Annotated in this window: 216 protein-coding genes, 3 pseudogenes and 2 riboswitches (2 of these 221 only partly in view); of the genes and pseudogenes, 116 read left to right on the top strand and 103 right to left on the bottom strand. The window is 68.0% G+C overall.

Annotation, left to right across the window (positions count from 1 at the left end; translation table 11 throughout):
- The 3 genes from ALI144C_RS54660 to ALI144C_RS26720 form a co-directional block, all read left to right on the top strand.
- On the top strand, positions 1 to 109 hold the final stretch of the coding sequence (locus ALI144C_RS54660; protein ID WP_076989912.1) for a hypothetical protein. The gene continues 1523 nt to the left of window position 1, outside the view; the window shows 109 of its 1632 coding nt (coding positions 1524-1632); its start codon lies beyond the left edge, outside the window; its stop codon occupies positions 107 to 109.
- Positions 110 to 283: 174 nt separating this feature from the next.
- Positions 284 to 679, top strand: coding sequence for a hypothetical protein (locus tag ALI144C_RS26725; protein WP_143230879.1), 396 nt, complete (start codon positions 284 to 286; stop codon positions 677 to 679).
- A 113-nt stretch (positions 680 to 792) separates the two neighbouring features.
- A complete protein-coding gene (locus tag ALI144C_RS26720) occupies positions 793 to 2268 on the top strand; it encodes an aldehyde dehydrogenase family protein (RefSeq protein ID WP_076989910.1) in 1476 nt (491 codons plus the stop codon).
- Here the strand turns inward: ALI144C_RS26720 and ALI144C_RS26715 are convergent.
- Entirely contained in the window at positions 2252 to 3487 is a 1236-nt protein-coding gene (locus tag ALI144C_RS26715; RefSeq protein WP_076989909.1) for a class I SAM-dependent RNA methyltransferase, read from the bottom strand. The genes ALI144C_RS26720 and ALI144C_RS26715 overlap by 17 nt on opposite strands.
- A complete protein-coding gene (locus ALI144C_RS26710) occupies positions 3484 to 5484 on the bottom strand; it encodes an APC family permease (RefSeq protein WP_076989908.1) in 2001 nt (666 codons plus the stop codon). Before ALI144C_RS26710 ends, ALI144C_RS26715 begins: the two co-directional genes overlap by 4 nt.
- A 55-nt stretch (positions 5485 to 5539) precedes the next feature.
- Here ALI144C_RS26710 and ALI144C_RS26705 point away from each other — a divergent pair, with 55 nt between their 5' ends.
- From ALI144C_RS26705 to ALI144C_RS26695, 3 genes are read left to right on the top strand one after another with little or no spacing between them, the layout of a single operon-like run.
- A complete protein-coding gene (locus tag ALI144C_RS26705) occupies positions 5540 to 6244 on the top strand; it encodes a potassium channel family protein (protein WP_441297575.1) in 705 nt (234 codons plus the stop codon).
- Positions 6244 to 6903, top strand: a complete 660-nt coding sequence (locus tag ALI144C_RS26700) for a potassium channel family protein (RefSeq protein ID WP_076989906.1) — start codon at positions 6244 to 6246, stop codon at positions 6901 to 6903. The genes ALI144C_RS26705 and ALI144C_RS26700 overlap by 1 nt, the downstream gene beginning before the upstream one ends.
- A gap of 18 nt (positions 6904 to 6921) precedes the next feature.
- A complete protein-coding gene (locus tag ALI144C_RS26695) occupies positions 6922 to 7488 on the top strand; it encodes a GNAT family N-acetyltransferase (RefSeq protein ID WP_076990067.1) in 567 nt (188 codons plus the stop codon).
- Here the strand turns inward: ALI144C_RS26695 and ALI144C_RS26690 are convergent.
- Positions 7477 to 8169, bottom strand: coding sequence for an AraC family transcriptional regulator (locus tag ALI144C_RS26690; protein WP_076989905.1), 693 nt, complete (start codon positions 8167 to 8169; stop codon positions 7477 to 7479). The genes ALI144C_RS26695 and ALI144C_RS26690 overlap by 12 nt on opposite strands.
- 61 nt (positions 8170 to 8230) lie before the next feature.
- Here ALI144C_RS26690 and ALI144C_RS26685 point away from each other — a divergent pair, with 61 nt between their 5' ends.
- Positions 8231 to 9070, top strand: coding sequence for an NAD(P)H-binding protein (locus tag ALI144C_RS26685; RefSeq protein ID WP_076990066.1), 840 nt, complete (start codon positions 8231 to 8233; stop codon positions 9068 to 9070).
- On the opposite strand, the gene ALI144C_RS26680 is transcribed toward ALI144C_RS26685, so the two are convergent.
- The 3 genes from ALI144C_RS26680 to ALI144C_RS26670 all read right to left on the bottom strand — a co-directional run bounded on the left by ALI144C_RS26680 (position 9028) and on the right by ALI144C_RS26670 (position 12080).
- Complete coding sequence (locus ALI144C_RS26680) at positions 9028 to 10884, bottom strand: peroxidase family protein (RefSeq protein WP_083753402.1); 1857 nt, start codon at positions 10882 to 10884, stop codon at positions 9028 to 9030. The genes ALI144C_RS26685 and ALI144C_RS26680 overlap by 43 nt on opposite strands.
- Before the next feature lie 69 nt (positions 10885 to 10953).
- Positions 10954 to 11703, bottom strand: coding sequence for a DUF3159 domain-containing protein (locus tag ALI144C_RS26675; RefSeq protein ID WP_076989903.1), 750 nt, complete (start codon positions 11701 to 11703; stop codon positions 10954 to 10956).
- A complete protein-coding gene (locus tag ALI144C_RS26670; protein WP_076989902.1) occupies positions 11700 to 12080 on the bottom strand; it encodes an OB-fold nucleic acid binding domain-containing protein in 381 nt (126 codons plus the stop codon). Before ALI144C_RS26670 ends, ALI144C_RS26675 begins: the two co-directional genes overlap by 4 nt.
- A gap of 188 nt (positions 12081 to 12268) precedes the next feature.
- Between ALI144C_RS26670 and ALI144C_RS26665 the strand changes: the two genes are divergently transcribed.
- The 3 genes from ALI144C_RS26665 to ALI144C_RS54655 all read left to right on the top strand — a co-directional run bounded on the left by ALI144C_RS26665 (position 12269) and on the right by ALI144C_RS54655 (position 14880).
- The gene (locus ALI144C_RS26665; RefSeq protein ID WP_237774321.1) at positions 12269 to 12910 is read left to right on the top strand and encodes an alpha/beta fold hydrolase; all 642 of its coding nucleotides are present in this window, start codon (positions 12269 to 12271) and stop codon (positions 12908 to 12910) included.
- A 105-nt stretch (positions 12911 to 13015) separates the two neighbouring features.
- Positions 13016 to 13786, top strand: coding sequence for a bestrophin-like domain (locus ALI144C_RS26660; RefSeq protein WP_076989901.1), 771 nt, complete (start codon positions 13016 to 13018; stop codon positions 13784 to 13786).
- Positions 13786 to 14880 (top strand): DUF6923 family protein, encoded by a 1095-nt coding sequence (locus ALI144C_RS54655; RefSeq protein WP_076989900.1) that lies wholly within the window; start codon positions 13786 to 13788, stop codon positions 14878 to 14880. Before ALI144C_RS26660 ends, ALI144C_RS54655 begins: the two co-directional genes overlap by 1 nt.
- Positions 14881 to 14898: 18 nt before the next feature.
- On the opposite strand, the gene ALI144C_RS26650 is transcribed toward ALI144C_RS54655, so the two are convergent.
- Positions 14899 to 15579, bottom strand: coding sequence for a DUF3710 domain-containing protein (locus ALI144C_RS26650; protein WP_076989899.1), 681 nt, complete (start codon positions 15577 to 15579; stop codon positions 14899 to 14901).
- On the bottom strand, positions 15579 to 16058 hold the full coding sequence (gene dut / locus ALI144C_RS26645; RefSeq protein WP_076989898.1) for a dUTP diphosphatase: 480 nt from the start codon (positions 16056 to 16058) through the stop codon (positions 15579 to 15581). The genes ALI144C_RS26650 and dut overlap by 1 nt, the downstream gene beginning before the upstream one ends.
- A 24-nt stretch (positions 16059 to 16082) precedes the next feature.
- Here dut and ALI144C_RS26640 point away from each other — a divergent pair, with 24 nt between their 5' ends.
- Positions 16083 to 16559, top strand: coding sequence for a DUF3093 domain-containing protein (locus tag ALI144C_RS26640; protein ID WP_076989897.1), 477 nt, complete (start codon positions 16083 to 16085; stop codon positions 16557 to 16559).
- Between the two features lie 67 nt (positions 16560 to 16626).
- Here ALI144C_RS26640 and ALI144C_RS26635 read toward each other — a convergent pair whose 3' ends face one another.
- A complete protein-coding gene (locus tag ALI144C_RS26635) occupies positions 16627 to 16935 on the bottom strand; it encodes a DUF4193 domain-containing protein (RefSeq protein WP_033391377.1) in 309 nt (102 codons plus the stop codon).
- A gap of 468 nt (positions 16936 to 17403) precedes the next feature.
- Between ALI144C_RS26635 and cei the strand changes: the two genes are divergently transcribed.
- Positions 17404 to 18162 carry an envelope integrity protein Cei gene (gene cei / locus ALI144C_RS26630; RefSeq protein WP_076989896.1) on the top strand — a complete coding sequence of 253 codons (759 nt, stop codon included), beginning with the start codon at positions 17404 to 17406 and terminating at the stop codon, positions 18160 to 18162.
- Here cei and ALI144C_RS26625 read toward each other — a convergent pair.
- Positions 18159 to 18983 carry an inositol monophosphatase family protein gene (locus tag ALI144C_RS26625; RefSeq protein ID WP_076989895.1) on the bottom strand — a complete coding sequence of 275 codons (825 nt, stop codon included), beginning with the start codon at positions 18981 to 18983 and terminating at the stop codon, positions 18159 to 18161. The two genes, cei and ALI144C_RS26625, sit on opposite strands and share 4 nt — an antisense overlap.
- A 73-nt stretch (positions 18984 to 19056) precedes the next feature.
- Between ALI144C_RS26625 and ppgK the strand changes: the two genes are divergently transcribed.
- From ppgK to ALI144C_RS26605, 4 genes are all read left to right on the top strand, one after another.
- Positions 19057 to 19818 carry a polyphosphate--glucose phosphotransferase gene (ppgK, locus tag ALI144C_RS26620; RefSeq protein ID WP_076989894.1) on the top strand — a complete coding sequence of 254 codons (762 nt, stop codon included), beginning with the start codon at positions 19057 to 19059 and terminating at the stop codon, positions 19816 to 19818.
- A gap of 186 nt (positions 19819 to 20004) precedes the next feature.
- Positions 20005 to 21375, top strand: a complete 1371-nt coding sequence (locus ALI144C_RS26615) for an RNA polymerase sigma factor (protein ID WP_076989893.1) — start codon at positions 20005 to 20007, stop codon at positions 21373 to 21375.
- 126 nt (positions 21376 to 21501) lie between these two features.
- The gene (locus ALI144C_RS26610) at positions 21502 to 21873 is read left to right on the top strand and encodes an FKBP-type peptidyl-prolyl cis-trans isomerase (protein ID WP_076989892.1); all 372 of its coding nucleotides are present in this window, start codon (positions 21502 to 21504) and stop codon (positions 21871 to 21873) included.
- A gap of 471 nt (positions 21874 to 22344) precedes the next feature.
- A complete protein-coding gene (locus ALI144C_RS26605; RefSeq protein WP_033391384.1) occupies positions 22345 to 22524 on the top strand; it encodes a DUF7455 domain-containing protein in 180 nt (59 codons plus the stop codon).
- A 73-nt stretch (positions 22525 to 22597) separates the two neighbouring features.
- Here the strand turns inward: ALI144C_RS26605 and ALI144C_RS26600 are convergent, their stop codons facing one another.
- The 5 genes from ALI144C_RS26600 to ALI144C_RS26580 form a co-directional block, all read right to left on the bottom strand.
- Complete coding sequence (locus ALI144C_RS26600) at positions 22598 to 23773, bottom strand: ROK family transcriptional regulator (protein WP_076989891.1); 1176 nt, start codon at positions 23771 to 23773, stop codon at positions 22598 to 22600.
- A gap of 5 nt (positions 23774 to 23778) precedes the next feature.
- Positions 23779 to 25230 (bottom strand): sugar ABC transporter permease, encoded by a 1452-nt coding sequence (locus ALI144C_RS26595; RefSeq protein WP_076989890.1) that lies wholly within the window; start codon positions 25228 to 25230, stop codon positions 23779 to 23781.
- A 50-nt stretch (positions 25231 to 25280) separates the two neighbouring features.
- On the bottom strand, positions 25281 to 26057 hold the full coding sequence (locus ALI144C_RS26590; RefSeq protein WP_076989889.1) for an ATP-binding cassette domain-containing protein: 777 nt from the start codon (positions 26055 to 26057) through the stop codon (positions 25281 to 25283).
- A gap of 75 nt (positions 26058 to 26132) precedes the next feature.
- The gene (locus ALI144C_RS26585) at positions 26133 to 27257 is read right to left on the bottom strand and encodes a sugar ABC transporter substrate-binding protein (protein ID WP_076989888.1); all 1125 of its coding nucleotides are present in this window, start codon (positions 27255 to 27257) and stop codon (positions 26133 to 26135) included.
- A gap of 459 nt (positions 27258 to 27716) precedes the next feature.
- Entirely contained in the window at positions 27717 to 29405 is a 1689-nt protein-coding gene (locus ALI144C_RS26580; protein WP_237774340.1) for a DEAD/DEAH box helicase, read from the bottom strand.
- A gap of 258 nt (positions 29406 to 29663) precedes the next feature.
- On the opposite strand from ALI144C_RS26580, the gene ALI144C_RS26575 reads away from it, so the two are divergent.
- Positions 29664 to 30767 carry a YihY/virulence factor BrkB family protein gene (locus ALI144C_RS26575; RefSeq protein WP_076989886.1) on the top strand — a complete coding sequence of 368 codons (1104 nt, stop codon included), beginning with the start codon at positions 29664 to 29666 and terminating at the stop codon, positions 30765 to 30767.
- 179 nt (positions 30768 to 30946) lie between these two features.
- Positions 30947 to 34042, top strand: a complete 3096-nt coding sequence (locus ALI144C_RS26570) for an efflux RND transporter permease subunit (RefSeq protein WP_076989885.1) — start codon at positions 30947 to 30949, stop codon at positions 34040 to 34042.
- A 21-nt stretch (positions 34043 to 34063) separates the two neighbouring features.
- Here the strand turns inward: ALI144C_RS26570 and ALI144C_RS26565 are convergent, their stop codons facing one another.
- A complete protein-coding gene (locus ALI144C_RS26565; RefSeq protein WP_076989884.1) occupies positions 34064 to 34312 on the bottom strand; it encodes a DUF3039 domain-containing protein in 249 nt (82 codons plus the stop codon).
- Positions 34313 to 34360: 48 nt separating this feature from the next.
- On the opposite strand from ALI144C_RS26565, the gene ALI144C_RS26560 reads away from it, so the two are divergent.
- The 5 genes from ALI144C_RS26560 to ALI144C_RS26540 all read left to right on the top strand — a co-directional run bounded on the left by ALI144C_RS26560 (position 34361) and on the right by ALI144C_RS26540 (position 37713).
- Positions 34361 to 35170 (top strand): sporulation protein, encoded by an 810-nt coding sequence (locus ALI144C_RS26560; RefSeq protein WP_076989883.1) that lies wholly within the window; start codon positions 34361 to 34363, stop codon positions 35168 to 35170.
- 84 nt (positions 35171 to 35254) lie between these two features.
- Positions 35255 to 35503: a type II toxin-antitoxin system Phd/YefM family antitoxin gene (locus ALI144C_RS26555; RefSeq protein WP_076989882.1), complete on the top strand. Its 249-nt coding sequence runs from the start codon at positions 35255 to 35257 to the stop codon at positions 35501 to 35503.
- A complete protein-coding gene (locus tag ALI144C_RS26550) occupies positions 35490 to 35873 on the top strand; it encodes a type II toxin-antitoxin system VapC family toxin (RefSeq protein WP_076989881.1) in 384 nt (127 codons plus the stop codon). The genes ALI144C_RS26555 and ALI144C_RS26550 overlap by 14 nt, the downstream gene beginning before the upstream one ends.
- Before the next feature lie 50 nt (positions 35874 to 35923).
- A complete protein-coding gene (locus tag ALI144C_RS26545) occupies positions 35924 to 36844 on the top strand; it encodes a pseudouridine-5'-phosphate glycosidase (protein ID WP_076989880.1) in 921 nt (306 codons plus the stop codon).
- A gap of 50 nt (positions 36845 to 36894) precedes the next feature.
- Entirely contained in the window at positions 36895 to 37713 is an 819-nt protein-coding gene (locus ALI144C_RS26540) for a PfkB family carbohydrate kinase (protein ID WP_237774339.1), read from the top strand.
- 5 nt (positions 37714 to 37718) lie between these two features.
- Here ALI144C_RS26540 and ALI144C_RS26535 read toward each other — a convergent pair whose 3' ends face one another.
- A complete protein-coding gene (locus ALI144C_RS26535; RefSeq protein WP_076989878.1) occupies positions 37719 to 38045 on the bottom strand; it encodes a DUF3099 domain-containing protein in 327 nt (108 codons plus the stop codon).
- 79 nt (positions 38046 to 38124) lie between these two features.
- Here ALI144C_RS26535 and ALI144C_RS26530 point away from each other — a divergent pair, with 79 nt between their 5' ends.
- The 5 genes from ALI144C_RS26530 to ALI144C_RS26510 all read left to right on the top strand — a co-directional run bounded on the left by ALI144C_RS26530 (position 38125) and on the right by ALI144C_RS26510 (position 44536).
- Positions 38125 to 39600: a DUF7782 domain-containing protein gene (locus tag ALI144C_RS26530; RefSeq protein ID WP_076989877.1), complete on the top strand. Its 1476-nt coding sequence runs from the start codon at positions 38125 to 38127 to the stop codon at positions 39598 to 39600.
- Entirely contained in the window at positions 39597 to 40019 is a 423-nt protein-coding gene (dtd, locus tag ALI144C_RS26525) for a D-aminoacyl-tRNA deacylase (protein WP_076989876.1), read from the top strand. Before ALI144C_RS26530 ends, dtd begins: the two co-directional genes overlap by 4 nt.
- 233 nt (positions 40020 to 40252) lie before the next feature.
- Entirely contained in the window at positions 40253 to 41230 is a 978-nt protein-coding gene (locus ALI144C_RS26520) for a sigma-70 family RNA polymerase sigma factor (RefSeq protein WP_076989875.1), read from the top strand.
- Positions 41231 to 41975: 745 nt separating this feature from the next.
- Positions 41976 to 43634, top strand: coding sequence for a fumarate hydratase (locus tag ALI144C_RS26515; protein WP_193441229.1), 1659 nt, complete (start codon positions 41976 to 41978; stop codon positions 43632 to 43634).
- Positions 43619 to 44536, top strand: a complete 918-nt coding sequence (locus ALI144C_RS26510; RefSeq protein ID WP_076990064.1) for an aminoglycoside phosphotransferase family protein — start codon at positions 43619 to 43621, stop codon at positions 44534 to 44536. Before ALI144C_RS26515 ends, ALI144C_RS26510 begins: the two co-directional genes overlap by 16 nt.
- Here the strand turns inward: ALI144C_RS26510 and ALI144C_RS26505 are convergent.
- The 8 genes from ALI144C_RS26505 to ALI144C_RS26470 all read right to left on the bottom strand — a co-directional run bounded on the left by ALI144C_RS26505 (position 44517) and on the right by ALI144C_RS26470 (position 52507).
- The gene (locus ALI144C_RS26505; RefSeq protein ID WP_076989873.1) at positions 44517 to 45386 is read right to left on the bottom strand and encodes a nuclease; all 870 of its coding nucleotides are present in this window, start codon (positions 45384 to 45386) and stop codon (positions 44517 to 44519) included. The two genes, ALI144C_RS26510 and ALI144C_RS26505, sit on opposite strands and share 20 nt — an antisense overlap.
- Positions 45387 to 45544: 158 nt before the next feature.
- Positions 45545 to 45835 carry a hypothetical protein gene (locus tag ALI144C_RS53535; protein ID WP_083753398.1) on the bottom strand — a complete coding sequence of 97 codons (291 nt, stop codon included), beginning with the start codon at positions 45833 to 45835 and terminating at the stop codon, positions 45545 to 45547.
- Positions 45836 to 46002: 167 nt separating this feature from the next.
- Positions 46003 to 47121 carry a hypothetical protein gene (locus tag ALI144C_RS26495; protein WP_237774319.1) on the bottom strand — a complete coding sequence of 373 codons (1119 nt, stop codon included), beginning with the start codon at positions 47119 to 47121 and terminating at the stop codon, positions 46003 to 46005.
- A 29-nt stretch (positions 47122 to 47150) separates the two neighbouring features.
- Entirely contained in the window at positions 47151 to 48425 is a 1275-nt protein-coding gene (locus ALI144C_RS26490) for a glucarate dehydratase family protein (protein ID WP_076990063.1), read from the bottom strand.
- A gap of 7 nt (positions 48426 to 48432) precedes the next feature.
- Positions 48433 to 49338: a 5-dehydro-4-deoxyglucarate dehydratase gene (locus tag ALI144C_RS26485; protein ID WP_076989870.1), complete on the bottom strand. Its 906-nt coding sequence runs from the start codon at positions 49336 to 49338 to the stop codon at positions 48433 to 48435.
- A gap of 24 nt (positions 49339 to 49362) precedes the next feature.
- A complete protein-coding gene (locus ALI144C_RS26480) occupies positions 49363 to 50247 on the bottom strand; it encodes a carbohydrate ABC transporter permease (RefSeq protein WP_076990062.1) in 885 nt (294 codons plus the stop codon).
- Positions 50244 to 51203, bottom strand: coding sequence for a carbohydrate ABC transporter permease (locus ALI144C_RS26475; RefSeq protein ID WP_083753397.1), 960 nt, complete (start codon positions 51201 to 51203; stop codon positions 50244 to 50246). The genes ALI144C_RS26480 and ALI144C_RS26475 overlap by 4 nt, the downstream gene beginning before the upstream one ends.
- Positions 51200 to 52507, bottom strand: a complete 1308-nt coding sequence (locus ALI144C_RS26470; protein WP_076989869.1) for an ABC transporter substrate-binding protein — start codon at positions 52505 to 52507, stop codon at positions 51200 to 51202. The genes ALI144C_RS26475 and ALI144C_RS26470 overlap by 4 nt, the downstream gene beginning before the upstream one ends.
- Before the next feature lie 192 nt (positions 52508 to 52699).
- Here ALI144C_RS26470 and ALI144C_RS26465 point away from each other — a divergent pair, with 192 nt between their 5' ends.
- Genes ALI144C_RS26465 through ALI144C_RS26450 form a run of 4 tightly spaced genes read left to right on the top strand, consistent with a single transcriptional unit; the run spans position 52700 to position 56720 of the window.
- Complete coding sequence (locus tag ALI144C_RS26465; protein ID WP_076989868.1) at positions 52700 to 53500, top strand: IclR family transcriptional regulator; 801 nt, start codon at positions 52700 to 52702, stop codon at positions 53498 to 53500.
- A 51-nt stretch (positions 53501 to 53551) separates the two neighbouring features.
- On the top strand, positions 53552 to 54376 hold the full coding sequence (locus ALI144C_RS26460) for an NAD-dependent epimerase/dehydratase family protein (RefSeq protein WP_076989867.1): 825 nt from the start codon (positions 53552 to 53554) through the stop codon (positions 54374 to 54376).
- Entirely contained in the window at positions 54373 to 55878 is a 1506-nt protein-coding gene (locus ALI144C_RS26455) for an aldehyde dehydrogenase (NADP(+)) (protein ID WP_076989866.1), read from the top strand. Before ALI144C_RS26460 ends, ALI144C_RS26455 begins: the two co-directional genes overlap by 4 nt.
- Before the next feature lie 20 nt (positions 55879 to 55898).
- Positions 55899 to 56720, top strand: coding sequence for a hypothetical protein (locus ALI144C_RS26450; protein ID WP_076989865.1), 822 nt, complete (start codon positions 55899 to 55901; stop codon positions 56718 to 56720).
- A gap of 75 nt (positions 56721 to 56795) precedes the next feature.
- On the opposite strand, the gene ALI144C_RS26445 is transcribed toward ALI144C_RS26450, so the two are convergent.
- From ALI144C_RS26445 to ALI144C_RS26420, 6 genes are all read right to left on the bottom strand, one after another.
- On the bottom strand, positions 56796 to 58247 hold the full coding sequence (locus ALI144C_RS26445) for a sensor histidine kinase (protein ID WP_076989864.1): 1452 nt from the start codon (positions 58245 to 58247) through the stop codon (positions 56796 to 56798).
- A complete protein-coding gene (locus ALI144C_RS26440) occupies positions 58247 to 58960 on the bottom strand; it encodes a response regulator transcription factor (RefSeq protein ID WP_076989863.1) in 714 nt (237 codons plus the stop codon). Before ALI144C_RS26440 ends, ALI144C_RS26445 begins: the two co-directional genes overlap by 1 nt.
- A 51-nt stretch (positions 58961 to 59011) precedes the next feature.
- On the bottom strand, positions 59012 to 61033 hold the full coding sequence (locus ALI144C_RS26435) for an ArnT family glycosyltransferase (RefSeq protein WP_076989862.1): 2022 nt from the start codon (positions 61031 to 61033) through the stop codon (positions 59012 to 59014).
- Positions 61030 to 62265 carry a bifunctional glycosyltransferase family 2/GtrA family protein gene (locus ALI144C_RS26430; protein WP_076989861.1) on the bottom strand — a complete coding sequence of 412 codons (1236 nt, stop codon included), beginning with the start codon at positions 62263 to 62265 and terminating at the stop codon, positions 61030 to 61032. Before ALI144C_RS26430 ends, ALI144C_RS26435 begins: the two co-directional genes overlap by 4 nt.
- A 398-nt stretch (positions 62266 to 62663) precedes the next feature.
- Positions 62664 to 65351, bottom strand: coding sequence for a bifunctional acetate--CoA ligase family protein/GNAT family N-acetyltransferase (locus ALI144C_RS26425; protein ID WP_076989860.1), 2688 nt, complete (start codon positions 65349 to 65351; stop codon positions 62664 to 62666).
- Between the two features lie 9 nt (positions 65352 to 65360).
- Positions 65361 to 66545 carry an acetoin utilization protein AcuC gene (locus tag ALI144C_RS26420; RefSeq protein WP_076989859.1) on the bottom strand — a complete coding sequence of 395 codons (1185 nt, stop codon included), beginning with the start codon at positions 66543 to 66545 and terminating at the stop codon, positions 65361 to 65363.
- Positions 66546 to 66568: 23 nt separating this feature from the next.
- Between ALI144C_RS26420 and ALI144C_RS55750 the strand changes: the two genes are divergently transcribed.
- Positions 66569 to 67216 carry a hypothetical protein gene (locus ALI144C_RS55750; RefSeq protein ID WP_076989858.1) on the top strand — a complete coding sequence of 216 codons (648 nt, stop codon included), beginning with the start codon at positions 66569 to 66571 and terminating at the stop codon, positions 67214 to 67216.
- Positions 67217 to 67219: 3 nt separating this feature from the next.
- Here ALI144C_RS55750 and ALI144C_RS26410 read toward each other — a convergent pair whose 3' ends face one another.
- Entirely contained in the window at positions 67220 to 68059 is an 840-nt protein-coding gene (locus ALI144C_RS26410; protein WP_076989857.1) for a sulfurtransferase, read from the bottom strand.
- A 78-nt stretch (positions 68060 to 68137) separates the two neighbouring features.
- On the opposite strand from ALI144C_RS26410, the gene ALI144C_RS26405 reads away from it, so the two are divergent.
- The 5 genes from ALI144C_RS26405 (at position 68138) to ALI144C_RS26385 (ending at position 74366) form a co-directional block, all read left to right on the top strand.
- Positions 68138 to 68833 (top strand): metal-dependent transcriptional regulator, encoded by a 696-nt coding sequence (locus ALI144C_RS26405; RefSeq protein WP_076989856.1) that lies wholly within the window; start codon positions 68138 to 68140, stop codon positions 68831 to 68833.
- Positions 68830 to 69987 (top strand): galactokinase, encoded by a 1158-nt coding sequence (galK, locus tag ALI144C_RS26400; RefSeq protein WP_076989855.1) that lies wholly within the window; start codon positions 68830 to 68832, stop codon positions 69985 to 69987. The genes ALI144C_RS26405 and galK overlap by 4 nt, the downstream gene beginning before the upstream one ends.
- 24 nt (positions 69988 to 70011) lie before the next feature.
- Positions 70012 to 70965, top strand: a complete 954-nt coding sequence (gene galE, locus ALI144C_RS26395; RefSeq protein WP_076989854.1) for a UDP-glucose 4-epimerase GalE — start codon at positions 70012 to 70014, stop codon at positions 70963 to 70965.
- Positions 70966 to 71459: 494 nt separating this feature from the next.
- Complete coding sequence (locus tag ALI144C_RS26390) at positions 71460 to 72089, top strand: hypothetical protein (protein WP_143230876.1); 630 nt, start codon at positions 71460 to 71462, stop codon at positions 72087 to 72089.
- A gap of 135 nt (positions 72090 to 72224) precedes the next feature.
- Positions 72225 to 74366: a type I restriction-modification system subunit M/S gene (locus ALI144C_RS26385; protein ID WP_168211356.1), complete on the top strand. Its 2142-nt coding sequence runs from the start codon at positions 72225 to 72227 to the stop codon at positions 74364 to 74366.
- Between the two features lie 520 nt (positions 74367 to 74886).
- Here ALI144C_RS26385 and ALI144C_RS26380 read toward each other — a convergent pair.
- From ALI144C_RS26380 to ALI144C_RS59160, 3 genes and pseudogenes are all read right to left on the bottom strand, one after another.
- Positions 74887 to 76005 (bottom strand): DUF4192 domain-containing protein, encoded by a 1119-nt coding sequence (locus tag ALI144C_RS26380; RefSeq protein WP_076989851.1) that lies wholly within the window; start codon positions 76003 to 76005, stop codon positions 74887 to 74889.
- Entirely contained in the window at positions 75954 to 76355 is a 402-nt protein-coding gene (locus tag ALI144C_RS57750) for a GH36 C-terminal domain-containing protein (RefSeq protein ID WP_330359613.1), read from the bottom strand. Before ALI144C_RS57750 ends, ALI144C_RS26380 begins: the two co-directional genes overlap by 52 nt.
- A gap of 199 nt (positions 76356 to 76554) precedes the next feature.
- Positions 76555 to 77547: pseudogene (locus ALI144C_RS59160) on the bottom strand (alpha-galactosidase); the annotation flags it as partial.
- Between the two features lie 77 nt (positions 77548 to 77624).
- Here ALI144C_RS59160 and ALI144C_RS57735 point away from each other — a divergent pair.
- Together ALI144C_RS57735 and ALI144C_RS56410 are read left to right on the top strand one after the other, a co-directional pair.
- Complete coding sequence (locus ALI144C_RS57735) at positions 77625 to 78368, top strand: ROK family protein (RefSeq protein WP_237774318.1); 744 nt, start codon at positions 77625 to 77627, stop codon at positions 78366 to 78368.
- Positions 78369 to 78492: 124 nt separating this feature from the next.
- On the top strand, positions 78493 to 78648 hold the full coding sequence (locus ALI144C_RS56410) for a hypothetical protein (protein WP_193441228.1): 156 nt from the start codon (positions 78493 to 78495) through the stop codon (positions 78646 to 78648).
- Between the two features lie 44 nt (positions 78649 to 78692).
- Here ALI144C_RS56410 and ALI144C_RS26345 read toward each other — a convergent pair whose 3' ends face one another.
- From ALI144C_RS26345 to ALI144C_RS26335, 3 genes are all read right to left on the bottom strand, one after another.
- Positions 78693 to 79370 carry a PP2C family protein-serine/threonine phosphatase gene (locus ALI144C_RS26345; protein ID WP_076989847.1) on the bottom strand — a complete coding sequence of 226 codons (678 nt, stop codon included), beginning with the start codon at positions 79368 to 79370 and terminating at the stop codon, positions 78693 to 78695.
- Between the two features lie 112 nt (positions 79371 to 79482).
- Positions 79483 to 81285: a Xaa-Pro dipeptidyl-peptidase gene (locus ALI144C_RS26340; RefSeq protein WP_076989846.1), complete on the bottom strand. Its 1803-nt coding sequence runs from the start codon at positions 81283 to 81285 to the stop codon at positions 79483 to 79485.
- A gap of 44 nt (positions 81286 to 81329) precedes the next feature.
- On the bottom strand, positions 81330 to 82688 hold the full coding sequence (locus ALI144C_RS26335) for an MFS transporter (RefSeq protein ID WP_076989845.1): 1359 nt from the start codon (positions 82686 to 82688) through the stop codon (positions 81330 to 81332).
- Positions 82689 to 82863: 175 nt separating this feature from the next.
- Here ALI144C_RS26335 and add point away from each other — a divergent pair, with 175 nt between their 5' ends.
- The 11 genes from add to ALI144C_RS26280 all read left to right on the top strand — a co-directional run bounded on the left by add (position 82864) and on the right by ALI144C_RS26280 (position 94213).
- Positions 82864 to 83868: an adenosine deaminase gene (gene add / locus ALI144C_RS26330; protein ID WP_076989844.1), complete on the top strand. Its 1005-nt coding sequence runs from the start codon at positions 82864 to 82866 to the stop codon at positions 83866 to 83868.
- A gap of 141 nt (positions 83869 to 84009) precedes the next feature.
- Positions 84010 to 85320: a hypothetical protein gene (locus ALI144C_RS26325; protein WP_076989843.1), complete on the top strand. Its 1311-nt coding sequence runs from the start codon at positions 84010 to 84012 to the stop codon at positions 85318 to 85320.
- Positions 85317 to 86297 carry a glutamate ABC transporter substrate-binding protein gene (locus ALI144C_RS26320; protein ID WP_076989842.1) on the top strand — a complete coding sequence of 327 codons (981 nt, stop codon included), beginning with the start codon at positions 85317 to 85319 and terminating at the stop codon, positions 86295 to 86297. The genes ALI144C_RS26325 and ALI144C_RS26320 overlap by 4 nt, the downstream gene beginning before the upstream one ends.
- A 2-nt stretch (positions 86298 to 86299) precedes the next feature.
- Positions 86300 to 87481 carry a hypothetical protein gene (locus tag ALI144C_RS26315; protein WP_076989841.1) on the top strand — a complete coding sequence of 394 codons (1182 nt, stop codon included), beginning with the start codon at positions 86300 to 86302 and terminating at the stop codon, positions 87479 to 87481.
- The gene (locus ALI144C_RS26310) at positions 87478 to 89715 is read left to right on the top strand and encodes a serine/threonine-protein kinase (RefSeq protein ID WP_076989840.1); all 2238 of its coding nucleotides are present in this window, start codon (positions 87478 to 87480) and stop codon (positions 89713 to 89715) included. Before ALI144C_RS26315 ends, ALI144C_RS26310 begins: the two co-directional genes overlap by 4 nt.
- 18 nt (positions 89716 to 89733) lie before the next feature.
- A complete protein-coding gene (locus ALI144C_RS26305; protein ID WP_076989839.1) occupies positions 89734 to 90714 on the top strand; it encodes a PP2C family serine/threonine-protein phosphatase in 981 nt (326 codons plus the stop codon).
- Positions 90711 to 92003 (top strand): vWA domain-containing protein, encoded by a 1293-nt coding sequence (locus ALI144C_RS26300; RefSeq protein WP_237774317.1) that lies wholly within the window; start codon positions 90711 to 90713, stop codon positions 92001 to 92003. Before ALI144C_RS26305 ends, ALI144C_RS26300 begins: the two co-directional genes overlap by 4 nt.
- A complete protein-coding gene (locus ALI144C_RS26295) occupies positions 92003 to 92674 on the top strand; it encodes an FHA domain-containing protein (protein ID WP_076989837.1) in 672 nt (223 codons plus the stop codon). The genes ALI144C_RS26300 and ALI144C_RS26295 overlap by 1 nt, the downstream gene beginning before the upstream one ends.
- 56 nt (positions 92675 to 92730) lie before the next feature.
- Positions 92731 to 93045: a hypothetical protein gene (locus tag ALI144C_RS26290; RefSeq protein ID WP_076989836.1), complete on the top strand. Its 315-nt coding sequence runs from the start codon at positions 92731 to 92733 to the stop codon at positions 93043 to 93045.
- Positions 93046 to 93168: 123 nt separating this feature from the next.
- Positions 93169 to 94017: a helix-turn-helix domain-containing protein gene (locus ALI144C_RS26285; protein WP_076989835.1), complete on the top strand. Its 849-nt coding sequence runs from the start codon at positions 93169 to 93171 to the stop codon at positions 94015 to 94017.
- Positions 94018 to 94024: 7 nt separating this feature from the next.
- Positions 94025 to 94213, top strand: coding sequence for a DUF397 domain-containing protein (locus tag ALI144C_RS26280; RefSeq protein ID WP_076989834.1), 189 nt, complete (start codon positions 94025 to 94027; stop codon positions 94211 to 94213).
- Here the strand turns inward: ALI144C_RS26280 and ALI144C_RS26275 are convergent.
- Positions 94189 to 94707: a TrmH family RNA methyltransferase gene (locus ALI144C_RS26275; protein WP_076989833.1), complete on the bottom strand. Its 519-nt coding sequence runs from the start codon at positions 94705 to 94707 to the stop codon at positions 94189 to 94191. The genes ALI144C_RS26280 and ALI144C_RS26275 overlap by 25 nt on opposite strands.
- Positions 94708 to 94818: 111 nt before the next feature.
- Here ALI144C_RS26275 and ALI144C_RS26270 point away from each other — a divergent pair, with 111 nt between their 5' ends.
- Both ALI144C_RS26270 and ALI144C_RS26265 read left to right on the top strand, forming a co-directional pair.
- The gene (locus ALI144C_RS26270; RefSeq protein ID WP_076989832.1) at positions 94819 to 96330 is read left to right on the top strand and encodes a mucoidy inhibitor MuiA family protein; all 1512 of its coding nucleotides are present in this window, start codon (positions 94819 to 94821) and stop codon (positions 96328 to 96330) included.
- A 4-nt stretch (positions 96331 to 96334) separates the two neighbouring features.
- Positions 96335 to 97129 carry an arylamine N-acetyltransferase family protein gene (locus ALI144C_RS26265; RefSeq protein WP_076989831.1) on the top strand — a complete coding sequence of 265 codons (795 nt, stop codon included), beginning with the start codon at positions 96335 to 96337 and terminating at the stop codon, positions 97127 to 97129.
- Here ALI144C_RS26265 and ALI144C_RS26260 read toward each other — a convergent pair.
- Both ALI144C_RS26260 and ALI144C_RS26255 read right to left on the bottom strand, forming a co-directional pair.
- A complete protein-coding gene (locus ALI144C_RS26260; protein ID WP_076989830.1) occupies positions 97116 to 97547 on the bottom strand; it encodes a CBS domain-containing protein in 432 nt (143 codons plus the stop codon). The two genes, ALI144C_RS26265 and ALI144C_RS26260, sit on opposite strands and share 14 nt — an antisense overlap.
- 92 nt (positions 97548 to 97639) lie before the next feature.
- On the bottom strand, positions 97640 to 98128 hold the full coding sequence (locus ALI144C_RS26255) for a GNAT family N-acetyltransferase (RefSeq protein WP_076989829.1): 489 nt from the start codon (positions 98126 to 98128) through the stop codon (positions 97640 to 97642).
- A 37-nt stretch (positions 98129 to 98165) separates the two neighbouring features.
- Between ALI144C_RS26255 and ALI144C_RS26250 the strand changes: the two genes are divergently transcribed.
- Both ALI144C_RS26250 and ALI144C_RS26245 read left to right on the top strand, forming a co-directional pair.
- On the top strand, positions 98166 to 99218 hold the full coding sequence (locus ALI144C_RS26250) for a DUF2293 domain-containing protein (protein ID WP_076989828.1): 1053 nt from the start codon (positions 98166 to 98168) through the stop codon (positions 99216 to 99218).
- Between the two features lie 12 nt (positions 99219 to 99230).
- Positions 99231 to 101246 carry a prolyl oligopeptidase family serine peptidase gene (locus tag ALI144C_RS26245; protein ID WP_076989827.1) on the top strand — a complete coding sequence of 672 codons (2016 nt, stop codon included), beginning with the start codon at positions 99231 to 99233 and terminating at the stop codon, positions 101244 to 101246.
- Here ALI144C_RS26245 and ALI144C_RS26240 read toward each other — a convergent pair.
- From ALI144C_RS26240 to ALI144C_RS26225, 4 genes are all read right to left on the bottom strand, one after another.
- Entirely contained in the window at positions 101239 to 102270 is a 1032-nt protein-coding gene (locus tag ALI144C_RS26240) for a neutral zinc metallopeptidase (RefSeq protein ID WP_083753390.1), read from the bottom strand. The two genes, ALI144C_RS26245 and ALI144C_RS26240, sit on opposite strands and share 8 nt — an antisense overlap.
- A gap of 19 nt (positions 102271 to 102289) precedes the next feature.
- Positions 102290 to 102970, bottom strand: coding sequence for a SanA/YdcF family protein (locus ALI144C_RS26235; RefSeq protein ID WP_076989825.1), 681 nt, complete (start codon positions 102968 to 102970; stop codon positions 102290 to 102292).
- A gap of 61 nt (positions 102971 to 103031) precedes the next feature.
- Positions 103032 to 104735, bottom strand: a complete 1704-nt coding sequence (locus ALI144C_RS26230) for an SdrD B-like domain-containing protein (RefSeq protein ID WP_143230874.1) — start codon at positions 104733 to 104735, stop codon at positions 103032 to 103034.
- 161 nt (positions 104736 to 104896) lie between these two features.
- Positions 104897 to 106168 carry a cytochrome P450 gene (locus ALI144C_RS26225; protein WP_076989823.1) on the bottom strand — a complete coding sequence of 424 codons (1272 nt, stop codon included), beginning with the start codon at positions 106166 to 106168 and terminating at the stop codon, positions 104897 to 104899.
- A 64-nt stretch (positions 106169 to 106232) separates the two neighbouring features.
- Here ALI144C_RS26225 and ALI144C_RS26220 point away from each other — a divergent pair, with 64 nt between their 5' ends.
- A complete protein-coding gene (locus tag ALI144C_RS26220) occupies positions 106233 to 106478 on the top strand; it encodes a DUF2630 family protein (protein WP_076989822.1) in 246 nt (81 codons plus the stop codon).
- Positions 106479 to 106531: 53 nt separating this feature from the next.
- Here the strand turns inward: ALI144C_RS26220 and ALI144C_RS26215 are convergent, their stop codons facing one another.
- Positions 106532 to 106951, bottom strand: a complete 420-nt coding sequence (locus tag ALI144C_RS26215) for a YciI family protein (protein ID WP_076989821.1) — start codon at positions 106949 to 106951, stop codon at positions 106532 to 106534.
- 117 nt (positions 106952 to 107068) lie between these two features.
- On the opposite strand from ALI144C_RS26215, the gene ALI144C_RS26210 reads away from it, so the two are divergent.
- Positions 107069 to 107821, top strand: a complete 753-nt coding sequence (locus ALI144C_RS26210) for a TetR/AcrR family transcriptional regulator (RefSeq protein ID WP_076989820.1) — start codon at positions 107069 to 107071, stop codon at positions 107819 to 107821.
- Here the strand turns inward: ALI144C_RS26210 and ALI144C_RS26205 are convergent.
- Positions 107798 to 108625: an urea carboxylase-associated family protein gene (locus tag ALI144C_RS26205; RefSeq protein WP_076989819.1), complete on the bottom strand. Its 828-nt coding sequence runs from the start codon at positions 108623 to 108625 to the stop codon at positions 107798 to 107800. The genes ALI144C_RS26210 and ALI144C_RS26205 overlap by 24 nt on opposite strands.
- 36 nt (positions 108626 to 108661) lie before the next feature.
- On the opposite strand from ALI144C_RS26205, the gene ALI144C_RS26200 reads away from it, so the two are divergent.
- Both ALI144C_RS26200 and ALI144C_RS26195 read left to right on the top strand, forming a co-directional pair.
- A complete protein-coding gene (locus ALI144C_RS26200; RefSeq protein WP_076989818.1) occupies positions 108662 to 109039 on the top strand; it encodes a hypothetical protein in 378 nt (125 codons plus the stop codon).
- An 11-nt stretch (positions 109040 to 109050) separates the two neighbouring features.
- Positions 109051 to 109782 (top strand): DUF7873 family protein, encoded by a 732-nt coding sequence (locus tag ALI144C_RS26195; RefSeq protein ID WP_076989817.1) that lies wholly within the window; start codon positions 109051 to 109053, stop codon positions 109780 to 109782.
- A 397-nt stretch (positions 109783 to 110179) separates the two neighbouring features.
- Here the strand turns inward: ALI144C_RS26195 and ALI144C_RS26190 are convergent, their stop codons facing one another.
- The 3 genes from ALI144C_RS26190 to ALI144C_RS26180 are packed head-to-tail and all read right to left on the bottom strand — an operon-like array spanning position 110180 to position 113114.
- Positions 110180 to 111013, bottom strand: a complete 834-nt coding sequence (locus ALI144C_RS26190; protein ID WP_076989816.1) for an SDR family NAD(P)-dependent oxidoreductase — start codon at positions 111011 to 111013, stop codon at positions 110180 to 110182.
- A 9-nt stretch (positions 111014 to 111022) separates the two neighbouring features.
- Positions 111023 to 111892, bottom strand: a complete 870-nt coding sequence (locus ALI144C_RS26185) for an ADP-ribosylglycohydrolase family protein (RefSeq protein ID WP_076989815.1) — start codon at positions 111890 to 111892, stop codon at positions 111023 to 111025.
- A gap of 19 nt (positions 111893 to 111911) precedes the next feature.
- Positions 111912 to 113114 (bottom strand): glycosyltransferase, encoded by a 1203-nt coding sequence (locus tag ALI144C_RS26180; protein ID WP_076989814.1) that lies wholly within the window; start codon positions 113112 to 113114, stop codon positions 111912 to 111914.
- A 119-nt stretch (positions 113115 to 113233) separates the two neighbouring features.
- On the opposite strand from ALI144C_RS26180, the gene ALI144C_RS26175 reads away from it, so the two are divergent.
- On the top strand, positions 113234 to 113719 hold the full coding sequence (locus tag ALI144C_RS26175) for a MarR family winged helix-turn-helix transcriptional regulator (RefSeq protein WP_076989813.1): 486 nt from the start codon (positions 113234 to 113236) through the stop codon (positions 113717 to 113719).
- A 70-nt stretch (positions 113720 to 113789) separates the two neighbouring features.
- Here ALI144C_RS26175 and ALI144C_RS26170 read toward each other — a convergent pair whose 3' ends face one another.
- The 3 genes from ALI144C_RS26170 to ALI144C_RS54645 all read right to left on the bottom strand — a co-directional run bounded on the left by ALI144C_RS26170 (position 113790) and on the right by ALI144C_RS54645 (position 118289).
- On the bottom strand, positions 113790 to 116591 hold the full coding sequence (locus tag ALI144C_RS26170) for a vitamin B12-dependent ribonucleotide reductase (protein ID WP_076989812.1): 2802 nt from the start codon (positions 116589 to 116591) through the stop codon (positions 113790 to 113792).
- Between the two features lie 119 nt (positions 116592 to 116710).
- Positions 116711 to 117181 (bottom strand): transcriptional regulator NrdR, encoded by a 471-nt coding sequence (nrdR, locus tag ALI144C_RS26165; protein WP_076989811.1) that lies wholly within the window; start codon positions 117179 to 117181, stop codon positions 116711 to 116713.
- Between the two features lie 616 nt (positions 117182 to 117797).
- Positions 117798 to 118289 (bottom strand): LysM peptidoglycan-binding domain-containing protein, encoded by a 492-nt coding sequence (locus tag ALI144C_RS54645; protein WP_143230873.1) that lies wholly within the window; start codon positions 118287 to 118289, stop codon positions 117798 to 117800.
- 277 nt (positions 118290 to 118566) lie between these two features.
- Here ALI144C_RS54645 and lexA point away from each other — a divergent pair, with 277 nt between their 5' ends.
- Positions 118567 to 119205: a transcriptional repressor LexA gene (gene lexA, locus ALI144C_RS26155; RefSeq protein ID WP_225955367.1), complete on the top strand. Its 639-nt coding sequence runs from the start codon at positions 118567 to 118569 to the stop codon at positions 119203 to 119205.
- Between the two features lie 23 nt (positions 119206 to 119228).
- Here lexA and ALI144C_RS26150 read toward each other — a convergent pair whose 3' ends face one another.
- Together ALI144C_RS26150 and hflX are read right to left on the bottom strand one after the other, a co-directional pair.
- On the bottom strand, positions 119229 to 120275 hold the full coding sequence (locus tag ALI144C_RS26150) for a hypothetical protein (RefSeq protein WP_441297574.1): 1047 nt from the start codon (positions 120273 to 120275) through the stop codon (positions 119229 to 119231).
- A gap of 11 nt (positions 120276 to 120286) precedes the next feature.
- Positions 120287 to 121708: a GTPase HflX gene (gene hflX, locus ALI144C_RS26145; protein WP_076989810.1), complete on the bottom strand. Its 1422-nt coding sequence runs from the start codon at positions 121706 to 121708 to the stop codon at positions 120287 to 120289.
- A 164-nt stretch (positions 121709 to 121872) separates the two neighbouring features.
- Here hflX and ALI144C_RS26140 point away from each other — a divergent pair, with 164 nt between their 5' ends.
- Positions 121873 to 123141: an MFS transporter gene (locus ALI144C_RS26140; protein ID WP_237774315.1), complete on the top strand. Its 1269-nt coding sequence runs from the start codon at positions 121873 to 121875 to the stop codon at positions 123139 to 123141.
- On the opposite strand, the gene dapF is transcribed toward ALI144C_RS26140, so the two are convergent.
- The 3 genes from dapF to ALI144C_RS26125 are packed head-to-tail and all read right to left on the bottom strand — an operon-like array spanning position 123074 to position 125521.
- Positions 123074 to 123910, bottom strand: a complete 837-nt coding sequence (gene dapF / locus ALI144C_RS26135) for a diaminopimelate epimerase (protein ID WP_143230872.1) — start codon at positions 123908 to 123910, stop codon at positions 123074 to 123076. The two genes, ALI144C_RS26140 and dapF, sit on opposite strands and share 68 nt — an antisense overlap.
- Before the next feature lie 10 nt (positions 123911 to 123920).
- The gene (gene miaA / locus ALI144C_RS26130) at positions 123921 to 124823 is read right to left on the bottom strand and encodes a tRNA (adenosine(37)-N6)-dimethylallyltransferase MiaA (RefSeq protein WP_076989807.1); all 903 of its coding nucleotides are present in this window, start codon (positions 124821 to 124823) and stop codon (positions 123921 to 123923) included.
- Positions 124820 to 125521 (bottom strand): hypothetical protein, encoded by a 702-nt coding sequence (locus ALI144C_RS26125; RefSeq protein WP_076989806.1) that lies wholly within the window; start codon positions 125519 to 125521, stop codon positions 124820 to 124822. Before ALI144C_RS26125 ends, miaA begins: the two co-directional genes overlap by 4 nt.
- 179 nt (positions 125522 to 125700) lie before the next feature.
- Between ALI144C_RS26125 and ALI144C_RS26120 the strand changes: the two genes are divergently transcribed.
- The 9 genes and pseudogenes from ALI144C_RS26120 (at position 125701) to ALI144C_RS26080 (ending at position 132906) form a co-directional block, all read left to right on the top strand.
- Positions 125701 to 127050: a DUF349 domain-containing protein gene (locus ALI144C_RS26120; protein WP_083753387.1), complete on the top strand. Its 1350-nt coding sequence runs from the start codon at positions 125701 to 125703 to the stop codon at positions 127048 to 127050.
- A 62-nt stretch (positions 127051 to 127112) separates the two neighbouring features.
- Entirely contained in the window at positions 127113 to 128507 is a 1395-nt protein-coding gene (locus ALI144C_RS54640; RefSeq protein WP_143230871.1) for a plasmid pRiA4b ORF-3 family protein, read from the top strand.
- A gap of 255 nt (positions 128508 to 128762) precedes the next feature.
- Positions 128763 to 129005, top strand: coding sequence for a helix-turn-helix domain-containing protein (locus ALI144C_RS26110; protein WP_143230870.1), 243 nt, complete (start codon positions 128763 to 128765; stop codon positions 129003 to 129005).
- An 85-nt stretch (positions 129006 to 129090) separates the two neighbouring features.
- Positions 129091 to 129601: pseudogene (locus ALI144C_RS59155) on the top strand (DUF5753 domain-containing protein).
- The gene (locus tag ALI144C_RS26100) at positions 129598 to 129804 is read left to right on the top strand and encodes a DUF397 domain-containing protein (protein WP_076989803.1); all 207 of its coding nucleotides are present in this window, start codon (positions 129598 to 129600) and stop codon (positions 129802 to 129804) included. Before ALI144C_RS59155 ends, ALI144C_RS26100 begins: the two are co-directional and overlap by 4 nt.
- An 89-nt stretch (positions 129805 to 129893) precedes the next feature.
- The gene (locus ALI144C_RS26095; protein WP_143230868.1) at positions 129894 to 130346 is read left to right on the top strand and encodes a hypothetical protein; all 453 of its coding nucleotides are present in this window, start codon (positions 129894 to 129896) and stop codon (positions 130344 to 130346) included.
- Between the two features lie 3 nt (positions 130347 to 130349).
- On the top strand, positions 130350 to 130955 hold the full coding sequence (locus ALI144C_RS26090) for a DUF3558 domain-containing protein (RefSeq protein WP_076989801.1): 606 nt from the start codon (positions 130350 to 130352) through the stop codon (positions 130953 to 130955).
- Positions 130956 to 130957: 2 nt separating this feature from the next.
- Positions 130958 to 132133: a hypothetical protein gene (locus ALI144C_RS26085; RefSeq protein ID WP_076989800.1), complete on the top strand. Its 1176-nt coding sequence runs from the start codon at positions 130958 to 130960 to the stop codon at positions 132131 to 132133.
- A 5-nt stretch (positions 132134 to 132138) separates the two neighbouring features.
- Complete coding sequence (locus tag ALI144C_RS26080) at positions 132139 to 132906, top strand: ESX secretion-associated protein EspG (RefSeq protein ID WP_330359611.1); 768 nt, start codon at positions 132139 to 132141, stop codon at positions 132904 to 132906.
- Positions 132907 to 132973: 67 nt separating this feature from the next.
- On the opposite strand, the gene ALI144C_RS26075 is transcribed toward ALI144C_RS26080, so the two are convergent.
- The 4 genes from ALI144C_RS26075 to miaB all read right to left on the bottom strand — a co-directional run bounded on the left by ALI144C_RS26075 (position 132974) and on the right by miaB (position 137565).
- Positions 132974 to 134992, bottom strand: coding sequence for a M6 family metalloprotease domain-containing protein (locus tag ALI144C_RS26075; RefSeq protein WP_237774314.1), 2019 nt, complete (start codon positions 134990 to 134992; stop codon positions 132974 to 132976).
- Between the two features lie 130 nt (positions 134993 to 135122).
- Positions 135123 to 135566, bottom strand: coding sequence for a hypothetical protein (locus tag ALI144C_RS26070; RefSeq protein ID WP_076989797.1), 444 nt, complete (start codon positions 135564 to 135566; stop codon positions 135123 to 135125).
- Positions 135567 to 135592: 26 nt separating this feature from the next.
- Complete coding sequence (locus ALI144C_RS26065) at positions 135593 to 136087, bottom strand: Rv2732c family membrane protein (protein ID WP_076989796.1); 495 nt, start codon at positions 136085 to 136087, stop codon at positions 135593 to 135595.
- Positions 136084 to 137565 (bottom strand): tRNA (N6-isopentenyl adenosine(37)-C2)-methylthiotransferase MiaB, encoded by a 1482-nt coding sequence (miaB, locus tag ALI144C_RS26060; protein WP_076989795.1) that lies wholly within the window; start codon positions 137563 to 137565, stop codon positions 136084 to 136086. The genes ALI144C_RS26065 and miaB overlap by 4 nt, the downstream gene beginning before the upstream one ends.
- Positions 137566 to 137604: 39 nt before the next feature.
- Between miaB and ALI144C_RS26055 the strand changes: the two genes are divergently transcribed.
- The gene (locus ALI144C_RS26055; protein ID WP_143230866.1) at positions 137605 to 138513 is read left to right on the top strand and encodes a TAXI family TRAP transporter solute-binding subunit; all 909 of its coding nucleotides are present in this window, start codon (positions 137605 to 137607) and stop codon (positions 138511 to 138513) included.
- Here the strand turns inward: ALI144C_RS26055 and ALI144C_RS26050 are convergent.
- Together ALI144C_RS26050 and ALI144C_RS26045 are read right to left on the bottom strand one after the other, a co-directional pair.
- A complete protein-coding gene (locus ALI144C_RS26050; RefSeq protein WP_076989794.1) occupies positions 138510 to 139907 on the bottom strand; it encodes a sensor histidine kinase in 1398 nt (465 codons plus the stop codon). The two genes, ALI144C_RS26055 and ALI144C_RS26050, sit on opposite strands and share 4 nt — an antisense overlap.
- Positions 139908 to 139911: 4 nt before the next feature.
- Positions 139912 to 140580, bottom strand: a complete 669-nt coding sequence (locus tag ALI144C_RS26045; protein WP_076989793.1) for a response regulator transcription factor — start codon at positions 140578 to 140580, stop codon at positions 139912 to 139914.
- Between the two features lie 158 nt (positions 140581 to 140738).
- Here ALI144C_RS26045 and ALI144C_RS26040 point away from each other — a divergent pair, with 158 nt between their 5' ends.
- From ALI144C_RS26040 to ALI144C_RS26020, 5 genes are all read left to right on the top strand, one after another.
- A complete protein-coding gene (locus ALI144C_RS26040; RefSeq protein WP_143230901.1) occupies positions 140739 to 141467 on the top strand; it encodes an amino acid ABC transporter ATP-binding protein in 729 nt (242 codons plus the stop codon).
- A 54-nt stretch (positions 141468 to 141521) separates the two neighbouring features.
- A complete protein-coding gene (locus ALI144C_RS26035) occupies positions 141522 to 142406 on the top strand; it encodes a glutamate ABC transporter substrate-binding protein (RefSeq protein ID WP_076989791.1) in 885 nt (294 codons plus the stop codon).
- An 84-nt stretch (positions 142407 to 142490) separates the two neighbouring features.
- A complete protein-coding gene (locus ALI144C_RS26030) occupies positions 142491 to 143147 on the top strand; it encodes an amino acid ABC transporter permease (RefSeq protein ID WP_076989790.1) in 657 nt (218 codons plus the stop codon).
- On the top strand, positions 143144 to 144022 hold the full coding sequence (locus tag ALI144C_RS26025; RefSeq protein WP_076989789.1) for an amino acid ABC transporter permease: 879 nt from the start codon (positions 143144 to 143146) through the stop codon (positions 144020 to 144022). Before ALI144C_RS26030 ends, ALI144C_RS26025 begins: the two co-directional genes overlap by 4 nt.
- 79 nt (positions 144023 to 144101) lie before the next feature.
- The gene (locus tag ALI144C_RS26020; RefSeq protein ID WP_083753385.1) at positions 144102 to 144734 is read left to right on the top strand and encodes a TetR/AcrR family transcriptional regulator; all 633 of its coding nucleotides are present in this window, start codon (positions 144102 to 144104) and stop codon (positions 144732 to 144734) included.
- Between the two features lie 57 nt (positions 144735 to 144791).
- Here the strand turns inward: ALI144C_RS26020 and ALI144C_RS26015 are convergent, their stop codons facing one another.
- From ALI144C_RS26015 to ALI144C_RS54635, 5 genes are all read right to left on the bottom strand, one after another.
- Positions 144792 to 145553: a succinate dehydrogenase/fumarate reductase iron-sulfur subunit gene (locus ALI144C_RS26015; protein WP_076989787.1), complete on the bottom strand. Its 762-nt coding sequence runs from the start codon at positions 145551 to 145553 to the stop codon at positions 144792 to 144794.
- 1 nt (position 145554) lies between these two features.
- Positions 145555 to 147453 (bottom strand): fumarate reductase/succinate dehydrogenase flavoprotein subunit, encoded by a 1899-nt coding sequence (locus ALI144C_RS26010; protein WP_076989786.1) that lies wholly within the window; start codon positions 147451 to 147453, stop codon positions 145555 to 145557.
- Between the two features lie 14 nt (positions 147454 to 147467).
- Positions 147468 to 148265, bottom strand: coding sequence for a hypothetical protein (locus ALI144C_RS26005; protein ID WP_076989785.1), 798 nt, complete (start codon positions 148263 to 148265; stop codon positions 147468 to 147470).
- A gap of 31 nt (positions 148266 to 148296) precedes the next feature.
- A complete protein-coding gene (locus ALI144C_RS26000) occupies positions 148297 to 148581 on the bottom strand; it encodes a hypothetical protein (RefSeq protein ID WP_076989784.1) in 285 nt (94 codons plus the stop codon).
- Between the two features lie 468 nt (positions 148582 to 149049).
- Positions 149050 to 149268 (bottom strand): hypothetical protein, encoded by a 219-nt coding sequence (locus tag ALI144C_RS54635; protein ID WP_143230865.1) that lies wholly within the window; start codon positions 149266 to 149268, stop codon positions 149050 to 149052.
- A 378-nt stretch (positions 149269 to 149646) separates the two neighbouring features.
- Between ALI144C_RS54635 and edd the strand changes: the two genes are divergently transcribed.
- A complete protein-coding gene (gene edd / locus ALI144C_RS25990; protein WP_076990053.1) occupies positions 149647 to 151494 on the top strand; it encodes a phosphogluconate dehydratase in 1848 nt (615 codons plus the stop codon).
- Between the two features lie 8 nt (positions 151495 to 151502).
- A complete protein-coding gene (gene eda / locus ALI144C_RS25985; protein WP_076990054.1) occupies positions 151503 to 152132 on the top strand; it encodes a bifunctional 4-hydroxy-2-oxoglutarate aldolase/2-dehydro-3-deoxy-phosphogluconate aldolase in 630 nt (209 codons plus the stop codon).
- Positions 152133 to 152174: 42 nt separating this feature from the next.
- Here the strand turns inward: eda and recX are convergent, their stop codons facing one another.
- The 3 genes from recX to ALI144C_RS25965 form a co-directional block, all read right to left on the bottom strand.
- Positions 152175 to 152942 (bottom strand): recombination regulator RecX, encoded by a 768-nt coding sequence (gene recX / locus ALI144C_RS59150; RefSeq protein ID WP_083753384.1) that lies wholly within the window; start codon positions 152940 to 152942, stop codon positions 152175 to 152177.
- Between the two features lie 1043 nt (positions 152943 to 153985).
- Positions 153986 to 155029: a recombinase RecA gene (recA, locus tag ALI144C_RS25970; RefSeq protein ID WP_076989780.1), complete on the bottom strand. Its 1044-nt coding sequence runs from the start codon at positions 155027 to 155029 to the stop codon at positions 153986 to 153988.
- Positions 155030 to 155170: 141 nt separating this feature from the next.
- Positions 155171 to 155365, bottom strand: a complete 195-nt coding sequence (locus tag ALI144C_RS25965; protein WP_076989779.1) for a DUF3046 domain-containing protein — start codon at positions 155363 to 155365, stop codon at positions 155171 to 155173.
- 173 nt (positions 155366 to 155538) lie between these two features.
- Here ALI144C_RS25965 and ALI144C_RS25960 point away from each other — a divergent pair, with 173 nt between their 5' ends.
- Positions 155539 to 155967, top strand: coding sequence for a YciI family protein (locus ALI144C_RS25960; RefSeq protein WP_076989778.1), 429 nt, complete (start codon positions 155539 to 155541; stop codon positions 155965 to 155967).
- A 51-nt stretch (positions 155968 to 156018) separates the two neighbouring features.
- Here ALI144C_RS25960 and ALI144C_RS25955 read toward each other — a convergent pair whose 3' ends face one another.
- The gene (locus ALI144C_RS25955; protein ID WP_202819062.1) at positions 156019 to 156798 is read right to left on the bottom strand and encodes a GNAT family N-acetyltransferase; all 780 of its coding nucleotides are present in this window, start codon (positions 156796 to 156798) and stop codon (positions 156019 to 156021) included.
- Complete coding sequence (locus ALI144C_RS25950) at positions 156779 to 158602, bottom strand: Hsp70 family protein (protein WP_076989776.1); 1824 nt, start codon at positions 158600 to 158602, stop codon at positions 156779 to 156781. Before ALI144C_RS25950 ends, ALI144C_RS25955 begins: the two co-directional genes overlap by 20 nt.
- 111 nt (positions 158603 to 158713) lie before the next feature.
- Here ALI144C_RS25950 and ALI144C_RS25945 point away from each other — a divergent pair, with 111 nt between their 5' ends.
- The 3 genes from ALI144C_RS25945 to ALI144C_RS25935 are packed head-to-tail and all read left to right on the top strand — an operon-like array spanning position 158714 to position 161597.
- Complete coding sequence (locus ALI144C_RS25945; RefSeq protein WP_076989775.1) at positions 158714 to 159901, top strand: four-carbon acid sugar kinase family protein; 1188 nt, start codon at positions 158714 to 158716, stop codon at positions 159899 to 159901.
- Positions 159898 to 160917, top strand: a complete 1020-nt coding sequence (pdxA, locus tag ALI144C_RS25940) for a 4-hydroxythreonine-4-phosphate dehydrogenase PdxA (protein WP_076989774.1) — start codon at positions 159898 to 159900, stop codon at positions 160915 to 160917. The genes ALI144C_RS25945 and pdxA overlap by 4 nt, the downstream gene beginning before the upstream one ends.
- The gene (locus tag ALI144C_RS25935; RefSeq protein ID WP_076989773.1) at positions 160914 to 161597 is read left to right on the top strand and encodes a DeoR/GlpR family DNA-binding transcription regulator; all 684 of its coding nucleotides are present in this window, start codon (positions 160914 to 160916) and stop codon (positions 161595 to 161597) included. Before pdxA ends, ALI144C_RS25935 begins: the two co-directional genes overlap by 4 nt.
- A 112-nt stretch (positions 161598 to 161709) precedes the next feature.
- On the opposite strand, the gene ALI144C_RS25930 is transcribed toward ALI144C_RS25935, so the two are convergent.
- From ALI144C_RS25930 to ALI144C_RS25915, 4 genes are read right to left on the bottom strand one after another with little or no spacing between them, the layout of a single operon-like run.
- Complete coding sequence (locus tag ALI144C_RS25930) at positions 161710 to 162222, bottom strand: hypothetical protein (RefSeq protein WP_076989772.1); 513 nt, start codon at positions 162220 to 162222, stop codon at positions 161710 to 161712.
- The gene (locus ALI144C_RS25925; protein ID WP_076989771.1) at positions 162215 to 163336 is read right to left on the bottom strand and encodes a hypothetical protein; all 1122 of its coding nucleotides are present in this window, start codon (positions 163334 to 163336) and stop codon (positions 162215 to 162217) included. The genes ALI144C_RS25930 and ALI144C_RS25925 overlap by 8 nt, the downstream gene beginning before the upstream one ends.
- 14 nt (positions 163337 to 163350) lie before the next feature.
- Positions 163351 to 163731 (bottom strand): FixH family protein, encoded by a 381-nt coding sequence (locus ALI144C_RS25920; RefSeq protein ID WP_076989770.1) that lies wholly within the window; start codon positions 163729 to 163731, stop codon positions 163351 to 163353.
- Positions 163728 to 165077 (bottom strand): hypothetical protein, encoded by a 1350-nt coding sequence (locus tag ALI144C_RS25915; RefSeq protein WP_330359609.1) that lies wholly within the window; start codon positions 165075 to 165077, stop codon positions 163728 to 163730. The genes ALI144C_RS25920 and ALI144C_RS25915 overlap by 4 nt, the downstream gene beginning before the upstream one ends.
- Before the next feature lie 41 nt (positions 165078 to 165118).
- Between ALI144C_RS25915 and ALI144C_RS25910 the strand changes: the two genes are divergently transcribed.
- The 6 genes from ALI144C_RS25910 to ALI144C_RS25885 all read left to right on the top strand — a co-directional run bounded on the left by ALI144C_RS25910 (position 165119) and on the right by ALI144C_RS25885 (position 176212).
- Positions 165119 to 166330 carry a sensor histidine kinase gene (locus ALI144C_RS25910; protein ID WP_237774313.1) on the top strand — a complete coding sequence of 404 codons (1212 nt, stop codon included), beginning with the start codon at positions 165119 to 165121 and terminating at the stop codon, positions 166328 to 166330.
- On the top strand, positions 166327 to 167004 hold the full coding sequence (locus ALI144C_RS25905) for a response regulator (RefSeq protein WP_076989769.1): 678 nt from the start codon (positions 166327 to 166329) through the stop codon (positions 167002 to 167004). Before ALI144C_RS25910 ends, ALI144C_RS25905 begins: the two co-directional genes overlap by 4 nt.
- Positions 167005 to 167233: 229 nt before the next feature.
- A complete protein-coding gene (locus ALI144C_RS25900) occupies positions 167234 to 171823 on the top strand; it encodes an ATP-dependent helicase (RefSeq protein ID WP_076990050.1) in 4590 nt (1529 codons plus the stop codon).
- A 461-nt stretch (positions 171824 to 172284) separates the two neighbouring features.
- Positions 172285 to 172629: a DUF1801 domain-containing protein gene (locus tag ALI144C_RS25895; protein WP_076989768.1), complete on the top strand. Its 345-nt coding sequence runs from the start codon at positions 172285 to 172287 to the stop codon at positions 172627 to 172629.
- A gap of 99 nt (positions 172630 to 172728) precedes the next feature.
- Entirely contained in the window at positions 172729 to 173373 is a 645-nt protein-coding gene (locus tag ALI144C_RS25890; protein ID WP_143230864.1) for a hypothetical protein, read from the top strand.
- Positions 173374 to 173581: 208 nt separating this feature from the next.
- Positions 173582 to 176212, top strand: a complete 2631-nt coding sequence (locus ALI144C_RS25885) for a glycoside hydrolase family 2 protein (protein WP_083753383.1) — start codon at positions 173582 to 173584, stop codon at positions 176210 to 176212.
- 148 nt (positions 176213 to 176360) lie between these two features.
- Here the strand turns inward: ALI144C_RS25885 and ALI144C_RS25880 are convergent, their stop codons facing one another.
- Positions 176361 to 177047 (bottom strand): helix-turn-helix transcriptional regulator, encoded by a 687-nt coding sequence (locus ALI144C_RS25880; RefSeq protein WP_076989765.1) that lies wholly within the window; start codon positions 177045 to 177047, stop codon positions 176361 to 176363.
- Between the two features lie 128 nt (positions 177048 to 177175).
- On the opposite strand from ALI144C_RS25880, the gene folE reads away from it, so the two are divergent.
- Positions 177176 to 177775, top strand: a complete 600-nt coding sequence (gene folE / locus ALI144C_RS25875) for a GTP cyclohydrolase I FolE (protein WP_076989764.1) — start codon at positions 177176 to 177178, stop codon at positions 177773 to 177775.
- Between the two features lie 16 nt (positions 177776 to 177791).
- Positions 177792 to 178976, top strand: coding sequence for an NAD(P)/FAD-dependent oxidoreductase (locus ALI144C_RS25870; protein ID WP_076989763.1), 1185 nt, complete (start codon positions 177792 to 177794; stop codon positions 178974 to 178976).
- Here the strand turns inward: ALI144C_RS25870 and ALI144C_RS25865 are convergent, their stop codons facing one another.
- Together ALI144C_RS25865 and ALI144C_RS25860 are read right to left on the bottom strand one after the other, a co-directional pair.
- A complete protein-coding gene (locus ALI144C_RS25865; RefSeq protein ID WP_076989762.1) occupies positions 178977 to 179969 on the bottom strand; it encodes a 1-aminocyclopropane-1-carboxylate deaminase in 993 nt (330 codons plus the stop codon).
- A gap of 142 nt (positions 179970 to 180111) precedes the next feature.
- Positions 180112 to 180762: a GntR family transcriptional regulator gene (locus ALI144C_RS25860; protein ID WP_076989761.1), complete on the bottom strand. Its 651-nt coding sequence runs from the start codon at positions 180760 to 180762 to the stop codon at positions 180112 to 180114.
- A 74-nt stretch (positions 180763 to 180836) separates the two neighbouring features.
- Here ALI144C_RS25860 and ALI144C_RS25855 point away from each other — a divergent pair, with 74 nt between their 5' ends.
- Both ALI144C_RS25855 and def read left to right on the top strand, forming a co-directional pair.
- Positions 180837 to 181337: a winged helix-turn-helix domain-containing protein gene (locus ALI144C_RS25855; RefSeq protein ID WP_202819061.1), complete on the top strand. Its 501-nt coding sequence runs from the start codon at positions 180837 to 180839 to the stop codon at positions 181335 to 181337.
- The gene (gene def, locus ALI144C_RS25850) at positions 181319 to 181825 is read left to right on the top strand and encodes a peptide deformylase (protein ID WP_076989759.1); all 507 of its coding nucleotides are present in this window, start codon (positions 181319 to 181321) and stop codon (positions 181823 to 181825) included. The genes ALI144C_RS25855 and def overlap by 19 nt, the downstream gene beginning before the upstream one ends.
- 23 nt (positions 181826 to 181848) lie before the next feature.
- Here the strand turns inward: def and ALI144C_RS25845 are convergent, their stop codons facing one another.
- The 4 genes from ALI144C_RS25845 to ALI144C_RS25830 form a co-directional block, all read right to left on the bottom strand.
- Positions 181849 to 183081 carry a CynX/NimT family MFS transporter gene (locus ALI144C_RS25845; protein WP_202819060.1) on the bottom strand — a complete coding sequence of 411 codons (1233 nt, stop codon included), beginning with the start codon at positions 183079 to 183081 and terminating at the stop codon, positions 181849 to 181851.
- A 228-nt stretch (positions 183082 to 183309) separates the two neighbouring features.
- The gene (locus ALI144C_RS25840) at positions 183310 to 184035 is read right to left on the bottom strand and encodes a VOC family protein (RefSeq protein ID WP_076989758.1); all 726 of its coding nucleotides are present in this window, start codon (positions 184033 to 184035) and stop codon (positions 183310 to 183312) included.
- 104 nt (positions 184036 to 184139) lie between these two features.
- On the bottom strand, positions 184140 to 184919 hold the full coding sequence (locus tag ALI144C_RS25835; RefSeq protein ID WP_076989757.1) for a maleylpyruvate isomerase N-terminal domain-containing protein: 780 nt from the start codon (positions 184917 to 184919) through the stop codon (positions 184140 to 184142).
- The gene (locus tag ALI144C_RS25830; protein WP_076989756.1) at positions 184916 to 185338 is read right to left on the bottom strand and encodes an SAV_6107 family HEPN domain-containing protein; all 423 of its coding nucleotides are present in this window, start codon (positions 185336 to 185338) and stop codon (positions 184916 to 184918) included. The genes ALI144C_RS25835 and ALI144C_RS25830 overlap by 4 nt, the downstream gene beginning before the upstream one ends.
- A gap of 199 nt (positions 185339 to 185537) precedes the next feature.
- On the opposite strand from ALI144C_RS25830, the gene ALI144C_RS25825 reads away from it, so the two are divergent.
- Complete coding sequence (locus ALI144C_RS25825; protein WP_076989755.1) at positions 185538 to 186053, top strand: YbaK/EbsC family protein; 516 nt, start codon at positions 185538 to 185540, stop codon at positions 186051 to 186053.
- A gap of 1 nt (position 186054) precedes the next feature.
- Positions 186055 to 186627 carry a GNAT family N-acetyltransferase gene (locus ALI144C_RS25820; protein ID WP_076989754.1) on the top strand — a complete coding sequence of 191 codons (573 nt, stop codon included), beginning with the start codon at positions 186055 to 186057 and terminating at the stop codon, positions 186625 to 186627.
- Between the two features lie 47 nt (positions 186628 to 186674).
- Here ALI144C_RS25820 and ALI144C_RS54630 read toward each other — a convergent pair whose 3' ends face one another.
- Entirely contained in the window at positions 186675 to 187211 is a 537-nt protein-coding gene (locus ALI144C_RS54630) for a hypothetical protein (protein WP_076989753.1), read from the bottom strand.
- A gap of 236 nt (positions 187212 to 187447) precedes the next feature.
- Between ALI144C_RS54630 and ALI144C_RS25810 the strand changes: the two genes are divergently transcribed.
- Together ALI144C_RS25810 and ALI144C_RS25805 are read left to right on the top strand one after the other, a co-directional pair.
- Entirely contained in the window at positions 187448 to 188443 is a 996-nt protein-coding gene (locus ALI144C_RS25810; protein ID WP_076989752.1) for an aldo/keto reductase, read from the top strand.
- The gene (locus ALI144C_RS25805) at positions 188443 to 189024 is read left to right on the top strand and encodes a TetR family transcriptional regulator (RefSeq protein WP_193441227.1); all 582 of its coding nucleotides are present in this window, start codon (positions 188443 to 188445) and stop codon (positions 189022 to 189024) included. The genes ALI144C_RS25810 and ALI144C_RS25805 overlap by 1 nt, the downstream gene beginning before the upstream one ends.
- Here ALI144C_RS25805 and ALI144C_RS25800 read toward each other — a convergent pair whose 3' ends face one another.
- On the bottom strand, positions 189025 to 190692 hold the full coding sequence (locus ALI144C_RS25800; RefSeq protein WP_076989750.1) for a DUF885 domain-containing protein: 1668 nt from the start codon (positions 190690 to 190692) through the stop codon (positions 189025 to 189027).
- A gap of 125 nt (positions 190693 to 190817) precedes the next feature.
- Between ALI144C_RS25800 and ALI144C_RS25795 the strand changes: the two genes are divergently transcribed.
- Positions 190818 to 191465: an LppM family (lipo)protein gene (locus ALI144C_RS25795; protein WP_168211355.1), complete on the top strand. Its 648-nt coding sequence runs from the start codon at positions 190818 to 190820 to the stop codon at positions 191463 to 191465.
- Positions 191466 to 191471: 6 nt separating this feature from the next.
- On the opposite strand, the gene ALI144C_RS25790 is transcribed toward ALI144C_RS25795, so the two are convergent.
- Positions 191472 to 192359: a methylenetetrahydrofolate reductase gene (locus ALI144C_RS25790; protein ID WP_076989748.1), complete on the bottom strand. Its 888-nt coding sequence runs from the start codon at positions 192357 to 192359 to the stop codon at positions 191472 to 191474.
- Between the two features lie 69 nt (positions 192360 to 192428).
- Here ALI144C_RS25790 and ALI144C_RS25785 point away from each other — a divergent pair, with 69 nt between their 5' ends.
- The 5 genes from ALI144C_RS25785 to ALI144C_RS25765 all read left to right on the top strand — a co-directional run bounded on the left by ALI144C_RS25785 (position 192429) and on the right by ALI144C_RS25765 (position 198721).
- The gene (locus ALI144C_RS25785; protein ID WP_076989747.1) at positions 192429 to 193499 is read left to right on the top strand and encodes a polyprenyl synthetase family protein; all 1071 of its coding nucleotides are present in this window, start codon (positions 192429 to 192431) and stop codon (positions 193497 to 193499) included.
- A complete protein-coding gene (crtI, locus tag ALI144C_RS25780; RefSeq protein WP_076989746.1) occupies positions 193496 to 194974 on the top strand; it encodes a phytoene desaturase family protein in 1479 nt (492 codons plus the stop codon). Before ALI144C_RS25785 ends, crtI begins: the two co-directional genes overlap by 4 nt.
- 67 nt (positions 194975 to 195041) lie before the next feature.
- Positions 195042 to 196418, top strand: a complete 1377-nt coding sequence (locus ALI144C_RS25775) for a hypothetical protein (protein WP_143230863.1) — start codon at positions 195042 to 195044, stop codon at positions 196416 to 196418.
- A gap of 13 nt (positions 196419 to 196431) precedes the next feature.
- On the top strand, positions 196432 to 197706 hold the full coding sequence (gene mptB, locus ALI144C_RS25770) for a polyprenol phosphomannose-dependent alpha 1,6 mannosyltransferase MptB (RefSeq protein WP_076989744.1): 1275 nt from the start codon (positions 196432 to 196434) through the stop codon (positions 197704 to 197706).
- Entirely contained in the window at positions 197693 to 198721 is a 1029-nt protein-coding gene (locus ALI144C_RS25765; RefSeq protein WP_076989743.1) for a phytoene/squalene synthase family protein, read from the top strand. Before mptB ends, ALI144C_RS25765 begins: the two co-directional genes overlap by 14 nt.
- Here the strand turns inward: ALI144C_RS25765 and ALI144C_RS55740 are convergent.
- Positions 198658 to 198960: pseudogene (locus tag ALI144C_RS55740) on the bottom strand (Rv2175c family DNA-binding protein); the annotation flags it as partial. The gene ALI144C_RS25765 and the pseudogene ALI144C_RS55740 sit on opposite strands and share 64 nt — an antisense overlap.
- Positions 198961 to 199070: 110 nt before the next feature.
- Here ALI144C_RS55740 and pknB point away from each other — a divergent pair.
- Positions 199071 to 201017, top strand: coding sequence for a Stk1 family PASTA domain-containing Ser/Thr kinase (pknB, locus tag ALI144C_RS25760; protein WP_076989742.1), 1947 nt, complete (start codon positions 199071 to 199073; stop codon positions 201015 to 201017).
- A gap of 68 nt (positions 201018 to 201085) precedes the next feature.
- On the opposite strand, the gene ALI144C_RS25755 is transcribed toward pknB, so the two are convergent.
- Positions 201086 to 202474, bottom strand: a complete 1389-nt coding sequence (locus tag ALI144C_RS25755; protein ID WP_076989741.1) for a class II 3-deoxy-7-phosphoheptulonate synthase — start codon at positions 202472 to 202474, stop codon at positions 201086 to 201088.
- A gap of 224 nt (positions 202475 to 202698) precedes the next feature.
- Here ALI144C_RS25755 and ALI144C_RS25750 point away from each other — a divergent pair, with 224 nt between their 5' ends.
- A complete protein-coding gene (locus tag ALI144C_RS25750) occupies positions 202699 to 203934 on the top strand; it encodes an exonuclease domain-containing protein (protein WP_076989740.1) in 1236 nt (411 codons plus the stop codon).
- Positions 203935 to 204022: 88 nt separating this feature from the next.
- On the opposite strand, the gene metH is transcribed toward ALI144C_RS25750, so the two are convergent.
- Positions 204023 to 207625 (bottom strand): methionine synthase, encoded by a 3603-nt coding sequence (metH, locus tag ALI144C_RS25745; protein ID WP_076989739.1) that lies wholly within the window; start codon positions 207623 to 207625, stop codon positions 204023 to 204025.
- 14 nt (positions 207626 to 207639) lie between these two features.
- Positions 207640 to 207721, bottom strand: a riboswitch (S-adenosyl-L-homocysteine riboswitch).
- Between the two features lie 62 nt (positions 207722 to 207783).
- On the opposite strand from metH, the gene ALI144C_RS25740 reads away from it, so the two are divergent.
- A complete protein-coding gene (locus tag ALI144C_RS25740; RefSeq protein WP_076989738.1) occupies positions 207784 to 208743 on the top strand; it encodes a DUF1152 domain-containing protein in 960 nt (319 codons plus the stop codon).
- Positions 208744 to 208818: 75 nt separating this feature from the next.
- Positions 208819 to 210093 carry an ankyrin repeat domain-containing protein gene (locus ALI144C_RS25735; RefSeq protein ID WP_168211352.1) on the top strand — a complete coding sequence of 425 codons (1275 nt, stop codon included), beginning with the start codon at positions 208819 to 208821 and terminating at the stop codon, positions 210091 to 210093.
- An 88-nt stretch (positions 210094 to 210181) separates the two neighbouring features.
- On the opposite strand, the gene ALI144C_RS25730 is transcribed toward ALI144C_RS25735, so the two are convergent.
- Entirely contained in the window at positions 210182 to 210793 is a 612-nt protein-coding gene (locus tag ALI144C_RS25730) for an NAD(P)-dependent oxidoreductase (RefSeq protein WP_237774312.1), read from the bottom strand.
- Positions 210729 to 211667 (bottom strand): EamA family transporter, encoded by a 939-nt coding sequence (locus ALI144C_RS25725; protein WP_076989736.1) that lies wholly within the window; start codon positions 211665 to 211667, stop codon positions 210729 to 210731. The genes ALI144C_RS25730 and ALI144C_RS25725 overlap by 65 nt, the downstream gene beginning before the upstream one ends.
- 79 nt (positions 211668 to 211746) lie before the next feature.
- On the opposite strand from ALI144C_RS25725, the gene ALI144C_RS25720 reads away from it, so the two are divergent.
- Positions 211747 to 212244, top strand: a complete 498-nt coding sequence (locus ALI144C_RS25720) for a MarR family winged helix-turn-helix transcriptional regulator (RefSeq protein WP_076989735.1) — start codon at positions 211747 to 211749, stop codon at positions 212242 to 212244.
- 42 nt (positions 212245 to 212286) lie between these two features.
- Here the strand turns inward: ALI144C_RS25720 and ALI144C_RS25715 are convergent, their stop codons facing one another.
- From ALI144C_RS25715 to ALI144C_RS25705, 3 genes are all read right to left on the bottom strand, one after another.
- Positions 212287 to 214050, bottom strand: coding sequence for a Calx-beta domain-containing protein (locus ALI144C_RS25715; RefSeq protein WP_076990047.1), 1764 nt, complete (start codon positions 214048 to 214050; stop codon positions 212287 to 212289).
- A gap of 269 nt (positions 214051 to 214319) precedes the next feature.
- A complete protein-coding gene (locus ALI144C_RS25710) occupies positions 214320 to 215375 on the bottom strand; it encodes a ribonucleotide-diphosphate reductase subunit beta (protein ID WP_269086704.1) in 1056 nt (351 codons plus the stop codon).
- Positions 215372 to 218851 carry a ribonucleoside-diphosphate reductase subunit alpha gene (locus ALI144C_RS25705; RefSeq protein WP_076989733.1) on the bottom strand — a complete coding sequence of 1160 codons (3480 nt, stop codon included), beginning with the start codon at positions 218849 to 218851 and terminating at the stop codon, positions 215372 to 215374. The genes ALI144C_RS25710 and ALI144C_RS25705 overlap by 4 nt, the downstream gene beginning before the upstream one ends.
- Before the next feature lie 109 nt (positions 218852 to 218960).
- Positions 218961 to 219147, bottom strand: a riboswitch (cobalamin riboswitch).
- A gap of 158 nt (positions 219148 to 219305) precedes the next feature.
- On the opposite strand from ALI144C_RS25705, the gene ALI144C_RS25700 reads away from it, so the two are divergent.
- Positions 219306 to 219989, top strand: a complete 684-nt coding sequence (locus tag ALI144C_RS25700; protein ID WP_076989732.1) for a group II truncated hemoglobin — start codon at positions 219306 to 219308, stop codon at positions 219987 to 219989.
- On the opposite strand, the gene ALI144C_RS25695 is transcribed toward ALI144C_RS25700, so the two are convergent.
- From ALI144C_RS25695 to ALI144C_RS25685, 3 genes are read right to left on the bottom strand one after another with little or no spacing between them, the layout of a single operon-like run.
- Positions 219986 to 220576, bottom strand: coding sequence for a pentapeptide repeat-containing protein (locus ALI144C_RS25695; protein ID WP_076989731.1), 591 nt, complete (start codon positions 220574 to 220576; stop codon positions 219986 to 219988). The genes ALI144C_RS25700 and ALI144C_RS25695 overlap by 4 nt on opposite strands.
- Positions 220573 to 221310: an aminoglycoside phosphotransferase family protein gene (locus tag ALI144C_RS25690; RefSeq protein WP_076989730.1), complete on the bottom strand. Its 738-nt coding sequence runs from the start codon at positions 221308 to 221310 to the stop codon at positions 220573 to 220575. The genes ALI144C_RS25695 and ALI144C_RS25690 overlap by 4 nt, the downstream gene beginning before the upstream one ends.
- On the bottom strand, positions 221307 to 221537 hold the full coding sequence (locus ALI144C_RS25685; RefSeq protein ID WP_076989729.1) for a helix-turn-helix domain-containing protein: 231 nt from the start codon (positions 221535 to 221537) through the stop codon (positions 221307 to 221309). Before ALI144C_RS25685 ends, ALI144C_RS25690 begins: the two co-directional genes overlap by 4 nt.
- Positions 221538 to 221599: 62 nt before the next feature.
- Between ALI144C_RS25685 and ALI144C_RS25680 the strand changes: the two genes are divergently transcribed.
- Positions 221600 to 222514 carry a pyridoxamine 5'-phosphate oxidase family protein gene (locus ALI144C_RS25680; protein WP_076989728.1) on the top strand — a complete coding sequence of 305 codons (915 nt, stop codon included), beginning with the start codon at positions 221600 to 221602 and terminating at the stop codon, positions 222512 to 222514.
- 46 nt (positions 222515 to 222560) lie between these two features.
- The gene (map, locus tag ALI144C_RS25675; protein ID WP_076989727.1) at positions 222561 to 223328 is read left to right on the top strand and encodes a type I methionyl aminopeptidase; all 768 of its coding nucleotides are present in this window, start codon (positions 222561 to 222563) and stop codon (positions 223326 to 223328) included.
- Positions 223329 to 223413: 85 nt separating this feature from the next.
- Here the strand turns inward: map and ALI144C_RS25670 are convergent, their stop codons facing one another.
- The 3 genes from ALI144C_RS25670 to ALI144C_RS25660 all read right to left on the bottom strand — a co-directional run bounded on the left by ALI144C_RS25670 (position 223414) and on the right by ALI144C_RS25660 (position 225822).
- Entirely contained in the window at positions 223414 to 224439 is a 1026-nt protein-coding gene (locus ALI144C_RS25670; protein WP_076989726.1) for a 6-phosphofructokinase, read from the bottom strand.
- A 96-nt stretch (positions 224440 to 224535) separates the two neighbouring features.
- Positions 224536 to 225042: a polyadenylate-specific 3'-exoribonuclease AS gene (locus ALI144C_RS25665; protein WP_076989725.1), complete on the bottom strand. Its 507-nt coding sequence runs from the start codon at positions 225040 to 225042 to the stop codon at positions 224536 to 224538.
- Between the two features lie 21 nt (positions 225043 to 225063).
- Entirely contained in the window at positions 225064 to 225822 is a 759-nt protein-coding gene (locus ALI144C_RS25660; protein ID WP_076990046.1) for a lysophospholipid acyltransferase family protein, read from the bottom strand.
- Between the two features lie 229 nt (positions 225823 to 226051).
- Between ALI144C_RS25660 and ALI144C_RS25655 the strand changes: the two genes are divergently transcribed.
- A complete protein-coding gene (locus tag ALI144C_RS25655) occupies positions 226052 to 226612 on the top strand; it encodes a hypothetical protein (RefSeq protein WP_076989724.1) in 561 nt (186 codons plus the stop codon).
- 46 nt (positions 226613 to 226658) lie between these two features.
- On the opposite strand, the gene ALI144C_RS25650 is transcribed toward ALI144C_RS25655, so the two are convergent.
- On the bottom strand, positions 226659 to 228455 hold the full coding sequence (locus ALI144C_RS25650) for an AMP-dependent synthetase/ligase (protein WP_076989723.1): 1797 nt from the start codon (positions 228453 to 228455) through the stop codon (positions 226659 to 226661).
- A gap of 41 nt (positions 228456 to 228496) precedes the next feature.
- Between ALI144C_RS25650 and ALI144C_RS25645 the strand changes: the two genes are divergently transcribed.
- The 4 genes in view from ALI144C_RS25645 to ALI144C_RS25630 are tightly spaced (at most 27 nt apart) and all read left to right on the top strand, a layout consistent with a single transcriptional unit that may run on beyond the window.
- A complete protein-coding gene (locus tag ALI144C_RS25645; protein WP_076989722.1) occupies positions 228497 to 228880 on the top strand; it encodes a polyketide cyclase / dehydrase and lipid transport in 384 nt (127 codons plus the stop codon).
- Positions 228881 to 228889: 9 nt separating this feature from the next.
- A complete protein-coding gene (locus ALI144C_RS25640; RefSeq protein ID WP_076989721.1) occupies positions 228890 to 229678 on the top strand; it encodes a metallophosphoesterase family protein in 789 nt (262 codons plus the stop codon).
- A 27-nt stretch (positions 229679 to 229705) separates the two neighbouring features.
- Positions 229706 to 230146, top strand: coding sequence for an SRPBCC family protein (locus tag ALI144C_RS25635; RefSeq protein ID WP_076989720.1), 441 nt, complete (start codon positions 229706 to 229708; stop codon positions 230144 to 230146).
- A gap of 8 nt (positions 230147 to 230154) precedes the next feature.
- A protein-coding gene (locus ALI144C_RS25630; protein WP_076989719.1) for an ArsA family ATPase crosses the window boundary here: on the top strand, positions 230155 to 230686 show its start. 629 nt of this gene lie beyond the right edge of the window; the window shows 532 of its 1161 coding nt (coding positions 1-532); it begins with the start codon at positions 230155 to 230157; its stop codon lies off the right edge, out of view.

The raw sequence follows: 230686 nt of genomic DNA, 5'->3' as shown, positions 1-230686 counted from the left end.
TCGGGACCGGCAGCCGTCCGGACCGCTGTCCGCGCAGGCTGAGCCTGGTGGGCTGGTCAGCAGCATGCCGCCGGAAGGGGCGATGCCTCCGCCCGGTCAGGCGCAGTAGCCACGAACCCACCGGTCATCGGTCTGGTCCGGGTGGGTGCTTGTCTGTCCGCGTGGGCTCGCGCAGGATTCAGGGTTCGGCACGTCCGCCCGGACCGCACGCGAACTACAGGGGAGAGTCGAGAGGAGTCGTTTGTTCCGGATCGCTACGCACATTTCCGCGCGGGTGACACACATGAGACAACCGGGTGGTGACGTGTACGAGCTGGCTCGGCACGCCACTGAGCCCGCTGTCGTCGCTGTCAAGTGCTGGCAGTGCGGGGCGACTGTGGCGATCTACGCGGCGTCGCGCAGGGACACCATGCGGGAGCGGCGGACCTATCTCATCCGGGCCGTGCTCACCGCGGCTATCACGCTCGCGTTGATGATTGTTGTCGCGTGGGCGTTTCGGGCCGGGGTTGGCACGGCAGGGGCCTTCCTGCTCATCGGTGGGCTTGTCACCACTTGGCTCACGCTCGCCAACCTCGGGAATGCGGTGCTCAGTCAGGAATGCGGGGTCACGTACGAGTCCGTCGAGAACAGCGACGTGTTCCACGAGGGTGAGTTCGGCTACGGCAACCATCGCTCCTGACGGCCCGGCGTGGCTGGTGTTGCGTATCGTGCCATCACGTCGTGTGTCTTCCGGCAATCGCCGGGCGAGCCCGTAGGGTTGGCCGTGCCGCGAGAGAAGGATCGGAGTGCCGCATGGCCGAGCTGTTCATCGGGGGCGAGTGGGTTTCCGCGCTCGCCGGGGCGACGCGGGAGATCCGGTGCCCCGCCGACGGTTCGCTGGTCGCCACGGTCGACGAGGCCGACCGCACCGACACCGAGTCGGCCATCGACGCCGCCCGCCGGGCCTTCGATGCCGGTCACTGGCCGCGCACCCCCGCCGCGCAGCGCGGCGACCTGCTGCTCAAGGTCGCCGACCTGATCGACAGGGACAAGGCCGACTACGCGCGGGCCGAGTCGCTCGACACGGGCAAACGCCTGGTCGAGAGCGAATACGACATGGCCGACGTGATCTCCTGCTTCCGGTACTTCGGCAAGCTCGCCGCGCAGGAGTCCGGCCGGATCGTCGACGCGGGCAACCCCGACGTCGCCAGCAAGATCGTCTACGAGCCCGTCGGCGTGTGCGGGCTGATCACGCCGTGGAACTACCCCCTGCTGCAGGCGGTGTGGAAGGTCGCTCCCGCGCTCGCGGCGGGCAACACGTTCGTGCTCAAGCCGAGCGAGCTCACGCCGAGCACGGCCATCCTGCTCATGCGCACGTTGCAGGAGGCTCATCTGCCCGACGGCGTCGCCAACCTCGTGCTCGGGGCCGGCGCGCAGGTGGGCGCGCCGCTGGCCGAGCACCCCGATGTCGACCTGGTGTCGTTCACCGGCGGCCTGGCGACCGGGACGAGGATCGCCGCGTCGGCCGCGGCGACGGTCAAGAAGGTCGCGCTGGAACTGGGCGGCAAGAACCCGAACATCGTGTTCGCCGACGCGGACTTCGAGACCGCCGTCGACTACGCGATCACCGCGGTGTTCCTGCACTCCGGCCAGGTGTGTTCGGCGGGCGCGCGGCTGATCGTGCAGAACGAGCTGCACGACGAACTGGTCGACGAGATCGTCCGGCGCACCGAGCGGATCCGGCTCGGTGGCCCGTTCGACCCGAACGCCGAGACCGGTCCGTTGATCTCCGCGGCACACCTGGAGAAGATCGAGCACTACGTCGCCGCGGCGATGACCGAGGGCGCGACGTTGCGCACGGGCGGTTGGCGCCCGGAGGACGAGCACCTCAAGGAGGGCTTCTACTACCTGCCGACCGTGCTCACCGACGTCAAACAAGGCAGCTACGCGGTGCGTGAGGAAGCGTTCGGCCCTGTGCTGACCGTGGAACGGTTCACCAACGAGGACGACGCGGTCCGCATCGCCAACGACACGCACTACGGCCTCGCCGGTGGCGTGTTCACAAAGGACGGTGACAAGGCGCAGCGCGTGGCCGCGCGCCTGCGGCACGGCACGATCTGGATCAACGACTACCACCCGTACCTGCCGCAGGCGGAATGGGGCGGTTTCAAGCGTTCCGGTGTCGGCAGGGAACTCGGCCGCGCGGGTCTGGCCGAGTACCAGGAGGCCAAGCACATCTACCAGAACCTGCGGCCGCAGCCGCAGTACTGGTTCAAGCGCCCGGAATGAGGAGCGCGACGGCTTCCACGTGGTGGGTCATCGGGAACGCGTCGAACGCCCGCACTTGTTCAAGGCGGTACCCGTGCTGCTGGAACCGGGCGACGTCCCGGCCCAGCGCCGCCGGGTCGCACGCCACGTACACCACGCGTTCGGGCTGGCGCTCCGCGATGTCGTCGACGACGTCGTGTCCGGCGCCCTTGCGCGGCGGGTCGAGTACGACGACCTCCGGGTCCGGACTGTCGAGCAACTCGTCCCGTAGCGCGTGCTCGACTCTCCTGCTCACCGACTTGACCTGCGGCAGGTCGGCGAGCAGCCGTTGGGAGTCCGAAGAGGACTGGGCGCTCTCGACCGCGAAGACCCGGCCGCCCGGTCCGGTCTGCCCGGCCAGCACGGACGCGAAGAGCCCGACGCCGCTGTAGAGGTCCCACGCGCAGGCGCCCTTCGATGCCTGCGCCCACTCCCCCACCGCCAGTGCGAGGGTGTCCGCGGCGGCCGGGTGGATCTGCCAGAAGTTGTAGGCGTCCATGTCCCAGTGCCTGCCCGCGGCGAACTCGACCGCTTCGCCGTCACCGGCGACCGGCGTGCGGCGCCAGTGCGTCCGGCCACGGTGGCCACGGGTCAGCTTGAGCTGGCGGGCGTTGATCCGGCCGCGGCCGTCTCGGACCAGTTCCAGTTCGCTGTCCTTGGTGAAGTCCTGACCGGCCACGGATTCCACCAGGCCGGGCACGGTGATCGGGCAGTGCCCGACGGGGACGACGGCGTGGCTGCGGTGCGGGTGGAAACCGGGCATCCCGTCGTAGCCGACGGCCATCCGCACCCTGGTCCGCCAGCCGAGCAGTCCGCCGGTGAGCTCCTCGACCACGACCGGGATGGTCCGCTTGGTCGCCTTGGCCAAGTGCTCCGCGACCACAGCTGCCTTCAGGTCGCGTTGCGCCGCACCGGAAGCGTGCTGCCAGTCGCAGCCGCCGCACGCTCCCGGCCCGGACAGCGGGCACGGTGGTTCGACCCGGTCGGGCGACGCGGACAGGATCTCCACGGCATCGGCCCGGCAGTACGAACCGCCTTTGTCCTCGGTGACCTCGGCGATGACCCGCTCACCCGGCAGCGCGTGCCGCACGAACAGCACACGGCCTTCGTGGCGGGCGATGCAGTGGCCGCCGTGGGCCACGACACCGACCTCCACGTCGAGCCTGCGGCCTTTCCAGTTCAGCTTCTCCCCAGTGGTCACTTGGTGTCCTCGCCATGCAGTCCACGGCGCACCGAACCAGGCGCGATCACGGCCTTGTCGTGCACCTTCTCCGACGACGCCAACTGCCACGGCACGCTGGTGACCATCACGCCGGGCTGGAAGAGCAGCCGCCCCTTGAGCCGGAGCGCGCTCTGGTTGTGCAGGAAGTGTTCCCACCACCGGCCGACCACGTACTCCGGGATGAACACGGTGACCACGTCACGCGGGTTCTTGCTGCGCATGCGTTTGACGTAGTCCAGCACCGGCTTGGTGATCTCCCGGTACGGCGACTCGATCACCTTCAGCGGGATCTTGAACCCGTTGGCTTCCCAGTCCTTCACCAGCATCCGGGTGTCGCGGTCGTCCACGTTGACCGTCACCGCCTCGAGCACGTCCGGCCGGGTCGCCTTGGCGTACGCCAGTGCGCGCCGGGTCGGCAGGTGCAGTTTGGACACGAGCACGATCGCGTGGTTGCGCGACGGCATCACCGTCGGGCGGTCCTCCTCGGCCTCGCGCAGTTCGTCGGCGACCCGGTCGTAGTGCTTCTTGATCCCCATCATCAACGCGAAGATCGCGGTCATCGCGGCGATCGCGATCCACGCGCCGACGAGGAACTTGGTGATTAGCACGATCACGAGCACGGTCCCGGTCATCGCCAGGCCGAACGCGTTGATCCCCTGCGAACGCCGCATCCTGCGCCGCGCGTTCGGGTCGGATTCGTTGCGCAACAGGCGGTTCCAGTGCCGGATCATGCCGCTCTGGCTGAGTGTGAACGACACGAACACGCCGACGGTGTACAGCGGGATCAGCTTGGTCGGGTCGGCCTCGAACGCGACCACGAGCAGGATGGCGAACCCGGCCAGGAACAGGATGCCGTTGGAGAACGCCAGCCGGTCGCCGCGGGTGTGCAGCTGGCGCGGCAGGTAGCGGTCCTGCGCCAGGATCGACCCGAGCACGGGGAAGCCGTTGAACGCGGTGTTCGCCGCCAGCACCAGGATCAGCGCGGTGAACCCGATGACGAAGAAGAAGCCGGGTGGGAAGCCCGCGAACACCGCCTGCGACAGCTGCGCGATCACGGTGTCCTGCCGGTAACCGGCCGGGGCGTTGGTCAGCTGGGTCTCCGGGTGTTCGGCCAGCACCACGCCGGTCTGCCTGGCCAGGTAGATCACGCCCATGAACATCGCGACCGAGATCGTGCCGAGCATCAGCAGCGTGGTGGCCGCGTTGCGCGACTTCGGCTTCTTGAACGCGGGCACGCCGTTGCTGATCGCCTCGACACCGGTGAGCGCCGCGCAGCCCTGGGTGAACGCCCGCAGTACCAGGAAGACGAACGCGAATCCCATCAGGTGGTCGTTCTCGGCGTGCAGCTCCAGCCCGGCGCTGGGCGCGCGCACGTCGTCGCCGAGCACCGCGGTGCGGAAGAAGCCCCAGCCGAGCATCACGAAGATGCCCACCATGAACGCGTAGGTGGGGATCGCGAAGGCCGTGCCGGACTCGCGCACGCCCCGCAGGTTCATCGCGGTCAGCAGGACGATCGCGATGACCGAGAACAGCACCTTGTTCTGCCCGATCCACGGCACGAGCGCGCCGAGGTTCTCCGCAGCGGACGAAATGGACACCGCGACAGTAAGTACGTAATCCACCAGAAGCGCGCTGGCGACCGTGAGGCCCGCCTTGGGCCCCAGGTTGACCGTGGCGACCTCGTAGTCGCCGCCGCCGCTCGGATAGGCGTGCACGTTCTGCCGGTAGCTCATGACCACCGTGAGCAGCACGATGATGACCGCCAGGCCGATCCACGGCGCGAACGCGAACGACGCGATGCCCGCGATGCTGAGGGTCAGGAAGATCTCTTGCGGCGCGTAGGCCACGCTGGACAGGGCGTCCGAGGCGAACACGGGCAACGCCACTCGTTTGGGCAGCAGCGTGTGACCGAGGGTGTCGCTGCGAAAGGGCCTGCCGACCAGAAGGCGCTTCGCCGCGGTTGAGAACTTCGACACGGGGTCAGAGCGTAAGTCCTCCCGTCACTCGGGTGGAGCACCGGACGGTAGGTTCTTGCCGGACGATGAGCAGACATCTTCGAGGAGGCTGGTCGTGCACGTGGTGATCATGGGCTGCGGCCGGGTCGGGTCGTCGCTCGCGGCCGCGCTCGAGCGCCTTGGCCACACGGTCGCCGTGATCGACAAGGACGTCCAGGCCTTCCGCAGGCTGAGCCAGAATTTTCACGGCTCGCAGGTGGTCGGCATCGGCTTCGACCGGACGGTGTTGATCAAGGCGGGGATCGAGCGGGCCGGCGCGTTCGCGGCCGTGTCGAGCGGCGACAACTCCAACATCATCTCGGCCAGGGTGGCCAGGGAGACGTTCGGTGTCGAGCACGTCGTGGCCCGGATCTACGACGAGAAGCGCGCCGCGGTGTACGAGCGCCTGGGCATCCCGACCGTGGCGACCGTGCCGTGGACGACGGACCGCTTCCTGCGGACGCTGCTGCCGGACGGGGTGGCGTCGGCGTGGCGTGAGCCGTCGGGCAAGGTCGCCGTGCTGCAACTGCCGGTGCACGAGTCGTGGGCGGGCAAGCGCGTGCAGGCGCTTGAGGAGGCCACTGGCGCCCGTGTGGCGTTCATCATGCGGTTCGGCACGGGCGTACTGCCGGACGCCAGGACGGTCGTCCAGGCCGACGACGTGATCTACGTGGCGGCGCTGTCCGGCACGGTCAGCGACATCACCAGCGCGGCGGCACAGCCACCGGAGGAGGAAAGCTAATGCGGGTCGCGATCGCCGGGGCGGGTGCCGTTGGCCGGTCCATCGCCGCCGAGCTGGTGGCCAACGGCCACCAGGTCATGTTGATCGAGCGGCAGGCCGCCCAGTTCGAGCCGCACACGGTCGAGCAGGCCGAATGGGTGCTCGCCGACGCGTGTGAGCTGTCCTCGCTCGAGGACGCGGGTCTGCAGTTGTGTGACGTCGTCATCGCGGCGACGGGTGACGACAAGGTCAACCTGGTGGTGTCGCTGCTGGCGAAAACCGAGTTCGCGGTGCGCAGGGTGGTCGCCAGGGTCAACGACCCGGCCAACGAGTGGCTGTTCACCGAGGCGTGGGGTGTCGACGTGGCGGTCTCCACGCCGCGGATCCTGGCCGCGATGGTCGAGGAGGCGGTCAGCGTCGGCGATGTCGTGCAGCTGCTGACCCTGCGCCAGGGCCAGGCGAACCTGGTGGAGATGACCCTCCCGGAGGACACGCCGATGGCGGGCAGGCCGGTGCAGGAGGTCACACTGCCCCGTGACGTGGCGCTGGTGACGATCCTGCGCGGCGGGCGTGTGATCGTCCCGCAGCCGGAGGACACGTTCGAGCCCGGCGACGAGCTGCTCTTCGTGGCCGCCGCCAACAGTGTCGAAGAAGAAATTCGGACGGCATTGGGCGCGTGATCCCGATACTGTCCGGTGGTGTTCGTCCCACCCGACAAGATCGAGACCGACCGGCTGTGGCTGCGTCCCTTCACCCACTCCGACCTCGACGAGCTGTACGACGTCCGGTCGAGGCCGGAAGTGAACACCTACCTCTACAGTGAGGCGTTGACCCGCGACGAGGTCAAAGCCAAGCTGGACGAGCGGATCGCGAAGATGTCCCGGCTGACCCAGCCGGGTGATTCGATGCTGCTGGCCGTGGTGCGCAAGGACACCGGCGCGATGGTCGGCGACGTCAACATCGAATGGCTGCCGGGCTCGCACCAGCAGGCTGAGATCGGCTACGTGCTGCACCCGGACCACTACGGCCAGGGGTTCGCCACCGAGGCGGCCCGGCCGTTGCTGCGGATCGCGTTCGAGGAGCTGAAGGTGCACCGCGTGATCGGCAGGCTGGACGCGCGCAACGTGGCGTCCGGCCGAGTGCTGGCCAAGCTCGGCATGCGCCAGGAAGCGCACTTCCACGAGAACGAGTACGTCAAGGGCGAGTGGGTGGACGAGGTCGTCTACGCCGTCCTCGCCCGCGAATGGAAGGCGTCAGCAGGCTGAACCGGGCGGCAGGTCCCCGGCGAGGTACGCGCTGAGCGGCACGCCCATCGTTGCGCGGAACTCGGCGGCCATGTGTGACTGGTCGTAGTACCCGCTGTCGGCCGCGAGCCGGGCTCCCTTGCGCGTGCCCGCGTGCGACAGCACCGACCGGACCCGGTTGAGCTGAACGAACCGTTTCGGTGACACGCCGACCGCGCCCGTGAACAACGTGCGCAGATGCCGTTCGCTCACGTTCAACCGGCGTGCGGTCTGGGGCAACCGCTCCCGGTGCAGCCACCGAGCTGCCTCCTGGACCAGGTCACCCGCCGGGTTGTCGGTCATCCGGTCCGACAGCGCCTTCTCGATCAGTTCGACCGCCCGCGCGGGCTCGGCCGCCACCGATTCGTGCAGTTCGGTGCTCCCCCACAGCTCGCTCACCGGCACGACCCGGTCGACCAGGTCGCTGGCCGGGGTGCCCAGCAGCGTCCGCGCCCAGCCCGTGTGCAGTTCGGCGTTGACCGTGAACGGCAGCTTCTTGCCGGGGAAGTACGACGCGTGGGTGCGCGGCCCGAGGACGACCAGGTGGCTCTCGCCTCCGGGGCGCAGGCTGAAGACCAGTGACGTGCGCGTGCTCGGCGGCCGGGTGACGGAGCGGGCGCGCGCCTCATGCTCGCAGACAGCCTTGATGTCCCACGGGTTCACGGTTGCGAGGTTAGCCGAATCTTCCTATGTCCTGATCGGACTTCTTGGCACCGTGGCGACCATGATTCTGATAACCGGTGCGACCGGCACGATCGGCCGCAGACTCGTGCCGCTGCTCGACGCGCGAGGCGTGGACTACAAAGCCATGTCCCGTGATCCGCGACGAGTTCCCCACGGTGTCCGGGGTGATTACGACGACCCCGAGTCGCTCAGGCTCGCCCTCGACGGTGTCGACACCGTCTTCCTGCTGACCGCGCCTGGTTTCGCTGCCCGGCACGATCTCGCTGTGCTCGACGCGGGCAAGCAGCTGCGCAAGGTCGTGAAGGTCTCCGCGATCGGAACCGGTGAGCCCGGTTACGAGACCACCAGCGCCTGGCACCTGCCCGGGGAGCGGGCGCTGGCCGCGAGCGATCTGGTATGGACAGTGCTGCGGCCGTCGTCGTTCGCGACGAACTCGCTCGCCTGGCTGCCGCAGATCGAAGCGGGCGAACCAGTCCCCAGCCTCTACGGCGACGGCCAGAGCGGTGTGGTGGACCCGAAGGACATCGCCGAGGTCGCGCTCGCGGCCCTGCTCACCGACGAGCACGACAAGCAGACGTACACGTTGACCGGTTCCGAGCTGCTCAGCGTGCCGCAGCAGGTGGAGATCCTCGGCAAGGTGCTGGGGAAGTCGTTGCGGACCGTCGACGTCCCCCGGGCCCAAGCCAGGGAGAACCTGCTGTCGCAGGGCATTCCCGAGGCTGACGCGGACGCCGTCCTGGACAGCTTCGAGCGGATGCGCAACGGTGGGAACGCGGTGGTGACCGGCGACGTGGAGCGAGTCCTGCGCCGGTCACCGACCACGTTCGACCAGTGGGCTCAGCAGGATGAGCACCTGAAGATGTTGGCCGCCAGGCCGTAGCGCGGCACGTCGGTGTTGTTGGCGATGACGTCGCCGAGGTCCTGCCGGTAGTCGACGCCGTACTTGTGCTTGATCGTCGTCAGCACGGGGTCGTTGCCGTAGAAGAACCGGTCGCCGTCACGCAGGTCCTCGAACTGCTTGCGCCAGATCGCGGTCTGCAGTTCGCCGAACTCGCTGCCGGGCGCCTTCGGTTCGGCCACCATGCCGACGAAGGCGTCCAGCTTCGCCATGTCCCCGCCGTACAGGGCTTTCAGCCGGGCCGCGGTGGTTGTCCGGCGCTCACCGGTGACGGCGAGGTCGCTCCCCGCCGGGACGGTGTTTCCGTTCCTGTCACGCAACCGGATGAAATCAAGCGAGTCCGGGTCGTTGATCTCGTTGCCGGGCGTCAGTTCCGGATCGGCGGGGAACGACTCGGTCGCCTCACCGGTGACCGCCTGGAACGAGGTCTTCGGCGAAAGCCCGTATGCCGCACGCATCTGCTGGTAGGTCGGCATCCCGTGGTCACGACCGCGCTCGATGTCGACGGCGGTGATGTCGAACATGATGGTCTGCCCCTGTGCGCTGAGCGGGATGCTGCGGACCAGTTCACCCATCAGCTCGTCACCCGCGCCGGACGGGAACCGGCCGAGCCCCTGCAGCACCGGGCCGAGGCGCAGGTCCTCGAACAGGCCGGGGTTGAAGGGCGCCTGGGACGCGGGCAGCGTCAGTTCCACGTCGTTGCCGACCACCTTGACGAAAGCGCCCTTGGCACGCAACGCGTCCAGCTGCGCTGCCGTGTACCGCGAAGCCGGGACCTTCAACCGGATGTCGTCGTGGACCAGGCTGTGCGCACCCCGGTACCCGACGGTCGCGAACTCGTTGCCCACGGTCGCGTTCACGTTCGGGTCATATCCCCGATAGGGCTTGAGGCGCACGCCGAGCGTCGGCAGGAACTCGTTGTAGGTGATGTACTGCTGCGTAGCGATCACCACGCGCCTGGCGATCTGGAACTTCTCCTCCTCGGGCAGCGACTTCGGCAGGCGGTCGACGATCCTGTTGTGCTCACGGGCGAACAGCGTCTGCACCGCGAGCAGGCCGGTGTTCTCGTTGGCCCGGTCGTCGCCCGCAACCATCCCGTTGCCCGCCATCCGCCCGGCGGCGTCGTCCATCGGCGGCGCCTTGGTGATGTCCCCGCGCGCGTCGGCCCGCGGCAGGTTTCCCCCTGGCATCAACAGTTTGGCGCCGTTGTTGGACATGTCGCCGTCGACCGGGCCCTCCCGCATCCACTCCAGCCGGTTCGCCGAGCCGTAGACCGCGAAGGCGTCGATGTACGATCCCAGGAAATTCACCTGTTCGCGTGGCTTGCCGACGCCCGTTCCAGTGACCTCCCTGCTCCGGCCGAACGGCACGAAGGGCAGGTCGCTGCGGAAGCTCTCCATGGGATCGTCGTTGTCGTACGGGATCCGCGGCGGTTGCTGCATCTGTCCCGGCACGAGCCTGGCGAAGGTGTGGTCGACGAACTGGCCCCACGCCGTCGCCCACTGGCTGGTGCCCCGCGGCGACGACATCCGCTGCCCGGCGTCGTTGAACACGCGGTTGCTGACGTGGCGGGCACTCGGCCCGGTGACCGGCGTTCCGATGCCGTCCGTGTAGTTCGCCGCCGCCAGGCGTAAGTAGCCGGTGCCCGCCTTGCCCCAGTCCGGGTGGAGCCGGTTGTTGCCGCTGCCGTCCAGACTCTGGTACTCGAACGCGGTGTCGGCCTCGGCGACACCGGATGCCACCAAGCCCCCGGCGACCACCAGGCACACCACGGTTTTTCTGGCTGATCTCCTCATGCCGGACAGCGTCGCGCAGGCGCCGCACCGGACACATCCGGTGCGGCGCCTGAGAAAGCCCGTAATACTTTAGGGTGATTCCTGAGCTGGCCTGTCGTACTTCGCGCGTAGCTCGCGCTCGACGAGCTCGGTCTCCGCCTTCTCGGCTTCCTCACGAGCCTTGTCGCGCTTGTCCACGCGGCGCACCGCCCACACGGTCACCAGCAACGCGATCGCGGTCAGCGGATAGCCCATCGCGATCCTGGCGATACCCAGCAGCGTCGTCTCATCGGTGTTGTACAACCATTGCTGCACAATGACTCGAGCGGCGAACACCACGGTCCACGCCGCCGTGGCGATGTCGTAGTCCCGCCGTGACCTGAGGTCTTTGCGCCACCCGAGGCCGTGGCCGTTGAGCGTCGACCAGATCACGCCGACCAACGGCCAGCGCGCGAAGATCGAGATCAGGAACGACGCGCCGAGCACGCCGGAGACCCAGATGCCGTAGAGGAAGAAGCCCTTGGCCTCGCCGACGCGGTACGCGATGAACGCCGCGATCGCCACGCCGAAGATGCCCGACACCGCGGGCATCAGCTGTTCCTTGCGGATGATGCGCACCACGGCGATCAGCACCGCGACACCGACGGCGCTCCAGATCGCCGGTCCCAAGCTCGTGGCCCAGTTGACGATCACGAACACCGCCACCGGGATGGACGCCGAGATGAACCCGACCATGCCGCCCATCTGCTCCCAGAGCGTCGGCATCGGCTTCTCGGCCCGCGGGTCGTCCTGTGCGGCCTTGTTCTGGGTCGCCTGCTTTTCGGGCGTCTCTTCAGTCATGTAGTCGTCTGCAGCTCGTAGTAGGGGTTGTAGAGGACCTTGCGGCCGTCCCGCACCGCGATCCGGCCCTTCGCCTTCACCGTCCTGCCCGGCTCGATCCCGGGAATCCGCCGTCGGCCGAGCCAGACTAATGTCACACCCTCGGTTCCGTCGAACAGCTCCGCCTCCAGCGTGGCGACCGCGTCGCCAGGGGAGAGTTCGACACTGCGCAGCCTGCCGAGCACCGTGACCTCCTGACCGGAGCGGCAGTCACACGCCCGCTGCGCACCCTGGGCCGCCACGCTCGCTGACAGGTCGTCGGCGTCGAGTTCCTCGACGTCAGTGGTGAGTTTGCGGACAAGACGGCGCCAATATCCGTCCCCCTTGTCGACACCCATACCTGCTCCTCAGTGGTGGGATCGGCCCCGACTCCGACCCGTGCACAATCAAGCGTAACCGTAGGCAGGAGGCCGGAACCGTGTCAGTACACCAACGCGAGGTGGCGGTTGGGCGTTCCCGTCCGGACACGATTCAGACGGCGGTTCTTTTGCCGGGTACCGCCTCTGACGAGGTATTTGTCCGGTCGGTGTTCGAAGGTCCGCTTCGCGCGGTCGGTATCCGGTTGGTCGCACCCCGCCCCCGCCCCGGCGATCGCCTGGTCGAGGGGTACATGGCGGCGCTGGACGCGGCCAGCGCCACGCCCGTTCTGCTCGGCGGCGTCTCGCTGGGGGCGCATGTGGCGGTGGAGTGGGCGCTGGCGAACCCGGAGCGGTGCGCCGGGCTGCTGCTCGCCCTGCCCGCGTGGAACGGCCTGCCCGGCGATGCACCCGCTGCCGTGTCCGCCCGGTTGAGCGCACAGGCCGTCCGCGAGCACGGTCTCGACGCGACGCTCGCGGCCGTCGACACCGAGCCGTGGCTCACGGCCGAACTGAACCGCGCGTGGCGGCGGGCCGGGCCCGGCCTGGCGGGCTCGCTGGACGTGGCGGCGAGTCGCCCGGCGCCGGAACCGGCCGACCTGAGCGGGATCGGCGTGCCGACCGGGATCGCGGGCTGCTCGGACGACCCGGTCCACCCGATCGAGGTGGCCAGGACGTGGGCGGCGGCGATCCCGCGCGCGAAGGTGTGCGCCACGACGCTGGCCGCGTTGGGTGAAGATCGCGAATCCCTTGGGCGCGCGACGGTTCTGGCCTGGCTCGGCGCGGGCGGGATCACGCGGATGGAGCAGTAGCGCCAGTTCGCGTTGCTCCGAATCGGCGAAACCGGAGTAGTCGAAGAGTGGTAATCACGGTCGGCTCTTGTCCGGCGACAGTGCGTTGTATCAGCGTTGCGCGCCGTGAACATCTATCTCAGTGGCGCGTTGTGGATCATCGGTGCCGGTGTCGTCGCGGCGGTTGGCGCGGTTCTGGTCCACCGGATACCCGCGAGGGCGGGACTGAGCGGCAACAACGAAGTAGCCGGCCAGGTGTTCACGATCGTCGCCGGGCTGCACGCGGTGCTGCTGGCGTTCGTGCTGATCTCCTTGTTCGACAGCGTGAGCACGGCACAGGACGACTCCCAACGGGAAGCCAACAACCTGGTCGCGGCCTCGTGGTCGGCCGACGCGCTGTCCGATCAGGTCGGCGCCAAGGTCCGTGAGCTGACCACGGCGTACTCCGACACGGTCGTGCGGCAGGAATGGCCGCAGATGAGCGACAAGGGATCGGTGGACAGCACCGCGGGCTGGCAACAGCTCGACCAGTTGCGCGACACCATCGCCAAGGCCCCGACCACGCCGGACGACACGTGGCAGGAGAGCCGCAAGGCGGCAGCCTCCGACCAGTTGTGGGAGGTCTACCAAGCCCGGCAGGCCCGGCTGGACGCGGCCGAGGGCGGTGGGGTGAGCACGGTCGTGTGGTTCGCGCTGATCATCGGCAGCGTGATGGTGATGGGGCTGATCTACCTGCACGGCGGGCCGAAAGTGCTGTCGCACGCGTTGATCGCGGGCACGCTCGCGGCCGCGATCACGATGCTGCTGTTCGCGATCTACCAGTTGCAGAACCCGTTCAGCGGCGGCGCCGCGGTCGGTCCTGACGCGTTCGCCGCCGTGCTGGACCGGCTGAGCTGATGCGGCTGCCCAACTTGGCGCTGACCGCGTCGCTGCTGGTGACGAGCGGCCTGATCGGCGTCGCCGGCACGGCCGACGCGCAGGGCGCGTGCGAGGCGTTCGAGGTGTACACGCCGAAACACGGCTCGGCGTCCACCTTGGTGAAGCTGTCGCTGCCGTCCGGCAGCGGCACGGAACTGCGCAAGTTCGGCTTCCACCTGAACGCGATCGGGTACTCGGCGGGCCAGAACCTGCTCTACGGCGTGTCGTCCGGATCGCACGTGGTGACGCTCGACCGCGGCGGCAACGCGGTCGACCGGGGCAAGGTGCACGGCGTCCGCAACGCGACCGCGGGCGCCATCTCGGGCACCACGTTGTACCTGCGCGACGGGTTGCAACTGGTGTCGCTGGACGTCAACCCGGCGAGCCCGACCTACCTGAAAGCCGTGAAGAAGAAGTGGCTGTCGTGGCTGGCCGACGTCGACGACTGGGACTTCGGTTCGGACGCACTGCTCTACGGCGTGACAAGCTTCGGTGTAGTTGTCAGCGTCAACCCGGGCAACGGCAAAGTGCACACGGTGGCCAAGCCGCACGGGTTGCCGTGGGGGACCTACGGCGCCGTGCTGATGGCACCGGGCCGAGTCCTCTACGCGATCAACAACAAGGAGAAAGGCAAGAGCAGGCTGTACCGGATTTCCCTGGCCGCGCCGAAGACCTTCACCGAGGTCGCTTCGTACGCGGCAGCCACCACCACCGACGCGGCCGGATGCCTGACCGCGCCCCCGGTGGTCGAGCCTCCGGTGCCCCCGCCGCCGGTCCCGCCGAAACCACCGATCCCGCCACCCACCACGACACGGCCCACTCCACCGGGCACGACGACATCCACGACAACGCCCCCGCCGGTCAACCAGGTGGTCCAGCCACCGCCCCCACCGCCCCCACCGGCACCGCCGCAGCCGAGCAAGCCACGCAAGACCCCGCCACCATCGGCGAAACCCGTTGCGGCACGGGCGAAACCGGACACCGAGAAGAAGCGGCGCTGGGCCGTGACCACCATCGTGCTGATCCTCGGAGCGGGCGCGGCCGCGAAGATCGCCGCACGCCACCGGAGCTAGCGGTCGTGGCCGCCAGGCCTAGCCTCCCTGGGCCTGGATGTGCTGCGCGATCTCCTCGGGCAGTTCGATCGGCAACGGCAGGCCGACGGGCATCGGCTGGGTGCCGCGGACGACGACCGCGCCTCGGATGAGCGCGCGCAGCCCGTGTGCCGCCTGCGCAGCCTGTTCCGGCGGACCGGCCACGACACCGCGCAGCATCCAGCGCGGCCCGTTCACACCGATGAACCGCAGCGACATCCCGTTGAGGGTGGCCATCAGCTCCTGGCCCCACTCCCCCGCCGCGCTGCGCACCTGCGCGCCGTTGGTCTTCAGCTCGTTGGCCAGGTCGCCGCAGACCTCTTCCCACAGTCCACCGGACTTGGGGGCGGCGTACGCGGTGACGGTCATCTGGCCGCTCGGCGTCATGATGTGGATCGCCTTGACCACACCCGGCTGTTCCATCTCGACCTGCAACTGCGCGCCGTCCGGCACCGGCAGCCGCACGGAGCCGAGGTCGAGTCGCGGCAGGCCGTCGTCCGGTGAGTCCTCGTCGAAGGGACCGGACATCGCCCCCAGGTCGCCCTGCGTGGGCTCGTAGTCCGCCGAACCGGCGTCGCCGAGAGCCTCGGGCTCGTCACCGGCGTCGTCGTACTCGCCGTGGTCGGCGTAGTCGTCGGCCGGCTCGTCGCGTTTTGCCCGGCGTCGTCCGAAAAGTCCCACTATTCCTCCGTCTTCCCGCGAGTGGACGCGAGAACAGCATGCCCGCCGGTCGACCCGTACCCACCCGCGCCGCGGGCCGAGTCGCCGAGTTCCTCCACCTCTTGGAATACCGCATGTTCGACCCGCTGCACGACCAGTTGCGCGATCCTGTCGCCGCGGCGCAGCCGGATCGGCTCGCGAAGGTCGTGGTTGATCAGGCAGACCTTGATCTCGCCCCGGTAGCCCGCGTCGATCGTGCCCGGCGTGTTCACCACGCTCAGCCCCACTCTGGCCGCGAGGCCGGAGCGCGGGTGCACGAACGCCGCGAAGCCGTCGGGCAGCGCGATCGCCACCCCGGTGCCGACGATCGCCCGTTCACCGGGCGCGATGGCCACGTCCGACGTGGCCACCAGATCGGCGCCGGCGTCACCGGGCCGGGCGTAGGACGGGATGGGCACACCCGGGTCGAGCCGGGAAATCAGGACCTGCACGCTGGGCACGAGCGGCGAGACTACCCTGGTGGCGTGCCGGACACCTCGAACGCCTACGCCGAGCGGCTCTCGGTCCCCTGGTTGAGCTGGCCGCTGCCGATGATCGGCGCGGCGCTGATGGCCGCGACCGTCCACATGGGCTACCAGGGGATCCGGTCGTGGCTGCCGTACGTCATCCTGCTGCCGCTGATGGCGTTCCTGCTGTTCTGGGCAGGCCGCGCCAGGGTCAAGGTGGCCGACGGCGAGCTTCGCGTCGGCGACGCGCACCTGCCGCTCGAGTTCGTCGGCGAGGTCGAGGTGCTCGACAACCCGCACGACAAACGCCGAGCGCTCGGCCGCGACTTCGACCCGGCCGCGTTCGTCCTGCACCGCGGCTGGATACCCACCGCGCTGCGGGTTCACCTGACCGACCCGGACGACCCGACGCCGTACTGGATCTTCAGCACCAGGTCTCCGGACAAGCTGGCCGCCCTGCTGCGGCAGAACGCGCACACGCAGCCGGGTACCTGACCGGCTGTCAGGTACCCGGATCGAAATTTCCCTCTGGTGTTGTCGTTCCCGGAACGGATTCCGGGAATCAGGCGCAGTCGCGGCACACGTACAGGCCGTCGCGCTCTTCCGCGAGCCTGCTGCGGTGGTGGACGAGGAAACAGTGCGAACACGTGAACTCGTCCGCCTGCTTCGGAATCACCTTGACGGTCAGGTCCTCGCCGGACAGTCCTGACAAGTCGGCACCGGGGAGCTCGAAGTTCTCAGCGGTATCCGACTCGTCGACGTCGACAACACCGGACTGCGTCTCGTTGCGGCGCGCCTTCAACTCCTCCAGGGAGTCCTCGGCGAGGTCGTCGGCCTCGCTGCGGCGAGGAGCGTCGTAGTCGGTCGCCATCTTTGTTTCACCCCTGCGGTCAAATCATCACCCATGCACTCGTGCCGCTGGTCAACGTTCCAGGGCCCGATTTTGTGCCCGCCATTGGAGTGACGGACGTCTCCCCTGGTCGCGAAGGATTTCTTGGCCAACCGAATCGATTCGGCCCGGAGTCCTCGGCGACCGGAGCGCGCAGAGGGTAGCCCATCCCACGCCCGTTCAGTCAACGCATCACCCGTCCGGGTGTGTTCCCGGTTGCGCCCCGCAGACCGGTTGGACACGTCCGAACCGGTCCGACCAGGCGATCTCGGCGGGGAGCGGACTTGCCGCCCGACGCCCGTCATGGTCCGATACCTGCGAGGTCTCACTGTCCGCGATCAACGAGTCGCATCGAGCGAGCGTGACGGCGCGCACTCGCCCCGATGCCCGCAGTCCGGCGGAAACGCCTAGGCTGATCAGCAGCAACAAAAGTCAACAGCCAGTCGACAGATGCAGCAGGGGAATCTGGCCGGCATTGGAGGGCGGGCACACGTGACAGCGGGGAGCTTCAACGGGGGTGAGCGGGCCCCCAGATATCGCAAGCGGCGGCCGCTTCCTGCGCTGATCATGCTTGGGTTACTCGGTTTGGTGGCCACCGTCGTGTGGCTGAACGTGGCGAACAAGGAGCCGCAGGCGCAGGGCGTGCGCTGCGAGCCGGGCGCACCGGCGACAGCGACGTCCGGACAGTCCGCACCCCCGCCGCGACCGGAGGCCGGTCAGCACGTGGATCAGGCAGGGCTTGACCAGACCGCGGGCGCACCGCCCGACCAGGTCGGGGTCAAGGTGCTGAACGCGGGCACCCAGCGCGGCAAGGCCGGGCTGGTGTCGGAAGGGCTGAAACAACTCGGTTTCACCCAGGTGGGTCAACCCAGCGACGATCCGGTCTTCTACCCGTCGAAGGACATGAAGTGCCGGGGCCAGATCCGGTTCGGCCAGCAGGGTTCGTCCGCCGCGCGGACGGTGAGCCTGCTCGACCCGTGCCTGGAGCTGATCAAGGACAACCGGCAGGACGCGTCGGTCGACGTGGTCATCGGGGACAAGTTCGACGAGTTGCCGATCAAGGCCGAGACCCGCCAGGTCCTGCGGGTGCTGGCCGAGTGGGGCGCGCAGCACCCGCCGCAGACCGGCGGGCTGCAGTCGGCGGAGGGCGGCGGGGGCCCGCAACTGGATCCCGCGCTGATCGAGGCCATCCGCCGGGCACCCTGCTAGCGCGGGTCAGGATCACAGGTCACGTTTCGCAGCCCGGCGTCGCGCAGGAGCCGCTTGAGCGGGTCGGCGACGCCGGGTGCCGACGCGAAGACCGCGTTCCCGAGGTCACCCGTTCCCGGCAGGTGCACGACAGCGCCCGCCTCCTCGGCGATCAGCGACCCGGCCGCCCAGTCCCACGGGCTGAGACCGACCTCGAAGTACGCGTCCACCCATCCGGCGCCGACCAGGCACAGGTCCAGTGCGGCCGAGCCGGTGCGACGGATGTCACGTACCCGCGTCAGCAGGCGGGCGAGCACCTCGGTCTGCTGGGCCCGTCGCTCCTGCCGGTAGGCGAATCCCGTGGCGACGAGAGTCAGGGCCAACTCCCGCGCGGCGCTGACCCGCAGCGGCGCGTCGTCCAGCGTGGCGCCCGCTCCCCGCGCGGCCGACCAGACGCGGCCGCTGGCGGGTTCGACGACCGCTCCCGCCACGGTCACCCCGTCCACCTGCGCCGCGACCGAGACGCTGTACCAGGGCAGGCCGTACAGGTAGTTCACGGTTCCGTCGATCGGGTCGACCACCCACCGGACGGCCCCGTCAGCCCCGTCGGCACCGTCGGCGCCCTCTTCCTCGCCGAGGACCGGGTCACCGGGCCGCAGCCGTGCCAGCCGCTCGCGGATGAGGCGCTCGGCCGCCCGGTCGCCCGCGGTGACGGGGTCGGTGGCGCTGGACTTCGTCTCGACGTGCCGTACAGCCGAACGGCGGGTCGTCTCGACCAGTTCGGCCGCCTCCGTCGCCACTCGGACGGCGACCTGACGCAGGCTGTCCCGCAGATGGACCATGGGTACATCGGACCACATCCGTTATCGTCCCCCCATCACCTGCGAACTGAATCGAGAAGGAAGGACCACGGGGATGGCTGGCACCCGCGGCTTCGGGGTAGACATCGGCGGTTCCGGGATCAAGGGGTGCGTGGTCGACCTCCAGGCCGGAGCGCTCGTCGGCGAGCGGATCAGGACGAGCACCCCGCAGCCCTCGACACCGGACGCCGTCGCGGACGTGGTGGCCAAGACGGTCGAGCAGTTCGACTGGCACGGCCCGGTCGGCGTGACGCTGCCGACCGTGATCAAGCACGGCAAGGCGCTGTCGGCGGCGAACATCAGCAAGAAATGGATCGGCACCGACGCGCACGCGTTGTTCACCGAACGACTCGGCAGGCAGCCGCACGAGATCGTGGTTCTCAACGACGCCGACGCGGCCGGTATGGCGGAAATCCGTTATGGATCGGATATCGACCGGTCCGGCGTGGTGGTGCTGTTGACTTTCGGCACCGGTATCGGCAGCGCGGTTTTCCTCGACGGGCAGCTCGTTCCGAACACCGAGTTCGGCCACCTCGAGGTCGACGGGCACGACGCGGAGACCAAGGCGGCGGCGTCGGTCAAGGAGGAGCACGACCTGTCGTGGGAGGAGTGGGCCAAGCGCGTCACCCGCTACCTGCGCAGGCTCGAGGACCTGATCTGGCCCGACCTGATCATCGCGGGTGGCGGCGTGAGCAAGAAGGCGGACAAGTGGCTGCCATTGTTGGACGTTCGTACCAAAGTCGTGGCGGCCGAACTGCGCAACGACGCCGGGATCGTCGGTGCCGCGGTGGCGGCGGATATCGGCGTCCAGCACTGATCCGCCGCTGATCCACGGTTGTTCGCGGCAGTAGGAACCGCCGGAACGCCCTTGTTGTGTCACCTCACTCGCCGGGCGTCGTTACAATGGAACAGCGCCTTCGGCAAAGCCCGGAGGCTCTCCCCGAACTCCCGGCAACTCGACCCCCGCCGTGTTGCCGTTGTCGACCGTTTCGAAAGGGCGTACGTGGCAGCCGCAGAGACCGCAACCCGACGCTCCCCGAGCACCGCGAGCGCGGCGAAGACGACCAAGACCGCCTCGGTTGCCGGCAAGACCGACGCCGACGAGGCCAAGGCCAAGTCGTCGCCCGCGCGCAAGCCCGCCGCGGCCAAGCCCCGCGCCGCCAAGAAGACCGCGGCCAAGGCACCGGCGGCGAAGGCGAGCCCGGCCACGGCCAAGAAGTCCGCTGATGGCGAGCCCGACGAGCCAGGCGAGCTCGAGGACGTTCAGCTGGAGGACCTCGAGGACCTCGAGGCCGACGCCGAGCTCGTCGACGAGCCGGTGGTCGAGGAGCCGGAAGAGGAAGAAGAGGAAGAGAAGCTCCCCAAGGACGCCAAGGAGGGCGGCGGCGACTTCGTCTGGGACGAAGAGGAGTCCGAGGCGCTCCGGCAGGCCCGCAAGGACGCCGAGCTCACCGCCTCAGCCGACTCGGTCCGCGCCTACCTCAAGCAGATCGGCAAGGTCGCGCTGCTCAACGCCGAGGAGGAGGTCGAGCTCGCCAAGCGGATCGAGGCAGGCCTCTACGCGGCCGAGCGCGTGCGCAAGGCCGAGGAGGAGAGCGAGAAGCTGACCCCGCAGATGCGGCGCGACCTGCGCTGGATCGTGCGGGACGGCGAGCGCGCCAAGAACCACCTGCTCGAAGCGAACCTGCGGCTGGTCGTCTCGCTGGCCAAGCGCTACACCGGCCGCGGCATGGCGTTCCTCGACCTGATCCAGGAAGGCAACCTGGGCCTGATCCGCGCGGTCGAGAAGTTCGACTACACCAAGGGCTACAAGTTCTCCACGTACGCCACCTGGTGGATCCGGCAGGCCATCACCCGTGCCATGGCCGACCAGGCCCGCACCATCCGCATCCCGGTGCACATGGTCGAGGTGATCAACAAGCTCGGCCGCATCCAGCGTGAGCTGCTGCAGGACCTCGGCCGCGAGCCGACGCCGGAAGAGCTCGCCAAGGAAATGGACATCACCCCGGAGAAGGTGCTGGAGATCCAGCAGTACGCCAGGGAGCCCATTTCGCTCGACCAGACGATCGGCGACGAGGGCGACAGCCAGCTCGGCGACTTCATCGAGGACTCCGAGGCGGTCGTCGCGGTCGACGCGGTGTCGTTCACGCTGCTGCAGGACCAGCTCCAGTCGGTGCTGGCCACGCTGTCCGAGCGCGAGGCGGGTGTCGTGCGGCTGCGCTTCGGCCTCACCGACGGCCAGCCGCGCACCCTGGACGAGATCGGCCAGGTCTACGGCGTGACCCGGGAGCGGATCAGGCAGATCGAGTCGAAGACCATGTCGAAGCTGCGGCACCCGTCGCGCTCGCAGGTCCTGCGCGACTACCTGGAGTGAGTCGACCACGCGGGAGCCCCCGGCCAGGCGGCCGGGGGCTTTTCCGTGCACCTGTTCAGCGCTGACCAGCGCTGTTGAGTACGTTGTCCTGGTACTTGACGAGCATCTTTTCCTGGAGGACACCTCGTGGCCACGAAGCCTGAGATCGGCCCGATCACCGGAAACCCGCCCGCCGAGCTGGAAATCGAGGACATCACCGTCGGCGACGGTCCCGAGGCCCAGGCCGGCCACACGGTGACCGTGCACTACGTCGGCGTCTCGCACTCGACGGGCAAGCAGTTCGACGCGTCGTGGGACCGCGGCGACACGTTCCAGTTCCCGCTGGGTGGCGGCCGCGTCATCCAGGGCTGGGACCAGGGCGTGGCAGGCATGAAGGTCGGTGGCAGGCGCAAGCTGACCATCCCGCCGCACCTGGGCTACGGCGCGCGCGGCGCCGGTGCCGCGATCAAGCCGAACGAGACCCTGATCTTCGTGGTCGACCTGCTCGGCGTCAGCTGAGAACGGCGGTTTCGGCGGGCTCGCGCCTGAGGGGGCGGGCCCGCCGACGCACAACCTGACAAAGTCTCGCCGCTCGAGTCCCCCGATACATAGCGCTACGCGATCACCCGTCCGAGAGCGACATTCATCACACGGACAGGGTTGGAGCGCGCCGCGGGCGCCTGCGGACGGTTCCGCCGGGCGCCGAACCCCCGTTGACCTGGGATCGCGCCCCGACCGGCGCTTTTACCACGCGCATCGGCCGCCGCACCACAAGATCCTGAATGCCGGGACAGCGGTTACGACAACCGGGCGAACCAATTGTTACGGCTGTCTCTCTCGGGCGCGGGAACACTGACGATCGCCAAAACGTCTGCAAGAGTAGAGGTAGCGAACATCGGGTATCCGCCCGGCAACCAAGTCGGCGGAGACCAAGTGGTCGCAGCCTGACGAGGGCACCGACCACGGTGCCGGGACGGAGGGAGATTTACCATGAACACCACGCTCACCCGCCCCGAACTGACAGCCGCCGATCGCTGCGACCGCTGCGGGGCAGCCGCACAGGTTCGGGCGATCCTGCCCTCAGGAGGAGAACTGCTGTTCTGCGGTCACCACGCGCGCGAGCACGAGGCGCGCCTGAAGGAGTTGGAGGCAGAGCTGCAGAAGGGCTGAGACCACCAGCCACGACGTAGTCAAGGGCCAGGACTCGGAGCGTGAGTCCTGGCCCTTCTGCGTGTCCCAGTGCCTACATCGTGCCGAGGACCGGTTCGAAGGCCAGTTCCGCCGCGCCGATCAGCTTCGCGTCGCCGCCGAGCACGGACGGCACGATCCGCGTCCCGCCGATCGCCCGGCTGACCAGGCTGCGCGTGCGCACCTCACGGCCGATGTCCGCGATCACGGCGGCGGGCAAGGACGTGAACAGGTCGCCGAGCACGACCAGTTCGGGACCGAGCACGTTGACCACGTTGACCAGGCCGAGCGCCAGCCAGTCGACCAGCTCGCCGAGCTGTTCCCGCGCCAGCGCCGAGTGCGCGGCCAGTTCCTTCAACGCCGCCACGATCGCACCGCGCGGGGATCCCTCCGGCAGGTCCAGCGCGCGGCACATGGCCGCCTCGCCGATCTCGGTCTCCCAGCAGCCGTGGCTGCCGCAGTAGCACGGCCGTCCGCCGGGCTTGACCACCATGTGCCCGATTTCGCCGAAGTACCCGCTGTTGCCGCGCATCAGGGAGCCGTTGGCGATCACGCCGCCACCGACACCGACGTCGGCACCCACGTACACCGTGTCAGACGCGCCCCGAGCGGCCCCGCGGACGTGTTCGGCCAGCACACCCAGTTCCGCGTCGTTGCCGAGCCGCACAGGCATGCCCAGCCCGGTGGACAGCCACTCCCCCAACGGGATGTCGGTCCAGTGCAGGTTCGGCGCCTCGTGCACCAGACCGTCGGTGCCGCGCACCACGCCCGGCACGGACACGCCGACCGCGGCCGTCTCCACCTTCAACTCGCCGGCCAGCCACCGGGTCGACTCGACGATGTGCGTGACGACCTCCTCGGGCTGGCTGGCGCGGCCGTAGAGGTTCCAGCTGTTGCGGCCGAGGATCTGCCCGCCGAGGCCGACCAGCGCGATGGCGACGCCCTCCACGCGGATGTCGATCGCGAGCACGACCGCCGAGTGCGGCTGGGGCAGCACGAGCAGCGACGGCCGTCCGGCGCCGCTGCGCTGCAGCGGTACGCGTTCCTCGACGACGCCCGCCTCGGCCAGGCCGTCCACCAGTGCCTTGATGGTGCTGCGGTTGAGGCCCAGTTCCGTGGTCAGCGCCGCGCGGGTGCACGGCCCGTCGACGTGCAGGCGTCGCAACAGGGCTGTCCTGTTGTGCCTGCGTACCTCGTCGGGCCGGGCCCCCGCGATCGGCGATGTCGTCACGGCGATCAGGACTTGACGGCCGCCGCGCGACGGCGGGACAGGGCGTCGACCGTCGCCGCGACCAGGAGCACGATGCCGGTGATGATGTTGATCTCGGCGGCTCCGTAGTTCAGCAGGATCAGTCCGTTCTGCACGACCGCGATCACGGTGCCACCGATCACCGCGTCGGTGATCTTGCCCTTGCCACCGAACAGCGACGTGCCACCGATGACCGCGGCACCGACCGCGAACAGCAGCGTGTTCAACGCACCGGCCTGCGGGTCGACCGAACCGATCTTCGACGAGTACACGATCGCGCCGATCGCGGCGAGCGACGAGCTCACCACGAACACGCTGGCCTTGATCTTGGACACGTTGATACCGGCGCGCCGGGCCGCCTCAGCGTTCCCGCCCACCGCGTAGATGTGCCGCCCGTAGCGGGTCCGGTTGAGCACGTACATGCCGATGACCATGATGCCAAGCACGATCGGCACGACGTACGGCACGCCCACGTTGGGGATGTCGGTCTGCGAACGGTTGATCGTGAACAGGTACGTCCCGACGATCGTGAGCGCGCCGATCGCGGCGACCTTGGCGAGCGCGATCGGCGTCGGCTGGGTGACCAGGCCGCTGTTGAGCCGCTTGAAGTGCTGGCCGAGCGTCACGGCGGCGTACCCGCCTGCCACGACCACGCAGAAGACCCAGCTGCCGGTGATGCTCAGGTTGCCGTTGGCGACCGCGTTGAGCGTCGGCGACGCCGCGCCGATCGGCAGCGTGCCACCCTCGCCGATCAGCTTGAGGATCACGCCCTGCCAGGTGATGAACAGCGCCAGCGTCACCACGAACGACGGCATGCCGATCTTGGCGACGAGGAAGCCGGTGATGCAGCCGATCGAGCCACCGACGGCGATCGCGAGCAGCATCTCCAGCCAGGCGTTGGCGGGCACGCCGATCAGCGTGATCAGCAACGCGATCAGCGCGAGGGCCGCGCCTGCCCAGATCCGCATCAGCAACGCGAGGCCGAGCGCGACGACCACCAGCGCGCAGAACACGTAGAACACCGTGGTGCCCATGCCGCCGAGCAGGTTGCCGTTGCGCACCACGTGCAACGCCATGACGGCGGCACAGACACCGGACGCGGTGCCCGCGGCCAGGTCGATCTCACCGAGCAGCAGCACGAACACCAGGCCCATCGCGATGATGATCGTGCCCGCGCCCTGCTGGAACAGGTTCGCGACGTTGCCGAGCGTCAGGAAGAACTCCGACTGCGCGGCGAAGTAGATCACGAGCACGATCAGGCCGGCCAGCGCGGGCAACGAGCCGAGCTCCCCGCCGCGCACTCTGGCGAAGTAGTCGCCGATCGCCTCGCCCGTCGTCTTCGACGTGGTGTCGATCCCGAAGTCGGAGATCGCGCCACCGGTGCGTTTCGCTTCCTCCGGCGCGCTCTGCGTGCCGGTCGCGGAAGGCTTGTCAGTCATCGCGTGGGGTCCAGTTCGTGTCTGAAGGTAGCCGAGTCGGATCGTCAGCGTCAGATGGTCACGGCGTCGGGACGGGCGAGGCCGAGCTCGCCGGACCGCCCCGCGGTGATCAGCTCGACCACCTGGGTGTTCGTCACTTCCTTGGTCGGCACCTGCGCGACCATCCGGCCGAGGTAGAGCGTCGCGATCCGGTCGGCGACCTCGAACACGTCGGCCATGTTGTGACTGATCAGCACGACGCCGAGGCCCTGTTCGGCCAGCCTGCGGACGAGGTCGAGCACCTGGCGGGTCTGCGCGACGCCGAGCGCGGCGGTCGGCTCGTCGAGCAGCACGACCTTGCTGTTCCACAGCACCGCCTTGGCGATCGCCACGGTCTGCCGCTGCCCGCCGGACAACGACGCGACCGGCGTGCGCACGGACTTGACCGTGCGGACCGACAGCGACGCGAGCGTCTCCCGTGCGGCTTTCTCCATCGCGGACTCGTCGAGCATCCAGCGCGAACCACGCTCCCTGCCGAGGAACATGTTCTGCACGATGTCGAGGTTGTCGGCCAGTGCGAGGTCCTGGTAGACGACCTCGATGCCGAGCTGCGCGGCGTCCTTCGGCCCGCGGATGTGCACCTCGTTGCCCTGGAATGTGACGGTTCCCGAGTCGTGACCGTAGATCCCGGCGATGCACTTGACCAAAGTGGACTTCCCGGCGCCGTTGTCGCCGACGAGCGCGGTGACCTCGCCCGCGCGCACGGTGAAGTCCACGTCGTGCAGGACGTGGACCGGGCCGAAGGTCTTGTTCAGACCCTTGATCTCGAGGATCGGATCACTGCTCATGGTTGTTCGCTCCGTGCTGGGCCCGGGGCTGGTGCCAGTCGGGGGCAGGCACCAGCCCCGGAGATTCGGGCACTGCTACTGGGAGATACCTGCCGCGGCGCACAGCGGCTGGACGTCGCCGGTGCAGACCTCGGATGCCTTGACGTACCCGGCGGTGATCACGTCCTTGACGTTCGCCTTGGTGATCGTCTGCGGCGTGAGCAGCACGGACTTGACGTCGCGGTTGCCGACCGGGTCCTTCTCGGTCTGCTTGGCGATCCCGTCGGCGGCGCTGGTGTCACCCTTGGCCAGCGCGGCGGCCAGCTTGGCGGTGGCCTCGGCCTCTTCCTTGATCGGCTTGAAGACGGTCATGTACTGGTCGCCGCGCAGCACGGCCTGCAGACCGGCCGGGGTGGCGTCCTGGCCGGTGACCGGGACCTTCAGCCCGTTCTTGGCCAGCACGGTGATGATCGCGCCCGCGAGGCCGTCGTTGGCGGCGACGACGCCGTCGACCTTGCCGCCGTTCTGGGTCAGGAACTGCTCGAAGGTCCGGCCGCCCGCCTGGTTGTCCCAGTTGTCGATCTTCTGCGACTTGACCAGCTTCAGCGTGCCGTTCTCGTACAGCGGCTTGAGGACCTTCTGCTGACCGTTGTAGAAGAGGGTCGCGTTGTTGTCCGTCGGCGCACCTTCGATCTCGATCACCTGCGCGCCCTGCTTGCCCTTCAGCGCGGAGGCCAGCGCCTCGCCCTGCAGCTCGCCGACCTTGGTGTTGTCGAACGACACGTAGTACTTCGAGCTGCCGCCGAGGTTGAGGCGGTCGTAGTCGATGACCGGGATGTTGGCGGTGGCGGCCTTGGCCGCGACGGTCTTGCCGAGCTCGCTGTTGATCGACGCGATCACCAGGACCTTGACCTTCTGGGTGATCATGCTGTCGGCCAGGCGGGTGAAGGTGGCGGTGTCACCCTGCGCGTTCTGGATGTCCGCGTCGAGGCCCTGCGCCTGCATCGCGGCCTTGAGCATCGGCTTGTCGAAGCCCTCCCACCGGGCGGAGGTGGCGGTCTCCGGAAGGATCACGCCGACCTTCATGCCGCCTGACGGTGCGGGCGCCCCCGAAGTGGAGCCACCGCCAGCGGGCGCCGGTGCCTCGTTGGCCCCGCAAGCAGAGAGCACGAGGGCGACACCCGCACCCACGGCGGCGAGGGCAAGGGTCTTGCTGCGCATTCGTCGTTGTCCTTCCAGTGGGACTGTGAAGTCGCTTGGAAATGTTGTGCGCCACAACATATGTCGGGTACCCGCGTGACCGGAAGCACACTGCATCGATTCAGTCGCTCCGATTGGACACGAACTGGCAACGACGATCTAACTGAAGGGCTTCAGTCTGCTGAACAGTAACAACCTCGTCACCAGCGGTGAGTGATCCACTGGGGAAGCGCTCCCATGAGAGCGGTACCACACACACCCGTTGCACCGAGATCAAGAATTTGTTGCGGAGGCCGACCAAAAGGCACGGAATACCGGCGATGGAGGTGGCTGATCACCGGAAACAGGTTTGTCGTCGAGGGCTCCGCCCAGACCGAGTTCCGGGCATCAAAACCCTGGTCACAAGCCTGAGCCGACCGCAGCCGAGCTTGCGGCGGGAGCAGCGTTCCGGAGAGCCGCAACAAACTCGGCCGGGCTCACTCACCACGAGCGCAGGGTGACAATCCGCTCTTCCAGCTGCTCCACGGAAGCCATCGCGGTCGGCGGGCCGCCGCATTGCCTGCGCAGATCGCCGTGGATGACGCCGTGCGGCTTGCCTGTGCGGTGGTGGAACATCGCGACCAGCGTGTTCAGCTCCTTGCGCAGGCCGGTCAGGCGTTCCTGAACTGTCTGCGGCCGGTTCTCCACCGGCACGGCGGGGCGCGCGGCGTCCTCGGCGTGCTTGCGGGTCCGGGACGCCAGCTGCTTCTCCTGGCGCTGCTGCAACAAAGTCCGGACCTGCTCGGGCTCGAGCAGACCGGGCAGGCCGAGGTAGTCCTGCTCCTCCTCCGAGCCGACACCGGCGGCCGTGCCGAACGACGAGCCCTCGTAGATGACCTGGTCGAGCTCGGCGGACGCGCCCAGCGAGGTGAACGGCTTCTCGTCCTCCCCCGGCTCGTCCTCGGTCCGGTTGGCCGCCGCGAGCAGCTCGTCGTCCCAGCCGTCCTTCTCGCGGTGCGGCTTGCCGAGGACGTGGTCGCGCTGCGCCTCCATCTGGCTGGCCAGCTCCAGCAGCACCGGCACGCTCGGCAGGAAGACGCTGGCCGTCTCGCCCTGGCGCCTGGCGCGCACGAACCGGCCGATCGCCTGTGCGAAGTACAGCGGGGTCGACGCACTGGTGGCGTAGACACCGACCGCGAGGCGCGGGACGTCGACGCCTTCGGACACCATCCGGACCGCGACCATCCAGCGGTCGTCGGACTCGGCGAACTTCTTGATGTTCCCCGACGCCTTCGGATCGTCCGACAACACGACCGTCGGCTCCTGCCCGGTGGTCGTCGCCAGGATCCTGGCGTACTCCCGGGCCGTGGTCTGGTCGGAGGCGATCACCAGACCGCCCGCGTCGGGCACGCCACCGTCGCGCAGCTGCCGCAGGCGGACGTCCGCCGCGTTGAGCACCGCGGGCATCCACTCACCGCTCGGGTCCAGCGCCGTGCGCCAGGCCCGCGCGGTCTGCTCCTGCGTCAACGGCTCGCCGAGGCGGGCGGTGAACTCCTCCCCCGCGCTCGTGCGCCAGGAGGCCTCGCCCGAGTAAGCCATGAAGATGACGGGACGGACCACGCCGTCGCGCAGCGCGTCGGAGTAGCCGTACGTGTGGTCCGAGACGCTGCGCATGTGCCCTGCGCCGTCCGGCTCGTAGTTGACGAACGGGATGGGCGAGTCGTCACTGCGGAACGGTGTCCCGGTCAGCGCCAGACGGCGCACCGCCGGGGTGAAGGCCTCACGGATCGAGTCACCCCAGGACTTCGCGTCGCCGCCGTGGTGGACCTCGTCGAGGATCACCAGGGTCTTGCGGTTCTCCGTGCGCACGCGGTGCAACGTCGGGTGCGCGGCCACCTGGGCGTACGTGACCGCCACACCGCGGTAGTCGCGGGAGGTCTGGCCCTGGCCGTTGGTGAAGTTCGAGTCGATCGGGATGCCGAAGTTGGTCGCCGACTCGGCCCACTGGTGCTTGAGGTGCTCGGTCGGCGCCACGATGGTGATCGACTCGACCGTCCGGTCCGACAACAGCTCCAGCGCCAGCCGCAGGCCGAACACGGTCTTGCCCGCGCCCGGCGTCGCCACCGCGAGGAAGTCCTTCGGCTTGGCCGCCAGGTACTTCGTGATCGCGCGGCGCTGCCACGCGCGCAGGGGGCGCTGGGCCGGTGACGGTGGCTGGTGTGCCGGGGACTGCTGGGCTGGCGGCTGCTGAGCCGGGGGCGCGTAGTCCGGTGCTACCACGTGTCTCTCGGCTCCTTTCTCGCAGAAATACCCTCAGGGCGCGTCCCGCTGGACTCGTTGAGGGCTCTCGCAGCCTACCTTCCGCCGGACGCGCGTGCCGCCCGGTCGCCGGTTCACGGGCGGGTCGAGTCGGCCAAATCACGGTCCATGCACCATGCTTGGTGCGTTATGAGCGACCAGCATCCGCTTCCCGCCGACGGCGCGCCCGCGCGCCGGGGTCCTGGTGGGCTGGTCAAACAAACCCTGAAGCGGGCGTGGAACGGCAGCATCTTCTCCGAGGCCGCGGAGGCCGCGTTCTGGCAGACGCTGTCGCTGCCGCCGCTGCTGCTCGGCCTGCTCGGCAGCCTCGGCTACGTCTCCGGCTGGTTCGGCCAGCGCGTGCTCGACGAGGTCCAAGCCCGCATCATCAGCTTCTCGTACACGATCTTCAGCGGCAACGTGGTCGAGGACATCGTCCGGCCGACGGTCCAGGACATCCTGCTCACCGGCCGCGGCGAGGTCGTGTCGATCGGTTTCCTGCTGTCGCTGTGGGCCGGTTCGTCGGCCATGTCGTCCTTCGTCGACGCGATCACCTCCGCGCACGACCAGTACACCGTGCGCAACCCGGTGTGGCAGCGGATCTTCGCGCTGCTGCTGTACATGGTCAGCCTGATCGGTCTGATCGTCGGCCTGCCGCTGCTGGCACTGGGCCCGGACATCCTGCCGAACTTCTTCCCGGCGTCATGGCGTGAACAGGTCTCGTTCTACGTGAACCTGCTGTACTACCCCGCTCTCGGCATCTTGGCACTCCTTGCCGTAACGACGTTGTACAAGCTCGCACTGCCGCGGAAGCTGCCGTGGCATCGAGGCGTGCCCGGCGCTGTACTCGCGGTAGCGGTGTTCATGCTCGCCAGCAGCTTGCTGCGGTTGTACATATCGTGGATCACCACGACGGGGTACACCTACGGCGCGCTGGCAACACCGATCGCCTTGCTGTTGTTCACTTTCTTCATCGGGTTCGCCATCGTCCTCGGTGCGCACTTCAACGCCGCCATCCAGGACCTGTGGCCCGCCAAGATGACCAGGCGGCAGCGGCGGCGCTGGCGGCGCCTGGAGATGGAGCGCGTGGCCGAGCACATCCGCTCGGACAACGCCGGTGGCGGCGGGGCCAGTGTGGACAGCCGGGACGCGGGCCAGTTGGGCGGTTCCGGGCAAACGCCCACGCAACCGGGGCAAGAGTCCCCGAAGCGGACCGGTGGGTCATCCTCGCGGTCAACGCGGACTCATCCCTAGGGACGACCCGGAAGTCACGCCACGGGTGCATGTCCACACGCGTCCGCTGTGCCACGCTTTGAGGCATCGCCCAAGGGGCACCGGGCGATGTTTTTGCAGGAGCCTGCGTCGCTGCGGGAGGGCAACCCGCGCGACGCAGGCTCCGTCTTGTATATCGCCGTCATGAGGGGGATTTTCCAGTGTGGTTGCTGGCGCGGTTAAGCCTTGCCAACCGGAGTTTGATCGGCTTGATCACGCTCGCGGTCATCGGGTTCGGCGCGTTCGCCGTGCCTTCGCTGAAACAGCAGCTGTTCCCGTCCATCCAGCCACCGACGGCGATGATCGTGTCGCCGTACCCCGGCGCGGCACCGGACGTGGTCAGCTCACAGGTCACTGAACCGATCGAGGCGGGGCTGCAGGGCACCGAGGGCCTGGAGAAGCTGAGCTCGGAATCGGCGGAGGGCATCTCGTCGATCGTGGCGCAGTTCAAGTTCGGCACGGACATGGACCGCGCGGCCGACCGCATGCAGCAGGCCGTCAACCGCCTCGGCACGCAGTTGCCCAAGGACGTGCGGCCGACGGTCACCGCGGGCAGCACCGAGGACTTCCCCGCCGTGGTGCTCGCCGCGGGCACGACCGGGGACCAGCAGAAGCTCGCGGACCAGTTGGCCACCGGTGCGGTGCCCGAGCTGAAGAAGATCACGGGCGTGCGTGACGTGCGGGTGACCGGCGCGGCCAAGGAAACCGTGACGATCACAGTGGACTACGCCAAGCTCGCGGGGGCGGGCGTCGAGCCGACCGCGTTGATCACGGCGCTGCAGTCGGCGGGCAAGCCGGTTCCGGCCGGATCGCTCACCGAGGGCGACCGGACGCTGACCGTCCAGGTCGGCGGCCAGTTGGCGTCCGTCGACGCGCTGCGGAACATGTACCTGGCCGGGCAGCGGCAGCCGGTGCGGCTGGCCGACGTCGCGACCGTGGAGCCACGACTGGCCGCCGCGACGTCGCTCACGCGCACCAACGGCAAGCCGAGCCTCGGCATCTCGATCATGATGACGGCCAACGGAAACGCCGTCGACATCTCGAAATCGGTGCGGGACAAGCTGCCCGGCATCGGTGCGGCAGTCGGCGCGGAGCTGACGGTGATCTTCGACCAGGGTCCGTACATCCAGGAGGCGGTCAAGGGACTGACCACGGAAGGCCTGCTGGGCCTGGTGTTCGCGGTCGTGGTGATCCTGCTGTTCCTGCTGTCGGTGCGGTCCACTCTGGTCACCGCGGTGTCCATCCCGTTGTCGGTGCTCGTCGCCCTGCTCGCGTTGTGGACCGGTGACCTCTCGCTGAACCTGTTGACACTCGGGGCGTTGACGATCGCCGTCGGCCGTGTGGTCGACGATTCGATCGTGGTGCTGGAGAACATAAAACGGCATCTGGAATACGGCGAAGGCAAACAACGCGCGGTGCTCGACGGCGTTCGCGAGGTCGCGGGTGCGGTGACCGCGTCCACGTTGACCACGGTCGCGGTGTTCCTGCCGATCGCGTTCGTCAGCGGGATCACCGGGCAGTTGTTCTCGCCGTTCGCGATCACCGTCACCGTCGCACTGCTGGCGTCCCTGATCGTGTCGTTGACGATCGTGCCGGTGCTGGCTTACTGGTTCCTCAAGCCGCCCAAGGCAGGCACGGACCTCGCCGCGGTTCGCGAGCAGGCCGAGGCCAAGGAGCGGCGCAGTGTGCTGCAGCGCGCCTACGTCCCCGTGATCCGGTTCGCCACCCGGCGCAGGCTGACCACGTTGCTGGTCGCGCTGGCGATCCTGGTCGGCACGTTCGGGCTGCTGTCCAGGCTGAACACGAACTTCATCGACGACTCCGGCTCCACCAGCATGACCGTCAGCCAGAAACTCCCGCCGGGCAGCAGCATCGCCTCGCGCGACGAGGCGGCGAAGAAGGTCGAGGGCGCGCTGGCGTCGGAGCAGGGCATCGAGGCGTACCAGGTCACGATCGGCTCGGAGCCCGGGTTCAGCGGCGAGGTCAGCTCGGTCAACCAGTTCCAGGTGACCTTGCGCAAGGGCACCGACACCAAGGCGTTGCAGGACCGCCTGGTCAGCCGGTTCAAGGGCGACACCGCGGCAGGCGAGGTCAAGGCAGGCGGGGACGGCGGCGGCTTCGGCAACAGCAACGTGAGCGTGGTCGTCAAGGCACCCAACGACGAAGCGTTGCGCGCGGCCACCGAACAGGTGCTCACGAAGGTCAAGGGAGTGCAGGGCCTCGCGGAGGTCACCAACGACCTCGCGGTGAGCGCGCCGCGGGTGCAGATCGACGTCAACGAGCGCGCCGCCGCGGCGGCCGGGCTCAGCGCCGACACCGTCGGTCAGCTCGCCGGCCAGGCGATCGCCGGGTTCCCGGTCGGCGAGGTGTCCATCGCGGGCAAGCGGCAGCAGATCGTGCTGCGGTCGGGGGCCGCGCCGAAGGACGTCGCGGCGGTCAGGGCGATGCCGCTGCTCACACCGACCGGTGTGGTGCCGCTGGAGCGCGTCGCGAAGGTCGAGACGGTCGACGGGCCGGTGGTGGTCAAGCGCAGTGAGTCGGAGCGCAGTGCCACCATCACGGCCAAGCCGGTCGGCAAGGACCTCGGCACGGTCAACACCGAGTTGGACACGGCGCTCAAGGCCCTCAAGCTCGGCGGCGGCGCGACCTACGCGATCGGTGGCGTGAGCGCCGACCAGCAGGAGGCGTTCGGTGACCTCGGCCTGGCGCTGCTCGCCGCGATCGTGATCGTCTTCGCGATCATGGTGGCCACGTTCCGCAGCTTCGTGCAGCCGCTGATCCTGCTGGTGTCCATCCCGTTCGCGGCGACCGGCGCGTTCGGCCTGCTGCTGATCACCGGCACGGCGCTCGGCCTGCCCGCGATGATCGGCCTGCTGATGCTGGTCGGCATCGTGGTGACCAACGCGATCGTGCTGATCGACCTGGTCAACCAGTACCGCAAGCAGGGCATGAGCATCCAGGACGCGGTCGTCGAGGGCGGCAGGCGCAGGCTGCGGCCGATCCTGATGACCGCGTCGGCGACGATCTTCGCCCTGGCGCCCATGGCGTTCGGGGTGACCGGTGAGGGCGCGTTCATCGGCAAGCCACTCGCGCTGGTCGTGATCGGCGGATTGGTCAGCTCGACGTTGCTGACGCTGGTGCTCGTGCCGACGCTCTACACGATGGTCGAACGCGTGAAGGAGCGGTCACGCGACAAGCGCGCGGCCAAGCGTGGCCGCACGGCACCGACCGAGCGAATCCCGGCAGGCGTCGACTAACGGCGAAAGCGCACGAGAAGGTTATTCGCCGCCGCCGGGGCCCGGCTTCAGGCCCTCGAAGATCTGCTTGCAGTCCGGGCAGACCGGCGAGCCCGGCTTCGGTGACCGGGTCACCGGGAACACCTCGCCGCACAGCGCGACCACCATGGTGCCCATCACGGCACTTTCGGCGATCTTGTTCTTCTGCACGTAGTGGAACATCTTCGGGGTGTCGTCACCGGTCGAATCCCTGGTGTCGACGTCAGGCAGCGTCTGGGTGGAGGTACTCACAGCACCAATTCTGCATCAAACCCACCGCGATCCTGGTTAGATGCGCGCATGTTCTCCAAGGTGCTGGCGAGTTTCGGGCAGGGCGGTGCCAAGGTCGACGCCCAGTTGCTCGACCGCGACGTCCGGCCGGGCGGCCCGTTGCGCGGGCAGGTCGTCCTGATGGGCGGCCAGGTGGACCAGAACGTCGACGGGCTCGGCGTGGCGCTGCTGGCCAGGGTGGAGCAGACCGACGACCGCGGCGCCGTGACGCTGGTCGACATGCCGTTCCAGAACGTCAACCTGGCCAGCAACGCCGTGGTCCGCGCGGGCCAGCAGCTGACTGTGCCGTTCGAGGTCCACCTGCCGTGGGAGACGCCGATCACCACCGTGCTCGGCAAGCACCTGTCGGGGATGGCCATCGGCCTGCAGACCATGCTCGACCTCGGCGGCTCGATGGCCGACCCGCAGGACATCGACGCGGTGGCGGTCGAGCCGCTGCCCGCGCAGCACCGGATCCTCGACGCGTTCGCCCGGCTGGGTTTCCAGTTCCGCACCGGCGGGCTGGAGAAGAACAAGATCACCGGTCTGGACCAGCAGTTGCCGTTCTTCCAGGAGATCCGGTTCACCCCGCCGCCCGCGTTCGCGCAGGCGTTCTTCGAGGTCGCGGTCACGTTCCTGGCCGGGTCCGGCGGGATGCGGGTGGTGCTGGACGTGCAGAAGAAGGTCCGGGTGGGCAAGGGCAGCGGCCTCGGCCCGCAGGGCAGGCCGTCCATCGGCGCCTTCCCCGTCGACTACGCCAAGGTGGGCTCGGTGAACTGGGAGCAGCAGATCGAGGGCTGGCTGCGCGAGGCGGCCAGGCCGCGCGCGATCTTCGACTGAGCGCGTCCGGGTCGCCCGCATCGGGTCCGGTACACCAGATCGCAGAACTAGACTAAGTTTAGTCAACCCGACTACACTGGCCGCATGACCGTGAACGTCAACATCCATGAGGCCAAGACGCACCTGTCGCGGCTGTTGGAGCACGTGGCCACCGGCGAGCGGGTGATCATCTCCAAGGCGGGGAAGCCAGTCGCCGACCTGGTACCGCACCAGCGCACCCCGGTCGTCATCGGCGGTCTCAAGGGCGAGCTGCGCTATGACGACGACGCGTTCGCGGAGCCCGACCCGGACATCCAGCGGATGTTCTACGGGGACGACAGTGCCGCTTCTTGACAGCCAGGCGGTGCTGTGGCTGCTCGACGACAACCCGAAGCTGGGGCCACTCGCCCGCAAAAGAATCCTCGCGGCCGACGAAGTACACGTGTCCGTCGCGACGGTTTGGGAGCTCACGATCAAGGCGATGCTCGGCAAGCTCACGGTCCCCGACGACCTGGGTTCCCGTCTCACCGAGCAAGGTCTCTCGTTGCTGTCCATCACCGCCGAACACGCCGAGGGTCTGCGCGCGTTTCCCGAACTGGCGCGTCACGACCCGTTCGATCGCCTGATCATCGCCCAGGCCGACCTCGGCGGGCTCGAACTGCTCACCGCGGACCACGTACTACTCGACTTGGACCGCGACTTCGTGATCGACGCCAGGCGGTAGCCGCGGCGGAAAGTGGACCTCCCGCTACTGGGGCGTAAAGAATGCGTCCCATGACCGCTATCGCCATCTCCGACGAAGTCCGTACCGCGCTCGAATCGGGCCAGGCCGTCGTGGCACTGGAGAGCACGATCCTCTCCCACGGCCTGCCGCCCGGCCGCAACCGCGAGGTCGCCGACCGGCTGGAAGCAGTGGTGCGGCAGGCGGGCGCGGTGCCCGCGACGATCGCGGTCCTCGACGGCCAGGCGCGCGTCGGCCTGTCCGAGCGGCAGCTGGAACGGGTCTGCGCCGAGGATTCCGGGCTGGTCAAGCTGTCGATGCGGGACCTCGGCCCGGCGATGGCGCTCGGTCAGGACGGCGCGACCACCGTGGCCAGCACCGCCGCCCTCGCGCACGCGGCGGGCATCGGCGTGTTCGGCACCGGCGGGCTCGGCGGCGTCCACCTGCCGTTGCCCGGCAGGCCCACGTCGTGGGACGTCTCCGCCGACCTGGACGCGCTCGCCGAGATCCCGATCCTGGTCGTGTCGTCGGGCGTGAAGTCGATCCTCGACGTCGAGGCCACGCTGGAGCTGCTCGAGACGAGGTCGGTGCCGGTCGTCGGCTACCAGACGGACTACTTCCCCGGCTTCTACCTGCGGGAGTCGGAGTTCGAGCTGGCGTGGCGGGTCGATTCGGCCAAGCAGGCCGCCGACGTCGTCGAGGCACACAGGCAGGCACCGGGGTCCGCGGGCATCCTGCTGGCCAACCCCATCCCGCACGCGTTCGAGATGGACCGCGAGGTCCACGACCGGCTGCTGGCCGACGGGATGAAGCTGGTCGACGAGCGCGGCGTGCACGGCAGGGACGTCACGCCGGTGCTGCTGGACCACTTCCACACCGCGAGCGGCGGCGTCAGCCTCGACGCGAACGAGGAGCTGGTCGTGGCCAACGTCACCCTCGCCGCCGAGATCGCGGCGGACTTGGCGGCGCGGTGAACACTCCGGGGACGACAGTGGTGGTGGTCGGGGACGCCGGGCTCGACGTGATGGTGTCCCCGAACGGCGACGTCGTCCACGGCGGCGACACCAGGGCGCAGATCCGGGTCACGATGGGCGGCGCGGGCGCGAACACGGCGACCTGGCTGGCCAGCCAGGGCACGGATGTCGTGCTGGTCAGCCGGATCGGCGACGACATGGCGGGTCGCCAGGTGCGCGAGAACCTCAAGGCCGCGGGCGTGCGCTGCGAACTCGCGATCGACCCGAGCGCACCGACCTGCTGCGTGGTGATCATGGTGGACAAGTCCGGCCAGCGCACCATGCTGCCCGACCACGGCGCCGGCGCGTGGCTGCGGCCCGACGACCTGCGGCCGGAGTTGCTCAAGACCGCGAAGCACCTGCACTTGTCGGGTTACGTGCTGCTCGACCCGGCGTCGCGGGCCGCGGGTCTGGCGATGCTGGCAGCCGCACGGGAGCACGGGCTCACCACGTCGGTCGACCCGCAGTCGACGGCGCTGATCGACGACCCCGGCACGTTCCTCGACTGGATCAAGGGCGTCGATCTGTTGCTGCCCAACGAGGACGAGATCGCCTTGTTGGCGGCACGACACGATCCGCTCGACTACGTCGGGGCGGTCGCGGCCACCGCGGGCGCCGCGGGCGCGAGCTGGACCGATCGGACGGGCACGGTGTCGGTCGCGGCCGAGCAAGTGTCCTGTGTGGACTCGACGGGGGCGGGCGACGCGTTCGACGCGGGCCTGCTCACCGCGTGGCTGGCGGGTGAGCCGCACGAAGCCGCACTGCGGGCCGGGGTGATGGCGGCGACCAAGGTGATCGCGGGCGTCGGCGCCGTCCCCGGCCAGGTGTAGCGGCTCTACCCTTCGATGATCTGGTGGTTCGAGCGCTCGATCAGGTGGGCGCTCGGCTCACCCTGCTGGTGGCGGTTGACCCGCTCGGACTTGCGCGGTGGCCGGTCGTTGGCGATCAGCACAGCCGCCCATGGCAACGGGATCGACAGCACCAGGAACCCCAGCGCCAGCCACCACGAGACCTGGGCGAATATCAGCGCGAGGAACAGGCACGGCAGGCGCAGCGACATCATCAGGATGTACTTGCGTTTGCGCGCCGCGTGCTGATCGTCGAACGACGGCGCTGCCTCGGTGATCAGAACCGGGGTGTCGCCTTCCTTGGGGTTGTTCACGAGACCTCCTCGACACCCGACATGGTGACTACGCTATACCCACAGCGACAGCTTCCCACCACCGTGGAAGTATTCCGTCGTGGCCGATGATCTTTCGCCGGAGTACTGCTCCGCACTCCGCACTTCCTTCGAGCGGGCCGGCTACGACGCTGACGGAGTCCTGCGCCTGCTCGGTGAGTCCGCCCACGCCGCGCTCGGCCGCGGCGAGCCGGAGCCCGCACGCCGGGCGACCAGGGACGGTGCCGAACTCGGCACGCTGATCAGGCTGTTCCTGCTCGGTGACGACGTGTCCGATGGCGAGGTCAAGGCGGTCCTGCCGTGGCCGGAGTCGGTGTCGAACGGTGTCGTGCGAGTCGACGGCGACCGCGTACGCGCAGGATTGGACGTACGTCCCTATGGCGATGACCAGGGGTCCTGGTGGGTCTTCGCGGACCTGGACTCCGACCAGCTCGGGTCCGCGGTGCCCGTCGACCACGTGCTGGGCGTCGGCCACGCTTCGCTAAGCCTGGCCCGCGCCACCATCCGCCGCCCGGTCGGCAGCGTGCTCGACCTCGGCACAGGCTGTGGCGTGCAGGCGTTGCACGCCAGCAGGCACGCTCGGAGCATCACCGCGACCGACCTGTCCGGGCGCGCGCTGATGCTCGCGAACGCGACATTCCGGATCAATGACCTCGATGTGGAAACCCGGCAGGGCAAGTGGTTCGAGCCGGTCACCGGTCGCCGGTTCGACCAGGTGGTGTGCAATCCACCATTCGTGGTCGGACCGTCCCGCGTCGACTACACGTACCGGGACTCCGGCCTCGCCGGTGACGACGCGAGCGCGCTCGTGGTCGCGGCCCTGCCGGAATACCTCACCCGCGGCGGCGTCGGTCAACTACTTGCGTCGTGGTTGCACCTGCCGGGTCAGGACTGGTCGGAGCGCGTCACGTCGTGGCTGCCCGGCGGCGTGGACGCGTGGTTCGTGCAGCGCGATGTCGCCGATCCGGACCTGTACGTCGGCACCTGGCTCAAGGACGCGGGCATCGACCCGCGTTCGGCCGAGGGCTCGGCGCGCGCGTCGGCGTGGTTGGACTGGTTCGCCGAGAACAAGGTCGCGGGGGTCGGCTTCGGTTTCGTGACACTGCGACGGACCGACGGCGAACCGCGGATCGTCTGCGAGGACCTCAGGCACGCGTTCGACGACCCGCTCGGCCAGGAGGCAGCGGGCTGGTTGGACCGGATCGACTGGCTGCGGGCGCACTCGTCACCGGACGCGCTGCTTAGAGCACACTTGAAGGTTGCCGATTCGGTTGTCCTCGAAGAGGTTTCGGCGTCGACCGACGAGGGCTGGGAAGCGATCGTGCGCAGGTTGCACCGCACCGACGGCCCTGGCTGGCAGCACGAGATCGACGAACTCGTGCGCGCTCTGCTCGCGGGCTGTCGCGGACTGTTGCCGTTGGGGGACTTGCTGGACCTGCTCGCGGCGGCACACGGCGTGCCCACGGACGCACTCATCGTCGCCGCCTTGCCGTTGGTCGACGAACTCGTCCGGCACGGGATGCTGGTCCCGGCATGAGAGCGGTCGCCGCACGTGTGACGAGCGCGAGTGTGACTGTGGACAGTCGGGTCGTCGGGGCGATCGAAGCGGGCCTGTTGGTATTGCTGGGCGTGCATACGCAAGACACGCCCGAAAAGGCAGTCATCATGGCCCGGAAACTGCACGAGCTTCGCATTCTGCGCAACGAGGAGTCGTGCGCGACCGCCGGTGCGCCACTGCTCGTGGTCAGTCAGTTCACCCTCTACGGGGAAACCCGTAAGGGTCGCCGCCCGTCGTGGATCAGCGCCGCACGCCCCGAGCAGGCGGAACCCCTTGTCGGAGCAGTCGTCGACGAGTTGCGCAATCGGGGAGCGCATGTAGAAACCGGCGAATTCGGGGCCATGATGGAAGTAACGAGCGTGAACGACGGACCGTTCACCGTACTGGTGGAAATCTAAGGGTTTTCTCAGCCACTGTGGACTGTCAAGGTCTCTCAGGAATATCTCAGCATCCGGCACGCAACCGGGCGGCGACTTCCGACGTCATCCAGTTTGAGAAAGCGGGAACGAATCTCGATCCGCTCACGTTTTCTCTAGTGTCCAACCAACGGGCGGCAGGGTCCCAGACGGACCGTGGTTCGAAGGTCTGTGACACGAGCCACTGCCAGCCCGAGACAGGGGGAGGGAGTCCGATGACCGTCCCGCAGACTCTTGACCGCGAAGTTCCTGACGCCGCCGAACTGGACCTCGACGCACAGGGACCTGCGGCGGACTTGGTTCGCGTGTACCTCAACGGGATCGGCAAGACCGCGTTGTTGACCGCGGCCCAAGAGGTCGAACTGGCCAAGCGGATCGAAGCCGGGGTGTTCGCCCAGCACATGCTGGAGACGAACCCGCAGTTGCCCGCACAGCGCAGGATGGACCTCAAGTCGCTGATCCGCGACGGGCACGTGGCCAAGAACCACCTGCTCGAAGCGAACCTGCGGCTGGTCGTCTCGCTGGCCAAGCGCTACACCGGGCGCGGCATGCCGCTGCTCGACCTGATCCAGGAGGGGAACCTGGGTCTGATCCGCGCGGTCGAGAAGTTCGACTACACCAAGGGGTTCAAGTTCTCCACGTACGCCACGTGGTGGATCCGGCAGGCCATCACGAGGGGCATGGCCGACCAGGGTCGCACCATCCGGCTACCAGTCCACCTGGTCGAACAGGTGAACAAGCTGGCGCGGATCAAACGCGACCTGCACCAGCAACTGGGCCGCGAGGCCACCAACGACGAACTGGCCAAGGAGTCGGGCCTGAGCGTGAACAAGGTGGCCGACCTGCTCGACCACGCCCGTGACCCGGTCAGCCTCGACATGCCGGTAGGTGCGGAGGAAGACGCACCACTCGGCGACTTCATCGAGGACTCCGAGGCCACGGACGCCGAAGGCGCGGTCATCTCCGGCCTGCTGCAGGACGACCTGCGCCGGGTCCTGGCCACGCTGGACGAGCGGGAGCAGCACGTGATCCGCCTGCGCTACGGCATCGACGACGGCCAGCCCAGGACCCTCGACCAGATCGGCAAGCGCTTCGGGCTCTCCCGCGAGCGCGTGCGCCAGATCGAGCGAGAGGTCATGTCGAAGCTCCGCCAAGGCGAGCGCGCGGAGAAGCTGCGCGCATACGCGAGCTGATACTCGAAAAGAAGAATCGATGCAGGTCACCCGAACAGCGCTATGGCGGCATGAGGTACGTCACGATACTTAATCGGACGAACCGAAGACTACGCGGCGCGCTGGTCGGATGACCTAGCGTAGTCGCTTTCCCCGGGAGGTCGCGGCGGTCGGGGGCTGGCGCGGCCTTCCGACAGCCTCCCCCTGTCCGCGGAAAGCGCGGACCGGGGTCTCGTCAGGATCATGTTGGGGGGCCGAGCCCCCCAAACCCCCCACGGTGCGAGCTCCTTCTGACCCAACGCTGGGCACGCTGGTCGTTCACCAGCGACGCGCCTGCGGCGCTCGGCAGGACAATAACGCGCCTACGGCGCCTTGAGCGGACGCCACAGTGCAATTGCATGTGACTGGGGCCTTATCCGCACGTCACGGCTGGCGGGATCACAGGGGTGCGATTCCCGCCAGTCCGTGGCGGGCGGTCCAACACCGCAACCCACCCCCGGTCGAAACTTCGTAAGCGCAGGGTTTGCGGCCCGCGCAAGCGCAGAGCAACCCGCAACGGTTCGCGGGCAAGTGCAGAGCAGGCGGCTCGCGCGCAGCGCAGAAGGGGTCTTCGGGGGTGTCTCCTGCCCAGAGGTCAGCCACCCGGCGAGGGGAATCTTGAAAGACCAACGCATGTGACCCACACAACGCGAGGTAGCAACGGCGCCCAACACCGCGGGCGGTAACGTCTTTGCCCAGTTCCCGTACCGCGCGCAAAGGAGCCCGCGTGACCACCACCTCGTTCCAGTACACCGACGTGCTCCCGCTCGCCCCCGACACCACAACCGAGTACCGGCTGGTGACATCGGAAGGCGTGCGAGTCGTCGAGGCAGCGGGCCGCAAGTTCCTCGAGATCGACCCGGATGTGCTCACCCTGCTCGCCAAAGAGGCGATCAAGGACATCCAGCACCTGCTCCGCCCGTCCCACCTCGCCCAGCTCCGAGCGATCGTCGACGACCCGGAAGCATCCGGCAACGACCGCTTCGTCGCGATGGACCTGCTGCGCAACGCGTGCATCTCGGCCGGCGGCATCCTCCCGATGTGCCAGGACACAGGCACAGCCATCGTGATCGGGAAGCGCACCGAGGGCGTTCTCACCGGCGGCACGGACGAAGAAGCCCTCGCCAAGGGCGTGTTCGACGCGTACCAGCAGTTGAACCTGCGCTACTCGCAGATGTCCCCGGTGACGTTCTGGGACGAGCGCAACACCGGCACGAACCTGCCCGCACAGGTCGAGCTCTACAACGCACCCGGCACCGACCCGCGCTACGACTTCCTGTTCATGGCCAAGGGCGGCGGCAGCGCCAACAAGACTTTCCTGTACCAGGAGACCAAGGCTGTCCTGAACCCGAACCGGCTGGCGAAGTTCCTCGACGAGAAGCTGCGCAGCCTCGGCACGGCCGCGTGCCCGCCGTACCACCTCGCGATCGTGGTCGGCGGTCTGTCCGCGGAGCACAACCTGAAGGTCGCCAAGCTCGCGTCCGCGCGTTACCTGGACAACCTGCCGCGTGAGGGTTCCGCGCTCGGCCACGGGTTCCGCGACGTCGACCTCGAGCAGCAGGTGCTGGAGATGACCCGGCAGTTCGGCATCGGCGCGCAGTTCGGCGGCAAGTACTTCTGCCACGACGTCCGCGTGATCCGGCTGCCCCGACACGGCGCGTCCTGCCCGGTCGGCATCGCGGTCTCCTGCTCGGCCGACCGGCAGGCGAAAGCGAAGATCACCGCCGACGGCGTGTTCATCGAGCAGCTGGAGCGCGACCCCGCGCGGTTCCTGCCGGAGATCGAGGGCGAGGACCTGTCCGAGGAGGTCGTGCAGATCGACCTCACCCGTCCGATGGCCGAGATCCGCGAGACCCTGTCCACACTTCCGGTGAAGACAAGGCTTTCGCTCACGGGCCCGCTCGTGGTCGCGCGTGACATCGCGCACGCGAAGATCAAGGAGCGCCTCGACGCGGGCGAGCCGATGCCGCAGTACATGAAGGACCACCCGGTGTACTACGCGGGCCCGGCCAAGACCCCGGAGGGTTACGCGTCCGGTTCGTTCGGGCCGACCACCGCGGGCCGGATGGATTCCTATGTGGAGCAGTTCCAGGCCGCCGGTGGCTCGCTTGTCATGCTGGCCAAGGGAAACCGGTCCCGCCAGGTGACCGACGCCTGCCAGTCACACGGCGGGTTCTACCTCGGTTCGATCGGCGGTCCGGCCGCGCGGCTTGCCAAGGACTGCATCCGCAAGGTGGACGTGCTGGAGTACCCGGAGCTCGGTATGGAAGCCGTGTGGAAGATCGAGGTCGAGGACTTCCCGGCGTTCATCGTGGTCGACGACAAGGGCAACGACTTTTTTGCCTCGACATCGGCCCCCACCCTGCAGATATCCTTCCGCAAGTGATCGTCATCCCGGAAGCCCTGGCCGAGTCGCTCCGCAAGCACTTTCCGCGGGAATGGCTGGCCGGGCTTCCGGGGCTCGTCGACCGCACGCTCGACCAGTGGCAGCTCACGGTCGACGGGAAAACCATGCACGGCATGGCTTCCCTCGTTCTCCCGGTGGTACGGCCGGACGGCACGCGAGCCGCGTTGAAGCTGCAACCGGTCGACTGGGAACACGAAGGCGAGCCGGTCGGTCTGCGGATCTGGGACGGCGACGGCATCGTCCACCTGCTCGACCACGACCAGGACACGGGCGCGATGCTGCTCGAACGACTCGACGAACACCGCCCGCTCTCGACCATGCCGGACGACTTCGCCGCGACCGGGATCCTGGCCGAACTCCTGGCGCGACTGACCGAAGTCCGCGGGCCGGAGGGCATGCGGCACCTCAGGGACAGCGCGAAGAAGATGGTCGCGGACACGCCGCGAACCGCGATCAAACTGTCCGATCAGGACGAACGGAATCTGCTGAAGGACTGGGCGGCAACGGTTTCCGAACTGGTGGACGAGCCAGGCGACCGGCTGTTGCACTGGGACCTGCACTACGACAACGTGTTGGCCGCCGACCGTGAGCCGTGGCTGGCGATCGACCCGAAGCCGCTCGTCGGCGACCCCGGCTTCGACATCATGCCCGCACTGGACAACCGGTGGGACGACATCGTCGCCACCGGTGACGTGCCCAAGGCGGTGCTGCGGCGGTTCGACCTGCTGACCGAGGCGCTCGGCGTGGACCGGCAGCGCGCGGCCGGGTGGACCGTCGCCCGCGCGCTGCAGAACTCACTGTGGGAAGTCGACGGCGGTGAACCGCGCCTGGACCCGATCCAGGTCGCGATCGCGAAAGCCGTTACTTCTCCTCGAAGATGAGGTCCTCGCACGGCACCGTCATCCGGACCGTGTCGTCGTCGGTGACCTCGACGATCGTGTCGAGGCTGGTCCAGTGCCCGGTCGACAGGATGAACAACCGGTCGTCCTTCTGGTCGAGGTAGTCGAGGAACCCGCCGAGCGACAGGTCGCCGTCGTTCAACGACAGGTAGTCGGCCAGCCGCCGGAACAGCTTCGGCAGGATGACCAGGTCCTCTTCCAGCGACCGCTCCTTCGCCACGCGGGCGCCGGTGAGCGTGACGTCCTTGGGCCACACGCCGAGCTGTTCGGCCCGTGCGGACTTCGCCGCCTCCGACATCGCCGTGCGCAGGTCCGGGAACAGCTTGCGGTAGAAGGTCGGGTACGCCAGCCCGCGCGCGAGCTGGTGGTAGTTCACGGTCCGCTGCACCATCGGCACATCGAAGTGGATCTTCGTCCCGCTCGGGCCGGGCGCCGCGCCTTTGCCGGCGAACGCAACACAACGGCCGTAGACGTCCGCGGTGCGCGTGAAGATGTATCCCGGCGCCTGCAACGGTTCCGCCGCGGTGACCGTGCCGTCCTTCTCCCGCCTGACCACATCGGTGAACCCCAGGAAGTCCAGCAGTTCCGCCGACGCGGCGTCGGCGAACCGCGGCGGCTGGTGTGTTTCCCCCGCGCCGGTGAGGAAATGCGTCTCCAGCGCGTCGATGCCGTCCAGCCGTAACTGGGCGCCGCCGCTCTTGTTGCGGCGGACCCTGTGCCCGCCCTCCACCTTGTTCCAGTCGTCGAGGTCGTTGGGGTAGAACCGGACTGAGTCGCCGTCCGGCCTTGCCCCGACTACCCGGAAAGTACCTTCGATCACCAACATCGCCATGGTGACGCTCTCCCTCGGCTGATCCGCCCTGTGCACGGATATCGCCGGATGGTGAGAACGAGTTAGTGACCTACACCGAAAGCACGAATGAACTCTGCCCGATGGGGCAAGCCCAGGGCCGGTGGGGCATACCGGCCCTGGGCTTATCGGAAAGGGAATCAGACCTTGCGTTGCTGGTAGTCCAGGGTGACCGGGCGGTCACCGAGCGGAGCGTTCAGCGTCACGGTGAAGTTCGGGTACCGAATGTCCATCGTGCACATCTGCTCGACCTTCGGCGACGTCTCGATCAGGGTCAGCACCACCTTGTCGGGGCTCTGTTCACCGATCTCGACGCTGGCCCGGCTGCAGCCGCCTTCCTGTGCGGCGACGCCGACACGGGTGCCGTCGCCCTCGGTCCACACCTTTCTCGGGTAGGCCTCGGGCAGTTTGGCCGCGTCGAGTTTGGTCACCAGTTTGGCCCCGGCCGGCTGGTCACCGGGTGCCTGCGGGTCAGAGGCCTGGCTGGTGTCGCTCGGCAGATCCGATGCTGGAGGTGGAGCGGAGCCAGGCTGCGTCTGAGCACCGCACGCGGCACACAGTGCGAGCAGAACACTGGCTCCGACTGTCGCTAGGTGTCTCATGCACCAAGGACGGAACCACCGGTGGGTCGGGTTGCACGCAAAGCCGCGATCGCCTCACGGACCGCGTTCAGCCTGGTCCCGGACGCGAGTCCGGCGTGGTAGAGGTGGAACTCCTCGACCCCCAGGTCCGCCAGCGCCCGCATCTCGGCGAGCATCGCCTGGTCGTCGGCGGGTTTGGGCGGCAGGGCCAGCACGTACCCGGCGATCCGGGTGTCCGGGGCGATCTCGCGCAGCGCCTGGATGTTCGGCGCGCTCGCTTCGGGCCCTGGCCAGGCCATCGCGACCAGGGCGTCCACCTCGACGCCCAGGTCGGGCGCGACTGTGGCGAACGGGCCGGTGGCCAGCGGGTCGGAATTCGCGTGCACGATCACTCGCAGGTCCGGTGCCAGCTCCCTGATCCGGTTCACCAGGAGTTTCCGCAGGTCAGCGGCGACTCCGGCGCGGATTTCGACGATCGCGGGGTCCAGTGGCACCTCCTCGGGCTCACCGGCGTCCACGGCCGTGCGGATCTGCTCCCGCAACGCCGAGGCGTCCGGGTACCTGGCCGTGCAGCCGGCGCAGAAGCACACCGACAGCAGTTTCTGCCGGATCGGGCCCCAGTCGCCGCCCTCGGTCTTCTCGTGGTGGCCGCCGTGCACGAACCCGAGCGCGCCACACGCCTCCAGGATGATCCCGTCCGGCTCGGCCAGCGCGATGATCTCCTCGACCAGGGTCAGGCAGTACTCGGCCACGTCCTGGTTGGACGGGCACAGCGCGTACGGGTACCGGTCGCCGAAGGCGTTCACCACGGTCAGGTCCGGGTGCAGGTTCCCGAGGCGACTGGAGTGCGTCAGCACGGTCCACGCGTACACCGGCAGCCCGGCTGCCTTCAGCGCGTCGCGCGCCGAGCGGTAGGAGTCCGCCGCGACCCACGACGGTTCCGCTGGACGCAAACGCTTGCCCTGCCATGCCTCGTCCCGGACCGGGAGGTAGAACGCCGCGTGCCGGGCGTCGACGAGCCTGTGCTCCGGGTGAAGCGGGGTCGCGGCCCGCACGGTGTGGTACGCCGCCGCCAACGCGACAGCGTCCACACCCAACTCCGCGTACCGCGCGGCAGCGCCCGGATCGCCCACCACGTCCCACGGATAGACGTGAGCGACACTGGTTACCAACGGGGGCGCCTCTTCTCGAACTCGGGGTTGAACTTCTGCATGTAACCGGTGTCGTCGCGCTTGAGCAGCCCGCAGGTCCGGTAGTTCTCGGCCAGCCGGGCCAGCACGTCCCGGTCCAGCTCGATCCCCAGGCCAGGCCCGGAAGGCACAGTCAGCGAACCGTCCTTGAAAGACAGCACGCCCGGTTTGACCACGTCGTGGGCCGCGTTCCACGGGTAGTGCGTGTCGCACGCGTAGGTCAGGTTCGGTGTCGCCGCCGCCAGGTGCGTCATCGCCGCGAGGCTGATGCCCAGGTGCGAGTTGGAGTGCATGGACAGGCCGATGCCGAACGTCTCGCAGATCGCGGCGAGCTTCGCCGACCTGGTCAGACCGCCCCAGTAGTGGTGGTCGGACAGGATGACCTGCACGGCGTTCTGCTCGACCGACGGCGCCAGGTGCTCGAACGAGACCACGCACATGTTGGTGGCCAACGGCATCGGCGCCTGTCTGGCGACCTCGGCCATGCCTTCGATCTCCGGTGACGGGTCTTCCAGGTACTCGATGATCCCGTCGAGCTCCCGCGCGACCCTGACGCCGGTCTCCGGCGTCCACGCGGCGTTCGGGTCGAGCCGCAGCGGCGTGCCGGGGAACGCGTCGCGCAGCGCCTTGGTCGCCTCGATCTCCTGCTCCGGGGCGAACACCCCGCCCTTGAGCTTGATCGACTTGAAGCCGTACCGGTCGATCAGGTGCTTGGCCTGTGCGACGATCCCGGCCGGGTCGATGGCCGCGCCCCACTCGTCGGGCTGCTCGTCGCCGATTTTCGCGGTGGGGTGCCCGGCCCACTTGTAGAACAGGTAGGCGCTGTACGGGATCTCGGTGCGCACCGCGCCACCCAGCAGGTCGACCACCGGACGGCCGATGGCCCTGCCCTGGATGTCGAGGCAGGCGACCTCGAACGGCGAGTAGACGCGGTCCACCGTGCCCGGTGCGGAGAAGTTCCCGGTCAGCCCGTGCGTGTCGGTTCCGGTCACGCCGCCGAGCGCGGCCGCGACCCGCTGGTGCATCGGGCCGAGCGCGAACGCGTCCAGCCCGATCAGCGACGGCACGACCTTCCGCAGGCGCTCGATGTGCGCGATGTCGCCGTACGTCTCGCCGAGGCCCGTGATGCCTTCGTCGGTGTGCACTTCGACGATCGTGCGCAGCGCCCACGGTTCGTGCACACCGGCGGAGTTCAGCAGTGGCGGGTCGGGGAACGCGATGGGCGTGAGGTCGATCTCGGTGATTTTCACTGTGTGGTCAGCCCTCCAGTGCCGCACGTCCGGCTGCGATGATCCGGTCGAGCTCAGCCAGGTGCTCCGGCGACGGGTCGAGCAGCGGCGGACGGACCCCGCCGACGGCCAGTCCGGTCTTCGCGACCGCGGCCTTGACCAGCGAGACAGCGTACCCAGGCACCTTGTCGCGCAGTTCGACCAGCGGCCAGTAGAAGTCCGTCAGCAACCGGTTGGTCTTCGCGGTGTCCCCGGACGTCACCGCCTCGTAGAAGCCGAGCGAGATGTCCGGCGCGAAGCAGAACACCGCCGACGAGTACAGCTCGACACCGATGCCGCGGTACGCGGACACAGTCAACTCGGCGGTGGGCAGACCGTTGAAGAACTGGAACGGTTTGTCCACACGGGACCGGATGGCCAGCACGAGCCGCTGCATCTGGTCGATGTCACCGAGCCCGTCCTTCAGCCCGATCACGTGGGGCAGACAGGCAACCTCCACGGCCGAATCCGGGGTGAACACAGCATTGTTTCTTTGGTAGACGATCGTGGGAAGGTTGCCTGCCTGGCTCACCTCCTCGACGTACCGCACCAGACCGGCCGGTGGCGAGGAAACCAAATAGGGCGGCAGCAACAGCAATCCGTCCGCGCCCGCGGACTTGGCCGCCGCCGCGAACCTCTTCGCGATCGGCAACGGGCCACCGGCGCCCGCGAACACGGGCACCCGGCCCGCGGTCGCCTCGACGGCCACCTTGACGACCTGCTCGAACTCGTCCACGTCCAACGCGTTGAACTCACCGGTCCCACACGCCACGAACACCCCGCCCGGACCGGCGGCGACGCCGTGCTTGACGTGCTCGGCCAGCACGTCCACAGCGACTCCCCCGCTTGCGTCGAAGGGGGTCACCGGGAAGAAAAGCACTCCATCCAGTTGCATACTGACCTCAATCTCGACCGGCGATCAACCCTTGACCGCACCTGTGGTTATCCCACGCAGGAACGACTTCTGCAGCGACAGGTACACGACCAGGCTCGGTACCAGCGCCAGCAGCGCGCCTGCCAACACGATGCCCGGCCCCACCTCGATGTCCGACCGCAGGTCCGCCAGCGCGACGGTCAGCGTGTAGTCGGCGGGGTCGTTGGCCACGATCCGGGGCAGCAGGTACTGGTCCCAGATCATGGTGAATCCGAACACCGCGATCACCGCGAGCGCGGGCCTGCAGAGCGGGAGGATGATCTGCCAGAACACCCGCAGCTCACCGGCGCCGTCCACCCTGGCCGCCTCCTCCAGCTCGACCGGGATCTCCTTCATGAACTCCGTCATCACGAAGATGGAGAAACCCCACGCGCCCAAGGGCAGGATCACCCCGAGCAGCGTGCCCCTGAGGTTCAGCTCGACCACCGGCAGGTCACCGATCACCAGCGACAGCGGGATCGCGATGACCTCCTCCGGCAGCATCATCGTCGTCAGGATCACGAGCATGATGATCGCCTGGCCACGGAACTTCTTGCGCGCCATGGCATACGCGGCGAACACGCTGACCAGCAGCTGAAGCAGCAGCGCACCGCCCGCGATGAACAACGAGTTGGCGAAATAGCCCCAGATGTTCTTGGCGTCCGCTTCCTCGAAGTTCTGCAGCGTCGGGTTGCCGGGCAGCACCGACAGCTGCGTCGGGTCGCGGTTGACGTCGAAAGCGCCGGAGAACACCGTGATCAGCGGGCCGGTGAAGATCAGGATCGCCAACACGCACAGCACGAGGCGGATCGCCCTGCTGGCATAGGCGTTCCGGGCCGTCGACCAGCCCAGCGCGGTGTCCAGCCGCGACGAGACACCGACCTTGCTCATCGTGCCTCCCTTGCTCGCCGCCACATCTGGACGACAACCGTGAGCACGAACGTCACCAGGAACAGCATGACGGACGCGGCCGATGCCACACCGATGTCGTTCTTCTCGAAACCGCGGGAGAACACGGTCGTCATCCACACCGAAGTCGACCCGGCGGGACCACCGCCGGTCAGCACGTACACCTCGGTGAACACGCGCAGGCCGCGGATGGCCGCCAGCGTCAGCAGGATCGTGATCACCGGGCGCAACGCGGGCAGCGTGACGTACCAGAGGCGCTGGAAGACGTTGGTGCCGTCGATCGCCGCGGCTTCGTACTGCTCGCGGTCGATCCCGGCCAGCCCGGCGAGGATCAGGACCATGTCGTAGGGCGCGTGCTTCCAGATCCCGACCACCATCACCGACACCAGCGAGGTGTCGGGGTGGTCGAGGAACGTCGACGGCCCCGCGCCGACCCACGACAGCACGTTGTTGAGGAAACCGTTGGGGTCGGGGAAGTACAGCACCCGCCAGATCTCGCCGACGACCGCGGTCGCGGCCACCACGGGCAGGAACACCGCGGAGCGCACGAACCACAGCGACTTCGCCTGTCCCTCCAGCAGCAGCGCGAGGAAGAACCCGACGACCATCGCGCCGAACGTCTGGCCGAACGCCAGGATCACGGTGTGGTAAGCGGCTTCCTGGAACGCGGTGTCGTCCAGCACGGCCGCGTAGTTGTCCATCCCGACGAAGATGTCGCCGAGGAACGGCTGCACCTTGTACAGGCTCAGCCGGATCCCCTCGGCCATCGGGATGAACTTGAAGTACAGGAACAACAGCAGCGCGGGCGCCAGGAACAGCCACGGGATCAGCGAGCGGTGCCAGTACTTCCCGCGCTTCGGCGGGCGCGCGGTGACACCACCGTCCCGGGCGGCCTTGGTCTCGCCCGGGACAGCGGTTGCTTCCGAGGCAACACTCACTGGGAAATGCCCTGCGTCGACAGTTCCTTCTTGAGCTCACCGGCGAGCTTGCCCAATTCGGCCTTGGTGTCGGTGGAGCAGGTGAAGATCTTGTTCAACGACTCGGAGGTCTTCTGGCGGAACGGCTGGAAGTTCGGCACAGCGGGGAACGGGCGACCGGCGGACTCGTAGACCTGCTTGGTGGTGTCCCATCGCGGGTCGTTGAGCACGGACTTGACGTCGACGTTCTTGTTCACCGGCAGCCGCACGACCGGGGTCTCGCCCGCGTTGACCTTCATGCCCATCTGCTGGGTCTCCGGCGTGAGCATGTACTCGACGAGTTTCTTCTGCCCGGCGGGGTTGGGCGAGCCCGCCATGATGTACATGTCCTCGCCCTCACCGAGCACGGTGTCCCCGGCCGAGCCCTTCGGCGACGGGATGACCTCGTACTTGTCCTTGCCGAGGTTCTTGTCGAAGCGGCTGAACATGTACGGGCCGGTGGTGTAGACGCCGACCTTGCCGGTCTCGAACAGCGGGTGAGCGTCGTTGGTGGTCAGCGTCAGCGCGTTCGGGTTCATCACCTTGCTGTCGCAGAACAGGCCACGGATCCACTCGACGGACCGCTGGCTGTCCGGCGAGTCGACGGCGACCGAGAACTTGCCGTTGCCCGCGTCCTTGAGCACGTCACCGCCGCTCTGCCAGAGGAAGTTCGACGCCCACCAGAGCGTGTAGCCGCGGTCGGTCGTGGCAGGCGCGAGGATGCCGTACGTGTCGGCCTGGCCGTTGCCGTCCGGGTCCTGGGTGGTGAACGCCTTGGCCAGGTCGAGCAGTTCCTCGTGGGTCCTGGGCACGGGCTTGCCGAGCTTCTCCCGCCAGTCCTTGCGGACCAGCGTCACGTTGGCCTGCGTGGACCACGGCACCGCGTGGAACTTGCCGTCCGCGGTCTTGGCGTTGCCCCACGCCCGGTCGCTGACGTCGCCGCCACCGGCGAGCGCGGCGCGGTCGACCTCGCCGACCAGGCCCTGCTGGGTGAACACACCGAGCGACCCGGTGTCGGTGATGACCAGGTCGGGCAGGTCCTTGTTGGCGGCCCGCTGCTGGATCTGCTTGTCGAAGTCGTTGAAGACGGCCTTGTACTGGACCTTGACGCCGGTCTTGCGGGTGAACTCCTCGAAGATCCGCGTGTAGACCTTCGCAGCCGAGTCCTGGCTGCGGGTCCAGACCTCGAGCGGGGCGTTCGGGTCGCCCTGCTGGGCGGAGGGGGACGTCGACGTGCCACAGCCGGTCAGCACGGCGAGGGAGGCTGTCGCGGCCGCGGTCCACATCAGACCGCGTGACCTTGGCGTTCTTACAGACGAGCGCGAGACTGCGGTGTCCGGCATTGGAACACTCCGACCTACTGTGATGGCGCTGGCTTTCACATATGCGAAGTTCGGTCGTACTTGTGAACCCGCGACCGGGACTGTAAGAATCGACCACGACTACTGTCAAGGTCCGAAGCCAAAAGGAGGACCCAAGTGGCGGTCGACCAAGCCCGTGGCACCGCGGGCCAGCCCACCCGGCCAGCCGCCGTGAAGTCGGCCGACCGGACGGTGGAACTGCTCGAGGCGCTGGCGTCCTCGGAACGCAGGCTGACGCTGACCGAACTGCACCATGAGCTGAGCTATCCGAAGTCCAGCCTGTACATGCTGTTGCAGACGCTGGTCGCCCGCGGTTGGGTCGAGGTGGAACCGGCGAGCGGCACCTACGGCATCGGCGTGCGCGCCCTGCTCGTCGGAACGTCCTATTTGGATCATGACCCGGTCGTGCAGGTGGCCATCCGCGTGATGGAACACGTGCGGCGCGAGGTCAACGAGACCGTCCACCTCGCCAGGCTGGACGGCGGTGACGTCGTCTACCTGGCCAGCCGGGAGTCCGAGCACCACCTGCGCGTGGTGTCCAGGGTCGGCCGCAGGCTGCCCGCGCACTCCACCTCGCTGGGCAAGGCGCTGCTGGCCGAGCGCCCGGCGGCGGAAGTCGACTCCCTCCTGCCGGAGAAGATGACGCCGCTGACGCCGAACACCGTGATCGACCGGGCCGCGCTGCACGAGCAGCTGGCGAAGTTCCGCGCCGCCGGATACGCGCACGAGCGCGAGGAGAACACGCCCGGCCTCGGCTGCTTCGCCGTGGCGCTGCCGTACCGCAACCCGGTGATCGACGCGATCAGCTGCTCGGTGCCGCTGGGCAGGCTGGACGCCGACCACGAGAACCAGGTCGTGACCGCGCTGCTGGAAGGCGCCAAGACGATCACCGAACTGCTGCGCCAGTTCGGCCGCTGATTCGACCACTGATTCGACCACTGCCGCGAGAACCGAAAGGGACCGAAGAACGTGACCCAACGCATCCTGATCACCGGGGCGGCAGGAGGAGTCGGGACGCTGATGCGTACCCGGCTGGCCGCCGACGATCGGATCCTGCGGCTGCTGGACATCGCCGAACTCCCCGCCGCAGGCGCGGACGAGCAGGTGGAGATCATCCAGGCGTCCGTCACCGACACGGACGCGATGGAGCGGGCCTGCGCCGGTGTCGACGCGGTGATCCACCTCGGCGGGCACAGCCTCGAGCAGGTCTGGTCCAAGATCCTCGACGTCAACATCAACGGCACCTACGTGGTCCTCGAGGCAGCGCGCAGGCAGGGCGTCAAGCGCGTGGTGCTGGCCAGCTCCAACCACGCGGTCGGCTTCGTCGAGAAGGCGCGAGGCGAGGCCGGGGACTACGAGTTCCCCAGGCCGGACACCAACTACGGCGTCAGCAAGGTCGCGCTGGAGGCCCTGGGCAGCCTGTACGCCGACCGCTACGGCATGGACGTCATCTGCGTGCGGATCGGCTCGTGCTTCGAGAAACCCAAAGACGTGCGGATGCTGTCGACGTGGCTGTCGCCCGCCGACGGCGCGCGGCTGTTCGAGGCGTGCCTGGCCACGCCGGACCCCGGTTTCCGCGTCATCTGGGGCATCTCGGACAACACCCGCCGCTGGTTCTCCCTGGACGAGGGCCGCAAACTCGGCTACGAGTCCCAGGACGACTCCGAGGTCTACGCGGCCGAGGTGATCGCCGAGCACGGCGAGCTCGACCCGGAGTCGCATGCGGCGCGGTATCTCGGCGGCGCGTGGTGCGGCCCCGATTTCAACACAGCTGAGAAGGAGGCAGGACGGTGACTGTGCAGGGCTACGACCCGAGGACCGGGCAGCCGTACGGCGACCCGCTCGAGGTCACCTCGGACACCGAGGTGGACCGGCTCTGCGAAGCCGCGCACTCGGCCTACCTGACCTGGTCGGACCGGGCAGCCGAAGACCGGGCGCGGGTGCTCGACCTGGTGGCCGACCGGCTGGACGGCGAGTCCGAAGCGCTGATCGCGGTCGCCGACGCGGAAACCGCGCTGGGCGTGCCGAGGCTGACCACCGAGCTCAAGCGCACCACCAACCAGCTGCGGATGTTCGCGGACGTGTTGCGTGAGGGCAGCTACGTCGACGCGACGATCGACTCGCCGAACATGGACATCATCCCGCCGCGCCCGGACGTGCGGCGGGTGCTGCGGCCGATCGGCGTGATCGCGGTGTTCTCGGCCAGCAACTTCCCCTTCGCGTTGTCGACGGTCGGTTCGGACACCGCGTCGGCGCTGGCGGCGGGCTGTGCCGTGGTGGTCAAGGCCCACCCGGGGCACCCCAACACCACCAACGAGACGGGCCGCGTGGTCGCGGCGGCGTTGAGCGAGGGCGGCGCGCCGGACGGGCTGTTCTCGGTCGTCCACGGCACCCAGTCGGGTGTCCGGCTGGTGCAGCACCCGTTGGTCAAGGCGGTCGGGTTCACCGGTTCCCTCAGCGGCGGGCGCGCGCTCTACGACCTGGCGAACTCACGGCCGGACCCGATCCCGTTCTACGGCGAGCTGGGCAGCGTCAACCCGACCGTGGTCCTGCCCGCGGCGGCAGCCGAGCGTTCGTCGGAGATCGCGGCGGGCTTCGCGCAGTCGGTGACCATGGGGGTCGGGCAGTTCTGCACCAACCCCGGGCTGGTGTTCGCCCCGTCGTCCATTGTGGATGATCTCGGCAAGGCCGTGACGGACTCCCATGGCGGCGCGATGCTCAACGAGCGGATGCACGACACGTACCGCTCGACCGTGGACACGCTGTCGCACAGCGACTTGGTGTCCCTGGTGGCCACCGGCAGCGCACCGGGCGACGCGTGGGCGAGCAAGCCCGCGCTGTTCTCCGTGCCGCTGGCGACCTTCGAGGCCAACCTGGAGAAGCTGACCGAGGAGAACTTCGGCCCGTCGGCGCTGGTGGTCACGTACTCGGACGTGGCCGACGTGCTGCCGGTGCTGTCCCGTCTGCCCGGCACGCTGACCGGAACGGTGCACGCGCAGCCGTCGGAGAACGCGGACGCCGCGGCGGTCGCGGGTGAGCTGCGCAAGATCGCGGGCCGGTTGATCTACAACGGCTGGCCGACCGGGATCGCGCTGGCGTGGGCGATGCAGCACGGCGGCCCGTGGCCCGCGACGACGAACGCGAGCCACACGTCCATCGGTGTGCCGGGCATCTACCGCTGGCTCGCCCCCGTGACGTACCAGACGTGGCCGGACGAGCTCCTCCCGCCGGAACTGCGAGACGCCAACCCGCTCGGCATCACCCGTCGTCGGGATGGGGTATTGGGAAACCACTGATCCCGGGTTTCCATAGAGGCATGACGTCCTTGTCGAGACGGGCACTGCTCGGCGCGGGCGCGGTGTTCGCCGCGTCGAGCAGTGTCCCGGCCACCGCGGCTGACATGCCTGCGGACCCATACCCGACGACGGCCCCGCACGTGATCGAGGCGGAGGCCTTCGTGCAGTACCTGAACCTCCCGTCCTGCCCTGCGGAGAACAACAACTACAAGGACGACGGCACCCCGAACATCCTCACGTGGGGAACGCCGGGGCAGCCGTCGACCTGGTTCAACCAGTCGCAGTGCGCGTCGTTCCTGACCGGCTTGCTCCGGCGGACCTACCCGGACGCCGCCACGCCCCAGCACTTCGAGACCTACTTCGGTTCCCGCTCCCCCACCGCCCGGCAGTACCGGCAGGCCTTCGCCGCCGGAATCCCGCACTGGCTGACCGTCGAACGGCTGGCGGACCTGCGCGCCGGGGACCTCATCGCGATCGACTACAACAACGGCAAGCCCACCCAGACCGGTCACATCGTGATGGTCCGGCGGATCAAGGGAACCTACGTCGCGCCGAGCCCGACGCTGAACTTCCCCGGCGAGACGCAGTACGCCGTCGAGGTCATCGACTGCACGTCGGATCCGCACGGGGTCCGCGGCGTCGGGAACTACGCGGCGTACCCGGACATCCGGCTGGTCGACGGCGTCAACGACCGCGAAGGCGTCGGCTTCGGGCACATGATGTTCTACGTCTCCGACGACACCGGGACGTTCACGCGGTACCGGTGGAGCGTCAACACGTCCTCCAGCGGGACCTACACGGTCGCCCAGCGCCCCATCGCGGCCGCGCGGTTCACCAGCTAACGTCCGCTGCTTGTGCAACCAATGTGGCCTTTGTTGCACGAAACGCAACAAAGGCCACATTGGTTGCACACACACCTAGGGAAGGGGCAGCAGCACGGTGAACCGTGCGCCCTCCCCCGGTGCCGTGCGGAGTTCGACCCTGCCGCCGTGGGCTTCCAGGATCGCGGCGGTGATGGCCAGTCCGAGGCCGGTGCCGCCGCGTTTGCGGGTGCGGGCCTCGTCCACGCGGTAGAACCGGTCGAACACGTACGGCGCGGCCTCAGGCGGGATTCCCGGGCCCTCGTCGCTGACCTCGAGGACCACCCGGCCACGGGACTCCAGCGTGCCCGCCACCGCCACCGGCGAGTCCTTGCGGTTGCCGGACAGCCCGACCCGGACGTGGATCGCGCTGTCCGGCGGCGTGTGCGTCATGGCGTTGCTGATCAGGTTGGTGATCACCTGGCGCATCCGGTGTTCGTCCGCGGTCACGCGGATCGGCCTGCGCGCGCTTTCCACGACCAGCTGCCGATCCGGATCACGGGCGCGGCCGTCGTGCACCGCGTCCTCCACCAGGGTCCTGATGTCCAGCTCGGTCAGGTCCAGCGCGCGTTCCTGGTCGAGCCTGGCCAGCAGCAGCAGGTCCTCCACCAGCAGGCCCATCCGGATCGCCTCGCCCTCGATCCGGCTCATCAACCGGTCGACGTCGTCGCGTTCCGGCGCGCCGCCACGCCGGTGCAGTTCCGCGAAGCCACGGATGGACGTCAGCGGGGTGCGCAGTTCATGAGAGGCGTCGGCGACGAACCGCCGTAGCCGCGTCTCCGACTGCTCGCGTTGCCGCAGGGCCGACGACAGCCTGCCGACCATGGTGTTCAGCGCGCCACCGAGGCGTCCCGTCTCGGTCCGCGTGTCCGAGTCGACTCGCCGGTCCAGGTCACCGCCCGCGATGCCGTCCGCGGCCCGTTCGATCTTGGTCAACGGCCGCAGACCCAGCCGGACCAGCATGAACCCCCCGCCCGCGATCGCCAGCAGCAGCGCGACGCCGACACCCGCCTCGATCCAGATCAACCGGGTGACGGTGGTGTTCGTGTTCTCCATCGACTGGGCGAGCATCACGATCCCCGGTGGAGCGCCCGGCCCGGCGCCCAGCGGGGGCGGTCGCAACCGGACCAGCACTCGCCAGGGCGCGCCACCTTGCTGGTCGTCGGCGAAGAACGGCTCGGTCCCCACCTGGCCGATGGTTCCGGCCGTCAGGGTCGGCAGCACCGGGCCACCGAGGGTGTTGCCCCTGACCAACTCGCCGTCCCCGTGCAATTCGACGAAGACGTAATCGGTGGGCAGGTTGTCGGAGTTGCGCTTGGTGTTCGGCGGCGGCGGGCCCAGTCCGCGCGGCCGTGCGATCAGGTCCTTGAGCTGGCCGTCGATCCGGTGGATCATCGACTCCCTGATCAACAGCACGCTCGCCACCCCGAAAACGGCCAGGCCGACGGTGCCGAGCAGGACGAGCACCACCACCAGCCGCGTCCGCAGCGTCCACGGGCGGCGACTCATCACCCGCCCCGTTCGTCCCTCGGCAGCCGCAGCGAGTAGCCGACGCCGCGGATCGTGTGGATCAGGGCGGGCTCCACCGAGTCGATCTTGCGGCGCAGGTAGCTGATGTACGACTCGACGATCCGGCCGTCGCCGCCGAAGTCGTAGTTCCACACCCGGTCGAGGATCTGCGGCTTGCTGACCACCCGTTCGGCGTTGACCATCAGGTACCGCAGCAGGTTGAACTCCGTCGGCGAGAGCTGCACGAGCCGCCCGGAGCGGTGGACCTCGTGCGCGTCCTCGTCGAGGACGAGGTCCGCGTACCGGAACGTACCGTCGTCCCGGGGCGTCTCCGCGCCGCCGTTGGTCCGGCGGAGGATCGCTCGCAGACGCAGCACGACTTCCTCCAGGCTGAACGGCTTGGTCACGTAGTCGTCGCCGCCCGCGGTCAACCCGGCGATCCGGTCCTCCAGCGCGTCGCGCGCGGTCAGGAACAGCACAGGTAGCTGGTCCTGAACCGTGCGCAGCGTGCGGGCGAGGGTGAACCCGTCGGTGTCCGGCAGCATCACGTCGAGTACGACGATGTCCGGCCGCACCCGGCGGACGGCGGCCAGCGCCTCGGTCCCGCAGTCCGCCGCGTGCACGACGAACCCGCTGAGCCGAAGCGCGGCCGACAGCAGCTCCAGGATGTTCGGTTCGTCGTCGACCACGAGCACGGTCGGGTGGGTGTTCACTGGACCAGCGTCAACGACGAACCTGGGAACTACCTGGGAACACGCTGTGAGTCATCCGTCGGTGCACTCATGAAGCTGCTGGTGACCCGCGGTGAGCACCTGCTTGCAGTTCTGCTCGACCCATGTGGACACTTCCTCGACCCCGCCGCCGGGGCCGCGCCTGGCACTGCTGAGGACGAACCGCAGCTTGCCCTCCTTGACCCAGGTGGACAGTTGGCTCGTCGTCGGCGCCGGGTCACGGCCGCTGAAGCCGCCCATGCTCACGATGTTCTCGTCGGTCGCCATGATGTACGGAATCGCGGCCTGCGAACCGCCCTGCACCGCCATCAGGTACTCCGCGCCGCTCGAGTGCGCCTTGGCGTAGTCCACGATCTTCTGCTGGTCGGCGGTGAGAGTGCCGTTCGCCTCACCGGGCCCACCCGGTCCGCCGCCTTGTGGTGGCACCATGCCCGGCGGCGGAGTCGTGACGCCTGGTGGCAGGCGGATGGCGAAGTTGCCGCCACTCATCCCGCCCGACGGGCCAGCCATGGGGAGCCCGGAGTTGCCGGACGCGAACGCCCCGGCGCCCGACCACACACCCGGCGCCAGCAGCACCGCGGCCAGACTGAGCACAATGGCCATCCGCTTCACCTTGCGCAGCACGAGCACCAGGACCGTCAGCACCGCGACACCCAGAACCGCCCAGCGCAGCCAGCCGTTCCACGCCGTGTCACGGGAGATGAGCACCCACGCCCACGCGGCCGTGACCACGACACTTGCCGGTAGCACGAGCCAGCTCAACCCCTTGGGCTGGCGGTACATCCTGACCGCCCACACTGCCCCGGCACCGACCAGCGCACCGATCGCGGGCGCCATCACAGTCGTGTAGTACGGGTGGAAAATGCCCTCCTGCAGGCTGAACACCAGCGCGTTGACCACGAGCCAACCGCCCCACAACACCCAGCCCGCACGCTGTGCGGTGTCGGCGGGAGCGAACCGGCGGAACCGCCGGAAGCCCAGCACGGCGGCGACAACGAGCGCGATCAACGCCAGCGGGAGCAACCAGCTGATCTGACCGCCGACCGCGTCCCCGAACATCCGGCCGGGACCGGACTCGCCACCGAACGCCGCGCTGCCACCCGGCCCACCGAAAACCATCTCACCGCCCCCGCCACCACCGGGGCCGCCCACGACGGCGCCGGGCGGCGGAGTGCCCATGGTCCGCATTCCCCCACCGGGGCCGCCACCTCCGCCGAACACGCGGCCGAGTCCGTTGTAGCCGAGGACGAGATCGAGGGCCGAGCCGTCCGAACTGCCACCGATGTACGGCTTCTGCCCCGGCCACAGGTCCACCACGACCACCCACCACAGTGAACTGGCGAGCAGGACCACGGCAGCGCCGACGACGTCGAACAGCTTGCGCCGCCAGTTCGCCTTGCTCCCGGCCAGATAAGCCGCAACGAACGCGGGGACCACGATCCACGCGGCCAGCATCTTGGCCAGGAACCCGCAACCGATCAGGAAAGCCGCGAACCACAACCACATCGTCCGTGTCCTGGCCTCGGCCGTCTTCATCGCGCGGGTGAACGCGTACGCGGCCGCGACGAGCGTCAGCACGAGCATGGCGTCTGTATTGTTGGTGCGGTTGGTGACCACCGTGATCGGCGTGAGCGCGAAGATCAACGCGGCGATCAAGGCGGCGTTGTCCCCCGCCCACATCCGGACCGTCCGGTGCAGCAGGAAGATCGCCGCGATCCCTTCGATCACCTGCGGCAGCAGGATGGCCCAGTTGTGGTAGCCGAAGATCCACACGGAGATCACCTGCGGCCACAACGACAACGGCGGCTTGTCCACAGTGATCACACCGGCCGGGTCGAACGAGCCGAAGACGAAGTTGGTGAAGCTCGTCGACATCGACTTGATCGCGGCGGTGTAGTACCCGTTGCCCCAACCGCTGCTCCACAGCGTTGAGGCGTACAGGATTCCGCCGACCACGAGGATCGCGCCAAGCGCGTACCCGCGCCATCGCGGCGGTGCCGGGCCGGAGTCGGCCACCTCGACGTGGTCGGTGTGCCCGGCAGTGGCGGCGGTCATAGCTTTCCCTTTCCCTGTTTGAAAACCCATCCCCGGAACAACACGAACCGACCGGCCGTGCCCAGCAGCGAAGCGCCGAGCAACACCGTCAGCTCCAGCATCCGCCCCGGGTGTGGCACAACGGAATTCAGCACGAGCAGCGCGGTGGACGTGAACGCGTAGTACAGACCGAAAACGGCGAGCCCTTGAAAATGCACCCGGCCCGACGATCCGCTGGCACCGAGGAAGGTGAATCTCCGGTTGGCCTCGGTGTTGAACATGGTCGTCACGACCAAGGCGAACAGGTTCGCCAGCAACGGGTTCATCGCCGGGCGGAAGATCGCGTACAGCAACAACGTGACCGCTGTGGACACCGCGCCGATCGCACCGAACGACAGCAGTTGCCAGACCAGTCCGGTGTCCCTCCTCGACACCACGGCGTCCGGGTGCGCCGGACTCGGTTCGGGCCGTTTCGGCAGGTCCTTGACACGAGCGGCACCGCCCGCCTTGGCGCGGGCGACCCGGATCAGGCCCCGGATGTCCTCCAGCGCGGTCGAGGAGATCCGGACGCGGGTGTCGATGTCCTCCACCCAGTCGACCGGCACCTCGTGCACCCGCAAACCGTTGTGCTCGGCCAACAGCAGCAGCTCGGTGTCGAAGAACCAGTTGTCGTCCCGGACGTGTTCGAGCAGCGGCCGGATCACGTCGGTGCGCGCCGCCTTGAAGCCGCACTGCGCGTCGCTGAACCTCGCGCCGTGGCTGAGCCGGATGAGTGCGTTGTAGCAGCGGGAGATCAACTCGCGTTTGGGTCCGCGAACGGTCCGCGCGCCCGGTGCGAGACGGGAGCCGATCGAGATGTCGGAGTGGCCGTTGACCAGGGGCGCGACCAGCGGCAACAGGGCGTCGAGGCCGGTCGACAGGTCCACGTCCATGTAGGCGACGACGTCGGCGTCGCTCCACCGCCAGGCGGTGCGCAGCGCTCGGCCTCGCCCCTTTTCGTCCAGGTGCAGCAAGCGGACGCGGTCGTCGGCTTGCGCCAACTCGCCCGCTATCGCCAGTGTGTCGTCGGTGCTGGCGTTGTCGACGATGGTCACGGTCCACTGGAACGGGAACGCCTCGTCCAGGTACGTCCGGAGCACGTCGACGCAGCCGCGCAACGCTCGTTCTTCGTTGTACACCGGGATGACCACGTCGACCGTGACGGTTCTGGTGGCGCTGTCCGGCGGCTTGGCCGAGGCTTGGGTACCGGTCATGACTACAGGTATGCCGGTCGTAACCGCGAGTCCCCTGGATGTCAGCTCAAAGGAACCTGGGAGCGGTTCACAGACCGGAATTGTTCATGTACATGAACTTCAATCACATTCTTGACCAGGCCAGGTGTCGTGGCTTAACTTTCACTCACCCTGCAGCGACGGTCCTCGACGAGGAGGAGCCAGATGCACCAACGAGAACATCTGACTCCCGCGACGCGCACCACCACCGCGCTCACACCCTCGGCGCACCGCCTGACCAGGGGAAGCTCACCAGAAGCCGGCGGCGGCCGGTCAGGGGTCCAGCGCACTGCCGGATCCCTCTTCAGACGGGGGCTCGTTCAGTCTGGCGGCGGGAGCGAGCCCCCTCCCACCAGAGCAGTGGAATGCCCCGCGCCCGGCTAACCCATGCTCCGCAGCCGCCGCGGGCCGGTGTCGTGGCGTGACGGCGGCGGCCCGACCGCGACCCTCGCGTAGACGACGCTCGCCCCGGATTCCGATGCCACCACAGGTTCCAGCTCGAGGACACGCACTTCCGGCACGTCCTCGGCCAACGCGGCCACCCGCAGCACCAGGTCCTCCAGTGCGCCGAGATCCGCCATCGGACTGCCGCCGTAACCCGCGAGCAACGGCGCCGCCTTGGGCGCACGAACCAGGCCGGCGGCGTCCACGTCGGTCATCGGGATCGACCGGTACGCGCGGTCGCCGAGCAGATCGTTGACCACACCGGACAGTCCGAACGAGACCAGCGTGCCGAACGACGGGTCGTCCTGGAGCCCGATCACGCACGACGTCCCCTTGGCCACCATCCGCTGCACGTAAACGGTGTCCACTCCGGACACCTGCCGCAGGTCCGTGTACGCCGCGCGCATGGTGTCGGGGCTGCTGATGTCCAGCCGCACGCCGACGAGGTCGAACCGGTGGCGCAGCAGCGTGTTGGACGCCTTGGCGGCGACGGGGAAGCCCAGCGCCGCCGCGGCGGCCGCGGCCTCGTCCGGGGTTCGTACGATCTTGAACGGCGCCACCTCGATGCCGTAGAAACCCAGCAGGCGCACCACTTGCGCGTCCGTCAGCCACTCGTCACCGTCGTCCATCACCGACTGGACCAGCTCACGCGCCGCGTCGGGCCTGACCCCGTCCGGCCGCACGAGCGTGCCGCGCGGCGCCGACCGCCAACGGGCGTACCGGGTGACCCTGGCCAACGCGAGCACGGCCCGTTCCGGGCTGGGATACGACGGGATCGAGCCACGGCCGGGCGACCCGTCCGGGCCCGGCACCGCCAACTCCGCCGGGACACCCTCGGCCGCGAGGAACGTCGACACGATCGGCTTGCCGTGCCCCTCGGCCAGACCGGCGACGGCTTCCCGCAACTCACGGGCATACGTGGTCCCCGGCACGGCGAGGGGCGGCACGAACACCACGACCAACGCGTCGACGTCCTCCCGCAGCAACGCCTCCCGGACCGCCGCGGCGAACTCGGCCGGACCGGCCTGCGGCCCCACGTCCACCGGTTCGCCCGCCAGCTCAAGCCCCTGAGCCAACGCGGTGTCCGCCGCGAGCACACCGATCGCGGTGGAGTTGCCGACCACGGCGACCCGGCTGCCCTCCGGCAGCGGCTGGTGTGCCAGCACCATCGCCGTGTCGAACAACTGCGCCAGCGACTCGACCCTGATCACACCGGCCTGCTCGAACACCGCCTGCACGCTCGGCTCGTCGACCTGGACCGACGTCGCGGCGAGCGCGGGTGAGACGGCGTTGCGCCCGGACTTCACCGCCACGATCGGTTTCGTGCGGCCCAGCCTGCGGGCCAGCCGCGCGAACTTCCGCGGGTTGCCGAACGACTCCAGGTACAGCAGCACCACGTCGGTCGCCGGATCGGTCATCCAGTACTGCAACAGGTCGTTGCCGGACACGTCCGCCCGGTTGCCCGCCGAGACGAACGTCGACAGCCCCAGCCCGCGCGCGGCCGCGTCAGCCAGGATCGCCGTGCCCAACGCGCCCGACTGGCAGAAGAAGCCCGTCCGCCCCAACCCGGGCAGCTTCGGCGCGAGACTGGCGTTGAGCCGCACCGAGCGGTCCATGTTCACCACGCCGAGCGCGTTCGGGCCGACCACGCGCATACCGTGTGCCCTGGCCTCCTCGGCCAGTTTGCGTTCCGCGCTGCGGCCCTCGTCGCCGATCTCGCTGAACCCGGACGTCACCACGACCAGCGCCTTGACGCCCTTGGCCAGGCAGTCGTCCAGCACCTCGTTGATGCTCGTCGCGGGCACGGCGACCACGGCGAGGTCGACGGGGTCGGGGATGTCCAGCACACGGCGGTACGCGCGCACGCCCCGGACCGCCGGGTGCTCGGCGTTGACCGGAAACACCGGCCCGGCGAAGTTCGCCGTGAGCAGGTTCGTCAGCACCGCGTAGCCGACCTTGGTCGGGTCGGTCGACGCCCCGATCACCGCGACCGACTTCGGGTTGAGCACATTGTGGACACTGCGGGCCTCGGCCGCCTGCTCGCGCGACCGCGCCACCGCGACGGACTCGTCGGTCGGGTCGATCGCGAACTCCAGGTGGATCACGCCTTCCTCCAGCGCGCGGCTGACCTGGTACCCGGCGTCCTTGAACACCCGGATCATCTGGCCGTTCTCGCCGAGCACCTCGGCGGTGAACCGGTTGAGCCCCTGCTCCTGCGCCGCGGCCGCCAGGTGCTCGAGCAGGATCGAGCCGATGCCGCGGCCCTGGTGGTCGTCCTCGACGACGAACGCCACCTCCGCCTGGTCACCAGGCTGGTCACCGGCATTGAGGCGTTCGTAGCGGCCGACGGCGATGATGTCGTCGCCCAGCATCGCCGCGAACCCGACTCGGTTGCGGTGGTCCAACGTGACGAAGCGCTTCAGGTCCCGCGGTGGGATCCGCGGGTACGCCCCGAAGTAGCGGAAGTACCGGGTGCGCTCGGACAACCGGCCGTGGAACGCGACGAGCCGGTCGGCGTCGTCCGGCGTGATCGGTCGCAGGTGGACAGTGCCGCCGTCCGACAGCACGACGTCCGCCTCCCACTGCCGCGGATAGTCGAAGGGGTCGAAATCGCTCGGGTTCACTGTGTCTTCTCAGTCTCTTGGATCGGCCGGGTCCAGGCCGTGCAGCGGGAACACCGCCTGCCGTACGTCCCTGATCACCGCGTCGACCGGCTCCGTGGTCGCCCCGTCCCACGGCTTGTACTCGACATCGGCGCCGTCACCCATCGTGGCGGGCAGGGTCGCGTTCGGTGCGCGGCGCTGGACGTCGTTGACCCACTCGCGCGGCAACGGCGTCGCCGGGTCGATGTCCCGGTCCAGCACGGTGGCGAGCAGGTGCGTCCACGACCGGGGCACCACCCGCAGCAACTGGTAGCCGCCGCCACCCATCGACAGCCACTTGCCGCCGGCGTACCGGTCGGCCAGCGAACGCAACGTCCGGTACGTCTCGCGGTGCCCGTCCACACTCAGGTTGAGCTCCGCGAGCGGGTCCTCCTCGTGAGTGTCCACACCGCACTGCGTGACGAGCACGTCCGGCCGGAACTCCTGGAGCAGCGAGGGAACCACGGCGTGGAAGGCGCGCTGCCACGCGGGGTCACGGGTGAACGGCGGCAGCGGGATGTTCACCGACGTGCCCTGGGCGTCCGGCCCGCCGAGCTCGGTCACCCGGCCCGTACCCGGAAAGAGCGTCATCGGGCTCTGGTGCAACGAGATGGTCAGCACGCGCGGGTCGTTGTAGAAGGCGGCTTGGGTGCCGTCGCCGTGGTGCACGTCGACGTCGATGTACGCGACTCGGTCGGCGCCGTTGTCCAGCAGCCACGAGATCGCCACCGCGCAGTCGTTGTACACGCAGAACCCGGCCGCGTGGTCGTGCATGGCGTGGTGCAGACCACCTGCGATGTTGATCGCCCGGTTCGTGGCCCCGGTCGCGATCTGCCGTGCTGCCAGCAACGACGCGCCGACCACCAGCGACGTGGCCTCGTGCATGTTGGAGAACACGGGGTTGTCCGGCGTGCCGAGGCCATGGCCGACGTCCCAGCCCACCATCGGCGCCTCCCGCACCGCCGCGATGTACCCCGCGTCGTGGACCCGCTCGATCTCCGCGTCGGGCGCGGGTTCCGGACGCAGCGGCTCGACGCCGTCCAGCACACCGAGCTGGGTGGCCAGAGCCATCGTCAGCTCCAGCCGGACAGGGTTGAACGGGTGGTCCCCGCCCATGTCATAGCCGAGAAGTGCGGGGTCCCACACGACACTGCTTCCGGAGGCTGGCGTACCCATGGCACAACACTAGTCTTAACGCCGTGATCCGACGGTTCGTGTGCGCGGCGGCACTCGCGGCGACGACTACGGCGTTGACAGCCGCGGCGTGTGCCGCGCCCATCACCGGCAACCCGGTCGCCGCCGAACCCGCCGTCACGAACTCCCCCACTCCGGACGTCACCACGACCGAGGAGTCGTACCCCACGCCCCCGTCTGATCCCACCAGCGCCCCACGCCTCACCACTCCCACCACTACCACGACATCCGAGCCGCCGGTGACGATCGCCCACCGCAAGACGATCACCACCGCCCCGGCATGCTCCACTTTCGTCACGGTCGATGACATCGGAAACGTAACGGGTACGAACGCGTCCGCCGAGCCTGAGGACAAAGGCTTCTGCAGCTACACACTCACCCGATCGGGCAACCCGGCCGGTATCGCGCTCGTGGTGCTCACGTCCAGCTTGGAAACCAAAGGCACCACGCCGACGACGTTCGAGGGCAACACCGCGCACCGGCGCAACACGGTCGACACAACATGCGATCTGCGCATCGCGTTGACCGACGACCGGTCGGCGCAGTACCGCGTGCTGTGGGTCAGCCTGGTGCTGACCGGCCACGACGAGCCGGTCTGCGCAGTCGTCGACAAGCTGGCCACGAAAGTGTTCGGCAAGCTGCCCGGCACCTGAAGATCAGCCTGTTTCCGCAGGTCGCGCCGGATCCGACGACCACTGCGACCACGATCCGGGGTAGAGCGCGGCCGGGTGTTGCCCGTCGGTCAGGCCGGACACCTCGAGCGCCAGCACGACCGACGACGCTGTGACACCCGACCCGCAGTAGGCACCGACCGCGGCCGCGTCGTGCACGCCCAGCGAACGAAACCGTTCGGCCAGCGCGGCAACCGGCAACCACCGGCCGTCTTCGCCTGTGTGACCGGCGAAGGGGGCGTTCACGGCACCGGGGATGTGACCGGCGCGCGGATCCACCGGTTCCGTCTCACCGCGGTAGCGCTCCGGTGCCCGTGCGTCGAGCAGAACACCGGATCGGGCGAGTTCGGCCGCGCCGTCGGCGTCGACCGTCGGCATCCCGCCTGGCCGCACCTCGATGTCACCCCGTTGCGGCTGCGGCACTTCCGTGATCACTGGGCGCTCTTCCCCTTGCCACGCCGCGTAACCACCGTCGAGGACAGCCACGTTCGAGTGACCCGCCCAGCGCAGCAGCCACCACGCGCGAGCCGCGACGGAGCCGTTGCCGCCGTCGTAGACCACGACCGCGGAGTCCTGGTTCACCCCGGCCGCACGCAGGACTTCCTGCAGGTCACCGGGCTCCGGCAAGGGATGGCGGCCGCCCTCTCCCGGCGGCGCGGCCAGTTCGGCGTCCAGGTCGACGAACACCGCGCCGGGAAGGTGTCCGGCCACGTAGGACTCACGGCCGGGCGGGCCGCCCAGCGCCCACCGGACGTCCAGCAGCACCGGCGGCGGGGAATTCTTCAGCAGATCAGCCAGTTCCGAAGTGGAGACAAGTGCGCGCACCCCACCATCCTGGCCCGCCGGGCACCTCGGAGTGTCAGTGGGTGCGACTACCATGGACGCCGACGAAGGGGTAGCGGCGTGAACGAGCTCATCGACACCACAGAAATGTACCTGCGCACCATCTACGAACTCGAAGAAGAAGGTGTGGTGCCGCTCCGCGCGCGGATCGCGGAACGGTTGCAGCAAAGCGGGCCGACAGTGAGCCAGACGGTCGGCCGGATGGAACGCGACGGACTGCTCGTGGTCGCCGACGATCGTCACCTCGAACTGACCGACCACGGCAGGGAACTGGCCGTCGCGGTGATGCGCAAGCACCGGCTGGCGGAGCGGCTGCTGGTGGACGTGATCGGTCTGGAATGGGAACACGTGCACAGCGAGGCATGTCGCTGGGAGCACGTGATGAGCGAGGCGGTCGAGCGCAAGCTGGTCAAGCTGCTCGGCAACCCGACCACCTCGCCGTACGGCAACCCGATCCCTGGCCTGGACAAGCTGGGCGAGGGCGAGCCCGCGCCGCCCGCCGAGGCGGACCTGGTGCGGGTGGACGAGGTGGCCCGCCGGGGTGGCGGCAAGGTGGAGATCAGGCGGATCGCCGAACACGTGCAGATGGACCCGGACCTGATGGCCGAGCTCAAGTCGGTCGGCCTGCTGCCGGGTCAGACGGTCAGCGTCGGCCCGTCCAAGGGTGACGGCAACACGATCGAGGTCAGCGGCGCGGGCCACTCCGCCCAGATCGAGCCGTCGGTGCTGCACGCGGTGCTGGCGCGATCCGAGTGAGCCAGGCGGCGCGAGCGGCCGAGGCGTTCGAACGACTGCACGGCCGGCCGCCGGCCGGCGTGTGGTCGGCGCCTGGCCGCGTGAACCTGATCGGTGAGCACACCGACTACAACGACGGCTTCGTCCTGCCGTTCGCGATCCCGCACCGCACCGCGGTCGCGGCGTCGCCCCGCACGGACGACACGATCACAGTCTCGACGCTGCACGACCGCGGCCGCGCGGAGACCGCGGACCCGGTCCGGATCTCGCAGCTGGCGCCCGGCACCGTGACCGGGTGGGCCGCGTACCCGTCCGGCGTGGCGTGGGTTCTGCGCGAGCAGGGCGTCAGCGGCGGTGCGGACCTGGTGATCGCCGGTGACGTGCCTGCGGGGGCGGGCCTGTCGTCGTCGCACTCGCTGGAGTGCGCCACGGCGTTGGCGCTGTTGGGTTTGGCCGGTTCACGCCAGACGACCAGCGACGTCGCCAAGTGGATCCAGCAGGCCGAGAACGATTTCGTCGGCGCGCCAACGGGTCTGCTCGACCAGACGGCGTCGCTGAACTGCACGGAGTCGCACGTGCTGTTCCTGGACGTGCGGTCCGGCGAGGCCGAGCAGGTGCCGTTCGACGCGTCCCGGCACGGCCTGGAAGTGCTCGTGATCGACACCAGGGCCAACCACTCGCACATCGGGTCCGGCTACGGCGAGCGCCGCCGCGGCTGTGAGGAGGCGGCCGCGCTCCTCGGCATCCCCGCCCTGCGCGACATCGAACTCCCCGGGCTCGACGGCGCTCTCGCGAAGCTGCCCGAGCACCTGCGGCCGCTCGTGCACCACGTCGTGACCGAGAACGACCGCGTGCTGCGTACCGTCGCTTTCCTGCGTGCGGACAAGTACGCGGAGATCGGCCCGTTGCTCAGCGAGTCCCACGCGAGCCTGCGCGACGACTACCGCGTCTCGTGCGACGAGCTGGACGTGGCCGCGGAGGCGGCTGAAGCCGCCGGTGCGCTGGGTGCCAGGATGATCGGCGGCGGCTTCGGCGGGTCCGCGATCGCGCTGGTGCGTGCCGAGGCCCGTGCCGAGGTCGAGGCGGCGGTCACCGGGGCTTTCGCCGAACGGTCGTTCACCGCGCCGCGGATGTTCACCGGCGTGCCGTCGGCGGGCGCGGGCCAGGATCTCTGACAGTGACTTCGGAAGGGGACACGAGTGAAGCTGCTCGTCACGGGCGGTGCTGGGTATGTGGGCAGCAACTGCTCCGCGCGGCTCGTCGAAGCGGGCCATGAGGTCGTCGTGGTCGACGACCTGTCGACCGGGCACGCGGACGCGGTGCCGGAGGGGTGCAGGCTGATCCAGGCCGACTTCGCCGACGTGGCGAGCACGGTGCTGGGCGAGGGCTTCGACGGCGTGCTGCACTTCGCGGCGAAGTCCCTGGTCGGCGAGTCGATGCAGGACCCGGCGAAGTACTGGCACGGCAACGTGGTCAACTCGCTGCGGCTGCTGGACGCGATGCGTGAGCACGGCACCCCGCGCCTGGTCTTCTCCTCGACCGCGGCGGTCTACGGCGAACCCGACGAGGTCCCCATTCCGGAGACAGCGCCAACCCGCCCGACGAACACGTACGGCGCCACCAAGCTGGCCGTCGACCACATGATCACCTCGTACGCGGCGGCACACGGCCTGGCCGCGGTCAGCCTGCGGTACTTCAACGTGGCAGGTGCCCAGGGCCGCTACGGCGAGCGCCACACCACGGAAACCCACCTGATCCCCCTGGTCCTGCAGGTGGCGACAGGCGACCGCGAGCACATCGCGATCTACGGCGACGACTGGCCGACCGAGGACGGCACCTGCGTGCGTGACTACATCCATGTCACGGACCTGGCGAACGCCCACCTCCTGGCGATCGAAAACGCGACCGAGGGCAAGCACGCGATCTACAACCTCGGCAACGGCACCGGCTTCTCGGTCAAGCAGGTCATCGACGCCTGCCGCGAGGCCACCGGCCACGAGATCCCGGCCAAGGTGGCGCCCCGCCGCGCGGGCGACCCGGCAGTCCTGGTGGCCTCCAGCGAGCGCGCCCGCACGGACCTCGGCTGGAAGCCGGAGCGCGCCGACATCGCCTCCATCGTCAACGACGCCTGGACCTTCACCCAGTCCCGCTAGGCATCCACCCCTGAACCCGAAGCACCCGCGCCGCTGGCTGGCGCGGGTGCTTCGCTGTTCCTACGCCTCCTCCACTTCACAATTTGGTCTGCCCAGAGCCGATGTGAAGCCAGTCGGGTTCCACCGTGATCCACGTCTTCCGCACCGAAGAGGCCGGACCCATCAGCCACCGTAGAGCTTCTAACTGCGGTTATGTGTCCTTTGCCGGCAAAAGAGCTTAGCCACAGCGCAGGAAAGCCTGCCACCCATGTCAGCTGCACTGACGCGTACAGATATGAGTTCACAAATTCGAGTACGTTTAAGTGCTTGACCGTGAGATGGGCGCCCGGCTACCGTGGTGTCAACGCGAGCGAACCATCGGCGACTGCGCAGAGAGCGCCACTGAGAGAACAATGCCCCAGGCGGCATGCCGAAGCAGAGGCGGACCTGGGGCCTACACGAGCATTGTATCACGGCCGTGGGCTGCCACGCTGCTCCTTCAGAGGGGGATCATGATGACCGCTACCGACGACCCGAACGCTTGGATCCCCCAAGCGCTGTCCGAGGCGCGCTTCGGCAAATACCTGGACGCCCATGGCGGTGACGTGGACGCCGCGTTCCACATGTACGTCTGGACTGTCAGCGTGGGTGGGGCGTTCTACCCGTTGCTGCACTTCGCCGAGATAACCCTGCGCAACGCGCTGCACAGCGCGTTGGTCGCGGAGTTCGGCCGCGAGGACTGGTGGACGGTTGCTCCGCTCACTGACTACAGCCAGAACCTGGTGAAGAAGGCACAGGAGAAGATCTCCGGGTCGGCGACACCTCCGAACCCCAACCAGGTCGTGGCGAAGCTGACCCTCGGTTTCTGGGTCTCGCTGCTCAGCGACACGTACGACCGCGCATTGTGGGTCCCGGCCCTGCACCGTGCCTTCCCCGGCTACAAGGGACGCAGGGACCGACTCCACGCCGAACTGGAGGCCTTGCGGGATCTACGCAACCGCGTGATGCACTTCTCGCCTCTCAAGGGGCGCGACCTGCGGGCCGACCATGCCGCGATCTACCGGTTGTACGGCTATCTGTCCGCTGGGTTGAGCGCGGCCATGCGCAAGATCGACCAGGTCCCGAATGTGCTCTGGCAGCGTTGATCGGTGAGGATGGCACCCATGACCGAAGGGGGCGAGGGGCTGTCCCTCACCGACATCGCGGAGCTCGCGGGAGTCGGCGTCAGCGCGGCGAGCAACTGGCGCAGGCGACACGCCGACTTCCCCACTCCCACCACCGTGGCCGGCCAGGAGTTGTTCGCGTCCGCTGAGATCGCGCGTTGGCTCGACCAGCGGAAGATCGCCCGCAACGGGCTCGGTCCGGATGAGGCTCCCGGTACCACCTACGGCGACAGGTTCAGACGCAACGGCGGAGCGGCCGCCCCAGCCGCACAGGCAACGGCCACGCAGACAACCCCGGCGGCTGGCCGCGAAATGGTCGCTCAACTGTGGGAGATCATGGATCTGTTGCGCGGCGACCTGGACCGGGCGTCAGCCACCGAGTTCCTGATGAGCCTGCTGTATGTCCGCTCCACCGCCCCGGAGATCTGGCGGGATGTCACCGAACAACGGTACTGGGACGACGCAAGCCTGCTGCTGCGTTCCATACCGGTCCATGATCTGGGCCCTCCGCTGTCGATCCCCGACGCACGCACGACACTCGGCGGGCAGCAGTGGTTGCAGGTGATCCAGCTGTTCGATCAGATCGATCTGGCGGCCGCCGATCCAGGAACGCTCTATGAAGCACTACTGAACAGCTTTCACCGCGATTTCGGGCGACGGGGTGGCCACTTCACCCCTCGTCCAGTGATACGCCTGATGACCGAAATCCTCCTCGATCCCCGAGAATCGAGCACGGTGTACGACCCCGCATGCGGCTCCGGCGAACTGTTGGTGGCCGCCGCACAACAGGGAGCCGCGTCGGTGTCCGGTCAGGCACTGAACGAGCGATCGCAACGGGTGTCGTTGTTCAACATCATCCTGCACGGCGCCAAGGCAAACGTGCGGCTCGGCGGCCCCCAAGTGACGGACGGGGCGTTCACCGACAGGCAGTTCGACATCATCCTCACCAATCCCCCCTTCAACCTGCCGATCCCCGACGCGGCATTGGACGAACCCTGGCCTTATGGCGTACCGCCGAGAAGCGATGCGAACTTCGCGTGGCTCCAGCTCGCGGTCACGGGCTTGAAGCCTGGTGGACGCGCAGCCGTGCTCATGCCGAACGGTGCATCGTTCACCGCCGGAGCGAACGCCAAGATCAGACAAGCGATGGTCGATGCGGGCGTGATCGCCGGGATCATCGCGTTGCCCGCAGGAATGTTCGCCGACACCGGAATCCCGGTGTCGCTCTGGCTGCTGCAACGCCCCGAAGCGAACAAGCCGACGCCGCCGGAGATCCTGTTCATCAACGCCGCGGCAGAGAACGGGCCCCCTAACAGGGACGGAAAGCGCCTCTTGAGCCCCGAGCTCCAGGATAGGATCGTCGAGACCTACCACGGCTGGCGCGACCTCGGCGACTCGTGGAGACTCGACGGCGCCGAAGACTTCAGTCGCTCAGTCGGCATACCAGAGATCCAGCAACAGAACTACAACCTTGAACCTCAGCGATATGTCGGTGCCTCGTCCGCCACCACAACGTCGGCCACATTCGAATCCGTGCAGCGAGAACTGGACGAGCTGACAAACAGGACAGACAGGGTTCGTCACGAGATCGCCGACCGCGTTTCCACACTCCACGGCCGGGCTTCGGCGGAGAAGCGGAACGTGTACCTGGGCGACATCTGTGAAGTCCAGGCAGGACCAGGCACAGTGGACAGGACACTGGGCCACTTCGTCGAGGCCTGGGATCGACTCGTGCTGCCACGAAACATCAAAACCGGCTACCTCAGTCACAAGGACCTGGACACCGTGCAGCCCCAAACCGCCGCGAAACTCACGAAGTACGCACTCAAGCCAGGAGACGTCGTGTGCGCGCGATCAGGGACGCTCGGCCGCCACGGACTGGTCCGCGCCGAGGAGGCCGGATGGCTGATGGGCCCAGGCTGCATGCGCATACGACCGTCGGCCGACGACGTGGATCCCACATACCTCGTGCACTACCTGAACTCGCCGGAAGCGCAGGAGTGGATCAAAGACCACTCCCGCGGCACCGCGATCCCGAACATCAGCACCAGCGCGATGAAAACACTGGTGGTCCCACTCCCACCGATCGCGGCGCAACGAGAAATCGCAGCCGCAGTCGACGCCATCACCATCGAGATCGAGCAGCACAAGCAAGCAGTCGCGGCGACGATGCGCCTGCGAGATGCGATATTCCCGCTCACCGGCGCGGTAGTGAGTCCTTCCATGACCAACCCGAAGAACTCTTCGTCAACCCGCTGACGGAGTCAATGTGACACACCTGTTTCCCAAGCGGGCAAGCCTTTCGTTGATTGAGGCGATCACCAACACGGCCTCGAAGCGGACGACTAGTTGTCATCGCGGGTAGCCACTGCCCGGTTGTGTTTAAGCCGGTTGATGCAGCACTCGGCCGCGTGTCGCTGCTTGCAGATCTCCGATCGAACACGGGTTGTCGGCCACCCACACGGCCACGGCGCAGTTGGTGATCGGACTGGTCAGCTGGTGCCGGGATCGCCGCCACGACGCCTCAGGTAGTCACGATTCGCCCGAGAGCTGTAGGCCAGCGCCCGATCCGGCCGGGTTTCATAATCGGCCCGCACCAACGCGGGCGAACATCGCGGTCCGCCCAACGGGGCGCTCCCCTTCGGGTGGTGGTTAAGGTTAATCCTCCTCACGGCGGTCGAGCAGCGGTGACTGCCATGCGCTGGGCGACCGCTGCCGTGTTCAGTCGGGGCGTGAGTACCTGGCGAGTACTCACTGCCCCGGCTGCGACGTTCTCGAGTTACTCGTTCGTGGATGGTGGGGTGTGGGGTGGGTGGGGTTTCGATGGGTCTGGGGCGTGGATTTCCCATGGTCGGGGGCCGTCTGCCGTAGGTGGGCGTTGGGTGTGGGGTTCGAGGGGTTCCGCCGGGTCGATGAAGGCTTGGGCAACCGCTGCGGCTACTGAATCGGGTGGCATGCCGTAGTCCATAGAAGTGCGTAGGAGGTTGGCGAAGCTGTGCTGGGGGTCGGACTCCAGTGCGAGGTCGGCCGCGACTCCGGCCATGACGCCATCGCCGCGCAGGAACGCTGTGAGGGCGAGTAGGCAAGCCGGTTCGGCGCGATGGGGATCCGGTAGGGCACGGACCAGTTCGGCCCACGCTTCTTCGATGGGACGGCCGATGCTCGTCACCTCCGGGCGGAGGCATCCGTCGCGGACACGCATGTTCCTCAACGCGACGGCCACATCGACCAACTCTTGTTCGTCCGGCGCCCACACACCGTCACGGACCTTCTGGATCAGGTCGGCAAGCAACTGTTGGGCAACGGTTTCATCCTGGTCCCGCGCGAGGGCCGCTTCGATCCGGTCCGCTCGCGCGGCTACCGGCGCGGGGTCGGGCGGTTCGAGGGTGGCGCGGATGTCGGCTTTGCTGTCGTACGTCACCGTGCCCATGCAGGCGGCGGTGGCGGCGAGTTCGGAGGCAGCCGGGTCCGGTACGACACCGTTGCACTCGAGATCCGAATAGCACCACCAGGTGGCGTTCTCCTCGATCGCGGACACCCAGTACGCATGGTGCACGATCACTCCGGACGTCGTGAACACGGCGGTGAGCGCGTCGACGAGATCCTTGTGCGGCAGAGGATCCGGCGGACTCGCGGTGCCGTCGGACACGATGATCACGGACACGCCGAAGGAGTTGGCGCGCAACACGGGCAGCTTCAGCTGCTCAGCCAACGAGAAGTAGAGATCCTGTGTGGGTATGTCGGCACGCAGGCAGAGCGTTATCTGGGTACGCCCGGCGCCCGCGTACACACAGATCACCACGGAATCGCTCGGCTTGAACCCGAGAAGGTAGGGGACCGCCGCGATCAGGTCGCCGTTGCCTCGGAGGTTGATTCGGGAATGCTGTTTCGTCTGCATGGTTCGACTCTGCCTTTTTCTGGTTGGGGTGGGCAGAGGTCGGTGTGGGCGGTTGTGGACAACCGCCCGCTGTGGATTATTGGGTTTTTTGATCTTGTTCGGGATGCGGCGGGTTTGGGGGTGGTGTATCTTGCCGCTTTTTGGTCAGGTTGGGGGAGTTCGGTCAGGTGGAGCATTGTGCTGGCGTAGTCGCCGGTCGGCAACGTGGCTTCCAGGCCGTGGTGCAGCAGGACCGCCCCGCTGTATTCGTCCACATCGGAACGATAGCGGGCTGACGGGTTCAAAGCCCTGAGGCGCACAGGGAGTGGCGGCTTGCCGAAGTTGACAGTGGGCCGCCACAACAGGACCACAACCTCGTCGCCCAGGGTGTACTGGACGCCGGTGACCGGCCCCGCCGAAAGCTCGTACCGCACGCCGTGCTGGACGACGTGCCGGATTTCCTTGTACCGCCGCAGCAGATCGGTGGCCTCGGCCAGTTCCTCCCGCGTCCAGTTCAGCAGGTTCCCGCCGATGCCCCAGCACTCCGGCCATCGCCACGTGGAACCGGAACGCCAGCGGGATCACCCGTCCGGTGAGCTGGTTGGGGCTGTCGGTCACCCAGGCCGACATCGTCCTCGCCGGGTACAGTGTGCTGTAGCCACGCTGGATGTGGATGCGGTCGAGGGCGTCCGTGTTGTCCGACGTCCACGCCTGGTCCGTCCGGGCCAGCATGCCGAGGTCGATTCGCCCGCCGCCGCCCGAGCAGGCTTCGATCCGCAGCCCGGGGTGGTCGGCCCGGAGCCGGTCGACGATCGCGTACACGTACCGGACGTGGTCGATCCGCTGTCCGGGTTCACCATCTCCGGCTCCACCCACAGCCCGAACCGCATGCCCAGCCGGTGCACCTCGGCGATCAACGGATCCAGCCCGCCGGGGGAACTTCTCGGTGTTCACGGTCCAGTCGCCGAGTCCAGCGGTGTCGTCCGTGCGTGCGCCGAACCAGCCGTCGTCCATCACGAACAACTCGCAGCCCAGCGCCGCGGCCCGTGCGGCCAGGCTTTTCTGGTTCGTCTCGTTGACGTCGAACTCCATTGCCTCCCAGGAGTTGTAGACGACCGGGCGGGTCTCGTCGGCGTGGGGCAGCACGTGGTCGCGCACATACGCGTGCCAGCTCCGTGAAGCTGATTCGATCCCGTTGGGGGTGTACAGCCCCGCGAGCATAGGGGTCTCCCATTCCTCGCCGGGATGCAACCGCCAGGTCACGCCTTCGTGCCCGAAGCCACCGCTGAAGCTGGTCTGCCCGGATGGCGTGTGCCGCACGGTGATCCGCCACGACCCGCTCCACGCCAGCGCACCGCTCCACACTTCGTCGCCGTCCCGCACGAACAGCCACGGGTTTGCTTGGTGACTGGACGTGCCGCGACGGCTGGTGAACACGGTCTCGCCGTACACCAATGGCGTGTGCTGCAACTGGAATTCGTTCGACCAGCCGCCGACCGTGTGCGTGACCTCGTACCCGGATCGACAGGGCAGGAACCAGGACGCGGAATCCGTGCGCAGCAACGTGATCGGCTGGCCCGCGCCGGTGTGGCGCAAGTGGTCCAGCGTTCGACGACATCCGTGTCCGCGCTGACCCGGTAGTGCAGCACGACTTCCTACGGGTAGTGCCGGTCGGCGAACCGGACCGCAAGGTGGCCGCCCTCGATGATGTTTCCCCCTTCCTGCACTGGCGGGACGTTCCGTTGGCTGACCTGTTGGCCGAGAAGATCGACCTGGAGATCACGGTCGACAACGACGTCAAGGCGATCACAGTGGCCGAGCGCTGGTTCGGCGACGGGATCGGCGCGGACTCGTTCGCGCTGGTCACGTTGGGAACCGGGATCGGCTGCGGGCTGGTGGTCCACGGCCGCGTGGTGACCGGGTCGCACGGGGTTGCCGGGGAGATCGGGCACATCCCGGTCTTCGGTGACGGACCGCTGTGCCATTGCGGCGCGACGGGGTGCGTGGAGGCCATCGCGTCGACGGACGTGATCGTGGACCAGGCGAGGACCACAACCGGCGAGCGGGACCTGACCATCGACGAGGTCATCACCGGTGCCCGGATGGGCGACGAGGCCCTGCGGCGGGTGTTCGCCAGGGCGGGTGTGGCGATCGGCCGCGGCCTCGCCGCCATGGCGAACCTCGTCGGGCCGGAGCGGATCATCGTGTCCGGCGAGGGTTTGGGCGCGTACGACCTGTTCACCGACGAGATCAGGGAAACCTTTGGCACGCAGGCGTTCGGCGCCGCCGCGCACTGCGAGCTCATCCTCCGCCCGCTGCCGTTCGAGGAGTGGGCACGTGGCGCGGCGGCGATCGCCGTGCAGACGCTGTTCATCACCTCGTAAGGGAGCGCGATGCTGAAACGACGTCGAGATCTCGTGGTCGATCGACATCGCCTACGTCGAGGCCTGGAAGAAGTCCTCGAACGGCTGGCGGATCGACACGGACGTCGAGTGCTACTGCGACACGTTGGTCACGTGGGAGGACTCGGTCAACGACCGCTGGAAGGACCTGCCGCGCAGGACGGTCCGCGATGTGTGGGCGGACCGCACCCTCGGCCGCTTCGCCGACGGGTTCGAGGCCACGATCCCGCCGCACGGCAGCAAACTGCTGAAGGTCTGGTGACCACACCTGAGAAGAACGCCGGTACGCGCGGTACCGGCGTTCTCTCATGCCTTGGACGTGACCAGTACAGCGGTCGCGTTGTCCTTGCCGCCGAGCACCATCGCGGTGTCCACCAGAGTCGACACGCGGGACAAAGCCGTCGTGCCCTCCTCGGCCAACACGCCCTGGATGACTTCCCGTGACACGACCTTGTGCACGCCGTCGCTGGACAGCAGCAAGCTCTGCACACCGGTCACGGTCGTCCGCCCGACGCGTTCCTCGGACGTGGTCCGCAACGAATTGGTCACCACGTGCTCCATCCGCGGCGTGGGAACCGTGTCGTGCAGCCGGAAGTACTCGGCCATGGTCTGGTCGCTCGTCGCCTGCTTGAGCTCGACACCGTCCCATGCGTACGCACGTACGTCCCCTACCCACGCGATGTCGTAACCGTCTTCGGTTGGCATCGCGACAACCAGCAAGGTGTCAGCGCCCGTGTTCAAAGCTTCCAGTGCTCGCTGTGCCGCGAGCACCGCTTCGACCGGCCCGGCCGCCACCGATGTCCTGGCCGCCACATCCGAGGCGACCCGAGCGGCCTCACCCGCCCACATCGTGTCGCCGATGCCGTCCGCCAGCGCGAAGACCACGCTGTCGCCGTCCATGGACGCGCCGACCGCGTCCGCGTTGAACTGCCTGCCGCCCTGGCGGCTGGCAGTGTCCCAGCTCATCACTTCGTTGCGGAGCATGTCGCGCCCTCCACCTCTTGCCACTGCGGCCCCCGACAGCCGCCGATGACTCCAGAGTCCTCTCACCAACTGAACAACACCTGAGGACACGACATGCCCGCGCTGTGAAAGCTCACAGCGCCTCGCGCAGCGCTCGCTTTCCGCCGAGAATCGGCAGGTCAAGGCGGGTGTCGTCGACGTCGAGGGTGATCCCGGCGCCCGGTTTGGGGCGCAGGGTGTAATCGAAGTCACTCGACAGCAGCACGAACTCGATCTTGTGACCGGCCTGGACGAGGTAGTCCTTGGGTTCCAGCCGAACCTCGATCGAGTACTCGCGGCCCGGCGTGACCGGCAGCGTCAGCCAGGGGCTCAGCCTGTTCTGCGGGTCGGTCCAGCCCCGGGTGATGATCTTGCTGGTGCCGTCCGGCGCCCGGTCGACGAGCAGCGCGGTCACGTTGGCCGCCGGGCGGCTGAACGACGTGCGCAGGTCGACCTTGCCGCGGCCGGAGAGCCTGACCGCCTTCTTGGTCGTGCCGGTCGAGTACGACAGCCGGTTGGGCGAGCTGGCGGCGTTCACCAACGTCTCGGCGGTCTTGGTCGCGTCGTCGGTCAACGATTCGGTGACCGAGCGGTGCGTGGGCGAGGTGCCCAGGGTGCCGCGGGTGGCACCACCGGCGCCGAGGTACAGCGAGGCGGACGACGTGCCCGGCGCGGGCCACTCGGCTTCGTCGACCCAGGTCTTGTCCTCACGCTGGATCGTCGCGCGCGGCTCCTTCTCCACACCGTTCTGCTGCTTGTAGAGGTAGCGCGTGAACCAGCGGTTCAGCGTGACCAGCCACTCGTCGCGGCGGAGGCTGTACGGGTCCGCGTGCGCGGCCTGGTGCCACCAGATCTTGTGCGGCACACCGGCCTTCTTGATCCCCTCGTACCACTGCTCGGCGTTGAGGCCCTTGACGTTCCAGTCGCTCAGGCCGTGCACGACGAGCGTCGCCGCGCGGACGTTGCGCACGTCCTTGACGTAGTTGCGCTCGTGCCAGAACGGGCTGTAGTCGCCGGTGACGCGGTCCTGCTCGCGTTCGATCTCGTCCAGCACGGGCTTGCAGATCTCCTGGTCCGCCCTGGTGTAGACGTACCTGGCGAGCACGTCGAGGTCCTCGCCCTGGAACGTGCCCGGCGCGACGACGGCGCCGTCCTGGCGGTAGTAGTCGTACCAGCTGGAGATCGCGGCGATCGGCACGATCGCGTCAAGACCGCGGACACCGGTCGTGGCCACGGCGTTGGGCAGGGTGCCGTTGTAGGACACGCCCATCATGCCGACGCTGCCGGTCGTCCACTTCGCACTCACCGGGGCGCCCGCCGCGTCCTTGGCCCGCGCGCGGCCGTTGAGCCAGTCCACAACGGACTTCGCGCCGATGGTCTCGTTGCGGCCACCGGACGTCGGGCACCCGGTCGACTGGCCGCTGCCCAACGACTCGCCGTACACCACGGCGAAACCGCGCGCTGTGAAGTACTGCTCGTAACGCCAAGTGATGGCGGGGTTGGGGCCGAGCGCGGCGGCCACCCGCTCGTCACCGGCCGTGCCCCGCCGGTGGTGTCCCGGCCAGGACGGCGAGTTCAGTTCGACGTCCACATTGTGGTTCGCGACGTCGTTGCCGCCCGCGTAGTACGGCGAAGCCTGGTACACGACGGGGACCTTCAGGCCTTGCTCGGTCGCGCGCGGCCGGACCACCTCGACGTGCACGAGGTCGTCCTTGCCGTCGCGGTCGCTGTCGACCGGCGCGGTCACCCACAGGCTCTCACGCACGACATCGGTCGGGTCGAACACGGGCTGTGCTTGACCGTCTTTGAACACGGGCCCCTGCGCGGCGTTCGCCACCGCGGGGATTACAGGCAGTGCCACGGCAACCGCTGCCAGTACGGTCACTACTCGCCGCACGACAACCCCTCACTACGAGTTCGAAACACGTCAGCCTGAACCCTTCATGTGTCGTCTTGACCAGTCAAGACTCCGGAAGTCGCATTCTTGCCCCGTCCGTTCTCCCCCGGGGCGGCCTTCAACGCGATCGCCAGCAGCGCGCCCGCGATCATCACCGCACCCACGACCCAGAGCCCGGTCTTCTGCGAACCGGTCAGGTCCTCCAGCCCGCCGGTGATGTACGGCGCGGCGAAGCCGCTGACGTTGCCGAGCGAGTTGATCAGCGCGATCCCGCCCGCGGCGGCCGTCCCGGCGAGGAACGTCGACGGCAGCGCCCAGAACGTCGGCAGCGCACAGCAGATCCCGATCGCGGTGATGCTCACCGCGACCATCACGGCGAACGGGCTACCCAGGTACAACGCGACCGGGATGGCAACGCCGCCAACGATCATCGGCAACGCCACGTGCCAGACGCGTTCCCCCGTCCGGTCGCCGTGCCTGGCCCAGAACACCATCGCGATCCCGCCGAGGACGTACGGCACCGCGGTGATGAGTCCACGTTCGACGATCGAGAACGTGGTGCCGAACTGCTTCTGGAACCCGGCGATGATGCTCGGCAGGAAGAACCCGAGCGCGTACAGGCCGTAGACGTTTCCGAAGTAGACGAACGCGAGGCCGATGATCCGCCTGTTCGTCAAGGCTTTGCGCAACGGCCAGTGGTGCTCCCGTTCGGTCGCGGCCCGCTCGGCGTCGAGCTGGTCCTGCATCCATTTGCCCTCTTGCGGGGTGAGCCATTTGGCGTCGGTCGGCCGGTCAGTGAGGAAGAACCACGTGACGAAGGCGAGCAGGATCGCCGGGACACCCTCGACCAGGAACATGAACCGCCACCCGGCCAAGCCGAAAACCCCGTCGCCGTGCCGGATCAGCAACGCCGAGACGGTCGCGCCGATCGCGCTGGAGATCGGGATGGCCACCATGAACCACGCGACCATCCGCGCGCGGTAGCGAGCCGGGAACCAGTATGTGAGATAGAGGATGATGCCGGGGAAGAACCCGGCTTCGGCGACACCCAGCAGGAACCGCAGGATGATCAGCACAGTCGCGTTGGGCACGAACGCGATCGCGGTGGCGATCACACCCCAGCTGATCATGATCCGGGCGATCCACCTGCGCGCGCCGAACCTGTGCAGCGCCAGGTTGCTCGGCACCTCGAGGATGAGGTAACCGATGAAGAAGATCCCCGACGCGAAGCCGAACGCGGTCGCGGTCAGCGACAGCTCCTTCGACAGTCCGGCGGGCCCCGCGAAACCGATGTTGACCCGGTCGAGGTAGTTGACGAAGTACAGCAACCCCAGGTACGGCACCAGCCGCCGAGCTGCCTTACGCCACGTGACGTCCCCGAATGGCCGCTCCAGTGAGTCCATTGTGGCATCCCAGTACCGAAAACCCTTGACGTCAACCCTATGCTCGGGGTTGTGCCGGAATATCCGTTGTACGGAGAAGACCACGAGCGGGGCGACCTCGCTCCATAGCCAGGACCGCGTCCGCAGCACACGTGTGTCCGTTTCCCGGCTATTTCCGTAAGGATTCCCACGAATCATGAAAGACTTCGTCTCCGCGCTGCCCAAAGTCGAACTGCACGTCCACCTGGTGGGCTCCGCTTCCATCCCCACGGTGCTCGAACTCGCCCGCCGCCACCCGGACGGCGGTGTGCCGACCGAAGAGCAGGCGCTGAAGGACTTCTACGAGTTCCGCGACTTCGCGCACTTCATCGAGATCTACGTCAAGGTCAACGCGTTGGTGCGCACCGGCGCCGACGTGCTGGCGCTGCTGCTGGGCCTGGCGCGTGACCAGGCGCGGGACAACGTCCGCTACGCCGAGGTGACCGTCACGCCGACGTCGCACCTCGCCATGGGGATCGAACCGGACGAACTGGCCGAGACCCTCGACCAGGCCCGCGACCAGGCCCGCGAGCAGTACGGCGTCGAGTTCGGCTGGATCTTCGACATCGACGGCGTGCTCGGCAAGGACGGCGGCCCGCGGACCCTGGACTGGGTGCTCAGGCACCGCCCGGAAGGCACGGTCGCGCTCGGTCTCGGCGGGCCGGAGATCGGCGTGCCGCGCGAGTGGTTCCGCGAGCAGTTCGCGGTCGCCGCTGACAACGGGCTGCGCTGTATCCCGCACGCCGGGGAGACAACAGGCCCGGCGACCATCTGGGCCGCGATCAACGAACTGCACGCCGAGCGGATCGGGCACGGCACGAGCGCCGCGCAGGACCCGAGGCTGGTGAGCTACCTGGCCGAACACCAGATCCCCCTGGAGGTCAACCCGACGTCCAACATCCGCACCAAGGCCGTCGACACGATCGAGAACCACCCGCTGCCCGAACTGGTCGCCGCGGGTGTGCCGGTCGCGCTCGGCACCGACGACCCCGGCATGTTCCACACCACCCTCAACCAGGAGTACTTGCTCTGTCACGAGGTGTTCGGTTTCGACCGAACCGGGCTGGCGGATCTGGCGAGCACGGCCGTCCGGGTGTCCTACGCGCCTGACGAGGTCAAATCGGCCATCCTCGAGGAGATAGCGGCGACCAGCCGATCCTGATCGATCACATCGGGGCACCGGTGTTGCTGCGATCCGGGCTCAACCCTTAACACCTCGGGCTACTGTGGGGATCATCACCGGACAACGGGGAGTCAACCGGTAGCGAGGGGCGGGGTGGCGCATGGTCGTAGGTGACCTCGGATGACGATCACCAACCATCGAGCCGCCCGCAACGGACCGTTACGCCAGGTCACCGAGCTGACACGGACAACGCCCGGTGTACTCGGCGCGCTCGCACTGCTGCTTGTCGTCGTAGGGGTGACAGCGGGTGTGTTCACCGCTGTCAGCGTGCAGCGGCGAGCGCAAGCGTTGGCGGACCTCGCTACCAGGAGCGGCCCGCTCAGTGTCGCCGCTCAGGAGATCTACCGGAGCCTGTCGGACGCGGACGCCACAGCGAGCGGGGCGTTCCTGGCGGGCGGTCTCGAACCGCCCGCCGTGCGCGCCCGGTACGAGCAGGACATCGCGCAGGCCAGCAACGCGCTGGCGATCGCCGTCGCGGCCCGTGAACCCGCCGACGTGACGGCCCCCGGCAGCCCGCTGACGACGCTTTCCGGGCAGCTGCCCGTGTACACCGGCCTGGTCGAGACCGCCAGGGTGAACAACCGCCAGGGTCTGCCGTTGGGTATCGCGTACCAGCGTGAGGCGTCCACCTTGATGCGCACGCAGCTGTTGCCCGCAGCGCAGCAGCTCTACGACGACGAAGTCGGCCGTGTGTCGACCGACCAGAACCGCGCGGGCGAGTTCCCGTTCACGGAGTTGCTGCTGGGCCTGGCGGTGCTGGGCGTGCTGGTCGTCGCGCAGGTCTACGTGCGGCGGCGGACCAACCGCGTGTTCAACGTCGGCCTGGTCGCCGCGACCGGGGCGGCGGTCATCTCGCTGGTGTGGGTGTCCGTCGCGGCGTTCAGCGTGATCTCGAGCGTGGACGACAGCCGCATCGACGGCTCCATCCAGGTCGATGTGCTGGCACGAGCCCGGATCGCGACCCTGCAGGCCCGGACCGACGAGACGCTCACCCTGGTCGCCCGCGGCACCGGCAAGGTCTACGAGGACGACTTCGACCAGGTCAGCATGTCGTTGACCGGACTGCTCAACGAAGCGATGGGCAAGGTGACCGACGGCGCGGTCTCGACCAGGGTCGCCTCGGCGCGGGCGAACACCGAAGCCTGGCTGCGTGCCCACGAGGAACTGCGCAAACAGGACGACGGCGGCAACTACGCGGCCGCGGTGCGGCTCGCGATCGAAACCGTCCCGGACGGCACCTCGACCGCCTTCAACAAGCTCGACACCGATCTACGGGAGGCGATCGGGCAGACCAGAGCCGCTTTCAACGCCCGGATCCGGGACGCCAGCGACGCTCTCGGTGGCACAGTGGTGGTGGTGTCGCTCCTGGCCGCCGTCGTGGCAGTCGGGGCAACCGCGGGGCTGTGGCAGCGTCTCAAGGAGTACAGATGAGACTCGCACTGATATCGGCCGCGGTCGTGACCGTGCTGACGGGGCTGGCGGGATGCACGTCGAGCACGGGCACCACGACAATCCCGTCCGTCACCGCCGCGGTGCCCAAGCCCGCGAACGCGGCGGACCTGACCGCGCCGCCGTCGGCGGCCGTGCAGGAATGCGGCGACAAACTGGCCAGCCTGCGGCCGTTGAACCCGATGCCGAAGCCCGGCGCGATGCCCGGCGGCTCGACGATGGAGAAGATCGTCCAGCGCGGCAAGCTGATCGTCGGCGTGGACCAGAACACCTACAACGTCGGCTTCCGCAACCCGTTCACCGGCGACATCCAGGGTTTCGACATCGACATGGCCCGTTCCATCGCGGCCGCCCTGTTCGGCGACCCGGACGCGATCCAGCTGCGCGCGGTCACCTCCGACCAGCGGATCCCGATGCTGAAGTCCGGCGAGGTGGACATCGTCGTGCGCACCATGACCATCACCTGCGACCGGCTGGTCGACGTGAACTTCTCGGCGGTGTACTACGAGGCGCAGCAACAGGTGCTCGTGAAGAAGAACTCCGGTTTCACCGGGATGGACTCGTTGGGTGGCAAGCGGGTCTGCGCCACCAAGTCCTCGACGTCGTTGCGCAACATCGCGAACGCGCCGTCCAAACCGATCGGCGTGTCGGTGTCGGACTGGACCGACTGCCTGGTGATGCTGCAGCAGGGCCAGGTGGACGCGGTGTCCACCGACGACGTGATCCTGGCCGGGATGGCCGCGCAGGACAAGTACACCGAGGTCGTCGGGTCCTCGGTGGCCGCGGAGCCGTACGGGATGGCCATTCCCAAGCAGAACGTGGATTTCGTCCGGTTCGTCAACGGTGTGCTGGAACAGGTCCGCGCGAACGGCACGTGGAAGGACTCGTACGGCCGTTGGCTGGACGGCCTGATCCCCGGACCGCCGCCCGCCCCGCCGGTGCCCCGGTACAAGGACTGACTGTGCTGAGCCACGATGAGGCCGGCCGCGCTCTGCGACGGCTCGGCGAGGAAAGCGACCGGATGGCCGACGCGCTGGTCGCGATGGACACCCACGCCGGTCACCAACTGCTGCGCAACGCCGCGCTGAAAGGGCTGACGAAGCGCCGGTGGGCCGAGACGAGCGCGACGATGACCGTGCTCTGGGAGCAGTTCAACCTGCACCGCCGGATGGTCGAACTGGCCAAGGACCTGTTGGACCGCAGGGACATCGGCGCGTTGACGACGGTGCTGACCGACCCGGTGGTCGAGTTGAACGCCCAGCAGCTGCCGATCGAGCAACGCAGTCTGACCGGCCCGGCGATCGTGAGCGAACGCGTCACGCTGACCGATCTGGTCGAGCGGATGAAGGCCGCGTACAAGGCGATCACGGAGGTCCTCGCCGCCGCGGACACCGCGTGGACGACGACGATCGCGCGGGTCGACCCGTTGGAGACCCAGCTGCGCACGGTGTCCGCGCTGGCCACGTCACTCGGCGTGGACGACGTCGCGCTGCCCAAGATCGCCGCGGAACTCGGGCACATCAGGGAGCTGGCGCTGGCCGACCCCCTGGCGCTGGACGCCGAGCAGTCGGCGCACTCGTGGGACCGGCTGGCAGGCGAACTGGAGGACGTGCGGACGCGGCTGTCCCGGCTGTCGTCGGCCAAGGACACGTTCGACGACCGGATGGCGAGGATCGAGGCGCTGCTCGGCGAGGTCGTCGGCGCGTACGACGACGCTGCGGTCGCTTACGCCACCGTCATGCGGAAGATCGCATCGCCGGGTTTGACGCGCCCCAACGACTCCACCGGGCCGCTGCGGGCCAGGCTGACCGAGCTGCCGCACCTGTGGCGGGCGGGCCAGTGGCGTGAGCTCGCGGCGGGCCTCGAAGCCCTCGAACGCGACGCCACCAGCGCGCTGGCCGAGGCGCGCACGCAGTTGCGCCTGGTCACCGGGCTGCTGGACCGGCGACTGGAGTTGCGCGGCCGCCTTGAGGCGTATCGCGCCAAGGCGGCGCGGCTCGGGCACGCGGAGGACATGGACCTGACCGAACTGCACCGGACAGCCCACGGCGTGTTGTACACGACGCCATGCGACCTTCCTGCCGCGACGCGTGCGGTCAACCGCTACCAGCAGGCACTGCAGGAAAAGAGGAGCGCCTCATGACCAGCTGTTCGCGCTCGGGGTGCACAGGCGAGATCGACGAGGACGGCTACTGCGACCTGTGCGGCCTCGAGGACCAGGCGTCCACCGCTTCGGCCTCGGTCTCCTCGCTGTCGGCTTCCTCGTCACGGACCGGCTCCTCCAGCCGCCCGCTGAGCCGCCCGACGGCGTGGACAGCGCCGACCGGCGACAGCGGCGCCACGGCCCGCTCCCGCCGGGGTTCGACCCGTTCGACCAGGCGGGGCCTGCTCGGCCGGGGCATCGTGGAAGTGCCGAGCGTGCCCAAGCGCGACCCGCGTGAAGCTGTCATGGACAACCCGGAAGTGCCGGAGAACAAGCGGTTCTGCAGCAAGTGCGGCACGAAGGTGGGCCGCGGCCGGGAAGGCAAGGCTGGCCGGGTCACCGGGTTCTGCGCCAAGTGCGGGCACCACTTCGACTTCACGCCCAAGCTCGCGGCGGGCGACGTGGTCGCCGGGCAGTACGAGGTGCTCGGCTGCATCGCGCACGGCGGGCTGGGCTGGATCTACCTGGCGCTCGACCACGCCGTGGCCGACCGCTGGGTGGTGCTCAAGGGCCTGCTGGACACCGGGGACGCGGACGCGATGGCCGCCGCGATGGCCGAACGCCGGTTCCTCGCGCAGGTCGAACACCCGAACATCGTGCGGATCTTCAACTTCGTCGAGCACGAGCACGGCGAGTCGACCACCGGGTACATCGTGATGGAGTACGTCGGCGGCGAGTCCATCAAGGACATGGTCAAGCAGTTGCGCACCCGGGGCGACCAGACCGCGTGCATGCCGCTGACCCAGGCGATCGCGTACACGCTGGAGATCCTGCCCGCGCTGGGCTACCTGCACGGGATCGGCCTGGTCTACTGCGACTTCAAGCCGGACAACATGATCCAGGTCGAGGAGCAGCTCAAGCTGATCGACCTCGGCGCGGTGCGGCACGTGGACGACGAGGACAGCCCGATCTACGGCACGACCGGCTACCAGGCGCCGGAAGTCGGCAAGGAGCTGCCGTCGCCGGTGACCGACGTGTACACCGTCGGGCGCGCCCTGGCCGTGATGACGTTCCCGTTCGACTTCCACGCCACGTACAAGACCTCACTGCCCGGCGCGGCGGAACAGCCGCTGCTGGCCGAGTACGAGTCGTACTACCGGCTGCTGCTGCGTGCCACGCACCAGGACCCGGCGCAGCGGTTCTCGTCGGCCGAGGAGATGCGCGACCAGCTGGAAGGCGTGTTCCGCGAGGTCGCGGCCGCCGAGGACGGCCAGCCGCGGCCGGGGATCTCGGTCGAGTTCACGCCGGAGCGCCGCAGTTTCGGGGTCGCGCTGACCGCGCCCGATCTCGCCGTGATCGCGGGATCCCTGCCGATCCCCCGGATCGACGCGTCGGACCCGGGCGCGGCGTTCCTCGCCGGTGTCGCGACGAACAGCACGCAGGAGCTGGTGGACGAGCTCAAAGCCGCCCCGATGCAGAGCGTGGAGGTCAAGCTGCGGCTGGCGCGCGCGTACATCGAACTGGGCGACCACGTCGCGGCGAAGACGCTGTTGAACACCACGAAGGTCGAGCACGGCGACTGGCGGCTGGGCTGGCACCGGGGCCTGGCGGCGCTCGTGGCGGGCAACGCGGCCCACGCGCGGATGGCCTTCGAGAGCGTGTACGACCTCCTGCCGGGTGAGGCGGCGCCCAAACTGGCCATCGCGGCGTGCGCGGAGGCTTCCGGCGACGTCGGGGACGCCGACCAGTACTACCGGACGGTGTGGCGCACTGACCGGTCGTACATCAGCGCAGCCTTCGGTCTCGCGCGGGCGTTGCTGGCCAAGCAGGAGCGCGGCGAGGCGGTCGAGGTGCTGAACTCCGTGCCGGACACGTCCAGTCACCACGTGGCCGCGCAACTGGCGTCGATCAGGGCACGGACGGGCATCTCGCGGTCGGACGGGCTGAGCGAGCAGGACCTCGTCGCGGCGGGCGGGCAGCTCGCCGGGCTGGAACTCGACGACGCCCGGCGGGCCGGCGCGGCCCGTGACCTGCTGGAATCCGCTTATTCCTGGGTCCGTGGCGGGCCTGCCGGGGCATCTGGAACGGTGTTGGGATGTCGGCTGGTCGAAGACGATCTCCGGCGCGGCCTGGAAAAGTGGTATCGGACCCTGGCCCGGCAAGCGCCCACTCGCCGGGAGCGCATCGCGCTGGTCGACCATGCCAACCGGATCCGGCCGAAGACCTGGATCTGAGCGGGAGAAGCGAAACACGTGAACTGCCCTGACTGCGGAGAACCGGCTGAGGCGACCGACCGCTACTGCGAGAACTGCGGTGGCAGCCTCCAGCTGCGCAGGACACCGTCCGGCGGGCCGATCGGCCGCGTCGACGGCACCGGGTGTGTCGGCTGCGGCGGCTCGGTGAGCTCGGACGGGTTCTGCGAGACCTGCGGCCGTGCGCAGCCGACCGGCCGCGATCGGATGGAGTTCGACCTCGGGCTGGTGGCCGGGGTGAGCGACCGTGGCCGCTCACGCGCCCGCAACGAGGACTCGATGGCGTTCGGTGTCGTCGGGCCCGCCGAAGACCCGCGGTCGATCGTCGGTGTGCTGTGCGACGGCGTCGGGTCGACCGAACGGGCCGACTCGGCGTCGCAGGCCGCGGTCGACGCGGCCATCGAGTCCATAGTGGACGAGTTGCTGTCCGGTTCGTCCCCGCGCTCCGCGACGGAGGACGGCGCGGCGGCGGCCTACGCGGCGGTCGGCGAGCTGGCTCGGCCGAACTCCCCCGACACCGCGCCCTCGTGCACTTTGGTGTCCGCGGTCGTAACGCCGTCCGAGATCACCGTCGGCTGGATCGGGGACAGCAGGGCGTATTGGGTGTCGTCGTCGCCTGACGTCCCGTCACGCCGCCTCACCACGGACGACACGTTGGTCGCGCAGCTCGTGGCAGCCGGGATGGACGAGCAGGAAGCCTCGGCGAGCCTGAACGCGCACGCGTTGGCCCGCTGGGTCGGCGCCGACGCCGAACAGGCGCCACCGCACGTGGTCGTCATCTCCCCGGAGGCGCCGGGCAGGCTGCTGCTGTGCAGTGACGGGCTGTGGAACTACCTGCCGGACGCGGAGTCGTTGGCGGCCAGGGTTTCCGACGCGGAACCATTGAAAGTCGCGGCCGAGTTGACGAGCATTGCCAACGAGCTCGGCGGGCACGACAACATCACAGTCGTGGTCATACCTTGGGAGGGGCGTGTGCCGTGACGGATTTCCAGGTCGAGGTCTACCAGAACGAATACCTGCCGCAGGGCGCGGCGGAGGTCAACGCGATCGTGACGGTGACGGCGTCAGGCAACGCCGCACAGGCCGCGCCGACCGGAACCGACGCGGCCGAGGTGATCATCATCGACACCTCGGGCTCGATGCAGCACCCGGCGACGAAGCTGGCGGCGGCCAAACGCGCGACCGCCGCGGCGATCGACGCGTTGCGTGACGGCGTGAACTTCGCGGTGGTGTCCGGTTCCGAGCGGGCCGACCTGGTCTATCCGCCACGACTCGGCATGCGCCCGGCGACGGCGTTGTCGCGTGAAGAGGCCAAGCGCGCGGTGAACGCGTTGCGCGCGGACGGCGGAACGGCGATGGGCGAATGGCTGCTGCTGGCGCGTGAGCTGTTCTCGACGCAGACGAGCCCGTTGCGGCACGCGATCCTGTTGACCGACGGGCAGAACGTGCACGAGCGGCCGAAGAAGCTCGAGCGGATCCTGGAAGGCGTGACCGGCCACTTCGTGTGCGACTGCCGTGGCGTGGGAACGGACTGGGAGGTCAAGGAGCTGCGGCGGATCTCGACGGCGCTGCTGGGCACTGTGGACATCGTGGCGGAGCCGGACGGTCTGGAGGCCGACTTCCGCGCGATGACGTCGAACGCGATGGGCAAGGAAGTCGCGGACGTGTCGTTGCGGCTGTGGACGCCGCAGGGCGCGACCGTGAAGTTCGTCAAGCAGGTCGAGCCGACCCTGACGGACCTGACCGACCGCCGCGTGGAGTCCGCGGCCCGCAGTGGCGACTACCCGACGGGCGCGTGGGGCTCGGAAAGCCGTGACTACCACGTGTGCGTGCAGGTCAACCCGGCGAACGTCGGCGACAAGATGCTGGCGGGCCGGGTGAGCCTGGTGTCGCCGTCGGGTGACGTGCTCGGCAAGGGTCAGATCCTGGCGGTGTGGACGGACGACACGGCGTTGTCGACGAAGATCAACCCCGAAGTGGCGCACTACACCGGCCAGGCGGAATTGGCGTCCGCGATCGAGGAGGGCCTGGAGGCGCAGCGCGCGGGCCAGATCGAGTCGGCGACGGCGAAACTGGGCCGCGCGGTGAAGCTGGCGCACGAGTCGGGCCACGAGGACACCGCGAAACTCCTGGCGAAGGTCGTGGACGTGGTCGACCCGGTGCACGGCACGATCAGGCTGAAGCGCGAGGTCGCGACGGTGGACGCGATGACGCTGGAAAGCAGGTCGCAGGTGACCAAACGGGTCGGCCGCAAGTCCGGGGAGGACTGATGGCGGACTGCGTGCACGCATGGGGAGACGACGGCTTCTGCGAGATCTGCGGCCTGGCCGAAGCCTCGCCTGCCTCGCCTGCCCCGACGACGGCGCCGGAACCCGTGCGGTCACGGGAATGCCCCGCGTGCGGAGCGCCGCTGGACGACCGGTTCTGCGAGGACTGCGGAGCGGACTCGTTGGCGGCTCCCCCGCCGAAGCAACCAGAACCGGCAGCGGAAGAACCAGTGGCGACGCCCCCGGCGCCGGTCACGACGCCGAAGACAGGGACGTGGTCGGTGGTGGTGTCGGCGGACAGGAAGTACTACGAGAGCGTGAAAGCCGACGGCGGGCCGGACGCGGACTCGATCATGTTCCCGCCCTACTGCCCGGACAGGCACTTCGAACTGCGCGGCGACCAGGTGAGCATCGGAAGAAGAAGCGCGACAAGGGGAATCCAGCCGGACATAGACCTGACCGGGCCACCGGAGGACCCGGGGGTGTCGAGGCTGCACGCACTGCTGGTGGCGCAGCCGGACGGCGGCTGGGCCATAGTGGACATCAACTCGGCGAACGGAACAACCCTGAACCACCGCAGGGACACTTTGAAACCCAACACCCCGCGTTCGCTGGAGGACGGCGATAGAATCCACATAGGAGCCTGGACGACCATCACGCTGCACGCGGACTGAGCATGTGAGCTTTCCCGCAACGCGGGCGAGCACAAGATCATGCGAGACTGCACGGCGTGAGTATTCGAATGATGGTCCGGGGCGCGGTCCTGGCGGCGGTCACAGCCGGTTCACTGGCGGTGGTCCAGCCAGCGATCGCGTCAACGCAGGCATGCGCGGCAGAGGGCGTGAGTGTGCAGGGTTGCACGCCGTACAAGAAGCAGGAGGAAGGCTTCAGCAGCAAGCGGAGCTGTGACTGGGCAGGCGGCAGTGGTGCCCAGGCGGGCCGCTGGACCGGCTGGAACTGCAGCAGGGCACTGGGCGGCTATGAGCTGTGGGTCCGCACGTGCACGGCCCGCAGCGCCGAGCAGGTAGCAGCCATCCGCGACTGACACTGTCGGGAAGAGGCCGTCAGGTTAGGGGTTGGCCTGGCGGTACTCAATGTCTCGCCACCGGAGACAAGTGACTCGATCGTGTAGTAGCGCGGACCAAGATCCACACGATGTGATGCGCGCATGCAGCGAAAGCGCGGAACAGCAAGGATCCGAGGACTTGCGGCCGAACTGACGGAATTCCGGCATGCGGCGGGGTTGAACACCAGGGAAGCGGCGAGACGCGTGGGTATGTCCCCGGCGACCCTGAACCGCATGGAACTCGGCAACCGCGCAGCCAATCCGGAGGACGTGTCGGCACTGCTGGTCGCCTACGGGGTGACAGGTCCAGAGCGGAAACGACTGCTCGCGATGGCACGCGAAGCAGATCTGCCTGGCTGGTGGGAGACAACAGGCGATGCGCCCTCCGAGCACCTACGCGCCTTGATCGCCTTTGAGGCCGAAGCAACCCGCATTGTCGACGTCGCGATGCTCCGCATACCCGGCCTGATGCAGACACCGGAGTACATCCACGCGCTCATGTCGGGATTCCAGTTCTCCGGCGCGACCGCGAAGTCCATGGCTGACACGCGCCTGGACCGCCAACGACTCCTCACCCTACCTGGCTGTCCCAAGTACGTGACCATCATCGATGAAGCTGCAATCAGCCGACCGGTCGGTGGGCCGCGCGTGATGGCCGCACAGCTACGCCACATCATCTCCCTCCTTATGTACCCCAACATCGAGGTCCGAGTGATCCCGTTTGCCCAAGGAGCTCACACCGGCCTCGACGGCTCGTTCATGACTCTTGAGTTCCGCAAGGATCGCCCCCTTGTTCTGCTGGAGCACAAGCGGTCGTCAGGATTCATCGATGAGCCGGAGCACGTGGCCTCGTTCCAGGCTGCGGCCGGTACCCTGCAGAAAGCAGCATTGGACCCACTCGAATCGGTGAACTTCCTGGCCGACAAGGCCGCCTACTACGACAGAAGCTGAGACAAGAATGAATCTTGAGACAGCCCGTTGGCGGAAGTCCAGCTACAGCGGGTCGGAGTCCGCGTGCGTCGAAGTTGCCCTTGTCCCCGGTGCCGTCGCGATTCGTGACACCAAGAATCGCGACGCCGGGGCCCTCGTCCTCGCCACATCCGCCTGGCGAGCCCTCACCGGCTACACCAGTCCGGCAAGCTTGTAGGCGACCAGCGAACCCGCCACGGCAACGTTGAGACTCATGCCAGTACCCATCATGGGAATCTCCACCGCCACGTCCAGCAACGAAGTCGCCTCCACAGGTATGCCGTCCCGCTCATGCCCGAGAACCACCACCGTCCGGCGGCGAGCCACAGGCAACGAAGCCAAACGAATCGACTCATCGGTCAACTCCACGCCGACGACCTGGCTCCCCGAAGAACGCTGCGACCGCAACCACTGCAGTGGGTTGTTGGCCCAGTGCACACACGACGGCTGCCGCATGGTGTTGCCAGTCGCCAATGCCTGGGGAATCCAGGGATAGCGGGGAACGGCCAGGCACGCGCCGACCGCGTCACACGTTCGTAGCAATGTCCCGAGGTTCGCGCCGTGCATCGGCCAGAGGGGCGCGATGATCAGGTGGTTGAGGCAGCGGTGGGCTTTCCTGCGCCGTTGGCGGCGGATCTCGGTGGGGGTCCGCACCCACATCTGGGCGCTCATCCGCGCTTCGGGGCGTGCTCCTTGACATCAGTCATGATCATAACGGCGGTGTGGCCCGCCGGGGCCGTTCGGCAACGGGTGACTGTCACAGTATGGCGGTAGCCTCGCGACGTGACCAGCACTGTGGAAGCGCCGATTGTCGCCGTTACCGTCTATCCCGGGCAAGCCCGCGTGACGCGCCGTGCCTCCGTCGACGCAGGCGGGCGGCTGCGGATCGGCGGGTTGCCGTTGGACCTGGTCAGTGACTCCGTGCGGGTCGGCGGCCAGGTCAGTGTGCTGGGCGTCGATGTCGTCATCGAGCAGAACCCACGGTCGGAGGACGGTCGCGTCGCCGAGCTCGAACAGGCCGCGAGGGATCTCACCGGGCGTTTGCAGGAGCTGGCTGACCACGCCGCGGTGGAGGACAGCCGCGCAGGTCTGCTGGACCGGCTCGGGCACAAGGCTGGTGGCTCGTTCGCCAAGGCGTTGGCCAAGGGCGAGATCCAGCCCGACCGCGTCGCCGACCTCACCGGTGCGCTCGGCGATCAGCTCGGGCAAGTGCTTGAGCGCAAACGGGAACTGGCCGAACGGCGGCTGCGTGTCCAGGAGGAGTTCGACGCCGTCGGCCGCGAACTGGCCACCCTCAACGCCCACCATTCCCCGGACCGGCATGCCGTGCTGGTCGACGTCGAGGGCTCCGGCGAGCTCGAACTGTCCTATCTGGTCAACCAGGCGTCGTGGACGTCCGGCTACGACATCCGGCTCACCGACCGAACCCTCGCAGTCACCTGGTACGCGGCGGTCACCCAGTTCACCGGCGAGGACTGGCCGGAGTGCGAGCTCGCGTTGTCCACCGCCCGTCCCGCGGTCACCGCGACGATCCCCGAGTTGCAGCCGTGGTACCTCGACCGTGAGCGTCCGTTGCCGCCACCGGTTCCGATGGTCGCTGCCGAACAAGCGGTGTACGGGGCCGCCATGGCGCTCGACGCGGCAGCGCCGCAGGCCGTGATGGCGGTCGAGCACGGTGAGGCAGCCACGACCTACCACCCGGGTGGGCGGGTCGCCGTGCCGTCGGACGGCACGGCCCACCGCGCGACTGTCGCCGTCCTGGAACTCGCCGCAACGATCGACCACATCACTGCGCCGGTCCAGGATTTGGCGGCGTTCCTGCGGGCCACCGCCGTCAACACCTCCGAGCACACGCTCCGGCCCGGCCGGGCTTCGGTCTTCCACGGCACCGAGTTCGTCGGCACGACCACTCTGGACACATGGGCACCCGGCGAGGAGACCGAGCTCAACCTGGGTGTCGACGACGCGATCCGCGTCGAGCGCGAACTCGTCCGCCGCACCGCGAGCAAGGCTGTGATCGGTGGCACGAAACGCAGGCAGGCGGAATACCTGACCAAGATCGGCAATTACAGTAGGCGAACGACGAAAGTCACTGTTCTTGACCAAATTCCGGTGTCGCGGGACAGCGGGATCACGGTCAAGGACGAAAGCTTCACGCCGGAGCCACAGCGGCGCACCGACCTCGGTGAGCTGACCTGGCAGGTGCCGCTGGATCCCGGCTCGACGGCCGAGATCCGGGTCGGTTTCCGGGTCGACGTGGAGCGCGGCGTGGAACTACTGGGTTGGCGGGAGTAGAACGATGTCAGAGTGGGCGGTCGACGAGCTCGACCTCGCGGCGTACCTGCACAAGATCGGTGTCACCGAACCGTCGCTGCGGTCGGTGCACGCGGCGCACGTCAGGTCGATCCCTTTCGAGAACGTCGACGTCCTGCTCGGCGCCACGCCCAGCCTCGACCTGCCGAGCATCCAGGCGAAGCTGGTGGCGCGTAACCGTGGCGGCTACTGCTACGAACACAACCTGCTGTACACGGCCGCGCTGGACCGGTTGGGCATCCCGGTGCAGCGGTTCACCGCCCGGCCCCGGGTCGGCGGCGGGCCCGCCAGGCCCAAAACCCACATGATGGCGATCGCCGAGGCCGACGGCCGCGAATGGCTGACGGATGTCGGCTGGGGCGGCGGCTGCCTGCTCGAGCCGATGCCGTTCGAGGAAGGCACGATGCGGCAGGGCGCGTGGACGTTCCGGCTGACCAGGATCGAGGAGCAGTGGGTCCTGCAGTCGCTGACCGAGGGCGAGTGGGTCGACCTCTACGGGTTCACGACCGAGCGCCAGTACGCGTGCGACTTCGCGGCAGCCAACTTCTACGTCGCGAACTCCCCTGACTCGCCGTTCGCGCAACGGCTGATCGTGCAGACGACCACGCCGGAACACCGGCAGACGCTCGTCGGCAACGAGCTGACCATGGCCGAGCCCGGCGGACGGGCCGAGAAGCGCACCCTCACCGCCGACGAGGTGCTCGACGTGCTGACCGGCACGTTCGGCATCGAGCTGACCGACGCCGAACGCGACCAGGTCGAAGCCGCTATCCCTGCTTGATGTACGCCTCGAGCTGCTGCTGGTCCTCTTCCAGCTTCCTGATCCGGCTCTTGACCACGTCACCGATGCTGACGATGCCGACCAGCCCGCCGCCGTCGACCACCGGCACGTGCCGGATCCGGCGCTCGGTCATCAGGACGCTCAGGCTGTCCACCGAGTCGTCGGGGCCACACGTGAACACCTCGGTGCTCATGATGTCGGCGACCGGCACGTCGAGCAGCCCGGCGCCGATCTCGTTCAGGCGACGCACGACGTCCCGTTCCGACACGATCCCGGCCACGCTGTCGTCAGCGGCCATGACGACCATCGCGCCGATGTTGTGCTCGGCGAGCGCGGCGAGCAGCTCTCTGACCGGTGTTCCCGGTTCGGCCGTCGCCACGGTAGACCCTTTGCTGCGCAACAAGTCGGCAATCCGCATCAGGCGCCTCCATCCCAACCACCGGTGTGACCCTGCTTACAAGGAGGTTAGGCGTTCTCGCCTGGTCAGCAACAGATCACGGAAGGTGTCCGTTATGTTCCGATCCGCGCGTGCCGGATCATCACCAGCCGGTCGCCCAGCGCATCCAGCCCCGCCCGGCGCTCCTCCGACACGAGTTCGGCCAGTTCAGGGCCGGGTTCGTCGAACACGGTGAACCCGAGCTCGCGATACCAGGGGCCGTTCCACGGCACGTCGGCGAACGTCGTCAACGTGACCGCACGGTCCCCGGCGCGGGTGAGGACAGCACGCATCAGTTCGGTGCCGATCCCCCGTCTCGCGTGCGCGGGATCCACGGCGATCTGGTGCAGGTGCAGGTGCGCGTCCAGTTGGCCGGTGTAGGCGAACGCCACCGGCGGATCGCCGGTGACCAGCACGTCCGCCGGGTCGGTGACGGTCTCGACCACGGTCGTCCCCGGCGGGAACACGATCCCCACAGCAACGAACACACCGTCCGCGGCGCGTTCGATCTCACCCAGCGCGGGCAACTCGGCGGCACGCGCGATCCGGACGGCTGAAATCATGGAAGCGGACGTTACCGCCACGAGGAGCCGCACGACGATGGGTTTTGAACCGACCGGGAAACTGGCGCGCCGGGTGGTCGACGCGGCCGAACGGGAACTGGCCGAGGCCAAGATCGTCACCCCGCTCGGGGTGTTCCGGCGGATGGGCTGGCTGCACAAGGTCGAGCGGTGGGAACGCGAGCAGGTCGCCTCGCTCGAGTCGATCGCCGCCGTCGACGCGGCCAAACTCGAGGACGCCCGCTCGATCCTCCAGCAGTGGGCCGAGAGCAAGGGCCTCATGCCCGGCGAAAGCACTTACGTGTCAACCAATCGCGGCCGCAAGGAGCTCAGGTTCACCGCCGGGCGGGACGAGTCGGCCGAACGGGCGTACCGAATGCACTGGACGTCGCCCGACCTTTCCGACAGGCGGCGGGAAACGCTGACACGCAAGCAGAACACCGCGCCGGACCTGGTCGTGATCATCCCGCAGACCGACTGGACGTGCGCGGGCTGCGCCGACACCGGCCCGTACATGATCATGGACAATGCCGGGTCCCTCTGCCTGACCTGCGCGGACATGGACCACCTGATCCTCCTGCCCGCGGGCAACGCCACGCTGACCAGACGCGCGAAGAAGGCAAGCGGCCTGTCCGCGGTGGTCGTCCGGTTCGACAAAAGCCGCAAGCGTTACCAACGCCAAGGCATCCTGATCGAGGAATCCGCACTGGAGCAGGCCGAACAGTCCTGCCTGGCCGACGAGGAAGTACGGCTGCGGCGCAGGGAACGCGACCGGGAGCGCCGCGCGAACGAGGACGTCGAACTGGTCGCCCGGATGACCGAGCTGATCGGCGTGCTGTTCCCGCACTGCCCGCCCGGCCGGGCGGACGCGATCGCCCGGCACACCGCCCTGCGGGGCAGCGGGCGTGTCGGCCGTTCGGCGGCAGGGCGCGCGCTGGACGAGGAAGCCGTCACCCGGGCGGTGATCGCGTCGATTCGCCACGAGGACACCGAGTACGACGAGCTGCTGATGTCCGGAGTGGACCGTGACGACGCGCGGTCCACCATCAGGTCCAAGATCGATTCGGTTCTCGCATCCTGGCGGGACGGCTGACACACTGGGGTCATGAGTGAGCACGACGACCCGTACCTCTGGTTGGAAGAGGTAACCGCGGACGAAGCGATGGCGTGGGTGCGTGAGCGCAACGCGGAGGCGGTCGCCGAGCTGACCGGCAGCACGCGCTTCGCGGAACTGCGTGACGAGATCCGTGCGGTGTTCGACGCGGACGACCGGATCCCGTACATCCGCCGCCGCGGTGAGTACCTCTACAACTTCTGGCAGACCCCCGCCAACCCGCGCGGGTTGTGGCGCCGTACCACTCTCGAGCAGTACCGCCTCGCCGAGCCGGACTGGCAACTGCTGCTGGACGTGGATGAGCTGGGCAAGCAAGAGGGCGAGAACTGGGTGTGGGACGGCGCCGCCGTGCTCCGCCCGGACTACCGTCTGGCGTTGGTGAACCTGTCACGCGGCGGCGCGGACGCCGCCGTGGTGCGTGAGTTCGACCTGGAAACGCGCGAGTTCGTGGCAGGCGGGTTCGAACTGCCGGAGGCCAAGAGCTCCCTGCGGTGGATCGACGCCGACCGGGTCTACGTCGGCACCGACTTCGGCCCCGGCTCGATGACGTCGTCGGGGTATCCCAGGATCGTCAAGGAATGGCGCCGCGGCACGGATCTGTCCGAAGCGGTCACCGTGTTCGAGGGCAAGCCCGAGGACGTCTCGGTCTACGCCACGCACGACCCGACGCCCGGGTTCGAGCGCGACTTCGTCGGCAGGAGCATCGACTTCTACCGTTCGGAACGGTTCCTGCGCACCGAATCCGGTGACCTGGTCCGGATCGACGTGCCGGACGACGCCGAGATGAGCGTCGAACGGGAATGGCTGCTGATCACGTTGCGTTCGGCGTGGACGGTCGGCGAGACGACGTATCCCGCCGGTTGCCTGCTGGCATGCGACTTCGACGCCTTCATCGCAGGTGCGCGCGATCTGGAGGTGCTGTTCGAACCGGACGAGCACACGTCGCTGTCCTACCACAGCTGGACGAAAAACCACGTCATCCTCAACGCGCTGCACGACGTACAGACCCGTATCGAGGTTCTGACGCCGGGCCCGGACGGCTGGCAGCGCACGGAACTGGCCGGTGTGCCCGCGGGTGCGCTCTCCGAGATCACCGACACCGACCCGGACGTCAGCGACGAGTACTTCATGAACTCCAGCGGCTACGTCGAGCCCGCGACGCTGCGGCGCGGTGTGGTCGGCGGCGAGCCGGAGATCCTCAAGCAGGCGCCCGCCCGCTTCGACGCGGCGGGCATCGAGGTGCGCCAGCACTTCGCGACGTCGGCCGACGGCACCAAGATCCCGTATTTCGTTGTCGGCAAACCGGATCCGCACACCAGGCCGACGCTGCTGTCCGGCTACGGCGGCTTCGAGGTCTCGCTGACGCCGAGCTACCTCGGGCACGTCGGCCGGGCGTGGCTGGCCCGCGGCGGCACGTACGTGGTCGCGAACCTGCGTGGCGGCGGCGAGTACGGGCCGGGCTGGCACTCCCAGGCGGTGAAGGCGAACAGGCACCTGGTGTACGAGGATTTCGCCGCCGTGGCCAAGGACTTGATCGACCGCGGGATCACCACCCCGCAGCGGCTCGGCATCCAGGGCGGCAGCAACGGCGGTCTGCTGATGGGCGTGATGCTCACCAGGTACCCGGAGTTGTTCGGCGCGATCGTCTGCCAGGTGCCGTTGCTGGACATGCGGCGGTACCACGAGTTGCTGGCAGGCGCCTCATGGATGGCGGAGTACGGCGACCCGCGCAAACCCGGGGAATGGGCCTTCATCGAACCGTTCTCGCCGTACCAGAACGTCCACAAGGCAGCCCAGTACCCGCCCGTGCTGTTCGCGACGTCCACAAGGGACGACCGGGTGCACCCGGGGCACGCCCGCAAGATGGTGGCGAAGATGCGGGAGCAGGGCCACGACGTGCGCTACTACGAGAACATCGAAGGCGGGCACGGCGCGGCCGCCGACAACGAGCAGGCTGCGTTCAAGTGGGCGCTTGTCTTCGAGTTCCTCTGGACGAAACTCAGCTGACTTCCGATGCCGGGGCCAGCCAGGTGTTGCAGGACGCGGTGTTGTTGTTCTTCACACCGGCTGTGCCCCACTGGATCTGGTGTTTGACGCTGCCGTGGGTCTTGTCCGCGACCGAGCTGCGGAAGGCCGACGACGCGGAGGTGCTCAGCGACTTCGTGATCGACCCGCGGCCGCCCGCCGCGCCGATGAACATCCCGGAGAAGCAGTCGGCCTGCAGCTCCATCCGGCGGGTCAGTTCGAGGTACTCCGGGGAGTTCTCGTCCTTGCCGGTCATCTTGATGCCCATGCCCCGGTTGATCCCGGTCAGGGCCTGGACGTGGTGGCCGTACTCGTGGGCGAGGACCATGATGTGGCCGCCCTGGTTGTTGCCCATGGACTCGGTGGCCCGGTTGCGGGGCATGAAGATGCCCCGGTCCCGTGGGCAGTAGAAGGCGACGGCCTCCTGCTTGCTCGGGGTTCCGCAGGTGCTCGTCGGGTTGTCGTCGACCGACAGGGCCGGTGTCTCGAAATCGCCTTCGGCCTGCTCGACCAGTGGGCGCCACGCTTCGTCGAGGCATCCGATCATGGCCTGGTAGTAGCCGCGCAACTGGTCGGCCGACCGGCCGAACGCGGGCAGCCTGCAGGTGATCTGCGGCAGCTGCTTCCCCGGCGCGAGCAGGGGGTTCGCGCTGGTCAGGTCGTCACCGGCCGGGCGTTTGGGCGTGGTCGGCGTGCTCGTCGAAGCCGCGGTCGGCGGGCTCTGCGGCGCCGCCGCGTTCGGCTTGCCCTCGACCGTGGGCCCGGCCACGGCGACCCCCACGACCTCGGTGGTGACCAGACCCGGCGCGCCGGCAGCCATGACGATCGCGACGATCACACCGAGCACCGCGATGATCCTCAGCGGGGAGTCGCGCCGTCCACCGGCGTCCGCTGCCACCTCCGGCGGGGACGGCGGCGGTGTCCACGTCGATTCCGGCAGTTGCGCGACCGGCGGGCTGTCCGTGTCCTCGGCCATCTTCTCCCCCTCAGGTCGCCGGCCAATCATGCCATCACTGTCACGCCCTTCACCGGGAGCCCGGCGGATGCGCGGTGATCAGGTCACGCACCGACCCGTCCGGTGTGGACAGCACGGCCGGGTCGCGGTTCCAGATCGCCTCCGGAACAGCGCCGACTGTGGCCAGCCACTCCCGCACTCGGTTGCGCACGAGACTGGTGGTGGTGCACTCGCAGGTCGCGGCGACGCCGTCAGCCTGCATTCCCAGGCTCCGGCACAGCGAGACGGCCCGCGGGAGATGATAGGACTGCGTCACCAGCAGTGCGCGATCGACACCGTAAACCTGAACCGCGCGGGCGCACGTGTCGTACGTGTCCAGGCCAAACGCGTCGACCACGATCATCTTCGGGTCCACGCCCCGCTCGGCGAGGTACGCGGTCATCGCCCTGGTCTCGTTCCCGGACGTGCCGTCCGCGTCACCGGACACCAGGACGGCCTTCACCTTTCCCGCTTTGACCAGCTCGACGGTCACGTCCAGCCGACCGGCCAGGAACGGCATCGGCCGGTCGCCCCGCAGCTTGGCGCCGAACACGATCGCGACCGGTGCGTCCGGTGCGTCGGCGACGTCGAACCGGTGCCCGCCGGACGCGCTGTACGACCAGATCAGGCTCCCGCCGATCGCGACCGCGGCCACCCCGGCGCCGATGAGCAGACCCCGAACGGTCCAGCGCACCCAGCGCCGCTTGTCCATGAGATCCATGAAACCAGAAACTGCCTGGCAAGCGCCGGAAGGCCTTGCCAGGCAGGCGAACTCAGCCGCGACGGCGCTTGCGCGTGAACAGCACGGCGGCGACACCGAGCAGCAGCACGGCGGCTCCGCCGATGGTCAGGCCGATCACGTTGGCGCCGGTGTTGGCCAGCGTCCGGTTCTGGTTCTGGGTCTGGTTCTGGGTCGTGTCGCTCGTGGCAGGCGGCGAGTCCGGCGGGACCTTGGAGTTCAGATCCACCCGCAGCGGACCGCGCAGCAACGGGAACGTCTGATTGTCCCCGAACGTGCCGGTGGCGACCACGAGCCACTTGTTCTCCTTGAGCTTCCACGGCCCCTTGACGACCGGGATGTACCAGCCCGCCGGGAGGTCGGCGAACCGGAATGTGCCGTCCGCGTTGGTCGTCGTCGACCCGATCACCTTGCCGTCCAACGGGTCCAACAGGCTCACAGGCAACGACGCGACCCCGGGCTCGTCCTTGTTCTCGCTCTTGTCGTGGAAGAACTTGCCGCTGGCTGTGCCGTTCTTGCCGGGGACCTTGGCCAGCGTGAAGATCCACGGGTTGCCGACGGTGGTGGAGCTGTTCTGGTCGCGGATCTCGCAGTAGACGAACACCACGCCCTGCTCCAGCGACGCGTCCGGCACGGTGCCCTTGACCGGCAGCGTCCTGGACTCGCCGGCCTTCAGCGTCATGCCGGGGCCGCCGGTGGCCAGATCGCCCCAGTTGGCGGGCTTCTCCGTGCCGACGAGATGGACCTCGGATTCCGTGTCGCAGACCGCGACGAGGTTCTTGACCTCGTTCGGCCCGTTGTTGGTCAACGAGATCGTGAGGTTCGCCGTGTCACCGGGCTTGTACGGCCCCTCGTTGAACTTCGCCGACGCCACCAGCCCGTCCGACAACGGCCGGGTCGCGCGCAGTTCCAGCTTCTTGCTTGCGTCCGAGCCGTCGACGGCGACAGCGGTCCTGCCGCCCACCCATCCGCCTTGCAGCTCCTTCGGCGTGCTGACCTCGTACCACCCGGCGGGCAGCCCGGCGACCTCGAACTTGCCGTGGGCGTCGGTCGTGGCCTTGTGCTCCGTCCCATGCGGGCCGGTCACGGTCACTGTCACGCCCGCGAAGCCTTCGTCTTCTTGGACCGTGCCGCTGTTGTCCTTGTCCGTGTAAACGGTCCCGCCGACGGATCCCTTCGTCGTGGGCTGGATGATCGGGACGGTCAGCAGCTGCGTGTTGTCGTTCGCGGTGGCGTCGCCTTCGACTTCGACGACGATCCGCATCTCCCCCTTGTCGGCCTTCGGCTCGGTGAGCTTCGCGGTGAGAGCGAGCTCGCGGACCGCGTTCGGCGCCAACGGCGCGTCGAAACCGCTGGACCACGCGACCGCCGCGAACGTCGCGCCGGACACCGAGCTGACCGAGCCTGTGATCTTCTTGGCTTCGGCCGAGCCCTTGTTGGTGATCTTGACAGAGACGGTGAACGGCTGGCCTTCCACCACCGACACCTTGTCCGGCAGTGGTGTCACAGCCAGCGCGAGATCCGGGGCCGCGTCCGCGGCTTTCGGCGTTTCCGCCTTCTCCTGTGATCGCTGTTGCTGCTGTTGTTGCTGTGGCTGCGGCGTCGCCGATGACGCCGGGGACTCAGCGGAACTCGGCGCGGCGGGATCGACTGCGGGATCGGCCGCAGCCGGTGTGACCGCGCAGATCAGCGCCACCGCCGCGGATAACGCGGCGTGTCTGAGTCGACGCGTGGACAAAAGGGCACCCCCGTTTTCGGGTCATCCCCGGGCGCTGAGCGCTCCCCAGCCGCCAACGCGACGACGCCAAGGCATGACGCTTGGGTGAAAATGTGGTGTCCGAAACCTATCGGTCCGTGCGGGGACCTGCCCACCCTTTTCGTCGAAAACGTTACCCAGCGCTATTTCAGCAGCACTGGCAGCGAGTCCACCCCGTAGACGATGGAAACCTTGCGGAACTCCAGTTCATCAGCGGACTTGGCCAGCCGCATCTGCGGGAAACGGCGCACCAGCGCGGGATACGCGGCCCGCAGTTCCATCCGGGCCAGCTCGGCACCGATGCACCGGTGTACCCCGTACCCGAACGCGAGGTGTGATGTCGGCTCGCGGTGCGGGTTCACCGTTTCCAGGTCGTCACCGAGCGCGTCGTCACGATTGGCGCCGCTCAGCGAGACGATCACGACATCGCCCTTGCCGATCGTGTGGCCGGCGACCTCGATCGCCTCACGGGCGAAGCGCGGGAACGCGACCTGCACGACAGTCAGGTACCGCAGGATCTCCTCGACGAATCCGCTCACCGCGTCGTCGTTGTCGTGGACGAGCTTGAAGGTGTCCTCGTCCTGCAGCAGCACGAGCGCGCCGAGCGCGAGCATGCTCGCCGTGGTCTCGAAGCCGCCGGTGAGCACACCGTCGGCGAGCCCGGCGAGCTCCATGTCCTCGACTTCGTCGCCGTGCTCCTTGATGATCATGCCGAGCAGGCCGTCACCGGGGTTCTCGCGTTGCTTGCGCACCACGCCCAGCAGGTACTCCAGCGACTCTGAGATCGCGCCGAAGGAGGCGTCCGCGCCGCTGAACAGGTCGAACCGGGCCATCGCGAGGCGCTGGAAGTCCTCGCGGTCGTCGTAGGGCACGCCGAGCAGCTCGCAGATCACCAGCGACGGGATCGGCAGCGCGAACTCGGCAACCAGGTCGACTGGTCCGGCGGCCTCGTCCATCGAGTCGAGGCACTGCTCGATGATGGCCTTGATCCCCGGGGTGAGCCGGGCGAGGCGGCGCATCGTGAACTCCGGCGTGAGCAGCTTGCGCAGCCGGGTGTGCACGGGCGGGTCGGCGAACCCCAGTCCACCGGGGTTCTGCTGGACGTTGGTCGCGCCCGTGCCGAGCAGGTGAGCGAAGTCATTGCTGAACGCCTTTGTGTTGCTCAGCACAGTCTTGGCTTCTTCATACCCGCTGACCAGCCAGAGGTTGATGCCGAACGGCATCGGCAGCTTGTTGATCGGCGCACTGGCGCGCATCTGCCCGAGTTCGGGCACGGGATCGAGGCCGTTGCGCTTCAACGGCATCAACGCGGGTTCGGGGATCGGCATCTTGCCGAGGTCGAACCCCTTTTTCTTGACACGGCTCAGGTAGATGCGTGCGAACCAGGCCGTGACTCGCGAGCGGATACTCCCCACACCATTGAGGCTAGGACAACACGGCTGAGAAGCGGGAGCCGGGTGACCTGGTTAATCTCAGGTTGTGAACGAACGCGACATCCTCGACCAGATCCGCGGCCTGGTCGATCAGGAGCACGAGCTGCGCTCCCGCAGCGTGGCCGGAGAAATCGATTCGGCCGAGGAACACGCGCGACTGAAATCGCTCGAGGAATCGCTCGACCAGTGCTGGGACCTGCTGCGGCAGCGCCGGGCCCGGCGGGGTGCCGGTGCGGACCCCGAGGGCGCCGAGGCGCGTCCCGCGCAGCAGGTCGAGGGTTACCTGCAATGACCTTTTCATGAGTGGTTACGCCGGGCGTAACCACTCATGCGCGCCGAGTCGTCTCAGCCTTCGGTCCGGGCCCGCAGCTCGGCGTCCTTGGCTCGCGCCTCCTCGGTGAACTCGTCACCGAAGTCCTCCGGGCTGAAGACCTGCCGGATCTCGATCTCGCTGTGCTCGCCGTGCGGGTTGGGCACCTGCCTGACCCAGTCGATGGCCTCCTGCATCGACTCGACCTGCCAGATCCAGTAGCCCGCGATGAGCTCCTTGGTCTCGGCGAACGGACCGTCGACGACCGTGGTCTTCTTGCCCTCGAACTTCACCCGCGCGCCCTTGGCGCTCGGGTGCAGGCCCTCACCACCGATCATGATCCCCGCATTGACGAGCTTCTCGTTGAAGGCGGTCATCTCGGTGAGGACCTGCTCACTCGGCATGACGCCGTTCTCCATGTCCTCGGTCGCTCTGATCAGGACCATGACCTTCATGTGAACGCACTCCCACCAGTAAAGTGTTGACCGGGACGTAAACTGTTTCCGCCGGATGCTGTGTATGCTAGACACAGTTTTCGCGGGCCGACAAGCCCTCTTTCGGAAGCGGGTGGCGTGGACAGCGGCTTCGACGTCTTCGGCGATCAGGCGGGCGTGCTCGAGGTCCTGTGGGGCCGGCGGGAACCGCCGAGCCGCGGCCCCAAGCCGATGCTCAGCGTCGAGCGGATAGCGCGGGTCGCGATGGGCATCGCGGACAGCGACGGGCTCGCAGCCGTCTCCATGCAACGCGTGGCCGGTGAGCTCGAATTCACCAAGATGGCGCTCTACCGTTACGTGTCCGGCAAGTCGGAACTGCTGGCGGTGATGATCGAACTGGCCGTCGGCGACCCGCCGGACCTGCGCGACGTGCCCGGCGGGTGGCGCGACCGGCTCGAGGAGTTCGTCCAGCGGCTCGCGGTCGTCTGGCAGGAGCACCCGTGGCTGCCGTGGGCCACGCTCGGCGACCGACCGATGGGGCCGCGTGAGCTCGGCTGGATCGAGTCAGCCGTCAGCGCGTTGGGCGGCACCGGCCTGAGCGGCACCGAGCAGCTCGACGCCGTGTTCATCCTCTTCGGACTCGTCCGCAACACCCAGTCGATGTCCACCGCGGGCACCCAGCCGTGGGACGCGGACAAGAAGGTCACGCCGACGACGCAGGAACTGCTGCGCCGCTACGGCGACCGTTTTCCCGCGTTGAGCACAGCGACCGCTGCGGCCAACGGCTCGACGCGGGACAACGGCCGCGCATTCGGGTTGCGCCGGTACTTCGACGGCCTCGAGCAGCTGATCGACCAGCGGCTGGGTCTAGGGCAGTCGGATCCCGTGTAGCCCTTGGTATCCCGAACCGGTCGGCGGCTGCCAGCCGTCGAGCGACGCGGGATCGGGCCGGTACACCTCGACCGCGAGCGGACGGCACACCTCCAGCGGATCCCTCGCGTCCGGCCCCCACAACGGGATCGACAGGTCACCGGCCGGGCACGTGGACAACGCGCACAGCAGGTCCTGCTCGGCGAAGAACTCGAAGTAGTCACCGGGTTTCGCCGGGGAGGCCTTCATGAAGTACTTGTCCTCGTCGTTCAACCCGGTGCACTGGAACACGTTCAGCACGTCGTGCACGTCGAACTCGGTCAGGCCGTAGGGGATGACGGCGCGGACGAGGTTGGAATGGCAGTGGAAGTCGAAGTCCTCGTCGGTGAGGATCCGGTTGACGTACGGGTCGCAGCGTGAGCCGAGCAAGTCGTGCACCCGGCCGCCTTCTTCGTCCACGCCATAGGATTCGAGCGTGTCCTTGGTGATCGTCACGAGCGGGCGCAGGTAGGGCAACGTCGACCACAACCGGTCGTACGTGGTCACGTGGGCGCTCTGCAACTGGCGGGTCCGGGCGGCCCACAGCCGTTCCCGCGGGTTGTGCCTGTTCCAGAGGTTGAGGTCGCCGACCTGCGGCCCGGCGGGAGTGGTGATCAACCGGCACAGCGATCCGGCGGGCACCTCCCACGCCCGGCCCGACCGGATCGGGATCACGAACTCGTCGACCAACTCGCGGTCACCACCCGCGACCCGGTCGTAGAAGGCGCGGTCGACGTCGAGGACACTGCCCGGCTTGGCCTGGTACCCGGCTGGCGGAAAACCCATCTGCGCTCCATGGTCGAAGGTCTACCTTCGGCCAGGATGCCTGTCCTCGATCGGATCCTCCACCGGATCGCCCGGCTGCGGCCGGACGGGATCGCCTTGGTCGCCGTCGACGGCCCGGACGCGGCGGGTAAGGCGACCATGGCCGCCCGCGCGCTGCTGCTCGATCCGCTCAGCCCCGGCGGCGACGGCCGCTACCGGCGCAGCGCCTACGAATTCCGGACATCCACCGCGGCGATCGCGCCCGTCGAGCAGGCCCCGCCGAACGCCGTTCTTCTCGTTGACGGCGTGTTCCTGCTTCGCCCGCAGCCGCGCTCGTACTGGGACTTGAGTTCGTGGACAACGAGAACCCCGCGCGGCCAAAACTGGTTGCCCTGCGTTGCTAGCCTTCTCGCAACTTCAATTTCTCAAGTATGACAAGGTTTCCCATGACACGTCTGAACCAGATCGTCGCGGTCGAAAAAGGCATCAAGACCCGTTCCTTCCAGGAACTGACCGACGCGCACCACGCGCTGCAGAAGTCGAGCCTGCTCTCGGGCATCTCGCGGACCTACCGCCCGAAGGACGAGGAAGGCGAGCAGTTGCCGCCGGAGTCGACCAAGGTGCAGGTCAAGGCGGAGGAGACCATCCGCGCCACCGCCGAGATCCTGACCAGGCTGTTCGACGTGACCGCCACCAAGGACTGGGCCAACTGCACCGCGACGGCGGACGTGAAAGTGGACGGCGAGACGCTGCTGGAAGCGGTGCCGGTGAGCTACCTGCTGTTCCTGGAGAAGCAACTGGTCGACATGCTCACCTTCATCCGCAAGCTCCCGGTGCTCGACGCGGCGGAGTCCTGGGAGTACGACGCGTCGGCGGACTGCTGGGCGACCGAGCCCGTGCAGACCGTGCGTACCAAGAAGATCCCGCGCAACCACGTCAAAGCGGAGGCGACAGAGAAGCATCCGGCCCAGGTCGAGGTGTACTACGAGGACGTGACCGTCGGCTACTGGAAGACTGTGAAGTTCTCCGGTGCCATGCCCGCCAAGCGCATCAACGAACTCGTCGAGCGCGTGGAGAAGCTGCAGCAGGCGGTGAAGTTCGCCCGCGAGGAAGCCAACAACGCCGAGATCACCCAGCGGAAGGTCGGGACGAAGGTCTTCGGTTATCTGTTCGCCTGAGCGGCCGGTGATCCGCTAGAGTCAGCGCCGCGCACTGAGCGCAAGCTGAGACTGAAACCGTCAGTTTGACAGGGTTTCCGGTGACAGTGGAGGTTCGAATCCTCCCCCGCCCACAGCCGCGGGCGGGTGGCCCAACGGGGAGAGGCAGCCGGACGCTCGCCACGAGAATCAAACTCTCGCTCAAGCCTCAGTATGGTGCCGTCGATCGCCAGATCGACCAGGTACGGACGAGTGCACCCGAGTTGCTGGTTCAACTCCAGCCTGGCCCGCCACCGTGGGCCAGTGGTCCAATCGCAGGACGCGGGGCGTTGACGCGTGATCCGTGCCTTTAAACGTGCTGGCGGCGCCAAGTGGCGGCGACTCAGGGCTCGGGGGAGGGCAATTCCCCCGGGCCCCCTCAGCTGAACCGCTTCGACGGGAACTCCTCCATGTCGAACTCGCCGTCGAACGCGGCGGCGAAGTCCGCCACGTCCCACTGTTCCCGCTCCGGGGTCGGCGGTTTCCGGCTGAACTGCCGGTACAGGTGCAACTGCGTGCCGGTGAACCGGATGACCTGACCGGTGACGTGGGCCGACCGGTCGCTGAGCAGGTACGTGACCAGCGGCGCGATCCGATCCGGACTGTCGCGCGGCCCGGTCGTGGCACGTGGATCCGCCGCCGCCATCGGCGTGTACGCCAAGGGGCACAAGGCATTCACCCGAACTCCCTGCCTGGCGAAGTCCACCGCCCACGAGACGGTCATGGAAGCGACCGCCGCCTTGGACGCGGAGTACGCCGCCGCCCCACCCTGCCCGACCAGAGCCAGCGACGCGATGTTGAGGATCGCACCGCTGCCCTGACCGTGCATCGCCCGTGCGGCAGCCGTACCGCAGTACATCGAGCCGAGCACGTTGACTTCGATGACCTCCCGAATCCGCTCCGGACTGTCGTCCCACGGCTTCGCGTCGTGCCGGATGCCCGCGTTGTTGACCAAACCGTCGACCTTGCCGAACTCGTCGACGCACTGCTCGACCAACTCGGCAGCACGCACCGGATCGGCCACGCTGTGGCCGTTGGCCACCGCACGACCGCCCGCGGCCCGAATCCGCTCAGCGACTGCCTCGGCGAGCTCACCCAACACGTCGTTGACGACTACCGCCGCACCAGCCGCCGCGGCGTGCACGGCGTACGCTTCACCAAGCCCTCGCCCCGCGCCAGTTACGACAACGGCTTTGCCAGCCAGTGTTCCCATGGAGCGAGGCTACTGTCCCGCCACAGCCCAGTCGGGCAACGGCTCGCGGGATCGGAGCCAGCGTTCAGGAACCTCACCACGCACGGCGACGATGCCGCCGACGATCGCAGCCGTGGTGTCAACATCTCCCCCGGCCTCGACACAGCTCACGATCGCCGACGGGTAGTCGTCCAGGTAGGTGGCCGCGACCCACATGGCGAACGGAACCGTGTCCTGCGCGGTGACGCGGGAACCGTTGCCCAGCTCGTACGCCGCCTCGGCGACAGACTTGCCGATCAGTGCACGAGCACGACGAATCCCCTGGAGAGTGAACCCCTTCGGCAGACCGTCCAGCACCTGGTCGATGAAGTCCCGTGGCCGCGGCCGGAACGTGGCGGCGATGGCCGCGGCACGCGCGACGGCGACCGCACTCGTGACTCCCTCTGGGTGCAGGTGAGTCACCTCGGCGGACACCGTCGCCTGTTCGACAACCTTGTCGAGATCGTCAGCGAAGAAGACACCCAAGGGGGCGACTCGCATCGCGGCGCCGTTGCCGCACGAGCCTTGGCCATTGAACGCTGCCCCAGCAGCGTCCCGCCACGGCACGCCTTTCCTTATCTTGTGCAGGATCGTGAACGCACCCGCACCGTAACCGCGGTAGGGCTCACAGCGGTCGGCGAACAACGCCGCGAGCCGATCCTGGTCCACCGAACCGTGATCACGCAGTTCGGTGACGAGGTTGCAGGCCATTTCCGTGTCGTCGGTCCACTCCCACGGACCTGCGGGCGGATTGCCCGCGATCAACGCACGCAGCGAACGACCGACAATGAAGAACTGGGCGCCCAAGGCGTCCCCGACAGACAATCCATCCAATGACCGATAGGTCGAATCCAGTGACATCACCGGAAATCCTAGTGCCTCACGGACACAAGTCCAGCAAACGTTCCACGGCGACCTGCGTACCGTCATTCGCCGACATCGCGGCGGCGACACTGCCTGCGCGGCGGGCAACCTCGGGTTGGAGGACGGTGGCCAACGCGTTCGCCAGAGACTCACTGGTCGGCATACCGGGAGCGTGGGCCACCCCGATCCCGAGGTCGTCGACGCGGGCCGCCCAGTAATACTGGTCGTACTGCTGGGGAATCACGACCTGAGGGGCACCGGCTCGCGCGGCGGCGGTTGTGGTGCCCGCACCGCCGTGGTGCACGACGGCGGCGACGCGACCGAACAGTTCCTGGTGGTTCGACTCCCCGATCGTAAGGCAGTCGGTCGCGTCTGGCAGTGACAGATCCGCCCAGCCACGCGAAATGATCGCCCTGTGCCCGAGCACGCGGGCCGCGTCGACCATCACCTGACCGATTCCGCCGGCACGGGCACTGGCGTAACTGCCCAGACCGAAGTAGACAGGCGGCGCACCCGCGGCAAGGAAATCCGTCAACTCCCGGGACAGTGGGCGTTCGTCCGCCATGATCCACGCTCCCGTCTGGACCACATCGGCATCACCTGGCCACGGACTGAGCGTGGGATCGGCGGCGAGCCAAGGCCGACGGGTGAGAACGTGGTCTCGCACGTCCTCGACAGGTGGCAGTCCCGCAGCCGCCCGGTGTTTGTTGAGCGCGGGGCCCCACGCGTCCTGCCACCGTTGCGCGTCGGCCACCCACAGTTGGGTGTTGCTGCCGCTGTCGTCCTGCGGCCATCCCGGCCATGGAGCTGGCGCGTGATGCGCCGACGGCAACGCGGCCGGGCAGAACTCGACGTGGACATAAGTGATTCCGGACAGTTCCGCCACCGAACGGGCCGCCACCTGCACAGCCCCGCACCCGACCAGGATGTCGCATTCCCTTGTGGCGTCAGGCAATGTGGCGAACTGTGCGGCCACCGCATCCTCAGCAGCGCGGACGCGTCCCTCCGGTGTGGACAGGTCCCACCTGGCGCTGGACGCCGAGGGACGCATCTCCGGGCCGACAGCCACCGCCGGGACACCCATCCCTGCGAACCAGTCGCGGAAATCAGGCGAGACGCACACGGACACCTGGTGGCCACGGGCTTGCAGCCGTAAGGCCAGAGCCGCGACTGGCTGGGCTTCACCTCGTGACCCGACAGTCGACAGCACTACACGCATGAGAACTCCCCTCCACCAAGTTCCTGCGCCACAAAGTATCTGCGTGACACAGTGTTTGCGCCGCGCAGATTACCGCTGTTAGCGTGCCCACCACAAGAGCCAGGACGAGAGGACCCCGGATGGACAGCGACCCAGCCCCCATCGACACGGCCCCCATCGACACGGCGGCCAACCGGGTCCTGGCCGCCCTGCCGGACTGGGGAAACGTCACCTCCCAGCTCAACGCCGAGATCGCCAAACGGATGGGCGTCACCCTCAGCGACCTGGACGCCCTGCACACGCTCAACAAGCTCGGACCGGCCACCGCGGCCACCCTGGCCACACACGTCGGGCTGACGTCGGGCTCGGTGTCACGCATGATCGACAGGCTGGACGACGCGGGCTGCGTCAACCGGGTCCAGGACCCCCACGACCGACGCCGCGTGCTGATCGAGCCGACCGCCGAGGGCCTCACCCGCCTGCAGGCCTACTACACGGAACTCGCCGCGTGCACCCGTGACGACCTCGCCGACTTCACCGACACGGAACTCGCCGCGGTACTGCGTTTCATCCACATGGTCAGCGAGAACACCACCACGACACTCGCCCTGCTGCGCAAGGCCTGACACGCGCCCTGTGCCCGCGCAGCAAAAAACGGGGTGCCCCGGCCGGGCACCCCGTTCTCAGTCGAGGCTGTCAGCTGCAGCCGGAGGTGGAGCCGCAGCCCTCACAGACGTAGCAGGAGCCGGCGGGACGCATCTTCGTGCCGCAGGTCATGCACAGCGGGGCGTCGGCGACGGTGCCGAGTTGCAGCTCGAGCAATTCGGTCGAGCTGTGTGCCTTCTCGATCTCCGCCTTCGGCTGCGGGGCCGCCGCCGTGGCGGACTCCACCGTCGAGCGCATGCCCTCCAGGTCCACATCGGACGAGCCGTAGTCGCTGTTGACCTGCGCCGAACGCTCGGACGCTGTGTAGATGCCCAGCTGGGCGCGCTTCTCCAGCGGCAGGTAGTCCAGCGCCAGCCTGCGGAACAGGTAGTCCAGCACGCTGGTGGCGATCCGGACGTCCGGGTCGTCGGTCATGCCGGCGGGCTCGAAACGCAGGTTCTGGAACTTCGAGACGTAGAACTCCAGCGGGATCCCGTACTGCAGACCCACCGAGATCGACATCGAGAACGCGTCCATCACGCCTGCCAGCGTCGAACCCTGCTTGCCCAGCTTGACGAAGATCTCACCGAGGCCGTCGTCGGGGTACGAACCCGCGTGCAGGTAGCCCTCCGCGCCACCGACGGTGAACGAGACCGTCTGCGACGGGCGCTTCTTCGGCAGGCGCTTGCGGACCGGCCGGTACTCGACGACCGTCTCCTTCTCCGCGTCCTTCTCGCCCTTGGCACCCTTGCCCGCGGACAGCGGCTGGCCGACCTTGCAGTTGTCGCGGTAGATCGCCAGCGCCTTCAGGCCCAGCTTCCAGCCCTGGAAGTAGATCTCCTCGACGTCCTCGATCGTCGCCGCCTCCGGCATGTTCACCGTCTTGGAGATCGCACCCGAGATGAACGGCTGCACCGCGGCCATCATCCGGACGTGCCCCATCGGTGCGATCGAGCGCTCGCCCATCGCGCAGTCGAACACCTCGTAGTGCTCGCGGCGCAGGCCCGGCGCGTCGACGACGTGCCCGTGCTCGGAGACGTACTCGACGATCGCCTCGATCTGCTCCTGCTGGTAGCCAAGGGACTTCAGCGCGCGCGGCACCGTCTGGTTGACGATCTGCATCGAGCCGCCGCCGACCAGCTTCTTGAACTTCACCAGCGCGAGGTCCGGCTCGATGCCGGTGGTGTCGCAGTCCATCATCAGGCCGATGGTGCCGGTCGGCGCGAGCACGGACGCCTGCGCGTTGCGCCAGCCGTCCTTGACACCGATCTCCAGGCCACGGCGCCATTCCTCGCCCGCGATGCGCTGGATCGTGGTGTCGTCCTCGGCCAGGGTGCGGATCAGGTCGTTGGCCGCGGCGTGCTTGCGGATCACGCGGATGTGCGGCTCGGCGTTGCGGGCGTAGCCGTCGTACGGGCCGACGACACCGGCGAGCTCGGCGGAACGGCGGTACGCGACGGCGTTCATCAGCGAGGTGATGGACGCGGCGAGCGCACGGCCGCCTTCGGAGTCGTACGCGTGCGCGGTCGCCATCAGCAGCGCGCCGAGGTTGGCGTACCCGATGCCCAGCTGGCGGAACTTGCGGGTGGTGTCCGCGATCGGCTCGGTCGGGAAGTCCGCGAAGCAGATCGAGATGTCCATCGCGGTGATGACGAACTCGACGGCCTTGACGAAGGTCTGCGCGTCGAACGTGCCGTCCTCACGCAGGAACTTCATCAGGTTCAGTGACGCGAGGTTGCAGCTGGAGTTGTCCAGGTGCATGTACTCGCTGCACGGGTTCGACGCGGTGATCCGGCCCGACTCGGGGCAGGTGTGCCAGTCGTTGATCGTGCTGTCGTACTGGATGCCCGGGTCCGCGCACTCCCACGCGGCCTTGGCCAGCTTGCGGAACAGACCCTTGGCGCCGACCTCTTCGATGACGTCGTTCGTGCCGCGGGCCCGCAGGGCGAACTGGCCGTCGTTCTCCACCGCGTGCATGAACTCGTCGGACACGCGGATCGAGTTGTTGGCGTTCTGGTACTGGACCGAGGTGATGTCCTTGCCGCCGAGGTCCATGTCGAAGCCCGCGTCACGCAGGACACGGATCTTGGCTTCTTCCTTGGCCTTGGTCTCGATGAACTCCTCGACGTCCGGGTGGTCCACGTCGAGCACGACCATCTTGGCCGCGCGGCGGGTCGCGCCACCGGACTTGATCGTCCCCGCGGACGCGTCGGCACCGCGCATGAACGACACCGGGCCCGACGCGGTGCCGCCGGAGGACAGCAGCTCCTTGGACGAACGGATCCGGGAGAGGTTCAGTCCCGCGCCGGAACCGCCCTTGAAGATCAGCCCCTCTTCCTTGTACCAGTTGAGGATCGACTCCATGGTGTCGTCGACGGCGAGGATGAAGCACGCTGAGACTTGCTGGGGTGACGCGGTGCCGACGTTGAACCAGACCGGCGAGTTGAAGCTGAAGACCTGGTGCAGCAGCATGTGGGTGAGCTCGTGCTCGAAGATCTCGGCGTCCTTCGGCGTGGCGAAGTACTCGTGCTCCACACCGGCGGCCACGTACTTCTTCACCACACGGTCGATCAGCTGGCGCAGGCTGCTCTCCCTGACCTGGGAGCCGACCGCGCCGCGGAAGTACTTGCTGGTGACGATGTTGACCGCGTTGACCGACCAGGAGTCGGGGAACTCGACGCCGCGCTGCTCGAAGTTCACCGACCCGTCACGCCAGTTGGTCATCACCACATCGCGGTGTTCCCACGTGACCGCGTCGTACGGGTGCACTCCCTCGGTCGTGAAGACCCGTTCCATCCGCAGGCCTTTGACCTGCTGATCTCCCCCGGCGGGAACGCCAACCGTCTCCGTCATGACCAGTCCCTCTCCCTCAACACTCGCGATAACTGGCGCGGCCACGGCCGGGGTTCCCGTCCGATCCGGTCCGAGCGATTTCTTCTTCGTAGTCCTGTTCTTCGGCCGGGCCCGGCGACTCACTCGCCCGCCTCCGACCGCTTGGCGATCGCTTCCTTCAGGTCCGCGATCTCCTTCTCGAAGTCCTCAACGGACGTGAACGAGCGGTACACGCTGGCGAACCGCAGGTAGGCGACCTCGTCGAGCTCACGCAGCGGCCCGAGGATGGCGAGGCCGACCTCGTGGCTGGGGATCTCGGCGGCGCCCGCGGACCGGATCGTCTCCTCGACCCGGTGCGCCAGCTGCTGCAGCGCGTCTTCGTCGACCGGCCTGCCCTGGCACGCGCGCTGGACGCCGCGGACGACCTTGTCGCGGCTGAACGGCTCGGTCACGCCGGAGCGCTTGACCACGGCCAGCACAGCCTCTTCGACTGTCGTGAACCTGCGGCCGCAGCTCGAGCACGACCGCCTGCGCCGGATCACCTGTCCCTCGTCGACCTCACGCGAGTCGACGACCCGAGAGTCGGAGTGCCGGCAGAACGGGCACCTCATCGCTCTCCCCCCTTCTCACTGACAGTGACCTGGCAACACCCGTGCGTCACCGCAACAGCCTGGCTGGTGATCGACTTGTGGATGGAGCGTGGACAACCCGTCCGACTCCAGCCCCAACCTGTGGACTAAATACAGCGGTGTAACTACTAGATGTTGGGGTGACAGTATGCCCGAGGCCTACCCGATGCAAGTCGACACGGCGTGTCTCCCCCGGTCGGGGAGTCGGAGTGGCGAGCACCACACTCGGAGTGGACACGAACTCCGCAATCAGCCGTTCGAGGGAACCTCAGGACGAGCGGCCGCCCACGGTGCGCGCACACGTTAGGACACCCGCGCGGCGATCCACTTGGCGGGTGGGGGTGCGCGCGAGGCGCGAGCACAGAGGTGGTGTCGATCTCTCGCGGACGCGGTCCGACCGTGGTTCCGCTCGTTCCCGCGGCCGGGGGCACGCGGCGGGAATACGACGGTGAGGCCCGTCGGCGAGGTCAACCGGAGCCAACGCGCGGTCGACCCTCTCCCGGTCGACCGTCGGCGCGACTTTCATGAGGACATCAACAGACGTCGACGCGACGTCCATGGGGCACAGACACGCGGCGCGGCGGCGCGCCTGGCGTAGTCAGGGCGCGGACGGGACCTGCAGGGCCTGTCCGGCGAGGACGGTGTTGCCGGGGATCTCGTTGAGTTCGTGGATCCGGGCGATCACGGCCTCGGTGTTGTAGCCGGGCGCCGATCGCTCGGCCACGTCCCACAAAGTCTCGCCCGGCTGCACCCACACGACCGCCGTGCGGTCGGGGACCACGTCCGCCGTCAGCGCGCCCGCGAGGCTGCCGAAGCCCAGCACCGCGAGGAACATCCCGAGCCCGATGAGGATGGCGGCCGCGACCCGCCTGCGGCGCCGGATCGCCGGGGTGCAGGCGGCCACACGGGAATGCGAGGGCCTGCGCCGCTCGGCCCGGCGGGGCGCCTTGGGCTCGGCGACGCGCGTCCGCCCGGGACTCCTCGCCGGCGTGGGCTCCTCGACCTCCGGCAACGGCGGCACCAGGTGGAGCACCGGCCGGGGGGTGTCCAGCTGCGACAGGTCGATCTTGGTGCGTACCGGGGCCGCCATGTCGTATCCTCCTCGCACGACTTTCGGATCGAACATCGGTTCGATCGAACGTTCGTGCGAATGTGTACCACCAACCACCGACAAAAATCGAGATCCGCTCGGCGTGTCCCTCGAACAGGTGTTTGATCTCCTGGTCGAAGCGGACTACGGTCGGTGAAGATGATCGAGCTCGCCCACAGGTGGGCGAGGATTTTTGGAGGCGGAAGCGGTGCCGCAGCGCAGCAAGACACCAGAGCAGGGCGACAACGTCCGTCCCTTCCCGGAACAGTCCGAGGACCTGGATTCGGGCACCCTGCCGCCGCGGCAGCGCGCGGTGCTCGAGGTCATCAGAGCCTGGGTGGAACGCGTCGGCTACCCACCGAGCGTGCGCGAGATAGGCGAGGCGGTCGGCCTCACGTCCACCTCTTCGGTGGCGTACCAGCTCAAGGCCCTTGAGCGGAAGGGCTACCTGCGCCGGGACCACAACCGGCCGCGGGCGATCGGCGTGCTGCCGCCGGACGCGGACGCGGCCCAGTTGGCCGGCGACGACACCCCGGCGCCCACGCCCGCGTACGTCCCGGTGCTCGGCCGGATCGCCGCCGGTGGCCCGATCCTGGCCGAACAGGCCGTCGAGGACGTCTTCCCGCTGCCGAAGGAGATCGTCGGCGAGGGCTCGCTGTTCCTGCTGAAGGTCGCGGGCGACTCGATGATCGACGCGGCGATCGCCGACGACGACTGGGTCGTGGTGCGCCAGCAGTCGGTCGCGGACAACGGCGAGATCGTCGCGGCGATGATCGACGGCGAGGCCACCGTCAAGACGTACAAGCTGCGCGACGGGCACGTCTGGCTGCTGCCGCAGAACGAGGCGTACGACCCGATCCCCGGCGATGAGGCCACGATCCTCGGGAAGGTCGTCGCGGTCCTGCGGCGGCTGTAGCCCGGCTTGGTGGTCACGACCACTTAGCGGGAGGTTCCTTTGCGGCCCAGGTAGGCCAGGCCGCCCAGCACCACGGCCATGCCGATCACGACGGCCAGCCACGTGGGGAACCCGGAGTCCTCAGTGGCTGGTGCGGCGTTGGTGTCTCCCGCCGCACCGGCGGAATTCCCCGGCTTGGCGCCTGGTTTGGGGTCCGCCGACACCATGCCGGTCGCACCTGCGATGGCCCTGATCGGCTGGCCGACGCCCTCCGAGCCGGTCAGCAAAGTGCCGTCCGGCTCGAACGCGATGGTCTCGCCTTGTGGTTCGTTGGGCAGCGGAACGCGTACGGGTTCACGGCTGAGCGCCGCGACGATGTCACCGTCCGGGGCGCTGTAGAGATAGGCGTCTGTGTACGTCCGGAGCGCCACGACTTTCCCGTCGTGGCTGACCGCGCCGCCCGTCACCAGGATCGAGCCGATGGCGCGCGGAATCTGGGTCGGACCGCCGGGCGTGTCGGTGCTCTTGAAGTCGACCGAGGCCACTTTGGCCAGTTTCACCGGGCCAGGGCTCTGCAGCGGGCCTTCCGGCCGGTAGACCTGGGCCGCGCCGAACGGCTCCTTGGTGACCAGGTGCGGCACGCCCTTCTGGTCCATCAGCAATGCTTCCGCGTCGTGCTGGCCGTCCGGATAGGACAAGCGGTACAACGTCGTCTTGCCGTCCGGCGTCAACGCGTGCAACGCGACCGTGTCGCGCTTCTTGCCGTTGTCCCCGGTGTCCGCGAGCCAGAGCGTGCCGTCCTTGGTTCGCGCCATGTCCTCGACGTCGAACGGGTCGGTCTTGTTTGTGATGGTGCGCTCGAGCTTGCAGTCCTTGGACAGCACGAAGACGGTCAGCTTGGTGCCGCCGTCGTTGGTCGCGTACATCTTGGAGCCGTCCGACGCGAGGCCGGACAGCTCCCCGATGTTCTTGTTGTTGAGCACGCAGCGCTCAACCGGGTCCGCCGCGTGTGCCGCCGTGACCGGGGAGAGCGCCACGGCCAGAGCCAAGGCGCCTCCCCACGCCAAAGCCCTCCGTACACCGATCACCATCAGTAGACGCGTCAGGCGGGGGCGCCGTTGCTTGCGAACTGGCCCAATGCCCCGGCCAGGTCACCGTTCACCCTCGCGTGCAGCTGGGTCCCATCCGGGGTGTGACGCTCAGCGAGCACTTCACCCTCCCGGTGGACCCTGGCCACGAGCTCGCCCCGGGCGTACGGCACCAGCACATCGACCTCGACGTCCGGCCTCGGCAACGCCGTGGCCAGGTGCTCACGCAGCTCGTCGAGCCCGGTGCCCTTGTGCGCCGAGACGAACAGCGCACCGGGCAGCAGGTGACGCAGCCGCGCCAACTGCAGCTCGTCCGCCGCGTCGATCTTGTTCACCACCAGGATCTCCGGTGGCATCGTGGTGTCGTTGCGCTCGACGATCTCGTTGAGCACCTCGCGCACCGCGTTGACCTGCCACTCCGGGTTGTCGTCCGAGCCGTCGACCACGTGCACCAGCAGATCCGCGTCGGCGACCTCGTCCAAGGTGGACCGGAACGCCTCGATCAACTGGTGCGGCAGGTGCCGCACGAACCCGACCGTGTCGGTCAGCGTGTACGTACGCCCGTCCGGGGTCTGGGACCGCCGCGTGGTCGCGTCCAGCGTGGCGAACAACGCGTCCTCGACCAGCACGCCCGCGCCGGTGATGGCGTTGAGCAGGCTGGACTTGCCCGCGTTGGTGTAGCCCGCGATGGCGACGCTCGGCACCTCGTTGGCCACCCGGCGGCCGCGCTTGGTCTCCCGCACGGCCGACATCGCCGCGATCTCCCGCCGGAGCTTGGAGATCTTGGCGCGGATGCGCCGCCGGTCGGTTTCCAGCTTGGTCTCACCGGGGCCACGCAGACCCACACCGCCGTTGCCGCCGCCCGCACGGCCACCAGCCTGCCGGGACAGCGACTCACCCCAGCCGCGCAGTCGCGGCAACAGGTACTGCAGCTGGGCCAGCTCGACCTGGGCCTTGCCCTCCTTCGACCGCGCGTGCTGCGCGAAGATGTCGAGGATGAGCGCGGTCCGGTCGATCACCTTGACCTTGAGGCGCGCCTCGAGCTGGCGGAGCTGACCGGGTGAGAGCTCACCGTCGCAGATCACCGTGTCCGCGCCGGTCGCCAGCACGGTCTGGAAGATCTCGTCGACCTTGCCGGAACCGACGTAGGTGGCCGGGTCCGGCCGGTCACGCCGCTGGATGAGCCCTTCGAGGACCTCGGACCCGGCCGTCTCGGCCAGCCGCGACAGCTCGGTGAGCGACGCGTCGGCCTGCTCCGCCGTGCCCTCGGTCCACACCCCGACAAGAACCACCCGTTCGAGTCGCAGTTGGCGGTACTCGACCTCGGTGATGTCGGAAAGCTCGGTGGACAGCCCGGCCACTCGACGTAGCGCGGAACGGTCCTCGAGCTCCAAATCCCCCGTCGAGACCAGTTCTTCCGCGTAGTCTTCCGTCATTGAGTAAGCCCTGTCCTTACCTGTAGTAGCTATGTTGCCCGTCCATGGTCGCACGTGCGGTGGAATCCGCCGACTGGTTATCGTTCCTGCCGCGGCACCTCTTACAACGCCGCGAACCCCCCGATTCGTTCCCAACGCGGCGCCGGGTGCGGCAAGGTGGGCGGGTGTCCTTATTCCGCCACCACGACTTCCGCCAGCTCTGGGCCAGCGACACCATCAGCCAGTTCGGCACGTTCATCGGTCAGACGGTGCTGCCCCTCGTCGCCGTGACCGTTCTCGGCGCGACACCGTTCGAGATGGGCGTGCTCACGGCCGCCGAGACGGCCGCGTTCCTGCTGATCGGCCTGCCCGCTGGGGTCTGGGTGGACCGGATGCGGCGGCGGACGTTGATGATGCGGGCGGACGTGGCGCGGGCGGCGCTGATGCTCAGCATCCCCGTGGCGTGGTGGGCCGGGGTCCTGACGTTGCCGCACATGATCGTCGTGGGCCTGCTGGTCGGCGTGTGCACGGTGTTCTTCGACGTGTCGTACCAGTCGTACCTGCCGACGCTGGTCAACCGGGACCAACTGCTGGACGGCAACTCGAAACTGCAGGCCAGCCAGCAGGTGGCGCTGATCTCCGGCCCCGCGGCGGGCGGCGGGCTCGCGGCACTGGTCGGCGCGGCGAACTCGACCGCGGCCGTCGGCTTCGGCTTCGTGGCGTCCTGGCTGTTCCTGCTGCGGATCAAGAAGGTCGAGCCGCGGCCGGTGCGCGAACCGGGGCGCAAGCTGCGCACCGAGGTGCTGGAGGGCCTGAAGTTCGTCTTCCACAACAAGATGCTGCGGGCGATCGCGCTGGCCGGGACCACGGCGGGGTTCTTCTTCCAGATGGAGACCGCCGCGATGGTGCTGTTCCTCGCCAAGGACCTGCACCTGAGCAGTGCTCAAGTCGGGCTCGTGCTCGCGGTCGGCGGTGTCAGCGGCGCGCTGGGCGCGGTCACCGCGAACTGGTGGTACCGCAGGATCGGCAACGCCCGCGCGATCTGGGTGTCGCTGGTGGCCATCGCGCCGTTCGAGCTGTTGATCCCGTTGGCCTACCCGGGGTGGACCGTGTGGCTGACGGTCATAGGCATGCTCGGTGTCGGTTACGGCGTCACCGTGCACAACATCGCACAGGTCAGTTTCCGCCAGTCGATCTGCCCGGACCGGCTGCTCGGCCGGATGAACGCCAGCATGCGGTTCATGATCTGGGGGGCGTTCCCGCTCGGCTCACTGGCGGGCGGCGTGCTCGGTGAGCTGATCAGCGTGCGTGGCGCGCTGTGGGTCGCCGCCGTCGGGTTGGCGCTGTGCTCGCTGCCGCTGATCTTCTCGCCGATCCGGACGACGGTCAGGACGCCGAGTCCCACCACCGCGGATCCAGCTGTCCACGGGCAACCAGCACCGCAGGGCCAGTGAGCGTGCTGCCGTCCTCGGTGATCTCGACACGGACCCTGCCACCGAGCACATCCACATAGGACGCTCCGGTCGGCTCGTTCACCATGTGCAGCAACGCGGCCACCGCGGCGACCGTGCCCGTCCCGCACGACCGGGTCTCGCCGACCCCGCGCTCGTGCACGCGCATCTGGATCGCGTCCGGGCCCTTGCGGCGGAACAGCTCCACGTTCACGCCGTGCGGGAACAACACCGGGTCGTGGCCCGGCGGCACGGTCAGGTCCAGGTCCGCCGGGTCGCTGTCGATCAGGCACGCCAGGTGCGGGTTGCCGACGTCGATCGCGACACCCGGGTACGCCTCGCCGGACACGGTCGCCTGTGATCGGCCGAACACCCGCGCCGGTCCCATGTGGAGGGTCACGGACCCGTCCTCGTGCGTGCGCACCGGCTTCGCCCCGGACCGCGTGCCGACGACGAAGTCACCCGCGTCGACCAGACCGGCGTCGACGAGGTAGGCCGCGAACAGGCGCAGGCCGTTGCCGCACATCTCCGCGATCGACCCGTCGGCGTTGCGGTAGTCCATGAACCAACCCTCAGGGTCCACATCAGACGGCGCGTTCTCGACCGCGGCGCCTTTGACCACCCGGAGCACGCCGTCCGCGCCGATACCGCGGTTGCGGTCGCAGAGCGCACGGACACGCGCCGCGGTCAGGTCCAGGGTGCCGTCGAGGTCCGGCAACACCACGAAGTCGTTCTCGGTGCCGTGTCCCTTGAGGAATTCGATGTCCCGCACCTGTCCCAGGTTACGGGGTCACCAGCCGGAGCACTTCGTCCAGTAGGTTCGCGGCGCCCGCGTCCAGCCAGGTGATCCGCTTGTCACGCCGGAACCACGACCGCTGCCTGCGCACGAACCGCCGGTGGCCCTGCGCGGTCAGTGCTGTGGCCTCGGCGAGGTCGTACTCGCCGTCGAACGACGCGAGGACCTGCTGGTAGCCGAGTGCACGAGAAGCCGTCAGACCGTCGCGGAGACCGGCTCGCTCCAGGTCGCGGACCTCGTCGACGAATCCCGCGGCGAACATCCGCCGCACCCGGTCGTCGATGCGGGCGTCCAGCAGGTCCGGCTCGCGGTCCAGCCCGACCATGACCGTGCCGTACCGGGCGGGGCCGGGTTTGGGCATGGTCGCGGAGAACGGGCGACCGGTCAGCTCGATCACTTCGAGCGCGCGGACCAGGCGTCGGCCGTTGCTCGGCAGGATCGCGGCCGCGGCGATCGGGTCGCGCGTGGCGAGCCGTTCGTGCAGCAACGGCGCGCCGACGCGGGCCAGTTCGGATTCCAGCCGCGCCCGGATGCCCGCGTCGGTGCCGGGGAACTCCAGTTCGTCCACGACAGCCTGGACGTACAGCCCGGAGCCGCCGACCAGGATCGGCACCTTGCCCGCCGCCTGGATCTCTTCCACGGCTCGCCGGGCGTGCCGCTGGTACGCGGCCACCGAGGCCGTCTCGGTCACGTCGAGCACGTCGAGCAGGTGGTGCGGCACGGCCTCGCGTTCGGCTCGGGTCACCTTCGCGGTGCCGATGTCCATGCCGCGGTAGAGCTGGGACGCGTCAGCGTTGACCACCTCGCCGCCGAGTCGTTCGGCCAGCGCGATCCCCAGGTCGGATTTGCCCGTCGCGGTGGGGCCGACGACGGCGATGGGAGTGGTCACAGCTCGACAGGCTCCCAGACAGCCACATGGTAGGCGACGCCGAAGGGCACCATCAGCTCGCTGGTGACGCACTGCCACTCCCCCGGCAGCCCGCCGAGGACCTGCCACGCGGCCCTGCCCTCCGCACCGAGCTCGGCCGCCAAGGCAGGGTCGATCGCCAGCAGCGCGGCCTGGTCGGCGTCGCTGAGGGCTTTCTGGACGGTGTTGTCGAAGTCGCCCGCGCGCTCGTCGGGGCGGCCGGGAGCCCGCTCACCGTGCCTCGAGGAGCCGTCACCGAGCACGAGCAGTCCAATTGGATCGTCCGGGCTGTCCGCGAGGCGTCCGCCCAGCGCACGGCACTGTTCGCTCGTCGCATCCGGTGGGACCAACTGGACGCTCACACCGCGTACACCTGCTTGCTCTCGCAACCATCCTGCTATCAACGCGGGTAATGGCAGATCCGGGTCGAAGTCACCCTCCGTGTCCTCGCTCAGCCGGACCGCGACGTCCACCCCGAACCCGCGGAACGTGCCGACGGCATCGCCGGGGACCTCGCCGAACCCCGGCGCCACCGCTATCCACCTGCGGGAACTCGCCGCCAGTGCACGGGCGGCGGCCACGCACGAGCGGCGCAGCGCGGCGACTTCCGCCACATCCGCGACGACCAGTTCGGGCACCAGAAGAGGTGGATACGGCACGACAGCGGCGCGGACGATCACGCTGTGAGACGTTACTAGGATGGCCCGGACTGAGCCTGGTGGTTCCGACTCGGGCGTTGACCTGTTTGAATGCGCGCGGAACCTGTCGCCTCGGCGAGCGGGATTCCAGGTTGCTGGGCCCCGGCGAACGACGGGGCGCCCGTGGGAGGCGCGGGCACGCAGGCGAGGAGGAGCCGGCGATGACGGACAGGGAAACAACCCAGAGCACGGACGTGGCTGAGGTCGAGGCACCGGAGGTGGCTGTGGCTGAGCCGGCCCCCACGGCCGAGCCGGCAGCCACGGAGCTCACGGCACCGGCGCCGGTTCCGGTGGCGTCCACCGACCCGAGCAGGTGGGGGCGGGTGGACGAGTCCGGCCAGGTCTTCGTGAAGACCGCGGACGGCGAGCGGTCGGTCGGCTCGTGGCAGGCGGGCGAACCCGCGGAGGGGCTCGCCCACTTCGCGCGGCGGTTCGACGACATCCGCACCGAGGTCGAACTGCTCGAGGCCAGGATCGTCTCCGGTGCCGGCGACCCGAAGCAGTCCTTGACGAGCGCGAAGCACATCAAGGAGAGCCTGGTCGACGCGGCGGTGGTCGGCGACCTCGCCGCGCTGGACGCGCGTGTCGAGTACGTCCTGGCGCACGCCAAGCAGGCCATCGAGGCCTCGAAGGTGGCCCGTGAGGCAGCACGGGCGGCGTCGGTGGCGCGCAAGCAGGAACTGGCCGAGGAAGCCGAGTCGATCGCGGCCGAGTCGACCCAGTGGAAAGCGGCGGGTGACCGGCTGCGGACGATCCTGGACGAGTGGAAGACCATCCGCGGCGTCGACAGGAAGACCGACGAGCAGCTGTGGCGGCGGTTCTCCAAGGCGCGGGACACCTTCAACCGCAGGCGCGGTTCGCACTTCGCGGACCTCGACCGGCAGCGCTCGACCGCCAAGGCCCGCAAGCAGGAACTGGTCGAGGAGGCCGAGCAGCTGTCGGACTCCGACGACTGGGGCGTGACGGCCGGTCGTTACAAGGCGCTGATGACCGAGTGGAAGGCGGCCGGGCGGGCGCCGAAGGACTCGGACGACGCGCTGTGGCAGCGGTTCCGCGCGGCGCAGGACAAGTTCTTCGCCCGCCGGTCGGCGGCGTTCAGCGAGCGCGACGCGGAGTTCACCGACAACGCGAAGGCCAAGGAAGAACTGCTGGTCGAGGCCGAGAAGATCACCACGTCGGACCTGGACGCGGCCCGGTCGCAGCTGCACCGCATCCAGGAGCGCTGGGAGTCGATCGGCAAGGTCCCGCGCGAGCGCGTGCGTGAGCTCGAAGGCCGACTGCGCGCGGTCGAGGAGAAGGTTCGCCAGGCGGCGGATCAGCAGTGGCGCCGCACCGACCCGGAGGCCCAGGCCCGCGCGGCCCAGTTCCGCGAGCGGGTCGAGGAGTTCGAGTCGAAGGCCGCCAAGGCCCGCGCGGCTGGCGACAACCGCCGTGCCGAGCAGGCCGAGGCCCAGGCGGCGCAGTGGCGTGAGTGGCTGGCCGCGGCCGAGCAGGCCGTCGCGACTCGGTAGTCACCTGTCGGACTGTCCGGCCCGGTCGACCGAGCCGGGCAGTCCGATGCGAGCATCTGAGGATGCAGCCCGAAGCCGATGTTCTGGCGCAGATGCGTGATCAGTTGGCCGCTGCGGGTGCGCCTGCCGAGGTCCTGGCGGTGTTCGACGATCCCGGCGGCGCCGAGCAGGTGCTGAACCGGCTGGTCGACCTCGGAGTTGTTCCCGCGGGGCCGGACGAAGCCATGGCCGGAATACTCGACCAGTGGGCGTTCACGACCCGGTCGAGCACCGATCCGCTTGACGTGGAACTGTTCGGCGTCGAGTTCGTCCACATGATGCGCGGCATGGTGTCCGACGCGGACGAACTGCCCGCCATGCTCACCGACCTCGCCATCCACGCGGAGCAGACCGCCGCCCCGGCCGCGTTGTCGCTGCTGCGGTTCCTGGCCCACCTTGGCCCTGCCGAGGTCCGTGACCACGCGGCCCAGGGCGCCGGTCGGATGGTCGCCGCTGGGCAGAAAGACCGGGCGTGGGCCGCGAAGCTCGGCAAGCCGAAGGTCGGGCCGTGTTTCGGTTACGGGAGCGTCGAAGCCGGTCAGGAGTCGATCGCGCTCACCTACACGTACGGGCGGACGTCCCATGCGCTGGTCGTGCTCATCGACCACGATCTCGGTGGTGGCCTGAAGGACTGCTTCCCGACCGACGAGCCGGGTGTCATCCGCGAGCAGTTCGAAGATCAGGCCGCCGCGCACGGTCTGCCTTTCCACGAGTACCAGCCGCACGAGGCGCACACGGCCATGACTCGGGCGTTGGTGGCGCCACTGTGTCCGGTGCAACCGGACCAGGTCGAAGACATGGACATGTACCTGGACCTGCTTCGCTCGCGAGTGGATCTCCTACCGTCGCAACCTTCCGCCGTGACCGCGAAGACCGCGCACAGGGTGAAGGTCACCTTGCGTGGCGCCAAACCGCCGATCTGGCGCAGGGTGGAGGTCCCGTCCGGGATGAGCCTGGCGGCGCTGCACGCGGTTGTCCAGGACGCTTTCGGCTGGCTCGACAGCCACATGTGGGTGTTCGAAACACCGCTCGGGCATTACGGAGTGCCGCACCCCGGAGTCGATTTCCACGATGCCGGGCGCGTGACACTCCAGGATGTCGCTCCCACTCCCGGCGACCGGCTGCGTTACACCTACGACTTCGGCGACAACTGGGAACACGACATCGTGGTCGAGGACATCTCGCCCGTGGCAGCGGATGTCCGCTATCCCCGTTGCCTGACAGGACGCCGAGCGTGCCCGCCGGAGGACTGTGGCGGGATCTGGGGTTACACGGCGCTCCAGGAGATCCTCGCCGACCCGGAACACGAGGACCACAAGCGCTCGCTGGAATGGCTCGACCTGGACTCGGCGGACGACTTCGATCCCGCACGCTTCGACCTCGCCGAGGTCAACCGCCGCCTGTCCAGCCGGGAGTGACCCAACCGGGCGTCCAGAGTGGAACACTGGCCGTCACGGACGTGCGGCACTCTCCCGCTGTTGCCTCAATCGACGCAACGCGTCGTCTGCCTTGTCCCGCAGGGCTTCGACTGCCTCGGGCTCGAAGATGATCCCCGAGTCATCAATCACTCCTCTGTGGAACCTGTTATTCGCAGGCCAAGTTAGGCACCGCGAAAGGTAACCATGCCTTATCGTCGCGCGAAAAACGTGACGAAAGGACGGACAGAAGTGCAGGTGACCTTCGGTCCTCAGGCGGCACGCAGAGTACTCCGGTACGAATTGGAGCGACTGTGCGCACAAGCCGGAAAGACCCACTTCGACGTCGGCGAACGACTGGGCACGTCCCGTGTGGCCTTCACGCACATGGTCACCGGCCGGAATCTGCCAGCCAAGCCCGCTCTGGAAATCCTGATGAGCTACTTCGGGAGTCCGGATCACATCCCGAGAATGCTCGAACTGCTTGCGTGGCGAAACTGAAGCCCGACCAGCAGAGTTCACTGCACCACGAGATCGAGACCTCGTCGTCGATAAACGACTTCGAACTGGCCGTCGGCTTGAAGCGGTGGCCACCGGCATCGAGGTCTTCGAGCCGTTCGCGATCAACGGATTGCTCCAGACCGAGGCCTACGCCCGCGAGCTCATCTCCTACCACGCGTCAATCACCCATGGAGTTGACATCCAGAGAAGCATGGCCCTGCGGATGCGTCGGCAGAATGTCGTCATCCGCGACGAAAGCCCTGCCGAACTGTGGTGTGTTGTCGAGGAACAAGTGCTGCGGCGGCCAGTCGGCGCTCCCGCAGTGATGGCTGAGCAACTCGACCACCTGCTGGACATGACCGGCCGTCCCCCACGACGTCGGCGTCCACTCAGCACTCAAAGGCGCGTTCTTCCTGCTCACGTTCGAAGACGACTGGCGAGTGGCGTACGAGGAGACCCAGCGGTCTGCTTACTACTACGACTCTCCCGCAGATGTGGAGGGCTATGGAAAGATAATGAATCACCTTCGACATCTGGCGCTCAATCCGAAGAAGTCAAGAGCGCTGATCAGCAAGATCATGAAGGAGACTGAGTGATCGACAACTGGCGTAAGGCAACAACCAGCGTGGATAACTCGACCTGCGTCGAGACTGGCTGGACGGAAGGCTTAGTCGGCTTCCGAGACACCAAGCAAGCCTCATTAACCGGTGACCAGCCAAAACTGGTGTTCAGCAAGGACGCTGCACGTACATTCCTCACAATGATCAAGTCCCCCGATCGGGCGAACGGGAACCTTTGATCCACCATCTCCGTCTCATGAACCGGCGGCAGTGGACCACTGAATATTGGTACGCTTCCACGGTTGGCGACCATCATGGGGAGTGAGCGGTGGCTGAGGAATTGCGACCTGGGCAAACAGGCCCTGCGCAAGAACAGATCGACAACGAGGTGGCAGCGGCGCAATTCGGCCAAGCCATCGCTAGCATGTTCGGCAGCGAATACAACCACCAATCGGGTGGCGGCGGCACGGGCGGCCACTATGAGTTCACCAGCCTCACCGAACTCGACGCCATCATCACCGAACTCAAGACTCTGGCCGATGGCATTGCGCGGGATGGTCGCAGGTTGTACAGCGCGATGGGACTGATCGCAGCACCCGCTGACGACGTTATGAGCGCGCTGCAGATCAACGCCACAGTTACGTCGATAAGCGCAGCTCGACTGCACAACCACCAGATGCTTAGAGCGGCGGATGCGGAGATCGCGAAACTGCAAGCCGCCCGAACAGCGTATGCGCAGGTCGAAGACAACAACACCCAGAGCTTCCAGATGGGAGGCTGACCAGTGCGCGGATCGCTGGCACGGACACTGCTCGTCGTCGGCGCGATAGGTAGCGTGGTATCGGGCTGCACGACCACAGTGGCGGGCACAGCCAACCCGGTGGCTGTCGCCAACACGAGCAGCGTGCCCAACGACTCTGAGGCCCCCCGTGTGACCACACCATTGGATGGCGCACCGTTCGCCACCAAACCATGCAGTGTTCTCACGCCCGCCCAGCTTCAGGCTCTGAACTTCCCATCAGGCACATCTGACACCACCAGCGCCGTCGCCAGATTTGGCGTTCCTGGATGTGACTGGGTGAACAGCGACACTCGAGAGGGGCTCATAGCCGGGTTCCTGGTAGGCAACAAGAACGGATTGTCCGACACCTATCGTGGTAGAGCCCGGTGGGCACCGGGGTATTTCGAACCGACCGAGGTGGACGGCTACCCGGCGGTCTTCAACGATTTGGTCGACTCCCGACCACAGGGCGAATGCGGCATCACAGTCGGTATTTCCGACACACTGGCGTTCACCCTGTTGGTGCAGAGCACGCTGGGTGCGAAGTCGTGTGACCGGGTCAAACAGGTGGCGTCGTTGGTGATCCAGACGATCAAGTCGGGAGGCTGATCATGTTCCTGTCCGGTCAGGAGATCTACGAGAACTTCACCAACGGCCCCGGCCCCGAGTACATGCTCAACGGTGCGGGTGTCGTCGCCGAGGTCGTACGCACGTATGACCAGCGCTGCGACCAGATCAAGAGCCTGCTCGGCAAGATGGACGCTGTCTGGAAGGGCGACGCCGCTGGTGCGGCACACCGTGGCGTCGGACCGTTGGCTGTCGAACACGCGCTCGCCGCTCCGGCGATGGACACTATGCGCGACCTGGTGGACCGTCAGGCCGGGTCGTTCATCGATGCCAGGAACTCCGTTGTCCCGGTGCCGCCAGCTCCCGAGAAGGTCGACCCGCTGGCGGCGTTTCTGAGACCTGGCGATTTCGTCACCTATCAGCAGCAACTCAGCGACCACAACACGGCGACCCAACGCAACGTGGACGTGATGCGCGGATATGAAGGCGCGTCGACCTACAACATGAACATGCCGCGGACGTACGGGTCGATCACTGCCGACCAGTCCGAGATCCGCGTCGCGCAGTCCGCCGCTCCCCCGCCCCCCTCTGCTCCGAGTCCTGGTGATCGGCCGAGTCCGCGAAAACCGAAACAAGGCGTCTCCCGGCCACCTGCTGGCATTGGTGAGCGGCCCGGTATCAGCCCGCCAGGCGCTGACGCTCCGGGCAACGGGCCTGGCAACACCGGCCCCGCAACGCCTCCGTCGCGGTCGAGCCCAGAGCCGGGAACGACACCCGGTGGCTACAGGTCTCCGATTCCGCCGCCTGGGCTCGGGACGAGCACCGACCCCGGAAGTGGGACAGGTGCTACCAGGTTTCCCGACACCACGAGCGGCGTCCCGGCCGCAGGTGCGGCCTCGCCCGCGCGCGGCGGAGTCCCGGGTGTGACCGCTGGCGTTCCTGGCAGAGCCGGACCAGGTGGCAGGCCGGGCTTAGGCGGGCCTGGGGCTGGTATGGGCTCCGTGGGTGGTCCTGGTACCGCCGCTGAGGCAGCGGCTGCGCGAAACGCGCCAGCAGCACGAACCACAGCGGTTGGCACGCCGATGAGCGCGGTTCCCGCCGGGCGAGGCCGGGACAGCGAGGACGAGGACCGTCAGCGTGCGTCCTTCCTCGAGGAACCTGATCCGGAAGCGGTCTTCGGAACCGACGAGCCGACCGCGCCGCCCGTGATCGGCGGCTGACCGCGGTGTTGTGGCCCCGCCCGGTACGGGTGGCATTGGACACGCTCACGCGAGTGGTCCGCATCGAGAAAATCGGCGAGCTGCCGGAAGTTCTGCTGGCGGCGGCCGGATGGCAGCCGGAAGCCGACGACCGCGCACTGGATGGACACGCACGCGGCGAATGCGCTCGGCTCGGGTGGCTCGATCACCGCGGCAACCTGGACGTCGACGTGGCTTCGGCATTGCGGGTGCTCTGCATGGCCAGCACCGAGGTCTACGGCTGGATCACGGCCGACCGGACCACGACAGCGGTACTCGCCTGTTCGACGAGGCGGCAGGCGCTGCTCGCCATCCGGCACGACCCATGGGTGTCACTGCGCTCGATCAAACCGGGAGCACTCACGCGCACAGCCGTCGCCCTGGCTCCGAATGTTCCTGCCGGGGAAGGCAAACCCATACATGTCAGGCGATCCGACGCGCTGGCGTTCGACGGCGGCCACCCGCGCGCCCACGGTGGAGTGGCTGTGCGGCCGGTCCCGCTGGAGGTGCGGCGGCTGACGCGGATCGCGGGCCTGCAACGAACCGGCGCGGGCGAATTCCACGTGGCGATCCGGGACTCGATCGGCCGCCGACTGTCGAGTGCGGACCCGATCGGCTATGTCGACACCGCCGCGGGCCGCTATGTCACGGTCGTCGAAACCGTCGACGGCGAGGCCGCGATGCTGCTCGCACCGACCAGTCATCGCGACCTCGTCACACGTCTGGAGAAAGCACTGGCCTCACTGAGCACATGAGACACTGCGCCGCCCGGCACCGGTCATGGGTGGCCAGTGGCTGCACCAGCCACCCACGAGCGTTCCGTCAGTGCAGCGGCGGAATCGTGTTCAGCACACTCAGCTGGCACTTGGCCGTGCTGGTCGCACTGGGGTTGCTCTCCGACTTCGCCGTGAGCGTCACCGTAGCGGCAGGCATGCCACCCGTGCCGCGAACGGCGTTGACGGGGACGTTCACAGTCGTACCGGCCTTGGCGGTCACGACCTCCGACGGCAGTTGCACGGTCCAGCCGTTGCCCGCCACCGTCGCCGACAGGCGGTAGACGTCGGAGTCCACGTAGGACGTCACGTCCTCCGGGTGTCCGTTGGTGAAGGGCTTCACCTGGCCGGTGTTGCGCAGCGGGAACTGGCATGTGGCCACTTCCGCGGGCACGCGACCGACCGGGTTGCCCTGGCCGACGGAGACACCGCGCAGGTGCGGGCCCTGGCCGTCCAGCGACCGCACAGCCAGCTTGTAGCTCAGCACTCCCTTGGCATCACGGACGATGTCGATGATGTAGAAGTGCAGCCGGTTGGCCGTGTCCACGTACTCGTACTTCGTGCCCGACCCGGTTCCGGCGTGGAACAGGGCGTCCGACAGCTGGCGGTAGTCGCCGATGGTCTGGTACTGCTTCGTCCCGTTCGGACGGACGAAGTCGACCGTCTTGATGTCCTCCGGGTGCGAGTCGACGACCCACACGAACGGAGTCGCGTCGGCGTTCTTGGTCTTCGACAGCAGCACGCCCGAGTCCGGCGTGAACGAGTCGTAGCCGACCCGGTCGACCACCTCGACGGTGTAGTTGTTGAAGCTCCCCCCGTCGCACAACGGATCCGTGGACGTGTTGCACGTCGGCGAGTTGTCGCGGTTCATCGTGATGTTGGCTCCGGTCAGCCCGGTCCGGCCGACCGGCCCCATCGGGACGGCGCGCGCGGTCACGTTCATCACGACGACGCCTGATGTGGCAAGGGCTTCCCGCGAGAGCCGCAGGATGTTGGCCTCGTCGACGATGTTCAGCTTCATCTTGTCGCGCAACGTGTGCTGCACGCCCGCTGAACCGCCTTGTGTGGCAGGGATTTCATAACGCGTGTGTGGTCCACCGGGTCCGTTGAACGTGCCGCGGTCAAGCATGCTCCACGGCCCCGCCCCGGCACGGCGTTGTGGTGTGCCGTAGGGGTTGTTGTAGTTGTCGGCGATGCCGAAGACGTGGCTCAGCTCGTGCGAGAAGACACCGAGGCCCGAGCTTTCGGCTTGCGTGGTGCTCTTGCCCAAGGCGTTCGGCCAATGGTTGGCAGCGGCCTGCCAGGACGTCCACGGCACGTAACGGGTCTTGGCGCAGCGCGGCTTCGCCGGGTCCGGTCCGCCGAACTCCGGCGGGATCGACTCGCAGCTGGCGAACTTCATCTCGCCGAACTCCTGCCACGTCGACGACTCGTCGTTGCCCGCGGTCTGGTAGAAGATCACGTCGTACTTGCCCTCGATGCCCGAACCCTGCTCAGCACGCCACGCGCCGCCGAGGTCGGTGCGCAGGTTGCGGTTGCAGCGGTCACCGGCCGGGCAGCTGCCCGCGGCCTGGTCCCACTCGTTGAAGCCGTATTCGTGCTTCTTGCCCGGCAGCCGGTACACCCCGAACGCGTCGAGCGTGACGCCGATGCGACCGTTGGACACCTCCATCCAGTAGCCGTGCATCGTCAGGCCGTGGTTGATCTCCTGCGGCTTGTTCAGGAAGTCCCGGTAGAACGCGGCCACCTGCTTCGGGTCGAGCTTGAGGTCCGAGCGGGGGTTGGCGTAGATGTCGCTGTTGCGGGGGCGGGTGATGGCGAACTGCTCGTTGGGGTAGTCGCCGAGCACGAGCGCGGCCTTGATCGTGCGCACGGAACCCTTGCGACCCGGGTCGGACCAGTCGATGTCGGGGACCTTGCGCAGGTCCTGCCACGTCATCGCGTCCGGGTTCTCCCAGTTCTGCGGGTCGATCGGGGCCAGCACCTGCGCTGTGGTCGGCCAGGGCCTGCCGGGGGCGGCGTACACGGGCCCAGCGGCCAAGGCGAGCCCTAACCCGGTGACAATCATTAACGAAAGCAAACGACGGCCAGGTGGGGACATGGCGTTCCTTCCGGGAGGAAGAGGCGGAAAAGCCTGTCCCGCGAGCGTATGAGCGCCTGGTGAGATCGATCAATCGGCCGAAAGTCGGCCTGTTCGGCTACCCGGCCGCCGCGGCCAGCCCGGAGCGGTACCAATCCGGCATGTACGCCTCGGCACGCGGGAAGCGCTCCTGCTCGAGAGCGAACTCCGCGGGCGGCGGGAACGACTCGAAATCCGGCTGGTTGCGCCAGTTGTACTGGATCGAGTACCGCGACGGCGGGAGGACCCTGTACCGCGCGGAGAACCAGGTCCCTTCGTCCTGGCGGTACATCCCGCCCCGCAGCCGCTGGAACTCGCGCAGCGCCTCGACCGGCGGGTCCCACAGGGTGAACTCGTTGTTGTGACCGAGCACGCCAACCGCGATGTCGATGTTCCGGCCGACCACCCGGTAGTCGATCATCAGCTCGTGCCAGCCGGGCGCGAGCGCGGCGACCATCATGCCGGTGATCTCGTCGAGCAGGTCGTTCTGCTGGACAGGGTCAAGCTGAGGCCATCCGGCCATGGTGCGTGGTCCCCTGGTTCGTCGTGTCACTCAGCGACGGGCTGAGCGTTCCGGTCCACCTGGACGTCCGGCCGCGACCACGCGGTCCGGAACCAGCACGTGGCGATCACGATCATCGCCACACCGGCGATGACCAGCCCGATGCCCGGCGACGCGTCCGGAGTCGACTGCCGCGACCAGATCGCGAGCATGCCGTCGACCGACGCGAACCAGCCGCCGATCGCGCACACCCACGTCAACGCCCACAGCCGCGTGACCAGCGCCAACATCGACGCCAGCACCCCGAAGCCCGCCGAGGTCGCGGCGAACAGCCTCGGCACCACCCCGGCCTTGCCCTCCACGTGGCCGAGCAGCACCTGCCAGCCGTTCGCGCCGTCGATCCACGGCAGCACCAGCCCGACCAGCAGCACGAGCACCGCTGCCGAGATCACGATCGCCCTCGCGCCCAGGTCGACGGTGCGAATCGCCTTGCGCTCGACCGCGTTGATCTGGTCGCGCAGGTGGTGGTCGACGTCCGTCATCGAACCGCACATCCTTCTTCGCTCGTGGCCATGACCGGCGGGGCGCCGAAGCCGGGCAGCCCGAGGCTGATCCCGTTCGTCTTCGGCCGCAGCCCGGCCTCGGAGTTGTCACCGGCGCGGGTGCGCCTGTGGCTGACCAGCGGACCGTCGGCGACGAGGTGGTGCGGCGCGCCGTACGTCACGGTCGCCTCGACCACGTCGCCCGGCCGGACAGCCGCGTCCCCCGGCGTGAAGTGCACCAGCCGCCCGTCCCGCGCGCGACCGCTCATCCGGCGGGTGTCGGCGTCCTTGCGGCCCTCGCCCGCGGACACGAGGACCTCGAGCGTCCTGCCGACGAGTTCCTTGTTCAACTCCCAGGAGATCTCCTCCTGCAGCGCCACCAGCCGGTCGTAGCGCTCCTGGACGACCTGCTTGGGCACCTGGTCGGCCATCTCGGCGGCGGGCGTGCCGGGGCGGATGGAGTACTGGAACGTGAACGCCCCCATGAACCGCGCCTGGCGGACGACGTCGAGCGTCGCCTGGAAGTCCTCCTCGGTCTCCCCGGGGAAGCCGACGATGATGTCGGTGGTCAGCGCCGCGTCCGGCATGGCCGCGCGGACCTTCTCGATGATCCCGAGATAACGCTCGGAGCGGTACGAACGGCGCATCGCCTTGAGCACCCGGTCCGAGCCCGACTGCAGCGGCATGTGCAGCTGGTGGCAGACGTTCGGGGTCTCGGCCATGGCGGCGATCACGTCGTCGGTGAAGTCCTTCGGGTGCGGCGAGGTGAACCGGACCCGCTCGAGGCCCTCGATGCCGCCGCAGGCCCGCAGCAGCTTGCCGAACGCCAGCCGGTCGCCGAACTCCACACCGTAGGAGTTGACGTTCTGGCCGAGCAGCGTCACCTCGAGCACACCCTCGTCGACCAGCGCCTGGACCTCGGCGAGGACCTCACCGGGGCGGCGGTCCTTCTCCTTGCCGCGCAACGACGGGACGATGCAGAACGTGCAGGTGTTGTTGCAGCCGACCGAGATCGACACCCAGCCGGAGTACGCCGAGTCGCGGCGCGCGGGCAGCGACGACGGGAAGACCTCCAGGGCCTCGAGGATCTCGACCTGCGCCTCGTCGTTGTGCCGGGCACGTTCGAGCAACGTGGGCAGCGAGCCGATGTTGTGGGTACCGAACACCACGTCCACCCACGGCGCGCGCTTGACGATCTCGCCCTTGTCCTTCTGCGCGAGACAGCCGCCGACCGCGATCTGCATGCCCGGGTGCGCCTTCTTCTTCGGCAGCAGGTGCCCGAGGTTGCCGTACAGCTTGTTGTCCGCGTTCTCGCGGACCGCGCAGGTGTTGAGGACCATCAGGTCAGGCGTCTGGTCGCCGGACGCGGCGGTGTACCCGGCGTCCTCGAGCAGGCCCGCCAGCCGTTCGGAATCGTGCACGTTCATCTGGCAGCCGAACGTGCGCACGGTGTATGTCCTCGAAACGCCACTGCTCACTCGAACAGGGTAGACCGGCCGTCTGGCACCATCGTGTCTGTGTCCCGGAAGCTCATCACGCTGCTCACGGTCCTGCTGGTGCTGACCGGCTGCACCAGCGTGACCGAGAGCCTCAAGCTGACGATCGCGACCGGCTTCCCCGGCGGCGTCTACAACAAGCTCGGCAACGCGCTGGCCACGGAGTGGGCCAGGCAGACGGGCATGTCGAGGCCGGTCGTCCTGTCGTCGGAGGGGTCGCCGGACAACATCAACCGGCTGACGAACGGCCAGGCCGACATCGCGTTCAGCGCGGCCGACGCGGCCAGCGACAGCCGCAACGAGCGATTCAGTGCGCTCGCCCGCGTCTACGACGACTACCTGCACATCGTCGTGCGGGCGGACTCGCCGATCAAGGCGATCTCCGACCTGACCGGCAAGCGGGTCGCGATCGGCGCGGCGAACTCCGGCGTCAAGAAGATCGCCGACCGGGTGTTCGACATCACCGGCGTGGTCGCCGAGCGGCGCGAGATGGGCCTGCAGCAGTCGGCCGACGCGCTGCGCCGCGGCGAGATCGACGCCTTCTTCTGGTCCGGTGGCCTGCCGACCGACGAGATCGTGCAGCTCGGCAGGGCCGAACAGATCCGGCTGCTCGACATGAACGAGCTGATGAGCACGATCCGCAAACGCTTCCGTTACTACGGCACCGCGACCATCCCGCTGTCGATGTACCGGCTGGCCAACACCGTCCCGGTGACGACGTTGACCGTGCCGAACCTGCTGATGGTCACCGACCGGCTGTCCCCCGACGCGGCCAAGGCGCTCACCCAGGGCATCTTCACCGCACAGAAGGAGCTGGCCGCGGTCACCAGAGCGGCGAACTCGATCGACATCCGCTCAGCGGTGGAGACCCAGCCGATCCCGCTGCACCCCGGCGCCCGCGAGTACTACCGCGACGAGAAGAACCTCTAACTCTGGTCGGCCGCGAGCAGTTCGAGCACGACACGCAGGCCGCCGCCGTCGGGCAGCTCGAGGCGTACGGTGCCGCCCGCGCGTTCCACGAGCCTGCGGGTGATCGCCAGGCCGAGCCCCGAACCGGTGACGTTCTGGTGCGCCGAGCTGCGCCAGAACCGGTCGGTGGCCCGGTCCAGCTCGTCGGGCCGCAGACCCGGGCCGTGATCGCGGACCGAAATGGACACCCGGTCACCCGCCGCCGCGATGTCCACATCGACCGATGTGCCTTCCGCGGTGAACTTCAACGCGTTGTCCAGCAGGGCGTCCAGCATCGCCTCGACACTGCGCGGCGGCGCGCTCGCGTACACCTGATCGGCCGACGTGGTCAGGTTGAGCCGGACCGTGCGGAAGTCGGCGACCGCCTCCCAGTCGGTCATCCGCGTCGCCACCGTGGCGACCACGTCCACCGGGACGAGCTCACTGCCCATCCCCTCGGCGCGGGCCATCGCCAGCAGGTCGTCGACGATCTGGCTGAGCCGGTCGGTCTCGGCCATCGCGGCGACGTGGTGCTCGGCCTCCTCCTCGTCGACGTGTCCCTCCAAATTGCCCAGTCGCAACCGCAACGCGGTCAACGGGTTGCGCAACTGGTGTGAAGCGTCGGCGACGAAGGCCCGTTGCGCGGCAAGGGTGTCGCTGACGCTCGCGGCCATCTGGTCGAAGGATCGACTCAGGTGGCGCAGTTCCGCGGGACCGTGCCCGTCGTCGACCGGCGGCACCTGCCTGCCGCTCATCACGGCGGCGACCAGCGAGCCGGTCGCCTGGTCCAGCCGCCGCACCGGCCGCAGCGTCCAGCCGACCAGCGGCAACGCCACCAGGACCGCGAGACCGAGCGCCAGCGCTCCGCCGACCAGGATGACCGCCCACCAGAACGCCACCCGGCCGCGAGCGGGCCCGGTCGGCGAACGCGTGATCACCGCGCCCTGGACCTCGCCGTCGACCAGCACCGGTTCGGCGATCACCAGCGGCGCGGTGTTCCACGGCAGCAGCAGCGACGCCGGCTCGGGGTGCTTGCCGCTCAACGCGTCGTCCAGCGCCTGCGTGACGTCACCGGCCTGGAACGGCGGCTGCTCGCCCGGCACCGACGTCGCCACGGGGACCCGGTCGCGGTTGAACACCACCGCGTCGATGTCGTAGGTGACGTGGAAGCTGATCAACTCGTCCTGGAGCGCCTCCGCCTCCTGGTCGAGCAGCGGCCGCTGCGCCAGCGAGGCGTAGCGGCTCGTGTCGGTGAGCCGGTCGAGGAACAGGTCCTGCTGCTCGCGCTGCGCCACACTCAGCGCGAGCGGCACGCCGAGGCCGACGACGAGCAGCGCGACCAGCGCCAGCACGATCCCGAGCAACCGGACGCGCATCGGCTCACTCCGGCCGGCCGGCGAGCCGGTAGCCCACGCCGCGCACGGTCTCGATCAGCGCGGGCCGCCCCAGCTTCGTGCGCAGGGTCGCCACGTGGACGTCCAGCGAACGGTTCTCCGCCGCGCCGCTGCGGCCCCACACCTCGGCCAGGATCTGCTCACGCGGGCAGACCGTGCCGCGGGCCGACATCACCAGCGCGAGCACCTGGAATTCCTTCCTCGACAATCCAATTGGCTGACCGGCGACGGTGACCTCGTGCCTGGCGATGTCGACGCGGACATCGTCGAACGTGATCGGTTCCGTATTCGACTGGCCACGATCCGTGCTCCGCCTGCGAACAGCGTGCACCCTGGCGACCAACTCACCGACGTCATACGGTTTCACCAAGTAATCGTCGGCGCCTGCCTGCAAAGCCAGAATGCGATCATCCACCTCGCCGCGCGCGGACACGACAATGACCGAAACGTCACTCACGGCCCTGATCTGGCGACAAAGTGTCATCCCATCGATATCCGGCAGCCCCAGGTCCAGCAGGATCACGTCGACCTCGCCAGCCAGGTCCAGCACCCCCCTGCCCTGAGCCATCCGCCGAACCGCCAGTCCGCGCTTGACCAGTGCCGGGACCAGCGCGTGAGCGACCCGGTCGTCGTCCTCGACAAGGAGCACTCGCACGCGTGTCCCTCCGCAGGTGTCATGACCATGTGACAGAGTTGAGACCCTAAGTGTTGCTCAAGGTCGCTGGACTGTGTGAGCCGAGCCCCCTAGGTTTCCGCCAACGCACGCTGGCCTGTTTTGGAGGATTGATGACCGAAGTTGCCGCCGCGCCTCCGATGATTCGGCTGAAGGCGGTAGACAAGTTCTTCGGGCCGTTGCATGTCCTCAAGGACATCAACCTGGAGATTCCCAAAGGTGAGGTCGTCGTCGTGCTCGGGCCGTCGGGGTCGGGCAAGTCGACGCTGTGCCGGTCGATCAACCGGCTCGAGCCGATCAACTCGGGCGTGATCGAGGTCGACGGCAAGCCGCTGCCTGCCGAAGGCAAGGACCTGGCAAGGCTGCGTGCGGACGTGGGCATGGTGTTCCAGTCGTTCAACCTGTTCGCGCACAAGAGCATCGTCGACAACGTCACCCTCGCCCCGATCAAGGTCCGCAAGACCGCGAAGGACGAGGCGCGCAAGACAGCGATGGAGCTTCTCGAGCGGGTCGGCATCGCCAACCAGTCCGACAAGTACCCCGCTCAGCTGTCCGGTGGCCAGCAGCAGCGCGCGGCCATCGCCCGCGCGCTGGCGATGCGGCCGAAGGTCATGCTGTTCGACGAGCCGACGTCGGCGCTGGACCCGGAGATGGTCCAGGAAGTGCTGGACGTGATGACCAGCCTCGCCAAAGAGGGGATGACCATGCTCGTGGTCACCCACGAAATGGGTTTCGCCCGCAAAGCAGCCGATCGGGTGATTTTCATGTCCGACGGCGAGGTCGTGGAGGACTCCACACCGGAAGAGTTCTTCACGGCGCCGAAATCCAACCGGGCGAAGGACTTCCTTGGCAAGATCCTGACCCACTGAGGATGACAGCGGCGTTCCGATGGCGCGCCGCGTGAACAGCAGGAGACAGAGGACATGAGGGTTCGTACCCTGGCAGTTGGGCTGCTGGTCGGTGGTCTCGCACTGACCGGCTGTGGCAAGTCGGGCTCCCCCGGCGACGCGGGCTCGCCGCCCCCGCAGCAGGACGTCGCCACCGACGTGAAGGTGGACGGCTCGCCGACCTTCGACCGGATCAAGGGCCGCGGCAAGGTCATCATCGGCGTCAAGGAGGACCAGCCTGGTCTGGGCTTCAAGGACCCGACCACCGGCAAGTACTCCGGGTTCGACATCGAGATCGCCAACCTGGTCGCCGCCAAGCTCGGCTTCAAGCCCGAGCAGATCGAGTACAAGGCCGTCGCTTCGGCAGGCCGCGAGGCCGCGATCGCCAACGGCAACGTCGACTACTACGTCGGCACCTACACGATCAACGACAAGCGCAAGGAGCAGATCGCCTTCGCCGGTCCGTACTTCACCGCGGGCCAGGACTTGTTGGTGCGCAAGGACAACACCGACATCACCGGGCCGGAGACCCTCAAGGGCAAGAAGGTCTGCTCGGTGACCGGCTCCACGCCGATCCAGAAGGTCCGCAACGACAAGCTGACCGACCAGATCGTCGAACTGCAGACCTACTCGCAGTGCGTCACCCAGCTCGACCAGAAGCAGATCGACGCCGTCACCACCGACGACGCGATCCTGAAGGGCTACGCCGCGCAGGAGAAGGACAAGTTCAAGGTCGTCGGCAAAACCTTCTCCAAGGAGCCGTACGGCATCGGCCTGCCGAAGACCGACAAGGCCTTCAAGGACAAGGTGACCAGCATCCTGCAGACCGCGCTGGACGACGGCACCTGGCAGAAGACCTACGACAACACGCTGGGCAAGTCGGGCTCACCGGCCACCAAGCCGACCCTCGACAAGTCCTGACGAAGTTCACCCGGTCGGTGGTCGAGCACTCCTCGGCCACCGACCGGCTTCATTGATGGTGTCCTCACCGCGGGCGGTAACCAGATGAATGTCCTGTTGGACAACAGCCAGTACTTCGTCAACGGGTTCCTCAACACGATCAAGCTGTTCCTGATCTCCGGGGTGCTCTGCCTGATCCTGGGAACGATCCTGGCGATGATGCGGGTCAGTCCCGTGCCGATTTTCCGTGCGTTCGGCACGGCGTACGTGACCATCGTGCGCAACACGCCGTTGACGCTCGTGTTCTTCTTCTTCGCGTTCGCGTTCCCCCTGCTGGACATCGTCGGGGAACTGCGCGAGTACTACTTCTTCGCGGCCGTGACCGCGTTGACTTTCTACACCTCGGCGTTCGTCTGCGAGGTCGTCCGCGCCGGTATCAACACCGTGCCGCTCGGGCAGATCGAGGCGTCCCGCGCGCTCGGACTGACGTTCGGCCAGGCACTGTCCAGTGTGGTGCTGCCGCAGGCGACGCGCTCGGTCGTGCCGCCGATGGTCTCCACGATGGTGGCCCTGTTGAAGAACACCACGATCGCCGCCGGTTTCTCGGTCGCCGAGGCCGGTGCGATCCGCGACATCCTGTCCGAGCGGGGTTACAGCGCCATGATCGGCCTGCTGTGGGTGGCGCTGTTCTTCATCATCCTGGTCATCCCGATGACCCTGTTGCAGCGCAGCCTCGAGAAGCGTTGGAGTGTGGCCCGATGAGCGCATCCGCACTGTTCGACCTGCCGGGCCCCAAGGCCCGGATGCGCTACCGGCTCTACGCGGTGATCGGCACCTTGCTGATCGCCGGCGCGATCGCGTTCGTGATCTACAAGTTCATCGACGCGGGCCAGTTCGACGGCGAACTGTGGGCGTGGATCGAGTACGAGAAGATCCAGACCGACCTGCTGGCCGCGCTGGGCAAGACGCTGACGGCGTTCGCCGCGTCAGCTGTGTTGTCGTTGCTGTTCGGTGCGATCTTCGCCGCGGGCAGGCTGTCGGACCACGCGATCTTCCGCGTACCGTCGATGATCATCGTCGAACTGTTCCGCGCGATCCCCGCTGTGATCATGATGTTCATGTTCCACTACGGCATCCAGCTCGGTGACCCGTTCAACTCCGTGGTGGCCGCGCTGACGCTCTACAACGGATCGGTGCTCGCGGAGGTTTTCCGCGCGGGCATCCTGTCGTTGCCGCGTGGGCAGAGCGAGGCCGCGTACGCGGTCGGCATGCGCAAAACCCAGGTGATGGTGCTGGTGCTGCTGCCGCAGGCGCTGCGGGCGATGCTCCCGGCGATCATCAGCCAGCTCGTGGTCGTGCTGAAGGACACCGCTCTCGGCTTCCTGATCACCTACGAGGAACTGCTGTACTACGCACGCAACCTCGGTGGCGTGGCGCAGTTCGGTCGTCCGCTGATCCCGGTGACGATCGTGGTCGCGGCCATGTACATCACCATGTGCCTGTTGCTGGCGTGGCTCGCGAACTACCTCAGCAAGCGGGAGCGCAAGAGCAAGAAGCACATCAGCACCGACGACGGCCCGCTGCCGAACAAGCCTGTGATCATGGATTCCACGGCCAACCCGGCCCCGAGCTTGTAGGACCCCGCTTCCTGGGCGCACCGGCCGACCGGCTGGTGCGCCCAAAGCGCTGTTACAGGGACCGTGCTCTAATCACCTCGTGAGGTCGAAGACGTCGGCAAGGACGCGGGCCAAGGTGCTGGACGCCGCCAGGAGCCTGTTCAACGAGCAGTGCACGGCGGACGTGAGCCTCGATGACATAGCCGAGGCCGCCAGGATCAGTCCAGAGGACCTCTCCTATCACTTCCGCGACAAGCCGGAGATCATCCGCGCGTTGTTCGAGCTGTACGGGCGTGCTCTCGACGGCCGCTGGTACCCGAGCAAGGACCCGGCCAAGAACGTCGCCGTGATGGCTCGGAACCTCACGGAGATGAGCAGCCTCCGCTGGGACTACCGGTTCTTCCAGCGGGAAATGACTCTGCTGCTGCGCGCCGATCCCCGCCTGCGTGCCGCGTACGACGCGGTCTCCGAGCGCCGGCTCAGCGAAATGCGGGTATTCGCCCAGCAACTCGTGCTGCAGGACATGGTGCGCGTTCCCCGGCTGCCACGCACGCTCGACGACCTGCTCATGGCGGTGTGGCTGATCTCTGAGGGCTGGCAGGCGTGGCTCGACGTCACCGGCACCCCCGCCAGTCCTGACGACGTCGGCAGGCTCAACGACCTGTTGATGGTCGTGATCGACCCCTACCTGACCGACCAGGGCCGTGAACTGTTCGAAAAACTGGTCCAGTAGCCGCGGAGAGTGGTCACCTGCCCCCAGCGCCGTTGCTGGAGGCAGGCAACCGGGTGATCAGCTCTTCTTCGACGAACGCCGGAACAGCTTGTTGCCCAGCCACACGACCGGGTCGTAGCGGCGACCGGCGACGCGCTCCTTCATCGGGATCAGCGCGTTGTCGGTGATCTTGATGTGCTCGGGGCACACATCGGTACAGCACTTGGTGATGTTGCAGTAGCCGAGGCCATGCTCGTCCTGCGCGGTGTCACGGCGGTCGGCGGTGTCCAGCGGGTGCATCTCCAGTTCCGCCACCCGCATCAGGAACCGCGGCCCGGAGAACGCTTCCTTGTTCTCCTCGTGGTCACGGATAACGTGGCAGGTGTTCTGGCACAGGAAGCACTCGATGCACTTGCGGAACTCCTGCGACCGCTCGACGTCGACCTGCTGCATCCGGTACTCGCCCGGTTTGAGGTCCGGCGGCGGCGTGAACGACTGCACCTCACGTGCCTTGGTGTAGTTGTACGACACGTCCGTCACCAGGTCGCGGATCACCGGGAACGTCCGCATCGGCGTCACGGTGATCAGCTCGTCCTCGTCGAAGGTCGACATCCGCGTCATGCACAGCAACCGCGGCTTGCCGTTGATCTCCGCCGAGCACGAGCCGCACTTGCCGGCCTTGCAGTTCCAGCGAACCGCCAGGTCCGGCGCCTGGGTGGCCTGCAACCGGTGGATGATGTCGAGGACGACCTCGCCCTCGTTCACCTCGATGACGTAGTCCCGCAGCTCACCGGACTCGTCATCACCGCGCCACACCCGGAATTGCGCTTTGTATCCCATGTCAGGCTTTCCTTCCCGGGTGCGCGGCCAGCTCCTCGCCGGTGTAGTACTTCTCCAGCTCGCCGATCTCGAAGAGCTCGAACAGCTCCTGGCGCATCGGCAACTGGGGCTGCTCCACCACTGACACGTCCGTGCCGTCAGTCGAACACACGAGGAGCTTGTTGCGCCAGTTCGCGTTCATCGCCGGGTGGTCGTCGCGGGTGTGCCCGCCACGGCTCTCCTCACGCAGCAGCGCGGCCTTGGCCACGCACTCGCTGACCAGGATCATGTTGTACAGGTCGATCGCGAGGTGCCAGCCGGGGTTGAACTGCCGGTGGCCCTCCACCGCGATGTTCGGGATCCGGGCCTTGATCTCGTCGATCTTCTGCAGCGCCTGCCGGATCTCACCGGCCTTGCGGATGATGCCGACAAGGTCGTTCATCGACTGCTGCAGTTCGGAGTGCAACGTGTACGGGTTCTCCTCGACCCCGCCGCCGCGCGGGTCGAACGGAAGCACCGCACCGGCGGCCGCCTTGTCCACATCGGACTGCGCGATCTCCGGGCGGTCCGTGAGGCCGTCGACGTAGTCCGCTGCCCCGGTCCCGGCACGTCGGCCGAACACCAGCAGGTCCGACAGCGAGTTGCCGCCGAGGCGGTTCGAGCCGTGCATACCGCCCGCGACCTCGCCGGCGGCGAACAGACCCGGCACCTTGGCCGCGGCCGTGTCGGGGTCGACCTCGACGCCACCCATCACGTAGTGGCAGGTCGGCCCGACCTCCATCGGCTCGGCGGTGATGTCGACGTCCGCCAGTTCCTTGAACTGGTGGTGCATCGACGGCAGCCTGCGCCGGATCTCCTCAGCGGGCATCCGGCTGGAGATGTCGAGGAACACGCCGCCGTGCGGGGACCCTCGACCCGCCTTGACCTCCGAGTTGATCGCACGGGCGACCTCGTCGCGCGGCAACAGGTCCGGCGTGCGCCGGTTGTTGTCGGGGTCGGTGTACCAGCGGTCGGCTTCTTCCTCGTTGTCCGCGTACTTGTCCTTGAAGACCTCGGGGATGTAGTCGAACATGAAGCGCTTGCCGTCGGAGTTGCGCAGCACGCCACCGTCACCGCGAACACCTTCGGTGACGAGGATTCCCTTGACACTGGGCGGCCAGACCATGCCGGTCGGGTGGAACTGGATGAACTCCATGTTGATCAGCGTCGCACCCGCCTTGAGCGCGAGCGCGTGCCCGTCTCCCGTGTACTCCCAGGAGTTCGACGTGACCTTGAAGGACTTGCCGATGCCCCCGGTCGCCAGCACCACGGCGGGTGCCTCGAACAGGATGAACCGGCCGGACTCGCGCCAGTAGCCGAACGCGCCCGCGATCTTGTCGCCGTCCTTGAGCAGTTCGGTGATCGTGCACTCGGCGAAGACCTTGATCTTCGCCTCGTAGTCACCGGTCTCCTTGTGGTCCTCCTGTTGCAGCGACACGATCTTCTGCTGCAACGTGCGGATCAGCTCGAGACCGGTCCGGTCACCGACGTGCGCCAGCCGCGGGTACTCGTGGCCACCGAAGTTGCGCTGCGAGATCCGGCCGTCCTTGGTGCGGTCGAACAACGCGCCGTAGGTCTCCAGCTCCCAGACGCGGTCCGGGGCTTCCTTGGCGTGCAGCTCGGCCATCCGCCAATTGTTCAGGAACTTCCCGCCACGCATGGTGTCGCGGAAGTGCACCTGCCAGTTGTCATTGCTGTTGGCGTTGCCCATGGAGGCGGCGACGCCGCCCTCGGCCATCACCGTGTGGGCCTTGCCGAACAGGGACTTGCACACCACGGCGGTACGCAGACCGCGTTGCCGGGCCTCGATGGCGGCGCGAAGACCGGCACCGCCAGCTCCGATCACGACAACGTCGTACGTGTGCCGCTCGACCTGGGTCATTTACTTCCTCTTTCTCACACGAAGCGCAGGTCGGAGATCGCACCACTGGCAACGAGCATCACGTACAGGTCGGTGAGCACCAGCGTGCCGAGCGTGATCCATGCCAACTGCATGTGCCGGACGTTCAGCTTGGACACGAGAGTCCACAGCTTGTACCGGAGCGGATGGGCGGAGAAGTGCTTCAGCCTGCCACCGGCGATGTGGCGGCACGAATGACAGGACAGCGTGTACCCCCACAGCATGATCACGTTGACCAGGAGGATGACGTTTCCGAGCCCCATCCCGAACCCGCCGTCCGGGGAGTGGAACGCGACGATGGCGTCATAGGTGTTGATGACCGCGACCAGACCCGCGACGTAGAAGAAGTAGCGGTGCAGGTTCTGCAGGATCAGCGGGAACTTCGTCTCCCCCGAGTACTTCACGCGCGGCTCGGCCACCGCGCAGGCGACCGGCGACTGCCACACCGAGCGGTAGTACGCCTTGCGGTAGTAGTAGCAGGTGAGCCGGAAGCCCAGCAGGAACGGCAGGGCGAGGAAGCCCATCGGGATCCAGCCGGGCAGTTCGCCGATCCACTGGCCGAAGTGCGATGAGCCGGGCACGCACGACTCGCTGATGCACGGCGAGTAGAACGGCGTCAGGTAGTGGTAGTCGTTGACCCAGTACCACTGGCCCATGAATGACCGAACGGTCGCGTAAATGACGAACGTCGCCAGGCCGAGATTGGTCAGCAGCGGCGGCAGCCACCACCGGTCGGTGCGCAGATTGCGCACCGAGATCCGCGCCCGGCCCGGCGCGTTGATTCCAACGGTCATCTGTCCTCAGTTCGGGGGTTGACTTCTTTGTCTAGTCGTCGTGGCGGACGAACTCGTCGTCGGTCCCGCGCCACATCGCCGGGTCGTACGGGGTGTCGGGCACGACCACGACCTCGTGCTCGGACACCAGGGGGCGGCGCGGCTGGGGAGGTGCGGGTTCGTCGCGGAACTCCGCGGTGTCGATGTCCATCCGCTCGACGTCGTTGACGAGTCTGCGCACGGCGGGGATGTCGCCGTACTTGGCGCGCAGCTCGCCCACGGCCTGCTTGACCTGGCCGATAGCACGCTGCAACTCAGTGATGTCGCTCATCGACATGACCCGACTCCATTCACCGTTGGAACACACGCCAGCTACTTCGGGTGCGTCCGCGAGTCGGCTCCTATCGCCCTCGGGGCCGGTGGTGGACGCCCCCATGCCGCCGACTGTGCCGCGCCGGTGACCTTGTGACAAGTACCACAGGACATGATCCGCTGTGTGACCGGCCCAACACTCATCCGGCTCGCACTGGATCGATCCCTGTGGCCGACGTCACCGGCACAATCAACACAATCCGTCCGACGAACGGAATTTTAATGTGACTCACCGCACACTCGCGGCCTCCGAAAGGCGGTGGTTCGCGAATGCGGACGGCCACAAGCAGCGGCCCACACGCTCGCGGTGCCGTCGGCCGCAGTCGTGTACACACTCGTCAGCCCGGCCGCCCTGACGACGTTGACGGCCACGACGAAGCTCGTGGCGCGGCGCTGGATTCGATTGACGGCCCTGCCAACAAAGCGTTTCGCCCTATTCGTGACGCTCGGCGTAGCCCACCAAATTTTCCGTTGCGAGCGTCGCATTGCCGTTTCGTGCTAACACCGCACCGGCGCAAGCCCCATCAAGTCCGAGCAGCGAGAGACGCAAGGAAACATGGGTGTCGTCGCGTACCGAGTTGAGAGGTTCACCGCCTACGCCAGACAGGTCGACCGTCCAGAATGTGGGAGCCAGCGAGTGGGTCGACGACATGTCAAGAACCTCACAGTCGCTGTCGCCAAAGGATCCGGACAGCGAACAATGGAAGGTCTCGCTGTCCGTCGACTTTGCCGGGCTCCCAAGTCATGGGAAGACCTTCGACGAGCCGCTGAACCCCCTCGGGACGAGGCGCTTTCGCGAGGCCAAGCCGACCGGCCACTCCCTGTCGTTCCACTCGCCGTAACTGGATCGATACCGCTGGATCACTCGTAGGGGTCGAGCCAAACGTCTCGGACGCACCCCTGAACTCACCCGGATTTTTCTTAATCGATTTTGCTCCTGGGGCGGCTGTGGCTAAGTTGTGCCTTGTCACCACCTGTCAGCACCGTGTGCGACGCCAGCGTTGCCGTCATCACCGATCGGGAGGCCGCAGTGCACACGAAGCTTCACCGCGTCGTCGGCGATGTCACGCAACGTATTGCCGAGCGCAGTGCGCTTACCCGTCAGGCGTACTTGGACCGAGTGCGCGGCATGGCGACGGACGGCCCGGCCCGGGCAGGAATGGCCTGCAGCAACCTCGCGCACGGCTTCGCCGCGTGTGAAGGCTCGGATCGGCTGGCCGTGCGTGGACTGACCAAGCCGGGCGTGGCGATCGTGTCGTCGTACAACGATCTGCTTTCCGCCCACCAGCCACTGCACGAGTACCCGGACTGGCTCAAGGACTCGGTGCGTGAAGCTGGTGGTGTCGCCCAGTTCGCCGGTGGTGTGCCCGCGATGTGCGATGGCATCACACAAGGGCGCGCGGGCATGGAGCTCTCGCTGTTCAGCCGTGAGATCATCGCGATGTCCACGGCGATCGCGCTGTCACACGAGATGTTCGACGGCGCCCTGCTGCTCGGTGTGTGCGACAAGATCGTGCCGGGACTTCTGATCGGAGCGTTGTCCTTCGGGCACCTGCCATCGATTCTCGTGCCCGCGGGGCCCATGACGTCAGGACTGCCCAACAAGGAGAAGGCCCGCGTCCGGCAACTGTTCGCCGAGGGGCTGGCCACACGCGAGGAGCTGCTCGCCGCCGAGTCCGCGTCCTACCATGGCCCTGGCACATGCACTTTCTACGGCACGGCCAACTCCAACCAGATGGTCGTCGAAGTGATGGGTCTGCATCTGCCAGGCGCGAGCTTCGTGCACCCACACACCCCGCTGCGCCGTGCGCTGACCGAGGAAGCGGGCCGTCAGGTCGTGCGGCTCACGCAAACACGCGGGCAGTACACGCCGATCTCCGAGATCGTTGACGAGAAGGCCGTTGTCAACGGCGTTGTGGCGCTGTTGGCGACTGGCGGGTCGACCAACCACACGTTGCACCTGCCTGCGATCGCCGCTGCCGCAGGAATCCAGCTGACTTGGGACGACTTCGCGGATCTTTCAGCTGTGGTGCCGTTGGTGGCGCGCGTGTACCCGAACGGGAGCGCTGACATCAACCACTTCCAGGCCGCCGGTGGCGTGCAGTTCCTGGTGAACACCTTGCTGGACGCCGGTTTGCTGCACCGGGACGTGCGGACGGTGGCGGGTGGTGGCCTGGACCTCTACCGTCAGGAACCGGTGCTGGAAAACGGAAAGCTGATTTGGCGCGACGGTCCCACGGACAGTCTCGACACGACGGTTCTGCGCGATGTCGACGACCCGTTCGAGCCGGACGGCGGGCTGCGGATGTTGTCGGGCAACCTCGGGCGCGCGGTGATCAAGGTGTGCGCTGTCCAGCACGAGAACTGGGTCGTAGAAGCACCGGCGCGCGTGTTCGAAAGCCAGGACCAGTTGTCCGAGGCTTTCCGTGCGGGTGAACTCAACCGCGATGTCGTTGTGGTCGTGCGCAATCAGGGGCCGAAGGCGAACGGGATGCCGGAACTGCACGGCTTGACGCCCGCGCTGGGCGCGCTGATGGATCGTGGCCACAAGGTCGCGCTCATCACCGACGGACGGATGTCCGGTGCGTCCGGCAAAGTGCCCGCGGCGATCCAGGTTTCACCCGAATCGGTGGCCGACGGGCCGCTCGCCCGGTTGCGCGACGGCGACGTGATCCGCCTGGACGCCGAACAAGGCAGGCTGGATGTCCTGACGGACCCGGCGGAGTTCGCTGAGCGGCCTGTTGTGGCAGCGGTGCCGTCGGCGTGGGAAGGCACTGGACGTGAGTTGTTCACCGCATTGCGCAACGCTGTCGGTCCGGCCGAACACGGCGCTACGGTGTTCCCAGGACAGTTGACTTCGATTGGGGAGCTGGCTTGACCACCCGTTTGATCACGGCGGAAGAAGTGCTCGACCTGTCACCGGTGATCCCGGTCGTGGTGATCGACGACGTCGATCACGCGGTCCCGGTCGCGCAGGCCCTGCTGGCAGGCGGAGTGCCGGTGATCGAGCTGACACTGCGCACACCGGTGGCGCTGGAGGGAATCCAGCGGATCAGCAAGGAAGTCCCCGACATCCTCGTCGGTGCGGGCACGGTGACCTCGGCGGCGCTGGCAGCGCAGGCGGCGGAAGCGGGATCGTCCTTCCTGGTGACACCAGGCTCAACCGAAAGTGTGGTTGACGCCTGCGAGGCAACGGGATTGCCGTTCCTGCCGGGAGCAAGCACGGTGACCGAGGCCATGCGGTTGGCGGAGCGCGGCCTGACGGCACTGAAGTTCTTCCCGGCGGAAGCGTCCGGTGGCGTGGATTATCTGAAAGCACTCGGTGGCCCGTTGCCAGGGCTGCGGTTCTGTCCGACGGGTGGAATCTCAGTGGACACAGCACCGAAGTACTTGGCGCTGCCGAACGTCGGCTGTGTTGGCGGTTCCTGGCTCGTTCCGAAATTCGCTCTGTTGGACAACGACTTCGAACGAGTCAAGGACCTGGCTCAAGCAACGGCGGCGCTCCGGCCCGCCTGACACCACATGGTCGCAGCCCCACACCTGCCAGCCCAACGAGGTTCACTCGATGGTGTCCAGGAGATCGGTCTCATCGCCCACGTTGGCCAGTTCGTCCTTGACGACACGGTAGGCCAAACCCTGGCTGTAACCCTTGCGGGCAAGCATGCCGACGAGGCGGCGAACCTTGGTCTGCTGATCGGCGGACCGCATGGAAGGCAGTTTCTTGCGCACGAGCAGGCGCGCCCGTTCCTCCTCGGCCTCCTCGTCGACAGCGGCAACAGCCTCGGCAACAGTGTCGTTGTCAACACCACGACGACGAAGCTCGACACTCAACGCCTTACGCCCCACCCCCTGATAGGTGTGGCGTGAGCGAACCCACATCTCAGCGAAAGCCTTGTCATCGATCAGCCCGACCTGATCGAGCCTGCCCAGCACCCGTTCAGCAACCTCAGACGAAACATCCTTCCCCACCAAGGCCTTGTACAACTCAGCCCGAGTACGAGGCCGAGCGGTGAGCAAGGTCAAACAGAGATCCTTGGCATAAGCCTCAGGATCGCCCTCAGGACCAGCGCCTTGAGTCTTGCGCTCCCGACGACGCTCGTCCCCTCGCCCAACGGCCTCGTCCCCAGATGCCCACCGCCCCCGCCGCGACTGCCCCCGACGACGACCACCATCACCCGACGACAGCGATGGCGACGGCTCAAACGGATCAACGGCCGCATCATCGACGTGCCCTGAACCTGCCTCTGCGGAAGCACGTCCCCGCTGACGACGCGAACCAGCCAAAGCAGAACGCCGCCCCGACGCATCACCAGACACCTCAGCCATCCGACCGCGCAGCTCATCCAACCGCGTACTCGGCGAAGACGAACCACGCACCGACTCCGAGCCCGCAGGGACCACACCTTCCCCGCGAACAGCCCGCTCGCCAGCCTCATGATCACCACGAGCCCCGCCGCGAGGCCCTGCGGGAAGACCAGCGGAAACCTCCGCCATCCGAGCCCGCAGTGCATCCAACTGAGCAACACGCGAAGACGAAGAAGGCCGCCACTCCCCGACCACACCGGTATCACCGGCAACTCGATCTCCGTCGCGAGAATCACTGCTGGGAGCCGTTGAAGACCCGCCGGTCACATCTCTCCTCTGAGGATCGAACCCATCTGGTCGAACCTCACCAGAGGAACTGCGCGAAAGTACAGGCGACGCCTCTCCGACAACCACATCCACAGTGGAAACCTGTTCACCACGAGGCTCAGTGCCCACTACCGAAGTCTCTGCGGTCGCATCAGCCGTCCGAAGATCATCCGCGCCGGATCCAACCTCGCCGGAGGAAGCCCGCTGAGGCACAGACACCGCACCTCCGGCAACCACGCCACCAGACCACTGTTCCCCCCGAGACCCAGTGCCAGCAGCCGTTGAAGACCCGCTTGCCCCATCACCCCTCAGAGAATCACACCCACCTGACCAAACCCCACTAGAAGAACCGCGCCGAGGCACAGACACCGCACCTCCAGCAACCACACCAGCAGGCTGCTGTTCTCCATGAAGCTCACTTCCAGCAGCTACTGGAAGCTCTCCAGCCGCGTCGGCCACCTGGGACTCGAGCTGGGCTTCGGGGGGAGATGCGTGCCCGGTATGCGGAGTCCGGCTGGTCGGTTCGGCAGCCGACTCGGTGCTTTCTTGGGCATCCCGCCCGGCCTTCGGGGCCACGTCTGGTTCCGAAGGCCGGTGTGCGGGATGTGTCGGCGCCGGCGGGGTCGGTTCTTCCCCGGCCCAAGGGTCGATACTCGGGTCCGCCGGTGCCTGGGCTCGCTGGTCTGTCACCCAGTCCTCGAGCCACGTCAAATCGCCAGCTGGCTCTGGCTCCCGCATCAGAAGTCGACGGGGGCGGGCGCCGCTTCCTCGGCGTCAAGCTTCGGGCCGATCCCCATCTTGTCCTGGATGCGCTTCTCGATGTCGTTGGCGACGTCCGGGTTCTCGCGCAGGAACCGGCGGGCGTTCTCCTTGCCCTGCCCGAGCTGGTCGCCCTCGTAGGTGTACCAGGCGCCGGACTTGCGCAGGATGCCCTGGTCGACGCCCATGTCGATGAGCGAGCCCTCACGGCTGACGCCCATGCCGTAGAGGATGTCGAACTCGGCCTGCTTGAACGGCGGGGCCACCTTGTTCTTGACGACCTTGACGCGGGTGCGGTTGCCGACCGGCTCGCCGCCGTCCTTCAGCGTCTCGATGCGGCGCACGTCGAGCCGGACCGACGCGTAGAACTTCAGCGCCTTGCCACCGGTGGTGGTCTCCGGCGAGCCGAACATCACGCCGACCTTCTCACGCAGCTGGTTGATGAAGATCGCGGTGGTGCCGGAGTTGCTCAGCGCACCGGTGATCTTGCGCAGCGCCTGGCTCATCAGCCGGGCCTGCAGACCCACGTGGCTGTCACCCATCTCGCCCTCGATCTCGGCGCGGGGCACGAGCGCCGCGACCGAGTCGATGACCAGGATGTCCAGCGCACCGGACCTGATCAGCATGTCCGCGATCTCCAGCGCCTGCTCACCGGTGTCCGGCTGGGAGACCAGGAGTGCGTCGGTGTCGACACCGAGCGCCTTGGCGTACTCGGGGTCGAGCGCGTGCTCCGCGTCGATGAACGCGGCGATGCCGCCTGCCTTCTGGGCGTTGGCCACGGCGTGCAGGGCGACGGTCGTCTTACCGGAGGATTCCGGGCCGTAGATCTCGACGATCCGGCCACGGGGGTAGCCACCGATCCCGAGTGCGACGTCCAGGACGACGGATCCGGTCGGGATGACCTTGATCGGAGCACGCACCTCTTCCCCGAGGCGCATGACCGAGCCCTTGCCGTACTGCTTGTCGATCTGGGCGAGGGCGAGCTCGAGGGCCTTGCCCCGGTCGGGTGCTGCTGGTGCCATCTGAAGTCCACCTCGTTGGTTCGAGCGGTCTATGTCGGAGGAGACGCTACGGGTGGGGACCGACAATTTCGGGGGACCGCCGATCCCGGTGCGGGGCCATCGTAGCGAACACGTGTTCGACCCGTTCCGGCGACACGCCGGTCAGCGCCGTTCCGGCGGGACCGCGAAGTCGTCGCAGACCGCGCGCCAGATCTCCTTCGGTTCGACACCCGCATCGAGGGCCTGGTCGACGGTGCGGCCGCCGAGCGCGCCGAGCACGTGGTCACGGGCGAGCATCGCGGCGCGGACCGCGCCGAACTCGTCTGCCATCAGGTTGCGGAAGACCGTAGTACGCATCGACGACTAGGTTAATGAGCGTGCAACCACCCAGTGGACTCGAGTCGGCGGGCCTGTGGGTCCTGTCCTTCGCCAGTGTGATCGCAGCACTGGTCGTGATCGTCTTCTGGCTGCGCAACAACCGCAAGCGGTAGTACCGTCGCGGGCGAGGCGAGATCGGAGCTGGACGAGTCATGCGTTTCATGATCATCATCAAGTCGGACGAGAAGACCGACGCGGGCCGTGTGCCGACGGAGGCCGAGTTCGCGGCGATGGCGCGGTTCAACCAGGAGATGGCCGACGCGGGCATCCTGCTCGGCGCCGAGGGCCTGCTGGACAGCGCCAAGGGCGCACGCGTGCAGCTGTCCGGCGGCAAGACCACGATCACCGACGGCCCCTTCACCGAGTCCAAGGAGCTCGTCGCGGGCTTCTGGATGATCAGGGCCGACTCGCTCGAGGAGGCGATCGACTGGGCCGGCCGGGTGCCGAGCCCACCGCACATCGAGACCAACCTCGAGGTCCGCCAGGTCGTCGAGGCCGCCGCGGACTTCGCCGAGACCTACACCGACGAGCTCAGGGAAGGCGAGGACAAGCTCAGGGAGCAGATCGCCGACAACCAGTGACGGCGGTTCAGTCCGGCAGCGGCTGCACGTCCACAGCGCAGCGAAGCACTGTCAGGCGGTGATGCTGTGTTCGACGAACGTCCCCAACTCGGTGAATCCGAGGGCGCGGTAGATCGGCTGCCCGTCGGGTGACGCCTGCAGCACGGCCGTGTCGAAGCCTTCGGCCCGCGCGGCGTGCAAGGCGGCGAGGGTGATGGCGCGACCGAACCCACGGCGCCGGTGGCCGACCAGGGTCGAGACGTTGTAGATCCCGGCGACCTCGTGCGAGAGGAAGGCTTCCGCCGCACACACCGCCGAACCGTCGCGGTAGCCGACGAAGTAGCGAGCCTGGCACCCGGGATCCAACGCGGCCTTGGTGACACGCGAGTAGAACCGGACGACGCCGGGCGCGGGCGGATCCCAGTTCGCGGCGACCACGACCGCGTAGTCCGCGAGTTCGTCAGGCGTGGTCACCCGCCGGATCTCCAACCCGTCCGGGGACGTGCACGCCGGCAACGCGGACAGCGCCGCGACCATGCCGGGTTCCGGGTCGTGCGCGGGATAACCGGCCGCGGCGATGCGCTCCGACAACGACCCGGGCGTGGACTCCGGATCGACCCACCACGAGAAGGCGCCGTCCACGGAGGACACCGTCTCGGCGATCCGCTCGTCGACATCGGACTCGGAGAACCGGGCCCGGGTGATGATGTTGAACGTGTCGTCGCCCACGTCGCCGTTCGCGACCACCACGTCGTCGGACCGCGCCACGGTCATGCCGTCGGTCCGCAGGTGCAGGTGCGACGAGTGCGCGACGAAGTTGGCGATCATCCGATCAAGTGCCGGGCTGGACATTCCTCTCCCAGTAGTTCGCGATGTCGTCGGGTGAGCCGGCGTCGCGCAGCTGGACCTTGCTCAGCACGCCGATCACCGGCCTGTCCTTGACGGTGAAGACCAGTTTGCCGGTCCCGCCGCTGATGGCCGCGCGGTACTCACCGCTGAGTCCGTTGCCCGCCCAGTCGGCCTGGACCATGTCGCCGCCGAGCGACCCGATCACCAGCTGCGCCTGCTTGGTCGCGTCGTCGTTCGACGAGGTCTGCAGGTACGAGACCTGGTAGTCCTGGCTCAGCGTGCACGTCGCGCTCAACCCGGCGGCGGCGTCGAGGCCGCTGCTCTCCACGCCCGGCTTGCACGCGTTGTTGTCCGGCACGGTCCCGGCGAGCTGCCGTAGGCACTTGGTGAAACCCTTGTCGTCCTTCTCCCCCACTGTTCCGCAGTCCGCGGCCGAAGCGCCACCGCCGCCCCGCAGCAGGAAGAAGCCAGCCACCACGGCCAGCACGACGACGAGCACGCCCCCGCCGATCAGCAGTTTGCGGTCCGGCTTCTTCTTCGAGGCGGCGGGCGTCAGGGTCGGGAAGTTGCTCGGCAACGGCGCGGGCACCGGGGGCGCCGGGGCCTGCTGCGCAGGGAAACCCCCGCTCGGCGACGTGGGCGGCCGGTAGTTCGCGCGGACCGGCGACATCGTCGCGGTCGGCTGGTCCTCGCTCAGCGCGCTCTGCACGTTCTGCGTCTGGGTGCGGGCGCTGATGCCTTCGTGCGGCACGTGGTGCGCACCGAGCGCCACGGCGGTTTCCGGCTGGTCAAGGCTCGTGGGCACGACACGCAACTGCTCGGCGATCAGCTGGGCGACCAGCGGCATCCGGCTCGATCCGCCGACGAGGTAGATGCCGAGCAACCGGTCGGGCGTCATCCCGGTCGACCGGATCGTCGCGGCGAGCAACTCCACGCTGCGCAGCAGGTTCGGCCGGACCAGCGCCTCCAGTTCGGCCCGCGTGACGAGCACGTCGTCGAACGGCTCGGGCATCGGCACCTCTGTCTGCGGGTGCCGGGACAACGCTTCCTTCGCGGCTTTCACGTCCTCACGCAGCGAACGCTGCGCGCGGCGGTCGCTTGTCGTCTCCGGGCGCAGCAGCCGCTGCCAACGAGCCGGGTCGCGGTGGGACACCTCGCGACCGACGTGTTCGAGCATGGCCTGGTCGACGTCAAGGCCGCCGAGGTCGGGCAGGCCGTCCTCGGCGAGAACGGTGAAGCCGGTCTGCGTCGCGCCGACCACGGCGATGTCGAACGTGCCCGCGCCGAGGTCGTAGACCGCGAGCGCCTTTCCCGGCGCCAGCGACTGCCCGGGGAACGAGGCGAAGTGCGCTGCCGCGGCCACGGGCTCGGGCACGAGCAGGAGGTTGTTGCCGAGTCCGGCAAGCCTGGCCGCAGCCATCAGGACGTTTCGCCTGGTCGGACCCCACTGCGCGGGGTGTGTCAGGCGCACCTCGTCCGGCTTCGCGCCGCCGAGTTGCCGTGATGTCTCTTCGCCGACGCGGCTCAGCACGGCGGCAAGCGCGTCGGTCACCGGCACGACCGTGTCACCGAGCAGGAGGGTGCCCTCGTCGACCCGGCGTTTGGGGTTGGGCTCGAACCGCGACGGATCCAGTCGGGCCCGGCGTTCGGCGTCCCTGCCGACCAGCAGGTTGCCGTCCTCACCGGCGAAGACCGCGGACGGCATGGTGGCGGAGCCGTCGACCTCGACCACACGAGGCGGACGTCCGTGGGCGGACAGCACAGCGACGGTGTTCGACGTGCCGAGGTCAACTGACAGGACGCGCACTGATCTCCCCTTTGATGTGACCGGCTGGTCGGCCCAGATGGTGCCATGCCGACGGGTACGGGTGGGTCCGGGTTGACTTTCTGCTCATTCCGAGCACGATGAATGCTCAGAATGAGCACACTCCGTGTCCTGGTGATCGGCGACGACCTGACCGGCAGCAACGCGACCGGCGCGTTGTTCGCCCGGTTCGGCATGCGCGCCATGACCGTGCAGGGAAACAGCGCGTTGCCGGACATCGAGGCGCTCGTGGTCAACTTGGGCAACCGGCACGCCGCGCCCGACGAGGCTCGAGCGGCGGTGCGGGCGACGATCGAGGCAGTGGGTGACGTACCTCTCGTCGTCAAGCGCGTGGACACGACCTTGCGAGGCAACGTCGGAGCCGAGACAGACGCGGCCATCGAGGCACTGAACGCGCGTGCGCTCGTCGTCCCCGCGTTCCCCGATGCCGGACGAGTCACCGTGGGTGGCTTGCACCTCGTCGACGGTGTGCCGGTCGCGCAGACGGCAGCCGGACGAGATGCACTCAATCCGGTGAAATCGTCCCGCGTGGCCACGATCCTCAGAGCCGGAACCGCTCGGTCGATCAGTGAGATTCCGCTGGATGTGGTGGAACAAGGGGTCGAAGCGGTCGCGGAGGCGTTGCGCACGGACAGTGAGATCGTCGTCTGCGACGCGACTCGCAATGCACACCTTCGGGTGATCGCCGAGGCGGCGGCACAGGTGTCGAAAGTGTGGTTGTCGGTGGATTCCGGCCCGTTCGGCGTCCGGCTCGCCGCGGCTTTGGGTATCGCGCCCGGCGACCAGCCGAGGCCGCCGGTGCTCGCCGTGGTCGGCAGCATCACCGGCCTCACCGCCGACCAGGTTCAGGAAACCGAGCAGACGCTGGGCGCCAGGTACATCACGGTGACCGGCGCCGAAGTACCCGAGGACGTGGCCGCCGCAGTCGGCGACCTGCTCGGCCAGGATCTCGACGTGGTCGGCGTGCGCACCATGGCGGCCGCGCTCGACAGGGAACTCGCGGCGCGACTGCCGGGCGTCCTTGCCGAGATCACCAGGCAGATCCTGACGCGGCACAGGATCGGTGGCCTGTACGCCACCGGTGGCGACATCGCCACGGCGATCACGGCCGCACTGGACACGGATGGATTCGTGATCGACGACGAGGTGGTACCGCTGGCTGTGGTCGGCAGGCTCGCCGGTGGCCCGTTCAACGGGCTGCCGTTCGCCACGAAGGGCGGCCTGATCGGGGACCACGCCGCGGCGGTCGCCTGTATCGAACGGCTGAGAGGAACCATATGACCAAGCCCGTGCTCGCGGTGACGCTCGGGGATCCGGCCGGGATCGGACCGGAGATCACCGCGAAGACGCTCGCCGCGCCGGAGGCCACGGACACCGCCCGTCCGCTCGCGGTCGGCGACGCGCCCGTCCTGCGCCGCGCGATCGAGGTACTCGGCCTGGACGCGGAGGTCAACGCCGTGTCGTCGGTCGCCGACGCGAAATTCGAACCAGGCACGATCGACATTCTCGACCTGGGCATCGCACCGGGCGACCTGCCGTGGGGCGAGGTGAACGCCACGGCGGGCAAGGCCGCTGTCGCCGCGATCGAGGAGGCGACGAGGGCGGCGCTGCGTGGCGAGGTGGACGCCGTGGTCACGTCCCCGATCAACAAGGAATCGATCTGGGCGGCGGGGTCGAAACACCTCGGGCACACCGAGATGCTCGGCGAACTGACCGGGTCCGACCGGTTCAACACCATGTTCTGGGTCCGCGGTCTGCGGATCTTCTTCGCGACCAGGCATCTGTCACTGCGCCAGGCGGTCGAGCAGATCACCAGGCCCAACATCGAGCACGCGATCCGCGAGGCGTACACGGCGTTGCGCGTGTTCGGCAACGAGTCCCCCAGGCTGGCGGTCGCCGCGTTGAACCCGCACGGCGGCGAGGGCGGCAAGTTCGGCGACGAGGAGATCGTCGCGATCGCGCCCGCCGTCGAGGCGGCGAAGGCCGACGGCCTGGACGTCGCAGGCCCGATCCCAGCGGATTCCGTGTTCCACCAAGGTCTGGAAGGACGCTACGACGGCGTCCTGTCGCTGTACCACGATCAGGGACACATCGCGTCGAAGACCGTCGACTTCCACGGCACGGTGTCGGTCACTGTCGGCCTGCCCATTCTGCGTACGTCAGTGGACCACGGCACGGCGTTCGACATAGCCGGGACCGGCCGGGCCGAACACGGCACGATGGTCGCGGCGTTCCGCGCAGCCGTCGATCTGGCGCCCTACGCGCCCCGGCTACGTGAGGCGTATCCCGGCAGATGAGCGCACGTGAACGCCGGGCGAGGCTGTTGCGGGAAGTGCGCGGCGGATCCGGGCACATCAGCGAACTGGCGGACCAGTTCCAGGTGTCGCCCTCCACGATCCGCCGTGACCTCACCGCGCTCGAACGCGACGGCCACATCGTGCGGACGTACGGCGGCGCTGTGGAGCGAAGTGTCCGGGAGAAGGACACCCGCAACGTCACCGAAAAGGATGAGATCGCGCTGAAGGCGGCGGCTATGGTCGAGGACGGCGAGATCGTCGTCCTCGACGCGGGCACGACAACCGGACGACTCGCCGCCCACCTCGCGCACCGCGATCTGACCGTGGTCACCAACGGTCTGACAGCGATCACCGCGCTGGCCGAGAGCACGACCGTGGACCTGATCGTCCTAGGCGGACGGATGCGGCAGCCGAACGCTTCGATCGTCGGCGCGACGGCCATCGAACAACTGCGGCACATCGGCGCGGACCGCGTCTTCCTCGGCGCGGACGGCCTGAGCACGGACCGAGGTCTGTGCTCGCCGAGCCTGGACCAGGCACACCTGAAACACGCGATGCTGCACAGCGCACGGCACGCATATGTCCTGGTTGATCACACCAAAATCGGTCAGGAACCTTTCCCCTACTGGACTCCCCTGGACAGGACGCACACCGTGCTGACGGACTCGTCTGCGATCTGAGGCTCCGGCGGCTGGCCCGAACTGGCCGACTACATCGAAGTCTTCCGGCGCGCAGCGCTGACGAGTCCCCGGGTGCCACCGGTTCGGCGGCAGGCGGCACCCGAGTCCCGCGTTACACCGGTCGACGCGTTCGACGCCAGGCGATCACGATCAACGCGATCAGGCCGAACAGCGGGATCGTGCTGATCGCCCAGCTCAACCCCATCGGTGGTCCCGGCTGCTCCATCACTTTGAGGTCGCGCAGTTCACCCGTTCCGGTACCTTTCGGCCCTTCGATGTTGAAGCGAACCGTCCAGTCGCCCGGTTCGGGCAGGCTACGCACGTCCAGCCCCCAGACGTCGCGCTTACGCGGATGACGAGCCAACGGCTCCCCTTGTCTCTGCCGGCCGAGGCTCATGATCACGTTGCCCTGCTTGCCGGCGATGCCGTCGTCCGGGGCGAATGTGAAGTCCAGCGACTGCATGGCTTTCAGCGGCCACGTGCTGAAGCCGACGGTCACGGTGTACGGCCCGGCCACGACTTTCTCGGTGTGCACCACGTTCACCGGCTCGTAGGCCGATGCCGGCGCGGCCAACCCGAGCAGAAGCCCGATCGCCGCGAGCAGTCCCCACACTGATCTACGCATGACTGGCTTCCTTCGTGCTGGTTTCGTTCGTTGGCGCGAGGTGGCGCAGCATCTGGCTGAACCGGCGGCCCAGCATCCCGGCGAGAGCGCCGACGACCGCACCTGTCGCCGCCGTGGCCAGATAGACGTCGGTGGGTGGCATCGAGCTGTCATAGACCCAGATGTTCTGCAGCGGCAGGGTCAGCGTGATGATCAAGCCGCCGACGACGCCCGCGATCACGGCAGGGGCCTTGCGCAGCAGTTCGATCGCCACCGCGACGATGATGAGGCTCATCGGGATCATGGCGGGCAATGACGGAACACCGTCGATGTAGTCACGGACCGGCAAGCCCACCGCGTCGGCGTAAACCCGAGCGGCCCACGGGGAAAACCACCAGAACACCGCCTGGAGCAACCCGACCGCGACGGCCACGGCGATCGCGCCACCGCGGCGGGTGATCACCCCACAGGCCATGGTCAGCAGAAGCACGCACATGAATGTGGCTCCGGCGGTCACCGGACGCACGATGCCGTTCGGCAACGCCTGCAAACCGATCACGGTGACCATGCTGAAAGCGATCAGCGTCGCCGCGCCGACCACCGTGCCGATCTGGCCCCAGCGCTGGTCGCGCGCGGTGGCGAAAACCATGACCGCACCGACCATCGTGATGGAGATCGACAGCAGGAGACCGATGTGCGGCGGAGAATCGATCACCGCGTCGAAGCCGTAAAGACCGTGCCACCACTGGTCCCACAAGCCGTACAGCAGGAACGACGCGGCTCCGACGCCGGAGACGAGATACCCGACAGGTGCTGCGAACGTCCGCCCGAACACGCCGACCGCCCGGCCACCCACGATCGGGTCGATGTCCGCGCCGCGCCGCTGCGCTGCCGTTGTCAGCAGAACCACGACGAGACTGGCGATCCCGGAGACGGCGCTGCCGGAGTACAGGAACAGGTGCGGCAACGTGAAGAACGTGTCCGGGCCGACATCCGAGTGCCACTGGATGTCCCAGGTGAGGCCGACGAGCGAGAGCAGCGTTCCACCGAGCACGAAACTCGCGGGCAGCAATCCCCTCGGCACGTTCCTGGCCGCGGTGTCGCGTCCGGCCGCCATCGACGCGGTCATGTCCATTGATCCACCCCTTTTCAGTTGAGCAGCAGTGGGAAAACGACGCGTTCGGTCCCCAGCGAAACCGTGATCTCCCATTGACCCGGCATCGGCAGGTCGACGCCGTCCACCCGGAACCTGCCGGGTCGCGTCCGCACGGCGGTGACCGGGCTGAGCGCGTGCCCCATCTGCGGCATCGCCGGTTCGATCGTCACGTCGCCCGACGCCGGTGTTCCCGACTTGTCGGTGACCTCGATGTCCAGTGTGTTGGTGCCTTGTTTCAACGGCTGTGCGTTCACCTTGAAGCTGTAGCGCTGCGAGTCCGCGACGAGTTCGTGCCCCTTGCCGGACGTCGGCCAGAGCAAGAGCGCGGCCACCGCGACGACCAATGCGCCCAGCACGCTCAGGAAGAGCTTCATCCGTCTGTCCCCTTCGGAACGTCGACGACCGTCGGCACGGTGACGATCGAGTAGTCGCGCTCGACCTGGACCCACACCAGGTAACGGCCGGGCAACGGGAATGAGTACGTGAACGGCACATCCGGGCCGAACGCCGCGACGCTCTCGTCCGGCTTGTCGGGCAAGCCGGGAGTCGGCGGGATCATCGAGTGCACATGGGCCCAGATCCGCGCGTCCGCGTAGTTCTGCGACGATTGCGGCTGACCACCGACGATCGGTCCGACGACAATCATGTGTCCGAGCATCCCCAGCCACGGTTGCAGGTTCCTCGCGCCGAACCTCGCCGTGATCGTGCTGGGTGCCCCAGCGGGCCGAACCTGGGTCACGAACTCCGCTTTTCCCTCCATTGGGCGATTCTTCGCGTCGCCGGTCACCTCGACGGACGAACGGAGTAGTTGCACTCCCCCACCGCGTCTGGCGATCTCCGCCGCGATCGCGTGCGCTCCCGGTTCCGGGTTGAGCCGGGCGCGGTACTCGCCCGGCGCCACCCTGATCGGGTGCAGGTGCCGTAGAGCGCCGCTCGGCGAAATCACCACAAGGTGTATCAACGCGTTGTCGTGCACGAGCAGGTCGTCGACCGGCCGCCCGGACGAGCTGTCGGTCAGGTTCAGTCTCAGGTCGGTACCGGCCATGCTCGGCACCAGGTTCACTGGCGGCCGTGAGAAGTCCGCAATAGACGTTCGCTGGTACGGGTCGTTGACGTTGTCGAACGTCGGGTCCAGAGCCGCACCGGGCGCCGGCGGGGCGGGGATGACGGGCGCGAGCAACGCGGCGGTCGCGGCCACGGCGATCGCCGCGATCATCCCGCCTGCAGGCACCATCGCCCAACCGACCCGGCCGCGGACAGCGAACCCCAAAGCCACGACGAGGAGCAGACCAGCCGCGACGAATCCGCCGTACGTCGCTTTCTCCCATGGCGACGCCACGACCGCCGGGACCACGAACGGGATCGTCGCCTCGTCGACTCTGAGCTCCCACGGCCCGGCCCGGTCCACTTGGACCGTGGCCGCGTGGAAACCAGGCGTCGCACCGAGCTCCACCTGTGCCGTACTCGTCGGCGAACCCGCCGCGGCGACGCTCACCGTGACCACACCGGGCGGCGATCCCGCGTGCGTCACCAGGTCCACGTGCACCGGGCCGGGCACTTCCGCCACCCGGCGGATGATGACCGTCAGCTCACGGTCGCCCAGCGTCTGCGCCACGTGGATGTCGGCGCCGACCTGGGCGCCGTCGGCCAGCGCCGGGGCGGCGATCCCGAAGACCATCCCCAGCGTGAGCAGCACTGTCGGCAGAGTTCGCATCGACATGGATACAACCAGCGCGGCGCCTCGGTTTCGTCCCTTCGGGGATGGAATCCGCATCCCCTGCACGGGGGACCGGCAACCCCGAGAAGCGGGAGGTTCTTCCCGAGCGGATGCGGCAGGATCTGCACTCGATGCTCACCACCAGCTTGTCGTTGAAACGCCAGTCGTGGCTGGTCGCTGCCGCGTGCATGGTCGCCGACGGCGCGTTCGTGATCCTCCTCGGGTGCGAGACGTGGCAGAACTGGCTGACCCTCGCACTGACGCTCACCGTCGACGCCGCTCTCGCCGGTCCCGCGCGGCTTTCCGGGTATGTGGCGTTCGCGCATGCGGCCGTACCCGTCACCACCATCCTGATCGGCAACGACACCCCCGCCAACGATGCGGGCATCCTGATCGCGGGCTACCGGGCGGGTGCGTGGCTGCACGGCGCGTCCGCGGTCGCGTCACTCGTCGTGCTGTCGGCGAGCCTGTTGGCATGCACCCTGATCATGCAGCGGCGATTCGAACTCGGCCTCGTGAGCATGGTCAAGGCCGCGGTCCTGCCGTTCCTCGTCGGCCGCTACACCACCGCGCGACGTGCGTACCTCGCGGAGTTGGAGCGCCGATCCGAACTGGAACGCAGGGATGCGCGGGAAGCTGTCACGAGGGCCATCACGAACGAGCGAAGTTCCATCGCCCGAGACCTGCACGATGTGATCGTGCACCACGTCAGCGCCATCGGACTGCACGCCGGAGCGGCCCGGTTGGGCCTGCCGGCGGGCAACACGAAGGTGGAGACCTCATTGCGGTCGGTTGAGACAGCCAGTCGCGCGGCCATGGTCGACCTGCGACACCTGCTCGATCTTCTGCACGGGGACAATCCCGAGGGTGCGCGCCAGCCAGGGCTGGACAACCTCGACGAACTGTTCGACGGTGTGCGGTCCGCAGGCGTGCCCACGCAGTTCGCCGTTTCCGGAACTCAGCGTGAAGTACCCGAATCACTGGGGATAACGGTGTACCGGATCGTGCAGGAGATGCTGACCAACGCCTTGCGGCACGGTGACCACTCCGGTGTGTCGGTGTCGCTGGACTACGAGCCGGACTCGCTGACCGTGTCGTCGGCGAACCGGATCGGCGCCGGCCGCGAGACCTCCGGGACCGCGCGACGCGGCCTGGTCGGGATCCGCAACCGAGCCGGTCTGTTCACCGGTCGAACCGAGGCCGGGGTCGATCCGGACGGCGTGACCTGGCGGACGAGCGTGAGGTTTCCTCTATGACGACACTGCGTGTGCTGTTGGCCGACGACCACGCCATGCTGCGCTCCGGGATGCGCGCTATCTTCGAGACGCAACCGGATCTGGAGTGCGTCGCCGAGGTCGCCGACGGCCGCGCCGCGGTCGCCGAAGTCACCCGGCTGCGCCCCGACGTGGCCGTCCTGGACATCCGGATGCCCAAATTGGACGGACTGGGCGCGACCGAGGCGATACTGGGCGACCGGGCCAACCGGACCAAGGTCATCCTGTTGACGACCTACGACAGCGACGAGTACGTCTACCGGGCGCTCAACGCCGGGGCGAGCGGGTTCCTGCTGAAGTCGTTGCCGCCGGAGGAGCTGATCTCGGCGATCCGGGTGGCCGCGCGGGGCGACGCACTGATCGACCCGTCGGTGACCCAACGCCTGATCGCGCGGTTCGCCGTGAGCATCGCGCCGCCGGTCGCCCCGCCGGAGCTGTCCCAGCTCACCGCCCGTGAGCGGGAAGTGCTGCAGCTCGTGGCGGCCGCGTACAGCAACGCGGAGATAGCCGCGCAGTTGCACGTCGGCGACGAGACCGTCAAGACCCACGTCTCGCGGGTGCTGTCCAAGCTCGGACTACGCGACCGCGTGCACGCCGTCGCGTACGCGCACCTCAACGGGCTCGTGACCGGACGCCACCCCCTACCACCGGGCTGAGCCGTGGTTTCGGCCTGCCCAGCCGACCCCATCGGCTGGGCAAGCTCCCGCCCCAGGGTCGAGCCTTCCGCACGGGACCACCGGTCCGCGACCGATGCGGCTCTGAGCGGAATCGCCGCTGGCGAACGCCAGCCGCCAACCGGCATATTCGCAGGTCAGCACCACCGGCATCGAAGTTGTCCACAGCCCGAGCCCCACCACCTCGAAACTGTCGGACCCCCGATGCATGATGGTCAGCGTGGACGTACTCGATCTCTTCTCACCCGCGACCCGCGACTGGTTCGCGGGAGCCTTCGCGGCCCCGACCCAGGCGCAGGCCGGGGCGTGGCGTGCGGCCGCCGCGGGTGAACACGCATTGGTCGTCGCGCCCACCGGGTCCGGCAAGACGCTCGCCGCCTTCCTCTGGGGTCTCGACCGGCTGGCGACCCAGCCGCCCTCAAGCGAGCCGAAACACCGCTGCCGCGTCCTGTACATCTCGCCGCTCAAGGCGCTCGCGGTGGACGTCGAGCGCAACCTGCGGGCACCGCTGGCCGGTATCAGGCAGGCCGCCCACCGGCTGGGGCTGACCCCGCCGTCCATCTCCGTCGGCATGCGCACCGGTGACACGCCTGCCGACGAGCGCCGTTCCTTCACCAGGACACCGCCGGACATCCTGGTGACCACGCCCGAATCCCTGTTCCTCCTGCTCACATCGGCCGCGCGGGAGTCTCTCAAGGGCATCGAGACTGTGATCGTCGACGAGGTGCACGCGGTGACCGGCACCAAACGCGGCGCCCACATGGCGTTGTCGCTGGAACGGCTCGACGCGTTGCTGCCCAAGCCCGCACAACGCATCGGTCTCTCGGCCACGGTCCGGCCGGTCGAGGAGGTCAGTGCGTTCCTCGCCGGTGGCCGCCCGGTCACGGTCGTCCAGCCCAAGACGGCCAAGACCATCGAGATCAGCGTCCAGGTCCCTGTGGAGGACATGGCCAACCTGGACACTCCGCAAGCGCCTGACCCGACCGGCGACCTGCCGGCGCAGGGCGGGATCGGCACGCTCGAGGAGATCACGGGCGAGATCGGCGCCACCCGGCGGCCGTCGATCTGGCCCGCGGTCGAGGACCGCATCCTCACCCTGGTGCGCCAACACCGGTCGACGATCGTGTTCGCCAACTCCCGGCGGCTGGCCGAACGGCTCACCGCACGGTTGAACGAGCTCGCGGACGAACAGCCGCCGGAGGTGGATCGCTTCCCAGCCGAAGCGATCGGCCAGTCGGGCCTCACCAGCGGCGCGGCGCCGGTGATCGCCCGGGCGCACCACGGATCAATGGCGCGCGAACAGCGCACCGTCGTCGAGGAGGAGCTGAAGTCGGGTCGGCTCCCGTGCGTCGTCGCGACGTCCTCGCTGGAGCTCGGGATCGACATGGGCGCCGTCGATCTCGTCATCCAGGTCGAGGCGCCGCCGACGGTCGCGTCCGGCCTGCAACGCGTCGGCCGGGCAGGGCATCACGTGGGCGCGGTGTCCCGTGGCGTGATGTTCCCCAAGTTCCGCGGCGACCTGGTGTCGTGCGCAGTGGTCGCGGAACGCATGCGCGAAGGGGCTATCGAGGCGGTCCGGTACCCCAGGAACCCGTTGGACGTGCTGGCGCAGCACATCGTGGCGATGGTCGCACTCGAAGCATGGACCATCGACGAACTGTCCTCAGTGGTCCGGCGGGCCGCGAACTTCGCGTCGTTGCCGCAGTCCGCACTGGAGTCCGTGCTGGACATGCTGTCCGGGCGGTATCCCAGCGAGGAGTTCGGCGAACTGCGGCCTCGCGTGACGTGGGACAGGATCGCGGGCGAGTTGCGTGGCAGGCCGGGCGCGCAACGGCTCGCGGTCACGTCCGGCGGCACGATTCCCGACCGTGGTCTGTTCACCGTGATGACCCCGCCCAGTGAAGGGCGTGCGGGGTCACGGGTCGGCGAGCTGGACGAGGAGATGGTCTACGAGTCCAGAGTCGGCGACACCTTCCTGTTGGGCACGTCCGCGTGGCGTGTCGAGGACATCACCCACGACCGGGTGATAGTGCTGCCCGCGCCGGGGCAGCCTGCCCGGATGCCGTTCTGGAAGGGCGACGCTCCCGGGCGCCCGCTGGAACTCGGCAGGGCGATGGGGAAGTTCCTCCGCGAACTGTCCACATCGGATGACGATGAGGCCAGGAAGCGAGCCGCGTCTGCCGGGTTGGACGAGTGGGCGACGGACAACCTGTTGACGTATCTCACCGAGCAGAAACAGGCCACGAGACACGTACCGGACGACCGAACGGTGCTTGTCGAGCGGTTCCGTGACGAGCTCGGCGACTGGCGGCTGGTCGTGCACTCGCCGTTCGGCGCACGCGTCAATGCGCCTTGGGCGTTGGCGATCGCCGCGCGGCTGCGCGAAAGCCGTGGCATCGACGCGCAGATGGCGCACTCCGACGACGGGATCGTCATGCGGTTGCCGGACGCCGTCGACGATTCCGGCGTGGAGGTCACCGCGGGCGCCGAGGATGTCCTGCTCGATCCGGAGGAGATCGAACAGATCGTGGTGGCCGAAGTGGGTGGTTCGGCGTTGTTCGCGGCCCGGTTCCGCGAATGCGCCGCGCGTTCACTGCTCCTGCCGAGAAGGGATCCGCGGCGGCGTAGTCCACTGTGGCAGCAGCGCCAGCGTGCGGCGCAACTGCTGTCGGTGGCGGCGAAGTACGAACGGTTCCCGGTCGTGCTGGAGGCCATGCGGGAGTGCCTGCAGGACGTGTACGACCTCGACGGCTTGCGTGAGCTGATGAAGGACGTGCGCGCCCGGCGGGTGCGTGTGGTCGATGTGGAGACGCCGGCCGCGTCGCCCTTCGCCCGCAGCTTGCTGTTCGGTTATGTGGGGATGTTCTTGTACGAGACGGACACGCCGTTGGCCGAACGACGTGCGGCCGCTCTCTCACTGGATTCGTCCCTGCTCGCCGAACTGCTGGGCTCCGAGGCCATCCGCGAGTTGCTCGACGCCGATGTGGTGGCCGAGGTCGAACGGTCACTGCAACGGCTCGCCGAAGACAGGCACGCACGGCACGCGGAGGACGCGGCTGACCTCCTGCGTTTCCTCGGCGACCTGACCAACGCCGAGGCGGCCGCCCGGGGCGTCAAGCCCGAGTGGCTGGCCGATCTGATCGCCCAGCGCCGGGTGATCAGGGTGCGTGTCGCGGGTGAGGACCGCAACGTCGGCATCGAGGACGCCGGTCGGATGCGGGACGCACTCGGGGTGGCGCTGCCGGTAGGCGTTCCGGAGGCGTTCACCGAACCGGTCGCCGATCCGCTCGGCGACCTGCTGGCCCGCTATGCCCGTACGCACGGCCCGTTCCCCGCCGCCGAGGCCGCGGCGAGGTTCGGACTGGGCACAGCGGTGGTGACAGGTGTGCTCGACCGTCTGGCAGGTGCCGGTCGGCTCGTTCGCGGCGAGCTGAGGCCAGGCGGCACGCACACCGAATACTGCGACGCCGAGGTGTTGCGCCGGTTGCGCCGGGCATCGTTGGCGCGACTAAGGGCTGAAGTGGAGCCGGTCGAACAGGCCGCGCTCGGGCGATTTCTCCCCAGGTGGCACGGTGTGGGGAAGCGTTTGCGCACCGCGCCGACAGCGGACGACGTGTTGTCCGTGGTGGAACAGCTGGCTGGGACTCCCCTCCCGGCGAGTGCGCTCGAGTCGCTCATCCTGCCGGCACGGCTGCCAGGCTACTCCCCTGCTCTCCTCGACGAGCTCACCGCGGCAGGCGAGGTCACCTGGTGTGGCAGTGGTTCGCTGGCCGGGGGCGATGGCTGGATCGCCCTCGCGCCCGCGGACGTCGCCGATCTGTTGTTGCCGGAAGCGGAGGAGAACGTCCCGGACTCCCCGCTGCACCGGGCCATACTGTCTGCTTTGGACGGTGGCGCGCTGTTCTTCCGGCAACTGGTCGACCGGACCGGCTCAACCGACGACCAAGAGGTGGTCACCGCCCTCTGGGACTTGGTGTGGGCCGGTCTGGTCACCAACGACACGCTGAACCCGTTGCGTGCCTTGGTGTCCGGCAAGGGCGCGGCGCACAAACCCCGCCGTTCGACTCCCCGTGGCCGGTACGCCCGCATCCGCGCCCAGCGCCCGTCGATGCCCAGCAGAACCGGACCGCCCACGGTGGGTGGGCGCTGGTCGCTGGCAGTGGAACGCGAATCCGAAGCCACTCGGCGCGCCCACGCCCGCGCCGAGGCCTTCCTGGAGCGCCACGGTGTCCTCACCCGGGGCGCGCTGGACACCGAACGCGTCACCGGCGGTTTCAGCGCCGTGTACCGCGTCCTGCGGGCCATGGAGGAATCCGGCCAGGTCATCCGCGGCTATGTGGTCGAAGGCCTCGGCGCGGCCCAGTTCGCCGCCAGAGGAGCAGTCGACCGACTTCGTGCTCTGTCCCGCGCTGCCGGAAAAGACGTCGACCCCACCGGCGCGGTGGTCCTCGCGGCAGCAGACCCAGCCCAACCCTATGGCGCGGCACTGCCGTGGCCCGCCACCATCGGCGATGGAAAGCACCGCCCAGCCCGAAAAGCAGGCGCCCTGGCCGTCCTCGTCGACGGCGAACCAGCCCTCTACGTGGAACGCGGCGGGAAGTCCCTCCTCTCCTTCACCGAGGAGGACGAGCCCCTCCGCATAGCGGCAGAGGGCCTCTCCCGTGCCGTCCGTGAAGGCTGGCTGGGCCAACTCGCCGTCCAGAAAGCCGACGGCGACCTCGCCCTCACCTCTCACCTGGCCGAAATCCTGCGCGACGCAGGTTTCCGCGCGACACCCAAGGGCCTCCGCCTCCGCGCCTGACCCGGGCCTCCACCTCCGAGCACCTGACCAAGCCTCGGTCCTCACACCAGACCCTTCCCCGCTCATGACCGGCCCGCCTTCAAGAGGGCAACGTCGCCCGCCTCCCATCACACCTGGCCCACCACCGGCACCATGACACCCTGCCCCACCCGCCAGAGAAACAGACGGCCGACCGCCACCAGCAACAACTCGTCCAGCACATCGCATACCGACGCCTGGCTGCTCACCTCATATCAACGCCCAGCACACCGCACACGCCGCACCGAATCACAGTCATCCAGCGTGGCACAGATACTTGGCCGCTCACCCCCCAACTTCACGACACCGCGCCCAGCTGCCAAGTCGAGCACACGGGAGCCCGCCGCCAGCCACGAGATACCCAGCGAGCACCGAACCATCACTTCGGCGGCGCTCGCCCGAACGAGCAGCTCCCAGCTCCCAGCAACGGGTACCTTGCACGTATGGACGCCGCCGTTGAGCCGAAGGTCAACACGTTGCTGAACAAGGGCGGGTCACTGGCCGTTGAGGTGCACGAGTTGCTCCTCGAACTGTTCCCCGATGCGGTCCTCACCGCCGACGACGAGAACATCGGGTACGGGACCTCTACCGGCTACAAAGGACTCAAGTTCACCGTTGCCCCCTTCGGCGGTTATGTGCGGTTGGGCATCGTCGGCGGCGCTGGACTCGCCGATCCGGCGAAGCTCATGCAAGGCACCGGGAAGGTTCACCGGCACATCAAGGTCCATTCGGCCGGGCAACTCGCCGACCCCGCGCTGCGGGACCTGCTCGGTGCCGCGCTGCGGTAGGAATTCTAACCGGTTGCACCTGCAATAGATAATCCCATTGGGTGACTATCACGCGGTTTGCAAGTTGCAGCTTGTCAACCAGGATTAGGCTCACCAGCCGTGAAGCGGCGAGCTGCTGTCCACCGGACAATAATTGTCGTCGACGTGGAAGGGTTTGGTGACCACACCAGGATCAGACCCAATCAGCTCATCGTTCGCGATACGATGTACCGCGCTGTCCAGCAGGGTTTGCGGGCCGCCGGAGTTCGGTGGATACGCTGCCACCACGCTGACCGCGGCGACGGCGTCTTCATCCTCGCGCCCCTCCGCACCGACAAGGTTCGACTCGCCGAGGCCTTGCCCACCGCGCTGGCGAAGTCGTTGCGCAGACATAACTCCCGCCACCCTCCGGAGGAACGGATCCGGCTGCGCTTGGCCATGCACGCCGGCGAGGTGGCCCGTGACGAGCACGGCGCGACCGGCAACTCGATCAATCTGGCATTTCGGCTACTCGACGCTCCCGAGCTCAAAAGCGCGTTTCGCCGGGCGCCAGGAGTACTCGCCGTCATCACATCCGAGTGGTTCTACGACGAGGTGGTCCGACACAGTTCCGTCGCCGGTGCTTATCGGCGAATCCCGGTCACCGTCAAAGAGACTTCCACATCCGGTTGGATGCACACCGTAAATGTGTCGAATACTCCCCAACCCGCCGCGGCCGTAATTCGGCGCATGCTCACCTGGGCACAGTTCATCCGCCGGTCATAGGCCTTCAGAGAACAGCCTCAGCCTCAACTGCGTGCCCGTTCCCATGACTGGCCCACCGGGTCGAGACGATCATGACGCGGGTCGTCCGCCTGGCGGCATCGCCACCCGTTCGGCCCAGCTCACCGGGGCTTCACCGACCAGTGAGGCATTGACTTCGTAAAGAAAGTTCCCTATTAATAGGCGGTCCCTGGCCCCGAGGAGGCCCCGCATGTCCGCGTTACGGGTGCGTGTCGCCCTATCCCTGGCTGCGCTGCTGACGTTCTCGCTGGCACCTGCCAGCGTCGCCGCGCAGGCCGATGTGGTCACCACGTTGTCCGAGGCAGAGTCCGACGACACCGCGATCTCGGGCTGGCAGATCCAGTCCTCCGCGCAACTGGCCGCGGCCGGTGAGGAGATCTCCCAGCCGCGCTACGACGGCTCCCGGTGGTACCGGGTCGGCCCACGCTCCACCGTGCTGGCCGGCCTGGTACAAAACGGGCGCTACCCCGACCTCTTCCACGGCACGAATCTGCGCGACAACGTCAACCGCGCGGACTTCCAGGTGCCGTGGTGGTACCGCAGCGAGTTCCACGTCCGCGACCGGTCGCCCAACACCGTGCTCAAGGTGCCCGGCGTGATCTCGCGGGGTGAGGTGTTCCTCAACGGCACGAGGCTCGGCGATGTGGTCGGCGTGTACAACGCACGCGAGTTCGACATCAGCGCACTGGTCAAGCCCGGCCGAAACGCGCTGGCTATCAAGGTGGCGCCCGCCGATCCGAAGAAGGACTTCGCGATTAGCTGGATCGACTGGGCCCAGCCCGCACCCGACAACAACATGGGCCTGCTCCGCGACGTCGAGATCGCTCGTGGCGGCGCGGTGTCCCTGTTGGGCTCGTACGTTCACACCAAGCTCGCGCTTCCCGGTCTTGAATCGGCCGAGGTGAAGGCGTTCGCTGAGGTTCGCAACAACACCAACGCACCGCAAACCGTCCTGTTGCAGGGTGAAGTCGCGTCACGACGGCTCAGTCAGGCTGTCCGGTTGGACGCGGGTGAGACCAAAACCGTCGCGTTCACACCGGAAACCCTGCGCAATCCGCGTGTGTGGTGGCCCTACCAGTACGGCGAGCAGCCGCTGTACCGGCTGGAGCTCACTGCGCGGGTGAACGGGCGCACCTCGGACCACAGCGCCACGAAGTTCGGCGTCCGTGACGTGGTTTCGAACCTCAACGCCAAGGGCGACCGGCAGTTCATCGTCAACGGCAAGCAGATCCAGATCCGCGGCGGCGGGTGGGCGTCCGACTTGTTGCTGCGCACGCAGCCGGAGCGCCTCGACGCGCAGTTGCGCTACACGCGGGACATGGGCCTCAACGCCATCCGGCTGGAAGGCAAGCTGGAGACCCCGGAGTTCTACGAACTGGCCGACCGCTACGGCATCATGCTGCTGCCCGGCTGGGAGTGCTGTGACAAGTGGGAACCGTGGACCGGTTGGGGCGGCGAGGACTGGAAGCCCGAGGACTACCCGATCGCGGCCGGTTCGCTGAACGCGCAGGCACGATTCCTGCGCAACCACCCGAGTGTGATCGCGTTCCTGATCGGCAGCGACATCTCGCCGCCGGAGGACGTGCAGCGGATGTACCTGGCCGAGTTCGACAAAGCAGGCTGGGCCAATCCGGTCGTTCCCGCCGCTTCGCTCAACGGCGGCCCGAAACCTCCGCTCGGTTCGTCCGGCAGCAAGATGGAAGGCCCGTACGACTGGGTGCCGCCGAACTACTGGTACGGCGACAAGCTCGGCGCTGCCTTCGGGTTCGGCGGCGAGCTCAGCGCCGGACACTCCATCCCCGCATTGGACACCGTGAAGGGCATGCTGACCGCGACCGAGCAGGAGCAGCTCTGGCGTGAGCCCGCGACGCCGCAGTTCCACACCGGTCGGGGCAACGAGCCGTTCAACAACCTCTATCTGTTCAGCAACGCGTTGGCTCAGCGATATGGCACGCCTACCAGCCTCCCCGACTACGTCGACAAGGCTCAGCTGGCCAACTACGAGCAGGTCCGCGCCCAGTTCGAGGCCAACGCACGGCGGATGAACGCGGAGCGGCCCGCGACCGGATTCATCTACTGGATGCTCAACAACGCCTGGCCGTCGCTGAACTGGCACCTCTACAGCTACGACCTCAACCCGGCCGGAGCGTACTTCGGTGCGAAGAAGGCGAACGAGCCGATCCACATCCAGTACTCCTACGACGACCGGTCGGTCGTCATCGTCGGCCAGTCCCCGAAAAAGGCCGACCGGCTGACCGCGACGGCCGAGGTCTACACGACCGACGGAAAACTGGCGCACAGCCAGACCAAGAGCGGTATCTCGGTGTCACTGCCGGGTGTCGCCGAGGTGTTCACGCTGCCGGAGGTGCCGAACCTGTCGGCGACGTACTTCGTCCGGCTGAAGCTGACCGACGCGCACGGCAAGGACGTCAGCAAGAACACCTACTGGCTCTCGTCGAAACCGGACGTACCGGATTGGGCGAACAGCGTCTGGTACTACACCCCGGTCAGCCAGTTCGCGGACCTGAAGGGCCTGTCCACGCTGCCCAAGGCGTCGGTCGACGTTCGGGCCCGCAGCTTCGGTGACAAGACGACCGTCACCATCCGCAACACTTCCAGCAGCATCATCCCGGCGGCACAACTGACGCTGCGCAAGGCGGACGGTTCGCAGTTGCTGCCGGTGACCTGGTCGGACAACTACGTGGCGCTGTGGCCCGGTGAATCGGTCACCGTCCAGGCATCGCACCAGCCGACCAGGCGGCCCACGGTGGAGGTCGGCGGCATCAACGTGGCGTCACAGCGGCTGACCGCGACCGAATAGTCACCGGGAAGCTTCGCCGGCCACAACCCATCCCGGTCGGTCCGACAATGATTGGACCGGCCGGGATCGGCGTCTCATGAGGCCCCCATCCGCAGCAGGTCGGGGCTTCGCCGACGCTGAGCCATGGGCGATCATCACACTTTCGGGGTCATGACCTGCCTTCGGCATCGGTACCGCGCAGCAGGACACAGCACTCACCCGGTCTCGGCGCGACGAGCACAGCCCGCACAGCGGGCGCTTGGAGCCCGCCGAGCAATCCGTTCAGGAACGCCTGGTTTATCCCGCAGACCAGGTCGGGTGCCTTCGCGGCGAGCGGGTGGAACGGGCAGTTGCGCAGCCGCACACACGTCGGGCTTTCTCTTGCTGGTTCGAAGCCGTGACGCGCCAGCACGTCCTGGGCGACCGTGAGCGCCCGTTCCGGGCCGAGACGGCCGAGTTTCGCTTTGTCACGCTCCTGGGTACCGAGTTTTTCGCCGCGCTGGGCGGCTGCCAGCACGGCGGCATCGCTCACGTCCTGTGCCAGGACCGTGTCCAGCAGGATTTCGGCCAGCACGTCATGCTGTCGTTGTGGGATGGCCACCCGGATGTCCACGTTGGTCGGTTCGTAGACCTTCGGCGCCCGGCCGACCTTCCCCGCGGCCTGGTACCCGGCTCGCAGCAGGCCCGCGTCGACCAGTTTGTCCAGGTGGAAGGCAGCGAGCTTGCGGGAGATCCCCACCGACGCGGCCGCTTCGTCCCTGGTCACCGGGCGTCGTTCGGCGCGGATGAACGTGTACATCCGCCAGCGCAGGTCGTCGTCCAGCGCCGCGACGGCTTTGATCTCCGGCGAGCTCACACCACCTACCTTATCGGCAAGTTCTATGGTCGAAAACACATCAACGAGCACTCGACGTCCCACTTCTTGACCTTCGGATCGAATAAGACCAAGATTTGTTGGCGTAACCAGGTCAAGAGGAGTCGCTTATGCGTGCCGTTACCGCTCTGCGGGTCGTCCACGAGCCCGACACGGGGGTGGATCTCGCCGCGGCCGAAGAGGCCGCCAAGGCGTTCCTGCACGCGCTCGGCGTGCCGACGGACACGGAGAGCCTTCGCGGAACGCCGGGCCGCATGGCGCGCGCCTACGCGGAACTGTTCAGCCCACGTCCGTTCGACCTGACGACGTTCCCGAACGACGAGGGTTACGACGAACTGGTGCTGGCCCGCTCCATTCCCGTCCGATCGGTGTGTGAGCACCACCTGCTGCCGTTCGTCGGCACCGCGCACGTCGGCTACCTGCCCGGCGAACGCATCCTGGGGCTGTCGAAGCTCGCCAGGATCGTCGAGTACTTCGCATGCCGTCCGCAGGTGCAGGAACGGCTCACCAAACAGGTCGCCGACTGGCTCGACGACCACCTGCGCCCGCGTGGGATCGGGGTTGTGATCGAGGCCGAGCACACGTGCATGACACTTCGAGGTGTGCTGGCGAGCGGATCGACCACCGTCACGTCCACTCTGCTGGGCAGCCTGCGTGACGACGCCCGTTCACGCCAGGAGTTCTTCGCACTCACCGGCGTCCACGCCTGAAACTTGGAGGATTCGCGTGACCACCTTCGTCATCGTCGGCGGCGGCCTCGCCGGCGCCAAAGGCGCGGAAGCGCTACGAGACCAAGGATTCGACGGCGACATCGTGCTCGTGGCCGACGAGCAGGACCGCCCATACGAACGGCCGTCGCTGTCCAAGGACTTCCTACAGGGCAAGGCCGAACGCGAAAGCGTGTTCGTGCACGCCCCGGGCTGGTACGCCGAGAACAACGTGGACCTGCGGGTCGGTGTCTCCGCGACCGGCGTCGACCGTGCCGCGCACCAGGTGAAGCTGTCGGACGGCTCGACTGTCGAGTACTCGAAACTCCTGCTGGCGACGGGATCCAGCCCCCGTGAGTTCCCGGGTGCCGAGGACGCGCTGTACCTGCGCAGGATCGGCGACTCGGAGCGGATCAAGGCGGCCATCGCGAACTCGGCGCGGCTGATCGTGATCGGCGCGGGCTGGATCGGCCTGGAGGTCACCGCCGCCGCGCGCACCGCAGGCGTGGAGGTGACCGTGCTCGAGGCGGCGAAGCAGCCCCTGCTGGCCGCGGTCGGTCCGGAAGTCGCCGAGGTGTACGCGGACCTGCACCGCGCCAACGGTGTCGACCTGCGACTGGGTGTGGAAGTCGACCAGATCGGCGCCAAGAGCGTTGGCCTGGTCGACGGAACGGTCGTGGAGGCCGACGCCGTGCTGGTGGGGATCGGTGCGACGCCGAACATCGCACTGGCCAAGGCAGCTGGGCTGGACGTGGACAACGGCGTGTTGGTGGACGCGTCGCTGCGCACCTCCGATCCGGACATCTTCGCCGCCGGTGACGTCGCCAACGCCGAGCACCCGTTCCTGGGCAAGCGTGTCCGCGTGGAGCACTGGGCGAACGCGCTCAACCAGCCAGCCGTTGCCGCGACCGGGATGCTCGGCGGGTCGGCGACCTACGACGAACTGCCGTACTTCTACACCGACCAGTACGACCTGGGCATGGAGTACATCGGTGACATCACCGGTTACGACCGCGTGGTGTTCCGCGGCGACAAGCCGGGCCGTGAGTTCATCGCGTTCTGGCTCAAGGACAACCGCGTGCTGGCCGGGATGAACGTGAACGTCTGGGACGTGGTCGACCCGATCAAGGCCCTGATCCGGTCCGGCAAGCAGGTCGACCCGGACAAGCTCGCCAACACGGAGATCCCGATCGGGGGGCAGTAGTCAGAACTCCAGCGTGCTGTACGCGTTCAACGCGGGCTGACCGCCGAGATGCGCGTACAGCACAGTGGAGTCCTTCGCGATCTCACCGGACGCGACCATGTCGATCATCCCGGCCATGGACTTGCCCTCGTAGACGGGATCGGTGATCACCGCGTCGGTTCTGGCCGCGAGTTTCATGGCATCGATCGTGCGCTCGTCCGGAATTCCGTACGTACCGGCGTGGTAGCGCTCGTCCAGTTCGACGTCGCTGCCCGAGATGGATGTCCCGATCCGCTCGGCGGTCTCTTCGGCGATCCGGGCGATCGCCGCGCGGGTCTCTCCTGGTTTGGCCGACGCGTCGATCCCGATCACGCGGCGATCGCCCGCGAAACCGGCGACCATGCCCGCCTGCGTGCTGCCGGTCACCGAGCACACCACGATCGTGTCGAAGAAAACACCCAGTTCGGCCTCCTGCCTACGCACTTCCTCCGCCCATCCCGCGAAGCCGAGACCACCGAGCGGGTGGTCGGACGCGCCTGCCGGAATCGAGTACGGCCTGCCACCGGCCGCACGCACGTCGTCGATTGCCCGCTGCCACGACTCGCGGATTCCGATGCTGAATCCGGACGGGTCCAGCCGGACCTCGGCGCCCATCAACCGGCTCAGCTGGATGTTGCCGGTGGTGGCGTAACCGACGTCTGTCCAGTCCACCCACTTCTCCTGCACCAGAACGCATTTCAGGCCGGCACGGGCGGCGGCCGCGGCGACTTGCCTGGTGTGGTTGGATTGCACACCGCCGATGGACACGAGCGTGTCGCAGCCGGTCGCGATCGCGTCGGCGACCAGGTACTCCAGTTTGCGGGTTTTGTTGCCACCAAAGGCCAACGGCGAGTTGCAGTCCTCACGCTTGGCCCACAGCCGCGCTCCACCCAGATGTGCGGTCAGCCGCTCGAGCGGGTGAATTGGCGAAGGACCGAACAGCAACGGGTAACGGCCGAAGTTCTCAAGCGTCATCGGTTCTCCAGGCGATCATGTGAGGTGCATGTGTCGATGTGCGGGAACGGCGGACACATCGCCGCGTGTGACGGCCGCGAGGACAAGGATCATGGGGCGACGATGGCCGACAGACGCGCCGACCCCGGGATATTGGTCTGTGTCAACATTTTTCTCGCAGCAGCGCCGCCAGCGTCGCCCAGTTGCGTTCGGCCAGGTCGGCCGCTTCGGCTACGTCGCCCGCCTCACACGCGGCGATGATCCGTTCGTGCATCGGGGCTGAGTCACGCCCCAGCGGTGAGCCCAGGTACAGGTAGATGGCACGGTGCAGCAACGGCGTGTACCGGCGGATTGTCGCAGCGACGGCCCGGTTCTCGCTCGCCCGCACCAGGACGTCGTGGAACGCGTCGTCGCAGGCGATCGCATCCTCCAACGCACTCGCGTCGACGGCTGTGGCGAACCGGAGATTGGCCGCGCGCATCGCGTCGAGGTGCCGCGGGGTGATTTTCGGGACAGCGAGCCGCGTAGCCAACCCGTGCATCGACTGGACGACGGCGTGGGCGTCACGGACCGCCGCCGAGTCGAGCTGGGTCACGCGGGTGTAGCTGTGCGGCTTTGTTTCGATCAGACCCTCGTCGGTCAGACGAGCCAATGCCTCACGGACCGGCGTCCGGGACAGGCCCATTCGCGCGGCCAGCTCCACGTCCTTGACCGGTGTGCCTGGCGCGAGTTCGCCCGCGACTATGGCGCGCCGGATCACTGTGAGCGCCTGTTCGCTGAGCAAGGATCGGTCGACGCGACCAATATACTGCATTTCAGTAGGCTAACACTCGAGGTCAAGAGCGATCTCTCTGGATTCGCAGCTTTGCAAAGAGTAGACTTTGCAAAGTGCCTCCCCCTGACCATCCCGTCCGTTCCGCGCTACTGGCGCTGCTGCGTGAACGGGACAGCGTGACGTCGACCCAAGCCGCTCAAGCGCTGGGTTTCAGCTCGGGCCTGTGCTCGTTCCACCTGCGACAGCTCGCGCGGTACGGCTATGTCGAAGAGGCCGACGCGACCGACGGCCGCGCCCGGCCATGGCGACTGACGCGACCGTCCCTCGAACCCGACCTCGGCGCGCTCGCCAGAGAGCTGGAGGACGAGGGCTATCAGCGCTGGTTGCGGCACAAGGACGAAGCACCGACCGAATGGTCGATCGACGACGCGTTCAGCTCGGTGATATTTCTCGAACCCGCCGAACTGGCCGAGGTCGGTGCGCAGATCCGGACCGTGCTCGCCCGGTACGCCACCCGCCCGGTCAGTCCGGACGCACGACCTGTAGCCGCCGTTGCCCGATTGTTCCCACTGCTCCCCGTCGAACAGGAGGCGCCATGGCCGTCCGAGAGCTGAGGTACCTCGGCGATCCGGTCCTCACCACCCAGGCCGATCCGGTCACCCACTTCGACCACAAGCTGAGCGCACTCATCGCAGACCTGATGGACACGGTGCTGCTGCCGGGACGCGCAGGCCTCGCGGCACCACAGATCGGTGTCGGGCTACGGGTTTTCAGCTACAACGTCGGTGGCCTGCACGGCTACGTGGTCAACCCGCGGCTCGTCGAGTTGTCCGACGAAACCCAGGAGGGGCCGGAGGGCTGCCTGTCCGTGCCCGAGCTGTGGTTCCCCACCCGGCGCGCCGCGAAAGCGACCGTGAAAGGCGTCGACGCCAAGAACAAACCCATCTCGGTGACCGGCACGAAGGAACTTGCCCGGTGCCTGCAACATGAGACGGACCACCTCGACGGCAAGCTGTACCTCGACCGGCTGGAACCGGACCAGCGCAAGGAGGCGCTCCGTAAAGCCCGTGAGTCCCAGTGGTTCTGGAGCGGGGACAAGTAGCGCACGGGTTGGGGACAGCACAGTCAGACGGGCCGGTTCACCGTGGTGTTTCGACCCGCGCCGAGACCGATGATCGCCTGGATCAGGGCTGCTCCTGTCAGGACTGCCAGTGGGAGGGTCCAGCTCGACGTCCAGTCGTGGAGTGTCCCGAAGAGGACCGGGCCGGTTGTCGCGAAGAGGTAGCCGATCGACTGCGCCATTCCGGAGAGGGCTGCCGCACTGAAGGAGTCCTCGGCTCGCAGGGTGAAGAACAGCAGGGCGAGGACGAAACATATTCCGCTCGCCAGGCCGACGACGACCACCCAGAGCACCGTCAGGCCGGGCGCGAGCAACATTCCCAGGTATCCCGACAGGCTCAACAGCGCGCCGCCTGTCGCCAGCAGCCTTTGGTCGCGCATCTTGTTGGCCACCAACGGGATCAATGCGCTCATGGTGACGCCGAGCACCTGGAGCAGCATCATCAGCCAGCCGCTGTTGGCCTCGCTTATCCCGTTGTCGTTCATGATCGCCGGGAACCACGAGAGCACGACGTAGAAGCCGAACGACTGCAGTCCCATGTATGCGGTCACCTGCCAGGCCAACACCGAGCGCCAGGGGGTACGGGTGGCTGCCGCCGGCGGTTCGGCTGGTCGTGCCTGGCGACCCAGCGCTTGGGGAGTCCAGACCGCGAACGCGATCAACGCCAGCCCCGCGACGCAGCCCAGCGCAGTTCGCCAGCCGCCTGGCAACACACCGGCCAGCGGTACCGCGACACCGGACACGACCGCTCCGACGACGCTCATGGTCGCCGAGTAGAGACTTGTCATCGGCGCCACCCGGTCGGGAAAGTCCCTTTTGAGCAGGGCGGGGATCAGCACGTTGCCGACCGAGATGGACACTCCCAGCAGTACGGTGCCGACCCAGAGCATGCCGGTGACCGGCACCGAACGCAGGACGATCCCCACCGCAAGGGTCAGCAGGGCGTACCAGGTGAGCCGTTCCATGCCGACCCGGCGCGCGAGCCTGGCCACCTGCGGTGAGAACACCGCGAAGGTCAGCAGCGGCAGGGCGCTGAGCAGTCCGGCCTCTCCCGCGCTCAGTCCTTCCGACCGCCTGATCGTCTCCAGCAACGGACCCACCGAGGTCAGCGCACCTCGAAGGTTGGCCGCCACCAGGAGGATCCCGGCTATCAGCAGCACCCTACGCGCCGTCGTCACGCGGGTGTCCACCACGCGATCGCTGATCGTGCTCAGGCCAGCGCCCATGTCACCGCCCACTCGGTCTCACCTTCACCGACGGATCATCCTACGTATCTGTCGACGACGGGCCAATGACGCGTTGTGAGCAGTTTGCATTCTTTCGGGCCTGCGCCGTGCCCCCCAGACGGGTGCAGATCGCGGCTGAACGCGCCCGGTCCATGGTTCTTCGGCCTGGATTCGTTCCCGGGCATCACCCTGCTGCGTGATTCCCTTCCCCGCCGGGGGGCGTGGTCGCCGGGTGCGGACTCAGCGCGGGGTCAGCACACAGAACTCGTTGTTCTCCGGGTCGGCCATCACCTCCCACGGCACGTCACGCTGGCCGATGTCGATCGACCTGGCTCCCAGCCGGCGGAGCCTGGCCACCTCGTCCGCCTGGTTGTCACCGGCGAAGGGGCGGACATCGAGGTGCAGCCGATCCCGTGCCGTGCGGGGTGGGTGGCCGTGCTGGAACTCCAGCCACGGCCCGCGACCGTTCGGCGCGCGCAGGCCGACTTCCGCGGCCGGTTTGTCGTGGCGCTTGAACCCGGTTGCCTCGCAATAGAAGCTGGCGAGTTCTCCAGCGTGCTGCGCGTTGACGACGATGGCCGCCACGGCGCCTGTGTCGCTGTAAACCTCACGAGGTTCCAGCACACAGAACTCGTTGCCGTCCGGGTCGGCCATCACCTCCCACGGCACGTCACGCTGGCCTATGTCGACCGATCTCGCACCGAGATCACGCGCTCGCTCGATGATCGCGGCCTGGTCGCCTGGCGTGGCCGAGGCCAGGTCCAGGTGGATGCGGTTGGGCGCGGTCTTCGGCGCGGGGACCTCGCCGAAGGCGAGATCCAGTTCCCAGCCCTGCGACGACGGCGCCCGCACGTCGATCTCGCCGTGCTCGGCCACGAACTGCCAGCCGAGCAACCGCGACCAGAACCGCCCCAGCGCCTCGGGGTCCGCGGTGGCGACGACGACGTTGACGAGTCTCGTTCCCATGTCCGCAAGTTAGCGCGGCACCGGAGGAGATGGACATACCCGGCGTGGGCAGGAGGGTTCCGGATGGGCCCTCCTGCCCAGGTGATCACCACGTGGCCGACGTGTCAGCGGGTTGCCACGCGGATCAACGCCCACAGCTGGTTGATCGCGTCGATGTCCCCTTCCCGGTGGATCGCCCGTTCGCCGAGGCGCCCCCAGAGGTAGCGGTACACAGTGGACGGCTGGCCGGTCACTCTGGCGTCGACCCTGGCCAGGTCCGCTCGTTCGACGTCCGAGCCGGGCAGGCGCCATGCCCCGACCCCGCCCGTGGTCACGCGGGTCAGCCACGCTCGATCTCCGGTGAGCACCGCCACCGTGGCGTCTCTCGTTCCGACCACCCCCTGGACTGTCAGGCGGTGGCCGAACCACAGCGTGAGGATCTCGTCGACACCGTCGACCGCGATGTCGTCCTCGATCTCACTGATCGGCTGCTCGACCGCCGCCTGGACGTCGACGCGGTGGACCACGGTCTCGTGCGCCATCCGCCTGCGCCAGAAACCGTACGTCGAATCCGCCGCCCACCAGGTGGAACACGGCTGACTCGGCTCGTGCGCCGCGAGTTCGTCGACCAGTTCGCGCACGCCACTGATCACGAAGTCCCGCAACGACTGGAACGGGCCCGGCTGGCGCTGCCACGTCTCCGGGGTGTCCCCGGTCCGCATCCACTGCAGCGCCATCCGGTACACGCTGCCCACATGCCTGGCCGTTTCCCCGACGGTCAGACCCGGGCAGTTCGGGATCCTGAGGTCCGCTCGCGCTCCGTCCACCGTTTCGGCCAGCACCGTGGCCTCGATCTCCAGTACGTCAAGCAGCTTCGCCTGATCTGTCAGTGCCTTCGTGCTCACCCCGGGACAACCCGGGCGATCAGGCCGACGAACACACCGGCCTGCCGGACCAGTTCGTCCGCCGACTGGGCGCTGACCAGCCGGGTCCGGCCGGCCTGGACCGCCGCCCTCGTGCGTGAGTGCGCCGCGAAGAACGCGGCCCATTCGCGCAGTTCCGGCACGACCGATGACAACAACGTCCACGCGCTGGTCGGACGGGAGCGGCCGCGGTGCGGACGGCCGCGGTGCGCGAGCATCGCGGCTGCCGCTCGCAACGCGGACAGGTACGCCTGAGCGAACCGCTCGGCCGGGTCGGTCTCGGCCTCGGCGGCGGCGATCCCGCATTCGGCCTGGCGCATCAGCGCGGCAGGCGAGCCGGAGGCCCACGAGTTGCCGCCTCGACGCGAGGGGGAGCTGGGGAAGTCGACTCTGGTTGACATCAGGGCCTCCTCACGTCATCGACGGGGCCAGGGCGGCCTCGTCGAACCCACCGTGGGGAAGCCGGTGGACCCGGTGGCGAGGCGCTTCCCCCGCCCCACCACCGGGCAGCCGTGTTCGATTTCGAACACGTGTTCGAGTCTACCTGGGCGACGGCGGCCGCTCAAGCTGCGGAGATCCCGGTCATGGTGTGATTGACGTGTGACAACCACGGATCACCCGGCTGTCGTAAAGGTCGCCGCCGCCCTGCTGGAGGCCGGGCTGACCGGGTGCGCTCAGGGCATCCGGATCCTCGACGACGAGGTTCGGACAGCGGCCGCTGCGGCACAGGCGCTGGGTATCGAGGTCGGCGCGATCGCCAACAGCCTGGTCTTCCGCGCGACGTACGGCGACCGGACCGAGCCGTTGCTGGTGCTCACCTCGGGCGCGCACCGGGCGGACACCACCAGGATCGCCGCCGTCGTGGGCGCCGACAGGATCGGCAAGGCCGACTCCGCGTTCGTCAAGGAGAACACCGGTCAGGCCATCGGCGGAGTCGCCCCGGCGGGTCACCCGCGCCCGATCCGTACACTGGTCGACAACCATTTGGCCACATACACGGCGGTCTGGGCCGCGGCTGGGCACCCTAAGTCCGTGTACCCCACTACGTTCGACCAGCTGGTGGCCCTGACCGGGGGGACAGCTGCGGACGTCCGGAGCGTGGAGGATGATTCCTGACGTGACCGCCGCGCCATCGCACAGAAGCCAGCTCGTCGAGCTGTCGGCCGACGCGTTGCGGCCGCGACTCTACGAGGCGTTAGGTCTGTACGTCACAGCCATGGGCTACCCGAAGGGAACAGCCGAGCAGAGGGCGCCGATGTGGTTGGCGCACATGCTGCGGGACGGGTGGCGTTGTGTGGCGGCGTTGGACCAGACCGACAAGCTGACCGGGATCTGCTACGGCTACAAGGGCGCGCCTGGGCAGTGGTGGCACGAGCAGGTCCGCCGTGGCGTGACCGAACTGGGTGGCGCCGAGGTCGCGGACGAGTGGATGCGCGACTACTTCGAGCTGACCGAGTTGCACGTCCGGCCGGACAGCCAGGGCAGGGGCACCGGTGAGCAGTTGCTACGGGCGCTGCTGACGGACGTCCCCAACGGGCGGGTGCTGTTGTCCACCCCCGAAGGCCGGACCAGGGCGTGGAGCCTTTACCGCCGGGTCGGCTTCGTCGACGTGCTGCGCAACTACCGGTTCGCCGGTGATCCACGGCCGTTCGCCGTGCTCGGCCGCCCCCTGCCGATGACGTCCTCGTGAGCGACCGGTCGTAGACCAGCCGCTCACGAGGGGATTCTGCCGCACACCTAAGGCAACGGGGCAGGTGACAGCGCCGGAGTGGGCAGACCGCCGGGAACAGGCAACTCGACCGGCAGACACTTCGCGGCGTTCATCGCGGTGACGGATGAGGCCAGTCGCGTGACCGCGGCGGTGGTCGCCGTGCGGTCCGGCGGCACCGCGAGTGTGGCGCCGACCCCGCCCAGCGCCGCACCCAACAGGTCCACGGTCGGTTTCAGGCACGCGTCAACAGCCTTGCGCGTAGGTGGTGCGGGCGGAGCCGGAGGGGCCGGCGCGCTGGCGGGCAACGCGGGCAGGCAGCCCGCTTCCTGCGCTCCGGTCACCGCGTTGAAGACGTCGCCGAGCACGGTTCGCAGCTTGGTCGGATCGTCCGCGGCGGCAGTGACCCGCTTGACCGCGTCCTGCAAGGTTTTGACCGCTGGGGTCGCGGCAGTGCACCCGACCCGGCCCTCCGCGGTCGGGTCCAGGACCGCCGCACTCGGCAGCGCGGCCCAGGCGAGGCCCAGCGCTGCCAACGACAGCACAACGGGCAAGCGTTTGGACATTGGTCTCTCCTTGTGGTTGTCCCGGCGAGGATCCGGGCATGGCGATGGTAGACACCGTCGCACCCACTCTGAGCTGCCAAAACGCCGGGCTTCACCGCATAGGGTGGCCCGAGTGGCAGCACGCGCCGAAAGTGGTTAGATACCCTCTGCAACCATTAAAATGACAGATATTGAAATCTGTCATCACAATGTGCATACTCGAAGAGGAGAAACCACCACATCCAGGAGGAACCCCCGTGCACACCCGACGACTTGGCAGGACCGGCCCCGAGGTGTCCGAGCTGGGGCTCGGCGCGATGGGCATGTCGGACATGTACGGTCCGGCCGACGAGACCGAGAGCATCGCGACCATCCACGCCGCGATCGACAGCGGCGTCACGCTGATCGACACCGGCGACTTCTACGGCATGGGCCACAACGAGATGCTCATCGGCCGCGCGCTGCGCGACCGGACCCGCGACGACCTCGTCATCAGCGTGAAGTTCGGCGCCCAGCGCTCCCCGGCGGGCGAGTGGGTCGGCTACGACGCCAGCCCCAACGCCGTGAAGACGGCACTGTCCTACACCCTGCGCCGACTGGGCACCGACCACATCGACATCTACCGCCCCGCCCGGCTGGACCCGGACGTCCCGATCGAGGACACCGTCGGCGCGATCGCCGAGATGGTCCAGGCCGGGTACGTCCGGCACGTCGGGCTGTCCGAGGTCGGCGCGGACACCATCCGCCGGGCCGCCGCCGTGCACCCGATCGCCGACCTGCAGATCGAGTACTCGCTGCTCACCCGGAGCGTGGAGGACACCATCCTGCCGACGCTGCGCGAACTGGGCATCGGGCTGACCGCGTACGGCGTGCTGTCGCGCGGTCTGTTGTCGGGACACTGGTCGGCCGACCGGCCCAACGCCGCCACCGACTTCCGGTCCCGCAGCCCGCGGTTCCAGGGCGACAACCTGACGCGCAACCTGGAACTGGTCGACGCGCTGCGTGAGATCGCCGACCGCAAAGCGGTTTCCGTCGCACAGGTCGCGATCGCGTGGGTACTGTCACGGGGGGAGGACATCGTGCCGCTCGTCGGCGCACGCAGGCGTGACCGCCTCGTGGAGTCGGCCGGTGCGCTGAGCGTGGAACTGTCGGAGGAAGATCTCGGCATGATCGAGAAGGCTGTACCCGTCGACGCGGTCGCGGGCGAACGGTACGACGCGCACCAGATGCGGACGCTGGACAGCGAACGCTGATGCCCGAGACGCTCACCGCGGACCAGATCCTCGAAGCGGCGCAGGACGTCCTGCGCCGCTTCGGCCCGAGCAAGGCGACCGTTGTCGACGTCGCGCGCGCACTCGGCGTCAGCCACGGCAGCGTGTACCGGCATTTCCCGAGCAAGGCGGCTTTGCGGGAAGCCGTCACGCGGCGGTGGCTCAGCCGGGCCCACGCAGCGGTCGCCCTGGCGGCCAAGGCGGATCTGCCCGCGCCCGAGCGGCTGCGCACCTGGCTGGCCACGCTGTTCGACAGCAAAAGGCACAAGGTGCTCGACGACCCCGAGCTGTTCGCCACCTTCACCGCGCTGGTGCGGGAGAACAGCAAGGTGGTCGCCGACCACATCGCCGAGCTGACCGCTGAGCTCGCGGAGATCCTGCGGGCAGGCGTCGCAGCGGGCGACTTCAAACCGTTCGACGACGTCGACCAGACCGCGCGGGCCGTCTTCGACGCGACGAACCGGTTCCACGACCCGGCGTACGCGGGCGAGTGGAAGCAGGACGGCATCGACGCGGCGTTCGACGCCGTCTGCTCACTCGTTCTCGCTGGTCTGGCTCGCTAGCTAGCCGCGCAGGCTCGCGCCCAGGTTGTCCAGGCCCATCGAGCCGAGGCGCAACGCGCGCATGTGGAAGTCCTTGATGTCGAAGGATTCCCCGTCGCGGCGACGCGCCTCGTCGCGCAGCTGCAGCCAGTAGCGCTCGCCGAGCTTGTACGACGGAGCCTGCCCAGGCCAGCCGAGGTAGCGGTCGATCTCGTCGTGCACGTGCTCGGCGTCGGTGATCGTGCGGGTCAGCATGAACTCGAGGCCCAGCTCCGGCGTCCACCGCTCGCCGTCGTGGAATCCGCTGCCCGCCGGGATCTCCAGCTCGAGGTGCATGCCGATGTCGATGATCACCCGTGCCGCGCGGAACAGGTGCGCGTCCAGCATGCCCATCAGGTCGCCGTCGTCGGTGAGGTAGCCGAGTTCCTGCATCAGCCGCTCGGCGTACAGGGCCCAGCCCTCGCCGTGCCCGGACACCCAGCCGAACAGGCGCTGGTAGCGGTTGAGCGACTCGGCCTCGGCCACGCCGGTGGCGATCTGCAGGTGGTGGCCGGGCACACCCTCGTGGTACACAGTGGACACTTCACGCCACGTGCTGAACTCGGCGCGACCGGACGGCACCGACCACCACATCGCGCCCGCGCGGGAGAAGTCGTCGCTCGGACCGGTGTAGTACGCGCCGACGCCGCCGCCGTCCGGGGCGATCTTGCAGTCCAGGCGCATCAGCGCGTCCGGGATGTCGAAGTGCACTCCCCGCAGTTCGGACAACGCGTTGTCGGACAACTGCTGCATCCACTGCTCGAATTCGCGGCGGCCTTGTACCCGGTAACGCGGATCGGCGTCGAGTGCGGCCGCGGCCTCGGCGAGGGAACCGCCCGCCTTGATCCGTTCGGCGACCGCGATCATTTCCTTCTCCACGCGGAAGAACTCGGTCCAGCCCCATTCGTAGGCCTCGTGCGGATCAAGCCGCGCGCCGAGGAAATACCGCGACCACAGTTTGTAGACGTCCTCGCCGACTGCGTCCTTCTTCGGCGCCTTGTCCGCGATCTCCGCACGCAGAAAACGCGCGAGCTCGCCATACGCCTCAGCGGCCTTGTCCGCGGCCGATCGCAGCCCGGTCGATTCCGGTTCCGGCGCGTCCTTGACGAACGCGGCGAAGAACGACTCGCCGTCGGCGCCCGACCACGTGTCGCACTGCTCGGCGACTTTGGTGATCTGCCGCAGTGCCACCAGCTGGTCGCGCCGCGCGGCGTCGAGCAGGCCCGCCTTGATGCCATCCACGGCGGCGGGCACCTTGCCCAGCAGGGTGCGGACGCCCGCCCAGTCCTCGGCGGTCTCGGTCGGCAGCAGGTCGAAGATCGCGCGGACGTTCTGCACAGTGCTCGCGATCACGTTCAGGTGGCCGGTGGTCAGCCCCGCCTCGTGCAGTTCCACGTCGATGCCGACGCGTTCGAGGAAATGGGCCTTCGCGGCGCGCTCGGAATCGTCGGCCGGTTCCATCGCCTCGATCTGGCGCAGGTAACGGGCGTTGAGCTCGGCGCGTTGCCGGTCTCCGTCCGGGGAGAAATCGGTCATCTCCGACTCGTATCCGGTCAGTCCGGCGTACGTGGCGGCGATCGGGTCGAGGGTGGCGTACTCGTCCACGAACCGTTCACTCGCCTCGTGGACCCCCACAGTGTGATTGGCCATGTCGGGGACGTTACCCGGTACGGATATGCGGCGGACCCGCCGGATTTCGCATCAGGCTGGACAAAGCTGGCATAGTGACGCCCGTGCACCAGGCTTCCCACCGTTCAGCCCGCCGGTGGGCTGCCGTGCCACTCTTGCTCGTGCTGGCGTTCGTGCTCAGCGGCTGTGTGCGAGTACGCGTGGCGATGGCGATCGACCCGTACGACCTGGTCTCCGGCACGTTCGAGATCGCGACCGTTCAGGCGAAGCCCGAGGAGGTCGGCCCGCAGCTGACCGTCCCCGCCGAGCTGACCAGCCAGGTCACGATGGAGCCGTACAAGGTGGACGGCTACGTGGGCCAGACGGTGAAGTTCACCCAGCTCAGCTTCGACCAGCTGCGCACGCTCAGCGAGTCGATCAGCACGGTGACCAGCCGCTACCGGCTCAACTTCCGGCGGTCCGGCGACATCGTCTCGCTCGCCGGGGTCGCCGACCTGAGCCAGCTTCGACCGGACGGGGTCGACGTGCAGCTCAAGATCGCCTTTCCCGGCCCGATCGGCAAGACCAACGGCGCGCTGGAGATGGACAACACGATCTCGTGGAAGCTCAACCCCGGCCGGATCACCGACATCTCGGCGACCGCGCAGTACAACGCCGAGTCCGGGATGTCGTGGACCAAGTGGGTGCTGCTCGTAGGCGCGGGCGCGGTGGGCACCGCGCTGATCGTGCTCGGTTTAGCCCTGTTCACGCACCGCCGCAACCGCCGCAAGGAGCAGGTCTCGGAGTACGCGTAGGGCTTGTCACGCCGTGCGGCTCGGCACCAGGTTCAGCCGGCCCAGTACCTCTTTTGTCGCCTTCGCCCGGTTGAACGTGTAGAAGTGCAGCACGTTGACGCCTTCGGCGAGCAACTGCTGGCACATCTCGGTCACCACGTCGATGCCTTCGGCGCGGAACGCCTTCGGGTCGTCGGCCAGCGGTTCGAGCCGGCTCGCGATGTGCGGGGGCACGGGCGCCCCGGACAGCTCCACCGTCTTGCTGAGCATCTTCGGGGTGGTGAGCGGCATCACACCCGGCAGGATCGGGGCGTCGCCGCCTTTGGCCGCCACCCGATCACGCAGCCGCAGGAAGTCCTCGGCCGAGTAGCAGAGCTGCCCGACGGCGAAATCCGCGCCTGCCCGGAACTTCCGCACCAGGCGGTCCGCGTCCGTGTCGATGTCGGCGCAGCGCGGGTGCCCGTACGGGAACGCCGCGACACCCACGCAGAAGTCGCCGAGCTCACGCACCAGGCGCACGAGGTCCTCGGCGTAGCTCAGGCCCTGCGGGTGCTTGACCCACTCCCCCATCGGGTTGCCGGGCGGGTCGCCGCGCAGCGCCAGCACGTTGTGCACGCCGACCGCGGCGTACCAGCCGATCACGTTGCGCAGTTCGGCCACGGAGTGGTCGACGGCTGTGAGATGCGCCATCGGCACCAGCGTCGTCTCCCTGGCCACGCGGCCCGTGGTGCGGATCGTTCGGTCGCGCCGGGAGCCGCCGGCGCCGTACGTGACCGACACGAACGCCGGGTCCAGCCCCTCGAGCTCACGGATCGAGCGCCACAGGATCTGCTCGTCGGCGTCGTCCCGGGGCGGCATGAACTCGACGGAGAAGGTGGCGTGGGCGACATTGATGCGCTCCAGCACGGACGTCATAGCGGAAAGCCTATCGGGAGTGCCGACCCCGCCGCGTCGGCCAAGTGTGCGGGGGCGGACGATGGACGCGTGCATCCGACGACCATTGACGACTCCGTCAGAGCCCACGTCGAACTCACCTTGACCGAGTACCTGGCGGCCAAGCAGTCCACGATGGCCAGCCTGACGCGCGAGCTCGCGGACGCACTCGACGCACTGGTCGAGTTCATCCTGCGGGGTGGCAAACGCATCCGCCCGACGTTCGCCTGGTGGGCCTGGCGCGGCGCGGGCGGCGAGCCGGACGCCCCGGCCGTACTGCGTGCGATCAGCGGTCTCGAGCTGATCCAGGGCTGCGCGCTGGTGCACGACGACCTGATGGACGCTTCCGCGGTCCGCCGGGGTTCGCCGACCGTGCACGTGACCTTCGAGCGGCTGCACCGGGAACGCGGCTGGCTCGGCCCGGCCGACCGGTTCGGCATGGCCGCCGCGATCCTGCTCGGCGACATCGCGCTGGCCTGGGCGGACGACATGTTCTACGGCTCCGGCGTCGCGCCGGAGCGGCTGGCGTCGGCCAGCGAGCCGTGGCAGGCGATGCGCTCGGAGATGCTCGCGGGCCAGTACCTCGACATCCTCACCCAGGTGGAGGGGGACGAGTCGGCCGAGGCGGCGCTGCGGGTGGCCCGGATGAAGACCGCCGCCTACACCGTGGAGCGGCCGCTGCACATGGGCGCGACGCTGGCGGGCGCGGATCCCGAGGTCGTCGAGCGGCTGCGGACGTTCGGAGCGGACATCGGGGTGGCGTTCCAGCTGCGGGACGACCTGCTCGGCGTGTTCGGCGACACCGACGTGACCGGCAAGCCCGCGGGCGACGACTTACGGGAGGGCAAGCGAACCCTGCTGGTCGCGCTCGGCCTGCACCAGGCGGACGCGGCGGGCGCCGCCGTGCTGCGGGACTGCCTCGGCAGCCAGGACCTCACGAGCGACGACGTCGAACGGGCCCGCGCGGTGCTGCGGGAGTCCGGCGCGGTCGACGCGGTGGAGGACAAGATCGAGGCGCTGACCGAGACCGCGATGCGGGCACTGGAGTCGGCCGACCTGGCTCGGCCCGCCGGTGACCGGCTCGCCGAGCTGGCGATCGCGGCGACCAGGAGGAACCACTGAGAAGCGTCACCGGCCGGACCGACCACGTCGTCGTGGTCGGCGCCGGTCTCTCGGGGCTGTCCTGCGCGTTGCACCTGCTCGGCGCCGGGCGCCAGGTCACCGTGCTGGAAACCGCGCCGTCACCGGGTGGGCGGGCCGGGCGGATGCGGCTCGGCGAGTACACGTTCGACTCGGGCGCGAGCGTGCTCACCATGCCCGAGCTGGTCGAGGAGGCGCTGGCACAGGTCGGCGCGCCGATGCTGGAGCTGACCCGGCTCGATCCGGCGTACCGCGCGCACTTCGCCGACGGCAGCACGATCCACGTCCACTCGGACGCCGGCGCGATGGCCGACGAGGTCCGCCGCGTGGCCGGGCCCGCCGAGGCCGCCGGGTACCTCCGGCTGCGGCGGTGGCTGTCGGAGCTGTACGCCGTCGAGCGGGATTCGTTCATCGGCGCGAACTTCGACTCCCCGTTGGACCTGGTCGGGTCGCGCCTGGCGAGCCTGGTCGCGCTCGGCGGGTTCGGGCGGCTGGGGCCCGCGATCGCCAAGCACCTGTCCGACGACCGGTTGCGCCGGTTGTTCTCGTTCCAGTCGTTGTACGCCGGTGTCCCGCCACGGCGGGCGTTGGCGGCGTACGCCGTGATCGCCTACATGGACACCATCGCGGGCGTGTGGTTTCCGAGGGGCGGTGTCTCGGCGGTCGCTGAGCACATGGCGCAGGCGGCGGTCACGGTGGGCGCGGACGTCCGGTACTCCTGCGGCGCGGCGTGGCTGGAGCGTGTGGGTTCCCGCGTGACGGCCGTGCGCACTACTGAGGGTGAACGGATCGCGTGTGACGCCGTTGTCCTGACTCCGGACCTGCCGGTCGCGCGCGGCCTGCTCGGTCTGCCGTCACGACGACCAGTTCCGTTGCAGTGGTCACCGTCCGCCGTCGTCCTGCACGCGGGGGTGGACCGGTCGTGGGACTCGCTCGGGCACCACACGATCTTCTTCGGCGCCGCGTGGGACCGGACGTTCGACGAGATCACCCGGCGCGGAACGCTGATGACCGACCCGTCCCTGCTGGTCACGCGGCCGACCGCGACCGATCCCGGGCTCGCGCCGGACGGCGGGCAGGTCGTCCAGGTGCTGGCGCCGTGCCCGAACCTGCGCACGTCCCGGATCGACTGGCCCCGGGTCGGGCCCGCGTACCGCGACGAGCTGGTCGAGGTGCTCGAACAGCGCGGGCTGACCGGTTTCGGATCCTCCATCGAGGTACGGCAGCTGGTCACGCCCGCCGACTGGGAGGCGCAGGGCCTCGGCGCGGGCACACCGTTCTCGCTGGCGCACACATTCCGCCAGACAGGCCCGTTCCGGCCGCGCAACCTGGTGCCCGGCGTGGACAACGCCGTGCTCGCCGGGTGCGGGACGACTCCGGGCGTCGGGATTCCGCCCGTGGTGATCTCGGGGCGGCTGGCCGCGCAGCGGATCACCGGGCGAAAGGGTCACCGGTAGGTAGCGAATATGCGCCAGACCATGCCGCACAAGTGGCTTCGGCCAGTAGTCAACTAACGTTGAACCCGTGATGCGGTACGGACTCGGCACCCTGATGGTGGCGGTCCTGCTGTGTTCCGGCTGCACCGGCGACGAGCCGCCCACCAACGCTCCGGCGCCCGCGCCGTCGACGACCGACACCGTCGCCCAATCCATTGTGGATCTCAAGGGCGCCGGCGCGGTCAACTACAACGGTTCGCTGACCGCCCCCGCGGGCGACAAGGTGACCATGCAGGTCACGGTGACCAAAGCCGGTGAGGCCATGGGCACCTTGTCGGTGAACGAACTGGCCGCGTCCGTCCTGGTCGTCGACCACACGCTGTACCTCAAGGCCGGGCTGGATTTCTGGCTGAAGCTGTCCGGCGTGCCGGACAGCACCGCGCCGACCGTGGCCGACCGGTGGGTCAAGGCGCCCGGGGTGCTGCTCGGCGTGGACATCGAGCGGATCTTCGACACCGAGACGCTGCCGTCGCTGTTCGGCAAACCACTGCCCGACCAGCCACCGGACGCCATCAAGCGCACCAAGGTGGCCGGCCGGGACGTGCTGGAGGTGCCGACCGACACCGGGGTGCTCTACGTCGGCGCGAGCGCGCCGTACGGCCTGGTCCGGTTCGACCTGACGAAGTCGGGCAAGAGCGACCCGACCAAGGTGCGTGACCTGGCGTTCAGCGTCACGGACGCGACCGGCGACATGGCCGCGCTCTACCGTGACCTCGCCGCGAGAGCCACCGAGCTGGAGACCGCCTACGACCCGTTCACCGGGGTCAAACAAGGCCCGCACAGGTTCCAGAACTGCGGCGTGGCCAGCTGCGCGATCGTGGTCGAGCTGACCAACGTGGGCAAGCAACCGGTCCGTGTGGCGATCAAGGCGACGTGGACCGCGTCAGGCAACACGATCGGGTCCTGTGACAGCCGTGTGGGGCCGCTGCAGCCCAACCAGGCGGGTACGGCCACCTGCACGCTGGCGTCGCCCCAGTGGACGCAGTTCTACCGCCGCGCGCAGTCCGTCGCCGGGCAGCACCCGTACGGGGCGGAATGGACGGCTATGGCGCTCATCACCCCGCCCGACCCGACTGGCCTGCGCACGTTGGCCACGTCAGCGCAAACACCGGTCGCCAACCCGCAAGGCAACCAGCACGTGTTCCTGATCCGCGGCAGCGCGGGCAAAGACGACAAGCAGATCTGGAAGTACGGCGTCGCGACCGGTGCCGACTGGCGGAAAATCCCCGACGAGCAGCTGAGGTTCTGCACCGCGGGTGGCATGCCGTCGTGTGTCGTCGACGAGGTCGCCGCGACCGGTGATCCGGCTTCCGCGCATGCGCTGGCCCGCCAGCTCGTCGACGCCTACCGCGGGCGCGTTGGCTCGTGCCCGCCTGCCCAGTGGGTCGGGTGCCCGCCTCAGTAGGCTCACGTAAGCCATGGTCATCGCCCCCTCCGCAACGCACCACCGACTTACGGTCGCGCTCGGGTTCGTCGGTTCGCTCGCGGTCTGCCTCAGCACCGTCGTGCCTGGTGGACGGGTCGTGTTCTACGTGGGCATCGCGGCGTTCGTGTGGGCGTGGCTGCGGCTGCGAACGTGCGCGCAACGGCAGATCCTCGTCGCGATCGGCGTGTGGGCCGTGCCACTGCTGGCGTCGTTGCCGCTGCTGAGCCAGGACCTGTACATCTACCTGGCGCAGGGTGCGATCGCGCATGCCGGGCTTGATCCGTACACCATCGGCCCGTCGGGGCTGGACAGCCCGTTGACCGACCGGGTCAGCTGGGTGTGGGAGAACACGCCGTCGCCGTATGGGCCGCTGTTCATCCTGCTGATGAAGAGCGTCGTCGCCGTGACCGGCCCGAACGTCCTCGTCGCGGCATTCACGACCAAGCTCGTGATCGCCAGCGGGCTGGTGCTGCTGTGCGCCACCCTGCCTGGTCTGGCGCGGCATCTCGGCGGTACGCCGGAGCAGGCGCTGTGGCTCGGCGCGGCGAACCCGCTGGTGCTGGTGCACCTGGTCGGCGGGCCACACAACGACCTGCTGATGATCGCCTTCCTGGCCGCCGGGACGCTGCTCGTCCTCGACCGCAAGCACGTCGCCGGGGTCGCTGTGGTGGCGCTTGCCGTGAGCATCAAGGTGACCGCCGCACTCGTGCTGCCGTTCCTGGTGTGGATCTGGGCCTCACGGGTCAAGCGCTGGGGTTTCGCCACGGCCGCCGGGCTCGGCGCGGTCGTCACGGTGGTGGTGTTCGGCCTGTGCACGCTCGCCGCCGGAGTGGACCTCGGCTGGCTGGGCGCGCTCGGCGGGAACTCGCTGCTGATCCACTGGCTGTCGGTGCCGACCGGGATCGGTGAGCTGTTCGGGGTGATCCCGGCCGCGCGGATCGGCGGGTGGGCGCTGCTGGCGGTGATCGTCGTGTGGTTGTGGTGGCGGTCGCGTTGCGGCGGTCCTCGAGCCGTTTCCGGGGCGGCATGGGCTTTGTTGGCCACTGTGCTGCTGTCCGCCGTGACCATGCCGTGGTACTTCACGTGGCCGCTCGTGCTGGCCGCCGGGTTCGCGTTCCAGCCCGCCGTTGTGGCCGGGATCTCGCTGTGGCTTGTGGTTGTCAACTACCCCAATGGGGATACCGGTCTTTACAACTGGTGGTGGGTGCTGCTGACCGCGGCGGCAGGAACTTTCGTCTGGTGGAGGGTCAAGCGTGAGCACGCGTGAGTTGGACGCGGCCGGGATCACGGATCCCGAGCTGCGTGCCGCCTACGCGGCCAGCAAGGCGATCAACGCCCGGCACGGCAGGACCTACTTCCTGGCCACGCGCTTGTTGCCGCTCGCCGACCGTCCTGCCGTGCACGCGCTGTACGGCTTCGCGCGAATCGCCGACGACATCGTCGACGGCACGCTGCCGAAAGCGCAGCAGACGATGGAGCTGCTGGCGCTCGAGCGGACCATGTGGAACGGTGACCAGCCCGTGCTGCGGGCGTTGGCCGACACGGTCCGCCGCTACCGGATCGACCGGGCGCTGTTCACCGACTTCCTCGCCTCCATGCGGATGGACCTGCACGTCAGGGACTACGCGACGTACGACGACCTGGCACGGTACGTCTACGGCTCAGCCAGCGTCATCGGCCTGCAGATGCTGCCCGTGCTGGGCACTGTCTCGCCGCGGGACGAGGCGGCGCCGTACGCCGCCGCGCTCGGCGAGGCGTTCCAGCTGACGAACTTCCTGCGGGACGTCGGCGAGGACCTCGACCGTGGCCGCGTGTACCTGCCGTTGGACGAGCTGGCCGCGTTCGGTGTGGACCGCGAGCGACTGCGTTGGGCCAGACGGACCGGCCGACGCGACCCGCATGTACGCAGAGCATTGGCACACATGGTCGCGCGCAACACAGCGGTCTACCGCCGTGCCGAACCGGGCATCGCATTGCTGCGGCCGTGGTCACGACCGTGCGTACGGACAGCGGCCAAGCTTTACCGGGGCATCCTCGACGAGATCGTGGCCGCGGACTACGCGATCCTCAACCAGCGCGCGGTCGTTCCCACCGGGCAGCGGCTGCGGGTCGCGTTGCCCGGCGCGGCCGCCTCGATCGGGCTCGCCGCCGGTCAGAACGCCAGGGCCTGGGCCCTGCGCTTGACCTCGCGGCCCCGGTCGCCCCGCAGCGCCTCGATCGGCGTGCCCGGCAGCGAGTCGTCCGCAGTGAACAGCCAGCGCAGGATCTCGCTGGTCGAATAACCCGAGTCGACCAGCACCGTGATCGTGCCCGGCAGGCCCTTGACCACCTCGTCGGCGTCGGTCAGGAAGATCGCCGGGACGACCACGTCACCGTCGCGGCGCACCGCGATCAGCTGGTGGTCCCGCAGGGCCTGCTGCACCCTGCTCACCGGACGGCCGAACCGGTCGGCCACTTCCCGCAGGGTCAGCACCTCCACCGCTGGGTCGAGCAGATCTTCAGCAATGGGAATCGCGCTCACGAATGAACACGATGCCACACGCCGCACGTATGAGAAATGAGGCAGGCCGACCACGGAGGGGCAAACCGGTCCGTACGATCGCACACGTGCAGGAAAGAGGCGGGCTTCAAATGGCGACGTTGCTGGAGCAGCGTTACCGGGTCGACGCGCCCCTTGCCCGTGGCGGCATGTCGGCGGTCTACCGAGGTATGGACACTCGGCTGGAGCGGCCGGTGGCGATCAAGGTGATGGATCACCGGTTCGCCGAGGACCGTTCGTTCGTCGACCGGTTCGAGCGTGAGGCACGAGCCGCGGCGAGCCTGCATCACCCCCACGTGATCGCCGTGCACGACCAGGGCTTCGACGGGGACCACGTGTTCCTGGTGATGGAACTGGTGGACGGCGGCACCCTGCGCGACCTGCTGACCGAGCGCGGCAGGCTGACCATCCCGCTGGCGCTGTCGGTGCTGCAGCCGGTGCTGTCCGCGCTCGCCGCGGCTCACCAGGCCGGGCTGGTGCACCGGGACGTCAAGCCGGAGAACGTGCTGATCGGCAAGCAGGGCACGGTCAAGGTCGGCGACTTCGGCCTGGTCAAGGCCATGGCCAGCGGAAACAACACGAGCCACAGCGTGATCCTCGGCACAGTGGCCTACCTGTCGCCGGAACAGGTGACCACGGGCGCGACGACAGCCCGCGGTGACGTGTACTCCGCGGGCGTCCTGTTGTACGAGATGCTCACGGGAACGCCTCCGTACGTCGGCGACACGCCGTTGTCGGTGGCGTACCGGCACGTGAACGACGACGTGCCGCCGCCGAGCCAGACCGCGCCGGGCATCCCCCAGGCGTTGGACGAGCTCGTGCTGCGTGCCACGCGCCGCGACCCGTCCGGCCGTCCTGCGGACGCGGGCGCGTTCCTTCAGGAAGTCGAGCGTGTCCGGCTCGCGATCGGCGCTCCGCTCGTGCCGGTGCCCGCCGCGGCACACGGCATGAAGACCACGCCGGGCATCGAGGTACCGACCCAGCAGACCGTGCCCGTGCAGAACAACGGCACACCGACCACACCCGGCCCGCGGGGCACTCGCGCGATGCTGCGATCCGACCTGGACGCGCCGCCACCTCCGCCGCCGGTTCCGCCCCGCACGAGGAAGCCCGCTGCGGCGTCACCGCCGGAGAAGTCGCCACGCAAACGTTTCCCCATCCCGAAGTGGGGCATCGTCGCCGCCGGCATCGCCGTCGTCGCGATCGTCGCGACGTTCATCCTGGTCAGCGGCCCGAGCCCGGTGGCGATCCCGAACGTGGTCGGCGCGGACAAGACGTCGGCGGTGCAGCAGATCCAGAACGCGCAACTGGCGCCGACCGTGCTCGAAAGCCGCAGCAACACCGTCCAGCGCGGCAAAGTGATCAAGACGGACCCGGCGTCGGGAACCCTGCTGCCGGGGTCGGCGGTGAACGTGTTCGTCTCGGCCGGGCCGCCGGTCGTGCCGGAGGTCCAGCCGGGCGCGACCGTGGAAGCCGTCGAGAAGGAACTGAAGGCACAGGACCTCAAGTCCGGCTTGTCCCCTGCGGACGACAGGTACGACAACAACGTGCCCAAGGGCGCGGTGCTGACCACGTCGCCGAGCGCGGGAACGCAGCTGAAGATCGGCGACACGGTGACGCTGATCCTGAGCAGGGGCCCGGCGCCGCTCAAGCCGTTGCCGAACGTGGTCGGCAAGTCCGAGGCCGAAGCCCGCTCGCTGGTGCAGGAAGCCGGTTACACCGTCACCAACGTCACCCAGAAGTTCGACGGCAGGACCGAAGGCGGCAAGGTGATCTCGACGACCCCCGGCGCGGGAACCACCGCCGAGGACAAGAAGGTCGAGTTCGTCGTCTCCAACGCGATCTCCGTGCCCGACCTCCGCGGCAAGAAGGTCAAAGAAGCACGGGAGCAGGTCGACAAGCTCGGCCTGAAGCTGGAGGTTGTCTCGTTCTTCGGCGACGACCGCGGCAATCGGCGGATCAACGCACAGGGACCGAACGCGGGCAGCCTGGTGGAGAAGGGCTCGACCGTCCGCGTGGCTGTCGAGTTCTTCGGCTGACCCGCCCTGCTGCACGAACGACGATGCCCCCAACGGCGCGTTGGGGGCATCGTTCACGTCGGGGCTGGTCAGGAGCGGAGCATCTCCGCGACCAGGAACGCCAGCTCCAGCGACTGCTGCGTGTTCAGGCGCGGGTCACACGCCGTCTCGTAGCGGCCGGACAGGTCCGTGTCGGAGATGTCCTGTGCGCCGCCGAGGCACTCGGTGACGTCCTCGCCCGTCAGCTCGACGTGGATGCCGCCCGGGTGGGTGCCGAGCCTGCGGTGCACCTCGAAGAAGCCCTGGACCTCGTCGACGATCCGGTCGAAGTGACGGGTCTTGTAGCCGGTCGACGACTCGTGGGTGTTGCCGTGCATCGGGTCGCACTGCCAGATCACCTTGTGACCCGACGCTTCGACCTTCTCGATGATGTTCGGCAGCACGTCGCGGACCTTGTGGTTGCCCATCCGGCTGATCAGCGTCAGCCTGCCCGGCTTGTTGTGCGGGTCGAGGCGCTCGACGTACTCCACCGCCAGTTCCGGGGTGGTCGTCGGACCGATCTTCAGGCCGATCGGGTTCGACAGCAGCTCGGCGAACGCCAGGTGCGCGCCGTCCATCTGCCGGGTCCGCTCGCCGATCCACAGGAAGTGCGAGGACAGGTCGTACAGCTTCGGCTCTTCGCTGGAGTTGTCCATCCGCAGCATGGCGCGCTCGTAGTCCAGCAGCAGCGCCTCGTGGCTGGCGAAGATCTCGGTGTGGTCCAGCGAGTAGTCGTGCACGCCGCAGGCCTGCATGAAGCGCAGGCCGCGGTCGATCTCGCCCGCCAGTGCCTCGTAGCGCTCGCCTGCCGGGGAGGTGCGGACGAAGTCCTTGTTCCAGTCGTGCACCATCGTCAGGCCCGCCATGCCCGCGCCGGTGAGGGCACGCAGCAGGTTCATCGCCGCGCCCGCGTTGGCGTAGGCGCGGATCATCCGGGACGGGTCCGGGACGCGCGCCTCGGGCGTCGCGACGAGCGAGTTGACGATGTCGCCGCGGTAGACCGGCAGGCCGAGGGCGTCGGTCGGGTTGGACCGCGGCTTGGCGTACTGGCCCGCGATCCGGCCGACCTTGACCACGGGCAGGCTCGCGCCGTACGTCAGCACCACGGCCATCTGCAGCAACGTCCGGATGTTGCCGCGGATGTGGGGCTCGGTGTTGTCCGCGAACGTCTCGGCGCAGTCGCCGCCTTGCAGCAGAAACGCCTGACCGTTGGCGACCTCGGCGAGCCGCTGGTGCAGGCGGTCGATCTCGGCGGGCACGGTGACGGGCGGCACGGACTCCAGCAGCGTGCGAACCTTGCGCACGTTGTCCTGGTCCGGCCACTCCGGCTGCTGCGCGGCCGGCTTGGCCAGGGCTTCGTCGAGCGCCTTGCGCAGGTGCGGCGGCAGCGGGGGCAGTTCGGGAAGCGTGTCCACGGGCACGTCCACGGTCCAGTTCACGCCTCTAGCCTAAGAGGTCCGCGAGGGAGTTTTACCGTCAGGCACGATTGGACCTCAATCTCCTCACTTCCAGGCCCCGAACGGGTTGGACAGGCCAACCGCCGCCCAGGGGCACGCCAGGCGTCGAATTGACACGGGAACCCCGCGTTCATAACGAAAAGAGTGCGGCGGATAACGAGCCGCAGCCGACTTCCGACAGCGTCGAACGGTAGGAGGCGACAACCGTGGGAGACGCTGTGGTCGATGGTTATGCCGTTGTGGATGTCGAAACAACTGGCCTACACCCCGGATGGCATCATCGAATAGTCGAGGTCGCCGTGGTACGGCTCGACAACAACGGCGGGTTCATCGACGAGTGGTGCACACTCGTCAATCCCGAAAGAGACCTCGGTCCGCAGCACATCCACGGAATCACCGCGGCTGAGGCACGCAGGTCCCCGCGTTTCGGCGAGATCGCGGGCGACCTCGGCCGCCGGTTGGCCGGACGACTGGTCGTCGGTCACAACGTGTCCTTCGACCTGCGGTTTCTCGCCGCCGAGTTCGGCGAAAGGGTGCCGCTGGACGCCACGACAGGTCTCTGCACCATGCGGTTGTCGGACCGATACCTGACAACAACGGGACGTTCTCTGGCCATGTGTTGCCAGGCCGCGGGGGTGCCCCTGGACAATGCCCATTCCGCATTGCACGACGCCAGGGCGACGGCCGAGTTGTTCGGTCATCTGCTGCGAATAGTGGCCGATCCGCGACCCTGGCTCCGGCAATGGCAGGACGTGGCGTCACGGAGCTGGCCCGCTTTGCCGGAATCCACCGGTAAAGAAGTGCGCCGCGGTACACCTGCCGACCGCGGACATTTTCTCGCACGACTGGTCGACGGGCTGCCGAAGATTTCCCACTCGCCGGGAGCGGACGGGTACCTGGCGGTTGTGGACAGGGCACTGCTCGACCGCCACCTGTCCACCACCGAGCAGGACGAACTGGTGCGAACCGCACAGGACGTCGGGCTCACCCGGGGCGACACCACGGACCTGCACCAGCGGTACCTCGTGGCCCTGGCGATGCGCGCGTGGGCGGACGAGGTCGTGACCGACGTCGAGGTGGCCGACCTGCGCCTGGTGGCGAGCCTGCTCGGACTGCCCGCAGGTGAGGTGGACACCGCGCTGTCGACCGCGCGCCAGTTGGTGAAACTGGGTCACCGCTCGAGTGACGAGTTCCGGCTGCGGCACGGTGACTCGGTCGTGTTCACGGGGCAGATGCGACTGTCTCGTGAAGAATGGGTGGAGCGCGCGCAACAGGCAGGCCTCGGCGTGCACAACACCGTAACCAAGACCACACGACTCGTCGTCGCCGCGGACCCGGATTCGCTGTCCGGCAAGGCGAAGAAGGCACACACGTACCGCATCCCGATCATCACCGAAGACGCGTTCGAGTCGTTCATCAGCCACTCGTTGAGGAGAGCTTGATGGTCAACGGGCTGACCTACGCCGAATCCCAGGGCACTGTGGACCGACTACTTCCGCTGGAGGAGAAAGTAGCCGGTCCCGCTGTTGCTCACTCCGTCTCGTAGCCGAGGTTCGGCCGCAGCCACCGTTCCACCACGTCGACGCCGACGCCCTGACGGCGGGCGTAGTCCTCGACCTGGTCACGGCCGAGCCTGCCGACCGTGAAGTAGCGCGCCCCCGGGTTGGCGAAGATCAGGCCGCTGACCGCCGCCGCCGGGGTCATCGCGTAGGACTCGGTCAGCGCCATCCCGATTTTCTCGGCGTCGAGCAGGTCGAACAGCTGCTTCTTCTGGCTGTGGTCGGGGCTGGCCGGGTAGCCGAGCGCCGGGCGGATGCCGCGGAAGCGTTCCGCGTGCAGGTCCGCCAGCTTCGGCTGGGCGTCCGGCTCGAACCAGGCCCGCCGCGCCTCGAGGTGGATGTACTCCGCGAACGCCTCCGCCAGCCGGTCGGCCAGCGCCTTGACCATGATCGACCGGTAGTCGTCGTTGCGTTCCTCGTACTGCGCCGCCAGGTCCTCGGCGCCGTGGATCGCCACGGCGAACCCACCGAGGTGGTCACCTTCCGGGGCGATGTAGTCGGCGAGGCAACGGTTCGGGCGTCCCACGGGCTTCTCGGTCTGCTGGCGCAACATCGGCAGCCGCAGCTTGCCGTCGAGCACGATGTCGTCGCCTTCGGAGTGCGCGGGCCAGAACGCGTACGCGCCCTGCGCGTGGAACGAGCCGTTGGCGATGATCTCGTCGAGCAGCGCGTTGCCGTCGTCGAACAGCTCCTTCGCCACCGGCTGGTCGAGGATCGCCGGGTACTTGCCCTTCAACTCCCACGCCAGGAAGAAGAACTGCCAGTCGATCATCTCGCGCAGCGTGGTCAGGTCCGGCTCGACGTACCGCACGCCGGTGAAGTCCGGTGTCGGCAGTTCGTCGAACGACACCTTCTCCGGGTTCGCCTGCGCCTGCTCGACGGTCAGCAGCGGGCGGCGTTCCTTGGCCTCGTGCTGTTCACGCAGCCGTGCCTGGTCGTCGCGGTTGGCCTCGTCGAGCGCGAGTGCCTTGTCCTCGTCCAACAGGTCCGACACGACACCGACGACGCGGGACGCGTCGAGCACGTGCACGGTCGAGCCCTCGTAGGCGGGCGCGATCCGGACCGCGGTGTGCTGGCGGGACGTGGTCGCGCCGCCGATCAGCAGCGGCAGGTTCATGCCGCGGCGCTGCATCTCGGACGCCACGCTGACCATCTCGTCCAACGACGGGGTGATCAGGCCGGACAGCCCGATGGCGTCGGCACCCTCGGCGATCGCGGTGTCCAAGATGGTCGCCGCGGGCACCATCACGCCGAGGTCGATCACCTCGTAGTTGTTGCAGCCCAGCACGACGCCGACGATGTTCTTGCCGATGTCGTGCACGTCGCCCTTGACCGTGGCCAGGACGACCTTCCCGTTGCCGCTCCTGGTGCTGATCACGCCTTCGGCGCGCAACCGCTCCTTCTCCGCCTCCATGAACGGCTCGAGGTACGCCACCGAGCGCTTCATCACCCGTGCGCTCTTGACCACCTGCGGCAGGAACATCTTGCCGGAGCCGAACAGGTCACCGACGATCTTCATGCCGTCCATCAGCGGGCCTTCGATGACGTCGAGCGGGCGCGCGGCGTCCATGCGCGCCTCCTCGGTGTCCTCCTCGATGAAGTCCACGATCCCGTGCACCAGCGCGTGTTCCAGGCGCTTGCGGACCGGCGCCTCTCGCCAGGACAGGTCGACCGTGCGCTTGGTTCCCGTGCCGCTGACCGTCTCGGCGAAGGCGACGAGCCGGTCGGTGGCGTCCTCGCGCCGGTCGAACAGCACGTCCTCGACCAGTTCCAGCAGGTCGGCCGGGATGTCCTGGTAGACGGCGAGCTGACCGGCGTTGACGATGCCCATGTCCAGCCCGGCCTGTACGGCGTAGTACAGGAAGGCCGAGTGCATCGCCTCACGCACGACGTTGTTGCCGCGGAAGGAGAACGACAGGTTCGAGATACCGCCGCTGATCCGCACGCCCGGACAGCGCTCCTTGATCAACGGCAACGCGTCGATGAACGCCTTCGCGTACCCGTTGTGCTCGGCGATACCGGTCGCCACGGCGAGCACGTTCGGGTCGAAGATGATGTCCTCGGCCGGGAAACCCGCCTTCCGGGTGAGCAGGTCGTACGCGCGGGCGCAGATCTCGACCTTGCGTTCGGTGGTGTCGGCCTGGCCCTGCTCGTCGAACGCCATCACCACGACACCCGCGCCGTAGCCGCGGATCTTGCGGGCGTGGTCGAGGAACTGCTCCTCGCCTTCCTTGAGGCTGATGGAGTTGACGACTCCCTTGCCCTGCACGCACTTCAGCCCGGCCTCGAGCACGCTCCAGCGCGAGCTGTCGATCATCACCGGGATCCGGGCCACCTCGGGCTCGGTCGCGATCAGGTTCAGGAACGTGGTCATCGCCCGCTCGCTGTCGAGCAGGTCGGCGTCCATGTTGACGTCGAGGAGGTTCGCACCACCGCGCACCTGGTCCAGCGCCACGTCGACAGCGGCCTGGTGGTCGTCGGCCTCGATCAGGCGGCGGAACTTCGCCGACCCGGTGACGTTGGTGCGTTCACCGATCATCACGAAGCCGGTGTCCTGGCCGATCGAGAACGGCTCGAGGCCGCTGAACCGGGTCTGCGCGCCGGTGCCCGGCACCTCACGCGGCTTGAGCCCTTCGACGGCCTGTGCGATCTGCTTGATGTGGGCCGGTGTGGTGCCGCAGCAGCCGCCGACGATGTTGACCATGCCGTCCCCGACGAAGCCCTTGAGCAACTCGGCGGTCTCCTGGGGCGTCTGGTCGTAGCCACCGAACGCGTTGGGCAGGCCCGCGTTCGGGTGGCTGGCCGTGTACGTGCCCGCGAGCCGGGACAGGTCCGCCACGTGCGGGCGCATCTCGGCGGCGCCGAGCGCGCAGTTGACGCCGACGATCATCGGGTCCGCGTGTTCGATCGAGCTGAAGAACGCCTCGACGGTCTGGCCGGACAGCGTGCGGCCGGACAGGTCGACGATGGTGACCGAGATCCACAGCGGCAGGTGCGGCGCGACGTCCTTGGCCGCGGCCACGGCCGCCTTGGCGTTCAGCGTGTCGAAGATCGTCTCGATCAGCAGCAGGTCGACGCCGCCTTCGGCAAGGCCCTTGATCTGCTCGGCGTAGGTCTCGTAGACCTGGTCGAACGTGACCGCGCGGTACGCCGGGTCCTCGACTTTCGGCGACAGCGACAGGGTGACGTTGAGCGGGCCGATCGATCCGGCGACGAACCTGCCACCCGCCTCGTCCGCCGCCTGGCGGGCGATCTGCGCGCCGCGCACGTTCATGTCGTGGACCATCGACTGCAGCGCGTAGTCGGCCTGGCCGATGCTGGTCGCGGTGAACGTGTTGGTGGTCGTGATGTCCGCGCCCGCGGCCAGGTACTGGCGGTGCACGTCGAGGATCACGTCGGGGCGGGTCAGGTTGAGCAGGTCCGGGTCGCCCGTGACGTCCTTGACGTGGTCTTCCGGGATGAGATCCGCGCGGTAGTCCGCGGGCTTGAGGCCCGCGCCCTGGAGCATCGTGCCCCACGCGCCGTCGAGAACCACGACCCGCTCAGCGAGAAGGTCCTGCAGGGACTTACCCATGTTCGCCTCCCACCATTTGGGAGGCGCCCTTCACGTTCATAACGCCAGGCCGAGCGTGGCGGACCCGGGTGGTCCGTTGCAGCGCCTCTCGGCCTAGGCCTTGTAGGTTACCGGGAAAGCGCAAGCCTCGCACATGTCCCTCCAGCTAGCCTCGAGTCGTGTTCTCGTTGTCCGAACCGCCGTTGTTCACGCGACTGGCCGGCGCGCGCCGGGTCCTGATCGCCGGAGCGGGCGGCGGTTTCGATGTGTACGCCGGAATTCCGCTGGCTCTGGCGTTGCGTGCCGCGGGGAAGGACGTCCACCTCGCCAATCTGTCGTTCACCAATCTAACGGCGCTCGACGTCGACTCCTGGGTGTGGCCGGGGGTCGCGGCGGTCACTCCGTCAACTGGTGGGGTGAAAGGCAGCTACTTCCCGGAACGCGTGCTGGCGACCTGGCTGGCTGCTGAAAGGCTGCCGTCGACGGTGTACGCGTTCCCCCGGGTCGGGGTCCAGCCGCTGCGGCTGGCATACCAGTCGCTGCTCTCACACCTTGGGATCGACGCCGTCGTGCTGGTCGATGGTGGTACGGACATCCTGATGCGCGGCGACGAGGTCGGCCTCGGCACGCCCGAAGAAGACATGACCAGTCTCGCCGCGCTCGCCGGGATCGATGGCGTCGAACGACTGGCCGTGTGCATCGGGTTCGGGATCGACACGTATCACGGCGTTTGTCACTCGTTGGTGTTGGAGAACCTCGCCGCGCTGACCCGGACCGGCGCTTATCTGGGTGCTTTCTCCATCCCACCGGGGTCCCCCGAAGCACAGGGGTACCTGCGTGCGGTCGAGCACGCGGCGGCCGCGACGCCACGGCGGCCCAGCATCGTCAACGGCCAGATCGCGGCGTCACTGCGCGGCGAGTTCGGCGACAGCCAGTTCACCGACCGGACCGCGGGCAGCGAGTTGTTCGTCAACCCGCTGATGTCGATGTACTTCACGCTCGACCTGCCCGGTCTCGCCGCGAGCGTCGGCTACCTGCCCCAGTTGGAGCAGTCAGTCCACCTGGCCGAGGTCGCGATGGCCATCCGGGAACACCGCGAGCACCTCGACCGACGGACCTGGCGGGCGTTCCCGCACTGACTCGCACACGACGGCGGGGACTCCCGACGATGCACTGCTGGACGGTTGATCGACCCGGGACCTAACGTGACAGCCGTGGACCTGCACAGCGCCGTAGCGAGCGGCGATGCTGATGCGGTCCGCGCGCTGCTCGCGACCGGAACAGCGTTGTCGGTGACCGACGACGACGGGCACACGCCGCTGGAGGTCGCCAGCGATCCGGACATCGCCCGGCTGCTGATCTCCGCGGGCGCGCCGGTGCGGGCGGGCGGTGACACCTCGCCCCTGCACCGGGCGGCCGAGTTCGGCTGGACGGACGTCGCCGAGATGCTGCTGGAGCGCGGCGCCGACCCCGGCTGCCGCGACCGCTACGGCGACCTGCCGCAGGACCTGTTACCCCACGGCCCGTCGGAGCTCAGGGAACGGATGGCGCGCAGACTCCGCTACCACGGCCGGTCCACGCGACTGGGGCTCGACGAGGTGGAACACGGGCCGCAGCAGACCGTGGCGATCCGGCCGCATCGGGCCGAGGCGTTGACCACGATGTACCGCGGCACTGTCCTCGTCCGGTGGGAGTTGGAGCCGCGGATCAAACCGGTGGAGATCCTGCGGGTCGGCTCCCGCACCGACCTCCGTGGCCCGGTCGGGTCGTACACGGGCCCGCTGGTCGCGTTCGCGGGCGAGAAGTCCGTGCAGGTCCGGCAGTGGGCGGCGATCCGGCTGGCGTTCGAGTTACCCGACGCGGGCACGGGCAGCCTGGCGATGTCGCCGGACGGTGAACGGCTCGCGATCGGCCGCGACCAGCAACTGCGGGTCGTCGAGACCGCTTCGGGCGTTCCGCTCGCCGGTGATCAGGACCTCGACCACACCGACTGGGAGGGGCTCGGTGACGCCCGTGTCACGCCCGAGTTCTCGCCGGACGGCGGGAAACTGGCGGTCGGCAACTCGATGCGGGGCAGTTGGTGGCTGACAGTCCTCGACGTCGGCAGGGACGGCCGGTTGCGACACCGCTACGACCGGCGCGACCCGCAGCCGTGGAGCTCCGAGGTGTCCGGCACACTCCGTTTCTCCCCCAGCGGCGAGTACATCGCGATGTGGGTCCACCCGACGGGTGTCGTCGCGACCCTTTCCGCGACCGGTGAAGCCGCGTGGAAACACGAGATCGAGTCCCGCACCGGCACGCTCTGCTACACCGGCGACGGGCGGACGCTCGCGGTCGGCACCGCCGCCGGGGTGTCCTGGTTGGACGCTCACAGCGGCAGGCCGCGTGGCCGCGAGACGACGTTCGGCGCGGTGAACGACCTGGCGTTCGCCGACCACTGCGGCATGCTCGCGGCCACCAGCACCGGGTTGCACAGGTTGCTGGGTTAGGCCGTGTCTCAAAGGCCCCGGCCGCGATAGCCGGGCCGGATGCGGTCCCGATCCCGGCTCTCATCGACCGGGGACTTCGAGACACGACCTAGTACCCGACTGTGAATCTGGTTTGCTTGTGCCGTGGCCGTTCGGCCTCGTCCACCAAGGCCACCGCGAAGTCCTCCATCGAGATGGCCGACCGGCCGTCCGCGTCGACCAGCAGGTCGTCCTTGCCGAGCCGGTACTTCCCAGTCCGCACACCGGGTTCGAACTCGTTGGCCGGGCTGATGTACGTCCAGTCCACTGTGGTCTCGGCACGGCACGCGTCGAACTGCCCGCCGGATGCCCGCGCGATGGGCAGCCACGACGGCGGGAACTCCGGCGAGTCGATGACCAGTCCGCCGCCTGGCGCGGTGAGGCTGCCCGAGCCGCCGATGACCAGCAGCCGTACGCCTGGCGCGATCCCGGCGAGAACCGCCTTCATCACGATCGCCGCCTCCGGCTCACGGCCTGGCGCCGGACGGGTCGCGAGGACGGCGACGTCCTGGCCTTCGGTCAGCCGGGCGACGTCGTCGGGGTTCGCGGCGTCGCCGGCCACCGCGGCCAAGTCCGGGTAGTCGCCGGGGTCACGGACCACCGCTGTGACGTCGTGGTCACGGGACAAGGCTTCGGTCACGACCCGGCGCCCGGCGTTTCCGCCCGCTCCGAACACTGTCATCCGCATCGGTTTTCCCTTTTTCGATCTTGGCGGTCGTCTGGGCGGTGATCAACGACGCCAGCACGATCGCCGCGCCGACGAGCTGAGCGGTACTGAGGTTCTGGCCGAGGGCCAGCCAGCCGACGAGGGTGGCGACCACCGGGCTGAGCAGGCTGAGGAAGGTGACGTTCACGGCGGTCAGCGCCCGGATCCCGTGGAACCACAAGGCGTACGCCACCGCGGCGCCGATGATCGAGAGGTACGCGTACCCCGCCAGGTTCGCCCCGGTGACCGACGACGGCAGCCCCTCGAAGACCAGCGTGACCGGGAGCAGCAGCAGTCCGCCCGCGACGAGCTGCCATCCCGTGATGGCGAGCAGCGGCGCGGGCGAGACCCACCGCTTGCTCAGGACAACGCCGGTGCCCATCACGAAGGCGCCGGCGAGGGCGGCGCCGACACCGAGCGCGTCCAGTTGCGCGTTGGCACGCAACACGAGCAGGGCCACACCGAACACCCCGGCGACCCCGGCCAGCGCCTTGCGGACGGTGAGCCGGTCGTTGAGCACAGCCGCGGACAGTCCCACGACGATGAGCGGCTGGATGGCGCCGACGGTGGCGGCGACGCCGCCGGGCAGCCGGTAGGCGGCGAGGAACAGCAGCGGGAAGAAGGCGCCGATGTTCAGCACGCCCAGGACCAGGGCCCGCCACCACCAGTCCCCGGTGGGCAGACGGCGGGTCACGGCGACGAGCAGGAGCCCGGCGGGCAGCGCCCGCAGCAGCCCGGCGAGCAGGGGCCGGTCGGGCGGCAGCAGTTCCGTGGTGACGTAGTAGGTGGTCCCCCAGATCATGGGCGCCAGCGCGGTCACCAGGATGAGAGCGATCCGATTGCTTAGCACTAAGACAATGTATCTCAACGCTAAGGAATCCGACCGGTGAGTTAGCTCACCACTAAGACACTTCGGCTACCATGCGACCATGGCCGACCACGTCGATATGGTGCTCGATCAGTGGCGTGAACGCCGCCCTGACCTGGACGTCTCCCCGATGGCCGTGGTCGGGCGGCTCAAGCGGCTCAACCGGCTGGTCAACGCCGAACTGGACAAGACGTTCGCCCGGCACGGCCTGGACTCGCCGTCCTTCGACGTCCTGGCGACCCTGCGCCGTTCCGAACCACCGCACCAGCTGTGCCCGAACGACCTGATCACGGCGACCATGGTGACGTCCGGCGCGATCACCCAACGCCTCGACCGGCTGGAAGCACGCGGCCTGATCCGGCGCACGCGCAGCGAGAAGGACGGCCGCAGCGTCGTCGTCTCGCTCACCGGCGAAGGCTGGGACCTGATCGAGAAGGCGATGCCGGAACACCTCGAAACCGAGCAGCGCGTACTGGCCGCGGTGACCGGGAAGCAGCGCGACGCGCTGGCGGGCGCACTGCGGGACCTGCTGGAATCACTGGGCGACAAGCGGGAGTGACGCGGACTGGCCGACCAGCCCGCGTCCACCCGTCACCTCACTTCACTTCGCGCACCCGGCACGGGCTTCACCGATCACCAGATCGGTCAGCGCGGTGTCCAGCACGACCGCGCGCTGCGTCACCGAGTCCGCTGTTCTCGTAGTGCTGTTGAGCTTCAGCTTCCCGGCCACCAACGGAACGGTGACCGGGCCGGAGCCGACGTCGACCTCGGAGCCGTTGACCTTCAACGACCCGACCGTGGACCGGGCAACGGGTTTGCCCGTGTCACAGGAGGCCGAGGCGTGGGACTCGATCACGCCGATCTCCACGACCTGTCCGAGCACGGTGATCTTCACCGAACCCACCGAGGTCGAGGCGGCGGCCTTGCCTGTCTTCGCGGACACCGCGGAGACCTGCACGGACACCGGGCCCGCACCGACCTTCGTACCGGCCGCGGTCTTGCTGTCCGTGTCACAGCCGTGTTCGCCGGAGTTGGCAGCCACGACGTCCTGGTTGAGCAGCTTCACCGCAGTCGCACCACACGAGCCGCTGTGGCGCTCCTTGATCGTGACCTTCGCCGTCCCGACCACGGTGGCGCCCTGCGTGAACTGCACGCTGAACGTCTCGTTGCCCTCCTTGTATTCCTTGTCGGACAGGATTTGCAAGTGGACAGTTTTGCTGGTCTGCCCCGGCGTGAACGTCAGGTCGTCCTCGGCCGCCTTGTAGTCGGTCCCCGCGGTCGCCGTGCCGTCGACTGTCTTGTAGTGCACGGTGATCGGGGTGGTGCTCGCCCTGTCCAGCTGCACCGGCAGCTTCACGATCTTGCCCTCGCGCGTGACGACGTCGCGGACCACGATGCCCGGAACCCGGACGGTGATCGTCTGGACGAGGTCGTGCTGAGCGCCGTTGACCAGGAACTTCACCTTGCAGCTGTACGTGCCCGGCTTCGTGCCCTCCTTGACCCCGATGGTCTCGGTGAACTCGACCGCCTGTCCGCTCGGGACCGTCTTGCTGGCGGGACTGAGCGACGTCGTCAACTGCGGCGCGCAGCCGACCTGCTGGTGCGTCACGGTGGCGTCGAGGTTCTCGAGACCGTCGAGGATGGCCTGTGCGACCGCACCGGGCGACGTGCCCGGCATCATCACGCCACCGGTTTGTGACGTGATCGCGCTCGCCTGGCCGAGGCTGTCGAGCCCACCGCCGTCGGTGCCCGCGATCGGCACGGCGATGACCCGGATGTCCTTGGCCTTCAGCGCCGCGATGGCCTGACCCATGGTGTGCCCGATGCTCGGGTCCTCGGAGTGTGAGTCGCCGAACCACGCGACGATCCGGCTGCTGTCCGGCCGGAACGCGATCGCGCCGGACGCGATCTGGTACAGCGCGTTGACGAAGTCCGACGCCGGGATGCCGCCGCCCTCGGCCTGGTCGACCCATTTCTGGGTGCCGGCGTGGACAGCTTCCTGGCTGCCGGTCAGCGCCTGGTTCACGCTGAACGCCAGTGCGCCGTCGTTGTGGTGCTTGTACTGCGCCACCGCGAACTTCGCGGTCGGCTGGGTGTCCATGACCTGACCGGCGATCGCCTCGGCGTTGGCCGCGACGTTCGCCAGCACGTCGATCATGCTGCCGGTGGTGTCACCGAGCAGCACGATGTCGGGGTTCGGTGGGATTGTCGGGGTGGTGACCTTCTTGGTCAGTGTGGCGCTGCCGCCGGGACCGAGGGTGAGATCCACCGACGGCGGATCGACCTGGGCCGGCGCGGCGTACGACGGCAAACCGGCGAGCAGCACGGCTGACGCCACCATCAGCGCCAGCGTTCTCGTGGGCATGGCACCTCCTTCGATGCTCAGCCTGATGAGCGTCGTCGGACGTGCCACCGGAGACAAGGAATCGGTTGACGCTGTGGTCGGCCGCCCGGGGAGTCTGCCCTTTGGGGCGGTTCGGGACCGTGAAACGCGTCATGGGGTGGTCCAATTGGACCACCCCATGACGCGGCTGAGCCGTGAGCTCAGCAGGCGAAAACTGTCAGACCCCTGTGCTTGAATCAAGATCAGGGGCTCCCCTGGTGGCGGTGTTTGCCGGGGAGTGAATGTGCGAGCTAGTCCCAGTCGAGGCTGGATCCCGAGGCGTACTCGGTCACCCTGGTCTCGAAGAAGTTCTTCTCCTTCTTGAGGTCCATCGCCTCCGACATCCACGGGAACGGGTTCTCCGTCGGCCCGAACACCGGCTCGAGCCCCAGCTGCGCGCAACGGCGGTTGGTGATGAAGTGCATGTACTGCTCGCACAGCTGCGCGTTCAGGCCGAGCAGGCCGTTGGGCATGGTGTCGCGGCCGTAGGCCACCTCCAGCTCACACGCCTCGCCCAGCATCGTGCGGATCTCCGCCTGGAACCGCTCGGTCCACAGGTGCGGGTTCTCGATCTTGATCTGGTTGATCGAGTCGATGCCGAAGTTCAGGTGGATCGACTCGTCGCGCAGGATGTACTGGTACTGCTCGGCGATGCCGACCATCTTGTTGCGCCGGCCCAGCGACAGGATCTGCGCGAACCCGGTGTAGAACCACATGCCCTCGAAGACCACGTAGAACGCCACCAGGTCGCGCAGGAAGGCCTGGTCGTTCTCGGGCGTGCCGGTGGAGAAGGTCGGGTCCTCCAAGTGCTGGGTGTAGTCCAGCGCCCACGACGCCTTGTCGGTGATCGACGGGACCTCGCGGTACATGTTGAACAGCTCGCCCTCGTCCAGGCCGAGCGACTCGCAGATGTACTCGAAGGTGTGCGTGTGCACGGCCTCCTCGAACGCCTGGCGCAGCAGGTACTGGCGGCACTCCGGGTTGGTCAGGTGCCGGTACACCGCGAGCACGATGTTGTTGGCCACCAACGACTCCGAGGTGGCGAAGAAGCCGAGGTTGCGCTTGATCGCGAACCGCTCGTCCTCGGTCAGGCCGTCCGGCGAACGCCACAGCGCGATGTCGGCCTGCATCGAGACCTCGGTGGGCATCCAGTGGTTGGCGCACCCGGCGAGGTACTTGTCCCACGCCCACTGGTACTTCAGCGGCAGCAACTGGTTGACGTCGGCGCGGGCGTTGATCATCGCCTTGTCGTCGACGTGGACACGGGCCGCGCCGCGTTCGATCAGCGGCTCATTGGTGACGGTCACTGGCAGGCCTCGCAATCGGGGTCGGTGATCGAGCAGGCGACCGGCTCGACAGGGGCGGTGGGTGCGACGTTGCGCACGGCGACGGCGTTGAGCTTGCCGTCGGTGCCCTGCAACGTGCTCTTCTCGACGTGGGTCGCGCTCTGCGAACGCAGGTAGTAGGTGGTCTTGAGGCCCTTGTGCCAGGCCAGGCGGTAGAGCGCGTCCAGCTTGCGGCCGCTCGGCGCGGCGATGTACAGGTTGAGCGACTGCGCCTGGTCGATCCACTTCTGGCGGCGGGACGCGGCCTCGATCAGCCAGTCCGACTCGATCTCGAACGCGGTGGCGTACAGCGCCTTCAGGTCGATCGGGATCCGCGCGACCGGGCCGAGCACGCCGTCGTGCACCTTGAGGTCCGCGACCATCCGCGCGTCCCAGAGACCGCGCTCCTTGAGGTCCTTGACCAGCGCGGCGTTCACCACGGTGAAGTCCCCGGACATGTTGGACTTCACGAACAGGTTGCGGTAGAGCGGTTCGATCGACTGGCCGACACCGACGATGTTGGAGATCGTCGCGGTCGGCGCGATCGCCATGATGTTGGAGTTGCGCACACCACCGCGGACCAGCTCACGCACCGGCCCCCAGTCCAAAGTGGAGGCCGTGTCGACGTCGACGTGGTCGCCGAGGTGCGCGACCGAGTCGATCGGCAGGATCCCCTTGCTCCACAACGAGCCGTCGAAGGACTCGTAGCTGCCGCGCTCACGCGCCAACTCGGCCGACGCGGTGATGGCGTAGTAGCTGATCTCCTCCATGCTGCGGTCGGCGAACTCGACAGCGCCCGCGGAGGCCAACGGCATCCGCAGGGTGAACAGCGAGTCGGCGAACCCCATCATGCCCAGACCGATCGGGCGGTGCCGCAGGTTGGACCGCTCGGCCTCGGGGATGGTGTAGAAGTTGATGTCGATCACGTTGTCCAACATGCGAACGGCTGTCTTCACGGTCCGCTCGAGCCGCTCGTGGTCGACGCCTTGCGGTGTCACGTGGTTGGCCAGGTTGACCGAGCCGAGGTTGCACACGGCGACCTCGTCGGCGCTGGTGTTCAGCGTGATCTCGGTGCACAGGTTCGACGAGTGCACGACACCGGTGTGCTGCTGCGGCGAACGCAGGTTGCACGGGTCCTTGAACGTGATCCACGGGTGGCCGGTCTCGAACAGCATGGTCAGCATCCGCCGCCACAGGTCGAGCGCCCGCACCTTGCGGTGCACGCGGATCTCGCCGCGTTCCGCGGCTTCTTCGTATGCGCGGTAGCGCTTGGCGAAGTCGTCGCCGTAGGTGTCGTGCAGGTCTGGGACCTCGTCCGGGGAGAACAGCGTCCAGTGACCGTCAGCCTCCACGCGGCGCATGAACTCGTCCGGCACCCAGTTGGCCGTGTTCATGTCGTGCGTACGGCGCCGGTCGTCACCGGTGTTCTTGCGCAGGTCGAGGAACTCCTCGACGTCGATGTGCCACGTCTCCAGATAGGCGCACGCCGCACCCTTGCGCTTGCCACCGTTGTGCGCGAGTCCCGCCGCAGTCATGTAGGACTCGTCGGCGTCCACCTTGAGGTCGAAAACCGTCGGAACAACCTCGGTTTCGCGGACCTCGCGAACCCGGGAGTAGACCATGCCTCCGTGTTCGATCCAGTTGTGCTTGGTCAGTGGCCTGCACCCGACGAGCTCGGCGATACCCTGTACAGCTGGGACGCGGACGTCGAAAGCCTTGACGACTCCTGTGAAGAAGATCGCGGTGCCGTCCGAACGCGTGCCCGTGTGGTCCTGCTGACGCTCTCGGTACTGCCCGGCTGAGGGAACGCCCATCCGCAACAACTGGTAACGAACCCCAGCAGCCAGGGGCTGAGAAGTCGTGGTGAAGTAGATCTCGACGCCACGTGACACTCCGCCGTCGGTTTCCAGCAACCCTCGCAGCAACATCCGGGTCTGTGTGTGCGGCAAGTGTGAGAACCTGCGGGAGATCCGCTTGTTGTGGTTCTCGTCGTACACGTCGTCATACGTGAACGGGAGCGTTGGGTCACCCGCACCCGATATGCGCCCGCTCTTCTCATCACGTCGCACGCCACGCCCGAATGCCCAGTGGACCTGGGCACAGGTCTCATCCCTGCCCGTTTCCCAGAAGTGAATTCCACGAGCGGTCAGGTAAGCCCGGACGAAGTCGAGATGCGTGTCCAACTCCGGATTGCCGGAAACACCCCACTGCTGGCCGTCCTTCGACAGGTGTCCGTCCCCGAGCAGGATGCCGTAGAGCCGCGCGTCGTCCTCGGTGAATCCCTCGACCGGAACGATTTCCGTTGGCACAACCTGAGCGACGTAGTCGCCCTTCTCCAGGTTGCCCGCGTCCACCCATTCCGGCTCGACCTTGCCGTTGGCGAGCCACTTCAGCGTGCGCGCATTGTCCTGCCCCAACGGCACGCCCTTGATCGCGTAGAACGGGTGCCCCGCGGTGACCTTCAGCGTGTCGACCGAGTGCTTGACGTTCACCTCGACCATGGGGTCGACCTGGTCGTAGGCCATCACCTCGGTCACTTCGCGGTAGGTGCCGCTGATGCCGAGAACCATGTCACCGATTTGGATCGCCTGGATCTGCTTGGCGCCGTCGGCTGTGTAGACCAGGGTTTCCGGTGCGAAACACTGATTCACCGCGACCGTCGTGTCGTTGGCGATCTTCAGGAATGGCACGACGCCCTGCGACTGGCCGTTGGTGCCCTTGATGTGCGCGCCCATGCCGCGCACCGGCGTCCAGTCGTTGCCGAGGCCGCCGGAGTACTTGGCCAGCAACGCGTTGTTGCGGTAGCCCTGGAAGATGCTGTTCAAGTCATCGTCCACTGTGGTCAGGAAGCAGGACGACAGCTGCGGGCGCGTGGTCCCCGAGTTGAACAGGGTCGGTGTCGAGCACATGAAGTCGAAGCTGGACAGCAGTTCGTAGAACTGGATCGCCCTGGCTTCCCTGTCGTCCTCCCTGACCGACAGGCCCATGGCCACGCGCATGAAGAATGCCTGCGGCAGTTCGTAACGCACGCCGTGCTCGTGCAGCAGGTAGCGGTCGTAGAGGGTTTGCAGGCCGATGAAGCCGAAGGCCAGGTCGCGTTCCGGCTTGATCGCCGCGGCGATCCTGTCCAGGTCGAACGTCGCCAGTTCCGGGTCGATCCGGTCGAGTTCGACTCCCTTGCGGATGTACTCGTGGAAGTACTTGTCCTCGGCCACCGCGCCGTGGACCTCGCGTTTGAGCTTGTCCAGCAACAACCTCGCGCACACGAACGAGTAGTTCGGCTCGGTCTCCACGAACGTGCGCGCCGACATGATCAGCGCGTCGTCCAGTTCCCGGTCGGTGATGCCGTCGTAGACGTTGCGCGCCACCTCGGCGATCACCAGCTCGGCAGCCACATCGGGCACACCCGCGCACGCGTCGACGACGCGGCTCTCAAATCCCACAGCTGTTGCGGTCACAGCCCCTCCTCGTAAGCCCGACGGACCGAAGGCGCACAGGAAAACAAGCACGGCAAGACGAAGTCACCGTGCCGGCCTTCCCGCGAGGCTCCGGACACGCGCACGCCGGCCGGCGCACGCGTCGATGACAGGTCTTCGGACTCGCGGGCATCCAGGCAACACCTGGACCTACTGGCCGTCGCTTCCCAGGCTCACGCCCAGTGCTTCCATGACGGCGGTCGTTCCCGCTCACCGCTGCGGGGCAGTCCCGGACTCGCACCGGGTTCCCTTGTCGCATCGACGACGCAGACCCTACATGTAGTGCCAGCGCCGAAAACACACCCCCAGATGTACCGGCGTGTCACAGTCTGATCTTGGCTCCGACCAGCGGGATGAACCCGACCGGTGACCTTCTCCGAGTCGGACTTGCCGGGATGGCCTTGAGCGGCGGCCGCGGCGGTGGTCGACTGCACTCGTGATTGTCGAGTACGCGCACTACCTCGTCCCGGCCGAGCGGACTGAGGACTTCGAGAAGGCATGCCGGGCCGCCGCCAGCGCGCTGTCCGCGTCGCCCCATTGCCGCACATATGATTTGTCGCGCAACGAGAACCAGTACACCTTGCGGATCGTCTGGTCGACCCCGCAGGACGTCGAACAACTCGCGGAATTCCAGGCGACCGACAAACGACTGGAGCGTCCCGTCGATCTCGCTCCCACTCTCTACGAATGGGCGGGCGGGGCGGCAGCACTGGAGAAACTGTTCACCGGGTTCTACGCGAACGTGGCCAATGACCCTGTGCTGGCACCGGTTTTCGCACACATGGACCCGAATCACCCGAAGCACGTCGCGGCTTGGCTCGGGGAGATCTTCGGCGGCCCGAAGGTCTATTCCGAACAGCACGGCGGCCATCCGCACATGGTTTCCCGGCACCTCGGCCGCGCGCTCACCGAAAACCACCGCAGGCACTGGGTGAACCTGTTGATCGACACCGCCGACGAGGTCGGTCTGCCGTCCGAGGCGGAATTCCGGTCGGCGTTCGTCGGATACCTGGAATGGGGCACGCGGATGGCCGTGATGTTCTCCCAGCCCGGCGTGGATCCCACTGTCCCCGAACCCATGCCCACCTGGGGCTGGGGCGAGGTCCGCCCCTGGTTCTAACGGATGCTGAAGCCGAGTGACCGCGCGATCGTCATCGCTTGGTCGACCCCGATGATCGCGTCTTTCAGCTCGGCGTCGAACGGGTTGAGCGACGACAGGTCACTGCCGCGCAAGTCCGCGCCGACCAGCCGGATCCGGTCCAGCTGCGCGGAAGCCATGTCCACGTTGAGGAATTCGGCTTTCTCGCAGTCGGCCGCGGTCAGATCCGTTTCCCGCATCCGCACGTCGCGGAACACGCAGTTGCGCAGATCCACACCGGACAGCACCGCGAACGACCAGTCGCCGCCGCGGACCCGCATGGGCCGCATGGTGCATTCGGCGAACGTGCTGCCGACGAGTTTGCACCCGTCGAACTCGGTGTCGAAAAGGTTGCAGCGCTTGAAGACGCAGTTGACGAAGGCGGCGCTGGAGTGCTTCGAGGCGTTGAACTTGACGTTGCCGAACGTGCATTCCTCGAAGGTGCTGCCGGTGTTGACGACCTCGGTCATGTCCACTTCGTGGAAGGCGCAGTTCCGGTAGACGCGGCCGTCGAGCTCTTCGCCGTACCAGTCCTCGTCGTCGAACTTCTTGCCCTCGATCGCCGTCATAGGGGTGAATCTACCCAGTGCAGCATCCGACGCCACGCGGCGATTCGCTCAGCGTCCAGATTGGCGGCTTTCGCCAGTTCCTTGACGCGGTCCGGCGCGGCCATCGCGTAGTCGATCGCGTCGAACGCGCGGTCCCCCGCGCACGCCTTCGGGTCGATCACCATCAGCCCGCGCGGGCCGACGAGGATGTTGTGGAAATGCAGGTCCCCATGCAGCAGAACGACATCGTCCTGGGTGGCGACGAGTTCGTCGCGCAGTTGCCGTGACGAACCGATGTCCACGCCGCGGCTCTCCATGCGGTCGAAGAACTCCTCGGTGTAGGCGAGCATGTCCCGTTCGGCGACCGCGGGATCACCGACCGCGTGCAGGTCCGTCATCAGCGCGGCGAATTCCTCCGGCGGCGGTACCTCGGTGACGAACGTGCCCGGCTCGATGATCTCCATCACCATCGCGCCGTCCTCGTGCTGGAACACCCGGGGCACGCGGCCGCTGGGTTCGTACATCCGCAGGACCCGCGCCTGCTCGGCGAGGAAGTCCACCTGCGGCGAGAGTTTCAGGACCACGTCACCGCAGCGGATGGCCACCGACGAGTTGCCTGTGGGGTACGGCTCGCCCGGCGTCAGGGCCCAGCGCCGCGCCAAGTCCGCGATCCGGGCGGGCAACGCGTCCATCCACGCGTGTGCCTCGGGGCCGAACCGCCGTCGCATCCGGGCTCGCGCCGGTTCGAGGTTCATCCCGGGAGCTTGTCCAGTGGGAGGTCGACCGCCTTGGCGATCGCGACCACCGTGAAGAACGCGGGGGTGGGGATCCGGCCGTGTTCGATCTTGCGCAGGGTCTCCACCGAGATGCCCGCCGCCGCGGCGATCTCCACCGTGGTCCGGCCCGCCCGCGCCGCGCGCAGCGCCTCACCGAGCCGGACGCCGCGTTCGCGGTCCTCGGGGGTGAGTGGTGGCCGAACCATGCTTCCGATGATAATGCCCGCTCGTTGACCTCGACCGTGGTTGAGGTTTTAGCGTCCACGCCATGCTGATCGATTCACGAGTGTCCGAGGTGCTGTCGAAGGTGCGGGTGGTCGAACTCGCCACCATCGGCAAGGACGGCTCGCCGCAGGTGCGGCCGATGTCGGCGATCTGGGTTCCCGGGAAGGACCACATCGTGCTGACCACGCCGCTCGCGTTCCCGCAGAAGGTGTTCAACATCCGGCGCGACGGCCGGGTGTCGCTGTTCTACTCCGACCTGACCGGCAGTGGCCTCGACGGTGGGACCGCCGTACTGGTGCAGGGCAGGGCCGAAGCGCCGCGGATCGCCGCCGGGACCGCGGAACTCGAGGACTTCTGGAGCGCCACGTTCTCCCGCAATCCCGAGTACGCCACCCAGTTCGCCTCCCCCGACTACCGCGCCGCCATGGATTGGTACTACTGGCGGCTGCCGGTGTACGTCACGCCTGAACAAGTGCACGTCTTCGACGCGACGCCGGCCGGTGGCGCGCTGGAACCGCCACCACCGCAGGCGGCGCCGATGGCCGAGCAGATCAAGGACGCGATCGAGCGCTACCCGACCGCCGTGTTCACGACGTTCGACGACCAGGGCCACCCGTACTCGGTCCGCGCCGAGGTGACGGCGGATCTGCGGGTTCGCCCGCTGCAGCCGTTCGCGGGCAAGCCGGGACCGGCGAGCCTGTTGTGGCACCGGCACAGCCTCGGCGCGGGTGGCGACACGAGCAGCATGCTTACACTTCAGGTGGTCGGTTCGTTCGACGGCGAGCGCTTCACCGCGGAGCGGATCCCCGGCGCGCTGCCGGACGAGCGCGGGGCAGGCGGCGGCGAGTACGACTGGATCGCCAAGGCCAAGCAGCAGTCGGCGGCGTATCTTGCCCAGCGGGGCCTGGCGGAGCCGGTCGTGGACTGGGACGCGCTGGTCGGCTACACCGGGCGCTGACTGTGATAAGAATACTGGGATAGTTATCTGGTCCCAGGAGAGCGTGATGGTCGAACTCAAGACACCCGCGGAACTAGAGCTGATGCGCGAGGCGGGCAAAGTGGTGGCCGCCGCGTTGCGCGCGACCAAGGAAGCGGCGGCTCCCGGGGTCTCACTGCGCGAGTTGGACACCGTCGCGGCGGAGGTGATCGCCGCCAACGGCGCGAAGTCGTCGTTCCTGCACTACCACCCGCACTTCGCGCCGACGCCCTTTCCCGGCGTGATCTGCGCGTCGGTCAACGACCTGGTGGTGCACGGCATCCCGGACGACTACGAGCTCAAAGAGGGCGACCTGGTCAGCATCGACTGCGGCGCGCACGTCAACGGGTTCCACGGGGACTCGGCGATCACGTTCTTCATCGGCGAACCGGCCGAAGAGGACGCGCGCCTCAGCGAGCACACGCGGGAAGCGCTGTACGCGGGCATCGCCGCGGCCAAGGTGGGCAACCGGCTCGGTGACGTGTCCCACGCGATCGGCAGGATCGGCCGAGCGCACGGTTACGGGTTGCTGGCGGGATATGGCGGCCACGGCGTCGGCCGCAAGATGCACGAGGACCCGCACGTGCCCAACGAGGGCAAAGCCGGTCGCGGCCTGAAACTGCGGGCCGGCCTGGTGATCGCCATCGAGCCGATGTTCATCGCGGGCGGCAGGGACACGTTCACCACCGACGCGGACGGCTGGGGCCTGCGCAGCTCCGACCGCACCCGCGCGGCGCACTGGGAGCACACGATCGCGGTGACCCCGAACGGCCCCGTCATCCTCACCGACCCGTGAGTCCCCCCGGCAACCAATGTGGCCTTCGTTGCGGGAAACGCAACGAAGGCCACATTGGTTGCACAGCCGAAGCGGGGGGTGGGGCTCAGCCGAAGAAGACCTCGGCCTCCTGGTAGCGCTCCAGGGGGACGGTCTTGAGCTCGGCGGTCGCCTCGGAGAGCTTCACGCGGACGATCTCGGTCCCGCGCAACGCCACCATCACGCCGAAGTCGCCGTCGGCCACCGCGTCCACGGCGTGCAGGCCGAACCGGGTCGCCAGCACGCGGTCGTACGCGGTCGGCGTGCCGCCGCGCTGCGTGTGGCCGAGCACCACGGCACGGGACTCCTTGCCGGTGCGCTGCGCGATCTCCTCGGCCAGCCACGTGCCGACGCCACCGAGCCGGACGTGCCCGAACGCGTCCTTCTCGCCGCTGGTGAGCACCTCGGCGCCGCCTTCCGGCATCGCGCCCTCGGCCACGACGATGATCGGCGCGTACTCGCGCTCGAACCGGCGCTCGACCCACTCGACGACCTTCTCGACGCTGAACGGCCGCTCCGGCACCAGGATGACGTTCGCGCCGCCCGCGAGGCCCGAGTGCAGCGCGATCCAGCCCGCGTGCCTGCCCATGACCTCGCAGACGAGGGCGCGGTGGTGCGACTCGGCGGTGGTGCGCAGCCGGTCGATCGACTCGGTCGCGATGTGCACCGCGGTGTCGAAGCCGAACGTGTAGTCGGTCGCGCCCAGGTCGTTGTCGATCGTCTTCGGTACGCCGACCACGCCGATGCCGTCATCGGTCAGCCGCTTGGCCACGCCGAGCGTGTCCTCGCCGCCGATCGCGATCAGCGCGTCGATGCCCTGGTCTGCCAGGACCGCCCTGATCCTCTCGACGCCGCCGTCGACCTTGTACGGGTTGGTGCGCGACGAGCCGAGGATCGTGCCGCCGCGGGTGAGGATGTCTTCCACCTGGTCGAGCCCGATGGGCTTCGACTTGCCTTCGAGTGGACCCTGCCAGCCGTTGCGGAACCCGACGATCTCCCAGCCGTGTGCCTCGACGCCCTTGCGGGTCACGGCCCTGATCACCGCGTTCAGCCCTGGACAGTCGCCACCACCGGTGAGTACGCCTATACGCATGGGTGAAGGGTGTCACGGGCTGGATCGGTAAAGCAACCGGCCCCCGCTTAACAAGCGGGAAACGCTCCCACTTCGTGGAATCGGACAGAACCGGCTTTACCTGACCGGGAAGCCTTTGCGCAGCCGCTCGACCTCGATGACGTTCCAGCGGGCGAGGTTGTGCCGCGCGTCGGCGAGCGCGTCGTGGGCGTCCGTCGGCGGGTTCGGCAGCTGCGGCTTGCCCACGTCCTCCCAGCGCTGGCGCAGGTCACGGGTGAAGCGCGGCAACTGGCGCGGCAACGCGGGCATCGCCCCCCACAGCTGGGCGAGCGCGACGTGGTCGTAGGCGGCGAACCACGCCCACAGCTCCACGCTCTCGCCACGCGGGCTGAGGAAGGCCATCAGGTCCTCACGGATCTGCTGCCGGCTGCGCCAGGCCTTGTCGGCCGGGGCGGGGAGCTTGTCCAGCACGTTCTCGCGGACCCACTGGCCCGCCTTGGCCGGGTCGAACTCGGTGGACACCGCGTAGAACTCTCTGCCGTCCTCGGCCACGACACCGATCGACACCAGGTCGATGGTTACCCCGTCCTCGATGAATTCGGTGTCATAAAAATACCTCGGCACCCCGACAACCTTAGTTGTGAATCATCCGGCTTTGGTCTCGGGGATGCGGTCCTGCCGCTCACCGCGCTGCTCGGGCACGCCGTCGGCCGGCTTGACCGGGGCGTCCTGCACCTCTTTGACCTTGGCGGCGTACATGTCCACGTACTCCTGGCCGGAGAGCTCCATCAGCGCGTACATCACCTCGTCGGTGATCGAGCGCTCGACGAACCGGTCACCGCTGAGGCCCTCGTAGCGGGAGAAGTCGAGCGGCTCGCCGAACTTCACGCGGATCTTGGTCGGCTTCCACATCTTCGAGCCGATCGGGTTGGCGATGTCCGTGCCGACCATGGCGACCGGGATGATCGGCACGCCCGCCTCGAGCGCGATCCGCGCCAGGCCCGTCTTGCCCTTGTAGAGCCTGCCGTCCGGTGAGCGGGTGCCTTCCGGGTAGATGCCCAGCAGGTTGCCTTCACGCAGCAGGCGGATGCCGGTGTCCAGCGCCGCCTGCGCGGCCGAGCCGCCGGTGCGGTCGATCGGGATCTGCCCCATCCCGGTGAAGAACCACTTCTTGAAAGCGCCCTTGAGACCCTTCTCGGTGAAGTACTCCATCTTCGCCGGGAACGTCACGCGGCGCTTGGGGATCACCAGCGGCATGAAGAACGAGTCCGAGACCGCGAGGTGGTTGCTCGCCAGGATCGCGCCGCCGCGCTTCGGGATGTTCTCCAGCCCCTCGGCCTCCGGGCGGAAGAACAGCTTGAGGATCGGCCCGAGCAGGATGTGTTTCATCACGAAGTACAGCACCGGGTAGAGCGCCTCCTGCCCCTGAACCACCACCGACAGACCATCGGACAGCCTACGAACTGTGCCCAGCCCAGCACAACGCAAGGATCGCCATCCTCGTCCTCGCTCGTTGTCCCGGATAACAACGCGCAAAAGAGCCACAAGTAACTGGCCAACCCCACCGGGGTCCGTGCGACGATGGCTGTAGGTGGTTGAGCTTGAGGAGGAATCGGGTGCTCGGGAGGGCGTCATGAAGGGCGGGTCCGACGGCCCGGAGGACGTCGACGCCGCCTTCGCGCAGATCGTCGCCGACCTGGAACGCGAAGGCCTCGGCTCGTCGGTGCAGGCAGACCTGGACCGTGAGGCCGGTGCGCCCGGCGCGAGCGGCGCGACCAGCACCGACAGCGCGGACACCACGGCCGAACTGGACGTCGAAACGCCCGGAAAGCAAGACAAAACCGCCAAACCGCCGGTCGACGAGCCGGATCTGCCGGAGATCGCCGCACCGGCGACAGCGGGCTGGCGCGGCCACGAGACCGAGATGGACTGGGCGTGGAGCTCGGACGACGACCACTACGTCCCGCCGGAGCCGCCGCCCATCCCCAAGCCGAGCCCGTTGACGATCCTCGCCCTGGTGCTGATGCTGATCGCACTGTTCCTGCTGGTCGCACCGGGTGCGATCGGCCTGGCCACGCGGGTGGCCACGCCGATCGCGCTGGTCTCAGCCGCGGTGGGGATCGGCCTGGTGGTGCTGCGGATCCGCCAGAACAACACCCCGGACGACGACAACGACAACGGCGCCCAGGTCTAACCTCGTGAGTGTTTTCTCCGGTTAGAACCGGCCGAACCACTCACGATCAGTGACGTGCGTAGATCGCTTCGATGCGGTCGGCGTATTCGGTGGTGATGATTTCGCGGCGCAGCTTGAGGCTCGGCGTGATCTCGCCGCGTTCCTCGCTGAAGTCGCGCGGCAGCACCGAGAAGCTGCGGATCGACTCGGCACGCGAGACCGCCTTGTTCGCGTCGTCCACCGCCGCCTGGATCTCCGCGCGCAGGTCCTCGTCGTCGGCCAGGTCGGCGACCGTGCCGCGCTTGCCGTTGCGGGTTTTCCACGACTCGAAGTACTCGTCGTCGAGGGTGATCAGCGCGCCGATGAACGGTCTGCGGTCGCCGACGACCAGGCACTGGCTGATCAGCGGGTGGATCCGCATCCGGTCCTCGAGCACCGCGGGCGCGACGTTCTTGCCGCCCGCGGTCACGATGATCTCCTTCTTGCGACCGGTGATCGCCAGGAACCCGTCGGTGTCCAGCGTGCCGAGGTCACCGGTGTGGAACCAGCCGTCCTTGAACGACTCGGCACTCGCCTCGGCGTTGTGCCAGTAGCCGGTGGACACCATGTCGCCGGACAGCAGCACCTCGCCGTCGTCGGCGATGCGCACGGACGCGCCCGCGACCGGGCGGCCGACCGTGCCGACCTTGAAGTCCGCGTCGGTGTTCACCGCGATCGCGGCGGACGTCTCGGTCAGCCCGTACCCCTCGAACACCGGCACGCCGATGCCGCGGAAGAAGTGCGCGAGCCGCTCCCCCAGCGGCGCGCCGCCGGAGATCGCCGCCTCGCAGCGGCCGCCGAGCGCGAGGCGCAGCTTGCCGTACACCAGCCGGTCGGCCACCAAGTGCTTGGCGCGCAGCGCCATCCCGGGTTTGCCCGCGGCGCGGCTGTAGTCGATGGCCAGCGCCTCGGCCACGTCGAAGATCTTGCCCTTGCCTTCGGCGTGCGCGCGCTGTTTGGCGGTGTTGTACACCTTCTCGAACACGCGCGGAACTGCCACGACGAACGTCGGCCGGAACGTGCCGAGGTCCTTGACCAGCGTCTTGACGTCCGGCAGGTGGCCGAGCGTGGTCCGGGCGTACACGCAGCAGATGGAGATCGCCCTGGCGAAGATGTGCGCCAGTGGCAGGAACACCAGCATCGAGTTGCCCGATTTCAGCAGCTGCGGGAAGGCCTTGATGTCCGCGCGCACCTCGGCGAGCAGGTTGCGGTGGGTCAGCTCGACGCCCTTGGGCCTGCCGGTGGTGCCGGAGGTGTAGACCAGGGTGGCCACGGCGTCCGCGCGCACCCCGCGGTGCAGTGCGTGGGCGACGTCCTCGTCGACGTCGGCGCCGAGCGCGGTCAGCTCGTCCACCGCGGGTGCGAGGTCCGGGCCCGCGTCGAGCTGCCAGACGCGGGTCAGCTCGGGCAGCCGGTCGACCAGGCCGTCGACCAGCGCCCGGTGGCTGTCGGTCTCCACGACCATCGCCCGCGCGCCGGAGTCCGTCAGGATCCACTCGACCTGCTCGGCCGACGACGTCTCATAGATCGGGACGGTCACGCAGCCCGCTGTCCAGATCGCGAAATCCAGCAGCGACCACTCGTACCGCGTCTTCGACAGCAGGGCCACCCGGTCACCCGGCCGCAGACCCGTCGCGATCAGTCCTTTCGCGACCGCGAGGACGTGCGCCGCGAACTCGCGTGCCGTCACGTCCACCCACGACCCGTCGACCAGGCGGCGGAAGCTGACCGCGTCGCCGAAGCGGTCGGCGTTGGCCCAGACCATGTCGGTCAGGTTCTCTTCCCCGGTCACCGAGATCGTGCCCGGCGCACTGTATTCCCGCACGTCACATGAATTTAGTACAGCTCTCGTGACACTATGCACGCGTGCCTGCAGTGGACGTCGTCGACGAGACCTTCCTGGCCGTGCCACCGCCCGTGGTCAAGGCCGCCTTCGTCAACCGGGACGGCTGGCGAAGGATGTGGCCGGATCTCACCCTCGAGGTGTACGCCGACCGCGGTGACGAGGGCCTGCGGTGGACCGTGCGGGGTGCGCTGACCGGGACGATGGAGGTCTGGCTCGAACCGGTGCTCGACGGCACGGTGCTGCACTACTTCCTGCGGGCCGACCTGCCGGGGGCCGCCGGGGCGCGTGAGATCAGGCGTGAGACGACCCGGCGGCAGTTCGCGGCCAAGAACATCGCGTTCGATCTGAAGGTCGTGCTCGAGGACGGTCGCAGGCCGGGTGTCCCGCCCGAACCGAAACCGTAGAGTGAAGTCGTGCGCGTCCACGTGGTTTCCGATGTCCATGGCAACTCGGAGGCTCTGGCGAGGGCAGGTGACGGCGCCGACGCGCTCGTCGTGCTCGGCGACCTGATCGACTTCGTCGACTACCACGACCACGGCGGCGGCATCCTCGGCCGCGTGTTCGGCGCGGAGAAGGTGGCGGAGTTCGCGCGGTTGCGCCGCAACCGCCAGCTCAAGGAGCTCGCGGAGTACGCCCGCTCGTTGTGGGCGAGCCTGGAGAACGCCGCGGATGTCGTGCAGGAAGCCCTTTTCGAGCAGTACACGCGGTTGTTCGCGGCGATGACCGTGCCCACGTACGCCACGCCGGGCAACGTCGACGTGCCGGACCTGTGGCCGCGGTTCGCCCGTGACGGCCTCACCGCGCTGGACGGCGACGTGGCGGAGATCGGTGGGTTGCGGTTCGGGTTCGTCGGCGGCGCGCTGCTCTCCCCAGGCGGCCGTGTGCGCCGTTCCGGAGCGTGGTTTCCCTACCTGCGCACCGAGGACGACTACAACGCTTCTGTCGGCAAGCTCACGGATGTGGACGTGCTGTGCTCGCACATCCCACCCGCTGTGCCGGAACTCACCTACGACGTCGTGGCGCGACGCGCCGAACTGGGGTCCTACGCGCTGCGTGATCTGATCGTGGAACAACGGCCGCGGTGGTCGCTGTTCGGTCACGTGCACCAACCGCTGTCTGCGCGGACGCGGTTCGCGTCGACCGACTGCATCAACGTCGGTCACTTCCAGCGCACAGAAGTGCCGCACGTGCTCACCTGGTGAGCGAACCAACCAGGTAGCCTGCCCGGCATGGCCGACGAGTCCACCCAGTCCATCACCGTAGAGGCAGACGCGGACACGATCATGGGCGTGATCGCCGATTTCGCCGCGTACCCGGAGTGGACAGGGGCGGTGAAAGAGACCGAGGTCCTCGCCGAGGACGCCGACGGGCAGGCCACCCAGGTCCGGTTCGTCATCGACGCGGGGATGTTCAAGGACACCTACACCCTGGAGTACGAGTGGGCCACCGACGGCCTGTCGGTGGACTGGCACCTGGTCAAGGGCCAGATGCAGCGCTCGCAGCGCGGCCGGTACCTGCTCGAACCACACGGTGACGACGCGACGAAGGTGACGTACACGCTGTCGGTCCAGCTGGCTGTGCCGATGATCGGCATGTTCCGCCGCAAGGCCGAGAAGATGATCATGGACATCGCGCTGAAGGACCTCAAGCGCCGCGCCGAAGGGTTGTAACCACCGCCTTGCGGATCCTGCTGTTCACCGGAAAGGGCGGGGTGGGAAAGACCACCCTCGCGGCGGCCACCGCTGTGCGGCTGGCCGCGAGTGGGCGCGAGACTCTTGTCGTGTCCACCGATCCCGCGCACTCGCTCGCCGACGCGTTCGGCACGAGGCTGTCCGGTGAACCCTCCCTAGTGGACACCCGGCTGCACGCGTCGCACGTGGACAGCCGCGGCCTGGTCGACTCGGCGTGGGGCGAGCTGCGTGAGCAGCTGCGGGCCGTGCTGGCCGGTGCGGGCGTGGACGAGCTGGACGCCGAGGAGCTCACGGTCGTACCCGGCCTCGACGAGCTGCTGGCGTTGACCGAGGTGGCGCGGCTGGCCAGGACCGGCGAGTGGGACGCGATCGTGGTGGACTGCGGGCCGACCGCGGAGACGTTGCGGCTGCTGGCATTGCCCGACGCGATCGCGACCTACCTGCAGCGCGCGTTCCCGGCCCGTTCGGTCAGGGGAATGGTCTCCGGTGTGGGCAGGCAGGGCTGGGTCGACGCGGTCG

This window comes from Actinosynnema sp. ALI-1.44, from assembly GCF_001984155.1.
GTDB lineage: Bacteria > Actinomycetota > Actinomycetes > Mycobacteriales > Pseudonocardiaceae > Kibdelosporangium.
Note: the sequence above shows the minus strand (reverse complement) of the source record. Positions and strands in the feature narration are given on the sequence as shown.

Coding starts and splice junctions, on each gene's coding strand:
- ALI144C_RS26725 (WP_143230879.1), top strand. CDS start 284: ATGAGACAACCGGGTGGTGACGTGTACGAGCTGGCTCGGCACGCCACT.
- ALI144C_RS26720 (WP_076989910.1), top strand. CDS start 793: ATGGCCGAGCTGTTCATCGGGGGCGAGTGGGTTTCCGCGCTCGCCGGG.
- ALI144C_RS26700 (WP_076989906.1), top strand. CDS start 6,244: ATGCGGGTCGCGATCGCCGGGGCGGGTGCCGTTGGCCGGTCCATCGCC.
- ALI144C_RS26685 (WP_076990066.1), top strand. CDS start 8,231: ATGATTCTGATAACCGGTGCGACCGGCACGATCGGCCGCAGACTCGTG.
- ALI144C_RS26680 (WP_083753402.1), bottom strand. CDS start 10,884: ATGAGGAGATCAGCCAGAAAAACCGTGGTGTGCCTGGTGGTCGCCGGG.
- ALI144C_RS26675 (WP_076989903.1), bottom strand. CDS start 11,703: ATGACTGAAGAGACGCCCGAAAAGCAGGCGACCCAGAACAAGGCCGCA.
- ALI144C_RS26670 (WP_076989902.1), bottom strand. CDS start 12,080: ATGGGTGTCGACAAGGGGGACGGATATTGGCGCCGTCTTGTCCGCAAA.
- ALI144C_RS54655 (WP_076989900.1), top strand. CDS start 13,786: ATGCGGCTGCCCAACTTGGCGCTGACCGCGTCGCTGCTGGTGACGAGC.
- ALI144C_RS26635 (WP_033391377.1), bottom strand. CDS start 16,935: ATGGCGACCGACTACGACGCTCCTCGCCGCAGCGAGGCCGACGACCTC.
- cei (WP_076989896.1), top strand. CDS start 17,404: ATGCAGCAGGGGAATCTGGCCGGCATTGGAGGGCGGGCACACGTGACA.
- ALI144C_RS26625 (WP_076989895.1), bottom strand. CDS start 18,983: ATGGTCCATCTGCGGGACAGCCTGCGTCAGGTCGCCGTCCGAGTGGCG.
- ppgK (WP_076989894.1), top strand. CDS start 19,057: ATGGCTGGCACCCGCGGCTTCGGGGTAGACATCGGCGGTTCCGGGATC.
- ALI144C_RS26605 (WP_033391384.1), top strand. CDS start 22,345: ATGAACACCACGCTCACCCGCCCCGAACTGACAGCCGCCGATCGCTGC.
- ALI144C_RS26595 (WP_076989890.1), bottom strand. CDS start 25,230: ATGACTGACAAGCCTTCCGCGACCGGCACGCAGAGCGCGCCGGAGGAA.
- ALI144C_RS26590 (WP_076989889.1), bottom strand. CDS start 26,057: ATGAGCAGTGATCCGATCCTCGAGATCAAGGGTCTGAACAAGACCTTC.
- ALI144C_RS26585 (WP_076989888.1), bottom strand. CDS start 27,257: ATGCGCAGCAAGACCCTTGCCCTCGCCGCCGTGGGTGCGGGTGTCGCC.
- ALI144C_RS26575 (WP_076989886.1), top strand. CDS start 29,664: ATGAGCGACCAGCATCCGCTTCCCGCCGACGGCGCGCCCGCGCGCCGG.
- ALI144C_RS26560 (WP_076989883.1), top strand. CDS start 34,361: ATGTTCTCCAAGGTGCTGGCGAGTTTCGGGCAGGGCGGTGCCAAGGTC.
- ALI144C_RS26555 (WP_076989882.1), top strand. CDS start 35,255: ATGACCGTGAACGTCAACATCCATGAGGCCAAGACGCACCTGTCGCGG.
- ALI144C_RS26545 (WP_076989880.1), top strand. CDS start 35,924: ATGACCGCTATCGCCATCTCCGACGAAGTCCGTACCGCGCTCGAATCG.
- ALI144C_RS26540 (WP_237774339.1), top strand. CDS start 36,895: ATGGTGTCCCCGAACGGCGACGTCGTCCACGGCGGCGACACCAGGGCG.
- dtd (WP_076989876.1), top strand. CDS start 39,597: ATGAGAGCGGTCGCCGCACGTGTGACGAGCGCGAGTGTGACTGTGGAC.
- ALI144C_RS26520 (WP_076989875.1), top strand. CDS start 40,253: ATGACCGTCCCGCAGACTCTTGACCGCGAAGTTCCTGACGCCGCCGAA.
- ALI144C_RS26505 (WP_076989873.1), bottom strand. CDS start 45,386: ATGGCGATGTTGGTGATCGAAGGTACTTTCCGGGTAGTCGGGGCAAGG.
- ALI144C_RS26485 (WP_076989870.1), bottom strand. CDS start 49,338: ATGCAACTGGATGGAGTGCTTTTCTTCCCGGTGACCCCCTTCGACGCA.
- ALI144C_RS26480 (WP_076990062.1), bottom strand. CDS start 50,247: ATGAGCAAGGTCGGTGTCTCGTCGCGGCTGGACACCGCGCTGGGCTGG.
- ALI144C_RS26470 (WP_076989869.1), bottom strand. CDS start 52,507: ATGTGGACCGCGGCCGCGACAGCCTCCCTCGCCGTGCTGACCGGCTGT.
- ALI144C_RS26450 (WP_076989865.1), top strand. CDS start 55,899: ATGACGTCCTTGTCGAGACGGGCACTGCTCGGCGCGGGCGCGGTGTTC.
- ALI144C_RS26445 (WP_076989864.1), bottom strand. CDS start 58,247: ATGAGTCGCCGCCCGTGGACGCTGCGGACGCGGCTGGTGGTGGTGCTC.
- ALI144C_RS26435 (WP_076989862.1), bottom strand. CDS start 61,033: ATGACCGCCGCCACTGCCGGGCACACCGACCACGTCGAGGTGGCCGAC.
- ALI144C_RS26430 (WP_076989861.1), bottom strand. CDS start 62,265: ATGACCGGTACCCAAGCCTCGGCCAAGCCGCCGGACAGCGCCACCAGA.
- ALI144C_RS26420 (WP_076989859.1), bottom strand. CDS start 66,545: ATGGGTACGCCAGCCTCCGGAAGCAGTGTCGTGTGGGACCCCGCACTT.
- ALI144C_RS26390 (WP_143230876.1), top strand. CDS start 71,460: ATGACCGCTACCGACGACCCGAACGCTTGGATCCCCCAAGCGCTGTCC.
- ALI144C_RS26380 (WP_076989851.1), bottom strand. CDS start 76,005: ATGCAGACGAAACAGCATTCCCGAATCAACCTCCGAGGCAACGGCGAC.
- ALI144C_RS26345 (WP_076989847.1), bottom strand. CDS start 79,370: ATGCTCCGCAACGAAGTGATGAGCTGGGACACTGCCAGCCGCCAGGGC.
- ALI144C_RS26335 (WP_076989845.1), bottom strand. CDS start 82,688: ATGGACTCACTGGAGCGGCCATTCGGGGACGTCACGTGGCGTAAGGCA.
- add (WP_076989844.1), top strand. CDS start 82,864: ATGAAAGACTTCGTCTCCGCGCTGCCCAAAGTCGAACTGCACGTCCAC.
- ALI144C_RS26325 (WP_076989843.1), top strand. CDS start 84,010: ATGACGATCACCAACCATCGAGCCGCCCGCAACGGACCGTTACGCCAG.
- ALI144C_RS26320 (WP_076989842.1), top strand. CDS start 85,317: ATGAGACTCGCACTGATATCGGCCGCGGTCGTGACCGTGCTGACGGGG.
- ALI144C_RS26310 (WP_076989840.1), top strand. CDS start 87,478: ATGACCAGCTGTTCGCGCTCGGGGTGCACAGGCGAGATCGACGAGGAC.
- ALI144C_RS26295 (WP_076989837.1), top strand. CDS start 92,003: ATGGCGGACTGCGTGCACGCATGGGGAGACGACGGCTTCTGCGAGATC.
- ALI144C_RS26285 (WP_076989835.1), top strand. CDS start 93,169: ATGCAGCGAAAGCGCGGAACAGCAAGGATCCGAGGACTTGCGGCCGAA.
- ALI144C_RS26280 (WP_076989834.1), top strand. CDS start 94,025: ATGAATCTTGAGACAGCCCGTTGGCGGAAGTCCAGCTACAGCGGGTCG.
- ALI144C_RS26275 (WP_076989833.1), bottom strand. CDS start 94,707: ATGAGCGCCCAGATGTGGGTGCGGACCCCCACCGAGATCCGCCGCCAA.
- ALI144C_RS26265 (WP_076989831.1), top strand. CDS start 96,335: ATGTCAGAGTGGGCGGTCGACGAGCTCGACCTCGCGGCGTACCTGCAC.
- ALI144C_RS26260 (WP_076989830.1), bottom strand. CDS start 97,547: ATGCGGATTGCCGACTTGTTGCGCAGCAAAGGGTCTACCGTGGCGACG.
- ALI144C_RS26255 (WP_076989829.1), bottom strand. CDS start 98,128: ATGATTTCAGCCGTCCGGATCGCGCGTGCCGCCGAGTTGCCCGCGCTG.
- ALI144C_RS26250 (WP_076989828.1), top strand. CDS start 98,166: ATGGGTTTTGAACCGACCGGGAAACTGGCGCGCCGGGTGGTCGACGCG.
- ALI144C_RS26245 (WP_076989827.1), top strand. CDS start 99,231: ATGAGTGAGCACGACGACCCGTACCTCTGGTTGGAAGAGGTAACCGCG.
- ALI144C_RS26240 (WP_083753390.1), bottom strand. CDS start 102,270: ATGATTGGCCGGCGACCTGAGGGGGAGAAGATGGCCGAGGACACGGAC.
- ALI144C_RS26235 (WP_076989825.1), bottom strand. CDS start 102,970: ATGGACAAGCGGCGCTGGGTGCGCTGGACCGTTCGGGGTCTGCTCATC.
- ALI144C_RS26215 (WP_076989821.1), bottom strand. CDS start 106,951: ATGAAGGTCATGGTCCTGATCAGAGCGACCGAGGACATGGAGAACGGC.
- ALI144C_RS26205 (WP_076989819.1), bottom strand. CDS start 108,625: ATGGGTTTTCCGCCAGCCGGGTACCAGGCCAAGCCGGGCAGTGTCCTC.
- ALI144C_RS26200 (WP_076989818.1), top strand. CDS start 108,662: ATGCCTGTCCTCGATCGGATCCTCCACCGGATCGCCCGGCTGCGGCCG.
- ALI144C_RS26195 (WP_076989817.1), top strand. CDS start 109,051: ATGACACGTCTGAACCAGATCGTCGCGGTCGAAAAAGGCATCAAGACC.
- ALI144C_RS26190 (WP_076989816.1), bottom strand. CDS start 111,013: ATGGGAACACTGGCTGGCAAAGCCGTTGTCGTAACTGGCGCGGGGCGA.
- ALI144C_RS26185 (WP_076989815.1), bottom strand. CDS start 111,892: ATGTCACTGGATTCGACCTATCGGTCATTGGATGGATTGTCTGTCGGG.
- ALI144C_RS26180 (WP_076989814.1), bottom strand. CDS start 113,114: ATGCGTGTAGTGCTGTCGACTGTCGGGTCACGAGGTGAAGCCCAGCCA.
- ALI144C_RS26175 (WP_076989813.1), top strand. CDS start 113,234: ATGGACAGCGACCCAGCCCCCATCGACACGGCCCCCATCGACACGGCG.
- ALI144C_RS26170 (WP_076989812.1), bottom strand. CDS start 116,591: ATGACGGAGACGGTTGGCGTTCCCGCCGGGGGAGATCAGCAGGTCAAA.
- nrdR (WP_076989811.1), bottom strand. CDS start 117,181: ATGAGGTGCCCGTTCTGCCGGCACTCCGACTCTCGGGTCGTCGACTCG.
- ALI144C_RS54645 (WP_143230873.1), bottom strand. CDS start 118,289: ATGGCGGCCCCGGTACGCACCAAGATCGACCTGTCGCAGCTGGACACC.
- ALI144C_RS26150 (WP_441297574.1), bottom strand. CDS start 120,275: ATGGTGATCGGTGTACGGAGGGCTTTGGCGTGGGGAGGCGCCTTGGCT.
- hflX (WP_076989810.1), bottom strand. CDS start 121,708: ATGACGGAAGACTACGCGGAAGAACTGGTCTCGACGGGGGATTTGGAG.
- ALI144C_RS26120 (WP_083753387.1), top strand. CDS start 125,701: ATGACGGACAGGGAAACAACCCAGAGCACGGACGTGGCTGAGGTCGAG.
- ALI144C_RS54640 (WP_143230871.1), top strand. CDS start 127,113: ATGCAGCCCGAAGCCGATGTTCTGGCGCAGATGCGTGATCAGTTGGCC.
- ALI144C_RS26085 (WP_076989800.1), top strand. CDS start 130,958: ATGTTCCTGTCCGGTCAGGAGATCTACGAGAACTTCACCAACGGCCCC.
- ALI144C_RS26075 (WP_237774314.1), bottom strand. CDS start 134,992: ATGATTGTCACCGGGTTAGGGCTCGCCTTGGCCGCTGGGCCCGTGTAC.
- ALI144C_RS26070 (WP_076989797.1), bottom strand. CDS start 135,566: ATGGCCGGATGGCCTCAGCTTGACCCTGTCCAGCAGAACGACCTGCTC.
- ALI144C_RS26065 (WP_076989796.1), bottom strand. CDS start 136,087: ATGACGGACGTCGACCACCACCTGCGCGACCAGATCAACGCGGTCGAG.
- ALI144C_RS26050 (WP_076989794.1), bottom strand. CDS start 139,907: ATGCGCGTCCGGTTGCTCGGGATCGTGCTGGCGCTGGTCGCGCTGCTC.
- ALI144C_RS26040 (WP_143230901.1), top strand. CDS start 140,739: ATGATTCGGCTGAAGGCGGTAGACAAGTTCTTCGGGCCGTTGCATGTC.
- ALI144C_RS26035 (WP_076989791.1), top strand. CDS start 141,522: ATGAGGGTTCGTACCCTGGCAGTTGGGCTGCTGGTCGGTGGTCTCGCA.
- ALI144C_RS26030 (WP_076989790.1), top strand. CDS start 142,491: ATGAATGTCCTGTTGGACAACAGCCAGTACTTCGTCAACGGGTTCCTC.
- ALI144C_RS26025 (WP_076989789.1), top strand. CDS start 143,144: ATGAGCGCATCCGCACTGTTCGACCTGCCGGGCCCCAAGGCCCGGATG.
- ALI144C_RS26015 (WP_076989787.1), bottom strand. CDS start 145,553: ATGGGATACAAAGCGCAATTCCGGGTGTGGCGCGGTGATGACGAGTCC.
- ALI144C_RS26010 (WP_076989786.1), bottom strand. CDS start 147,453: ATGACCCAGGTCGAGCGGCACACGTACGACGTTGTCGTGATCGGAGCT.
- ALI144C_RS26005 (WP_076989785.1), bottom strand. CDS start 148,265: ATGACCGTTGGAATCAACGCGCCGGGCCGGGCGCGGATCTCGGTGCGC.
- ALI144C_RS26000 (WP_076989784.1), bottom strand. CDS start 148,581: ATGTCGATGAGCGACATCACTGAGTTGCAGCGTGCTATCGGCCAGGTC.
- ALI144C_RS54635 (WP_143230865.1), bottom strand. CDS start 149,268: ATGTCGTCGACCCACTCGCTGGCTCCCACATTCTGGACGGTCGACCTG.
- recX (WP_083753384.1), bottom strand. CDS start 152,942: ATGGCTGAGGTGTCTGGTGATGCGTCGGGGCGGCGTTCTGCTTTGGCT.
- recA (WP_076989780.1), bottom strand. CDS start 155,029: ATGGCACCAGCAGCACCCGACCGGGGCAAGGCCCTCGAGCTCGCCCTC.
- ALI144C_RS25965 (WP_076989779.1), bottom strand. CDS start 155,365: ATGCGTACTACGGTCTTCCGCAACCTGATGGCAGACGAGTTCGGCGCG.
- ALI144C_RS25960 (WP_076989778.1), top strand. CDS start 155,539: ATGCGTTTCATGATCATCATCAAGTCGGACGAGAAGACCGACGCGGGC.
- ALI144C_RS25955 (WP_202819062.1), bottom strand. CDS start 156,798: ATGTCCAGCCCGGCACTTGATCGGATGATCGCCAACTTCGTCGCGCAC.
- ALI144C_RS25945 (WP_076989775.1), top strand. CDS start 158,714: ATGAGCACACTCCGTGTCCTGGTGATCGGCGACGACCTGACCGGCAGC.
- pdxA (WP_076989774.1), top strand. CDS start 159,898: ATGACCAAGCCCGTGCTCGCGGTGACGCTCGGGGATCCGGCCGGGATC.
- ALI144C_RS25935 (WP_076989773.1), top strand. CDS start 160,914: ATGAGCGCACGTGAACGCCGGGCGAGGCTGTTGCGGGAAGTGCGCGGC.
- ALI144C_RS25930 (WP_076989772.1), bottom strand. CDS start 162,222: ATGCGTAGATCAGTGTGGGGACTGCTCGCGGCGATCGGGCTTCTGCTC.
- ALI144C_RS25925 (WP_076989771.1), bottom strand. CDS start 163,336: ATGGACATGACCGCGTCGATGGCGGCCGGACGCGACACCGCGGCCAGG.
- ALI144C_RS25920 (WP_076989770.1), bottom strand. CDS start 163,731: ATGAAGCTCTTCCTGAGCGTGCTGGGCGCATTGGTCGTCGCGGTGGCC.
- ALI144C_RS25915 (WP_330359609.1), bottom strand. CDS start 165,077: ATGTCGATGCGAACTCTGCCGACAGTGCTGCTCACGCTGGGGATGGTC.
- ALI144C_RS25910 (WP_237774313.1), top strand. CDS start 165,119: ATGGAATCCGCATCCCCTGCACGGGGGACCGGCAACCCCGAGAAGCGG.
- ALI144C_RS25905 (WP_076989769.1), top strand. CDS start 166,327: ATGACGACACTGCGTGTGCTGTTGGCCGACGACCACGCCATGCTGCGC.
- ALI144C_RS25900 (WP_076990050.1), top strand. CDS start 167,234: ATGGTCAGCGTGGACGTACTCGATCTCTTCTCACCCGCGACCCGCGAC.
- ALI144C_RS25895 (WP_076989768.1), top strand. CDS start 172,285: ATGGACGCCGCCGTTGAGCCGAAGGTCAACACGTTGCTGAACAAGGGC.
- ALI144C_RS25885 (WP_083753383.1), top strand. CDS start 173,582: ATGTCCGCGTTACGGGTGCGTGTCGCCCTATCCCTGGCTGCGCTGCTG.
- folE (WP_076989764.1), top strand. CDS start 177,176: ATGCGTGCCGTTACCGCTCTGCGGGTCGTCCACGAGCCCGACACGGGG.
- ALI144C_RS25865 (WP_076989762.1), bottom strand. CDS start 179,969: ATGACGCTTGAGAACTTCGGCCGTTACCCGTTGCTGTTCGGTCCTTCG.
- ALI144C_RS25860 (WP_076989761.1), bottom strand. CDS start 180,762: ATGCAGTATATTGGTCGCGTCGACCGATCCTTGCTCAGCGAACAGGCG.
- def (WP_076989759.1), top strand. CDS start 181,319: ATGGCCGTCCGAGAGCTGAGGTACCTCGGCGATCCGGTCCTCACCACC.
- ALI144C_RS25840 (WP_076989758.1), bottom strand. CDS start 184,035: ATGGGAACGAGACTCGTCAACGTCGTCGTCGCCACCGCGGACCCCGAG.
- ALI144C_RS25830 (WP_076989756.1), bottom strand. CDS start 185,338: ATGTCAACCAGAGTCGACTTCCCCAGCTCCCCCTCGCGTCGAGGCGGC.
- ALI144C_RS54630 (WP_076989753.1), bottom strand. CDS start 187,211: ATGTCCAAACGCTTGCCCGTTGTGCTGTCGTTGGCAGCGCTGGGCCTC.
- ALI144C_RS25805 (WP_193441227.1), top strand. CDS start 188,443: ATGCCCGAGACGCTCACCGCGGACCAGATCCTCGAAGCGGCGCAGGAC.
- ALI144C_RS25800 (WP_076989750.1), bottom strand. CDS start 190,692: ATGGCCAATCACACTGTGGGGGTCCACGAGGCGAGTGAACGGTTCGTG.
- ALI144C_RS25790 (WP_076989748.1), bottom strand. CDS start 192,359: ATGACGTCCGTGCTGGAGCGCATCAATGTCGCCCACGCCACCTTCTCC.
- mptB (WP_076989744.1), top strand. CDS start 196,432: ATGGTCATCGCCCCCTCCGCAACGCACCACCGACTTACGGTCGCGCTC.
- pknB (WP_076989742.1), top strand. CDS start 199,071: ATGGCGACGTTGCTGGAGCAGCGTTACCGGGTCGACGCGCCCCTTGCC.
- metH (WP_076989739.1), bottom strand. CDS start 207,625: ATGGGTAAGTCCCTGCAGGACCTTCTCGCTGAGCGGGTCGTGGTTCTC.
- ALI144C_RS25730 (WP_237774312.1), bottom strand. CDS start 210,793: ATGACAGTGTTCGGAGCGGGCGGAAACGCCGGGCGCCGGGTCGTGACC.
- ALI144C_RS25720 (WP_076989735.1), top strand. CDS start 211,747: ATGGCCGACCACGTCGATATGGTGCTCGATCAGTGGCGTGAACGCCGC.
- ALI144C_RS25715 (WP_076990047.1), bottom strand. CDS start 214,050: ATGCCCACGAGAACGCTGGCGCTGATGGTGGCGTCAGCCGTGCTGCTC.
- ALI144C_RS25695 (WP_076989731.1), bottom strand. CDS start 220,576: ATGACGGCGATCGAGGGCAAGAAGTTCGACGACGAGGACTGGTACGGC.
- ALI144C_RS25690 (WP_076989730.1), bottom strand. CDS start 221,310: ATGAACCTCGAACCGGCGCGAGCCCGGATGCGACGGCGGTTCGGCCCC.
- ALI144C_RS25685 (WP_076989729.1), bottom strand. CDS start 221,537: ATGGTTCGGCCACCACTCACCCCCGAGGACCGCGAACGCGGCGTCCGG.
- ALI144C_RS25680 (WP_076989728.1), top strand. CDS start 221,600: ATGCTGATCGATTCACGAGTGTCCGAGGTGCTGTCGAAGGTGCGGGTG.
- map (WP_076989727.1), top strand. CDS start 222,561: ATGGTCGAACTCAAGACACCCGCGGAACTAGAGCTGATGCGCGAGGCG.
- ALI144C_RS25670 (WP_076989726.1), bottom strand. CDS start 224,439: ATGCGTATAGGCGTACTCACCGGTGGTGGCGACTGTCCAGGGCTGAAC.
- ALI144C_RS25655 (WP_076989724.1), top strand. CDS start 226,052: ATGAAGGGCGGGTCCGACGGCCCGGAGGACGTCGACGCCGCCTTCGCG.
- ALI144C_RS25635 (WP_076989720.1), top strand. CDS start 229,706: ATGGCCGACGAGTCCACCCAGTCCATCACCGTAGAGGCAGACGCGGAC.